General features: G+C 63.3%; 162 protein-coding genes, 3 tRNA genes, 1 rRNA gene and 3 pseudogenes. 97 read left to right on the top strand and 72 right to left on the bottom strand.

What is annotated here, in order from left to right:
- The coding region (locus tag EPN31_RS02355) for a hypothetical protein (RefSeq protein WP_291768948.1) at positions 1-336 on the top strand (336 nt) is incomplete at its 5' end.
- 224 nt (positions 337-560) lie between these two features.
- Here EPN31_RS02355 and EPN31_RS02360 read toward each other — a convergent pair.
- From EPN31_RS02360 to EPN31_RS02380, 5 genes are all read right to left on the bottom strand, one after another.
- A tRNA-Leu gene (locus EPN31_RS02360) sits at positions 561-645 on the bottom strand.
- 91 nt (positions 646-736) lie between these two features.
- Complete coding sequence (locus tag EPN31_RS02365) at positions 737-4,135, bottom strand: DUF748 domain-containing protein (RefSeq protein WP_291768950.1); 3,399 nt, start codon at positions 4,133-4,135, stop codon at positions 737-739.
- Between the two features lie 192 nt (positions 4,136-4,327).
- Positions 4,328-7,480, bottom strand: a complete 3,153-nt coding sequence (locus EPN31_RS02370) for a multidrug efflux RND transporter permease subunit (protein ID WP_291768953.1) — start codon at positions 7,478-7,480, stop codon at positions 4,328-4,330.
- Positions 7,481-7,492: 12 nt separating this feature from the next.
- On the bottom strand, positions 7,493-8,680 hold the full coding sequence (locus EPN31_RS02375) for an efflux RND transporter periplasmic adaptor subunit (protein WP_291768956.1): 1,188 nt from the start codon (positions 8,678-8,680) through the stop codon (positions 7,493-7,495).
- A 5-nt stretch (positions 8,681-8,685) separates the two neighbouring features.
- A complete protein-coding gene (locus tag EPN31_RS02380) occupies positions 8,686-9,201 on the bottom strand; it encodes a MarR family transcriptional regulator (RefSeq protein WP_291768959.1) in 516 nt (171 codons plus the stop codon).
- 91 nt (positions 9,202-9,292) lie between these two features.
- Between EPN31_RS02380 and EPN31_RS02385 the strand changes: the two genes are divergently transcribed.
- Positions 9,293-10,744 (top strand): efflux transporter outer membrane subunit, encoded by a 1,452-nt coding sequence (locus tag EPN31_RS02385; RefSeq protein ID WP_291768962.1) that lies wholly within the window; start codon positions 9,293-9,295, stop codon positions 10,742-10,744.
- A 24-nt stretch (positions 10,745-10,768) separates the two neighbouring features.
- Here EPN31_RS02385 and EPN31_RS02390 read toward each other — a convergent pair whose 3' ends face one another.
- Complete coding sequence (locus EPN31_RS02390) at positions 10,769-11,992, bottom strand: ABC transporter substrate-binding protein (protein WP_291768965.1); 1,224 nt, start codon at positions 11,990-11,992, stop codon at positions 10,769-10,771.
- Positions 11,993-12,173: 181 nt separating this feature from the next.
- On the opposite strand from EPN31_RS02390, the gene ygiD reads away from it, so the two are divergent.
- Both ygiD and EPN31_RS02400 read left to right on the top strand, forming a co-directional pair.
- The gene (gene ygiD, locus EPN31_RS02395) at positions 12,174-12,974 is read left to right on the top strand and encodes a 4,5-DOPA dioxygenase extradiol (RefSeq protein ID WP_291768967.1); all 801 of its coding nucleotides are present in this window, start codon (positions 12,174-12,176) and stop codon (positions 12,972-12,974) included.
- Position 12,975: 1 nt separating this feature from the next.
- Entirely contained in the window at positions 12,976-13,476 is a 501-nt protein-coding gene (locus tag EPN31_RS02400) for an SRPBCC family protein (RefSeq protein ID WP_291768969.1), read from the top strand.
- 50 nt (positions 13,477-13,526) lie between these two features.
- On the opposite strand, the gene EPN31_RS02405 is transcribed toward EPN31_RS02400, so the two are convergent.
- The gene (locus tag EPN31_RS02405) at positions 13,527-14,411 is read right to left on the bottom strand and encodes an MBL fold metallo-hydrolase (RefSeq protein ID WP_291768973.1); all 885 of its coding nucleotides are present in this window, start codon (positions 14,409-14,411) and stop codon (positions 13,527-13,529) included.
- A gap of 89 nt (positions 14,412-14,500) precedes the next feature.
- Here EPN31_RS02405 and EPN31_RS02410 point away from each other — a divergent pair, with 89 nt between their 5' ends.
- The 7 genes from EPN31_RS02410 to EPN31_RS02440 all read left to right on the top strand — a co-directional run bounded on the left by EPN31_RS02410 (position 14,501) and on the right by EPN31_RS02440 (position 21,774).
- Complete coding sequence (locus EPN31_RS02410) at positions 14,501-14,821, top strand: helix-turn-helix transcriptional regulator (protein WP_291768976.1); 321 nt, start codon at positions 14,501-14,503, stop codon at positions 14,819-14,821.
- Positions 14,822-14,923: 102 nt separating this feature from the next.
- Entirely contained in the window at positions 14,924-15,406 is a 483-nt protein-coding gene (locus EPN31_RS02415; RefSeq protein WP_291768979.1) for a DUF2271 domain-containing protein, read from the top strand.
- Between the two features lie 12 nt (positions 15,407-15,418).
- Positions 15,419-17,620, top strand: a complete 2,202-nt coding sequence (locus EPN31_RS02420) for a PepSY domain-containing protein (protein WP_291768981.1) — start codon at positions 15,419-15,421, stop codon at positions 17,618-17,620.
- A 221-nt stretch (positions 17,621-17,841) separates the two neighbouring features.
- Entirely contained in the window at positions 17,842-18,690 is an 849-nt protein-coding gene (locus EPN31_RS02425; RefSeq protein WP_291768984.1) for an oxidoreductase, read from the top strand.
- 19 nt (positions 18,691-18,709) lie between these two features.
- Positions 18,710-19,474 carry a LamB/YcsF family protein gene (locus EPN31_RS02430; protein WP_291768987.1) on the top strand — a complete coding sequence of 255 codons (765 nt, stop codon included), beginning with the start codon at positions 18,710-18,712 and terminating at the stop codon, positions 19,472-19,474.
- 7 nt (positions 19,475-19,481) lie between these two features.
- The gene (locus tag EPN31_RS02435; protein ID WP_291768988.1) at positions 19,482-21,101 is read left to right on the top strand and encodes a 5-oxoprolinase/urea amidolyase family protein; all 1,620 of its coding nucleotides are present in this window, start codon (positions 19,482-19,484) and stop codon (positions 21,099-21,101) included.
- A 58-nt stretch (positions 21,102-21,159) separates the two neighbouring features.
- Complete coding sequence (locus EPN31_RS02440; protein WP_291768990.1) at positions 21,160-21,774, top strand: 2OG-Fe(II) oxygenase; 615 nt, start codon at positions 21,160-21,162, stop codon at positions 21,772-21,774.
- A gap of 61 nt (positions 21,775-21,835) precedes the next feature.
- Here EPN31_RS02440 and EPN31_RS02445 read toward each other — a convergent pair.
- The 3 genes from EPN31_RS02445 to EPN31_RS02455 all read right to left on the bottom strand — a co-directional run bounded on the left by EPN31_RS02445 (position 21,836) and on the right by EPN31_RS02455 (position 23,654).
- A tRNA-Arg gene (locus EPN31_RS02445) sits at positions 21,836-21,912 on the bottom strand.
- A gap of 40 nt (positions 21,913-21,952) precedes the next feature.
- A complete protein-coding gene (locus EPN31_RS02450) occupies positions 21,953-22,600 on the bottom strand; it encodes a DNA-3-methyladenine glycosylase (protein WP_291768992.1) in 648 nt (215 codons plus the stop codon).
- A gap of 10 nt (positions 22,601-22,610) precedes the next feature.
- Positions 22,611-23,654, bottom strand: a complete 1,044-nt coding sequence (locus EPN31_RS02455) for an adenosine deaminase (protein WP_291768994.1) — start codon at positions 23,652-23,654, stop codon at positions 22,611-22,613.
- A gap of 158 nt (positions 23,655-23,812) precedes the next feature.
- Between EPN31_RS02455 and EPN31_RS02460 the strand changes: the two genes are divergently transcribed.
- The 3 genes from EPN31_RS02460 to EPN31_RS02470 all read left to right on the top strand — a co-directional run bounded on the left by EPN31_RS02460 (position 23,813) and on the right by EPN31_RS02470 (position 26,682).
- Positions 23,813-25,462 (top strand): acyl-CoA dehydrogenase family protein, encoded by a 1,650-nt coding sequence (locus tag EPN31_RS02460; RefSeq protein ID WP_291768997.1) that lies wholly within the window; start codon positions 23,813-23,815, stop codon positions 25,460-25,462.
- A gap of 150 nt (positions 25,463-25,612) precedes the next feature.
- Positions 25,613-26,200 carry a thermonuclease family protein gene (locus tag EPN31_RS02465; RefSeq protein ID WP_291769363.1) on the top strand — a complete coding sequence of 196 codons (588 nt, stop codon included), beginning with the start codon at positions 25,613-25,615 and terminating at the stop codon, positions 26,198-26,200.
- 2 nt (positions 26,201-26,202) lie between these two features.
- Positions 26,203-26,682 carry a DUF1178 family protein gene (locus EPN31_RS02470; protein ID WP_291769000.1) on the top strand — a complete coding sequence of 160 codons (480 nt, stop codon included), beginning with the start codon at positions 26,203-26,205 and terminating at the stop codon, positions 26,680-26,682.
- A gap of 42 nt (positions 26,683-26,724) precedes the next feature.
- Here the strand turns inward: EPN31_RS02470 and EPN31_RS02475 are convergent, their stop codons facing one another.
- The 14 genes from EPN31_RS02475 to EPN31_RS02540 form a co-directional block, all read right to left on the bottom strand.
- Positions 26,725-27,042, bottom strand: coding sequence for a cytochrome c (locus tag EPN31_RS02475; protein WP_291769003.1), 318 nt, complete (start codon positions 27,040-27,042; stop codon positions 26,725-26,727).
- A gap of 43 nt (positions 27,043-27,085) precedes the next feature.
- A complete protein-coding gene (locus EPN31_RS02480) occupies positions 27,086-27,412 on the bottom strand; it encodes a hypothetical protein (RefSeq protein WP_291769005.1) in 327 nt (108 codons plus the stop codon).
- Between the two features lie 2 nt (positions 27,413-27,414).
- A complete protein-coding gene (locus EPN31_RS02485) occupies positions 27,415-27,708 on the bottom strand; it encodes a hypothetical protein (protein WP_291769008.1) in 294 nt (97 codons plus the stop codon).
- On the bottom strand, positions 27,705-29,114 hold the full coding sequence (locus EPN31_RS02490) for a cbb3-type cytochrome c oxidase subunit I (RefSeq protein WP_291769010.1): 1,410 nt from the start codon (positions 29,112-29,114) through the stop codon (positions 27,705-27,707). The genes EPN31_RS02485 and EPN31_RS02490 overlap by 4 nt, the downstream gene beginning before the upstream one ends.
- A 13-nt stretch (positions 29,115-29,127) precedes the next feature.
- Entirely contained in the window at positions 29,128-29,760 is a 633-nt protein-coding gene (locus EPN31_RS02495; RefSeq protein ID WP_291769012.1) for a c-type cytochrome, read from the bottom strand.
- Between the two features lie 239 nt (positions 29,761-29,999).
- The gene (gene efp, locus EPN31_RS02500) at positions 30,000-30,557 is read right to left on the bottom strand and encodes an elongation factor P (RefSeq protein WP_291769014.1); all 558 of its coding nucleotides are present in this window, start codon (positions 30,555-30,557) and stop codon (positions 30,000-30,002) included.
- Between the two features lie 96 nt (positions 30,558-30,653).
- A complete protein-coding gene (earP, locus tag EPN31_RS02505; RefSeq protein WP_291769016.1) occupies positions 30,654-31,748 on the bottom strand; it encodes an elongation factor P maturation arginine rhamnosyltransferase EarP in 1,095 nt (364 codons plus the stop codon).
- Between the two features lie 43 nt (positions 31,749-31,791).
- The gene (locus EPN31_RS02510; RefSeq protein WP_291769018.1) at positions 31,792-32,985 is read right to left on the bottom strand and encodes a DUF2863 family protein; all 1,194 of its coding nucleotides are present in this window, start codon (positions 32,983-32,985) and stop codon (positions 31,792-31,794) included.
- Positions 32,986-33,190: 205 nt separating this feature from the next.
- A complete protein-coding gene (gene acnB / locus EPN31_RS02515) occupies positions 33,191-35,776 on the bottom strand; it encodes a bifunctional aconitate hydratase 2/2-methylisocitrate dehydratase (RefSeq protein ID WP_291769020.1) in 2,586 nt (861 codons plus the stop codon).
- Positions 35,777-36,149: 373 nt separating this feature from the next.
- Positions 36,150-36,458, bottom strand: coding sequence for a GNAT family N-acetyltransferase (locus EPN31_RS02520; RefSeq protein WP_291769022.1), 309 nt, complete (start codon positions 36,456-36,458; stop codon positions 36,150-36,152).
- The gene (locus EPN31_RS02525) at positions 36,448-37,899 is read right to left on the bottom strand and encodes a bifunctional 2-methylcitrate dehydratase/aconitate hydratase (protein ID WP_291769025.1); all 1,452 of its coding nucleotides are present in this window, start codon (positions 37,897-37,899) and stop codon (positions 36,448-36,450) included. The genes EPN31_RS02520 and EPN31_RS02525 overlap by 11 nt, the downstream gene beginning before the upstream one ends.
- A gap of 23 nt (positions 37,900-37,922) precedes the next feature.
- Positions 37,923-39,113, bottom strand: a complete 1,191-nt coding sequence (gene prpC / locus EPN31_RS02530; RefSeq protein ID WP_291769029.1) for a 2-methylcitrate synthase — start codon at positions 39,111-39,113, stop codon at positions 37,923-37,925.
- Positions 39,114-39,159: 46 nt separating this feature from the next.
- Positions 39,160-40,053, bottom strand: a complete 894-nt coding sequence (prpB, locus tag EPN31_RS02535; RefSeq protein WP_291769032.1) for a methylisocitrate lyase — start codon at positions 40,051-40,053, stop codon at positions 39,160-39,162.
- 90 nt (positions 40,054-40,143) lie between these two features.
- Entirely contained in the window at positions 40,144-41,133 is a 990-nt protein-coding gene (locus tag EPN31_RS02540; protein ID WP_291769035.1) for a malate dehydrogenase, read from the bottom strand.
- Between the two features lie 204 nt (positions 41,134-41,337).
- Here EPN31_RS02540 and EPN31_RS02545 point away from each other — a divergent pair, with 204 nt between their 5' ends.
- From EPN31_RS02545 to EPN31_RS02575, 7 genes are all read left to right on the top strand, one after another.
- Positions 41,338-42,108, top strand: coding sequence for a GntR family transcriptional regulator (locus tag EPN31_RS02545; protein ID WP_291769038.1), 771 nt, complete (start codon positions 41,338-41,340; stop codon positions 42,106-42,108).
- 69 nt (positions 42,109-42,177) lie between these two features.
- The gene (gene sdhC, locus EPN31_RS02550) at positions 42,178-42,624 is read left to right on the top strand and encodes a succinate dehydrogenase, cytochrome b556 subunit (RefSeq protein ID WP_291769041.1); all 447 of its coding nucleotides are present in this window, start codon (positions 42,178-42,180) and stop codon (positions 42,622-42,624) included.
- Positions 42,624-43,004 (top strand): succinate dehydrogenase, hydrophobic membrane anchor protein, encoded by a 381-nt coding sequence (gene sdhD, locus EPN31_RS02555; protein WP_291769045.1) that lies wholly within the window; start codon positions 42,624-42,626, stop codon positions 43,002-43,004. Before sdhC ends, sdhD begins: the two co-directional genes overlap by 1 nt.
- A 1-nt stretch (position 43,005) precedes the next feature.
- The gene (gene sdhA, locus EPN31_RS02560; RefSeq protein WP_291769050.1) at positions 43,006-44,781 is read left to right on the top strand and encodes a succinate dehydrogenase flavoprotein subunit; all 1,776 of its coding nucleotides are present in this window, start codon (positions 43,006-43,008) and stop codon (positions 44,779-44,781) included.
- Between the two features lie 13 nt (positions 44,782-44,794).
- On the top strand, positions 44,795-45,511 hold the full coding sequence (locus tag EPN31_RS02565; protein ID WP_291769053.1) for a succinate dehydrogenase iron-sulfur subunit: 717 nt from the start codon (positions 44,795-44,797) through the stop codon (positions 45,509-45,511).
- 12 nt (positions 45,512-45,523) lie between these two features.
- On the top strand, positions 45,524-45,787 hold the full coding sequence (locus EPN31_RS02570; RefSeq protein ID WP_291769056.1) for a succinate dehydrogenase assembly factor 2: 264 nt from the start codon (positions 45,524-45,526) through the stop codon (positions 45,785-45,787).
- Between the two features lie 16 nt (positions 45,788-45,803).
- Entirely contained in the window at positions 45,804-47,099 is a 1,296-nt protein-coding gene (locus tag EPN31_RS02575; protein ID WP_291769059.1) for a citrate synthase, read from the top strand.
- A 122-nt stretch (positions 47,100-47,221) separates the two neighbouring features.
- On the opposite strand, the gene EPN31_RS02580 is transcribed toward EPN31_RS02575, so the two are convergent.
- Positions 47,222-49,516 carry an NADP-dependent malic enzyme gene (locus tag EPN31_RS02580; protein WP_291769062.1) on the bottom strand — a complete coding sequence of 765 codons (2,295 nt, stop codon included), beginning with the start codon at positions 49,514-49,516 and terminating at the stop codon, positions 47,222-47,224.
- A 264-nt stretch (positions 49,517-49,780) separates the two neighbouring features.
- Here EPN31_RS02580 and EPN31_RS02585 point away from each other — a divergent pair, with 264 nt between their 5' ends.
- From EPN31_RS02585 to EPN31_RS02610, 6 genes are read left to right on the top strand one after another with little or no spacing between them, the layout of a single operon-like run.
- Entirely contained in the window at positions 49,781-52,660 is a 2,880-nt protein-coding gene (locus EPN31_RS02585) for a 2-oxoglutarate dehydrogenase E1 component (RefSeq protein ID WP_291769065.1), read from the top strand.
- A gap of 48 nt (positions 52,661-52,708) precedes the next feature.
- Positions 52,709-53,935 (top strand): 2-oxoglutarate dehydrogenase complex dihydrolipoyllysine-residue succinyltransferase, encoded by a 1,227-nt coding sequence (gene odhB, locus EPN31_RS02590; RefSeq protein ID WP_291769068.1) that lies wholly within the window; start codon positions 52,709-52,711, stop codon positions 53,933-53,935.
- A 14-nt stretch (positions 53,936-53,949) separates the two neighbouring features.
- The gene (lpdA, locus tag EPN31_RS02595) at positions 53,950-55,377 is read left to right on the top strand and encodes a dihydrolipoyl dehydrogenase (protein WP_291769071.1); all 1,428 of its coding nucleotides are present in this window, start codon (positions 53,950-53,952) and stop codon (positions 55,375-55,377) included.
- Positions 55,378-55,386: 9 nt separating this feature from the next.
- Complete coding sequence (gene zapE / locus EPN31_RS02600) at positions 55,387-56,478, top strand: cell division protein ZapE (protein ID WP_291769074.1); 1,092 nt, start codon at positions 55,387-55,389, stop codon at positions 56,476-56,478.
- Between the two features lie 38 nt (positions 56,479-56,516).
- The gene (locus EPN31_RS02605) at positions 56,517-57,842 is read left to right on the top strand and encodes a tryptophan--tRNA ligase (protein ID WP_291769077.1); all 1,326 of its coding nucleotides are present in this window, start codon (positions 56,517-56,519) and stop codon (positions 57,840-57,842) included.
- A gap of 41 nt (positions 57,843-57,883) precedes the next feature.
- Positions 57,884-58,762 (top strand): EamA family transporter, encoded by an 879-nt coding sequence (locus EPN31_RS02610; RefSeq protein ID WP_291769080.1) that lies wholly within the window; start codon positions 57,884-57,886, stop codon positions 58,760-58,762.
- 62 nt (positions 58,763-58,824) lie between these two features.
- On the opposite strand, the gene EPN31_RS02615 is transcribed toward EPN31_RS02610, so the two are convergent.
- The 6 genes and pseudogenes from EPN31_RS02615 to gabT form a co-directional block, all read right to left on the bottom strand.
- Entirely contained in the window at positions 58,825-60,543 is a 1,719-nt protein-coding gene (locus EPN31_RS02615; RefSeq protein WP_291769083.1) for a thiamine pyrophosphate-binding protein, read from the bottom strand.
- 84 nt (positions 60,544-60,627) lie between these two features.
- The gene (locus EPN31_RS02620; RefSeq protein ID WP_291769086.1) at positions 60,628-61,470 is read right to left on the bottom strand and encodes an ABC transporter permease; all 843 of its coding nucleotides are present in this window, start codon (positions 61,468-61,470) and stop codon (positions 60,628-60,630) included.
- A gap of 11 nt (positions 61,471-61,481) precedes the next feature.
- On the bottom strand, positions 61,482-62,717 hold the full coding sequence (locus EPN31_RS02625; protein ID WP_291769089.1) for an ABC transporter permease: 1,236 nt from the start codon (positions 62,715-62,717) through the stop codon (positions 61,482-61,484).
- Between the two features lie 48 nt (positions 62,718-62,765).
- Positions 62,766-63,812, bottom strand: coding sequence for an ABC transporter substrate-binding protein (locus EPN31_RS02630; protein ID WP_291769092.1), 1,047 nt, complete (start codon positions 63,810-63,812; stop codon positions 62,766-62,768).
- A 32-nt stretch (positions 63,813-63,844) separates the two neighbouring features.
- Entirely contained in the window at positions 63,845-64,939 is a 1,095-nt protein-coding gene (locus tag EPN31_RS02635) for an ABC transporter ATP-binding protein (protein WP_291769095.1), read from the bottom strand.
- Between the two features lie 35 nt (positions 64,940-64,974).
- Positions 64,975-66,244: pseudogene (gene gabT, locus EPN31_RS02640) on the bottom strand (4-aminobutyrate--2-oxoglutarate transaminase).
- 105 nt (positions 66,245-66,349) lie between these two features.
- Between gabT and EPN31_RS02645 the strand changes: the two are divergent.
- The 8 genes from EPN31_RS02645 (at position 66,350) to EPN31_RS02680 (ending at position 75,946) form a co-directional block, all read left to right on the top strand.
- On the top strand, positions 66,350-67,897 hold the full coding sequence (locus EPN31_RS02645) for a PLP-dependent aminotransferase family protein (protein WP_291769097.1): 1,548 nt from the start codon (positions 66,350-66,352) through the stop codon (positions 67,895-67,897).
- A complete protein-coding gene (locus tag EPN31_RS02650) occupies positions 67,866-69,227 on the top strand; it encodes an aspartate aminotransferase family protein (protein WP_291769100.1) in 1,362 nt (453 codons plus the stop codon). Before EPN31_RS02645 ends, EPN31_RS02650 begins: the two co-directional genes overlap by 32 nt.
- A 29-nt stretch (positions 69,228-69,256) precedes the next feature.
- Positions 69,257-70,444 (top strand): acyl-CoA dehydrogenase, encoded by a 1,188-nt coding sequence (locus EPN31_RS02655; protein ID WP_291769105.1) that lies wholly within the window; start codon positions 69,257-69,259, stop codon positions 70,442-70,444.
- Positions 70,445-70,454: 10 nt separating this feature from the next.
- Positions 70,455-71,717: a CaiB/BaiF CoA-transferase family protein gene (locus tag EPN31_RS02660; protein WP_291769108.1), complete on the top strand. Its 1,263-nt coding sequence runs from the start codon at positions 70,455-70,457 to the stop codon at positions 71,715-71,717.
- A 217-nt stretch (positions 71,718-71,934) separates the two neighbouring features.
- Entirely contained in the window at positions 71,935-72,297 is a 363-nt protein-coding gene (locus EPN31_RS02665) for a PepSY domain-containing protein (RefSeq protein ID WP_291769110.1), read from the top strand.
- A 22-nt stretch (positions 72,298-72,319) separates the two neighbouring features.
- A complete protein-coding gene (locus EPN31_RS02670) occupies positions 72,320-72,796 on the top strand; it encodes a DUF2271 domain-containing protein (RefSeq protein ID WP_291769113.1) in 477 nt (158 codons plus the stop codon).
- A 5-nt stretch (positions 72,797-72,801) separates the two neighbouring features.
- Positions 72,802-75,012: a PepSY domain-containing protein gene (locus EPN31_RS02675; RefSeq protein WP_291769116.1), complete on the top strand. Its 2,211-nt coding sequence runs from the start codon at positions 72,802-72,804 to the stop codon at positions 75,010-75,012.
- Positions 74,993-75,946 (top strand): FAD:protein FMN transferase, encoded by a 954-nt coding sequence (locus EPN31_RS02680; RefSeq protein ID WP_291769119.1) that lies wholly within the window; start codon positions 74,993-74,995, stop codon positions 75,944-75,946. The genes EPN31_RS02675 and EPN31_RS02680 overlap by 20 nt, the downstream gene beginning before the upstream one ends.
- A 21-nt stretch (positions 75,947-75,967) precedes the next feature.
- On the opposite strand, the gene EPN31_RS02685 is transcribed toward EPN31_RS02680, so the two are convergent.
- The 10 genes from EPN31_RS02685 to EPN31_RS02730 all read right to left on the bottom strand — a co-directional run bounded on the left by EPN31_RS02685 (position 75,968) and on the right by EPN31_RS02730 (position 90,632).
- Positions 75,968-76,678, bottom strand: a complete 711-nt coding sequence (locus tag EPN31_RS02685; protein ID WP_291769121.1) for an ABC transporter ATP-binding protein — start codon at positions 76,676-76,678, stop codon at positions 75,968-75,970.
- Positions 76,679-76,683: 5 nt separating this feature from the next.
- A complete protein-coding gene (locus tag EPN31_RS02690; RefSeq protein ID WP_291769125.1) occupies positions 76,684-77,886 on the bottom strand; it encodes an ABC transporter permease in 1,203 nt (400 codons plus the stop codon).
- On the bottom strand, positions 77,883-79,037 hold the full coding sequence (locus EPN31_RS02695; protein WP_291769127.1) for an efflux RND transporter periplasmic adaptor subunit: 1,155 nt from the start codon (positions 79,035-79,037) through the stop codon (positions 77,883-77,885). The genes EPN31_RS02690 and EPN31_RS02695 overlap by 4 nt, the downstream gene beginning before the upstream one ends.
- A gap of 20 nt (positions 79,038-79,057) precedes the next feature.
- Positions 79,058-79,822 (bottom strand): acetoacetyl-CoA reductase, encoded by a 765-nt coding sequence (phbB, locus tag EPN31_RS02700; protein ID WP_291769130.1) that lies wholly within the window; start codon positions 79,820-79,822, stop codon positions 79,058-79,060.
- Between the two features lie 25 nt (positions 79,823-79,847).
- Positions 79,848-80,981 carry an ABC transporter permease gene (locus EPN31_RS02705; RefSeq protein WP_291769133.1) on the bottom strand — a complete coding sequence of 378 codons (1,134 nt, stop codon included), beginning with the start codon at positions 80,979-80,981 and terminating at the stop codon, positions 79,848-79,850.
- Position 80,982: 1 nt separating this feature from the next.
- Positions 80,983-83,775: a ribosome-associated ATPase/putative transporter RbbA gene (gene rbbA / locus EPN31_RS02710; protein WP_291769136.1), complete on the bottom strand. Its 2,793-nt coding sequence runs from the start codon at positions 83,773-83,775 to the stop codon at positions 80,983-80,985.
- Between the two features lie 4 nt (positions 83,776-83,779).
- Entirely contained in the window at positions 83,780-84,856 is a 1,077-nt protein-coding gene (locus EPN31_RS02715) for an efflux RND transporter periplasmic adaptor subunit (RefSeq protein ID WP_291769139.1), read from the bottom strand.
- A 5-nt stretch (positions 84,857-84,861) separates the two neighbouring features.
- Positions 84,862-86,364, bottom strand: coding sequence for an efflux transporter outer membrane subunit (locus EPN31_RS02720; protein ID WP_291769141.1), 1,503 nt, complete (start codon positions 86,362-86,364; stop codon positions 84,862-84,864).
- 3 nt (positions 86,365-86,367) lie between these two features.
- A complete protein-coding gene (locus EPN31_RS02725) occupies positions 86,368-88,122 on the bottom strand; it encodes an alpha/beta fold hydrolase (RefSeq protein ID WP_291769144.1) in 1,755 nt (584 codons plus the stop codon).
- A 143-nt stretch (positions 88,123-88,265) separates the two neighbouring features.
- On the bottom strand, positions 88,266-90,632 hold the full coding sequence (locus EPN31_RS02730) for a Tex family protein (RefSeq protein ID WP_291769145.1): 2,367 nt from the start codon (positions 90,630-90,632) through the stop codon (positions 88,266-88,268).
- Positions 90,633-90,742: 110 nt separating this feature from the next.
- Between EPN31_RS02730 and EPN31_RS02735 the strand changes: the two genes are divergently transcribed.
- Positions 90,743-92,752: an ATP-dependent DNA helicase gene (locus EPN31_RS02735; RefSeq protein WP_291769147.1), complete on the top strand. Its 2,010-nt coding sequence runs from the start codon at positions 90,743-90,745 to the stop codon at positions 92,750-92,752.
- Between the two features lie 13 nt (positions 92,753-92,765).
- Here EPN31_RS02735 and EPN31_RS02740 read toward each other — a convergent pair whose 3' ends face one another.
- Positions 92,766-93,560 (bottom strand): outer membrane protein assembly factor BamD, encoded by a 795-nt coding sequence (locus tag EPN31_RS02740; RefSeq protein ID WP_291769366.1) that lies wholly within the window; start codon positions 93,558-93,560, stop codon positions 92,766-92,768.
- A 97-nt stretch (positions 93,561-93,657) separates the two neighbouring features.
- Here EPN31_RS02740 and EPN31_RS02745 point away from each other — a divergent pair, with 97 nt between their 5' ends.
- The 9 genes from EPN31_RS02745 (at position 93,658) to EPN31_RS02785 (ending at position 101,852) form a co-directional block, all read left to right on the top strand.
- Complete coding sequence (locus EPN31_RS02745) at positions 93,658-94,614, top strand: RluA family pseudouridine synthase (RefSeq protein WP_291769150.1); 957 nt, start codon at positions 93,658-93,660, stop codon at positions 94,612-94,614.
- Between the two features lie 6 nt (positions 94,615-94,620).
- Positions 94,621-95,391, top strand: coding sequence for a peptidoglycan editing factor PgeF (gene pgeF, locus EPN31_RS02750; RefSeq protein ID WP_291769152.1), 771 nt, complete (start codon positions 94,621-94,623; stop codon positions 95,389-95,391).
- A gap of 147 nt (positions 95,392-95,538) precedes the next feature.
- Positions 95,539-97,131: a class I poly(R)-hydroxyalkanoic acid synthase gene (locus EPN31_RS02755; RefSeq protein ID WP_291769155.1), complete on the top strand. Its 1,593-nt coding sequence runs from the start codon at positions 95,539-95,541 to the stop codon at positions 97,129-97,131.
- Positions 97,132-97,143: 12 nt separating this feature from the next.
- Positions 97,144-97,881, top strand: coding sequence for an acetoacetyl-CoA reductase (phbB, locus tag EPN31_RS02760; RefSeq protein WP_291769158.1), 738 nt, complete (start codon positions 97,144-97,146; stop codon positions 97,879-97,881).
- Between the two features lie 3 nt (positions 97,882-97,884).
- On the top strand, positions 97,885-98,460 hold the full coding sequence (gene phaR / locus EPN31_RS02765; protein WP_291769369.1) for a polyhydroxyalkanoate synthesis repressor PhaR: 576 nt from the start codon (positions 97,885-97,887) through the stop codon (positions 98,458-98,460).
- A 157-nt stretch (positions 98,461-98,617) separates the two neighbouring features.
- A complete protein-coding gene (locus EPN31_RS02770; protein ID WP_291769160.1) occupies positions 98,618-99,154 on the top strand; it encodes an iron transporter in 537 nt (178 codons plus the stop codon).
- 1 nt (position 99,155) lies between these two features.
- Complete coding sequence (locus EPN31_RS02775) at positions 99,156-99,497, top strand: cupredoxin domain-containing protein (protein WP_291769163.1); 342 nt, start codon at positions 99,156-99,158, stop codon at positions 99,495-99,497.
- A 36-nt stretch (positions 99,498-99,533) separates the two neighbouring features.
- Positions 99,534-100,391, top strand: a complete 858-nt coding sequence (locus EPN31_RS02780) for an FTR1 family protein (RefSeq protein ID WP_291769165.1) — start codon at positions 99,534-99,536, stop codon at positions 100,389-100,391.
- A 45-nt stretch (positions 100,392-100,436) separates the two neighbouring features.
- Entirely contained in the window at positions 100,437-101,852 is a 1,416-nt protein-coding gene (locus tag EPN31_RS02785) for a 4Fe-4S binding protein (RefSeq protein WP_291769372.1), read from the top strand.
- On the opposite strand, the gene EPN31_RS02790 is transcribed toward EPN31_RS02785, so the two are convergent.
- Positions 101,842-103,230, bottom strand: a complete 1,389-nt coding sequence (locus tag EPN31_RS02790) for a sensor histidine kinase (protein WP_291769167.1) — start codon at positions 103,228-103,230, stop codon at positions 101,842-101,844. The two genes, EPN31_RS02785 and EPN31_RS02790, sit on opposite strands and share 11 nt — an antisense overlap.
- The gene (locus EPN31_RS02795) at positions 103,227-103,901 is read right to left on the bottom strand and encodes a response regulator transcription factor (protein WP_291769170.1); all 675 of its coding nucleotides are present in this window, start codon (positions 103,899-103,901) and stop codon (positions 103,227-103,229) included. The genes EPN31_RS02790 and EPN31_RS02795 overlap by 4 nt, the downstream gene beginning before the upstream one ends.
- A 159-nt stretch (positions 103,902-104,060) precedes the next feature.
- Between EPN31_RS02795 and EPN31_RS02800 the strand changes: the two genes are divergently transcribed.
- The 8 genes from EPN31_RS02800 (at position 104,061) to asnB (ending at position 112,006) form a co-directional block, all read left to right on the top strand.
- Positions 104,061-105,065: an ABC transporter substrate-binding protein gene (locus tag EPN31_RS02800; RefSeq protein ID WP_291769375.1), complete on the top strand. Its 1,005-nt coding sequence runs from the start codon at positions 104,061-104,063 to the stop codon at positions 105,063-105,065.
- Between the two features lie 10 nt (positions 105,066-105,075).
- A complete protein-coding gene (locus EPN31_RS02805) occupies positions 105,076-105,867 on the top strand; it encodes an ABC transporter ATP-binding protein (protein ID WP_291769173.1) in 792 nt (263 codons plus the stop codon).
- 20 nt (positions 105,868-105,887) lie between these two features.
- Positions 105,888-106,766, top strand: a complete 879-nt coding sequence (locus tag EPN31_RS02810) for an ABC transporter permease (RefSeq protein WP_291769378.1) — start codon at positions 105,888-105,890, stop codon at positions 106,764-106,766.
- Positions 106,767-107,012: 246 nt separating this feature from the next.
- The gene (locus EPN31_RS02815) at positions 107,013-107,585 is read left to right on the top strand and encodes a sterol desaturase family protein (protein ID WP_291769176.1); all 573 of its coding nucleotides are present in this window, start codon (positions 107,013-107,015) and stop codon (positions 107,583-107,585) included.
- Positions 107,586-107,741: 156 nt separating this feature from the next.
- Positions 107,742-108,560 (top strand): transporter substrate-binding domain-containing protein, encoded by an 819-nt coding sequence (locus EPN31_RS02820; protein WP_291769179.1) that lies wholly within the window; start codon positions 107,742-107,744, stop codon positions 108,558-108,560.
- A gap of 132 nt (positions 108,561-108,692) precedes the next feature.
- Positions 108,693-109,361 carry an amino acid ABC transporter permease gene (locus EPN31_RS02825; protein WP_291769182.1) on the top strand — a complete coding sequence of 223 codons (669 nt, stop codon included), beginning with the start codon at positions 108,693-108,695 and terminating at the stop codon, positions 109,359-109,361.
- Positions 109,348-110,070, top strand: coding sequence for an amino acid ABC transporter ATP-binding protein (locus EPN31_RS02830; protein ID WP_291769185.1), 723 nt, complete (start codon positions 109,348-109,350; stop codon positions 110,068-110,070). The genes EPN31_RS02825 and EPN31_RS02830 overlap by 14 nt, the downstream gene beginning before the upstream one ends.
- 46 nt (positions 110,071-110,116) lie before the next feature.
- Positions 110,117-112,006, top strand: coding sequence for an asparagine synthase (glutamine-hydrolyzing) (gene asnB, locus EPN31_RS02835; RefSeq protein WP_291769188.1), 1,890 nt, complete (start codon positions 110,117-110,119; stop codon positions 112,004-112,006).
- Between the two features lie 37 nt (positions 112,007-112,043).
- On the opposite strand, the gene EPN31_RS02840 is transcribed toward asnB, so the two are convergent.
- Positions 112,044-112,685 (bottom strand): PRC-barrel domain-containing protein, encoded by a 642-nt coding sequence (locus tag EPN31_RS02840; RefSeq protein ID WP_291769190.1) that lies wholly within the window; start codon positions 112,683-112,685, stop codon positions 112,044-112,046.
- 430 nt (positions 112,686-113,115) lie between these two features.
- Between EPN31_RS02840 and EPN31_RS02845 the strand changes: the two genes are divergently transcribed.
- Positions 113,116-113,655, top strand: a complete 540-nt coding sequence (locus EPN31_RS02845; RefSeq protein WP_291769193.1) for a hypothetical protein — start codon at positions 113,116-113,118, stop codon at positions 113,653-113,655.
- A 129-nt stretch (positions 113,656-113,784) separates the two neighbouring features.
- Here the strand turns inward: EPN31_RS02845 and EPN31_RS02850 are convergent.
- Positions 113,785-113,861, bottom strand: a tRNA-Met gene (locus EPN31_RS02850).
- A 67-nt stretch (positions 113,862-113,928) separates the two neighbouring features.
- Between EPN31_RS02850 and scpB the strand changes: the two are divergent.
- The 14 genes and pseudogenes from scpB to EPN31_RS02920 all read left to right on the top strand — a co-directional run.
- Positions 113,929-114,516 (top strand): annotated as a pseudogene (gene scpB / locus EPN31_RS02855) (SMC-Scp complex subunit ScpB); the annotation flags it as partial.
- Between the two features lie 33 nt (positions 114,517-114,549).
- Complete coding sequence (gene rluB, locus EPN31_RS02860; protein WP_291769199.1) at positions 114,550-116,109, top strand: 23S rRNA pseudouridine(2605) synthase RluB; 1,560 nt, start codon at positions 114,550-114,552, stop codon at positions 116,107-116,109.
- A gap of 121 nt (positions 116,110-116,230) precedes the next feature.
- Complete coding sequence (gene rimP / locus EPN31_RS02865) at positions 116,231-116,710, top strand: ribosome maturation factor RimP (RefSeq protein ID WP_291769202.1); 480 nt, start codon at positions 116,231-116,233, stop codon at positions 116,708-116,710.
- Positions 116,707-118,200, top strand: a complete 1,494-nt coding sequence (gene nusA / locus EPN31_RS02870) for a transcription termination factor NusA (protein ID WP_291769205.1) — start codon at positions 116,707-116,709, stop codon at positions 118,198-118,200. The genes rimP and nusA overlap by 4 nt, the downstream gene beginning before the upstream one ends.
- A 44-nt stretch (positions 118,201-118,244) precedes the next feature.
- Positions 118,245-121,199 (top strand): translation initiation factor IF-2, encoded by a 2,955-nt coding sequence (infB, locus tag EPN31_RS02875; protein ID WP_291769208.1) that lies wholly within the window; start codon positions 118,245-118,247, stop codon positions 121,197-121,199.
- A 3-nt stretch (positions 121,200-121,202) separates the two neighbouring features.
- On the top strand, positions 121,203-121,613 hold the full coding sequence (rbfA, locus tag EPN31_RS02880) for a 30S ribosome-binding factor RbfA (RefSeq protein WP_291769211.1): 411 nt from the start codon (positions 121,203-121,205) through the stop codon (positions 121,611-121,613).
- Between the two features lie 35 nt (positions 121,614-121,648).
- Positions 121,649-122,404, top strand: a complete 756-nt coding sequence (truB, locus tag EPN31_RS02885; RefSeq protein ID WP_291769213.1) for a tRNA pseudouridine(55) synthase TruB — start codon at positions 121,649-121,651, stop codon at positions 122,402-122,404.
- Entirely contained in the window at positions 122,401-124,224 is a 1,824-nt protein-coding gene (typA, locus tag EPN31_RS02890) for a translational GTPase TypA (RefSeq protein WP_291769216.1), read from the top strand. The genes truB and typA overlap by 4 nt, the downstream gene beginning before the upstream one ends.
- Before the next feature lie 91 nt (positions 124,225-124,315).
- Positions 124,316-124,903, top strand: a pseudogene (locus tag EPN31_RS02895) (YqiA/YcfP family alpha/beta fold hydrolase); the annotation flags it as partial.
- Between the two features lie 81 nt (positions 124,904-124,984).
- Complete coding sequence (locus EPN31_RS02900) at positions 124,985-125,332, top strand: GNAT family N-acetyltransferase (RefSeq protein WP_291769380.1); 348 nt, start codon at positions 124,985-124,987, stop codon at positions 125,330-125,332.
- Positions 125,333-125,509: 177 nt separating this feature from the next.
- Positions 125,510-126,526, top strand: coding sequence for a TRAP transporter substrate-binding protein (locus tag EPN31_RS02905; RefSeq protein WP_291769218.1), 1,017 nt, complete (start codon positions 125,510-125,512; stop codon positions 126,524-126,526).
- Between the two features lie 82 nt (positions 126,527-126,608).
- Positions 126,609-127,139 carry a TRAP transporter small permease gene (locus tag EPN31_RS02910; RefSeq protein ID WP_291769220.1) on the top strand — a complete coding sequence of 177 codons (531 nt, stop codon included), beginning with the start codon at positions 126,609-126,611 and terminating at the stop codon, positions 127,137-127,139.
- A gap of 1 nt (position 127,140) precedes the next feature.
- Positions 127,141-128,433, top strand: a complete 1,293-nt coding sequence (locus EPN31_RS02915; protein WP_291769223.1) for a TRAP transporter large permease — start codon at positions 127,141-127,143, stop codon at positions 128,431-128,433.
- A 9-nt stretch (positions 128,434-128,442) separates the two neighbouring features.
- Complete coding sequence (locus tag EPN31_RS02920) at positions 128,443-129,846, top strand: CoA transferase (protein ID WP_291769226.1); 1,404 nt, start codon at positions 128,443-128,445, stop codon at positions 129,844-129,846.
- A gap of 29 nt (positions 129,847-129,875) precedes the next feature.
- On the opposite strand, the gene EPN31_RS02925 is transcribed toward EPN31_RS02920, so the two are convergent.
- The 5 genes from EPN31_RS02925 to EPN31_RS02945 all read right to left on the bottom strand — a co-directional run bounded on the left by EPN31_RS02925 (position 129,876) and on the right by EPN31_RS02945 (position 133,678).
- Positions 129,876-130,643, bottom strand: a complete 768-nt coding sequence (locus EPN31_RS02925; RefSeq protein WP_291769229.1) for an ABC transporter ATP-binding protein — start codon at positions 130,641-130,643, stop codon at positions 129,876-129,878.
- Positions 130,644-130,648: 5 nt separating this feature from the next.
- Positions 130,649-131,359 carry a histidine ABC transporter permease HisM gene (gene hisM / locus EPN31_RS02930; RefSeq protein ID WP_291769232.1) on the bottom strand — a complete coding sequence of 237 codons (711 nt, stop codon included), beginning with the start codon at positions 131,357-131,359 and terminating at the stop codon, positions 130,649-130,651.
- Positions 131,356-132,045 (bottom strand): ABC transporter permease, encoded by a 690-nt coding sequence (locus EPN31_RS02935; RefSeq protein ID WP_291769235.1) that lies wholly within the window; start codon positions 132,043-132,045, stop codon positions 131,356-131,358. The genes hisM and EPN31_RS02935 overlap by 4 nt, the downstream gene beginning before the upstream one ends.
- Before the next feature lie 86 nt (positions 132,046-132,131).
- A complete protein-coding gene (locus EPN31_RS02940; protein WP_291769238.1) occupies positions 132,132-132,923 on the bottom strand; it encodes a transporter substrate-binding domain-containing protein in 792 nt (263 codons plus the stop codon).
- Between the two features lie 146 nt (positions 132,924-133,069).
- Positions 133,070-133,678 (bottom strand): TIGR00730 family Rossman fold protein, encoded by a 609-nt coding sequence (locus tag EPN31_RS02945; protein WP_291769383.1) that lies wholly within the window; start codon positions 133,676-133,678, stop codon positions 133,070-133,072.
- A 61-nt stretch (positions 133,679-133,739) separates the two neighbouring features.
- On the opposite strand from EPN31_RS02945, the gene polA reads away from it, so the two are divergent.
- Entirely contained in the window at positions 133,740-136,460 is a 2,721-nt protein-coding gene (gene polA, locus EPN31_RS02950; protein WP_291769241.1) for a DNA polymerase I, read from the top strand.
- Between the two features lie 39 nt (positions 136,461-136,499).
- Here the strand turns inward: polA and EPN31_RS02955 are convergent, their stop codons facing one another.
- Positions 136,500-138,158, bottom strand: a complete 1,659-nt coding sequence (locus tag EPN31_RS02955; RefSeq protein ID WP_291769244.1) for a Na/Pi cotransporter family protein — start codon at positions 138,156-138,158, stop codon at positions 136,500-136,502.
- A 24-nt stretch (positions 138,159-138,182) separates the two neighbouring features.
- Entirely contained in the window at positions 138,183-139,061 is an 879-nt protein-coding gene (htpX, locus tag EPN31_RS02960; protein WP_291769247.1) for a protease HtpX, read from the bottom strand.
- Between the two features lie 118 nt (positions 139,062-139,179).
- On the opposite strand from htpX, the gene EPN31_RS02965 reads away from it, so the two are divergent.
- Together EPN31_RS02965 and EPN31_RS02970 are read left to right on the top strand one after the other, a co-directional pair.
- Entirely contained in the window at positions 139,180-140,097 is a 918-nt protein-coding gene (locus EPN31_RS02965) for a DMT family transporter (RefSeq protein ID WP_291769251.1), read from the top strand.
- Positions 140,094-140,960 carry a sulfurtransferase gene (locus tag EPN31_RS02970; RefSeq protein WP_291769254.1) on the top strand — a complete coding sequence of 289 codons (867 nt, stop codon included), beginning with the start codon at positions 140,094-140,096 and terminating at the stop codon, positions 140,958-140,960. Before EPN31_RS02965 ends, EPN31_RS02970 begins: the two co-directional genes overlap by 4 nt.
- A 7-nt stretch (positions 140,961-140,967) precedes the next feature.
- Here the strand turns inward: EPN31_RS02970 and EPN31_RS02975 are convergent, their stop codons facing one another.
- Positions 140,968-142,101 carry an aromatic ring-hydroxylating dioxygenase subunit alpha gene (locus tag EPN31_RS02975; protein WP_291769257.1) on the bottom strand — a complete coding sequence of 378 codons (1,134 nt, stop codon included), beginning with the start codon at positions 142,099-142,101 and terminating at the stop codon, positions 140,968-140,970.
- A 255-nt stretch (positions 142,102-142,356) separates the two neighbouring features.
- On the opposite strand from EPN31_RS02975, the gene xseB reads away from it, so the two are divergent.
- Genes xseB through folE2 form a run of 4 tightly spaced genes read left to right on the top strand, consistent with a single transcriptional unit; the run spans position 142,357 to position 146,285 of the window.
- Complete coding sequence (xseB, locus tag EPN31_RS02980; RefSeq protein ID WP_291769260.1) at positions 142,357-142,668, top strand: exodeoxyribonuclease VII small subunit; 312 nt, start codon at positions 142,357-142,359, stop codon at positions 142,666-142,668.
- The gene (locus EPN31_RS02985; RefSeq protein WP_291769263.1) at positions 142,665-143,582 is read left to right on the top strand and encodes a polyprenyl synthetase family protein; all 918 of its coding nucleotides are present in this window, start codon (positions 142,665-142,667) and stop codon (positions 143,580-143,582) included. The genes xseB and EPN31_RS02985 overlap by 4 nt, the downstream gene beginning before the upstream one ends.
- A gap of 31 nt (positions 143,583-143,613) precedes the next feature.
- Positions 143,614-145,476: a 1-deoxy-D-xylulose-5-phosphate synthase gene (dxs, locus tag EPN31_RS02990; RefSeq protein WP_291769385.1), complete on the top strand. Its 1,863-nt coding sequence runs from the start codon at positions 143,614-143,616 to the stop codon at positions 145,474-145,476.
- Positions 145,473-146,285, top strand: a complete 813-nt coding sequence (gene folE2 / locus EPN31_RS02995) for a GTP cyclohydrolase FolE2 (protein WP_291769266.1) — start codon at positions 145,473-145,475, stop codon at positions 146,283-146,285. Before dxs ends, folE2 begins: the two co-directional genes overlap by 4 nt.
- Before the next feature lie 8 nt (positions 146,286-146,293).
- Here the strand turns inward: folE2 and EPN31_RS03000 are convergent, their stop codons facing one another.
- The 9 genes from EPN31_RS03000 to EPN31_RS03040 form a co-directional block, all read right to left on the bottom strand.
- Positions 146,294-147,667: a replicative DNA helicase gene (locus EPN31_RS03000; RefSeq protein WP_291769269.1), complete on the bottom strand. Its 1,374-nt coding sequence runs from the start codon at positions 147,665-147,667 to the stop codon at positions 146,294-146,296.
- 116 nt (positions 147,668-147,783) lie between these two features.
- The gene (gene rplI / locus EPN31_RS03005; RefSeq protein WP_291769272.1) at positions 147,784-148,239 is read right to left on the bottom strand and encodes a 50S ribosomal protein L9; all 456 of its coding nucleotides are present in this window, start codon (positions 148,237-148,239) and stop codon (positions 147,784-147,786) included.
- Positions 148,240-148,254: 15 nt separating this feature from the next.
- The gene (gene rpsR / locus EPN31_RS03010) at positions 148,255-148,536 is read right to left on the bottom strand and encodes a 30S ribosomal protein S18 (protein ID WP_291769275.1); all 282 of its coding nucleotides are present in this window, start codon (positions 148,534-148,536) and stop codon (positions 148,255-148,257) included.
- A 45-nt stretch (positions 148,537-148,581) separates the two neighbouring features.
- Entirely contained in the window at positions 148,582-148,875 is a 294-nt protein-coding gene (gene priB / locus EPN31_RS03015; RefSeq protein WP_291769388.1) for a primosomal replication protein N, read from the bottom strand.
- 19 nt (positions 148,876-148,894) lie between these two features.
- A complete protein-coding gene (rpsF, locus tag EPN31_RS03020; protein ID WP_291769278.1) occupies positions 148,895-149,260 on the bottom strand; it encodes a 30S ribosomal protein S6 in 366 nt (121 codons plus the stop codon).
- A gap of 85 nt (positions 149,261-149,345) precedes the next feature.
- Positions 149,346-150,311 (bottom strand): 4-hydroxythreonine-4-phosphate dehydrogenase PdxA, encoded by a 966-nt coding sequence (gene pdxA / locus EPN31_RS03025; protein ID WP_291769390.1) that lies wholly within the window; start codon positions 150,309-150,311, stop codon positions 149,346-149,348.
- A gap of 41 nt (positions 150,312-150,352) precedes the next feature.
- On the bottom strand, positions 150,353-152,143 hold the full coding sequence (locus tag EPN31_RS03030; RefSeq protein ID WP_291769281.1) for a PhoH family protein: 1,791 nt from the start codon (positions 152,141-152,143) through the stop codon (positions 150,353-150,355).
- A gap of 23 nt (positions 152,144-152,166) precedes the next feature.
- Positions 152,167-152,637 carry a peroxiredoxin gene (locus EPN31_RS03035; RefSeq protein ID WP_291769284.1) on the bottom strand — a complete coding sequence of 157 codons (471 nt, stop codon included), beginning with the start codon at positions 152,635-152,637 and terminating at the stop codon, positions 152,167-152,169.
- Positions 152,634-153,080, bottom strand: coding sequence for an MTH938/NDUFAF3 family protein (locus tag EPN31_RS03040; RefSeq protein WP_291769288.1), 447 nt, complete (start codon positions 153,078-153,080; stop codon positions 152,634-152,636). The genes EPN31_RS03035 and EPN31_RS03040 overlap by 4 nt, the downstream gene beginning before the upstream one ends.
- A gap of 171 nt (positions 153,081-153,251) precedes the next feature.
- On the opposite strand from EPN31_RS03040, the gene alaC reads away from it, so the two are divergent.
- The 5 genes from alaC (at position 153,252) to rocF (ending at position 159,342) form a co-directional block, all read left to right on the top strand.
- Positions 153,252-154,439 (top strand): alanine transaminase, encoded by a 1,188-nt coding sequence (gene alaC / locus EPN31_RS03045; RefSeq protein ID WP_291769291.1) that lies wholly within the window; start codon positions 153,252-153,254, stop codon positions 154,437-154,439.
- A complete protein-coding gene (locus EPN31_RS03050) occupies positions 154,436-155,740 on the top strand; it encodes a homoserine dehydrogenase (RefSeq protein ID WP_291769294.1) in 1,305 nt (434 codons plus the stop codon). Before alaC ends, EPN31_RS03050 begins: the two co-directional genes overlap by 4 nt.
- Positions 155,737-157,137, top strand: coding sequence for a threonine synthase (gene thrC / locus EPN31_RS03055; protein WP_291769297.1), 1,401 nt, complete (start codon positions 155,737-155,739; stop codon positions 157,135-157,137). The genes EPN31_RS03050 and thrC overlap by 4 nt, the downstream gene beginning before the upstream one ends.
- Positions 157,138-157,295: 158 nt before the next feature.
- On the top strand, positions 157,296-158,381 hold the full coding sequence (locus EPN31_RS03060) for an ornithine cyclodeaminase (RefSeq protein WP_291769300.1): 1,086 nt from the start codon (positions 157,296-157,298) through the stop codon (positions 158,379-158,381).
- 22 nt (positions 158,382-158,403) lie between these two features.
- Entirely contained in the window at positions 158,404-159,342 is a 939-nt protein-coding gene (gene rocF / locus EPN31_RS03065; RefSeq protein ID WP_291769303.1) for an arginase, read from the top strand.
- Here rocF and hpnD read toward each other — a convergent pair.
- On the bottom strand, positions 159,339-160,208 hold the full coding sequence (gene hpnD / locus EPN31_RS03070; RefSeq protein ID WP_291769306.1) for a presqualene diphosphate synthase HpnD: 870 nt from the start codon (positions 160,206-160,208) through the stop codon (positions 159,339-159,341). The genes rocF and hpnD overlap by 4 nt on opposite strands.
- A gap of 95 nt (positions 160,209-160,303) precedes the next feature.
- On the opposite strand from hpnD, the gene alr reads away from it, so the two are divergent.
- Genes alr through EPN31_RS03095 form a run of 5 tightly spaced genes read left to right on the top strand, consistent with a single transcriptional unit; the run spans position 160,304 to position 165,023 of the window.
- On the top strand, positions 160,304-161,455 hold the full coding sequence (alr, locus tag EPN31_RS03075) for an alanine racemase (RefSeq protein WP_291769309.1): 1,152 nt from the start codon (positions 160,304-160,306) through the stop codon (positions 161,453-161,455).
- Positions 161,452-162,168, top strand: coding sequence for an SDR family oxidoreductase (locus tag EPN31_RS03080; protein WP_291769312.1), 717 nt, complete (start codon positions 161,452-161,454; stop codon positions 162,166-162,168). Before alr ends, EPN31_RS03080 begins: the two co-directional genes overlap by 4 nt.
- Positions 162,168-163,529 carry a DNA repair protein RadA gene (gene radA, locus EPN31_RS03085; protein ID WP_291769315.1) on the top strand — a complete coding sequence of 454 codons (1,362 nt, stop codon included), beginning with the start codon at positions 162,168-162,170 and terminating at the stop codon, positions 163,527-163,529. The genes EPN31_RS03080 and radA overlap by 1 nt, the downstream gene beginning before the upstream one ends.
- Before the next feature lies 1 nt (position 163,530).
- A complete protein-coding gene (locus EPN31_RS03090) occupies positions 163,531-164,316 on the top strand; it encodes a sulfite exporter TauE/SafE family protein (RefSeq protein ID WP_291769317.1) in 786 nt (261 codons plus the stop codon).
- A complete protein-coding gene (locus EPN31_RS03095; RefSeq protein ID WP_291769321.1) occupies positions 164,313-165,023 on the top strand; it encodes a 3-deoxy-D-manno-octulosonic acid kinase in 711 nt (236 codons plus the stop codon). The genes EPN31_RS03090 and EPN31_RS03095 overlap by 4 nt, the downstream gene beginning before the upstream one ends.
- Here EPN31_RS03095 and EPN31_RS03100 read toward each other — a convergent pair.
- Positions 165,020-165,766 carry a carbonic anhydrase gene (locus tag EPN31_RS03100; protein WP_291769322.1) on the bottom strand — a complete coding sequence of 249 codons (747 nt, stop codon included), beginning with the start codon at positions 165,764-165,766 and terminating at the stop codon, positions 165,020-165,022. The genes EPN31_RS03095 and EPN31_RS03100 overlap by 4 nt on opposite strands.
- A gap of 305 nt (positions 165,767-166,071) precedes the next feature.
- Here EPN31_RS03100 and rpiA point away from each other — a divergent pair, with 305 nt between their 5' ends.
- Together rpiA and phoU are read left to right on the top strand one after the other, a co-directional pair.
- Positions 166,072-166,752: a ribose-5-phosphate isomerase RpiA gene (gene rpiA, locus EPN31_RS03105; RefSeq protein ID WP_291769323.1), complete on the top strand. Its 681-nt coding sequence runs from the start codon at positions 166,072-166,074 to the stop codon at positions 166,750-166,752.
- 142 nt (positions 166,753-166,894) lie between these two features.
- Positions 166,895-167,614, top strand: a complete 720-nt coding sequence (phoU, locus tag EPN31_RS03110) for a phosphate signaling complex protein PhoU (protein ID WP_291769326.1) — start codon at positions 166,895-166,897, stop codon at positions 167,612-167,614.
- Positions 167,615-167,641: 27 nt separating this feature from the next.
- Here phoU and rfbD read toward each other — a convergent pair whose 3' ends face one another.
- Genes rfbD through argA form a run of 3 tightly spaced genes read right to left on the bottom strand, consistent with a single transcriptional unit; the run spans position 167,642 to position 171,014 of the window.
- Positions 167,642-168,556, bottom strand: a complete 915-nt coding sequence (rfbD, locus tag EPN31_RS03115; protein WP_291769328.1) for a dTDP-4-dehydrorhamnose reductase — start codon at positions 168,554-168,556, stop codon at positions 167,642-167,644.
- On the bottom strand, positions 168,553-169,659 hold the full coding sequence (gene rfbB, locus EPN31_RS03120; protein ID WP_291769331.1) for a dTDP-glucose 4,6-dehydratase: 1,107 nt from the start codon (positions 169,657-169,659) through the stop codon (positions 168,553-168,555). Before rfbB ends, rfbD begins: the two co-directional genes overlap by 4 nt.
- Entirely contained in the window at positions 169,656-171,014 is a 1,359-nt protein-coding gene (gene argA / locus EPN31_RS03125; RefSeq protein WP_291769334.1) for an amino-acid N-acetyltransferase, read from the bottom strand. Before argA ends, rfbB begins: the two co-directional genes overlap by 4 nt.
- A gap of 91 nt (positions 171,015-171,105) precedes the next feature.
- Here argA and hrpA point away from each other — a divergent pair, with 91 nt between their 5' ends.
- The 7 genes from hrpA to EPN31_RS03160 all read left to right on the top strand — a co-directional run bounded on the left by hrpA (position 171,106) and on the right by EPN31_RS03160 (position 183,132).
- The gene (gene hrpA / locus EPN31_RS03130; RefSeq protein ID WP_291769394.1) at positions 171,106-174,921 is read left to right on the top strand and encodes an ATP-dependent RNA helicase HrpA; all 3,816 of its coding nucleotides are present in this window, start codon (positions 171,106-171,108) and stop codon (positions 174,919-174,921) included.
- Between the two features lie 20 nt (positions 174,922-174,941).
- Complete coding sequence (dnaE, locus tag EPN31_RS03135; RefSeq protein WP_291769336.1) at positions 174,942-178,421, top strand: DNA polymerase III subunit alpha; 3,480 nt, start codon at positions 174,942-174,944, stop codon at positions 178,419-178,421.
- Positions 178,418-179,191, top strand: coding sequence for a glycosyltransferase family 25 protein (locus EPN31_RS03140; RefSeq protein ID WP_291769339.1), 774 nt, complete (start codon positions 178,418-178,420; stop codon positions 179,189-179,191). The genes dnaE and EPN31_RS03140 overlap by 4 nt, the downstream gene beginning before the upstream one ends.
- The gene (locus tag EPN31_RS03145) at positions 179,188-180,315 is read left to right on the top strand and encodes a glycosyltransferase family 4 protein (RefSeq protein ID WP_291769342.1); all 1,128 of its coding nucleotides are present in this window, start codon (positions 179,188-179,190) and stop codon (positions 180,313-180,315) included. Before EPN31_RS03140 ends, EPN31_RS03145 begins: the two co-directional genes overlap by 4 nt.
- Entirely contained in the window at positions 180,312-181,061 is a 750-nt protein-coding gene (locus EPN31_RS03150) for a glycosyltransferase family 2 protein (RefSeq protein ID WP_291769345.1), read from the top strand. Before EPN31_RS03145 ends, EPN31_RS03150 begins: the two co-directional genes overlap by 4 nt.
- A gap of 81 nt (positions 181,062-181,142) precedes the next feature.
- Positions 181,143-181,889, top strand: coding sequence for a polysaccharide deacetylase family protein (locus EPN31_RS03155; protein WP_291769347.1), 747 nt, complete (start codon positions 181,143-181,145; stop codon positions 181,887-181,889).
- Positions 181,882-183,132: a glycosyltransferase family 4 protein gene (locus tag EPN31_RS03160; protein ID WP_291769350.1), complete on the top strand. Its 1,251-nt coding sequence runs from the start codon at positions 181,882-181,884 to the stop codon at positions 183,130-183,132. The genes EPN31_RS03155 and EPN31_RS03160 overlap by 8 nt, the downstream gene beginning before the upstream one ends.
- On the opposite strand, the gene EPN31_RS03165 is transcribed toward EPN31_RS03160, so the two are convergent.
- Both EPN31_RS03165 and EPN31_RS03170 read right to left on the bottom strand, forming a co-directional pair.
- Positions 183,034-183,798, bottom strand: a complete 765-nt coding sequence (locus tag EPN31_RS03165; protein ID WP_291769353.1) for a YdcF family protein — start codon at positions 183,796-183,798, stop codon at positions 183,034-183,036. The two genes, EPN31_RS03160 and EPN31_RS03165, sit on opposite strands and share 99 nt — an antisense overlap.
- Complete coding sequence (locus tag EPN31_RS03170; RefSeq protein WP_291769397.1) at positions 183,795-184,709, bottom strand: glycosyltransferase family 9 protein; 915 nt, start codon at positions 184,707-184,709, stop codon at positions 183,795-183,797. The genes EPN31_RS03165 and EPN31_RS03170 overlap by 4 nt, the downstream gene beginning before the upstream one ends.
- 155 nt (positions 184,710-184,864) lie before the next feature.
- Between EPN31_RS03170 and msbA the strand changes: the two genes are divergently transcribed.
- Together msbA and EPN31_RS03180 are read left to right on the top strand one after the other, a co-directional pair.
- Positions 184,865-186,637 (top strand): lipid A export permease/ATP-binding protein MsbA, encoded by a 1,773-nt coding sequence (gene msbA, locus EPN31_RS03175; RefSeq protein WP_291769400.1) that lies wholly within the window; start codon positions 184,865-184,867, stop codon positions 186,635-186,637.
- 16 nt (positions 186,638-186,653) lie between these two features.
- Positions 186,654-187,085 carry a hypothetical protein gene (locus EPN31_RS03180; protein WP_291769356.1) on the top strand — a complete coding sequence of 144 codons (432 nt, stop codon included), beginning with the start codon at positions 186,654-186,656 and terminating at the stop codon, positions 187,083-187,085.
- A 73-nt stretch (positions 187,086-187,158) separates the two neighbouring features.
- Here the strand turns inward: EPN31_RS03180 and rng are convergent, their stop codons facing one another.
- Positions 187,159-188,628, bottom strand: coding sequence for a ribonuclease G (gene rng, locus EPN31_RS03185; RefSeq protein ID WP_291769403.1), 1,470 nt, complete (start codon positions 188,626-188,628; stop codon positions 187,159-187,161).
- Positions 188,629-188,717: 89 nt separating this feature from the next.
- Positions 188,718-189,239 carry a dTDP-4-dehydrorhamnose 3,5-epimerase gene (rfbC, locus tag EPN31_RS03190; protein WP_291769359.1) on the bottom strand — a complete coding sequence of 174 codons (522 nt, stop codon included), beginning with the start codon at positions 189,237-189,239 and terminating at the stop codon, positions 188,718-188,720.
- Between the two features lie 674 nt (positions 189,240-189,913).
- On the opposite strand from rfbC, the gene EPN31_RS03195 reads away from it, so the two are divergent.
- Positions 189,914-190,311 (top strand): 16S ribosomal RNA (locus EPN31_RS03195); the annotation flags it as partial.

Genomic DNA, 190,311 nt, shown 5'->3' on the forward strand with positions numbered 1-190,311 from the left:
GAATCTGGACACTTCTTCCTGTCCACGATGCGTGACATTGTGGCCCGTGACGACGCCCCTGCCGACATGCGCCGGGACATGGATGCCCTGGGCAAGTGGTACGGTGGCAACGCTGACGACATCGCCCGGGAAGCAGCTGGGTACGGCGCATCGGACACCACGGCGGACCATGTCCGCGCCTACTTGGATGCCAAGACCTCGGGCGATGTCGCCCGTGATCAGGCGATCGACCGGGCGCTGCACGAACAATTTGCCCGTGGGTTTGAGAAGTACCTGTTCGAAGGAAAGGCCCCGTCCACCGAATTGCAGCCCCTTTCCTTGCTGCAAGATCGTTGAGTCGCTGTGCAAGCTTGGGCATGGAGTTGGGGTCTGTCAGTTGGGTTCTCTACTGCCAAGGTACCCAAGTTGGTACCCAAAAGCAATAGATTCAACTGGACGAACATCGGATGTTATCGGACTCTCTGATAACAAAAAACCCGCAAGACTCAGTGTCCATGCGGGTTTTTCTGTATCGTCGTCGGATTACATCGGATGCTATCGGTACCGCTTAAAGTACCCACTGGTGCCCGAAGGGGGACTCGAACCCCCACACCTTTCGGCACAGCCACCTCAAGGCTGCGCGTCTACCAATTCCGCCATCCGGGCAACGGCTGTAAAGAGGTGAGAATATACCATGACTGCGGTCCTGCGTGGCCAGGGCAGCGCTGTCGTGCGCCCGCTACGCCGGGCGGGCCGCCTAGTGCAGGGCGAAGTCCACGCGCGTCGCGGGGCCGCCATCGTCGGCGCTTGCAGCGTCAGTCTTGGGGGCCACAATGAAGATCCGGTCAGCCAGATCCTCCGCACTGGCGGTGATCTGTTCATACACGGCTTGCGCACGTGCCTCGGCGAGCTTGGTCAGGGCCTGGCGGCCCACAGGGGCGGCGGCCAGCAGCAGGGTGTTCATCTGCTCGGGCGGAATCGATTTGGCGAAGCCGATGGCGTTGCGCGGCTTGTCCTTGATTTTGGTGTTGTCGTAGACCTTTCCCAGGTACTTGGCGCGGTCGGCCTTGGTGAGCGGGATGCTTTCCAGGTCGGGCTTCTTGCTTCGGCCGGCATCGCGGGCCTTGGCCGCGCGCATCTGGTTGTCCACCCAGGCCTGGCGCAGGCCTGCCTCGTCGGCTTGCGGGTCGGCACGACCGATGATGTCCATCTTCAGCGCGGGGCGGTCGGCCAGTGCCTTGACCAATGTGGCGACGTTGGACTTGGCCGTATCGTCGAGCGTGGCGCTGCCGGGTGCGAAGTCGATGTGCGACAGGTCGCTTTCGCCACCACCAAAGGCTGAGGCCAGCAGCTTGAAGGGTGCGGTCACCGCCTTGACCAGCGTGTTCATGATCACCTTGACGATGATGCCGCCCACCGAAAACTGTGGGTCATCGAGTGAGCCCGAGATCGGCAGATTCACGTCGATGTTCCCGCTGGAATCCTTCAACAGGGCGACCGCCAGCAGTACCGGTAGTTTGATGGCGTCAGCGCTGCCGGACGGCTTGCCGAAGGTGAGCTGGTTGAGGAGTACCTTGTTGCTGGCCTGCAGGGCACGGTCCTTGATCTGGTATCGCAGGTCGACCGACAGCTTGCCGCGCTCGATGGCGTAGCCTACATATTTGGATGAGTATGTGGTGAATCGGGGTAGGTCCACGCCTTTGGCCGAGGCCTTGAGGTCCAGCGCCAGGTAGCGCGAGAAGGGCTGCACCGTGCCCGAGACGGAGAAGGGCGCTGTGCGGTACACGCGGCCTGCCACGCTGACCTTGGCTGGCGTGGGTTTGGTCGAAGACACCGCCGTGAGGGAGCCGTCGATGGACGACAGCTCCGCGCGGTAGTTGGGCCGTACGAAGTGGTCGTTGAATGTCATGCGGCCGCGCTTGAGCTTGACGCTGTTGATCGAAATGTCGGGCCCGGCACTGACGTGCCGGGCGGTGGGTTTTTCATGCCCGGCCGCATGGTTTCGACGAGTTTGCGTATCCTGCGTGATCGAGCCTGCGGCTTTGCCCTTGTCCACCATGATGTCCATGACATTCAGGCGCGCCTTGTTATTGAGAAGAATGTTTCCGTAGAAATCGTCCAGCAGGATGTCGCCCAGCCCTAGCTGGAGCCTGGTTCCTTCTGCCGAAATGTGCATGTTGGTCAGGCCCAGGTGCTTCCAGTTGAGGAATGCCGCCTTGTTGACGCGGTCCTGGAGGTCGAAATCGTTGATCTGGACGGCGCCGCGCCAATCGGCCTGCATCGGCTTGCCTTTCTGCTCAGGGGTGAATTCGGCATTGCCGCGCGCGCCCAGAGACAGGCTGCGCACCGTGGCGTTCAGGCTGGAAGCGATGTAGGGGGCCAGGGAGGCCGCGTCGAACTTGGCCAGGTCGACCGAAGTCTTCAGCGACAGCGGCTGTACCGTCAGTGAGCCCTTGAGCGCCAGTGTGCCGTGTTTCTGGATACCGTCGGCTCGCAGGGTGAAGTTTGTTGGTTTCGCGTCCAGGGCGAGTCGGTCGGCGTCCAGTGCCATCGAGCCGATGGACAGGTTCACCCCAGGCTTGACGGAGTCGTCGCGCACGGCGAACTGCGCCAGGCCCAGCTTCACGTTGTGGGCTTCAACCCGAGAGTTCGCCAGAGTGACCTTGCCTTCGAGGCTCAGCCGGCCGTTCTGCAGGGTGATGGGTGCGAAATGGCGAACGGCAGCCGCGAAGGGCGCTAGCGCCAGCTTGTCCAGCCGCACCTGTGCCTGGACCGAAAGGGGCCGCAGGATAATGGGTGCCTGAACTTGCAGCGAGCTGCCGTCCGTCGGGTTGTTCATGCTCAGTTGCGCCATCATGGGCTGGTTCGCAGCCTGCGGCACGGCGATGTGCTGGACCTCCACGTCCAGGCCTTTCAGCGAATAGTCCAGCTTGATCGGATCGTCGCGGAGATGCGCTTCACCGTCGTTGAGTCTGAAGGTGCCGATGGCGACCTTCCAGGCTGCGGCCGGGCTATCGGGAGCATCGGCAGCGGAGCCTGCTGTTGCGGGGTTCGCCGGGTTGGAGCCCTCGGGTTTGGTGGAGGCCGGGGCTCCCAGCTTGGCGAAGCCCTCGGCCACGCGCTGCCAGTTCGACTGCCGGGCGTCACGGTGCGCTTCCACGCGCGGTTTTTCCAGGGCCACCGTGTCGATGGAGACCGTTCGTGCGCCCAGGTCGGCCGTCAGACCCTGGATCTTCAGGTCATCCCAGGCCATCAACGGCGCTCCGGATGACTCGGTCGTGTCAAGCGCGCGCAGGCCCAGGTCGCCCTGTACGCGGATTCGCGGCGCAGCGTTTTGGGGTTGCTCGAACAACACCTGCAGCCTGGAATCGAGCAGGGCATTCTTGATCTTGACGGGCAGGGGCGGGGGCCAGAAATCGACCCATTTGTCGAGCGCCAGGCCGTCGACCGTCACGTTCAGTGTGGATGTGGGCGCGGTATCGAACGGACGCGCCGTGCCGGTCAGGTCGAAAGGGCTGCCATTGATGAGCATGTGCACCGCCGGCTGCACATCGGTCTTCGTGGCGTAGCTGAGTGACGAAATGAATGGGATACCTAGCGTGAGATCGGTGATCGTCTGTCTGCGGCCGGTGACGTGATCATCCAGGCTGATGGCGCCTCCGGTCAACGATAGATTGTTCACCGAGAATCGCGGCACCCCCGTCGAAGCTGGTTTGGGCTTGGCCGGCTGTTCGGCCGACGTCTTCTCCAGTCGTTCGATGATGTCGGAAAAATTGAAATGGGTGGGGTCCTGCCGCACCAGCGTGAGCTGGGGCTGGTCGATACGGATCCGGTCGAGTACCGGCGCGAACAACACGATGGAGCGCCAGGCCACCCGAAGGTCGATCTCACCGATCTTCAGCAGCGGCGCCGACTGGCGCTGCTCAATGACGAGATCCTTGGCGCTCAGCGCCAGCGTGAAAGGGTTAAAGCGGATGTCGCCCACGTCTACTGGGCGCCCCAGCAATTCGGCCACGTTTTGCGTGAGCACGCGATGCACGGCCTTGGGCACCAGCCAAGCCGACAGCGCGGCCAGAACGAGCAGCGTAAGTGCGATGCCCGCCAGGATCTTGCCTGTCCGACGGCTGAGTTTCAGTGCTGGCATCTGCAATGGCATCGAGCGCGCTCCCGGCGGGTGTGACGTGTCCTGTATTCGGCCCGTGAACATTGAGGCCACGCCGTTCGTGGCCTTTTCGCTCATTATCCATGCCGAGTCCGGGTGCGTCTATTGGGGGGTGCGGATTTTTCTTCGATCTCTTTTGCCTGCACTCCTGCCTTGTCGACCATAGACGGAAAGGCAGGTGTCGGATCACGTCTGCGCTGGCGGCTTTCCGTTCTTGATTGCAGGCACGCCATCGAGCTTGTCCCCGGCGATGCGTCGCACGATTACGTAGAACACCGGGATCAGCAGCAGCCCGAAAATCGTGGCGAACAACATGCCGCCAATCACACCCGTACCGATTGCGTGGCGCGCGTTGGCGCCGGCGCCGGTGGAAATGAAGAGCGGGAACACACCGAGGATGAACGCGAACGAGGTCATCAGGATGGGGCGGAAACGCAGCCGCGCCGCAGTCAGGACCGCCTCGCGCAGGGTCTTGCCTCCTTTCTGCGCCGCAACCGCATACTCGATGATCAGGATGGCATTCTTGGCAGCCAGCCCGATGACAGTCACCAGCCCGATCTTGAAGAACACGTCGTTGGCCAGACCGCGTCCCATCGTGAACAGTACCGTGCCAAGCAGCGCAAGCGGCACGATCAGCAGCACGGCGACCGGAACCGACCAACTCTCATACAGGGCGGCCAGCGCCAGGAATACCACCAGGATGGACAAGGCCATCAGCATGGGTGCGCCGTTGCTCGACGCGGCCTCCTGGAATGATTCGCCGGCCCAGTCGTAACCGAAGCCGTGCGGCAGGTCATGCGCCACGAGGCTTTGCATGGCGTCCATTGCCTGGCCTGATGCAAAGCCGGGGGCGGCATCGCCCACGACCTCGATCGCCGGATTGCCGTTGAACCGCGTAAGCGACGGCGACACCAGTGCCCAGTGGCTCTTGATTACGCTGGAAATCGGGATCATGGCTGGCGTACCGTCCGGGTTCTTGCGTGTGCTGCTGGGCGTGTAGAAGTCGTTGAAGGCCGCGCGGCTCATCCGGTAGGGCGCGTCGGCCTGCAGCATCACGAACTTGACGCGCCCTTCGGCAAACATCTGGCCGACCTGGGTAGGCGCCAGCATCAGGCTGGCGGCGTTGGCCACGTCGGTTGCCGAGAGGCCCATCGACGCCGCCTGTACACGGTCGATTTTGAAGTCGAGTTGCGGCGCCGGGGGCAACTGGTTGGCCCGCACGTTGACCAGCACCTTGTTGCCCTTGGATTTGGTCTGCAGTGTGTGAAGTGCCTGGTCGAGCGCAGTACGCCCCAGACCGCCGGTGTCCTCCAGGTACATGTCGAAACCGCCGAACTGTCCGAGCCCGTGCACGGTGGGCAGGTTGACCACGACGATGGATGCGTCGCGGATGCTCTTGTGCAGTTGCGCGTTCAGGTGTGGAATCAGCTGCGCCGCAGAGCGCGCGCGCTTGCTCCAGTCCGTCAGCTGAATGAATGCCATGCCGTTGTTTTCCCCCGATCCCACCGGGCTGAAACCGATGATTTGCATGACGTGCTCGATTTCGGGGTCTTTCCGCAGCGTGTTCCATACCTGGCTCATCACCGCCTCGCTGCGCTGTTTGGTAGCGCCCGGCGGCAATTGCACCATGGCCAGCAGGTAGCCCTGGTCTTCTTGCGGCAAGAAGCTGCCTGGCAGCTTGACGTAGAGGAACCCGGCTGCCGCCACGACCACGGCGAACACCATCATCCAGCGCGGCGCATGATGCACGGCGTGGCCGACGTGGCCGATGTAGGTGCCGTGCGTCCAGGCGAACAGATCGTTGAACTTGCGGAACAGAGGGTTCTTCTTGCGCTCATGTTCCGGTTTCAGGTAGCGACCACAAAGTGCCGGCGTGAAGGTCAGCGCAAGGAACGCCGAGAAGAACATCGATACCGCGATCGTCAGGGCGAACTGGCGGTAGATGATGCCCGTCGAACCTGACTGTAAGGCGGACGGTACGAATACGGCCAGCAGCACCGCCGTGATGGCTACCACGGCGCCTGAGATCTCCCGCATGCCCTTGCGAGCGGCTTCTTTGGGCGGCAGGCCTTGTTCGGTCATGATGCGCTCGATGTTCTCGATCACGACGATCGCATCGTCCACGACGATGCCGATGGCCATGACCATGCCGAACAGGCTGAGCTGGTTGATCGTGAACCCGAGAGCATCCATGCCGATGAACGCCCCAAGCAGGGCCACCGGGATCACGATGGCGGGGATGATGGTGGCGCGGAGATTCTGGAGGAAGACCAACATCACGAGGAACACCAGTACCAGGGCTTCGACCAGCGTTGTCAGCACGTCCTGGATCGAGATCGTGATGAATGTCGTGGTGTCATAGGGGACGGACCAGGTCACTCCTTCCGGGAAACCGACCTGCAGCTTCGCCATTTCGGCGCGTACGGCCTTGGCGACCGCGAGCCCGTTGGCCCCGGGCAGTGTCTGGATTGCAAATGCGCCGATCGGCCTGCCGTCGTAGATGGTGTCGAAGCCATAGCCTTGCGGTCCGAAGTCCGCTGTTGCGATGTCACCCAGCCTCACCACGGTGCCGTCCTGGTTGGCCCGAAGGATGATGCCCAGGAATTGTCCAGGCGTGGAGAACAGGCCCTCGCCGGCCACGTTGGCGGTGAAACCCCAGCCCTTGACTGCCGGGTCCGCGCCCAGAGTGCCGGCTGCCACCTGAATGTTCTGCGATTTCAGTGCATCGATCACTTCGGTCGCCGATAGGCCGTAGCCATGCATTTTTTCCGGATTCAGCCAGACCCGCATGGCGTATTCGGCACCGAATTGATTGGTGGCCCCGACGCCGGCAATACGTGAGATTGGGTTCAGCACCTGCGAGGCGATGATGTCGTTCAGGCGGTCCCGGCCGATGGTGGGATTGTCAGAACTCAACGCGATGGCCATCAGCGTGTCGGGGTTGGCTTTGGCGACGATGATGCCTTGTGCGAGCACGGCCGGTGGCAGCCTGGGCTCGGCCCGTGTGACCTGGTTCTGCGTCTGCATCGCGGCGATGTCGGGGTTGGTGCCAGGCTTGAAAGTCAGCTTGATCGCCACGCGGCCGCTGGAGCTGGTGGACGAGTTGAAGTACAGCAGGTTGTCGATGCCAGTGAGTTGCTGCTCGATCACTTCAGTGACCGATCCCTCGGCGGTGCTGGAACTGGCGCCGGGGTAGTGGGCGACAATCGAAACCTCCGGTGGTGCGATGTTCGGATATGACTGCACACCCAGGTTGTCGATCGCAAGCACCCCGCCCAGCGTGATCAGGATCGCGATCACCCACGCAAAGATCGGTCGGTCGATGAAGAAGTTCGACATGTGGGGATCCCGTTACTTGCCGGATGCTGTGGCGGATGCAATGGAGGGACCGTCTGTCTTTGCGGTTGATGCCGGTGGCTGCCAGGGCTCCGTCTTGGCCTGCGCGCCGATCTGCACCACCTGCAGTCCCGAAGCGATCACCTGATCCCCTGCGGCCAGGCCGGACGTAATGACCCAGTCGACCCCCTGTGTGCCGTCCGTTGTCACGTTGCGATGTGCAACCTTGCCGTCTTTGCTGACCACCAGGACGTAAGTGCCAGTGATGTCGCGCTGCACCGCGGCCTGCGGAATCAGGAACGCGTGATGGCGCTCGCCCAGTTTCATCTGCAGGGTGACATAGGTGCCCGGGAGCAACCTGAACTGTGGATTCGGCAGTAGCGCCCGCAAGGTGACTGATCCGGTGGCGGGGTCGACCGTGGGCGCCGAGAAATCCACGGTACCGACTTTGGCGTAGGGTGTGCCGTCGGGCAGCGTGACCTTGACCGTGGTCTTGTTGGGCTCAGCGAGCCGGATGTCGCCGCGCTCGGCGGCCCTTTGCAGCGCGTTGAGATCGTTCACGCCGATGGTGAAGTTGACGTACAGCGGATCCAGCTGGCTAACGGTCGTGAGCAGGGTTGCGGAGCCCTGGCCCACGAGAGCGCCTTCGGTGACCTGCTGCTGGCCGGCGCGGCCGTCGATGGGCGACGTGACGTGGGCGTAGCCCAGATCAATGCGCGCCATCCGCACGCTTGCCTGATCTGCCTTGACTGTCGCTTCCTGTTGCTGCACCAGGAATTTCTGGTCGGTGTAGGTTTTTTCGGCAATCGCTTTTTGTTGGTGCAGTTTTTGGTAGCGGGCGAAGTCCGCGCGCGCCTGCCCCAGGTTTGCCTGATCCTTGGCCAGTTGGGCCGTGGCGCTGTCCAGCGCCGCCTGCAGGGGATCCGGGTCTATTTCGAACAGTAGTTGTCCTTTCCTGACCTCGCTGCCTTCGACATAGGCCCGCTTCAGCAGGACACCCGCGACCCGCGCATTCACGTCTGCGCTGCGGAATGCGGACAGTCGGCCCACCAGGTGCTTGACGAGCGGTGCGTTCTCCTCGTGCGCCGTGACGATGCCGACCAGCGGGGGTGTTGGTGCCGTTGCCTGATTCGGATGGTCGCTGCAAGCCGCCAGCATCAGCGCCAGACACCAGGGTGCGGCGCGCAGAATAAAATTTTTCATAATGGTCAGGTGTCGATCACGGTATCCATCGACGTGACGAGCCGTTGCAGCAGGCGCTGCAGCTCGCGCTTCTCCGTTGAGCTCAGGCAGGAAAACGTTTCGCGTAACGGCGGGAAGAATCTGGGCAACAGGTCGAGGACAAACCGGCGGCCGGCGTCCAGTATCCGCAGCTCGACGCGGCGCCGGTCTTCGGTACTGTGGGCTCGCGCCACCAGCCCGCGCTTGACGAGCAGGTTCGCGATTCGGGTGATGTTGGCTGGGGTCTGCGCCAGGTAAGTGGACAATTCGTTGGGGAAAACCGGATGATTGGCGTTGACGAACAGATACATCAGGGCCCGGAAATCGCTCTGGTGCAGATCGTAGGGGGCCAGCGCCGCATCCGACAGGCTGGTCAGCCCGCCGGCGGCCAGATTCAGCCAGCCGGAAAGCTCCGCGTCCTGCAGCGGGAAATCCGCTACGCTCTGCGCGGCGAGGTTCAGACTTGCCCCCATTCTCTGCATGTGTAGCGTCAGGCTGCTCATTCGTTCAGTGAATAGATATTTAGCCAGCGAAATGTTAGTATAGTAAACAGTCTATATGACGTTCAAGTCAACTTTGAACATCGGCTCCGATTTGAAAACGAAAATCTGCCGCACATCGCTCGCGCTTGCAGTTGTTCTTGTGCTGGGGGGATGCGCGATCGGTCCCGATTACCAGCGCCCGCAGGTCACCGTGCCGGCGCACTACAAGGAACTGCCGGGCTGGGCCCAGGCCGCGCCAGCCGAGACAGCACCCAAAGGCAAATGGTGGTCGGCGTTCAACGACCCGCTGCTGGCCGAACTGGAACCGCAAGTGGCTGTCTCGAACCAGACCGTGGCCCAGAGCTACGCCAACTATCAGGCCGCTTTGGCTGAGGTCCGAGTTGCGCGCAGCGCCCTCTTTCCGGTCGTCGGCCTCTCCGGCACCCTCACCCGGCAGGGCGGCGGTGGTGCGGTTGGCCGGGGCGGCGTCAGCACTCAGTCCGCGTCCAATGTCGGCTCGATCGAGGGCTCCGTGAGCTGGGCGCCGGATCTTTGGGGTGGGGTTCGCCGCAGCGTGGAAAAAAACAAGGCGAACGCCCAGGCCAGCGCCGCGACGCTGGCCAATGCCACACTGTCCGAACAGGTGGCACTCGCTGTTGCAGTGGTCGATTTGCGGGTGACGGATGCCAATATCGACCTGTTGCGCAAGACCGTGGATGCTTACCAGGAATATCTGCGCGTGGTGTCCGCCAAGGACGCTGCGGGCACCGTGCCGCCGTCGGATGTGATCAGTGCACGCGTGCAGCTGAAAAACGCCCAGGCGAGCCTGCTTGCGCTGGGCGTTGCGCGTGCGCAATATGCTCATGCGATTGCCGTGCTGGTCGGCAAGAATCCTGAGTCGCTCGATATTCCTCACAGTACGGCGCTGCCCGTGCTGCCCGATATCCCGGTAGGCGTGCCTTCGACTCTGCTGCAGCGCCGCCCCGATATCGCCATTGCCGAACGCCAGATGGCTGCGCAGAATGCCGCGATTGGCGTGGCTGAAGCCGCGTATTACCCTACTTTGTCCCTGTCAGCCGCCGATGGCTTTTCACAATCGCCGTTGGCGGGACTGCTGAATATCGCCAATCACGTCTGGGCGTTGGGCGCTGATATTGGCGCGGCTCTGTTCGAAGGCGGGGCGCGCCACGGCCGGGTGGCCGTCGCCAAGGCGCAATACGAGGCGGCCGTGGCCAACTATCGCGGTACGGTCCTCACCGCGTTCCGGAATGTCGAGGACGATCTGGTGGGGCTGCGCGTCCTTGGGCAACGTGCCGAGGTGCTGGATGGAGCGGTCGGCGACGCCACCCGTGCCACCGAGATCGCGCGCAACCAGTACGCGGCCGGCATCGTGGATTTCACGACTGTGGCCGTCGCGCAGGCGACCCAGTTGGGCGATGAACAGACCGCCCTCAGCGTCCGGCAGCAGCGGCTGCTCGATACGGTTTCGCTGATCGGCGATCTGGGTGGCGGCTGGTTGGCTGATGGCCTGGCCTTGGCGGGTAACGGCTCGACAAGGCGCTGAGCGTTCGCAATGGACGGGGTCGGTTCAGGACTTCGACTTGAGGTACGGGCACCTGGATTCGCTCAATGGCCCGTAGGCCACTTTGGCCGGGATGGTGGCCACGACCTTGTGGTAGTCCCAGGGACCCTTGCTTTCGGCGGGGTGCTTCACCTGCAGCAGCGTCAGATCGTTCATCAGACGCCCATCGGCACGGATGGCGGCGTTCCGTGCGAAGAAGTCGTTGACCGGGTGAGCCTTCAGCCAGGTCATGACGATCTCAGCCTGGTCCGTGCCCGTTCGATGCACGGCTTTCAGGTAGCTGGCGGTTGCCGAATAGTCGCCTGCCTGGCCGTAAGTGGGCATGCGGCCGATCTTGGCAAAAAAGCGGCGTGACCAGTCTTCGGAAGGTTTGTCCTTGTTCCAGTACCAGGGCACTGTCAGGTACATGCCCTGGGTCGCTTCCATCCCGAGCGAGTGAATGTCGTTCAGGGTTGCCGTCAGGCCGACTGGCGTCATGGTGCGCGTCAGCCCAAAGTCCACGGCCGCCTTTAGGGAATTGACCAGATCGGCGCCGGCATTGGCCAGCGCCAGGACCTTCGCACCAGAGGCCTGGGCCTGTAGCATGAACGACGAGAAGTCCGAGGTGCCCAACGGCGTGTTCACGTTGCCCAGGACCTGTCCTCCTTCCTTCTGGACGACTGCGGCGGTGTCGTGTTCCAGCTCATGGCCGAACGTGTAGTCGGTGGTCACGAAGAACCATTTGCGTCCGCCCTTGGCCACGACCGCCGAGCCGGTACCGCGCGCGAGGCCCTGCGTGGAGTAGGTGTACTGGATCGAATAAGGGGTGCATTTCTCGTTGGTGAAGGCTGACGCCCCCGCGCCGGACGTGATGAACAGCTTCTTCTTTTCGGCTGCAACGGCTGACATGGCCAGGCTGGCTGCCGAATTGGTGCCGCCGATCAGCAGATCCAGTTTTTTGTTGTCGAACCAGTCGCGGGCCAGGGCCGCCGAGACGTCCGGTTTGTTGAGACTGTCTGCCACCAGCAGCTCGATTCTTTTGCCGTCGACGGCTCCGCCGGCGTCAGCGATTGCCATGCGGATGGCTTCCGCACCGCCGGGCCCGTCACCGTCCGCATAGACGCCCGACATGTCGGTGATGAAGCCGATGCGGATGACATCGTCGGAAATGCCAGCTCCGGAGGCCTGTGCGGCAGCCAGTCCGAGCAGGATGCCGAGCGTGATGCCCTGGCGATGGTTGATTCTCGTCATGCTTCCTCCTGAAGCGTCGTCTACGGGTGTCGGCTGCCATGATGCCACGCGTGTTCGCTCGGTAGGGCCATACATTGGCGGGCGTTGTGTGTATCGTCGGGGCCGGCTCGCGGTTGCGCTGCAGCGTCCTGGTGAACGCAGGGGACGGGGTATGATCAGAGTTGACACAGGAGTTGCGACCATGCAAACGATGCCGGCACTGTTTCTCGGGCATGGCAGCCCGACGAATGCGCTTGAAGACAACCACTACACGCAGGCCTGGCGCAGGTTTGGCGCGGCCTTGCCGCGGCCGCGCGTCCTGTTGGTGGTGTCGGCGCATTGGTTCATCGGTGCGACTGCCGTCACCGCCATGGCGCGGCCACGCACCATTCATGATTTCTACGGCTTTCCGCCAGAGCTGTTTGCGTTCGACTATCCGGCCCCCGGTTTGCCGGAGTTGGCCGAAGAGGTGGCCGAGGTTGCCAAACCCCACTGGGTCGGGGCCGACCGAGACCAATGGGGGCTCGACCATGGGACGTGGAGTGTGCTGACGCATCTCTTCCCCGAGGCGGATGTCCCGGTCGTGCAATTGTCGATCAATGCCTCCAAGCCCCTGGACTATCACCTGGATCTGGCGGCGAAGCTGGATCCGCTGCGCCGACGAGGCGTGATGATCGTGGCAAGCGGCAATGTCGTGCACAACCTGCGACGCGTCCAGTGGGATCGCCCGGATACGGGCGCCGACTGGGCAAGGCGTTTCGACGATGCCGTTGCTGGGCAGATGGCCGACTCACCTGCCGACATTCTCAAATCGGTTGAGCACCCTGACTTTGCCATGGCGGTGCCCACTCCAGATCACTTCATTCCGCTACTCTATATCGCCGGACTCGCAGCAGCATCGGGCGCGGATGCTCGGGCACTGCTTCGTGGTTATTCCATGGGGGCGCTCTCGATGACCTGTTATGGCATCTGGCCGGATTTTCAACCCCAGGAGGCGTCTTGACATGGATGACGAAGATTTTCACCCCGGCACGATTCAGCGGCTGGACACAGGATTCGAAGGTCGGCTCGAACGACATTACCCGCATGATCCGGCGACCGTCTGGGCAATGCTGACTGAGCCGCAGCACCTGCCCAAGTGGCTGGCGCCCGGCACAATCGAGCTGCGGCAAGGCGGTGCGGTGCGTATCGACTTCGCCGACAGCGGTGTCGTGATCGATAGTACGGTCAGTGCAATAACGCCGCTGCAGACCCTGGAGTATTCGTGGAGCAGCGGGCAGCAGCCGATGCGGCCATTGCGCTGGGATCTCCACCCGGAACCGGACGGAACCCGTCTGGCGCTGACAGTGCGCCTGCCGGCTGGCGAGGACGCGGCCAAGGCATGCGCCGGGTTCGAGGGCCATCTCGCGATGCTGGCGGCGGCCCTGGAGGATGTCCCGGTCCGCTTTCCGCTGGAGCTGTATCTGCAAGCGCGCAAGCACTATCAGGCGTTGCTGGACGCCTGACGTTCCGGGCAGATCAGTCCCGGATGGGGGGAAATGCGTGGCCGGTTCTGTCAGGTACTGGTCACGGGGCTTCCCGGGAAGTGAAGCGTGTTGAGCGGAATCTTCAGGTACGACACGCCATTGCCTTCGGCCGGCGGCAGCTGGCCTGCGCGGATGTTGACCTGTAGCGCTGGAAGAATCAGCCGGGGTGCTGGCAAGGTTGCATCCCGGGCTTGGCGCATGGCCACGAATTGCGCCTCAGTCACCCCGTCATGGACATGGATGTTGTCCGATCGCTGCATGGCGACGGTGCTCTCCCACTGATGTGCCCGTCCTGGAGGCGGGTAGTCGTGGCAATGCATCAGGCGGACGGACCCGGGAAGGGACAGGATCTGGTGAATCGACCGGTACAGCGCGTGTGCGCTGCCGCCCGGAAAGTCCGTGCGCGCAGTGCCCACGTCCGGCATGAAGAGGGTGTCACCCACGAACACTACGTCTTCGACCCGAAACGCCATGTCAGCCGGCGTGTGGCCTGGAACCAGGAGTGCAGTCACTGTCAGGCTGCCTACCTGGAATCGTTCGCCGTCCTGGAGCAGGTGGTCGAATGGACGGCCATTTGCGAGAAAGTCCGGATCCAGGTTGTAGAGTTTTTTGAAGATCGCCTGGACCTGCCGGATGTTTTCGCCAATGGCGATTTGGCCGCCCAGCCGGTGCTTCAGATAGCTTGCTGCCGACAGGTGGTCTGTGTGAGCGTGCGTTTCCAGGATCCACTGGACCTCGAGCCCCTGGGTCTGGACGAAGTCGATGATCCGGTCGGCCGATCGTGTGGCGATCTGTCCGCTGGCGGCATCGAAGTCCTGTACGGAGTCGATGATGGCTGCATGACGGCCGTCGGATAGGACGTAGCTGATCGTTTCCGAGGCGGGGTCGAGGAAAGACTGGATGGCGGGCGGCATGGATGTCTCCTCAGAAGCGCGACACTGTTGTTATGTTGACAGATATTATATATAGAAATATATTATGTTCAACCGATTTGGAGTGCAAGATGGAAAGCGTGGCTCTCGATCCGATGCTGATGCGCAACGCGGCAACTGACGTGGTCGACAGGCTCAAGGTTCTGGCAAACCGGGAACGCCTGCTGCTGCTGTGTCAGCTGTCACAGGGTGAACGCTGTGTCAGCGACCTGGAAGCTACGCTCGACATTCGCCAACCAACCTTGTCGCAGCAGCTTGGTGTCCTGCGTGCCGAAGGCGTGGTCAGCACGCGGCGCGAGGGCAAGTATGTCTATTACTGCGTGGCGGACGGGAAGCTCCTGCAGCTACTGGCCACACTCTACGATCTTTATTGTCCGAGCGAGGCGTCATGATGATCGACCGGAAGGGCTAAGTTTCCGCTAAGCCTGGGACAGTATCCTGCAGTCGTCGCCTGAAAACGGCCTCGACACGGCCATCTCCTACAGGACACTCCCATGAAGGCTTTCCCGATTGCCCATGCTGCGTTGCTCGCGGCGACCACACTGGCCATTCCAGCACTGAGCCACGCCAGAACGGTCACGATCTCCACGACTCTGAAGCATTACGGCGGCGGGGGCGCCTATGTTGCGGTGTATCTGACGGGGCCGCACGGCGCCTACGACAGGACGCTCTGGATCGCTGGACGCCGGTCGCGATATTACCGGCACCTGACCGAATGGAGGCGGCTGTCGGAGCGGAGCACCGGATCGCTGGATGGTGTCACCGGCGCCAGTGTCGGCGAGGGCCGGACGCTCAAGGTGACGGCCGACCTGGCTGATGCATTGTTTGACGCCGGTTATGAGATCCATGTGGATGCCGCCGTCGAGGACATGCACAGCAGCCCCTTCGAGATTCAAGTGCCACTGACGCGGGCTGGTTCGGGGAAGCCGCACGCAGGCCGGCAGTTTGTCCAGACTTTCACCTATCAGGTGCGGTAGGCGGGGACAAGCATGTTCTGGAAGTCGATCCATCGCTGGCTCGGTTTGAGTCTCGGGACCGCTGCCTTGTTGATCGCGGTGACCGGGACCATCCTCGCATTCTTCCCGCTGCGCAACGCCTGGGTGGCCGTACGGCCCGAAGCGGCATTGCCTGTGTCCGTTCTGGCGCAACGTGTTGCGGATCACGTTCCTGGGCTTGAGGAGATCAAGCGCCTGCCGGCAGGCGGTTTCGTGGCCTATTCCTTTCACGCGGATCAGACCCGGGCAGCAAGAGTCGATCCGACAGACGGCCGGATCCTGGGTCCTTATGCGCCGTCGCCGGTTGAACGCTGGGTGCGCGGCCTGCATCGCTCCTTCTTTCTGGGGGATGCCGGGCGGATAGCAGCCGCCGCCGTGTCGCTGGCAATGGTGTTGTTGTGCTTGTCAGGCGTATTCATGCTTGCGCGGCGCCTGGGCGGGTGGCGGCGTCTGGGGACTCCTATGCGCGGGTCTGCTGCCCAGAAGATCCATGGCTGGACGGGCCGAGCGCTCGTGCTGGGACTGGGTGTGTCCTCCTTGACAGCACTCTACATGGCGGCCACGACTTTCAGTCTGATCCCCGCCGATTCCGGGGTGGACCCACAGGTGGTGTCGGCTACTTCCACCGGACCGGACCGACGGCCGGCAGAGATCAAGGTGCTACAGGAGCTGCGGGCCGGTGACCTTCGCGATCTCACTTTGCCGGCTGCCGACGATCCGGGGGATACCTGGACGGTCGTGACTGACGGCGGGAAGGGCTGGATCGATCGGCACAGTGGTGAGTGGCTGGCCTGGCAGCCTGTGGGTCTGGCTCGGAGCCTCTACGACGTGGTCTACGCCCTTCACACGGGAGAGGGGCTCTGGCTCTGGTCCCTATTGATGGGGCTGATCGGCCTTTGTGTCCCGCTGTTCTGGGTTTCGGGTCTGCTGATCTGGCTCCAAGGGCGGCACGGTGCGCCGAGGCCCTCGGGGAGCAGTTCCCTGCGTAGTGCGGATGTGCTGGTATTCGTGGCCAGCGAAGGCGGGACTACTTGGGGCTTCGCCACAGCCTTGCACGATGCCCTGGTGCGCGCAGGGCATCGGGTCTGCACGACTGGCCTGCAAGCGTTTGCCGTGGCGCCGGCCACCCGTTACGTCTTTGTCCTCGCAGCCAGTTACGGCAATGGCCAGGCCCCTGCCCATGCGGATCAGGCTCTCGAGCGCATTCAGCGGCTGCCTGCGGTTGAAGGCGTGCCTGTCACGGTGCTGGGGTTCGGCGATCGGCAGTTTCCAGCTTTTGGACGTTTCCCTAGAGCTTTGGACTGGGCCTTGCGCGACCGGGGGTGGCCGCATCTCTTGCCGTTTGAATGCATCCACCGGCAGTCGGCCCAGCAGTTCGAGCGCTGGTGCGATGCACTCTCGGCTGTATTGGGGCGGAGGATTATGCCGCACTATGTGCCTCATGTGCCTCGCACGGTGACGTTGCGGCTCGAGGCCCGCCGAAGTTATTCCAGTGTGGCAGGCGCTACGGCTATCCTGCGTTTTTCCGGGCCGTCAGATGGGAGCCGGACAACTGGTCGTCATCGGCTGCCGCACTTCGAGGCCGGGGATCTGCTGGGGGTTCTTGCACCGGGCAGCCCGGTGCCCCGCTATTATTCGCTGGCGTCGGGCCGCCGGAACGGCTTTCTGGAGATCTGTGTGCGCCATACTCCCGGCGGGCTATGTTCCGGGTTCCTGCACACTCTGAAGGGAGGTGACGAGATTCAGGCCTTCATCAAGTCCAACGATGGGTTCACGCTCGACCGTAGTCATCAGCCGCTCATCCTGATTGGCGCTGGTACTGGTGTTGCTCCGCTGGCAGGGTTCATCCGGAACAACTCGCGCAAGGCACCCATGTATCTTTATTTCGGCACCCGTAGCTCCGAGGAAGATTTCTACTTTGGGGATGCATTGAAGGGATGGCTTCAGGATCGCCGCCTGACCCGCCTGCGGACCGCGTTTTCGCGGCCACCAGCCGGCTGCTACGTTCAGGATGCGCTGCGGCAGGATGCGGGCCGGCTGAAATCGTTGCTGGTCAGAGGGGCAGCGCTGCGGGTTTGCGGAAGTCAGGCGATGGCGCAGGGGGTGGCCATCGTCCTTGATGAGATCCTTGCGGGCTTGGGGCTAACGGTGCAGAGGCTGCGGGAGCAGGGGCGATATGCAGAAGACGTTTTCTGATTGGGCGGCCGGCCCTGCGTCAGCGGTAGTCGAGGAGCCCGCCTGCAGCCTTTCGGGGCCGGTGATGGGTACGCACTGGGCCGTTTCGCTTGCGGTGGCTGAAGGGCGCCGCGCCTCAGGGTGGCCTTTAGGGCACGCCAAGGAGTAGGCTGCCCTCGGGCTTTCTGCCCAACGTACAATGCATTCAGGTGTTTTCTCGATTCCTTTTGCTGAGGCCATCCATGTCGAAAAATGATTCTCCAGTCTGGTTCATTACAGGATGTTCCACGGGGTTTGGTCGCGAGATCGCCCGCCTGACGCTGGCGCGCGGCTGGCGCACGGTGGTGACGGCGCGAGATCGCAGCCGGGTGGCCGACCTGGTAGCCGGGCATGAATCTCACGCTCTGGCCCTTGCACTGGACGTTACCCAGCCTGACCAAATCGTCGCTGCGGTGGGCGCTGCACACAAGGCATTTGGCGCAATCGATGTCCTGGTGAACAATGCGGGCTATGGGTATCAGTGCTCGGTCGAAGAGGGCGTGGAATCGGAAATTCGTGCGCTTTTCGACGCCAATGTGTTTGGCCTGTTTGCGCTGACTCGGGCCGTGTTGCCGGGGATGCGCGAGCGCCGCAAAGGCTATGTGGTGAATATCACGTCCCTGGCGGGTTTGAACGGCTTCGCCGCCTCGGGCTATTACGCTGCCTCCAAGCATGCCGTGGAGGGCTGGGCCGATTCCCTCGCTGTCGAGGGTGGGCCGCTGGGCATTCATGTAACCTGCATCGAGCCCGGTCCCTTCCGCACCGACTGGGCGGGGCGTTCACTGCACCAGACGCCGGTTCTCATTGCGGACTACGCCGATACGGTGGGCAAGCGGTTGGAGCTGACCTCCGGCATCAGCGGCCACCAGGCTGGCGATCCGGTCCGGGCCGCTCAGCTGATCCTGGACCTGAGCGAGTTGCCGGAGCCTCCGCGCAACGTCGCGCTGGGCGCGATGGCGATGGAACGTGGCACCGAACGGTTGCGGCAAAAGCTGGCCGACATCGAGGCCTGGCGCGAGCGTGGCCTGGCGACGGATTTTCCGGCGGCATAGGCGCCACAGTGGGGGACCCATGGATTTGAACAGTGATCTGGGTGAAAGCTACGGCGCCTGGCGCATGGGTGATGATGCCCGGATGTTGGACGTGGTGACCAGCGCCAACGTGGCTTGTGGGTTTCACGCCGGTGATCCGGCCGGGATTCTGGACACGCTGCGTGCAGCCGCCGATCGGGGGGTGGCGGTGGGGGCTCACGTGGGGTATCCGGACCGCGTGGGTTTCGGACGACGCAAGCTGGATCCCACCAGTCGCGAACTGGTCGGCGATGTCATTTATCAGATTGGCGCGTTGCAGGGTCTGGCGGCCGCAGCAGGTACCCGTGTCACCTATGTGAAGCCTCATGGCGCCTTGTACAACACCATCGCACAAGACCTGCGTCAGGCGACCGATGTGATCAGCGCCATTCTGGCCATGGACCCATCACTGGTGCTGATGGGGCTGGCCGGGACGCCGATCCTGGATTGGGCGCGCGAGCGTGGACTGCGGGTTGTGTCCGAGGCCTTTGCGGACCGGGCCTATACCCCCCAGGGGGTGCTGGTGTCCCGGGGCGAACCGGGCGCCGTGCTGACTGATCCGGCACAGGTGGCCGACCGCATGCTGGGCCTGGTGCAGACGGGCCGGATCACGGCGATTGATGGCAGTCAGATCCACCTGCGTGCCGATTCCATCTGCGTGCATGGCGACAGCCCTGGAGCCGTGGTCATGGCTCAGGCCGTTCGCGCGCGGCTGGATGCGGCGGGCGTGTCGTTGAAAGCGTTCGCATCGCCCGTCGGGACCTGACAGCGGCATGCGTATCTTGCCGGCAGGCGACCGTGCGCTGTTGGTCGAGCTGGCCTCGCTTGACGAGGTTCTGGCCTTGTTCCAGAAGGCGGACGGACGTCGGCCGGATGGCGTCATGGACCTCGTCCCGGCTGCGCGTACGCTGCTGGTGCAGTTCGACGCGACGGCCGTTTCTGTTTCTGCCGTTGCGGATTGGCTGCGCCTCCTGTTGCACCAGGTTGAAAGGGATGGCGTGGCTGCGGTGCTGTCTCAGACTTCTGCGCATCGCGTCGAAATCCCGGTGCATTACACGGGCGAGGATCTGGAAGAGGTCGGCGCCATGCTGGGCCTGTCGCCTGCACAGGTGATCGAACGCCACACGGGTCATGAGTATCGGGGTGCGTTTGCGGGTTTTGCGCCAGGGTTCGTTTACCTGACAGGAGGTGATCCCTGTTTCGACGGGATGCCACGGCGCGCCGTGCCGCGCACTCGGGTTCCAGCCGGTTCCGTTGCCATCGGCGGCGACTTCAGCGCGGTCTATCCATCGGATAGCCCGGGCGGCTGGCGATTACTGGGTGTGACGCCGTTGCGCATGTGGGACTTGGGGCGTGAATCCCCTGCGCTGCTGCAGCCCGGATTCAAGGTCCAGTTCAGGGATCTGGCCGCGCCCGGGGTGTACTTCAGCATCCCCCGGGAGTCCGTCGGGGACCAGGCAGACGTTGTGCGAGAGGGTGGTGCAGCGTCGGGCCAGACTTCGTTCGAGGTTCTGTCGCCTGGCCCGCAGACGCTGGTGCAGGACTGCGGGCGGCCCGGCATGACGGCGCTCGGGGTGTCGGGTTCCGGGGTGCTGGACCGGGGTTCCATGGCGGCGGCCAATCGGCTGGTGGGCAATCCGTTCGGCGCCGCAGTACTCGAGAATGCGTGGGGTGGCCTGACGATGGTCTGTCACGGCTCTGCAGTGGTTGCCGTCACTGGAGCGCCAGGAGCTGTGGTGCTGACCGCTGCGTCGGGCATGCGGCTTCCGGCAGCCACTGGCTGCAGTCTGGCGGTACAGGACGGCCAGACCCTGCGCCTGGGCCGGCCGCGTGCTGGCATGCGGTACTACCTGGCCGTCCGAGGGGGTTGGGATACGCCGGTGGTGCTTGGCAGCCGCTCCATGGATGTCCTGTCAGGAATCGGCCCGGTGGCCCTGCGCAAGGGCAGCCGCCTGAAGGTCGGTCCGTTCGCTGGAGTGCCCGGCGATTCCCCGGTTGTGGACCCGGGTCCAGGGGCCGGACACCTTTTTCCGAAACCAGGTGATGTGGTTTGTCTGAGTGTCGTCCTGGGCCCGCGTGATGACTGGTTCGATGCAGCGGCGCTGGTTCGGTTGCAGCAACAGGAGTGGGAGGTCACGGCACAGTCCAATCGTGTCGGTTTGCGTCTCGAGGGCAAGCAGCCGCTGGGTCGGATCCGCGCCGGCGAACTCCCAAGCGAAGGCATGGTGGCCGGTGCTCTCGAGGTCCCGCCCAGTGGTCAGCCGGTCCTGTTTCTGGCCGATCACCCGTTGACGGGAGGCTACCCCGTGGTGGCCGTGGTGGTGAGCCGGGACCTGGACGTGCTGGCCCAGGTGCCGCCGGGGGTGCGGCTTCGGTTCAACGTGACGGAGTGAGGCGGATGGGGCTTCATCCGCCGGGGTAAAATTCGCCGTTGCTGCGAGGATACGTTTCATGGACCCTTACGATGAGCTCATCCGCTTGCTGAATCAGCAGGGTTGGGCGGTTTCCGATTCAGCCATTTCCCCCGACTGGCAGGCAGGCCTGCTGGCACGAGGCCAGGAACTGTGGGCGGGCGGGCGTTTTCGGGCCGGGCAGGTTGGCCGTGGCGTGAAGGTCAATTTGCCAGAGGTCCGGGGCGACTGGATCCACTGGATCGAGACCGGGTCTTCCGAAGAAGCGCACCCATTCTTCACATGGATGACCCAGTTTCGCCAGGCGCTCAATGAGCGCTTCGGGATGGGTTTGCGTAGCCAGGAATTCCATTTCGCGCGCTACGCCGAGGGCAAGGGCTACCAGAAGCACATCGACCAGCATCGGGGGACCGACTATCGCAAGGTCTCCATCGTGCTGTATCTGAACCCCGATTGGGACGCTGCCGACGGGGGTGAGCTGTGCCTGTATCAGCCCTATCATCCGGATGAGGAAATGCAGCGCATCCTGCCGCTGGGTGCACGGCTCGCCGTATTCGTGAGCGGCATGATCCCGCATGCGGTGCTCCCGTGCCGCCGGCCGCGCTGGAGCATTGCGGGGTGGCTGCGCACGGATGTTCCAAACCCGCACGCCTAAAAAAACCGCCTGGAGACATAAGTCTCAGGCGGTTTCAACCTGTTGTGTCACAGGAAAATCTTGGTGCGCCTGGCAGGATTCGAACCCACGACCCCTTGGTTCGTAGCCAAGTACTCTATCCAACTGAGCTACAGGCGCAACAGAGGCGAAACTATAGCACGATTTTTTGAACTCGTCATTAACCGGCAGTGATGCTTTTCCTCGACGGCCGGCGGCTCACGGCGGGATGCCCGTCGACGTAGAAGCGTAGCGGCTTGCTTGCCCATTCTTCGCCGGCATAGTCCACGCCAACGCGCGGGCTGGCGGCGATGGCCAATGGTTCGGGGGCTTCGTCGCGGGCAATCCACAGGTCGGTGCCACTGCCGCATAGATCCTGGCCGTAATGGTCCAGCGTGATGTCCATGGCCTTGCACAGCCGACCTGGACCGTTGGTGGCGACCTCGATATCGCGCACGGGTGCCAGGGCCCTCAGGAGTACGGCCGTGCCGCTGCCGCGCGGCCCCGTCACCGCATTGATGCAGTGATACATGCCGTAGATCAGATACACGTAGGCGTGTCCCGGGGGCCCGAACATGGCTGCTGTGCGTGGTGTCCGGCCCCTTGAGGTATGCGCGGCCAGATCCCCGGGGCCCAGATAGGCCTCGACCTCCACGATGCGTCCGACGTGCCGCCGGCCGTCAGGCATCCGGTGGACCAGCAGGCAGCCCAGGATGTCGGGCGCGACTTCGGCCGCCGGGCGGTTGAAGAATGATCGTTTCAGTTTGTGGCAGCGGCCCTGGATGGCATCGGTCGACAGGTTGAGTTTGCTGAGGGGTGAGGAGGGCATTGGAGAAGTGTCAAGACTGGCTCGCCTCGTGGGCCAGGCGGTCCAGCAGGCGGGTCTTGTCGGTTGCGGGAAGGAATGCGGCGTTCAGGCTGTTGGCCACCAGCGTGAGCAGCTCGTCGTGCGACAGGTCCAGCGCCAGCGCGGTGGCGACATAGTTGTCCAGCACATAGCCGCCGAAGTACGCTGGGTCATCGGAATTGATCGTGACTGCAACGCCGGCGCGCAGCATCCGCGCCAGATTGTGTTCGTGCAGGTCTTTGAACACGCCCAGCTTCAGGTTGGACAGCGGACAGACGGTGAGCGGGATCCGGCGGCGGATGATCTCGCCCATCAGTTGGGTGTCCTCGCTGCTTTGGACCCCATGATCGATGCGGTCGGCGCCCAGAATGTCCAGCGTGTCGCGCACATATTGCGCGGGGCCTTCTTCGCCGGCGTGCGCCACGCGCTTGAATCCCAGTTCGGCGCAACGTTGGTAGACCCGTGCGAATTTTTCAGGCGGGTTACCCCGTTCGGCCGAATCCAGCCCGACGCCTATCCACAGATCCCTGTAGGCACTGCGCAGCGGGAGGGCCGCCTCCAGCGTGGCGAAGGCATCATCTTCGCTCAGGTGTCGCAGGAAGCTGAGCAGCAAGGAGGTGCTGACACCCCAGGTATCCCGGACTTCGCGCAGTGCCCGTGCCAGGCCCGCGAACACCGTTTCGAGAGCGATGCCCCGGTGGGTGTGCGTCTGCGGGTCGAACATGATCTCCGCGTGCACCACGCCGTCAGCTCGTGCCCGGCGCCAGTACGCGATGGCCAGTTCGTAGAAGTCCTGTTCGGTCTGCAGAACCCCGGCGCCAGCGTAGTACAGGTCCAGAAAGGATTGCAGGTTGGTGAACTGGTAGGCAGCCCGGACTGATTCCACGTTGGAGTAGGGAAGCGCCACCCTGTTGCGCCGTGCGAACTCGAACATCATTTCGGGCTCCAGCGTGCCTTCGATGTGCAGGTGCAGCTCGGCTTTGGGCAGCTTCTGCAGCCAGGCACGCAGTTCGGTGTCGTCGTTGTGTTGGAGCATGGAGGTTTCGTGAAACCGTCGATGTCGTGATTATAGGCAGTGGCCCGGGGATAGGATGTGCTGCCGCCAGGCTGCCGGTCCGGATCAGTCGGCCTGCCTTGGTCAATTACCCGCATCCCGCGTAGACTGAAGACAACGACACAGGACAGGAGGCTGAGATGGCTTCTGTTGAGGACCGGCAGGCGACGCACCGTGTCGACAACCAGGTGCCGGATCTGCCCGAGCGGAATCTGTTTCTCGCTGATGCCGTGCTGACCGAGGCGGTGCGCCGCGAGGGCGCGCAGGATTACGAACCGGAACTGGAATCATGGGGTGAGCGCCTTGGTCGCCCCGAGCTGTCGGTTCTGGCCGACCAGGTCAATCGCCAGGCCCCTGTGCTGCGGGCGTTTGACCGCGCTGGCCACCGCATCGACACGGTCGATTTCCATCCGGGGTGGGAGCAGTTTCTCTCACTGGCGTTCGCGCAGGGGATGCATGACAGCGCCTGGACGGCTCCCGGGCCGGGCGCCCAGGTCGCACGCGCCGCTCACTATCTGATGCACGGCCAGATCGAGGCCGGGTCGCTGTGTCCCGTCACGATGACCAGTGCCGCGATCCCGCTGCTGGCTCGCGAGCCTTGGTTCGGGGCGATACAGCCCAGGCTGTCCAGTCGGGAATACGACCCGGCCGATCGGCCGGTTACCGAAAAGCGGTCGATGATGGTGGGAATGGGCATGACCGAGAAGCAGGGGGGGTCCGACCTGCGCACGAATGCCAGCCATGCCGAGCCGGTAGCCGGCGAGCGCGAGTGGTTCAGGCTGACGGGCCACAAGTGGTTTTTTTCATCACCCATGTCTGATGCGCACCTGATGCTGGCGCGTGAGGGCGATGGGCACTCCTGCTTCTATGTTCCGCGCTGGCTCGATGATGGTCAGCGCAATCCGGTGCACATCCAGCGCTTGAAGGACAAGCTGGGCAATCGTTCCAACGCCAGTGCGGAGATCGAATTTGCCGGCGCGCTTGGGCGCCGCATTGGAGAGCCTGGGCGTGGGGTCGTAACCCTGATCGAAATGGCCTCGTACACGCGGCTGGATTGCGTGCTGGGCAGCGCCGCGCTTTTGCGGCGGGCGGTCGTGCTGGGCATCCATTGTGCCCGCCATCGCCGCGCCTTTGGCCGCCTGCTGGCGGACCAGCCGCTGATGCGTCAGGTGCTGGCCGACCTGGTGTTGGAAAGCGAGGCGGCCACGGCCCTGGCACTGCGCCTGGCCGCCGCTTTCGACCGTCCCGAAAGCCCGGCCGAGCAGGCTTTGCGACGTATTCTGACGCCTGCCGCCAAGTTCTGGATCTGCAAGCGCGCGATTGCGGCTGTCGCAGAATGCATGGAAGTGTGGGGTGGCAATGGTTATATCGAGGATGCGCCATTGGCGCGCCTGTACCGCGAGACCCCCGTCAATTCGATCTGGGAGGGGTCCGGGAATGTCATGTGCCTGGATGTGCTGCGGGCAGCCCGCCAGAATCCGCAGCGTACGGCCCAGATCATCGATGGGCTGGCGGCCGCACACCCCGACGCGAGCGTGCTGCGGACCGTCTCGCGGCGCCTGTCGGGCGTGCTCCAGTCGGATGACGAAACCCAGCAGCGGCAGGCGCGCATGGTTGCGCGGGATCTGGTGCTGCTGGTACAGGCAGATCTGCTGTTGCGCCACGCGCCGGCCAACGTATCCCATTCCTTCATCCAGAGCCGTTTCGTCGATGGTGGCGATCAGGTCTACGGGGCCCGGCCTGCTGCGCTGGCCTCAGATTCGTTGCTTGAGCGTGCTTGGCCGGCCTGAGCGTCGAATGGGCTCATAGTGTCGCGTGGCCTGTGGCAACTGGCCCGTAAAAGGCGCCGCGTGACCGGGCGTCGTGATGTCTGGGAGGATCCGTTCGTCTACAATCGACGCTTCCCTTGACGGACTCATTTTCGCAAGCAGGGATGGTTGATGCAGAATTTTGGCGCTACGAAGGCTGGTCTCAGGGTCGCGGGCCGACTTTGCGGGGCGCTGCTGGTCGGGCTCCTTGCGGTCTGTGCGGCGCAAGCATCGGCCACCTATGCGCTGACGGGCCGCGTCGTCCATGTTGCAGACGGCGACACCCTGACGCTGTTGGTTTCTGGCAGAGAACACCGTATTCGTCTCGCCAGCATCGACGCGCCAGAGGTCGGCCATGGCCGGAAGCAGCCGGGCCAGCCATACGGCCAGGCATCGCGCAGGGCCTTGTCGGAACTGGTGGCTGGGAAGTCCGTGGTGCTGCGTTGCTACGAGCAGGATCGGTACGGGCGGGATGTCTGTGATGTGCCGCTGGGCGATGGGCGCACGGCCAATCGGGTCCAGGTGGCAACGGGGATGGCTTGGGCCAACCAGCAGGGTGGTGGCAAATATTTGCGGGATGACGGTATGCGTGCACTCGAGACGAAGGCCCGCGACCAGCGGCTGGGCGTGTGGCGGGATAGGGCTCCGGTGCCGCCCTGGGATTGGCGCTGGAAGTGCTGGAAGGCCCTTGAATCCGGGGACTCGACCCCCATTTGTTGATCATGGCACTGAAAGTATTCGATCTCGCATGCGAACATGAGCACCTCTTCGAGGGCTGGTTCGCCTCTGCGGAAACCTATGATGATCAGCTCTCGCGTGGGCTGGTACGCTGCCCCGTGTGCGATAGCACGCGAATCACACGGCGCGTGTCTGCGCCACACCTGAACGTCAGCCATTTGCGCGCCGATCCGGCTGTGCGCGAGCAGGACTTGCCCCAGGGGCGCGCGGCTGTGGCATCGCCCTCGGGCGACCAGATGTCGCGTCTTCAGGCAGAGGTCCTGCGGCAGATCCGCCGTATCGTCCGCCAGACCGACGATGTCGGCGCCCAGTTCGCGGACGAGGCGCGTCGCATGCATAGTGGCGAAATCGAGGAACGGCCGATTCGCGGCACGGCGTCCGCCCAGGAATGCGTGGATCTGGCCGAGGAAGGCATCACCATCATGCCGATTCCCGATATTCTGGATGACGACCGGCTTCAATGACAGTCGCTGGCTTGCTGGCGAGGCCTGGGCCTGAAACTGGCTTCAGCTTGGCTTGAGCGCGGCGAGGAACGTTGCGATGTTGGTGATATCGGTATCGGTCAACCCCTTCGCCATCGGCTCCATGATGACGTTTTTGCGTGAACCGTCGCGAAAGGCCTTGAGTTGGGTGATCAGGTACGCGTCCTTCTGACCCGCCAGGTTGGGATAGATGGGCGCGATAGAGACGCCCGCGGCGCCGTGGCATGCCGCGCACGTGGCGGCGTACTTGGCTTGACCCGCTGTCGGGTCGGCGGCCTGCGCGGATGTCATGGCCAGGGTTGCCACCAGCGCCAGACTCAGGCGCAAGGTCATGTGAATCATGGTTTTGTTCTCCGATAAGGTCCGTGTCCTGGGGTGATCCGCGTCAGGCGGACCCCAAGGGTCGATAGAGCGCCGCCCACAGCGCAAAGGTGGGAACCAGGATGCCGATCCACAGCCCGGCCCAGAACGTCAGTTCCGGCATGGTTGCCAGTGGCAGCAGCGACAGTAGGCCCAGGGCGACGGAAAGGACGAGATTGACGTTGCTGAACCACGGGTGTGCGTCGCTGCGCCGCGCCCATAGTGCCAGCAGGAACATCAGGATCGCGAAGACCGCCATCGGGACATACCGCTGTTCCACCCAAGTCTGATGCAATACCGTCGCATAGACCAGCACCAGGCCGACGATTGTGTTGATGATGTTCGGGATCATGGTCAGTGTTCCTCGTGGGCGTGCATTTGTTCCAGGTAGCGCCAGGTAAGCGGCGGAATCACGGCATAGGCGGCGGCGCTGGCCAGAATCAGCAGCTTCCAGCCGAAGTCCAGTGGCGACAGTGCGCCTATGGCGACGGCGCAGGTCAGCGCGGCCAGATAGCAGAACTTTCCGATCCGTACCCAGTCGGCCCGCGCGCGCAGGCGACCGATGCTGTAGAGGCCCGCATAAGCGCCTCCTGCCAGCACGAACAATCCCAGCAGAAGCGATGTCTGGATGAGGGCGGCAGGTGTCATATGGCCTCCGCCCGAACCTGAAGGCTCGGCAGGCGCCGTGGCGCCGAGAGCAGGTCATAGACCAGCGTGGCGTACCCGAGTGCGAAGATCACGCCGAATGCGAGGCGTGCATACATCCCCGACACGAACCATGGGTTCTCCGAGGCGACCGTAAAGGCCATCAGCGTGGATCCACCCTCGGCGCGTCCGATGAAGGCCTGCGCCATGCCCGCCAGCAACAGCGCCATCACCATGCCAACCATGCCGAAATTAAGCAGGCCGTAGCCCCACTTCCAGGCCCGGCCGTCGAGGAATTCGGTACCTGAAGTCTTCTGCTTGACGACGTAGAGCACGGCGATCACGCCGCAAACGTAGGCGCCGTAAAACGCGAAGTGGCCGTGCGACACTGTCCATTGCGTACCGTGCGAGTACATGTTGATCTGTGGCAGCGTCATCATGAAGCCCCAGATCCCCGCGCCGATGAAGTTCAGGAACGCTTCCGTCGTGATCCAGTAGAAAGCGGGCCGATTCCCGGTCTTCAGACGGTGCATGCCGGCATCGTAGACGGCGTGTACCACCATGCCCAGCAGCGGTAGCGGCTCCAGGGCTGAGAAGAAGCCACCGATGCTGAGCCAGTACTTTGGCGTACCGATCCAGAAGTAGTGGTGGCCCAGCCCCAGGATGCCGGCGCCCAGCACCAGCATGACTTCGATGTAGAGCCAGGTCTCCACGATTTTGCGCGACGTGCCCATGACGTCCATCAGCACCAGCGCCATGACGCAGCCGATCAGAACCTCCCAGGTGCTCTCCACCCACATGTGGACCAGCCACCACCACCAGTACAAGTCCCTGGACATGTTGGGGTCCGATGGAAAGGCATCCAGATACACCACGATGAGCGGGATCAGATCCAGGGCCAACACCCAGGTGATGCCGGTCATGCGCCGTGCACGGGTACAGGTGGCGACGACGTTGTAGGCGAAGACGCCCATCACGATCACCACGCCGATGGACGCCCAGCGCGGAGCTTCCACGTATTTGCGGCCCTGATTGATGAACCAGAGCGTCCATTCGGTGGCCGGGCCGTATTGCACGAAGATGAAGACCAGGGCGACGACCGCCACGACGGCACAGAACACCCAGAACGTGAGCTCGGCGAGCCACATTCCCTCGATTTCGTGCTCCAGCTCCTTGGGGAGGTACCAGTACACGGCCCCCAGAAAGCCCATCAGCAGCCAGATCACGAGCACGTCGATATGCAGGATCTTCGCATTGTTGAAGTTGAAGACGTTGTAGAGCAGGGATGGGTAGACGTAATAGGCCGCCGCAAGCAGGCCGAACACGATCATCACGCCAAAGAGCGTCACGGCAGCCGTCAGGTAGCGCAACGCCAGTTTCTGCGAACGGGACATCTCGGAGCGATCCATGAAACTTCCCCTGTCAGTGTTTGGTGATCAGACCGAAATTGGCCGGGAACCCATTGGTATTTATGGATGCCAGCCATTTCAGATAGGCGACGGTTGCCCGAGCTTCGTCTTCACTGATGCGCAGGTCCGGCATCCTGCGATTCCAGGTAGGGTATTTGTCCGGGTGCATGAGGAACTCGACCATTGCTTCTTCGCGGGTGCTTTTGCCGGTCATGGGCATCCAGATCTCCTGCCAGGCAGGGTCCAGCCACGACTTGGTGAGGTCCGGTCCATAGTATGCGCCGTTGCCGAAAATGGTGTGGCAGTCCATACAGGCACGGCTCTGAATGACCAGTTTCCCCTTGACGATCAGGTCGGACGCTTCGGCTTCAGTGACCTTTTTGCCGAACAGGGGCTCGGACTTTCCAATGACCGGTACCGCCATGTGCTGGGACCAGTCGTACTGGTAACTGATGTGCTGATTGATGACGTCGTAGGGTGGAACGTTTTCCCCGCCTGCGGTGATCACGCGCAGGCTGTCGATCGACAGGAATGCCAGCACCACCAGCATCACGAGGGTAGTGCTGATTGCACCGGCCCGCCAGAATGCGGGATCCTGTATGTCCAGGCCCTGGGTGGGTCCGGCGCTTGGACTTGTGCGCTTCATGTTGGTTGGCACTCCATCGATGCGGCGGCGATTCCGTCTAGTGTGCCAAGCTTAGTACCGGCGGGCGGTCCGGTGATTGATCCTGATCCAGGATTCCGTAGCAGATTTGATCCAGATCAAAAAAAAAGGCCGGGTAAAGTGAACCGCACCCCAAAAGTTGGATCAACAGCCAACTTTTGGGGTGCGGTTCGGAAGCCCGGTTTTCAAGGGGGCGCCGCGCCGAGACCGGCGCGGGGCTGTTACATCACGCGGCTGCGGTATTCGTTGGTGCGAGTATCGATCTCGATCTTGTCGCCGATATTGCAGAACAGCGGTACCGGTACTTCGTACCCTGTGTTGATCTTCGCCGGTTTCAGGACTTTGCCCGAAGTGTCGCCCTTGACGGCGGGTTCGGTGTAGATGATCTCGCGTACGATGATGGTGGGCAGTTCCACCGAAATGGCGCGGCCTTCGTAGAAAACGACTTCGACAGTCATGCCTTCTTCGAGATAGTTCAGCGCGTCGCCCATGCTGTCGGACTCGACTTCGTGCTGGTTGTATTCTTCGTCCATGAAGACGTACATCGGGTCGGCAAAATAGGAATAGGTGCATTCCTTGGTTTCAAGCATGACTTGCTCGAACTTTTCGTCGGCCTTGTAGACCGACTCGCTGGGGCTGTTGGTCAGCAAGTTCTTGAATTTCAGCTTGACCACGGCCGCGTTGCGGCCCGATTTGTTGTATTCGGCCTTCTGGACGACCAGGGGGTCGTGGCCGACCATGACGACGTTGCCGACGCGCAGTTCCTGTGCGATTTTCATAGGGGTAGGACTCCGGGGTTCAAATGCCCCGGGCTAGGGGCGCCGCAGTGCCCCTGCACTACTCCGAGGCAGTGCGAAAAATTTTAACTGTGCATTCTAACTCTTTTGGAGTTTTTTCTGGCAGAACTCGACCAGACGGCTGGCCAGATCCGGCGATCGGTGCAGTTTTTCGGACCAGCGCTCACTGCATTTGGCCCAGTCGGCCCAGGGTTTCGGCTCCAGCGCGGCGGAAAGCGCCTGCGCCATCAGGTCATCGTCGTGACCATTCCATGCGCGGTGCAGTGCACGTATGTTTTCGGGCCAGGCGGCTGCCTGCATCCAGGCTTCGAGCTTGATCCGGTGCGCATCGTCGTCCTGAGCATAGATTTGCCAGACCAGGGGGCTGCCGGTCCACTGAGCCCGGGTCAGCGAGTCTTCGCCCCGTACAAAATTCAGGTCGCAGCACCATAGCAACTCATCGAATCTAGCCTGGGGTACGAATGGAATGGTGGCCACGGTTAGATTCCCCTGACTGCGCAGCGTGGGTGGGGGCGTCCCGGGCACCAGCAGCCAAGTGGGTGTTTGCCGTCGGGCGAACGTATCGCGCAGCCCGTCAAGGGGGGCGTCAGGGTAGGCGAACAGCAGCACGCATCGCGCCTCTGGGGGCATCGCGTCGGCCGCGAGCCCGGTGAGCGCCTGCAATCGCATGCGCCGATCCGTGGCCTGTGCCTGCACCTGGCGCGCCTGCAGACCGGATTCCCGCAATAGTCCTCCCGTAGAGGACGTGAATCCTGGGAAGTAGAAGTACTTTGGAACCCCGTTGGCCTGTGGTGACGGCAGTCCGTGACAGCTGGCCACCCAGTCTTCCGCGCTCAGGTATTCCAGGTTGATCCATAGGCAGTCTTGTTGCGCCATGCCGGCCTCGTAGGCCGGTGGCAGCATGCAGGCAAAGGCCTCGATCACGACTCCTCCGCGCGGTGCGCTGGCCCGCTCGGCCTGGTACCAGGGCAGAATCTCCACGCCCTGTATTCGTTGGCCGTCACCGGCTGGATCCAGTTCTGGCAATAGCTGTGCGAGCACGTCCAGTCGGTCGATCCACAGGCGCACCGCGCAGCCCATGTCGGCAAGCTGATGCGCCAGGCGCCAGCAGACGCCTGCATCACCGTAGTTGTCGATGACTCGGCAGAACAGGTCGAACGGCGGACGCGTCATGGCGACGTTCCTGGGGGGGAGGCATGAAGACGGAACGGGTGGGTCAGTGCAACTGCAGGGGCTCCGGGTCGATTTCTTCCGGGAGTTCCGGGTGCTGCATCTCGCCCAGCATGTTGGGAAAATAGGGTGCGCCGCAATCTTCGCAATAATCCAGTCCCTGCAGGCCGGGCAACCGGCGGATGTCTTGAATACCCGACTCACGCAACAGGGCGGCAATGGCGTCCCAGGTATCGACTTCGCCCTCGGGGGACTGCTCGAGAGCAGACTCCTCGCGGCTGAGCGCCGGCCAGACGCAGCCATAGATCACGTCATTGCTGGTTCGTGTGCAGAACCCGATACGGTATTCCTCGATGGTCTGTTCGCCGCAGGCCACGATGGCGCAGCGCAGGTCGGCCGCAGGCAGCTTGGCGGCTGTCTGCAGCCAGGTGATGGCAGCCTTCAGCGTGAGCGGACGGATGGCTTGATCCGCCTGCCGAGTGCTGGTGTAGTAGGCATCGGGTGCCAGGTATTCCATGCGGCAGCCCGTGAACACCGTATCCAGGATCTGTGAGCAGCCTTCCGCCCATCGGGTGGTGATCGCTTTGCGGGCCTCGGCGTCCGGTTCCGCCGTCTGCCATTGGAACAGTGCATCGCCGCGCGGGACCACGATCACACCCACGAGGAAATAGGCGTCAGCCAGGAGGTCCGCCGGAGACTCCACCTCACGTACCGCCGGTTTGTCGCGCTGTCCCAGCGCCTGTGAGCCCATGGCCTGCACCCAACTGCGAGCTTCATGAAACGATTGCGGCAGCCGGTCGAAGCGGATGAGCTCCGGCAGCATGGCGGCGCGCGCTCGGGGTGCCAGGACGGTGGTCCGTAGCAATTCCGCCAGTTGCTGTGCCTGCGGCTCGTGCAGCCGGCCTTCGGGCAACTGGTAGCGCGTCCAGGCGAGGCAGGGCGCCGAGAAGAGCAGGGCGTCCCAGTCCTGGTCGTCCGATGTCAGGCGCAGGGACTCGGAATGCGTCTCTGCCTGCTCGATGAGCACGTCATAGGCTGGGGAGTGCTGGTCCAGCAGGTGGTCCAGCGCCGCTTCCACCGTGCGCCGGTGGCGGGCCGTGAGTGCCTTGTCCAGCGCCTGACCCAGACGTTCTTCCCAGAACAGGTCTTCAAGCTGACTGCCGGAATGCGACAGGGCCTCGGCCAGGGAGATCAGGACGAGCGATGCCTTGGAATGAGCGGAGGAGGGGTGGGAGGGCATGGCAAACGGAATTAGGCAGTCAGGTTTCCGCCGATCGTGGTGGAGAACCTGCACTATACGGGAGTTGCGCCGTATCGGGGGATGAGATCCGAACGACCCAACGGACTGTTAGTGTACTGCCTGGGCCGCATGGCGAAAAAAGCCCCGGATCCGGGAGGATCGGGGCGGGTCCGCCTGCTCCGTGCGGGGGTGGAACAGACTGTCGTCAGGCGTCGACGGTGCTGGCTACCTGGGTGAAGTCTTCGATCTGGTCGAAGTTCATGTAGCGGTAGATGCGGTTGCCGTCCTGTGCGAGCACGCCCATGTCCTTGAGGTATTCCTCGCGGGTCGGAATCCGGCCCAGGCGCGAAGAGATGGCGGCCATTTCGGCCGATCCCAGAAACACGTTGGTGTTCTTGCCCATCCGGTTCGGAAAGTTCCGCGTACTGGTCGAAAACACCGTTGCGCCTTCTCGGGTCTGAGCCTGGTTGCCCATGCACAGCGAGCAGCCGGGCATTTCCATGCGGGCACCGGCCGTCCCGAAGGTGCCGTAATGGCCTTCCTTGGTGAGTTCGCTGGCGTCCATCTTGGTGGGGGGCGCCACCCAGAGTTTGGATGGCAGGTCTCGTTGGCCTTCGAGCAGCTTGGCTGCCGCCCGGAAGTGCCCGATGTTGGTCATGCAGCTGCCGATGAAGACTTCGTCGATTTTGGTGCCGGCGACATCCGACAGCGTCTTCACGTCGTCCGGGTCGTTCGGGCAGGCTACGATGGGTTCCTGGATGCCGGCCAGATCGATGTCGATGATTGCCGCATATTCGGCGTCCGCGTCGGGGGCCACGAGCTGCGGGTTTGCCAGCCAGGCTTCCATGTTCTTGATCCGACGGGTGAGCGTACGGGCGTCCTGGTAGCCGTTGGCGATCATCCATTTGAGCAGCGTGATGTTGCTGTTCAGGTATTCGATGATGGGCTCTTTGTTCAGCCGCACCGTGCAGCCGGCAGCCGACCGTTCGGCTGATGCGTCACTCAGCTCGAAGGCCTGTTCGATCTTCAGATCCGGGAGTCCTTCGATTTCCAGGATGCGTCCGGAGAAGATGTTCTTTTTCCCCTTCTTCTCGACCGTGAGCAGGCCCTGCTTGATGGCGTAGAGCGGAATGGCGTTGACCAGGTCGCGCAACGTCACGCCCGGCTGCATCTTGCCCTTGAAGCGCACCAGTACGGATTCCGGCATGTCCAGCGGCATGACGCCCGTGGCGGCCGCGAAGGCCACCAGTCCAGAACCGGCCGGGAAGCTGATGCCGATCGGGAAGCGCGTGTGCGAATCGCCGCCAGTGCCGACGGTGTCTGGCAGCAGCATGCGGTTGAGCCACGAGTGGATGATGCCGTCCCCTGGGCGCAGCGACACGCCGCCACGCGTGCTCATGAAGGCCGGCAGTTCGTGGTGCGTCTTGACGTCCACCGGTTTGGGGTACGCGGCCGTGTGACAGAAGGACTGCATCACCAGATCCGCCGAGAACCCCACGCAGGCCAGATCCTTCAGTTCGTCGCGCGTCATGGGACCCGTGGTGTCTTGGCTGCCCACCGAGGTCATGCGCGGTTCGCAATAGGTGCCCGGGCGTACACCCTGGCCTTCCGGTAGTCCGCACGCGCGGCCCACCAGCTTCTGTGCCAGCGAGAAGCCCTTGCCCGAATCGGCAGGCGCTTCCGGCAGGCGGAATAGCGTCGTTGCCGGCAGACCCAGCGCGGCGCGAGCCTTGGCTGTGAGGCCGCGACCGATGATCAGCGGAATACGCCCGCCCGCCCGGACCTCGTCCAGCAGTACATCGGATTTGAGCTTGAATTCCGCGATGACCTTGCCGTCCTTGAGCGCCTTGCCTTCGTAGGGGCGCAATTCGATCACATCCCCCATGTTCATGGCCGAGGTGTCCAGCTCGATCGGCAGTGCACCGGAGTCTTCCATGGTGTTGTAGAAGATCGGCGCGATCTTCCCGCCCAGGCACACCCCGCCAAAGCGTTTGTTGGGTACGTACGGAATGTCTTCACCCGTGAGCCAGATCACGGAGTTGGTCGCCGACTTGCGCGACGAACCCGTTCCCACCACGTCGCCTACATAGGCCACGATGTGGCCCTTGGCCTTCAGTTCGTCCAGCAGCTTGATGGGGCCGATCTTGCCGGGCACGTCGGGTGTGATTCCTTCGCGCGGATTCTTCAGCATTGCAAGCGCGTGCAGCGGGATGTCCGGTCGGCTCCACGCGTCAGGCGCCGGCGACAGATCGTCCGTGTTGGTCTCGCCCGTTACCTTGAAGACCGTGAACGTCAGGCTTTCGGGGACCTCCGGCCGGCTGGTGAACCATTCGCCGGCCGCCCAGCTCTGCAGCACGCTTTGCGCATGCACGTTGCCCGCCTTCGCCTTTTCTTCCACGTCGTGGAAGGCATCGAACACCAGCAGCGTCTTCTTCAATCCTTCGGCCGCAATCGGCGCCAGATTGGCGTGATCCAACAGTTCGATGAGGGCACTGATGTTGAACCCGCCCAGCATCGTCCCGAGCAGTTCCGTCGCATGCTTCGCGTCGATCAGTGAGCAGCTCTCTTTGCCCAGCGCCACGGCGGCGAGATACGAGGCCTTGACCTTCGCAGCGTCATCCACTCCGGCGGGAACCCGGTGGGTGAACAGGTCCAGGAGGAATTGAGCCTCTTTGGCCGGTGGGTTCTTCAGTAGCTCGATCAGATCGGCTGTTTGTTGCGCCGTCAGTGGAAGCGGCGGTATCCCGATCGCTTCACGGGCGGCGGCTTCAGTGCGGTAAGAGTCCAGCATGTCGGATGCCCCGAAAATGTGCGTTTGAAATCGCCGCCATTGTACGGGGGGAAGGCCGTTTCGGCAACAGTCTTATATAAGATATAAGACATCGAAATGCTTTGTGTCGTTGCAAGCGCAGCCAACATGTGCAAGGCCGATCGGAGGGAGGAGGTGGAATCTGCTGGCGCAACCGTGAGGCGCCGGAGGCTTCTGAAGGGAGTCTGGGGAATTCACCGACATCCGCCCGACCGCAGGGAGAAAGGATGGCGGTGCCCAGACGGACGAAGAAGGGCCGGGAAGCCCGACCAGCGGGAGGGCCGCCGACCAGGGCGCGCCAGCAGATTCCACCTCCTCCCGACCATCCGATGAAACGAGAGCTAAAGCCGCTCGCTCAGCGCCTCACGACATCCGCATATTCCGGATGCCGCCGCACATAGGCATCCACATACGAACACGTAGGCACCACCCGCCATCCCCGTGCCCGCGCCGTTTCCAGTGCTACCCGAGTCAGGTCTGCCGCAATGCCGCGTCCGCCCACGGCGGCAGGCACCCCCGTGTGGTAATACTCTGCCACCGACCCGTCCAGCGTGTAATCCAGCACGCACAGGTGGCCGTCCTGTGTCGTCTCGAACCGGTGGGCCGTCTCGTTGTGGGTAATGACGCGGCCCGATTCCGGGACCGTCACCCGATCAGATGACATACAGGTCCACGTACTCGTGCACCGGCATTGCCTCCAGGCGTGTCTGATCCAGCGACGCATCCAGAATCCGCTGCTGCTGGCGCGCCGGGAATTGTCGTGCCAGGTTGGTGCGGAACTTTGCTTCCAGCAGTGGAATGCCGTCCTTGCGCCGGCGCTTGTGGCCGATCGGGTATTCGCAGACGATCTCGTCCATCTTGGTGCCGTCGTTGAATTCCACCGTGAGCGCATTGGCGATGGAGCGCTTGTCCGGGTCGTGATAGTCGTGCGTGAAGGCAGGATCCTCGACGCAGGTCATCTTCTCGCGCAGCGCGTCGATGCGGGGATCGGCAGCCACAGAGTCTTCATAATCACCCGCAGTCAGGCGGCCGAAGAGGATGGGTACCGCCACCATGTATTGCACACAGTGATCGCGGTCCGCCGGGTTGTTCAGCGGCCCCTTTTTGTCGATGATGCGGATGCAGGCCTCGTGCGTGCGGATGGTGATTTTCCGGATATCCGCGTCGGTCTTGCCCAGCGCCTTCAGCTTGTCGTGGATCTGCATTGCGCATTCCACGGCGGTCTGCGAGTGAAACTCGGCTGGAAACGAGATCTTGAAAAGCACATTTTCCATGACATAGCTGCCGTAGGGGCGCTGGAACTTGAAGGGCTGGCCCTTGAAGAGCACGTCGTAAAAACCCCAGACCGGTGCCGTCAGCACCGACGGATAGCCCATCTCGCCCGTGCGCGCCATGAGCGCCAGCCGAACCGCGCGGCTGGTTGCGTCGCCCGCTGCCCAGGACTTGCGGCTGCCCGTGTTCGGCGCGTGGCGATAGGTGCGCAGGCTTTGCCCGTCCACCCACGCCAAGGACACTGCATTGATGGTCTCGTCGCGGGACAGGCCCAGCATCTGCGAGACCACGGCCGTGGAGGCCACCTTCACCAGCACCACGTGGTCCAGGCCAACCTTGTTGAATGAGTTTTCCAGCGCGATGCAGCCCTGAATCTCATGAGCCTTGATCATGCCCTCGAGCACGGTGCGCATGGTGAGCGGCGCCTTGCCGACCGCCACGGCGTTGCGCGAGAGCCAGTCGGCTACCGCCAGAATTCCGCCCAGATTGTCCGAAGGATGGCCCCATTCGGCCGCCAGCCATGTGTCGTTGAAGTCCAGCCAGCGGATCATGCAGCCGATGTTGAAGGCGGCCTGTACCGGGTCGAGCTGGAATTGCGTACCCGGAACCTTGGCCCCATGGGGGACCACGGTGCCTGGCACGATGGGGCCCATGAGCTTGCGGCAGGCCGGATATTCTAGGCCTTCAAGGCCGCAGCCCAACGTGTCGATCAGGCAGTTGCGGGCGGTTTCCAGCGCCAGTGCGCTGTCGATCTTGTAGTCGAATACGTAGTTGACGATGTCCACCAGCACCTGGTCGGGCTGGGGACGCACGTTGGAAATAGTCGCGGACATGAGGATTCCTGAGGGATTTCTGCTTATTGGCGCTTGGCCAGCGGAACGAACTTGACGTCTTCGGGACCCACGTAGTTGGCCGTTGGCCGGATGATCTTGTTGTCCACGCGCTGCTCGATGATGTGGGCCGACCAGCCAGCGGTGCGGGCGATCACGAACAGCGGCGTGAACATGCTGGTGGGGACGTTCATCTCGTGGTAGGACACAGCCGAGAACCAGTCCAGGTTCGGGAACATTTTCTTGGCGTCCCACATCACCGATTCCAGACGTGCAGCGATGTCGAACAGCTTGGTCGAGCCCGCCGATTTTGACAGGCGCCGGGCGACGGACTTGATCACCTGGTTGCGCGGGTCGGACACCGTGTATACAGGGTGGCCGAAACCGATCACGATTTCCTTGGCCTCAATGCGGCGGCGGATGTCGGCCTCGGCTTCGTCGGGCGTGTCGTAGCGGCTCTGGATCTCGTAGGCGACTTCATTGGCGCCGCCGTGTTTGGGGCCGCGCAGCGCGCCGATTGCGCCGGTGATTGCGGAATACATGTCGGAGCCCGTGCCTGCGATCACGCGTCCCGCGAAGGTGGACGCGTTGAATTCGTGTTCGGCATACAGGATGAGTGAGGTGTGCATGGCGCGCACCCATTCGTCCGAAGGCGTCTCGCCGTGCAGCAGGTGCAGGAACTGGCCGCCGATGCTGTCGTCGTCGGTTTCCACGTCGATCAGACGGCCGTTGTGGCTGTAGTGATACCAGTACAGCAGTGCGGAGCCCAGGCTGGCCATCAGCCGGTCGGCAATGTCGCGGGCGCCTGGCAGATTGTGGTCGTCCTTCTCGGGCAGCACGCAGCCCATGACCGATGCGGCGGTGCGCATCACGTCCATGGGGTGGCTCGAGGCCGGCAGCGTGGTGAGCACGTCCTGGACCTGGGCGGGCAGGCCCCGCAACCGGCGTAGTTTTGCCTTGTAGGCAGCGAGTTCCGCCTTGTTGGGCAGTTTGCCGTGGATCAGCAGGTGCGCGACTTCTTCGAATTCGCAGGTATCGGCAATATCCAGAATGTCATAGCCGCGATAGTGCAGGTCGTTGCCGCTGCGGCCGACCGTGCAAAGGGCCGTGTTGCCGGCGGCGATACCGGACAGTGCGACTGATTTCTTGGGTTTGAAGCCCGCGGGGGCGGCCGGGGTGGCCGTCTTGCTGGCCGCGGCTCTGGATTTTGTTGCCATGGAAAGTCTCCTTCGATTAGAGGTAGAGGCGAGATCGCGGTGAGGCTCAGGATGCCTTGTTCTTTTGGAACAGGGCATCAAGCTTCGCTTCGAATTGGTAATACCCGATGCGGTCGTAGAGTTCTTCGCGCGTCTGCATCATGTCGACCACGTTGCGCTGGTGGCCGTCGCGCCGGATGGCGGCGTACACGGTTTCCGCCGCCTTGTTCATGGCGCGGAAGGCCGACAGCGGGTAGAGCACGATGCCCACACCGGCGCCCGCGAGCTCCTGAACCGAGAACAGTGGTGTCTTTCCGAATTCGGTGATGTTGGCGAGAATGGGTACTTTCAGGGAGTGCGTGAACTTCGCGTAGGTTTCCAGATCATAGGACGCCTCCGCGAAGATCGCATCCGCGCCGGCTTCGACGCAGGCGTGCGCGCGCTCCAGCGCTGCGTCCACGCCCGCCACGGCGATCGCGTCAGTGCGGGCAATGATGTAGAAGTCGCTGTCGGTGCGGGCGTCCACCGCCGCCTTGACCCGGTCGGACATCTCCTCGGTGCTGACGATTTCCTTGCCCGGGCGGTGGCCGCAGCGCTTCGCGCCGACCTGGTCCTCGATGTGGCAGCCGGCTGCGCCGAACTTGATCAGGGACTTGACGGTGCGAGCGATGTTGAAGGCGGAAGGCCCGAAGCCGGTGTCGATGTCCACCAGCAGCGGCAGGTCGCACACATCGGTGATGCGGCGGATGTCGGTGAGTACGTCATCCAGCGTGTTGATGCCCAGGTCCGGCAGTCCGAGCGAGCCGGCCGCCACGCCGCCGCCGGACAGGTAGATGGCGCGGTAGCCCGCGCGCTTGGCGAGCAGGGCATGGTTGGCGTTGATCGCACCAATGATCTGCAGCGGGGTTTCTTCGATCAGGGCCTGGCGCAGCAGCGCGCCAGGGGAGGCAGGACGGGTCATGTTGCGCACTCCGGAAAGCTGTCGGCGCCGCCGGACGGATCCACAGGCGCGGCAGAAGGCACCCCCGCTTGGGGGGGTGAGGTCGGTTCGTTACTTCAGCAGATCCTTGACGCCGTCGCGCTCTTCGAGCAGCTCGTTGAGCGTGTGGTCCATGCGTTCGCGCGAGAAGCTGTCGATCTCCAGGCCCGTCACGCGGGTGTATTCGCCATTGGCCGTGGTCACCGGCACGCCGTAGATGATGCCCTCGGGGATGCCGTAGGAACCATCGGACGGGATGCCCATGGTGACCCACTTGCCGTTGCTGCCCAGCACCCAGTCATGCACATGGCAGATGGCAGCGTTGGCCGCCGATGCCGCCGACGACAGGCCGCGCGCCGCGATGATGGCGGCGCCGCGTTTACCGACCGTGGGAATGAAGGTGTCGCGGATCCAGGCCTGATCGTTGATGAGCGACTGCACCGATTTTCCGCCGATGGTGGCGAAGCGCGTATCCGGGTACATGGTGGGTGAGTGGTTGCCCCACACCACGAGCTTTTCGATGTCGCCCACCGCCTTGCCGGTTTTGGCGGCGATCTGAGACAGCGCACGGTTGTGATCCAGACGCAGCATGGCTGTGAAGTTCTTTGCAGGCAGATCAGGCGCCGACTTCATGGTGATGTAGGCATTGGTGTTGGCCGGGTTGCCGACCACCAGCACCTTCACATGGCGGCTGGCCACTTCGTTCAGCGCCTTGCCTTGCTCAGTGAAGATCTGGGCATTGACTTGCAGCAGGTCCTTGCGCTCCATGCCGGGGCCGCGCGGACGGGCACCCACCAGAAGGGCCACGTCGACGTCCTTGAAGGCGGTGCGTGGGTCGCTGTGCGCGCTCATGCCGGCCAGCAGCGGGAAGGCACAGTCTTCCAGTTCCATCATGACGCCCTTCAGGGCGTTCTGAGCCTTCTCGACCGGGACCTCCAGCAATTGCAGGATGACGGGCTGGTCCTTGCCCAGCATTTCTCCGGACGCGATTCGGAACAGTAACGCGTAGCCGATCTGGCCGGCTGCGCCAGTGACGGCGACGCGCATGGCGGGTTTGGACATAGTGGTTCTCCAATCAGTGATGGTACAAAGATGTATCTGGGCGGTCCGCGCAAACGGCGAAAAGGTTAGTGTATTTCATCGCGCAGCGTCAAGACTCTTATATCTTATATAAGACAGAAGAGTATTAGACATCCTGACGTGGAAATGCGAAAATGCCGAAGTCTTATTTTGTAGCATGGCCGTCCTGCCGTATCCCCGTCTGACATGTCTGATTCGCGCCTGATTGATCGCAAGCAGCCCCTGGGTCGCGCTTCTCATAGCGCTGCGTTCAGCCCGCTGTACCAGCAGATCAAGGCGTTGATCCTGCAGGGCCTGGATCGGGGTGAATGGAAGCCGGGCGAATCCATCCCCAGCGAGCTCGAGCTCGCCGCGCGATTCCAGGTCAGCCAGGGCACCGTGCGCAAGGCCATCGACGAACTCGCCGCAGAAAACCTGCTCATTCGCCGCCAGGGGAAGGGCACTTATGTGGCGACGCATAACGAAGCCCGCGTCCGCTATCGGTTTCTTCGCCTGACCCCGGACGACGCCAGGCCGCAGCCGTCTTCCAGCCAGATCCTGGATTGCCACCGCGCCAAGGCCACCGTCGAAATCGCCGCTGCGCTGGGGCTGCGCACCGGCGATGCGGTAGTGAATCTGCACCGCGTCCTGTCCTTCAGTGACATTCCTACGATTCTGGACGACATCTGGCTGCCCGGCAATACGTTCAAGGGGCTGACGCTGGAAGCGCTGTTGCGGTATCGTGGCCCAATGTACGCACTGTTCGAGACCGAGTTCGGGATCAGCATGGTGCGGGCAGACGAGAAGATCCGTGCGGTGGCCGCCAGCGATGCCCAGGCAAGTCTGCTGCGGGTCGCTGTGGGCTCCCCGCTGCTGCAGGTCGAGCGCATTGCCTACACCTATGGGGATCGTCCCGTGGAGTTGCGCCGCGGGCACTATGTGACCGAACGCTATCATTATCGAAACAGTTTGAATTGACTGCGCAATGGGCGAAAATGCCAATTGGGGTCTACCAGAATTATTCCATTGATCAACTACGAGGGCATCATGTCTGAATCAGCAACGAAGCCGCGCCCGCAGTTCCGTAATCTGGGGGTCAGTGACCTCATGAGTTACCGCCTGCCGCCGGCTGCAAAAGCCTCTTTTCTGCACCGGATCAGTGGGGCACTGCTGCTCCTGGCGTTGCCGCTGGTGATCGTGCCGCTGTTTGGCCAGAGCGTCCATTCCCCTGAGACCTTCGCCGCCATGAAGGCATGGGTCGCCACGCCGCTTTGCAAGATCGTTCTGCTGGTGCTGATGTGGGGGTATTTCCACCACTTCTGTGCCGGGATCCGCTTCCTCACGCTGGACCTGCATTGGGGAACCGCGCGTGTGCCCTCGAAGCGCACAGGTACGCCGGTGCGCGTGGCGCCGCAGCGCTCGGGTGCGGTCGTCATTGGGATCGCACTGGGCCTTACAGTGGTCTTTGGTTTGAAACTTTTTGGAGTCTGGTAATGGCAGAAGCACGCATTGGACGTCGGCGCCTCGTCGTTGGCGCGCATTACGGGACCCGCGACTTTATCGTTCAGCGCATGACGGCCGTCATCATGGCCGTCTACACGCTTGTCCTGGTCATTTATGCGGTATTCGTTCCCAGCCTCGATTTTGAATCGTGGCGTGCCTTTTTTATGTTCAAGGTCGGCACGGTGCCGCTGGGGCAGATGTTGGGGTCATTGGCGTTTCTGTCGCTCGCCTGGCACGCCTGGGTAGGGGCTCGCGACATCTTCATGGACTACGCGCACGCAGCCGGCCTGCGGTTGTTCCTGGAAGTCGTGGCCGTCCTCTGGATCGTGGCGTCGGTCGTGTTTTTTGGTCAAATTCTCTGGAGTCTGTAACGTGGCTGCTGTCAAGACATCTATTCCGCACCGCCGATTCGACGTGGTGATCGTCGGCGCCGGCGGGGCTGGCCTGCGCTGTGCTCTCCAATTGTCCCATGCCGGCCTCACGGTCGCCGTCGTCTCCAAGGTCTTCCCGACGCGCTCGCACACGGTGGCCGCTCAGGGCGGCGTCAGCGCATCGCTGGGCAACATGAGTGAAGACCACTGGCAGTGGCACATGTACGATACGGTAAAAGGCTCCGACTGGCTCGGTGACCAGGACGCCATTGAGTTCATGGTCCGCGAGGCGCCCAACGCCGTCTACGAACTCGAACATTACGGCATGCCGTTCGACCGCAATGCTGATGGCACCATCTATCAGCGACCCTTTGGCGGCCACACGGCGAATTTCGGTGAAAAGCCCGTGCAGCGCGCCTGTGCGGCGGCCGACCGCACGGGGCATGCCATGCTGCATACGCTGTACCAGCGCAATGTGGCTGCCCGCACGCACTTTTTTGTCGAGTGGATGGCATTGGACTTGCTTCGCAACGGGGCCGGCGACATCCTGGGCGTGACCGCCATGGAGATGGAAACGGGCCAGATGTATGTGCTCGAAGCCAAGCAGACTGTTCTGGCTACCGGCGGCTCGGGCCGCATCTGGGCGGCCACGACCAATGCCTTCATCAATACGGGCGACGGTCTGGGCATGGCGGCGCGCGCGGATCTTCCGCTCGAAGACATGGAATTCTGGCAGTTCCACCCGACCGGCGTGGCCGGCGCCGGTGTGCTCATCACCGAGGGCGTTCGCGGCGAAGGCGGTTTCTTGCTGAATAAGGACGGCGAGCGCTTCATGGAGCGCTATGCACCCCAGCTGAAGGATCTGGCGCCGCGAGACTTTGTGTCGCGCTCCATGGACCAGGAAATCAAGGAAGGCCGTGGTTGCGGTGATGGCGGCCACGTCCTGTTGAAGCTTGACCACTTGGGCGCTGAAACCATCATGAAGCGTCTGCCCTCGATCCGCGAGATTGCGATCCGGTTCGCCAATGTCGACCCGATTCACGATCCCATCCCGGTCGTGCCGACGATCCATTATCAGATGGGTGGCATCCCCGCTAATATGCATGGCCAGGTGGTGACGCAGGTCAATGGCGAAGAGAAGATCGTCAAGGGCCTGTATGCGATCGGCGAATGTGCGGCGATTTCGATTCACGGGGCCAATCGCCTGGGGACCAACTCGCTGTTGGACCTGATCGTGTTTGGCCGCGCAGCCGGCAATCACATCATCGGCCAGCATCCTGAAAAGCAGCACTCCCACGAGGTATTGCCGGAGACCGACATCGAGGCTTCGCGCGATCGGGTCGATCGCATCGAAAGCCGTACGTCCGGCTCCAAGGCCCAGGACGTGGCGTACAAGATGCAGACCATCATGCAGGCCCACTGTGGGGTCTTCCGCAAGCTGGATACGCTCAAGGAAGGCGAGAAGCTCATCGACGACCTGGTTCCGGAAGTCAATGACATCTATTACGCCGACAAGTCTTCAACGTTCAATACGGCCCGCTTCGAGGCGTTCGAGCTGACCAACATGATCGAGGTCGCGCGCGCGACGACTCGATCGGCCGCCAACCGCCTGGAATCACGGGGTGCCCATGCGTTGGACGAATATCCTAACCGCGACGACGTGAATTGGCTCAAGCATACCTTGTGGTTCTCTGAAAACAGCCGCCTGGAATACAAGCCGGTCCACATGAAGCCGCTCACGGTGGATACCATTCCGCCCAAAGCCCGTACCTTCTAATCTGGATAGTGTCATGAGTGAAAAACGTGTCATGAAGTTCGAGATTTACCGCTACGATCCGGACAAGGACGAGCGGCCCTACATGCAGAAGTTCGAAGTCGAGCTGCAGCCGACGGACCGGATGCTGCTGGACGCCATCCTGCGCATCAAGAACGACATGGATGACAGTCTGGCCATCCGCCGTTCCTGCCGGGAAGGCGTGTGCGGGTCGGATGCCATGAACATCAATGGCAAGAATGGCCTGGCCTGCATCACCAACCTGAAGACGGTGACCGAGCCTGTCGTGCTCAAGCCGCTGCCCGGGCTTCCCGTGGTGCGCGACCTGATCGTGGACATGACGTTCTTCTATGATCAGTACCATTCGATCAAGCCGTATCTGATCAACAATGATCCGCCTCCAGAAAAAGAGCGGCTTCAGTCTCCCGAGGAGCGCGAGCTGCTCAACGGCCTGTACGAGTGCATTCTGTGTGGCTGTTGTTCGACGGCCTGCCCGTCGTTCTGGTGGAATCCTGATAAATTCGTCGGTCCCGCCGGGTTGTTGCAAGCCTATCGCTTCCTGGTGGATTCGCGTGACCAGGCGACCGAAGAGCGGCTCGACGACCTCGAAGACCCGTATCGTCTGTTCCGCTGCCACACCATCATGAACTGTACGGACGTCTGTCCAAAGGGTCTGAATCCATCGGCGGCAATCGGCAGCATCAAGGAGATGCTGGTACGTCGGGCGATCTAGGGACTTCGCGCGATGCCTGGCGATCTAACCAGTCCGGATCGCGCGCGCCTGCGTTGGCGCGCGCGCCGCGGTTTACTTGAAAACGATATCATTCTTCAGCGCTTCTTCGATGCCTGCGAAGCACAGTTGACCGAGGCCGACGTTCGGGCGCTGACGCGCCTGCTGGAGATGGACGACACCGACCTGCTTGACATCTTCTTGGGGCGTGCGGAACTGACCGGGGGGTACGACGACCCGCAGATCCGCACGCTCGTCGAGCGCATGAAATCGCTGTAAATTTAAGGAAAATCACATGCAGTTATCCGATAAGAAAGCCACGCTATCGTTTTCCGATGGCAGCCCATCCGTTGAATTTCCTGTATACAAGGGCACCATCGGTCCGGATGTGGTTGACGTTCGCGCCCTGTATGGCAAGACCGGGATGTTCACGTTCGACCCGGGGTTCAAGTCGACGGCATCCTGCGAGTCCGCCATCACCTTCATCAACGGCGAAGAGGGTCAGCTGCTCTATCGTGGTTACCCGATCGAGCAGCTCGCCCATGCCTGCGACTTCCTGTCGGTTGCCTATCTGATCATGAACGGCGAGCTGCCCAATAAGCAGCAACAGCACGAATTCGACGATCTGGTCACGCATCACACGCTGGTGCACGAGCAGATGCACATCTTCCTGCGCGGGTTCCGTAGCGACGCCCACCCGATGGCGATCCTCACCGGCCTGGTGGGGGCCCTGTCGGCCTTCTACCACGACTCCACGGACATCACCAATCCGCGTCATCGCGAGATTTCGGCAATCCGTCTGATCGCCAAGATGCCGACTCTGGTGGCCATGGCGTACAAGCACTCGGTCGGCCAACCCTTCATCTATCCCCGCAATGACTTGTCCTACACGGGCAATTTCCTGCGCATGATGTTCGGTACGCCCTGCAACGACTACCAGGTCAATGACGTGGTAGAACGCGCGCTGGACCGCATCTTCATCCTGCACGCGGATCATGAGCAGAATGCCTCGACCTCCACCGTGCGTCTGTGCGGCTCGTCGGGCACCAACCCGTTTGCCGCCATTGCGGCCGGGGTTGCCTGCTTGTGGGGTCCTGCGCATGGTGGCGCCAACGAAGCTTGCCTCAATATGCTGGAACACCTGCAGGCCAACGGCGGCATCGCGAAGGTCGGCGAATTCATGGAGAAGGTCAAGGACAAGGATTCGGGCGTGCGCCTGATGGGCTTTGGTCACCGCGTCTACAAGAACTACGACCCTCGCGCCAAGCTCATGCAGGAAACGTGCCGTGAAGTCTTGGATGCACTGGGCCTGCACAACGACCCGCTCTTCAAGCTGGCCATGGAAGTCGAACGCATCGCGCTGGAAGACCGGTACTTCGTGGACCGCAAGCTCTATCCGAACGTGGATTTCTACTCCGGCATTGTGGAACGCGCCATTGGCATTCCGTCGTCACTGTTCACCGCGATCTTTGCGCTGGCCCGCACGGCGGGCTGGATCGCGCAATGGAACGAGATGCTGTCCGATCCGGAATACAAGATCGGCCGGCCCCGCCAGTTGTACACCGGCGCGGCCAAGCGCGACGTGAAGTGAGGCTACGCTGCTTCAAATGAAAAACGGACCTTCGGGTCCGTTTTTCTTGGGGGAGTGCCACAGAAGGAAAGGCGCTGGGCGGGAGCGGGCGGTGTACCGGCCCGCGCCCCGCCAGGTGCGCCTCAGAGCTGTTCGCCGGCTTCTTGCTGCGCGTCCACCACGGCCAAGGCCGTCATGTTGATGATCCGGCGCACGGTGGAGCTGGTGGTCAGGATGTGGACGGGGCGGGCGGCCCCCAGCAGTACCGGCCCCATGGCCACGCCATGGCTGCCGACCATCTTCAGGATGTTGTAGGTGATGTTGCCTGTATCCAGGTTGGGCGTGATCAGCAGATTGGCGGGGCCTTTCAGCGTCGAGTCCGGGTAGGACTTCAGGCGGATCGCTTCGGATAGTGCCGAGTCCGCGTGCATCTCCCCATCGACCTCCAGATCGGGAGCGCGCTGCGCGATCAGGCGGCAGGCCTCGGCCATCTTGCGGGAAGACGCCGTCGGACGGCTGCCGAAGTTGGAATGCGACAGCAGCGCGATCTTGGGTACCACGCCAAAGCGCCGGACCTCTTCAGCCGCAAGGATCGTCATGTCGGCAATCTGTTCGGCGGTCGGGTCCTCGTTGACGTGCGTGTCGCAGATGAACAGCGTCTGCATTGGCAGCATCAGGACGTTCATGGCCGCGAAGGTCCCTGCGCCGGGCTTCAGACCGATGACCTGCTCCACGTATTTGAGCTGGTTGTCGAACCGGCTGGCCACGCCGCACAGCATGGCGTCGGCGTCGCCGCGTTGCAGCAGCATTACGCCGATCAGTGAATTGTGCTTGCGCACCATGGCCTTGGCGATGTCCGGGGTGACGCCTTCCCGGCCCGTCAGCTTGAAGTACGCATTCCAGGTCTCGTTGAACCGGGAGTCGTCTTCCGGGTTCACGATCTCGATGTTTTCGCCCGGCACCAGATGCAGGCCGAACTTGCGCACACGCATCTCGATGACCGATGGCCGGCCGATCAGGATGGGGCGCGCAATCTTTTCTTCTAGTACCGTCTGTGCCGCCCGCAGCACGCGTTCGTCTTCGCCATCGGCGTAGATGACGCGCTTGGGCGAGAGCTTGGCGCGGTTGAAGAGGGGACGCATGAGCTGACCGGAGTGGTACACGATGCTCATGAGCGATTGGCGGTAGGCATCCATGTCCTGGATGGGACGGCGCGCCACGCCAGAGGCGGCAGCCGCTTCGGCCACGGCCGGCGCGACCTTCAGGATCAGCCGGGGGTCGAAGGGCTTGGGAATGATGTATTCAGGTCCGAAACTCAGATCCTGGTCCGCGTAGGCGCTGGCCATTTCGGCGCTGGGCTCGGCTTCGGCGAGCTCGGCGATCGCCTTCACGCAGGCCAGCTTCATGTCCTCGTTGATGACGCTGGCACCGCAGTCCAGCGCCCCGCGGAAAATGAAGGGAAAGCACAGGACGTTGTTGACCTGGTTCGGATAGTCCGAGCGGCCTGTGGCCACCACGCAGTCCGGGCGAGCGGCCTTGGCGTCTTCTGGGCGGATTTCGGGATCGGGGTTGGCAAGCGCCAGGATCATTGGGCGATCTGCCATGGAGCGCACCATGTCCTGCGTCAGCACCCCCGGTGCCGAGCACCCGAGAAACACGTCGGCGCCTTTCACCACGTCGGCCAGCGTGCGTGCGTTGGTTTCCTGGGCGTAGCGAGCCTTGTTGGGCTCCATGTGTTCGTCGCGACCCTTCCAGATGACGCCGCGAGAGTCCACGACGAAGACGTTATGGCGGTTGATGCCCAGCTTCACCAGCAGGTCCAGGCAGGCGATGGCAGCTGCCCCGGCGCCGGAGCACACCAGTTTGACCTCGCCCATTTTCTTGCCGACGACCTTCAGGCCATTCAGGATGGCGGCCGATGAGATGATCGCGGTGCCGTGCTGGTCGTCGTGGAAGACCGGGATCTTCATGCGTTCGCGCAGCTTCTTTTCGATATAGAAGCATTCGGGCGCCTTGATGTCTTCCAGGTTGATCCCGCCCAGTGTCGGCTCCAGCGCGGCGATGATGTCCACGAGCTTGTCCGGATCGTGTTCGTCCAGCTCGATGTCGAAGACGTCGATGCCTGCGAATTTCTTGAACAGGCAGCCTTTGCCTTCCATGACCGGCTTGGCGGCCATGGGACCGATGTTGCCCAGGCCCAGGACGGCCGTACCGTTGGTCACCACCCCCACCAGATTGCCTCGCGAGGTGTACTTGGTGGCGGCGGGTTCGCCGTCCGCATGGATCGCCAGGCTGGCGGCTGCCACCCCGGGGGAGTATGCCAGTGTCAGATCGTCCTGGTTGGCGAGCGGCTTGGTGGGCACCACGGAAATCTTTCCGGGTGTCGGGTAAGCGTGGTAGTCCAGCGCCATCTTGGCGCGGTCGTCATTGAGGTCCATAGTGGCTTCTGCTCCTGCCTTTTTCTGCGGGGTCCTGTGGGTGTTTTGTAAAGCCAACGCAAAACGACGCAAATGCAGCGTTTCGAGGCGTCAAGTGTATACCCCAGTCTCAACCCGGGTATACTTCACCCTTAATACGGCATATGTAAGGCGTCGTACATTAGCCTTCTGCCTCTTGCTATCCGCGTATTGGTCAGGCCAAGTTGCGGAAGGTTTTTGAAATCTGCATCGTTCGGGTGAAGCACCCGTCAGGTGAAGCACATAATGTCCACGGAACAAGAACTCCAGTCTAATTCCTATCTTTTTGGCGCAAACGCCCCCTACGTAGAAGACCTCTACGAATCCTATCTAGGCAATCCGGGCGCGGTTCCGGATCAGTGGCGCAGCTACTTCGATCAGCTTCAGCACCAGCCCGCGGTGGATGGCCGCGAAGCCACGCGTGATCAGGCGCATGCGCCCATCATTGCATCGTTTGCACAGCGTGCCCGCGAAAACTCTTTTCATGTGCGTCCCGCGATCGCCTCCGACCAGTCGCTGGCCATCGCTGGCAAACAGGTCTATGTTCAGTCCATCATTGCTGCTTACCGATCGCTGGGCCTGCGCCTGGCGCAACTCGATCCGCTGAAGCGCCGCGAACGCCCGGAAATCCCCGAGCTCGATCCCGCTTTCTATGGGCTGTCCGAGGCTGATCTGGATCAGATCTACTCCGCGACCAATACCTATTTCACCAAGGCCGACACGATGACCCTGCGGGACATCCTGAAGGCCCTGCAGGACACCTACTGCCGCAATGTCGGTGCGGAGTTCATGCATATCACTGACCCGGCGGTCAAGCGCTGGATCCAGGAACGTCTCGAGTCCACGCTCGGTTTGCCCGAATACACCAACGAGCAGAAACGCAACATCCTGCGCCAGGTGACCGAGGCTGAAGGCCTGGAACGCTTCTTGCACACGAAATACGTCGGTCAGAAGCGCTTTTCGCTCGAGGGCGGCGAAAGCTTCATCGCCTCCATGGACGAGGTCGTGAATCACGCGGGCGAAAACGGTGTTCAGGACATCGTTGTGGGCATGGCCCACCGGGGCCGCTTGAACATGCTGGTCAACATCATGGGCAAGATGCCCGGCGATCTGTTTGCCGAATTCGAAGGCAAGCATGCACAGGGGCTGAGCGACGGCGACGTCAAATACCACAACGGCTTTTCCAGCGATTTGTCCACGCGTGGTGGCCCCGTCCACCTGTCGTTGGCGTTCAATCCATCCCATCTGGAAATCGTCGATCCGGTGGTCGAGGGCAGCGTGCGCGCCCGCCAGGATCGTCGCGGCGACCACGAAGGCAGCCAGGTGCTGCCGGTGCTGGTTCACGGCGATGCCGCCTTCGCCGGCCAGGGCGTGGTGATGGAAACACTGAATCTGGCCCAGACGCGCGGCTTTGGCACGGGCGGTACGCTGCACATTGTCATCAACAATCAGATCGGCTTCACGACTTCCGACCCGCGTGACACGCGCTCTTCCACGTATTGCACGGATGTGGTCAAGCTGATCGAGGCGCCTGTCTTCCACGTCAATGGCGACGATCCCGAAGCCGTGGTGTACGTGACCCAGATCGCGCTGGATTACCGCCTGCAGTTTCATCACGACGTGGTCGTGGACATCGTGTGCTTCCGCAAGCTGGGACACAACGAGCAGGACACGCCGTCGCTCACGCAGCCGCTCATGTACAAGAGTATCGGCACGCACCCCGGCACGCGCAAGCTGTACGGTGAACGCCTCGTGGCCCAGGGTATCCTGGCCGACGGCGAACCCGATCAGATGGTGAAGGACTACCGCCAGCTCATGGAAGACGGTCAGCACACAGTGGAACCCGTGTTGACCGATTACAGGAACAAATACTCCACCGACTGGTCGCCGTTTCTGGCGGCGAAGTGGACCGATCATGCCGACACGGGCGTGCCGCTTGCCGAGCTGACCCGCATCGGCGAAAAGATCACCCAGGTCCCGGACGGCTTCACCGTGCATCCGCTGGTGAAGAAGCTTCTGGCTGACCGTCTGGCGATGGCGCATGGCGAGCATCCGATCGATTGGGGCATGGGTGAACACCTGGCTTTTGCGACGTTGCTGACCAATGGCTACGCCATCCGCCTCACGGGCCAGGATTCCGGTCGTGGCACGTTCAGCCACCGCCATGCGGTGCTGCACGATCAGAATCGCGAGCGTTGGGATGCGGGCGTCTATGTGCCGCTGGAGCACGTTTCCGACAATCAGGCGAATTTCACGATCATCGACTCCGTGCTGTCCGAGCTGTCGGTACTCGGTTTCGAATACGGCTACGCCACGGCCGAACCGAATGTCATGACGATCTGGGAGGCCCAGTTCGGCGATTTTGCCAACGGTGCCCAGGTCGTGATCGACCAGTTCATCACATCCGGCGAAGCCAAGTGGGGCCGCCAGTGCGGTCTGACGCTGATGCTGCCGCATGGCTACGAAGGCCAGGGTCCGGAGCACTCTTCAGCGCGCATCGAGCGTTTCCTGCAGATGTGCGCCGACAACAATATCCAGGTCGTCCAGCCCACCAATGGCGCGCAGATCTTCCACGTGCTGCGTCGCCAGATGATCCGGCCGTTCCGCAAGCCGCTGGTGATCTTCACGCCCAAGTCGCTGCTGCGCAACAAGCACGCCACCTCGCCGCTGGAAGACCTGGTGAGCGGCACCTTCCAGCCAGTGATCGGTGAGGTCGACCCCGCCATCGTGGCCGACGAGGTCAAGCGCGTGATGCTGTGCTCGGGCAAGGTCTACTACGATCTGGTTCAGGCGCGCACCGACCAGAAGCGGACCGATGTCGCCATCTTGCGCGTCGAACAGCTCTATCCTTTTGCACACAAGTCGTTCCAGGCGGAACTGCAGAAATACCCGAATGCCAAGGAACTGGTGTGGGTGCAGGACGAGCCGCAGAATCAGGGTCCTTGGTTCTATGTCCAGCACCATCTGTACGAGAACATGAGCGACGGACAGAAGCTCGGTTACGCGGGGCGCCCGGCTTCGGCTTCGCCTGCCGTGGGCTATTTGGCCAAACACCAGGAACAGCAGCGCGCGCTGGTCGAGCAGGCCTTTGCCGCCAAACTGAAAAGCCTCTCGATGATCAAGTGATCAGATTGAACGCGTCTCCAGAAAATTCAGATAATACGGAAAACCATCATGGCCATTAAAGAAGTTGTCGTCCCTCAGCTTTCGGAATCGGTGTCCGAAGCCACCCTGTTGAACTGGAAGAAGCAGCCTGGCGCTGCCGTCGAGGCCGACGAAATTCTGATCGAAGTCGAAACCGACAAAGTCGTGCTCGAAGTCCCCGCACCGGTGTCGGGTGTACTGACCGAGATCGTCAAGGGCGATGGCAGTACGGTGGTGGCTGGCGAGGTCCTGGCACGCATCGACACGTCCGCGAAGGCTGCGGCGCCGGCTGAAGCGCCAAAAGCAGCGCCCGCACCCGCAGCATCGCCTGCTGCCGCGCCCGCCGAAGCGCCCAAGGCCGCCGCCAAGTCTTCGGTGGCTTCACCCGCTGCGGGCAAGATCCTGTCGGAAAAGGGCATTGATTCTGCTACTGTCCAGGGTTCCGGCCGGGACGGCCGTGTGACTAAGGGCGACGCGCTGCAGGCCGTGAGTGCGCCCGCTGCTGCCGCTCCGGCCCCCTCCACGCCATCGGCGCCTGTGCCGGTAGGACTGGACGGTCGCCCCGAACAGCGCGTTCCGATGAGCCGCCTGCGGGCGCGCGTGGCAGAGCGCCTCATTCAGTCGCAAACCGAAAACGCCATTCTCACGACCTTCAACGAGGTCAACATGCAGGCCATCATGGACCTGCGCAAGAAATACAAGGACGCTTTCCAGAAGGAACACGGCGTCAAGCTGGGTTTCACATCGTTCTTCGTCAAGGCGGCGGTTGCGGCACTCAAGCGCTATCCGATCGTCAATGCCTCGATCGACGGCAAGGACATCATCTACCACGGCTACTTCGATATCGGCGTGGCCGTGGGCAGCCCGCGCGGCCTGGTGGTGCCTATCCTGCGCAATGCGGACCAGCTCACGCTGGCCGAAATCGAGAAGCAGATTGCCGACTTTGGCCAACGTGCCCAGGACGGCAAGCTCACGCTGGATGAACTCACCGGCGGCACCTTCTCGATCTCCAATGGCGGCGTGTTCGGTTCCATGCTGTCCACCCCCATCATCAACCCGCCGCAGGCAGCCATCCTGGGCATTCACGCAACCAAGGACAGGCCGGTGGTGGAAGACGGGCAGATCGTGATCCGCCCGATGAACTATCTGGCGTTGTCCTATGACCACCGCCTGATCGATGGACGCGAGGCAGTTCTGGCGCTGGTCGCCATGAAAGAGGCTCTGGAAGATCCTCAACGTCTGTTGCTGAACGTCTGAGGGGTCGAGAAATCATGGCAAAGCAATTTGATGTGGTCGTCATTGGTGGCGGCCCTGGTGGTTATATTGCGGCGATCCGTGCCGCGCAGCTGGGCCTGATGGTGGCTTGCGTGGACGCTTGGACCAGCCCTGCGGGCAAGCCGGCGCCGGGCGGCACCTGCACCAACGTTGGCTGCATCCCGTCTAAGGCGCTGCTGCAGTCATCCGAGCACTACGAGCAGGTGAACGAGCATTTTGCCGAGCACGGCATCACGGTAAAGGGGGTTTCCCTGGATCTGGCCAAGCTCATCGGCCGGAAGGACACCGTCGTCAAGCAGAACAACGAAGGCATTCTGTATCTTTTCAAGAAGAACAAGGTGTCTTTCTTTCATGGGACTGGGTCGCTGGCGGCCAAGACCGATTTCGGCTGGTCAGTGAAAGTCTCGGGCAAGACCGACGAGGATCTGGAGGCCCGCCACGTGATCGTGGCGACGGGTTCCAACGCGCGTGAACTGCCCGGGACCCCTTTTGACGAAGAGCGCATCCTGTCCAACGACGGCGCGTTGCGCCTGGCCGCTGTGCCCAAGAAGCTCGGCATCATTGGCGCGGGCGTGGTAGGCCTGGAAATGGGCAGCGTCTGGCGCCGTTTGGGTGCCGAGGTCACCATTCTCGAAGCGCTGCCCGATTTCCTGGGTGCCGTGGATCGCGATGTGGCCAAGGAAGCCCAGAAGGCGCTTGTCAAGCAGGGCCTGGACATTCACACCGGTGTACGCATCACCGAGGTCAAGACCACGGCCAAGACGGTCACGGTCCAGTACACGGATGCGGCCGGCGCAGAGCAGAAGCTGGTGGTGGATCATCTGATGGTTTCCATCGGGCGCGTGCCCAATACCCAGGGGCTCGGCGCCGAAACCGTGGGGCTGAAGCTGGATGACCGCGGTTTTGTCGTGGTGGACGAGGATTGCCGCAGCAACCTGCCCAATGTCTGGGCGGTGGGCGACGTGGTTCGCGGCCCGATGCTGGCGCACAAGGCGGAAGAAGAAGGCGTGGCCGTGGCCGAGCGCATCGCTGGCCAGCACGGACACGTCAACTTCGACACCATTCCGTGGGTCATCTACACCTCGCCCGAGGTTGCCTGGGTGGGCAAATCCGAACAGGCGCTGAAGGCCGCCGGGCGCGACTACAAGGCCGGCAGCTTCCCGTTCATGGCCAATGGCCGGGCGCGGGCGTTGGGCGATACCACGGGTTTCGTGAAGATCCTGGCCGATGCCAAGACCGACGAGGTCCTGGGTGTGCACATCGTGGGCCCAATGGCATCCGAACTCATCTCGGAAGCCGTCACCATCATGGAATTCCGGGGTGCTTCCGAGGACATCGCGCGCATCTGCCATGCGCACCCGACTTTGTCTGAGGCCGTCAAGGAAGCAGCGCTGGCGGTGGACAAGCGCACGCTGAACCTGTAGTTCGAGTCAATGAACGTCCGCGAGTATTACGCGCAGGCGCTGCGCGACAGGGGCTTTGTTGCTGACGAAGCCCAGCGTGTGGCAGTGGATCGCCTGCAGCAGTACTTCGACGACTGGATCGAGTTCAAGCGGCAGCGGTCCAGCCGCCTGAAGAAGCTCTTTTTGCACCCGCCCGTTCCCAGGGGGATCTACCTCTGGGGCGGGGTGGGGCGCGGCAAGAGTTTTCTCATGGACGCGTTCTATCTGACGGTGCCCGTCAAGCGCAAGGTCCGCCTGCATTTTCATGAGTTCATGCGTGGGGTGCATCGCGAGATCCGTGCGGTGAGCGGCGAGGCCGACCCGCTGGACCATGTCGCGCGCAACATTGCCAAGCGTTATCGGCTCATCTGCTTCGACGAATTTCACGTCTCGGACGTGGCCGATGCGATGATCCTGTACCGGTTGCTGATGCGCCTGTTCGAATATGGCACCTCGTTTGTGATGACCTCCAACTACGAGCCCTCCACGCTCTACCCGGATGGCCTGCACCGCGATCGTATCCTGCCGGCCATCGCGCTCATCCAGGACAGGATGGACATCCTGAACGTGGATGCGGGTATCGATTATCGCCGCCGCACGTTGGCTGAAATCCGGACCTACATCACGCCCGTCGTGGCATCTACCCACGACGAATTGCGTTCGGCCTTCGACCGGTTGGCCGATACGGCCGCGCAGAAGCCGGTGCTGACGATCGAAAACCGTGAGATCCGGGCTATCGCATTGTCGGGCACGGTCGTATGGTTCGATTTCCAGGCCCTGTGCGGCACACCGCGCTCCCAGAACGATTATCTGGATCTTGCCGACCGGTTTCAGACGGTCATTGTCTCTGACGTTCCGCGTATGGCACCGCGTCAGGCTTCCGAGGCACGCCGGTTCACCTGGCTGGTGGACGTGTTCTACGACCACAAGGTCAAGCTGATCCTTTCGGCGCAGTGTCCGGCTGATGAGCTTTATACTCAGGGCCCCATGTCCAACGAGTTCTCGCGCACGGTGTCGCGGCTGATGGAAATGCAGTCGCGCGAATACCTGGACGAGGCCCGGAGGTTGGCTGTCGTTTTATAGGGCCCTGTCGCGGGCCCGCACTTGCGGAATTCAAGCACATGAGCACAGCAGTCACGCGGGTCCTGACTGGCATCACGACGTCCGGCACGCCTCATCTGGGCAATTACGCCGGTGCGATCCGGCCTGCGGTCGAGGCAAGTGCTCAGCCGGGCGTGGACGCTTTTTTCTTCCTGGCCGATTTTCACGCGCTCATCAAGTGTGCCGACCCGGCTGTGGTGGCGCGCTCGCGGATGGAGATTGCCGCCACCTGGCTGGCGGCAGGCCTGGACACCGACCGGGTGACGTTTTATCGCCAGTCCGACGTTCCGGAGATTCCTGAACTTTGCTGGATGCTGACGTGCGTCACGCCGAAGGGACTGATGAACCGCGCCCATGCCTACAAGGCATCGGTGGATGCCAACGAAGCCAGAGGAACCGAACCGGACGACGGCGTCACTATGGGGCTGTTTTCATATCCGGTGCTGATGGCGGCAGACATCTTGATGTTCAACGCCCACCGGGTGCCCGTGGGGCGGGATCAGATCCAGCACCTGGAAATGGCGCGGGACATTGCCCAGCGTTTCAATCATCTGTATGGTCGTGGGCATGACGTGTTCGTCCTGCCAGAGGTCCAGATCGACGAGGCCGTGGCCACGCTGCCGGGACTCGATGGGCGCAAGATGTCCAAGAGCTATCACAACACCATTCCGCTTTTTGAGGGCGGCCAGAAGGCGCTGAAGGCAGCGGTGGCGCAGATCGTGACAGACTCGCGTCTGCCGGGTGAGCCCAAGGACGCCGAGGGCTCCCATCTGTACACCCTTTACCGGGCGTTTTCCACGCAAGCGCAGGCCCGGACTTTCAAGGCCGAACTGGAAGCGGGTTTGGGGTGGGGCGAAGCCAAGTCCGCGCTGTGTGATTGCATCGAGGCGCAGATCGGTCCCATGAGATCGCACTATGCCGATCTGATGGCGCATCCGGACCGGATCGAGGAGATCCTCCAGGTGGGTGCGCAGAAGGCGCGCCATCTCGCCGTGCCGTTCATGGAGCGGCTGCGTGAGGCGGTGGGGCTGCGCCAGCCGGCGGCCCGGACCGCGTCGAAAAAGGTTGAAAAATCCGCGCGGGCGCGTCTCGCGTCGTTTCGCGACGAAACCGGCGCTTTTCGCCAGCGGTTGTTTTCGGCCGATGGCCATGAGCTCTTGTTATCCGAGCCTTTTGCCGATCCCAAGCAGCTCAATCAGCTGAGCCGCGCTGTGGCGCGGATGGATCTGACAATGCTGAAGCCGGACGAACAGGGCCGAGTCAGTCTGGCTGTCGATGGTCAGCGCTGGGCATATTGCAGTGTAGAGAGTCTGAGCCAGGTGCAGCAGGCGCTGGCGCAGATCTGATCGCCCGCCGACGGGCGAATGGGGTTGCAGGAGATCCGGGGGTGACGGTGGTTGCAGCGCCTGGCGGTGTGGGTCGGCGTGCGGCTCTGGTGGCCGTCGGCATGGCGGTGGCCTCGATGACCAGCGTCCAGTCGGGGGTCTCGCTGTCTGTGCCGGTCATGGCGGACTACGGCGTCATCAGTACCTCTGGGCTGCGGTTATGCTGGGCATCTCTGGTGCTGTTGCTGATTGCCCGTCCGCCGCTGCATCGCCTCACATGGGTGCAATGGCGTGCCGCCCTCTTGCTGGGCTGCGCCATGGTCACGATGACGCTGTCCTTCTTCATGGCGCTGAACCGTTTGCCCCAGCATCTGACAGTTGCTCTGGAATTCTGCGGGCCGTTGTCCGTGGCCGCATTTGGTGTTCGGGGCTGGCGCGCGCTGGCCTGGCCTCTGCTGGCGGCGGCGGGGATCCTGCTGCTGGTCATGGGTGATGCCGGTCCATCCGGAAATATCGATCTGCCGGGGATAGGGTTCGCCCTGTTGGCTGCCGTCGGTTGGGGGGTTTACATCGTCATGATGAAGTCCGTTGGCCAGGCATTTCGCGGATTTCAGGGGATTGCGGTTTCTTCGCTGGTGGCTGCCATTATCTCGTTGCCATTTTCGGCGGCTGAAGTCGGCTCGCTCGCGTTTCCGTGGCAGCAGCTGTTGTGGACGGCCGGACTCGCGGTCCTCTCACCGTTGGCATCATACATTCTGGAGATGTTGTCGCTCAGGCGCTTGCCGTCTCCGACGTTTGGCGTTTTGATGAGCATGGAACCGGCTATCGGGGCCTGTGCCGGGTGGCTCATCCTCGGTCAGTGGATGACGGCAAGCCAGATGCTGGGTACGGCGCTGGTCGTGACCGCCAGCATCGGCGTTGTGCGTGCGGCTGCGCGCTGACCGCGCCAGCGTTGGTGCTTACTACGCCGGGGGCAGAAGCCACAGGTCTCTACGATGAGGCGTCACGGCTGCCGGGTGCCAGATGACCCGGATGCCTGCGACAATGCTGTGATGGCTGCCGCGCGCAGGTGGCTGATCGTCGTCGTGGGGGTGATGGCTTCCGGATCCAGGATGCAGTGCACGATGGCAGGTTGCCCGCTGTCCATGGCCCGTTTCAGAGCTGGAGCGAATTCCTCGGTCGTCTCCACATGCTCACCGTGGCCGCCAAAGGCGCGGGCGTAGGCGGCGAAGTCCGGGTTGTGCAGCATGGTGCCGGACACTCTGCCTGGGTAATGCCGTTCCTGATGCATGCGGATCGTGCCGAACATGCTGTTGTCGATGATGATCACCAGGATGGGAAGTTCGTACTGGACCGCGGTCGCGAATTCCTGCCCGTGCATCATGAAACTGCCGTCGCCCGTAAAGCAGACCACTGTGCGGTTTGGAAAGATCCGCTTGGCCGCGACCGCAGCTGGCAGTCCGTAGCCCATGGAGCCGGAGGTGGGCGCCAGTTGGGTGCCGTAGGCCCGGAACTGATAGAAGCGGTGAATCCAGGTCGCGAAGTTGCCTGCACCGTTCGTGATGACGGCGTCCTTCGGGAGCGTGGCGTTCAGGTGGGCCACGACAGCGCCCATTTGCAAAGCGCCCGGAACCTGGATCTTGCGCGGATCGCTCCACGCGACGCGGGCGGCGTGCAGCTCCGCACATCGTGCCTGCCGCTCGGTAGTGGACGTACTGGCCATGTCCTGGATCAAATGGGTCCAGGTGCGCGGGCTGCAGGCCATGGCGACATCCGCTTGGTAGACGCGGTTCAATTCGTTGATGTCAGGATGGACGTGGACCAGCTTCTGATGTGGGCAAGGGATTTCGAAAAGCGTGTACCCCTGGCTGGGGATTTCCGAGAGGCGTCCACCCACCGTCAGGATGAGGTCCGATTCCCGGATCGCTTCCAGCATCCGCGGGGAGCTCCCCAGCCCCAGGTCGCCGATGAAGTTCGGGTGGTCGGTGGAACAGAGCATCTGCCGCCGGAACTCCACGGCGATGGGGATGCCGTGGCGTGTGGAGAATGCGCCGAAGGCCTGCACGGCGTCCTCGTCCCAACCGCTACCGCCCAGAATCGCCAGCGGCCGCTGTGCCTGAGCAAGCAACGATCTGAAGGCTTGCAGTTGCCCGGTTGTGGGAAACGCGTCGGTGCGCACGCAGGGGTGGGCATCGTTGACCACGAGAGTCTCCGTCAGCATGTCTTCGGGCAGTGCCAGCACGACCGGTCCCGGGCGCCCCGACTGTGCGACGTGGAAGGCGCGTGCCAGATATTCGGGGATACGCTCGGCCTGATCGATTTCGGCCGCCCATTTGACCTGGGAGCCGAAGACGGCCTTGTAGTCCATCTCCTGGAAGGCCTCGCGATCGCGGTGCGAACGGCGGATCTGCCCCACCAGCAGAATCATGGGCGTGGAATCCTGCGACGCGATGTGTATCCCTGCGACCGCGTTGGAGGCCCCAGGTGCCCGCGTGGCGAGACAGATGCCGGGTCGTCCGGTGAGTTTTCCATAGGCTTCCGCCATCATGGCCGCGCCACCTTCCTGGCGGCAGACGGTGACCTGGATGCCGGCGTCGTACAGTCCATCGAGCACGGCCAGGTAGCTCTCGCCAGGGACGCAGAAGACGTGGTCGGTGCCGTGCACGCGGAGTTGGTCGACCAAGACGTGGCCGGCGAGGCGGGGCTTTGGGGTGTCCGTCATTTTGTGGCGTTTTGAATTCGTGGGAGTTCAGCGTACCACTCGATGGTACCCCACCCCTCCATGGACGTGGCAACTGCCCGCCCTTCAGGCCGGTTCCACCCGTGTTGTCTTGGCTGCGGCGCGGCCGCGCAGCCATTCCAGCACCAGCAGCAGCGTGGTCGAGAATAGGATCAGGATGGTGGCGACCGCCGCAATCACCGGACTGATGTTCTCGCGGATACCAGTGAACATCTGGCGAGGCAGCGTGACCTGTTCAGGACCCGCCAGAAACAGCGTGATCACGATTTCGTCGAAGGCCGTCGCGAAGGCGAACAGGGCGCCGGCGATGACGCCGGGCGCGATGATGGGCAAGGTCACGCGGAAGAACGTGCGGACCGGCCCGGCCCCCAGGCTGTAGCTGGCCCGCAGCAGGTTGGGGTCGAACCCCTGCAGGGTAGCCGACACCGTAGTGACCACGAAGGGTGCGCCGATCGCGGCCAGTGCAAGGATCAGCCCCGAATAGCTGTTGACCAGGCCGTATGGGGCGAAGAACAGGTAGATGCCCAGGCCCGTCACCACCAGCGGAACGATCATGGGCGAAATCAGGACGGCCATGAGCAGGCCCTTGCCCCGGAATTGCACCCGGTGCAGGCCGGCTGCCGCCAGTGTTCCCAGGATGGTCGCCAGGGCGGTGGCCGAAGGCGCCACGATGAAGCTGTTGGTGGTGGCGCGGGCCCAGTCATCTGAATGAAACAGCGTGTCGTACCAGTGCAGTGAGAACGACTGGATCGGGTAGAGCAGCATGGAGCTCTGGTTGAATGACAGCGGGATGATGACCAGGATGGGCAGTAGCAGAAAGAGCAGGATCAGCGCGCACAGGACGCGTAGCATGTAGTACCAGAGGCGCTCGCTCAGCGAGGCGTAGGGTGGCAGCGAAGTCTTCAACATGACGTGTCCCCCTAGCCAAGTGCCAGTTCTTTGCCCGAAATTCTGCGGTACAGGGTATAGAGCAGCAAGGTACCGGCCAACAGGATCAGCCCCAGGGCGCTTGCCATGCCCCAGTTGATTGTCTGGTTCGTGAAGTAGGCGACGTAGTAGCTGATCATCTGGTCACCGGCGCCGCCCAGGAGGGCAGGCGTGATGTAGTAGCCCACGGCGATGATGAAGACGAGCAGCGAGCCGGCAGCAACCCCCGGATAGGTTTGTGGGACATATACCCGCCAGAACGCGGCGAAGGGGTGACTGCCCAGGGAGATCGCGGCCCGCTGGTAGCTGGGCGGCACGGACTGCATCACGCTGTACAGCGGTAGCACCATGAAGGGCAGCAGAATGTGCACCATGGCGATGTAGACGCCGAGGCGATTGAAGAGCAGCGGCAGCGGCTGCGAGATGATACCCAGCTGCATCAGGGCGTCGTTGATCAGCCCCTCGCGCTGCAGCAGCACCACCCATGCGGCAATGCGCACCAGGATGGATGTCCAGAACGGAATCAGGATGCAGATCAGCACCAGGTTCGCCTGGCGCTTGGTCAGGCGCGTGATCCAGTAGGCCAGCGGATAGCCCAGGATCAGGGCAACCAGCGTCACGACCAGGCTGATCCCGAAGGTACGCGCGAAGATGGCCCGGAAGGCCGACGTATCCGGCGGCATGGAGACGATGTGGCCGTCGTTGTTGGTCCGCAGGTCCAGCGACGCCAGCAGATAGTAGGGAGACCAGGACTTGTCGTTGCTGGCGATGGCGGTCCAGTAGCGTGTATTCCCCCAGCGCGGGTCGAGTTTCACCAGATCCTGGCGCGCGGCGGCGCCGTCGGTCGCCTGGATGGGCATGTGGCGCATGGTCTTGAAGATCAGCGACCGGTACCCCGGGACTTCGTAGTTGAGGCGCCGGGCGAGTTCACCGGCGGCGCTGGTGCTCTTTGCCTGAGTCAGATCCTGGCTGAGCGCCAGATAAGCCAGGTCAGGAGGAGCCGCGTGCCGATCCCAGTGCTGCAGGGCCTGCAGCGTCCGTGGCAGAGTGTGGATGACCTCCGGGTTGTCGACCGCGCGTGTGAGCAGCGAAGCGATCGGGATGACGAAGATCACCAGCAGGAAGAGGGCCAGGGGGCCCACCAGAATCATGGCGCGTGCCGTCTTGCGACGTTGCGTTGTTTTCATCGCGCGTCGCACGGCATCCGGATTGACGATCGTCGTGTCCATGGTGTCCCCTGAGTGACCGGCCTGCGGTCGCCGCCGGCCGCTGGCTGTTTAGCGGGCAGCCCAGGCCGTGAAGCGTTGCTCCAGTTCTTCGCCGTGGTCGGTCCAGAACTCCAGATTGTTGAACAGTGCGCCCTTTGCGTTTGCCGGCGAGTTCGGGACCTTGGCCAGGACGTCCGGGCTCAGCATGCCGATGGCCTTCTTGCTGATGGGGCCGTAGGCGATGTGCTGGGAGTAGGCAGCCTGTGCCTTGGGCGAGGCGGCGTATTTGACGAAGTCGATCGCCTGTTGCTTGTTGGCCGAACCGGTCGGGATCACCCAATAGTCGAAGTCGTAGACGCTGCCCGGCCAGGAGATCTTCAGGTTCTTGCGGCCTTCGCGCTGGGCGGCGTCGATGCGGCCGTTATAGGCGGAGGACATGACCACGTCGCCGGCTGCCAACATCTGCGGCGGCTGGGCACCGGCTTCCCACCATTGAATGTTGGGCTTGAGTTCGTCGAGCTTCTTGAAAGCGCGGTCCACACCTGCGGGGGTGGCCAGGACCTTGTATACGTCCTGCGGCGCAACGCCGTCGGCCATCAGTGCGAATTCGAGGTTGTAGTGAGCGCCCTTGCGCAACCCGCGCTTGCCCGGGAATTTCTTCACGTTCCAGAAGTCGGCCCAGCTCGTGGGCGCCGTCTTGAGCGCGTCGCCGTTGTACGCCAGCACCGTGGACCAGACGAAGGTACCTACGCCGCAATACTTGAGCGCGCCCGGGACCATGTCGTTCTTGTCCAGTATCTTGGTCCAGTCGATCTTTTCGTAGGTGCCCTCGTCACAACCGCGCCCGAGGTCGCCGGTCTCGACTTCAACTGCGTCCCAGACCACGTTGTGCGCCTGGACCATGGCTTTGACCTTGGCCTGTTCGCCGTTATAGGCCACCGGAATCACTTTCTTGCCGGATTCTGCCTCGAAGGGCTTGATGAACGCGGCCAATTGGGCGTCGCCGTTGGCGCCGCCAAAGTTCACAACCGTCAGATCACGTGCCTGGGTCGGTTGTGCGAGCATGGCCAGTGGTGCCGAAAGCGCCAGGGCTACGAGTAAGGAACGAGGTTTCATGGATGTCTCCAGTGTTGTTGTCAGAGGGGGGATCAGGGCTGGAAGATGCAGACGTGCTCGCGGGCGACCTGCAGCCGGACTTGCCGGCCTTGGGCCCGCACCCCTGGGTCCGCGACCAGGGGCATTTTCACGAAGAAGGTTTCTGATGGGGTGATCTGGCACCGCAGTCGGACATGGTCGCCGAGATAGACTTCGTCGATCGTGCTGGCCTGGAATTGGTTGATCGCGCTGCCGTCTGAGCTAGGCGTGATGCGTTCGGGGCGGATGGCGGCGATGCAGGGGCTGCCAGCGGTCAGGCTCTGGACGTTGATTCCGTGCAGCACCTGGCCACCAGCGATCTCGACCTGGCAGGTCTCGCCGTCCGTCGATTTGACGGTGCCCGGGAACTGGTTGCTGTCGCCCACGAAGCCCGCCACGAACCGGTTGCAGGGCGTCTCGTACAGCGTGTCCGCGCGGGAGACCTGCTGGATGATTCCCTGGTTGAAGACGGCGATGCGGTTGCTCATGGTGAGCGCCTCGCTCTGGTCGTGAGTGACGTAGACGAAGGTCACGCCGAGCTGTCGATGCAGTGCCTTGAGCTCGAGCTGCATGTGCTCGCGCAGTTGCTTGTCCAGCGCGCCCAACGGTTCATCCATGAGCACGATCTTGGGCTGGAAGACCAGAGCGCGGGCCAGAGCGATCCGCTGCTGCTGGCCGCCCGACAGCTGTGCCGGGTAGCGCTTGCCGAAATCCTGCATCTGCACCATCGCCAGCGCGTCCTGGATGCGCTTGGACCGTTCCTGGGCCGGCATCTTGCGGACTTTCAGCGGGTAATCCAGGTTGCGTTCCACCGTCATGTGGGGGAACAGCGCATAGTTCTGGAACACCATGCCCAGGTTGCGATGGTGGGGCGGCACGTCATTCAGGCGGCGGCCTTCCAGGAAGATGTCGCCGCCGGTCGGTGACTCGAACCCGGCCAGCATCATCAGGCAGGTCGTCTTGCCTGAACCCGATGGGCCCAGCAGCGACAGGAATTCGCCCGGGTAGATGTCGAGATTCAGGTCGCGGACGACCAGGTGGGTCCCGTCATAGGACTTCTGGACCCCCTGGAATCGGACCAAGGGTTCAGCAGTGGGAGCAGCGGACATCGGGCGGGCCTCCGTCAATTGAACGCATGAGCCCGTCAGCGGGCCATGGCCGCCTTAAGGATATCCAGTCCCTCGTCCAGCACGCTATCGGGGATTGTCAGGGGGAACAGAAAGCGGATGACGTTTCCGTACGATCCGCAAGTCAGCAGGATCAGCCCCAGTTCCCGCGCGCGGCGCTGGATGCGGGCGGCGGTTTCGGGATCCGGCTTGCCGGTGGTCGGGTCGCGGAATTCGGCGGCGATCATTGCGCCCAGGCCGCGGATTTCCGCGATACCGGGGTGATGGATGTCATCCAGCGCCGTGCGCAGGCGCTGCCCCAGGGCTTCTGCGCGTGCGACCAGTTGCTCGTCGCGGATGATGTCCAGCACTACCAGGCCAGACGCTACGGCGAGCGGATTGCCGGCGTAGGTCCCGCCCAGCGATCCACGGGGGGCCGCATCCATGATTTCCGCGCGGCCGCAGACGCCAGATAGCGGCATGCCGCCTGCCAGGCTTTTGGCCATGGTGATCAGGTCGGGGACTACGCCTGAGTGTTCGATGGCGAACATCCGACCCGTGCGCGCGAAACCGGTCTGGACCTCGTCCACGATCAGCAGGATGCCGTGTTCGTCGCATTCCTGGCGCAAGGCCCGCAGCAGGTCGTTGGGAGCCACATTGAAGCCGCCTTCTCCCTGTACCGGCTCGATCAGGATGGCTGCGACCCGTTTGGGGCTGATATCCGCTTTGAAAAGGGTGTGCAGCGCCCGGATGGAGTCGTCGGTTGTGACGCCGTCCAGCGGGGTCGGGAAGGGCAGGTGGTAGACCTCGCCGGGCAGGGGGCCGAAATCCTGCTTGCTTGTAGGGGGCGACCTTTCCGGTCAGCGCCATGCCCATGAAGGTTCGGCCATGGAAAGCCCCGGAGAATGCAATGACGCCGGTGCGACCGGTGGCTGCTCGGGCGATCTTGACGGCGTTTTCGACGGCTTCGGCACCGGTGGTGAAGAACGCCGTCTTTTTGGCGTGGTTGCCGGGGGTCAGCTGGTTGACCTTTTCAGCCAGCTCCACATACGACGCGTAGGGTGCGACCTGGAAGGCCGTGTGGGTGAAGGCGGCCAACTGAGCCTGGATGGCGGCGACAATCTTGGGGTGGCAGTGCCCGGTATTGGCAACCGCGATGCCGGCTGCGAAGTCGATGAAGCGTCGGTCCTCGACGTCCCAGAGCTCGGCGTTCAGTGCGCGCTTGGCGTAGAAATCGCAGGTGATGCCAATGCCGTTGGGAATGGCTGCGTTCTTGCGCGCCTGCCACTGCTGATTCAGGTCGGTCATGAATGTCTCCGATGTGGCATGCGGTTCCCGCATCGCCTTTTTTTCACTATACTGATGTTTTGGTTCATCAAATAGATCCATTTCTATAAATTTAATGGGGCCAATTTGAAAGCCTTCATTCTCTCAGAGTGGCTGCAGCAGTATTTCTTCTCGTCGGGTGATGGCCCTGCGTATTCCAGGCTCTACGATCTTATCTGTAGGGCCATTCTGGAGGGGCATCTGGCGGCCGGCGCACGCCTGCCGTCGTCGCGCGGTCTGGCGGCGGATCTGGGTATTGCCCGCAACACGGTGCTGCAGGTCTACGAGCAGCTGACGGAAGAGGGCTATGTACATGCCGGGGTGGGCCGCGGCACCTATGTCGAAGACATCAGCCAGGACTTGCTGCAGCCTGCTGCTTCGTTTCGAGAAACCCCTGGGACTGCTGAACACAAGGGTCCCATCGGCCACGATCTGTCCCGGCGGGGCCGCGCGCTGCTGGCGCACCTGGGCTTTTCCAGCCGGCAGGCGGGGGCGTTCATGCCGGGGGTGCCCGACGTGCGCGAGTTTCCGCTCAAGACTTGGTCGCGCATCCAGAATCGCCTTTGGCGCGAGGGTCCGTGGGATCTGATGCGCTACGCGCCGGCAGGCGGCTACGGGCCGCTGCGCCAGACCATCTCGGACTACCTGAACAGCGTGCGTTCAGTGCGCAGTTCCGCACAACAGGTAATCATGACCACTGGAATTCACCAGGGGATCGACGTAGCCGTGCGGCTGCTCTGTGATCCTGGCGATTCCGTCTGGATCGAGGAGCCCGCCTATTGGGGCGTTCGCAATCTGGTGGCTACGGCGGGGTTGCGGCCTGTACCCATCCGGGTGGACGACGAGGGCATCTGGCCCAGAGAACAGGATCGCGAGCACCCGCCGCGCCTCATCGTCGTGGCACCGTCGCACCAGTACCCGCTGGGCATGGTGATGAGCCTGGCGCGCCGCCGCATGTTGCTGGACTATGCGCAGCAGGTGTCCTGCTGGGTGCTGGAAGACGATTACGACAGCGAATTCCGCTATGGCAGCCGGCCCCTGCCTTCGCTTCAGGGTATGGATGATGCGGGGCGGGTCTTGTATGCGGGCAGCTTCAGCAAGACGCTGTGCCCAGGTCTCCGGGTGGGGTTCCTGGTGGTGCCGGAGCCTTTGTCGCTGGCCTTTGCCGACGCGGTGGCCGAGCTCTACCGCGAGGGCAACATGGTGCATCACGCGATTCTCAACGAATTCATCCGAAACGGGCATCTCGCGTCTCATATTCGTCGTGTGCGCCGGCGCTATGCGGAGCGCCGGGACTGTCTGATCAGCGAGATCCACCACCATTTCGGCGATAGGCTGGATGTGGTGGGCGGCGATGCGGGCCTGCATCTGATTCTGGCGTTGCCAGATACCGTGGATGATCAGGTCGTGGTGCGCGATGCGCTGCGCGAGGGTGTCGTTACCCGTCCTCTGAGCACCTATTATCTGGACCGGGCTCATGCCCGGTCCGGCTTGCTGCTGGGTTATGCCGGGGTGACGCCCGATGAGATCCGGCCCGCCTTTGACACACTGGCGCAGGTCATCGGCCGCTATCTTCAATCGATGCAGACCAAGGGAGGTCGTCGTGACGACACAAGACGCACTGGCACGCAGTGACATCAGCTATCAGTTGCATTCCTACACCAATGCGGAGGAACACAGGCGGCAGGGCCCCTGCATCATGGAGCGGGGCGACGGGATCTTCGTTTTCGACACCACCGGGAAGCGCTACATCGAGGGCATGTCCGGTCTGTGGAGCGTGGCTGTGGGGTTCAGCGAGCCACGCCTGGCAGAAGCCGCTCGGCGGCAGATGGAGTGCCTGCCGTTCTATCACACGTTCAGCCACAAGGCGAACGTGCCTTCGATCAAACTGGCCGAAAAGCTGATCAGCCTGACCGAAGGCCGGATGGCTCAGGCCTTTTTCACCAATTCCGGGTCCGAGGCCAACGACACCATCGTGAAGATGGTCTGGTACTACAACAACGCCCTGGGCCGTCCGAAGAAAAAGAAGATCATCGCGCGTGACGGCGGATATCACGGCGTCACCGTGGCGGCGGCGAGTCTCACCGGCTTGCCCTATCTGCACAAGGACTTCGATTTGCCCTTGCCACAGATCCGCCACGTGCGCCGTCCGCACTGGTACCACGAGGCGCAGCCGGGCGAATCCGAATCCGCCTTTGCTGACCGACTGGCCAATGAGCTGGAGTCGCTGATCCAGGCCGAAGGCCCGGATACCGTGGCCGCGTTCATCGGTGAGCCCATCATGGGTGCCGGCGGCGTCATCGTGCCGCCGGAGACTTACTGGCAAAAGATCCAGGCGGTCTGCCGCAAGCATGATGTGCTGGTGATCGCCGATGAGGTCATCACTGGTTTTGGCCGCACAGGCCAGATGTTCGCATCCGGCCTGTTTGGCATCACGCCTGATTTCATGACGCTCTCCAAGCAGATCACGTCCTCCTACCAGCCGCTGGCGGCAGTGCTGATCAACCAGCGTGTGGCCTCGGTCATTGCCCACCATTCGGGCGAGTTGGGCACCTTCGGCCACGGCTATACGGCCAGCGGCCATCCCGTCGCGACGGCGGTGGCACTGGAAAACATTGCGATCATCGAAGAGCGCGACCTGGTGGGCAACGCGGCTCGTTGTGGCGCGGTCCTGCAGCGCAGACTGCGTGCCCTTGCGGATCACCTGCTGGTAGGCGAGGTTCGCGGGGTTGGTCTGATTGGCGCGGTGGAACTCGTCTCCGACAGGGCCACACATGCGCCGTTCGACCCACCGGGGTCGGTGGGTGCCAGGGTGGTCCAGCAGGCCCAGAACAATGGCCTCATCCTGCGCAGCATCAAGGACAGCATCGCTTTCTGCCCCCCGCTCATCATCACTGAGAAACAGATCGACCAGATGGTGGATCTGTTCACGCAGTCGTTGGACGAGGTTGCCCGTACACTCTAGCTTTCAGGATCGTTTTCAGGAGCCGTCCCATGCCTTCTTCCCGACCCCAGTTCCAATGGCTGGATCCGCTGCTGCTGGACCAGCAGCTCACCGACACCGAGCGCATGATCCGAGATGCGGCGCGCGACTATTGCCAGGACAGGCTACAGCCACGCGTGCAGCAGGCTTTTCGCGAAGAGAAAACAGATACGTCCATCTTCCGCGAGATGGGGGAACTGGGTCTGCTGGGGGCGACATTGCCCGAGCAGTACGGTGGGGCGGGGCTGAATAACGTCAGCTATGGACTCATTGCGCGCGAAGTCGAGCGCGTGGATTCCGGCTATCGCTCGATGATGAGCGTGCAAAGCTCCCTGGTCATGGTGCCGATCAACGCCTTCGGGACCGAGTCCCAGAAACAGAAATATCTGCCACAGCTGGCTGCTGGCGAGACAATCGGCTGTTTCGGCCTGACCGAACCTGACCACGGTTCGGACCCGGGCTCCATGTCCACACGCGCCAGGAAGGTTTCGGGCGGATACAGTCTGACGGGCGCCAAGACCTGGATCACCAATAGCCCGATCGCCGACGTGTTCGTCGTCTGGGCCAAGGACGAGGTTGGCGACATTCGTGGCTTCATTCTGGAAAAGGGCTGGAAGGGGCTGTCGGCGCCCGCCATTCACGGCAAGGTCGGTTTACGCGCGTCCATCACGGGCGAAATCGTGATGGACGAAGTCTTTGTCCCGGAGGAAAACGCGTTCCCGGAAGTACGCGGCCTGAAGGGCCCCTTCACCTGCCTGAATTCGGCGCGCTTCGGCATTGCCTGGGGTGCACTGGGGGCCGCCGAGGCCTGCTACGAAACGGCGCGCCAGTATGTGCTGGATCGACAGCAGTTCGGCCGGCCGCTGGCAGCCAATCAGCTCATCCAGAAGAAGCTGGCCGACATGTTGACCGAGATCACTTTGGGCTTGCAGGCCGTGCTGCGCGTGGGACGCCTGAAGGACGAGGGCACAGCGCCCGTGGAGATCACCTCGCTCATCAAGCGCAATTCCTGTGGCAAGGCGCTGGACATCGCCCGCGTGGCGCGCGATATGCTGGGTGGAAACGGTATATCAGACGAATTCTGCATTGCGCGTCATCTGGTCAATCTGGAAGTCGTCAACACCTACGAAGGCACGCACGACGTGCACGCGCTGATCCTGGGTCGTGCCATCACCGGGATCGCGGCGTTTGCCAACTGAGGCATTGGTCATGGCCACCACACGCGGGGTACAGGAATCCGGCGCGGAGCTGATCCCGGGGGCGCTGTCGTCCATTCGGGTCCTGGATCTGTCCCGGGTGCTGGCCGGTCCCTGGGCTACGCAGATTCTGGCGGACCTGGGGGCTGACGTCATCAAGGTCGAACGGCCCGGCACGGGAGACGACACCCGCTCCTGGGGGCCACCCTGGTTCTCGGGAGAACAACCGGGTGATCAGGTAGCGGCCTACTACCTGTGCGCCAACCGCAACAAACGTTCGGTCACGATCGATATTGGCGTCGCCGAGGGGCAGGCGCTGATCCGGGATCTGGCCGGCAGGAGCGACGTGCTGGTCGAGAACTTCAAGGTCGGCGGCTTGGCTCGTTATGGGCTGGATTATGAAAGCCTCCATGCGCTGAATCCTGGCCTGGTGTATTGCTCCATCACGGGATTCGGGCAGACCGGCCCTTATGCGGCGCGTGCCGGGTACGATTTCCTGGTGCAAGGCCTGGGTGGCCTTATGAGCGTGACGGGACGTCCCGACGGTGAGCCGGGCGGCGGTCCGATGAAGGTCGGTGTGGCGTTGACCGACATTCTGACCGGGCTGTACGCCGCCAATGCGATCCAGGCTGCGTTGGCCGCGCGTGATCGAACCGGCGTGGGTCAGCATGTCGATATGGCGTTGCTCGACGTGCAGGTCGCCTGTCTGGCCAACCAGGCGATGAACTACCTGGCCACCGGGCATGATCCGGCACGCCTGGGGAACGCCCATCCCAGCATCGTGCCGTATCAGGACTTTCCGACGGCCGACGGCTACATGATCCTGGCCATCGGCAACGACGGCCAGTTCGCCCGGTTTTGCGCAGAGGCTGGGCAGCCCGACCTGTCGACGGATGCGCGCTTTGCCACGAACGAGGCGCGCGTGCGCAATCGGGACGCGCTCATCCCCATCCTGCGCCACATGACCACGGCACGCACCACGGCTGCCTGGGTGCAGGCGCTTGAGGCTCGCGCCGTGCCTTGCGGGCCCATCAATGGGTTGACGGACGTTTTTGCCGATCCGCAAGTGCGTGCGCGCGATCTGCGGATCACGATGGATTACCCGGGTGTAGGGCCGGTTCCGCTGGTCGCCAGCCCGATGCGGCTGTCTGACACGCCGGTGGATTACCGCCTGCCGCCGCCGTCCCTGGGCGCGCATACCGACGAGGTGCTGCGGGGCCTGCTGGGCATGAGTCCGCAGGCCATCCGCGCGTTGCGCGAACGTGACGTGATCTGACTGTTCGGGGTCTGACGTGGCGCAGCGCGTGAGCGCCGACCGTTCGGCTTGCAGTGTTTCCGTCCGTGGTGTCTCCGCGCCAGCGGATTTGAGCGACGTCAATTTTCGTGCTTATTGGGCGCATACCGCCACCGCGTTCATCCGACGCCACTGTTTCCGTCCTTATGATAGAGGCATGGCTGCCGCCCGGCGGTAGCCGGATGAATGAGGACCCGCCGTGAAGAAATCCTGGAACACGTTCGGCGCCTGTCTGTTGGCCGCGTCGCTGGGCCTGGCTGCTGGGCCGGCGACGGCCAGTGATGACTGCGACGCGCCCGTCGCACGCTGGCAGACTCGAGAAGCCGTCACCCAAGTGGCCCGCCAGAAGGGTTGGGATCTGAAACGCGTCAAGATCGACGAAGGCTGCTATGAAGTCCGCGGTGAGGATGCTCAGGGCCGCGCCTTCAAGGCCAAGCTCGATCCCGAGACGCTGGAGATCGTGAAGATCAAGTATCGCGACCACGGTGATCGTGATCGCGACCGCCGTCGCGACCAGGACCATCGGGATTCCCCCGGTGCCGCGCCGGGCGCGGCCGACTGAAACTTCCACAGGAGCATTGTCCATGAAGACCTTTTCAATTGCGGCCCTGCTGGCCGCCACCACCTTGGCCGTTCCCGCCTTGGCGCAGGGCCGCACGGTGACATTGTCCATGACTCTGAAGAACTATGGTGGCGATGGCGCCTACTTGGCGGTCTACCTGACCGATGCCCGGGGCGCTCTCGCGGGCACATTGTGGGTGGCGGGCCGCAAGGCCAAGTATTACAAGCACCTGGGCGATTGGAAACGGCTGTCGGCCGGGCACACGGCTGGGCTGGATGGCGTGACGGGCGCCAGCGTGGGTGAGGGCCGGACGCTGAAGGTGACGGCCGATCTGGCCGACGCCTTGTTCGATGCTGGCTACGAGATTCACGTCGACGCTGCCGTGGAGGACATGCGCGACAGCCCGTCCGAAATCCGCGTTCCATTGACCACGGCTGGCGCTGGCCAGTCCACCGCCGGCCGCCAGTTCATTCAGTCATTTTCTTATCAGGTGAAGTGATCGTCGTGCAATGGCGGCAGGTTCATCGCTGGCTGGGTCTGTGGGCCGGGACTCTCGCCCTGGTGGCCGGGGTCACCGGATTGGTCCTGGCCTTCTTCCCGGTGCGCGACACCTGGCAGGCCGTCCAGGCTGAACCGGGTCTGACGGTGGCGGTCGTCGCGCAGCGGGCGGCAGACCGAATTCCCGGGATCGAGGAGATCCGCCGCCTGCCGTCCGGGGATATCGTCGTCTATTTCTTCGACGGCGGCCAAGCCCGCGCCAGCCGGATCGATCCGGCCAGTGGCCAGGCGCTGGGCGACTACCAGGCGTCCGCCGTCGAGCGCTGGGTGCGCAATCTGCACCGGTCCTTCATGCTGAACGATCCGGGCCGTCTGGGGGCGGCTGCGGTTGCGCTGGCCATGCTGCTGCTGACGCTGTCCGGGACGCTGATGCTGGTCCGGCGTCTGGGTGGCTGGCGTCGTCTCGTTTCCGAACGTATTCGCGGAACCACGGCCCAGCGCATCCACGGGGTCAGCGGCCGCACCTTGGTGCTGGTCCTGGCCTTGTCCTCGCTGACCGCGCTCTACATGAGCGCGACGACCTTCAGCCTGATTCCAGCTGACTCGGGCACGGAGCCTGACGTCGTATCCGCGCCCGCCGAGCAGCCGGACCGAGCAGCGGAATCCCTGCCGTTGCTGCAGGCTCTGTCGGCCAACAGCCTGCGCAAGCTGAATTTTCCAGCGGCGGATGACCCGGAGGACGTCTGGACTGTTTCCACCGATGCCGGCGATGGCTGGATCGACCGGCGCAGCGGCAATATGCTGGCCTGGCAGCCGGCGGCCACGACCCGTATCCTTTATGACTGGGTCTACGCTTTGCACACCGGCCAAGGCTTGTGGGCCTGGGCCCTGGTCCTGTCCCTGGTCGGCCTGTGCATCCCGGTCTTCTGGGTGTCCGGGCTCCTGACCTGGCGCGAGGGCCGAGGTCGGGTACCGCGCCTGGCGGACAATAGCCCGGCGCGCCGGGCCGATGTGCTGATCTTCGTGGCCAGCGAGGGCGGCACGACCTGGGGCTTTGCCAAGGCCCTGCATGACGCCCTGGTGCGCAATGGTCATGTGGTCCACACTGCGCCGCTGGAACGGTTCCAGGCGCCAGGCTCCGCCCGCCAAGTGTTCATCCTGGCGGCTTCCTATGGCGATGGTCAGGCCCCGGCCCATGCGGCACGAGCGCTGGACCGGATCGCTGGTCTGGCGACCGGGGCCATACCTGTGTCTGTACTGGGCTTCGGCGACCGTCAGTTCCCGGCCTTCTGCGGCTATGCCGAGGCGCTGGATCGGGTCCTGCGAGCCTCCGGCTGGCCACAAACCCTGCCGCTGGAGTGCATCCATCAGCAGTCGGCGCAGCAGTTCGGCCGCTGGGGGACGGTCCTGTCCGAGGCATTGGGTGAAAGACTGACGTTGAACTATGTGCCGCGTATCCCGCCGACCTTTTCCCTGGAATTGGCGGAACGGCAGGATTATGAGGGCGGCGGCGTCGGCCCAACCGCAATCCTGCGCCTGCGCTGGCAGGATCGCGGCTTATTCGCCCGGCTGCTGGGCAGGAGCATGCCGAATTTCAAGGCAGGCGATCTGGTGGGCGTCGTTCCACCCGGCAACCCGGTGCCTCGCTACTATTCCTTGGCCTCGAGTTTCCGCGATGGCTTTCTGGAAATTTGCGTTCGGCGGATGCCTGACGGCGTCTGCTCCGGCTTCCTGTACGGGCTCAAGCCCGGCGACTGCATCCAGGCCTTCATCAAGTCCAACCCCGGTTTCACCCTGGATGCGTCGCGCCATCCCGTCGTGCTGATCGGGGCAGGCACCGGGGTTGCTCCCCTGGCTGGTTTCATCCGCGCCAATGCCCGCAAGACGCCCATGTTCCTGTACTTTGGGGCGCGCAATCCGGATCAGGACTTCTATTTTGGTACGGTCATCCGCCGCTGGCTGAGTGAAGGGCGGCTGTCCGCATTGTGCACGGCCTTTTCCAGGGTCAAGGGTGGTGGAGGCTATGTGCAGGACGCGCTGCGCCGCGACGCGGATCGCTTGCGGACGCTGGTCTCCAAGGGCGCCGTGCTGCGGGTCTGCGGGAGCCGGCCCATGGCGAGCGGGGTCGTCGAGGCGCTGAACGAAATCCTGGCTCCTCTGACCCTGAGCGTGCATCAGTTGCGGGAGAGAGGCCGCTATGCTGAAGACGTTTTCTGATTTGACCGTCGAGTCGACCCTGAGCGGTCCCACCATGGGTACGCGCTGGGCGGCCCGTTATCAGGCACTGCCGGGCCTTGACCACGAGGCGCTGTCGCGCGATCTGGCTCAGGCCGTGGAATTGGTCGACGCGCAGATGTCGCCCTGGAAACCGGACAGCGATTTGATGCGTTTGAACCGGGCGGCGCCGGAGGAATGGGTGGCGCTGCCGGCAGCTATCCTCGAAGTACTGTCGCGGGCGATGGATGTCGGCACCTTGAGTGGCGGCGCTTATGATGCAGCTGTCGGCAGCCTGGTCAACGCCTGGGGCTTTGGAGCAACTGCGGACGTGCCTGATCCGGCCGCCATCCGGCAGGCTGCCGCCGACCATCGTCCGGCCCATCTTTGGCTGGACGTCGACCCGGTGCAGGGACGGGCGCGCAAGCGTGCACCCCTGTGCCTGGATCTGTGTGGGATCGCCAAGGGCTATGCCGTGGATCGGATGGCTCGGGTCATGGATCTGCACGGTATTGGCCACGCCCTGGTGAGCCTGGACGGAGAACTGCGGGCCTGTGGCGCCCGGGCCGACGGCCAATCTTGGGCGGTGGCCCTGGAAAGTCCGCAGGAAGGACGCCGCGCGGCACACGGGGTCATCGAACTGGCCGACCTTTCCGTAGCGACCTCGGGCGACTACCGCCACTGGGTCCAGGTAGGTGGTCAACGCCTGGCGCACACGATGGATGGCCGCCGGGCGGCGCCAGTGCACAATTCAGTGGCGTCCGTCACTGTGCTGGCGGCCACCTGCATGGACGCTGATGCCTGGGCGACGGCGCTGCTGGTGGCGGGACCGGACGAAGGGCCGGGCCTGGCGCGACGCGTGGGGCTGGACGCCCTTTTCCTGCTGCGAAGAGAAGATCGGCTGGTGGAATTCGGACTGGGCCGCTTCGTGCCCTGATCCCGTTCGTCGCGGCCGGGATTATTCGAATGGCCGGCCTTCGCCCACTTCCTCGTGGGTAGCTCCATCTCGTATGCGGTAGATTCGTTTGAAGGTCGGGATGATTTTTTCATCGTGTGTCACCACGATGATGGCCGTCCGGTACTGTCGCGCCATGTGGTGCAGGATGCGCACGACCGACAGGGCGCGTTCGCTGTCCAGAGGAGCCGTCGGTTCATCGGCCAGGATGACCGGCGGTCGGTTGATCAATCCGCGCGCGATGGCAACCCGCTGCTGTTCGCCGCCCGACAGTTGCTGGGGCATGGCATGCGCGCGGTGTTCGACCTCCAGCGCGGCCAGCACTTCCAGTGCACGGGCACGCGCTTGGCGCTTACCTGTGCCCGCCAGCATCGGCAGCAGCGCCACGTTGTCAGTGGCGTCCAGGAATGGGATCAGATAGGGCGCCTGGAAGATGAAGCCGATTCGGTCGCGGCGCAGTGCCCGCAGATCCTTCACGCGCCAGCCGTCGTCGTAGATGATCTCGCCGCCCAATGTCATGCGCCCGCTGGTCGGATCGATCACGGCCCCAAGGCACTTCAGCAGTGTGCTCTTGCCCGAGCCCGACGGGCCGATCAGACCCACGACCTCCCCGGCCGCGACCGACAGGTTGACGTCGCGCAGGGCCAGCACGGACGTATCGCCCTGGCCATAGCGTTTGCTCAGGCCTTCAATGAGGATGCCGGAATCATTCATGACATTCAGCCGATCGCGTTGGCAGGATCGACCCGTAGGGCGACGCGGATGGCTACCAGACTGGCCAGAGCGCAGATCAGCAGGATGGCCGCCAGACCTGCGATAGAATCCGCCGGCATCAGCAGCACGTACTTGGGAAAGAGGGGGGCGGAGAACGTCGCTGCGATCTTGCCCACCATGAAGCCGATCAATCCCAGGGCCAGGGCCTGCTGCAGGATCAGCCCGGCAATGGTGCGGTTGCGCGCGCCGATCAGCTTGAGCACGGCGATTTCGCGGATCTTGTCCATGGTCAGGGTGTAGATGATGAAGGCCACGATGGCCGGGCTGACCAAAGCGAGAATCACCAGGAACATGCCGATCTGCCGCGCCGAAGAAGCAACCAGCTTGTCCACCAGAATGGTTTCCATCTGTGCCCGCGTGTAGACGGACAGGTGCGCCCAGCGCCGGATCCGGGCGGCAAGCTCGTCGGCATCCGCGCCTGGTGCCAGTGTCACCAGGACGGCATTGACGTACGGGTTGGCCGCCTGACTTTCGAGCACGGCTCGGAGGGCCGAATCGTTCCCAGGCTGGTTCAGGCCAGGGTTGGCCGATGCGCGCCGGCGACTCTGCCAGATGGCGTCGTTGTCTTTCTGGAACTGGGCCTGCTGCGCGTCTTTCAGCGGAATGAAGACCATCGGATCACCGCTGGAGGATACCGTGCGTCGGGTTTGGCCGACGACGGTGTATTCATGGCGGCGGATGGTGATCCGGTCGCTCAGGACGAAGCCGGTCGCCACGTCCGCCACCGCTTCGTAGTGGCCCAGGACGATCTGGCGGCCGGCCACCAGATGCGGCGGCCAGCCTGGGGTCGCGCCCGGGATGCCCGGGGCTACGCCTACCACCATGATACGGACGTCACGGTCGCGATGGCGCGCCTGCATGGTCAGGTAGGTGACGTTGGCCGCCTGAGCCACGCCCTGCAGTCCCAGGATTTGGCGGTAGGCGTCGTCCGGGAGGCTGGAGTTTTCGGCATACGGTCCCTGGGTGCTGCGCTGCACGACCCACAGGTCGGCACTGCTGTTGTCCAGCAAGGCCTGCGCGTCGGCGACCAGGCCCCGGTAGACACCCGCCATGATCAGCGTGACACCGATCAGCGGGCCCAGGCCGATGCCGGTAAACAGGAATTTTCCCCAGGCATGCAGGATGTCGCGTCCGGCCAGGCTGATCATGTCGCAGGCTCCGACTGGGCCTGGCCGGTGTCGCGGACCCGGCTGCGGGCCGTCAGCGGACTGGCGCTATGGACGATGACGAGATCGCCGACCCGTAGTCCGTCCAGCACCTGGACCATGCCTCGAGCATCGGTGGCTCCGACGCGGATGGGCGTGAACGTCGGATGCCCATCCTGAAGTCGCCAGACCCCCGGTTGTCCCTTCTGATGGCGGATGGCCGAGTTGGACACCACGGGGCCAGGTGAAGTGGCTGGCAATTCCACCGTGGTTTCCGCCAATTCACCCAGGGCTGGCGGTGGAGTGGGCAGGGTATCGAAGGCGACTTTGACCAGCAGCTCTTCGGTGATTGCGTCGGCAACCGGTTCGATGCGGGCGATCTTGCCACCGACCGGATCCGGCCCGCGGGATCGCAGCACGATCCGGGCCGTCAGCCCTTCGGACAGACCGGCGGGGCCCGCCTGATCAAAGCGCGCGTTGATCCAGAGCGTATCCGGCGCGATCACCTGGACGACCGTCTGTCCGGCCATCAAGGTCGTGCCTGGATCCGCCTCGCGGGTGAGGACGAAGCCATCGATGGGCGAGACCAGTGTCAGATTGCGCCGCAGGGTGTGCAGTGCGGCCAGCTCAGCTTGCAGACGTTCGATGTCCTGCGTGGTGGCTTGCAGGGCGGCCTGTGCCAGATTTAGTTCGTGCCGCTTGTCGCTGGCGGTTTCCTCGCTGATGGCCGATGCCTTCAACAGCGTTTCATAGCGGTGTAGCTGGACCTGGGCCCGGTCCTGGCGGATGCGGGATTCCCGCGCCATGACATGCGCGCGAGACAGCGCCGCCACCTGGGCCCGGATGCGATCGTCCAGGTCCACCGGGTCAAGTTCGCCCAGCGTCTGGCCCGCTCGTACGGCGTCGCCCACGTCCACGTCCAGCCGTAACACCCGCCCCGTCAGGGTCGGGCCTATCCGGTGGACCTGGCGGGCCTCAACCGTGCCGATGCCAAAGCGTACCGGGTGGATGGAGGCCTCCTGGATCCGGGCCGTGGTCACCGGAATGCGGGCCAGCGGCCCGGATTGCAGGACGACATACAGAAACAGCCCCAGCAGGACCAGTCCCAATGCAGCCAGCGACGCGTGTTTCCGGTTGAAGGGCAGAGTCTTCATGGGCGCGCTCCGATCCCTGATCAGTACATGTGCTGGCCGCCATTCATGGCCAGGTTGCTGCCTGTCATGAACGCGGCCAGGTCGCCGCAGACGAAGGCTACCAGCGCGCCAATCTCTTCCGGACGGCCCAAGCGGCCGACCGGAATCTGGGAGATGATCTGGCTCTCGAGCACGTCGCGGGGGACGGAGGCGACCATGGGCGTGTCCATGTAGCCGGGAGAGATCGTGTTGACGGTGATGCCCTTGCGCGCCAGCTCCAGGGCCAGCGACTTGGTGAATCCGTGGATGCCGGCCTTGGCTGCGGCGTAGTTGGTCTGGCCGAACTGGCCCTTGCTTCCATTGATCGAAGCGATGTTCACGATGCGGCCCCAACCGGCTTCAATCATGTCATCGACGAAGGGGTGGGTGACATTGAACATGGAGTCCAGATTGGTGCGCAGCACACTGTCCCAGCCCGACTTTCGCATCTTTCGGAAGGTGCTGTCGCGGGTGATGCCGGCGTTGTTCACCAGAATGTCCACCCGGTGGCTGTCGGCCCGAATGCGTTCGGCCATGGCCAGGCAAGCGGCTTCGTCGGCAACATCGGTGCCGTAGGCCTGGAAGTGATAGCCCTCGGCGGCCTGTTGGCTGAGCCACGCCTGGACGTGGTCGTTGCCCGGCGAGTGCGTCACCAATACGGTGTGGCCTTGCGCGTGCAGGGCACGGGCAATGGCTTGTCCCAGGCCGCCGGTGCCACCGGTGACGAGTGCAGTGTGGGATGTGGAAGTGGAGACGAGAGTAGACATGAGGAACTCCTGCGGTGTGGACCCTTCAGGCCATGCTGCCGATCGTGGACCGAAAGCGGCGCAGCGACAAGTGGAACATGAGGGAACCGATGATCAGCAGAGCCAGGAACGAGGGCCAGACCACGTCCAGGCCCGCGCCCCGGTACAGAATGGCCTGCCCCAGTTCGACGAAATGGGTGGTGGGCGCGGCCAGCATCAGATCCCGGGCCAGCAGGGGCATGCTTTCGCGCGGCGTCGTTCCGCCCGAGAGCATCTCCATGGGCAGCAGGATCAGGATCATCAGCATGCCGAATTGCGGCATGTTGCGCGCCAGCGTGGCCAGCCAGATGCCCATGGCGGTCATGGCAAACAGGTGCAGGGCCGCGCCGGCGAAGAACAGCGGCAGGGATCCTTCGATCGGCACGCCCAGCAGTCCGCGGACGACGCCGTTGAGCGACAGGGCGGCTGCGGCCAGCACCACGAGGCTCATGGACCAGACCTTGGAGAGCATGATCTGGGTTGGTGTGACGGGCATGACCAGCAGGTGTTCGATGGTGCCATGTTCCCGTTCGCGGATCAGGGCGGCTCCCGTCAGGATCAGGGACAGCATGGTGATCTGGTTGATGATCTCCATCAGGCCGCCGAACCAGGATTTTTCCAGGGCCGGGTTGAACCGCGCGCGCAGGGCCAGGCCCGCGGACGGGCTGGCGGTCTGGCTGCGCCCGCGCATGAAGTCCGCGATCTCGCCCTGAATGATCTGTTGGATATTGCCGTTGCCGGTGAAGGCCTGGCTCATGCGGGTGGCGTCGACGTTGATCTGGATTTCAGTCGGGCGTCCGGCCAGCATGTCGCGCTGGAAATCGGGCGGAATGTTCAGCACGAAGGCGTAGCGGCCGATGTCCATCCCCGGATCCACCTGTTCGTGGCTGATCATGGCCGGCGTAATGAACTGGGGTGGATAGAACGCCGCCGTGATCCGCTGGGATAGGGGAGAATGGTCCTCGTCCACGATGGCGATGGAGACATGATGCAGGGTTTCGGGCACGGCCGTGGCGGCGGTGTAGACCGACACCGTGAAGGAAAAGAGGATCAGCACCAGCATGACGGGATCGCGCCACAGGCTCCAGAGCTCCTTGATGCCCAGGCGCCAGATCGTTCCGTAGGCGGGATGCTTTTTCATATCAGCGGTCCTGCTTGCGAAGAAGCGCGATGGCCGTCCCCAGGATCAGCGGGATCGACAACATCAGGGGCTGGATCGAAGGCCAGAGGTCGTGGAGTTCCAGCGCCTTGTTGAAGATGCCGCGGCTGATGGTGAACATGTGGGCGGCCGGGTAGGTCTGGCCGATGAGCAGGCCCACGCCTTCCATGGAGCTGACCGGATCCAGCAGGCCCGAGAACTGAATGGCGGGAATCAGGGTGGCCATCATCGTGAAGAACATGGCAGCGATCTGGCTGCGTGTCATGGCCGACGTCAGCAGGCCCAGGCCGGTGGAGGCGATGCAGTAGACGAAGCCGGCCAGGGCCAGGGTGGCGAGGCTGCCTTTGATCGGAACGCCGAAGACCGTGACCGACAGCAGGCACATGGCTGCGAAGTTCAGCAAGGCCAGCCCGATATAGGGGATCTGCTTGCCCAGCAGGAATTCCGTCCGTGTCACCGGGGTGACATACAGATTGATGATCGAGCCGATTTCCTTTTCGCGCACCACGGCCAGCGCGGTGAGCATGGCCGGCAGCATCATCAGCAGGAGCGGGATGACGACCGGCACCATGGCGGGCAGGCTGCGCACGTCCGGGTTGTAGCGGAAACGGGTCTGCAGATCGACCGGCGAGGCGGCTGCCACGCCCAGGCGTTCCCGGACCTGCTGCGCCAGCCATTGCTGGTGCATGCCCTGAACGTAACCCCTGACGGTTTCCGCCCGCTGAGGCATGGCCCCGTCGATCCAGGCGCCGATCTCGGGCGTGCGGCCGTGCAGCAGGTCGCGTCCGAAGCCGGGAGGAATCTCGATGGCCAGGGACAGTTCGCCGCTGCGCATGCGCCGGTCCATGTCGGAATCGTCGACGATGGGGGGATGCTCGACAAAGTAGCGTGAGCCTGACAGATTCAGTGCGTAGGCGCGGCTGATGGTGCTCTGGTCCCGATCCAGCACCGCAAAACTCAGGCTCTCCACGTCCAGGCTGATGCCGAAACCGATGACGAACATCAGCACCAGGGATCCCATCAGGGCCAGCGTGCCGCGCACCGGATCGCGCCGCAGTTCCATGGATTCGCGCCGCATGGTGCTGAACAGCCGGGCGGGGCTGAAGGACGGAATGCGTGGCGCCCCCGCTGCCGGGCCGCCGGTGGCCGGGGCAGCGGGGACGATGGGTTCCGCGCTCGGACCGGGCGGCGCCACAGGAGCTTCGCCGCTAGCTTCCAGCAGGTAGCCGATGAAGGCTTCTTCCAGTGACCCGGCGCCGCGCTTGCGCACCAGTTCGGCGGGCCGGTCGCTGTCGAGCACGCGTCCCGCGTGCATCATGGACATGCGATCGCAGCGTTCGGCCTCGTTCATGAAATGGGTGGAAATGAAGATCGTGACCCGGTCGCGGCGCGACAGCGTGATCAGCAGCCGCCAGAAATCGTCGCGGGCGATGGGGTCCACGCCCGAAGTCGGTTCATCCAGGATCAGCAGCTCGGGCTCGTGCACCATGGCCACGGCCAGCGACAGTCGCTGGCGGATCCCCAGCGGCAGACTGCCGGGCAAGGTGTCCAGCGCCTCGCTCAGGCCGAAGCGCTCCACCATGGTCCGGACGCGCTCGTCGATGCGCTCCGGAGCGACGTGGAACAGGCGGGCGTGCAGAAACAGGTTCTGGCGCACCGTCAGCTCGCCGTAGAGGGAGAAGGACTGCGACATGTATCCGACCCGGCTGCGCACGTCCAGGTCGTCGGGGTCGATCTCACGGCCAAACAGCCAGGCGCGGCCCTCGCTGGCGGGCAGCAGCCCGGTCAGCATCTTCATGGTGGTTGATTTGCCGCAGCCGTTGGATCCCAGAAAACCGAAGATCTCGCCGCGACGGATGCGCAGGCTGACGTGGTCGACGGCCACGAAGTCGCCAAACCGCATGGTCAGGTCGCGGGCCTCGATGGCGATATCTTCCTCGCCGTCCGCGGGCAGCGGCGGGATCTCCACAGGGGTATAGCCTTCGCGCCGCGCGGCTGGCAGCAAGTGGATGAAGGAAGCCTCCAGCGAGGCCTGGCCAGTGACCTGGAGCATTTCGGCCGGCGTTCCGGTGGCCAGGATGCGGCCTTCGTCCATGGCAGCCAGCCAGTCGAAGCGCAGGGCCTCGTCCATGTAGGCGGTGGCGACGATGACGCTCATGGCGCCCGATTGACGCGGCGCGCCGCCGGTTGCGCGTCCGGGATGACCGGCGCGGATGCGAGCGATCAGGTCCCAGAACTGGGCGCGGGCCAGCGGGTCCACGCCGGTCGTCGGCTCGTCCAGAATCAGGAAATCCGGGTCATGGATCAGGGCGCAGCACAGGCTCAGCTTCTGCCTCATGCCGCCCGACAACTTGCCTGCGGGACGGGACAGGAACGGGTGCAGGCCGGTGCTGCGGGTCAGGTCATCGATGCGCCGGCGCCGCTCGGCGGCGTCGTGACCGAACAGGCGGGCGAAGAACTGCAGGTTTTCCTCGACCGAGAGCGTCGGGTAGAGGTTCTTCCCTAGCCCCTGGGGCATGTAGGCGATGCGCGGGCAGGTCCGCTTGCGGTGGCCCCCTGTCGCCATGTCGCCGCCCAGAACCTCGACCTGGCCTTCCTGGATGGCGCGGGCTCCGGCCAGGATCGACAGCAGGGTGGATTTGCCCACGCCGTCCGGGCCGATCAGGCCGATCATCTGGCCGGACGGAACGTCGAAGTCGATGTGTTCCAGCGCGCAAGTCTTGCCGTAGCGGTGACTCAGTCCCCGGATCCGGGCCGCGAGAACGTCCTGCGTCATGGGCTTATCCAGGCAGGTGGATGGTCAGGGACGCCGGCCAGGGCTGCGTGGCGTCGGTGCGGACCCAGGCGACGCCGGGCAGGCCGGTCTTGACCTGCTCCAGATGCTTCTGCAGCAGATCCCGGGGAATGCGCGCCTTGATGCGGAACATGAGCTTCTGGCGCTCGCTGGCCGTTTCCACGGTCTTGGGGGTGAACTGGGCCTGACTGGCGACGAAGGCGACTTCGGCGGGGATCACGTATTCCGGGGCCGCGTCCAGCACGATGCGGACTTCGCTGCCCAGGGCGAGCCGGCCGGCGATGGCCTCGGGCATGAAGAAGGTCATGGTGACATCGGACAGATCCAGCATGTTGAGCACGCGGCCGCCGGCGCTGAGCACTTCGCCGGGCTGGGCGATGCGTAGCTGAATGCGTCCGTCGCGCGGAGCCTTGAGGCGGCTGTCCTCCAGATCGGCCTGAATACGCGCCGTCGTGGCCGCCGCCGCCGTTACGGCCGATTCCGCGCCGATCTGATCGGCCCTGGCCGCCGCCACGCCCGCCTGAGCCGACAGCACTTGCGCCCTCGCGGCGGTGAGGCCGGCCTCGGCGCTTCGCAGCCGGGCCTGATCGTCGTCCAGTTCCTGCTGCGAAGCGGCACCCTGCCGGGCTAGCGTGCTGGATCGATTCAAGCGCTGCCGGGCGGCGAACAGATCGCTTTCGCGCTGCTTGACGACAGCCTGCGCCGTGGTGACGTCGCTTTCGCGCAGGGCGACCTGAGCCTGAGCGGCGGCGACCGCATGGCTGGCCTGGTGCTGGCGGGCCGCCGCTTCTTCGATCTGGGCCTGCAGTGAATCCGGGTTCATCAGGGCCAGGATCTGGCCGGCCCGGACGAAATCGCCCTCGTCGACCAGGATGCGGTCGATCCGGCCGGGCAGCCTGGTGGCAATGTCGATTTCGGTGGCCTCGATGCGGCCGTTGCCTCGCATGAAGCCGGGGCCGGGACCGCTGTCCTGGGACCAGCGCCAGGCGCCGTAGGCACCGATCGCCAGCGCGGCAGCCAGCACCAGCGGGAGGGATCTCTTGAGCTTTTCGGACAGGATCATGTCGATCAGAGGGCGGGAGAGGTTGGAGGGGCGGGCCCGGCGCCGCCGCCCAGGGTGGCGTACAGGGCCACCTGGCTCGATAGCCAGGCGCGCCGGACTTGAACCAGCTGCTGCTGAGCCGTCAGCAGATCGCGCCGGGCGTCCAGGACTTCCAGGTAGGGCGCGGCGCCGCTGTCGTAGCGCAGTTGGGCCAGATCGGCCCGCGCGGCCTGGGTCTGGGCCATGCGGGCCTGGATGTCCAGTTGTCTGGCCAGGCCCTGGCGCGCGGAGAGGGCATCGGCCACCTCGTGGAAGGCGGTCTGGATGCTTTTTTCGTAGGTCGCCACCGCCATGTCGCGCCGGACCTCGGCCACGTCCAGGGTGGCCCGCAGGCGGCCTGCCGTGAAGATCGGGAGTTCGATGACCGGCGCGAACGTCCAGGCCTGGCTTCCGCCGCCGAACAGGCCGTCGAGCTCGGCGCTTGCCGAGCCGGCGCTCGACGTCAGGGCGATGCGCGGCAGGAAAGCGGCACGCGCGGCGCCGATCCGGGCGTGGGCCGACCGCAGCTGGTATTCGGCGGCCCGGATATCCGGCCGGGACAGCAGGACCTCAGATGGTAGGCCCGGCTCGAGCCGGGTCAGCCGCATGGATTCCAGACCGATGCCCGCCACCCGCGCGATGTCTGCGTCCGCGACGCCCGTCAGTAGCGTCAGCGCGTGCGCGGCGGCGGCCCGTTCCTGTTGCAGCTGAGCCTGCAGGGATTCGGCCTGGATCAGCAGGGTGCGCACCTGTGTCAGTTCCAGTTCCGAGGCGGACCCTGCGCCCTTGCGCTGCCGGAAGATTTCCAGGGACTGCCGGCGGTTGCGCACGGCTTCGTCTGCCAGAAAGGCGCGCTGGTCCAGCTCCCGCAGAACCAGCACCGAGTCGGCCACTTGGCGCACCAGCGCCACCCGGACGGCCTGGCGGGCTGCGTCCGTCGCCAGCCAGTCGTCCAGCGCGGCGTCATTCAGATTGCGGATCCGGCCCCAGAGGTCGATCTCCCAATGAGTCAGGCCGATGCCGGCCTGGCTACGGGACTGGATCTGTGGCTGGCCCGTAAGGTTGAGGTCGCCGGGCACGCGGCTGCGTTCGATGCCACCCTGGGCGCTGATTGATGGCGATAGGTCGGCCCGCTGAATCCGATGGGCGGCTTCGGCCTCGCGTACGCGCAGTTCGGCCAGCCTCAGGTCCCGATTGTGCTCCAGGGCCAGGCCGATCAGCCGGCGCATGTCGCCGTCCTGGAAATAATTCGCCCAATCCAAATCCCGTAAAGCGCGCGCGGCGGCGGGCGCGGTTTCGGCGTCGTCGGGCCAGGCGCCGGCGATCGGAGGAGGCGGGAGCCGGGTCGCGGGCGCCAGGTTGACGCAGGCCGACAGGGTCAGCACGAGGGCAGCGCTCAGGATGCGGGCGAGCAGCCGACCATGCCGGCGGTCGGCTGCTCGCCCGCGCGTGCCGCGCCGGATTTCGCGAGACAGGGTTTGCCTGGGCATGGATCAGGTCTCGAGTACATAGCGCCCGGGGGCATCCTCCAGGGCCTTGCGGCCGGGGCGCCCCAGGGGCGGCGGGGCCTCGGACGGGCCCGAGCGGTCGGCCAGCCACTGTGACCAGGCGGTCCACCAGGATCCATCGTGGACGGGGGTCGACGCCATCCATTCGTCGGGCGACAGGGAAGGGTCGCCGGGTTGGCGGACGCGGATACGGTACTGGCGTCGAGGATGGCCGGGCTCGTTGACGATGCCGGCGTTGTGGCCGCCACTGGTCAGCACGAAGCTCAGTTCGCCCGGGAAGAACTGGTGCAGCTTGTAGACTGAACGCCACGGGGCGACGTGGTCGGTGACCGTGCCCACGGCGAAGACCGGCAGGCGGATGTCGCTGATCGACACGGGTCGCCCGTCCACCGGGTAGCGTCCGGCGCTCAGGTCGTTGTCCAGGTAAAGGCGCCGCAGATACTGCGAGTGCATGCGAGCGGGCATTCGGGTGGTGTCGGCGTTCCAGGCCATCAGGTCGTTGATGGGGCGCCGTTCTCCCAGCAAATATTCGTGGATGGCGCGCGACCAGAGCAGGTCGTAGGACCGCAGCATCTGGAAGGCACCCGCCATCTGGTCGGCACTGAAGTAGCCCCGGCGCCGCATCTGGGCTTCGAGCATGTGGACCTGGGCGTCGTCGATGAACAGCCCGATCTCGCCCGGCTCGCTGAAATCGATCTGGGTCGTGAACAGGCTGATGCTGGCAAGCCGCTGGTCGCCGTTGCGCGCCATGGCGGCGGCCGCGATTGACAGTAGCGTGCCGCCCAGGCAGTAGCCGGTGGCATGAACGCGGCGTTCGGGTTGGATGCGTCCGATAGTGTCCAGGGCGGCAAAGAATCCGTTGCGTAGGTAGTCGTCCATACCCAACTCGGCATCTTGGTCAGTGGGGTTCTTCCAGGAGATGCAGTAGACGGTGTAGCCCTGATCGATCAGGAACCGGACCAGGGAATTGTGGGGCGACAGGTCCAAAATGTAGTATTTCATGATCCAGGCTGGCACGAGTAGGATTGGCTCCCGCCTCACGGTCGGCGTGGTCGGGGCGTACTGGATCAGTTCCATCAGCCTGTTGCGCAGGACGACCTTGCCTGGTGTAGTGGCTACGTCGTGTCCCACGCGGAATCTGTCCGCCCCCGCGACTGGCATCTTGGCCTGGCGCCGGACGACGTCTTCCAGCAGGTAGCCGCCGCCGCGCAGCAGGTTCATTCCGCTTTCCGTTATCGTCCGGTCGATGGCGACCGGATTCGTCCAGAGTTGGTTGCCCGGGGACATCATGTCCAACCACTGGCGCGCCCAGAACGAGATCTGCCGCATGTGGCGCGGATCGGTGCCGGGCAGGTCGGACGTAGCTTCCTCCCACCAGGCCTGGCTTAGCAGGAACCCTTGGCTCAGCAGGTTGTAGGGCCAGCGGCACCAGGCCGGGTCAGTGAAGCGGCGATCAGTCTCGGGTGGCGTGATGCAGGCTTGGGCCGGATCGCCGGCAGCCTTCAGACAGTCGTACAGGTAGCGTGCGAGTTCGCGCTGATGGCTGGTGGCCAGACGCAGCAGTTCGGTTCGTTTTCCCGGCGAGGCCGCCAAGTGCATGGCCCAGTCCAGCCAGGCCAGGCTGAGCGAGGTGGGCGAGATCGACCCGAAGGCGCGTGCCTGGTTGGCGTGGAAATATTCGTCGGTGGCCCGGGCTGCGGCCTGGTGATCTACGGCACGGCGGTTCGAGGATGGTGGCATGACGATTCTCCTTATCAACTTTTTAGTTGATAACCGACAAGCGGGTTTTGATCCCGATCAATCGCCCCGCCAAGCCCTCCATTCGGAATCAATCACCACGTCGAAAACGCCATCCTCCCCCTGATGCTGTTTCGAGCTCAGCCTCAATCCTTGCGTAGACGCGCGAAGGCCTCGGCCATTGCCCCGTGCGGTTTTTCCGGGCGTCTGGATCCGGTGTTGTGCGGTGCAGCTGGGTGCTCGCGGGCTCGCCGGTCGCCGCCTGGTGCTCCCGAAGATCTGCGCGGCGTACCGTCGTCCTTTCGCATGCTGAGCGCGACGCGCTTGCGGGCGATATCGACTTCCACCACGCGCACCTTCACGGTCTGGCCGACACGCACGACTTCGCGGGGGTCCTTGACGAATTTGTCGGCCAGCGCCGAGACGTGCACCAGGCCATCCTGATGAACGCCGATGTCCACAAAGGCCCCAAAGTTGGCCACGTTGCTGACCACGCCTTCCAGCGTCATGCCGGGGATCAGGTCCTTGATGTCGTGGATGCCTTCCATGAACTTTGCGGTCTTGAATTCGGGGCGTGGGTCTCGGCCGGGTTTCTCCAGCTCGGCGAAGATGTCGCGTACCGTCGGCAGACCAAAGCGGTCATTGACGAATTCGGCCGGTGACAGCCCTTTGAGTGCCTCTGGCTGACCCATGACTGAGGCGGCTGGCTGGCCCAGTTTGAGCAGGATCTGTTCCACCACCGGGTAGGCTTCGGGGTGCACTGCCGACGCATCTAGTGGATTGTCCGAGCCCGGGATACGCAGGAACCCGGCTGCCTGTTCGAAGGCTTTGTCGCCGAATCGAGGAACGTCCCGCAGCCCCTGGCGGTTGCGGAAGGCGCCGTGCTCCTCGCGCCATTGCACCAAGTTGCGGGCCAGCGTGGCGTTCAGCCCCGATACGCGGGTCAGCAGCGGCGCTGATGCGGTGTTCACGTCCACTCCCACCGCATTCACGCAGTCTTCCACGACAGCGTCCAGGGAGCGTGCGAGTTCGCGCTGGTTGACGTCATGCTGATACTGGCCCACGCCGATGGCCTTGGGTTCGATCTTGACCAGTTCCGCCAGCGGGTCCTGAAGGCGCCGTGCGATGGAGACGGCACCCCTGAGGCTCACGTCCATGTCCGGGAATTCGTGCGCAGCCAGTTCCGAGGCTGAGTAGACCGAGGCGCCCGCCTCCGAGACCACGACTCGGTCGAAGCTGATCTCCGGGTGGCGTTCGCGGACCAGAGCCGCGAGGCGCTCAGTCTCGCGCGAGGCCGTGCCGTTGCCGATGGCGACGAGTGCGATCTGGTGGCGCTTGGCCAGCGCCGCCAGCGTGCGCAAGCTGCCTTCGATATCCTTGCGGGGCTCGAACGGATAGATGGTTGCCGTTTCCAGCACTTTACCGGTGGCGTCGATGGCGGCGACCTTGACGCCAGTGCGGATCCCGGGGTCCAGTCCCAGCACCGTTTTTGGTCCGGCTGGCGCCGCCAGCAGCAGGTCTTTCAGATTGGCGGCGAAGACCCGGATGGCTTCCGCCTCGGCCTCTTCGCGCAGCCGGCCGACCAGCTCCGTCTCGAACGTGGTCAGCAGCTTCACGCGCCAAGTCCAGCGGCAGACCTCGGCCAGCCAGTGCTGGCGCGGAGTGGCCTGAGTATCGAAACGCGCATCCACCGCCAGCAGCTCCGCCACCTTCTCGATGCAGGGATGAGGGGTCTGGGCCTCGCGGTCGGCGGTGAGTCCGAGTCTCAGATCCAGAATGCCCTGCTGGCGGCCGCGCAGCAGCGCCAGGACCCGATGGGAAGGTAGCGTGCTCAGTGTCTCGCTGAAATCGAACCAGTCGCGGAAGTTGGCGCCTTCGGTTTCCTTGCCCTCCACGACCTTCGCGTAGAGCAGCCCCGTATTCCAGAGTTCGGTGCGCAAGGCCTGCAGCACGGTGGCCTGTTCGGCGAACCGCTCGGCCAGAATGTCGCGTGCACCGTTCAGAACTGCTTTCGCGTCGGCAAAACCGGCTTCTGTGTTCAGGTAGCCGGCAGCGGCCTGTTGTGGGTCGGCTGTTGAATCGTTCAGCAGCGTTTCCGCCAGCGGTTCCAGGCCCGCTTCGCGGGCGATCTGGGCGCGTGTACGGCGCTTGGGTTTGTAGGGGGTGTACAGGTCTTCGAGCTGTTGTTTGCTGTCGGTGGCCAGGATCTGACGCTGCAGGGCGTCATCCAGTTTGCCCTGCTGGGCGATCGAATCCAGGATCGCGATCCGGCGGCTTTCCAGTTCGCGGATATAGAGCAGCCGGACTTCGAGCTGGCGCAGGATGGTGTCGTCCAGGCCGCCAGTGGCTTCCTTGCGGTAGCGTGCGATGAACGGTACGGTAGCGCCCGAATCCAGGAGCTCGACGGCGGCGGCGACCTGCGCCGGCCGAGCCCCCAGTTCTGCCGTCAGGAGCCGCAACACGCGGGTGGGATCAACCTCATGGGTTGGTGGGATAGGGCTTGTGGTGTTCATAGGGGTCTTAAAATACCAGATTCAAGCGGCGCATTTTGCCACAGGCTCGATGGCCGCCCCTGTTTCCTGTCGTATCATCCCCGGACTGCCGACGCGGTCTGATCCCCACCATGATTCCTGATGATTTGAGCGAGATGTTCAGCGCCGCAGGGCCGCTGGCCAAGGCCTTGCCGGCCTATGTGCCGCGCGAGGCGCAGCTTGCCCTGTCCCTGGCGATCGAACGGGCCATCGACACCCAGGACGTGCTGGTGGCCGAGGCCGGGACAGGCACGGGCAAGACATGGGCCTACTTGGTGCCGGCCTTCCTGTCTGGCGGAAAGACGCTGATTTCCACGGGCACCCGCACGCTCCAGGATCAGCTGTTTCGGCGTGACATTCCGCGCCTGCGCGAGGCGCTGGCGCTGCCTGTCGACGTGGCGCTGCTCAAGGGGCGCAGCAACTACGTCTGCCACTACCATCTGGATCGCCTGGCGCAGGATGATCGCGCCTTGAAGTCGCGCGACGAAATCCCGCAGTTGCGGGCAATCCAGCGGTTCGTACGGGAAACCGAGAGCGGTGATCGGGCGGATCTTCCCGCCGTGCCGGAAAATGCCGATATCTGGAACCGGGTCACCTCCACGCGCGAGAACTGCCTGGGCCAGGAGTGTCCGTTCATCAAGGACTGCTTCCTGATGAAGGCGCGTCGCCACGCCCAGGAAGCGGACGTGGTAGTGGTCAATCACGCATTGTTCATGGCCGATCTGGCGCTGCGCGAAGAGGGCATTGCCGACCTGTTGCCCGAAACGCAGCTGGTGGTCTTCGACGAGGCGCACCAGTTGCCGGAAACTGCCACGCGTTTTCTGGGCCAGAGCGTTTCCTTGCACCAGATCCTGGATTGCGCAAAGCTGGCCGAGGCGGCCGGGCTCGCCCACGCCCGCGAGGCAGCGCGATGGAGTGACCTGTGCGGCGCACTGGATCTGGCCGCGCGGGAACTGCGGCTGGCCGGTGCGCCCATCGCGAAGCTGCCGGGCGGGCGTGTCACCTTCGATCACATCCCGGACGCCGAAGGCTTTGACCGGGCGTTGGCGGTTCTGGTGAAGGCGCTGGATGTGTTGACCGATGTGCTGGGAACTCAGGAGGAACGCGATCCGGAACTGGCAACCGCGGCCCGCACGGCCAGGACATTACGCGCGCGCCTGGTGCAATGGTCCCAACCCGCTCGCGGCGAGCCAGAACCGGCAGATCAGGCGGCTGTGCGCTGGATCGAACATGGGACCCAGTCGGTCCGGCTGCATCGCGCACCGTTGTCCGTCGCCCGAATATTTTCCGGATTCCGGCGCCCGGGCCAAAGCTGGGTGCTGACGTCGGCGACGCTGTCGGTGAAGGGTGACTTCACTCATTTTCAGCATCAGCTTGGGTTGTCTGAAGCCGAGACTCGCAGTTGGGCTTCGCCATTCGACTACCCGGCGCAGGGGCTGCTGTATGTGCCGGATACGCTGCCGTGGCCCAATGACCCTGGATTCACCGATGCCTTCGTGCGAGCATTGTTGCCGCTGGTGGATGCCTGCCCGGGCGGTGTGTTGGTGTTGTGCACGACCCTGCGGGCGGTGGACCGCGTGGCCGATCAGCTGCTGCGCGGCATGCTGCAGTCCGACCGGACCGTGATGCGTCAGGGTGAAGCTACGCGCGGGGTATTGCTGGAGCGCTTCCGTGCCGCCGGGAATGCGGTGCTGGTGGGCAGCACCAGTTTCTGGGAAGGGATCGATGTCCCGGGTGATGCCCTGACGCTGGTGGCCATTGATAAATTGCCATTTGCGCCACCTGACGATCCGGTTCTGGAGGCGCGGCTCAATGCCTGCAAGGCCGACGGCGGTAATCCGTTCATGGAGTATCAGTTGCCGCAGGCGGCGCTGCTGCTCAAGCAGGGCGCCGGGCGCCTGATCCGGTCCGAGCAGGACTGGGGCGTGTTGATGGTGGGAGATGGCCGCCTGGTCGACAAACCCTACGGCAAGCTGCTGTGGCAGGGCCTGCCGCCATTCGCGCGCACGCGTGACGCGCGGCTGGCCGTGGAGTTCATGGCCAATCCGCCGGCGTCACAGGCGGCGGAAATGCAGGGCAATGACGGCTCACTGGCTGGCTAGCAGTCGGGGCCAATCACAGCCAGTTGACTGGATTCCAGGGGTTGCCTGGGTCCTTCAGACCCTGCTTGTAGTACTTGCTGTTGGGGAAGTTCTTGTCCAGGACGCGCTTGGCGTCGTCGCGCAGCTTGTCCAGGTGCAGCTTGTCGTAGCTGATCACCATGATGTAGAGCGCCTTTTCCACGATGGGCGCGCCTTCGAAATCAGTCACGACTTTCTGGGCGCGGTTTGCGGCTGCCACATAGGCCCCGCGTTCGTAGTAGTACTGAGCAACGTGGACTTCGTTTTCGGCGATGGTATTGACCAGCCAGGCGGCCCGCTTGCGGGCGTCAGGCGTGTAGCGGCTGTCCGGGTAGCGCTTGATGAGCTGTGTGAAGGCCTCGTAGGATTCACGCAGACCCTTGGGGTCGCGCTCGCTGGGGTCCTGTTGCGTGATGTTCGACAGGATCGCGCTGGGCGGGGTAAAGGTGATCATGCCCTTCAGGTAGAGCATGTAGTCCGTGCCCGGGTGGTTCGGGTATTGCTGCATGAAGCGGTCGATGGCCGCCTTCGCCTGCTCCGGTTCCTCGTCCTTCCAGTTGACGTATGCCTGATCGATCAGGGATTGCTGGGCGTAAATGCCGAACGGGTAGCGCGCTTCCAGGGCTTCGAGGTTCTTGCGGGCCTCTTCCCAGTGGCCCGAACTCATGTCCTCTTTGGCCTGGCTGTAGAGGTGTTCGGCGGTCCAGCCGGCCGTGGGGTCCACCTTGCCCGTCGAAGAGCAGCCCGCCACCAGCGCCACGAACAGGCAGGCCGTGACGATTCGAGCCAGGCTCGACAGGGATTTCAGGCAAACGGGTGCATGCACGGCCACGGAACGTCCTTGATCAAGGTGTTAGCATTGTCGGCAGATTATATGATTAGTCGCCATGCCTGACACGGATATCGCCAGCCCGGATGCAGAGTCCGACGAGCCTGATTGCTTCGATCTGCCGCTGACGGCCTTGCCGGATCGATTGGACAAGGTGCTGGCCCAGCTCATGCCGCAGCATTCCCGCAGCCGCCTGCAGACGTGGATTGAAGGCGGCCACGTACTGGTCGACGGTCACGCGGGCCGGATCCGGACGCGCGTCGGTCCGGGTGCCCACATCCAGGTGTGGCTGCAGCCGGCGCCGGAAGACTTGGCGTTCACGCCGGAGGCGGTGGCGTTCGATGTCGTGGCTGATTCACCCCATTGGATCGTGGTGAACAAGCCCGCCGGCCTCGTCACCCATCCGGGTGCGGGCAACTGGCATGGCACCCTGCTCAATGGGTTGCTGTACCGCTATCCCGAGCTCGGCCGTGTGGCGCGCGCGGGCATCGTGCACCGTCTGGACAAGGACACTTCGGGTCTGCTCGTGGTTGCCCGCACCGAAACGGCGCAGACCCATCTGGTGCGCCAGTTGCAGGCGCGCACGGTCCGGCGCGAGTACCGGGCGCTGGTACAGGGGGTATTGACGGGTGACGGCACGGTGGATGCTCCCATCGGGCGGGACGCCCGTGTACCGGTGCGCATGAGCGCCGATCGCCCGATTGCGCCCAAGCAGGCCATCACGCACTACCGCGTGCTGGCTTCGGGCCGCGCAGAAGGCCTGACTGTGACGGAAGTTGCCTGCCACCTGGAGACCGGCCGCACACACCAGATCCGCGTACACATGGCCTTGTTGCATCATCCGTTGCTGGGAGATGGGCTGTACGGCGGGCGTTTGGCGCTGGGTGCGGAGCGCCAGATGCTGCATGCCCGCGCGCTCAGTTTTCAGGACCCCGGCGATGGCCAGTGGCAGGGCTTTGAGGCGGCGTTGCCGGCCGATTTTGAACAGGTCCGCGCACGGATCGCCTGGGAGTAGTGTCCGATGACCATCATTTCGCTGGAATCCGGGGTCCGGGGCGTCACCGGTGAGGCCTGGCGGGGGGTGCGGTATTTCTGCACCTGGCGGGTGGGTGGGGAAAGCCCGCCGCCTTGGGACAGCCTGAATCTGGGGACACACGTTCAGGACGCGCCCGGCGCGGTGAGTTCCAACCGGGCGCGCCTGCGGCGGTCTCTGCCCGCCGAGCCCCTGTGGCTGGAGCAGGTGCATGGCACGCAGGTCTGCGACGCCGATGGCAGCGGTGTCTGGCGCATGAATGGCACGCCCTGCGCGGATGCGGCCGTCACGACAGAATCCGGGCGGCCATTGGCCATCATGACAGCGGATTGCCTGCCGGTCGTGCTGGCTGACGAAGCGGGACGTGTGCTGGGAGTGGCCCATGCGGGCTGGCGCGGGCTGGCGGCGGGGGTTCTCGAAAATACTTTGTCCGCGATGAGAGCACATTGTTCCGATGCGGGCTCATGGCGGGCCTGGCTGGGGCCGGCGATTGGGCAACCCGCCTTCGAGGTCGGCGAAGAGGTGCGAGAGGCTTTCGTCGGAGCCGATTCCGCTGCTGCCGCCTGTTTCGTGCGTTGGCCAGGCAGTGGCCGCTGGCATGCTGATCTCGCGGGACTGGCGCGCCTGCGTCTGGCTCGTGCGGGGGTTGCTCGGATCGAGCTGAGCGGCGAATGCACGCACGCGCGCGCCGACCGGTATTTTTCCTATCGCCGTGAAGCGCGTACGGGCCGCCAGGCGACGCTCGCCTGGCTGGTGTAGAGTATATGCGGAGCGATATGGGTACTAGCGATTTTCCCGGATTGACGCCGCTTGCCAGGATGACAGAATGAACGATAACAAAAGAGGGGTCGGCGCCGGCTGATCCGAAGGGGGGGTATGAGTGGTCAGAATCCTTCACGGAGGCTGATGTCGCCGGGCATTGCCCCTGATGTGCTGGCTTCCATTCAATCTGATTTCGTCCGTGGCTGGCAGTCGCTCACGGACCAGGCGCGGCGCGGTGATCTGCCGGTGCCTGAAGACCGCCGGTTTGCCTCCGATGCTTGGCTCGCACACCCGCAGTCGCTGTTCGCCGCCAATGCCTACCTGCTGTTGGCACGCACCATGCATCGGCTGGCGGATGCCGCTGATGTCGGTCGTGCCGCCAACGCGCGGCTGCAATTTTCGGTGATGCAGTGGGTGGAAGCCTGCGCACCATCGAATTTCCTGGGTTCCAATCCGCAGGCCATGCAGGCGTTGCTGCAGACGGGCGGCGATTCGCTGCAGCAGGGGCTCGCCAATCTGCTTCGCGACCTGCAACGGGGGCGCATCACGCAGACCGATGAATCGGCGTTCGAGCCGGGCCGCAATCTGGCGGTCACGCCGGGTGCGGTGGTCTACGAGAATACGCTCATGCAGGTCATCCAGTACCAGCCGCAGACACCCAAGGTCCATGCAAAGCCCCTGCTGATGGTGCCGCCGTGCATCAACAAGTACTACATCCTGGATCTGCAACCGGCCAATTCGCTGGTGCTGCACGCGGTACGGGCGGGTTTCCAGGTATTCATGATTTCCTGGCGCAACCCCCGTGTCGGGGATACGGACGGCATTGACCGCAAAACCTGGGATGATTACATCGAGGATGGCGTGTTGCAGGCCATTCGTGTGGTGCAAGATCTCACGCGCGAACCGCAGATCAACACCTTGGGATTCTGCGTCGGCGGGACGCTGTTGGCCAGCGCGCTGGCGGTGGCACGCGCCCGCGGCCAGGATCCGGTTGCGGCCCTGACGCTGCTCACCACGTTCCTGGATTTCCAGGAAACCGGTGTGCTTGGCGTTTTCGTGGACGAGGCGCATGCGCGCGCCCGAGAACAGCAACTGGGTAATGGCGGCCTCATGACTGCCCGCGAACTATCCACGACGTTCTCTTTCCTGCGGCCCTCCGAGCTGGTCTGGAATTATGTGGATGCCAACTATCTGATGGGTCAGTCCCCGCGGGCCTTCGATCTGCTGGCCTGGAACGCCGACGGCACGAATCTGCCGGGGCCGTTCTTCGCCTGGTACTTCCGCAACACCTACCTGGAAAATCGCCTGAAGTCGGGCCAGCTGCCGGTTTGTGGCGGGGTCGTGGACCTGCGCACGCTGGACATGCCGACTTATCTGTATGCTTCCCGCGATGACCACATCGTGCCCTGGGTCTCGGCGTATGCTTCGACCTTGCTGCTGCGCGGGCCCCTGCGCTTCGTGCTGGGCGAATCGGGCCACATCGCCGGGGTCATCAATCCACCCGAGCGCGGCCGTCGCGGCTACTGGGTGGGGGCGGATTCGGATGATCTCCCCAGCGATCCCCAGGCATGGCTGGCGAGCAGCTCGCATCAGCGTGGGAGCTGGTGGCCCGACTGGCTCGCCTGGTTGGCTGATCGTTCGGGACCGTTGCAGCGTGCACCGCGTACGTTGGGCAGCCGAAAGTATCCTGTCCTGGAGCCTGCTCCGGGACGCTATGTCACGATCAAAGCGGACTGAAAGGAGAATGTGATGAGCGGAAAACTGGCATATGTTACGGGCGGCATGGGCGGTATCGGCACCTCGATCTGCCAGCGTCTGGCCAAGGAAGGTTTCAAGGTGGTTGCCGGTTGCGGCCCCAGCCGCGATCACACCAAATGGCTTGGGCAGCAAGCGGCGTTGGGCTATACGTTCAGTGCATCGGTGGGGAACGTGGCCGACTGGGACTCCACGGTCAAGGCCTTCCTGCAGATCAAGGAACAGTTCGGTCCCATCGATGTGCTGGTCAACAATGCCGGCATCACGCGCGACGGCACTTTCCGCAAGATGTCCCACGAAGACTGGCGTGCGGTGATAGACACCAACCTGAACAGCTTGTTCAACGTCACCAAGCAGGTGATCGACGATATGATCGAGCAGCAATGGGGGCGCATCATCAACATCAGTTCCGTGAACGGGCAGAAGGGCCAGTTCGGACAGACCAACTATTCCACGGCAAAGGCGGGGATTCACGGCTTTACCATGGCGCTGGCACAGGAAGTTGCCGGCAGGGGCGTGACCGTTAATACGGTGTCGCCCGGCTACATCGGGACAGACATGGTTCGTTCGATCCGCCCCGATGTCCTGGAAAAAATCGTTGCCACCATCCCGGTGAAACGTCTGGGTACCCCTGAAGAAATCGGCTCGATCGTCGCCTGGCTGGCCTCGGATGATGCAGGTTTCGCAACAGGCGCGGACTTTTCGCTGAACGGCGGCTTGCACATGGGTTGAATGATGACGCGGCAGACTGCAACTTCGAAACAGACTCAACGATTGATCAAGAAGTACCCAAACCGGCGGCTTTATGATACCCAGTCCAGCGCCTACATCACGCTGGCGGATATCAAGAGACTGGTGTTGGACAATGCGAACTTTCAGGTCGTCGACGCCAAAAGCGGCGACGATCTGACCCGCAGCATTCTGCTGCAGATCATTCTCGAGGAAGAAACCGGCGGAGTGCCGATGTTCTCGGCCAATGCGCTGGCGCAGATCATCCGCTTCTACGGCCATGCCATGCAGGGGGTGATGGGCACGTTCCTGGAAAAGAACATCCAGGTCCTCATGGACATCCAGGATCGGATGTCCGAGCAATCCCATGGGCTGTATAAGCAGCATTTCGGCCCTGAGGCCTGGGCGCAACTCATGAACGTGCAGACCCCGGCGCTGCAGAACATGATGAACAGCTACATTGAACAGAGCCGTAATCTGTTCGTGCAGATGCAGGATCAGATGCAGGATCAGACCCGCAACATGTTTGCCGGTTTCCCGTTTCCCGGCCAAGCGCCGGAAGACACGAAAAAGAAAAAATGAGGTTGTCTGGTGCGCTGCCGTCGAGGCAGTTCACCAGACCTTCCACGCAGCGAAAAATGTAGTGGCAAGGCAACTTGCTGCCTGCTGGGCACCCGGACCGAATCGAGACGGTGTATATTAACGCGAATCATTCTTCTTACTGATCGGGAGATCGTTCATGATTCGCACGCTGCTCGTTGCGCTGGCTGGTGCCGGCTTGGCTTCTTCCGCCTTCGCGGCGGAATATCCCATTGGCCAGCCAAAAGAGCTTCATGGTCTGGAAGTCGGAGCTGTGTATCTCCAGCCCGTCGAGATGGAGCCAGCCGGCATGATGCGTGTCGCCAAGGACAGCGATATCCATCTTGAAGCCGACATCCATGCGACCGCTGATAACAAGAACGGTCTGCCCGAGGGCGCTTGGGCGCCCTACCTGAATGTCCAGTACGTCTTGCAGAAGAAGGGCAGCAGCAAAGTCCTGAAGGGCGATCTCATGCCCATGGTGGCCGACGATGGGCCGCATTATGGTGATAACGTCAAGCTCGATGGCCCGGGCAAGTACGAAGTCACGTTCACGATTGGTTCACCCGAAACGGTGCCGAACAATCATTTCGGCCGTCATGTGGATAAAGAAACGGGAGTGGCTCCCTGGTTCAAGCCGTTCGAGGTGAAGTACGAATTCGTCTACGCCGGCACCGGCAAAAAAGGCGGGTACTAAGATGCGTACCTGGCTGAGTGTGTTATGCCTGCTTCTGGCGGGTTGGCTGGCGCCGTGGTCCGTAGCTCGTGCGGATACGCCGACCTATACGCTGACCTTCAAGGCTGATGGGACGTTCGAGCCCACGCGTCTGGAGGTGCCCGCTGGCCGCGTCAAGATCGTGCTGGTCAACAAGAGCGCGGAGGCCGTGGAGTTCGAGAGCCTGCCGCTACGCAAGGAAAAAGTCCTGGGCCCGGGGGTGACCTCGTTCCTGGTGCTGTCGTTGTCAAGACCGGGTGAATACCCGTTCTTCAATGATTTTCATCCCGAGGCAAAGGGCACGCTGGTCGTGCTCCCCAAGTAATTCTGCAGGCCCTCCCGCCTGTTTATCGAGCGTTCCATGGATCAAGTCGCCTTCATCGTCTGGCGTGAAAGTATTGAGGCCCTGCTGGTGGTCGGCATTCTGTATGCGTGGCTGCGGGCGTCTCCTGACGGTCGGCGCGGCTTGCCGTGGCTGTGGGGTGGTGTGGGGGCAGGCCTGTTGCTCGCCGGCGCGTTGGCGCTGGTCCTGCTGGGGGTGGCTTCCTGGCTGAGCGACACGGGCCAGGAATGGTTCCAGTCCCTGATGGCGCTGGCGGCCTGCGCGCTGGTGGTCCAGATGGTCGTCTGGATGCGCCAGCACGGCCGAGGGCTGAAACGGGAGCTGGAGTCTGGCGCGTCCCAGCAGATCCATCAGGAGCACTGGTGGGGATTGCTCGTGCTGGTCATGATTGCCGTTGCGCGCGAGGGCAGCGAAACCGTCGTATTTTTGTATGGCACCGTGCTTTCCTCGAAGGATGCGGGAGACGTCGCGGCCATGGTGCTGGCGGGATTGGGAGGGTTCGCCGTGGCCCTGCTGACTTTCTGGCTGCTGCAGTTGGGCGGGCGCATCATCACCTGGCGTCGGTTCTTCCGCGTTACAGAGGTGCTGCTGCTGTTGCTGGCGAGCTCTCTGCTGGTGTCGGCCACCGACCGCCTGATCTCCCTGGGTGTGCTGCCGGCCCTGATGGACCCCGTCTGGGATAGCTCATGGCTGCTGGATACCGAGCGGGGCCTGGGCAGGATCCTGGCGGATTTCGCAGGCTATCGGGCGGCTCCTGCACTGTCCCAATTACTGATCTGGCTGGCGTACTGGGTGGTTGTCGTCTGGTTGCTGCGTCGCTCCTCGGGCGTCATGACCTCGGTGCCTGCAGGCTGCAATCGCCCGTCGGCGGCGTGATGTGCGGGATTGCATGATCGCGGGTCGCGAACGATTGGAAGCATGATGGCCACCACTTCGTTTCGGACGCGGGTCGCACTGGCCGGAGATTTTTTACGCGACCATCAGCGGGCGATCCGGCACATGCAGTGGGTTATCGTCGCGGTGTATGGCGCGCTCCTTGTGATTCCGGTGACCATGCCGTTGCCCGACCGTACGGCGTCGGTATTCAACAACCTGACCATCGCGGCGCAGTTCGCCTTCTGGGGAATCTGGTGGCCGTTCGTGCTGATATCGATTCCGCTGTTCGGCCGCGCGTGGTGCGGGCTGTTCTGCCCCGAGGGCGCGTTGACCGAGTGGGCCAGCCGCCACGGACGAGGCGGTGCCATTCCACGCTGGATGCGTTGGGGCGGCTGGCCGTTCGTAGCCTTCAGCCTGACCACGGTTTACGGGCAGTTGGTCAGCGTCTATCAGTATCCATGGGCCGTGGCTGCGGTGCTGGGCGGCTCGACGGTGGCGGCCATGATCATCGGATGGCTGTATGGCAAGAACAAACGCGTCTGGTGCAAGTATCTGTGTCCAGTCAACGGGGTTTTCAATCTGCTCGCCAAATTGTCTCCCTGGTATTACCGCGTCGATGCCCAGGCTTGGCGCGCGCCCGTACGGCGCACGGAATCCATCAACTGTGCGCCGCTGCTGCCGCTTCGCAACATGCAGGGAGCTGCCGAATGCCACATGTGCGGGCGGTGCAGTGACTATCGCGGTGCGATTGCGCTCACGCCCCGTTCGCCCGAAGTCGAGATCGTTCATATTTCAGGCGGTAATGGCTGGCAGACGGCGCTCGTTGTCTTTGGCCTGATGGGGCTTGCCGTGGGTGCGTTCCTGTGGAGCGCCAGCCCTTGGTATGTGACCGTCAAGCAGGCCATCGCCACCTGGCTCGTCAACCGTGACGTCTACTGGCCACTGGCCGATAACGCCCCCTGGTTCATCCTGACGCATTATCCTCAGGTCAACGACAGCTTCAGCTGGCTGGACGGAGCGGTGATCCTGATGTTCATCGCGGCGGCTGCGGCCATTGTCGGTGGTGCGATCTTCGCCGGACTGTGGCTGGCGGACAGGGTATTGCCGGCTTTGGTGAGGCCGGGGGTGCGCGATGCGGACGGCAGCCTGCTGCGCAGCTCGCTGGAGGGGGTCCACAAGCTTGCCCAGGGACTGATTCCGGCCGCTGGTACTGGAGTGTTTCTGGGGCTGTCGGCCACCACCCTGACCCTGCTGCAGCACGAAGGCGTTCCGACGGGCTGGGCCAACCCGGTACGGTTCACGTTGCTGACGCTTGCGCTGGCCTGGAGCCTGCGGTTCCAGTGGCGGCTGGCGGGACTGCGCACCCCCAGCGCGTGGCGCCGTTCGATGGCGGTGGCATTCGTCGCTGTCGGGATGGTGCCCTTCGTCTGGTCCTGGGTGCTGTTTTTCGTCAGGTGGTAGTGTCGAAATCCACCTGGACGCGGAGCCCGGTTCCGTTGCGGGCGCCATGCAGGCTGACCCGTCCGCCACAGGCCAGCGCAGCCTCGCGCACGATGGCCAGCCCCAGTCCGGTGCCTCCCGGGACTTGAGTATTGCCGCGGTTGAAGCGCTCGAATACGCGGCTGCGCAGCTCGGGTGGAATTCCGGGGCCCGTATCTTCGACTTCCAGCGTGACGCCTTGCGCATCCTGCCGTGTCAGTGAAACGGTCGCGGTGCCGCCCGGCGGCGTGTAGCGGATCGCATTGTCCAGCAGATTGAACAGCACGGCCCGTAGGGCCGGCCGGTGCGCGAGCAGCGTCAATCCTGTATCCGATGCGCCCATGCCCAGTTCGATATTGTGTCCGGCCGCCAGGGGCGCCAGCGATTCCATGACCTCGTGCACCAAGGGGTCCAGGGCGACTGGCGTGCGTGCGTTGGGGTTGGCCTTCATGTTCTCGGCCTGCGACAGGCTGAGCAGCTGGTTCACCAGTTGCGTGATGTGTTGTCGGCTCTGCCCCAGTGCAGCCATGGCGCGTTGCAATTCAGGGGTATCGGCCAGGCCAGAGGCGTAATGCAGCTGGGTGCTCAGCAGCGCCATGGGGGTGCGCAACTGGTGCGCGGCGTCCTCGATGAAGCGGCGCCGGGAGTCGATCTGGCGCTGCAGTCGCGCCGCATACTGATTGATGGTATCCACTACCGGACGCAGTTCCTGGGGCAGGTCGTTTAGTTGAATGGGCTGCAAATCGGAGTGCTCTCTGCTCCAGATGGCGTTGCGCAACGCGGCCAGCGGCCGCAGTTCGTGGCGCAGCCCCAGCAGCATCAGGATCATGACCAGGATCAGAATGCCGCCCTCGCGCAGCGCGTTCGGCCACCAGTGAGACCGGGCGTCGGCCGCGAGCTCCAACCCCGTCTGGCCGACCAGGATTTCCACCTGGGAGGACTGTCCCGAGTCGAACAGGCTGCGGGTCGTGCTGAAGAGGCGGATCTTCTGGCCATGGTATGTGGCGTTCTGGCCGGTCTGGCGCACTGTGGGGGCCGGTGAGGTGACCCGGCTCGTGGCCAGGTCGGGCCAGCCAGCGAGCAGGCGGCCATCCTCTGTCTGGATCGAGAAATAGGCCTGGTCGTGGTAGGGCGACGCCAGCAGTTCCAGCGCCACCGGCGGCATGGAGACTTCGAGCTGGTGGTTGTCGTCCCACTGGATGTGGGTCGCGATGACCTCGGCCGACATCCAGAGCCGGTGGTCCTGGCGCACCTGGGCATTTTGCAGGCTGTTCAGGTAGGTGAACCACATACTGGAGGACAGTGCGATCGCCAGGGGCAGCAGCACCCACAGCGACAGCCGGGCGCGCAGGCTGTTCATGTCTGCTCGCGCCGGGTCAGCAGATAGCCCAGGCCGCGCAATGTGACGATGGCCGTCTGTGACGCGCTCAGCTTGCGGCGCAGCCGATGTACGTAGATTTCGAGCGCATCGTCGCTGGCCTCGGCGTCGTGGCCGAAGACGCTTTGCATCAGGCTGGCCTTGCTCAGGGTATGTCCCTGGTTCATCAGCAGGGCCTCGAGCAGGCTGTGCTCGCGCGGCGGCAGTGGCAGCGGCTCCCCCACCAGGACGAACTGCCGCGTATTGGTGTCGTAGGTCAGATCCGCACAGGTGATGGCCGGAGTCGCGCTGCCGCTGCGACGCCGGATCAGCGCCTTGATGCGGGCGACGAGTTCGCGGATCTCGAAAGGCTTGACCATGTAGTCGTCGGCGCCGGTTTCCAGGCACTCAACCTTCATGTCCAGCGAGTCGCTGGCGGTGGTCACCATTACCGGTGTCTGGTCCTGGCGCCGGCGCAGACGGCGCAGGACGCTCTGTCCGCTGGCGTGCGGCAGCTTCAGATCCAGCAGCACGGCGTCGTACTGTCCGCTGGACAACAGCGTGTTGGCGGCTTCGGCGTCGTGAACGCGGTCCAGGGCGAAGCCTTCCTTTTGCAGGATGGTGCCCAGCCACGCGGACAGCTCCACGTTGTCTTCCACAAGCAGCAGTCTCATGCCCCGCACGTTAGCAAGCGGATGCCGCACTTCGCAATTGCCGTGCCGGGGGGCTAGGGTTATTCCGTAGGTTTTTGCGCATGCAGCGAAAGCCGGATGAAAGTCTGGTGGCCCTAGCATGGAGCCGTTGTGGTGAACCTGGAGACTTTGATGAGCATGATTTCCCACGTTTTGAAAATGAGCGCCGTTGCTGCTGCATTGGTCACATGTTCCTTGGGTACCGCCCAGGCCAAGGACGATTCGATCACCCTGATGGTGGGTGGGATCAGCAAGATTGTCTATCTGCCTGCCAAGCTGACGGAGAATCTGGGCTACTTCAAGGAGGAAGGTCTGGACGTGAAGCTGCTGTCCGAGCCCGCCGGTGTGAACGCTGAAAACGAAATGCTGGCTGGCGCGGTGCAGGGCGTGGTCGGTTTCTATGATCACTCCATCGACTTGCAGTCCAAAGGCAAGAACGTGGAATCGGTGGTGCAGTTCGCCCAGGTGCCGGGCGAGGTGGAAATCGTCTCGACCAAGGCGTCCGAAACGATCAAGGGCGCCGCCGACTTCAAGGGCAAGACGCTGGGCGTTACGGGGCTGGGTTCCTCGACAGACTTTCTGACGCAGTACATGGCTTTCAAGGCCGGGTTGAAGCACGGTGACTACACCATTCTGCCCGTGGGCGGCGGCAATACCTTCATTGCTTCGATCCAGAACAACCGGATAGACGCCGGCATGACGACCGACCCGGCGGCCACCCAACTGGTGGCCGGTGGCAAGGGTAAGGTTCTGGTCGACATGCGTCATCCCGAGCCCACCGCCAAGGTACTGGGCGGCCTGTACCCCGCGGCCAGCCTGTACATGCCGAATGCCTGGGTGGAAAGCCATCATGAAGAAGTGCAGAAACTGGTCAATGCATTCGTGAAGACCATGAAGTACATGCACACGCACAGCGCGGAGCAGATCGCGGACCAGATGCCCAAGGACTACTACGGCGGTGACAAGGCTCTGTACGTGAAGGCACTGGAAGCGTCTCTGCCGTCCTTTACGACCGATGGCCGCATGCCCAAGGGTGGGCCGGAAACGGTGCTGCAGGTTTTGTCCACCTTCAAGCCGCAGGTCAAGGCTGCACACATCGATCTGTCCAAGACCTACACCACGGCGTTCGTGGATGCAGCCAAGTAGTGGGTGGGTCATGGCAGACGATTCCGCAATACCAGCCATCGAGTTGGATCATGTCAGTTGCCGCTTCATTTCGGCGGACGGCAAGGCCACGCTCGCGCTGCAGGATTTCAGCATGACGGTCGAGCGCGGCCAGTTCTGTGCCGTGGTCGGGCCCACGGGCTGCGGGAAATCCACGACCTTGAGCCTGATCACGGGGTTGCTCAAGCCTACGACCGGCCGCGTACGGGTCATGGGGCAGCCGATCGATGGGATTGACCCGCGCATCGGCTTCGTGTTCCAGAGCGATGCCATCTTCCCGTGGCGCAACGTGATCGACAACGTGTCGGCCGGGCCGCTGTTCCGGGGCCAGAAACCGGCCCACGCCCGTGAAATGGCCCAGGCCTGGCTGCAGCGGGTGGGGCTCGCCGGCTTTGAGCAGCATTACTCGCATCAGCTCTCCGGCGGCATGCGCAAACGCGTGTCGCTGGCCCAGACCTTCGTCAACAGCCCGGAAATTCTGCTCATGGACGAGCCGTTCAGCGCTCTGGACATGCAGACCCGGACGGTGATGCAGGACGAGCTGTTGCAGCTCTGGGCCGAAAGCGGCAGTTCGGTCGTGTTTGTCACGCATGACCTGGAAGAGGCGATTGCACTGGCGGACAAGGTGATTGTCCTGACGTCTCGCCCGGCCACGATCAAGAAGGTCTATGACATCGAGCTGCCGCGTCCTCGGGTGATGCCGGCTGTGCGCTACGAGGACAAGTTCATCGCCTACGCGCGTTCGATCTGGGATGATCTGCGCGCTGAAGTGAAGATGGGTTGAAGGGAAGGGACGTCATGGACATGTCGGTTGATATTCACGAAGCAGACCGCCGCCTGCCCGACGATGTGCGGGAATCCCTGCAGAAGGCCGAGGCCGTTGCACAGCGCCAGATGCGCAATCGCCGACGGCTGGTGATCTTCTGGCGCTTTGCCATTCTGATCCTGATCCTCGCTGGTTGGGAACTGGCAGCGACCCTGCACTGGATCGATCCGTTCTTCTATTCCAGGCCCTCGCTGATTGCCCGGCAGATTTATGACTGGTGGGTGGATGGCACTTCACAAGGCCCGCTGTGGCTGCAGCTTGCCGTCACGCTCGAAGAGACGCTTATCGGGTTTTTCATTGGAGGGATTGGCGGCATCATCTGTGGGATTTTGCTGGGCCGCAACCAGTTTCTGGCCGACATCTTCAGTATCTACATCAAGGTCGCCAATTCCATTCCGCGGGTCGTGCTGGGATCGGTATTTGTGATTGCGCTGGGCCTGGGGATCGCGTCCAAGGTCGCGTTGGCTGTGGTCATGGTGTTTTTCGTCGTGTTTGGCAATGCCTTCCAGGGGGTGCGTGAGGCTGATCGCTACATGATCGCCAATGCTCAGATCCTGGGTGCCTCCAAGCGCCAGGTGACGACTCAAGTGGTCATCCCATCCGCCCTGAGCTGGATACTGGCCAGCCTGCACGTCAGCTTCGGCTTTGCTCTGGTCGGCGCGGTGGTGGGCGAATTCTTGGGCGCGCGGGTGGGTATCGGCCTGTTGATCGCCACGGCGCAGGGGGCGTTCAACGCCAGTGGCGTCTTCGCCGCCATGATCGTGCTGGGCGTCATGGCCTTTATCGCCGATTACATCCTGACCATGATTGAGGGTTGGTTGCTGAAATGGCGTCCAGCTCAGTTCGAGAACGCGTGACGGTGGGGCGGCTCGCGTACGGCCACAGTGCGGATGAGCTTGTGCACGCTCCCCGCGTCAACCTGCCGGTGGCTGCGGCAGCGATTGCTGCATTGCGGTAGTGGTTTTTATCATGTGATACAGCCTCTGGGTTCAATATGGCTTTACCCGCAGTGGGCAATTGAATAAGCTGCCATTGTGGGTTCTGCCAAGCGATGCACCGGCATGGTTCCGGCATTGGTAGTGGCGCCTGACGTTGGAGTTCATATGAAAAAAGCTGCGCTCGAACAAAGCCCCGTGTCGTACTACGCCGACTTCGTCCTCTATCCGGCTGCGTTGCTGGGCGGTCTGGCGGTGCTGCTGGTACGCGCACCCGCACTGACCTGGGAGATGCCGCTGGCCGCGGTGATCGGGTTCTTTGCCTGGAGCCTGGTCGAATACGTCCTGCACCGTTTCGTGCTGCATGGCCCACAGCCATTCAAGCGCTGGCACCTGGAACACCACGATCGCCCGACGGCGCTGATCGGCGCTCCCACGCTGGGCAGCATGGCCTTGTTCGTGGTGATCGCCTATCTGCCGCTGTACTGGGTACTGGGGCCTTGGCTCGCGCTGGCCGCCACGCTGGGACTGGCTGTAGGCTATTTTTCCTATCTGGTCGTGCACCATGGCGTGCACCATTGGAAGGCCCGCCCGGGCTCCTGGTTTGCCGCGCGCAAGCGCGAGCATGCCATCCACCACATGCCGGGCATCGAAGGCTGGTACGGGGTTACGACGCCCTTCTGGGACAAGGTGTTTTCCACGCAGCGGCGCGGGCGGTCGGGGCGGCCAGAGAATGGGTAAGGGACCTGGCTGCTGCGCCGCACAAACCCCCCGTATTCACCTCCTTGTCAGCTTCTTTACATTACGCTAACGATTGGTGGCGCGATGCATACCAGTGTTACGCCCATGAATTGTTCCGCACCTACAGGTCATTCGATTCACCCAAGGAGGTTCACCATGAAAGGGAAATCTTTCGTTGCGTTTGCGTTGCCGCTAGCCATGAGCTTGGCGTTTGCCGCTTACGCGCCCGTATCGGCAGCGGCGGGTACCCCGAAGACAGCTATTGTCGTCGGCGCTGACACCACGTTCCCGCCATTCGAGACGGAAAAGGACGGCAAGGTCACCGGCTTTGACATCGACCTGATTCGCGAAATCGCGAAGGCCGAAGGCCTGACCACCAGTATCAAGACCTTGCCCTTCAACGGGCTGATTCCCAGCCTGCAGGCCGGGTCGATCGATGCGGCTGTGGCGGGTATCACCATCAAGACCAGCCGCATGCAGAATGTCGATTTCAGCGATGCCTATTACAAGTCCGGTCTGTCGGTGCTGGTGAAGGCGGACTCGAAGATCAAGAGCTTTGCTGACCTGAAGGGTCATGTGGTCGCTACCAAGAAGGCCACTTCGTCGGTGGACTACATGACCGGCCACGGGGTCGACTTGGGACACATCAAGCAGTTCCAGAACATCGATAGCGCCTATCAGGCGCTGATGACAGGCGGGGCTGACGCAGTGGTGTTCGACAATCCCGTGAACGTGAATTTCAAGACCAGCCACTCGAAGGATGTGAAGGTGGTCGGTGATCTGCTGACCGGTGAATACTACGGGATAGCCATCACCAAGAAAGAACCCTGGCTGGTCGGGAAGGTCAATGCGGGCCTGGCCAAGATCAAGAAAAACGGCGAATACAAGAAGCTGTTCGTAAAATACTTTGGTGGCGACGTAAGCGGCGCTGTCGAAGGTGTTGTCAGTCCGGCTTCGGTGGCGGTCAAGGACTGAATGACCGAAATACCTCCATAGGTATAGCCCGATGCACAGGGCCGCGCGCTGCGTCTTGCGTAGCGTGCGGCCTGTCTTTTGCGGCTCATGCACTGGCGGGCTCGCGGGCGCGCCATACACCAGGATCTTTACATGAATGTCATTTGGGAAAACCTGCCCTACATACTGGACGGCCTGAGGCTGACCGTCCAGTATTCGATCGTGGCGATCCTGCTCATGCTGGTGATCGGGCTGATCGCTGCGCTCATGCGGCTGTCGAAGGTCCGCATCATGAGGGGTATCGCTACTGCCTATGTGGAGATCTTCCGGTCCACGCCGCTGCTGGTCCAGTTGTTCTTCATCGTGTTGGGGCTGCCAGCCCTCCTGCCCGTCAACGAATGGTTCGGGCAGCTTTTCTATCCCATCATGGCGGCGGCGCTGACGCTCAGCCTGAACGAGGGCGCCTATGTCACGGAGATCATCCGGGCCGGCATCCTGGGCGTGGATCGTGGCCAGAAGGAAGCGGCGGCCAGCATTGCCATGACCGGCTTCCAGACGATGCGCTACATCGTGTTGCCGCAGGCGTTCAAGCGCATGATTCCACCGCTGGTGAACCAGGCGGCCCAGACGATCAAGGACACGTCGCTGCTCGCGCCAGTGGGGATCATCGAACTTGTCTATCAGGGCGAAGTCGTGATTGCGCAGACCTTCGCCTCGTTCAAGATCTGGGGCCTCATCGCGGTCCTGTACTTCATCATCATCTTTGCCGTGTCGAAATTTGCGTCCTATCTCGAACGGAGGTTCCAAGTTGATAAGCGTTAAGAACCTGCATAAATCCTACGGCCAGAACGAGATCCTCAAGGGTATCGACAACCACATCGAGGAGCGTGAAGTCGTCGTGGTGATCGGTCCGTCCGGCAGCGGCAAGAGCACTTTCCTGCGCTGCCTGAATGGCTTGGAGACCGTCACCAGCGGTGAGATTGTCATCGATGGCACTTGCCTGACCGATCCGGCTACGGATATCTACAAATTGCGTGAGCACATCGGCATGGTGTTCCAGCAGTTCAATCTCTTCAAGCACCTGACGATCCTGGAGAACATCACCATCGGGCCGCGCAAGGTCAAGAAGGAATCCCTGGAACAGGCCAACCGAACCGCGCGTGAGCTGCTGGCCAAGGTCGGCCTGCCGGACAAGGAAGCCAGTTACCCCGACGAGCTCTCGGGGGGCCAGCAGCAGCGGGTAGCGATTGCCCGTGCCCTGGCCATGAAGCCCAACATCATGCTGTTTGATGAGCCGACTTCGGCGCTGGACCCCGAGATGGTGGGTGAAGTCTTGCAGGTGATGAAGACCCTGGCGAACGAGGGCATGACCATGGTGGTGGTGACTCATGAAATGGGGTTTGCGCGGGAAGTCGGGCACCGGGTGCTGTTCATGGACGGCGGCTATATCGTCGAAGAGGGCAAACCCCAGGATCTGTTCAGCAGTCCGCAGATGGACCGCACCAAGGACTTTCTGAGCAAAGTGCTGTGACGAACCGCCGATAGTAAGATACGCCTTATTATCGAAGGGCGATTTCATGTGCGGTTTTTCCGGCTATCTCCGGGTTACCGGTCAGGCGGCACCTGACCGCTCAGCGATTCTGCAGGCCATGGGGGGGGCCCTTCGGCATCGCGGGCCCGACGATCAGGGACATTGGCTGGACACCAGCGTGGATTTCGGTGTGACGCACCAGCGTCTGTCGATTGCGGATCTGTCGCAGGCTGGGCATCAGCCGATGCTCTCCCATGACGATCGCTATGTTCTGGCATTCAACGGCGAAATCTACAATTTTCCGGTGCTGCGTGCAGCCCTTGAAAAAGATACGCCAGACATGGCATGGCGCGGGCACTCCGATACGGAGATTCTCCTTGAGGCGCTCGCTCGGTGGGGTGTGGAGCAGGCGCTGACGGCGGCTGTGGGGATGTTTGCCCTTGCGCTGTGGGACCGGCAGGATCGCACGCTGACGCTGGCGCGTGACCGCATGGGCGAAAAGCCTCTATATTGGGGCTGGCAGAGCGGTACGCTGCTCTTTGGCTCGGAGCTGACGGCGCTGGAGGCGCACCCTGCGTTCTTGCGCCAGATTGACCGTGGTGCGCTGTCGCTGCTGCTGCGCTACAACTATATCCCTGAGCCGCACAGCATCTACCGGGGCATTCACAAGTTGCCCGCCGGGCACCTCGTGGTCCTGCGCCCCGATGGACGGGAGCCGGCGCCCGAGCCGTATTGGGACTACCGTAGCGTGGTCAGGACGGGGGTGGCGACGCCGTTTGCAGGCACGGAATCAGAGGCCGTATCCACGCTGGAATCCTTGCTGATGGAGAGTGTGGCCGGCCAGATGGTGTCCGATGTACCGCTGGGCGCATTCTTGAGCGGCGGGCTGGACAGCAGCACCGTCGTGGCGCTCATGCAGAAGCAGTCTTCGCAGCGGGTGCATACCTATGCGATTGGCTTCGAGGACAAGGCCTATGACGAGGCAACTCATGCGCGCGCCGTTGCTGCGCACCTGGGCACGGATCATACCGAGCTTTACGTCAGCAACCAGGATACCTTGGCCGTGGTCCCCGAACTGGCGCGTATCTACAGCGAGCCATTTGCGGATAGTTCGCAGATTCCCACTTACCTCGTCAGCCGGATGGCGCGGCGCAGCGTGACGGTTGCCTTGAGCGGCGATGGCGCCGATGAACTGTTCGGCGGCTACACCCATCATCAATATCTGCCCAGGCTCTGGAATTTGCTGGCGCCGGTGCCGCAGGGGTTGCGCCGCTGCGCCAGTGGGCTGCTGTCGCCTTTGCCGTTTCCGCGGCGCATGCGGAAGCTGCTTGACGTGCTGGATGCCCGCAGCCGCGAGGAACTGTACTGGCGCACCCGCAGCTTCTGGTCGGAGCCGGCTGCGGTCGTGAGGGGGGCCACGGAGCCTGATTCCCTGTTGCGCAGCCTGTACCGCGATCCGTCCGACTGGCGCTTCGTGCAGCCTTTCGCGACATGGATCATGGCCATGGAGGCCATGGACTACATGCCGGGCGATGTGCTGGCCAAGGTCGATCGGGCCGCGATGGCCAACAGCCTGGAGACGAGGGCACCGTTTCTCGACCATCGCGTGGTGGAATTCGCCGCGCGTTTGCCGTTGTCGCTGAAGCTCAGGAATGGGCAGGGCAAGTGGCTGTTGCGTCAGCTTTTGTACCGGTACGTGCCGCAGGCGATGGTGGATCGTCCAAAGAAAGGTTTCTCCGTGCCGCTGGGGGCTTGGCTTCGCGGGCCGTTGCGCGAGTGGGCGGAAGGCTTGCTGGCGGAACCCCTGCTGCAGGCGGGCGGCTACTTCGATGCTGCTGCAGTGCGCCGCGTCTGGGCCGAGCACATCCAGGGAAAAAGCGATCAGGCATCCAAGCTCTGGAGCGTGCTCATGTTTCAGGCCTGGCAGGCGCGGTGACGCCCGCGCCAGGCCTGCCATCGGGGCAATACAGGAATCATGAGCCTGAGGGCGCAGGCGCAGGGGCGGGCATGGGCACTATTCCTCCGCTAGGCTGGCTCTGACGAGTCTTCATCTTTTCCTGCTCTTTCTCTTGCTGTTTCTCAACCTTCTTCTCTTCCGTTGATGTGAAGGGCGGCGCCTTTTCCAGTGCCTCCTTGCTCATGTTGACGATGGCAACGTGCGTTTCGGGGTTGATTTGTGCGACCTTGTCCCATGGGATACCCACGTCCTTCTGCCCGATGCCCAGAAAGCCACCCACGCCCACGACTACGCCAGCCAGCTTGTGGTCCCCGTCCAGAATCAGATCGGTGACCTTGCCGATGTCTTTTGCTTCTTTGCCCGTTCCGTTGTGAATGGACATGCCCATGACCGACGAGGCCAGCGTTTGCGAAGATTTTTGTTCTGTGATGAACGGGGCGCCAGCCGATTGGCTGCCGCCGATTGCGGATGGGGCGTTGGCGTCTGGCTTCTGTCCGGACGTTGATTGCGGTGCGCCTTCCGGGGCCTCGCCGCCTTTAGGTGCGCTTTGGTCTTGACTGAACGCGGCAGTTGAGAGGCCCAGCCCACTGATTCCTAGGGTGAAAGCTGCAAGCGCTGTCGTAAGGGTGTGCCTGGAAAAGCTTTTCTGATGATTCATACTCTGACTCCTTGGGAGGTATCAAACAAATATGACGCCTTCACCGTATCAAAATCGGGAGGGGATTTTGTAAGCCAATTAAAATCGTGAGTATGTTGGTTGCTTTCGTGTGCAGTTCGAATTGGTACTCGATTGGCCTCGATATGCGTAATCCCACACTGTGGCAGGCCTCCCACCGTTTAATGGCAGCTGCAATCATCCTGGGATCGTTGCGACGGATTTGTCTTTGTTAAAGGTTTATCGCTTGGTGTAGCATTTGTGCATGGTGTATTGGCGCCGGTTAATGGCTGATTCGTGGTTATTGTGCCGGAAACCTGTCGTAGATACCCATCGGTCGTCTGTCGTCATCCAATGAAATTGAACTGGTCGGTATCTTTGTAGTATCGTGGCCGCCATGCGGGCACTGCCCGCTTTTGAGACGGTTTGATGCATGGACAGATGGTGGTTTCGAGTAGGTGGCATGGTGTCGCTGGGGGCCCTGGTGGTTCTGCAGGCCTGCACAGCGGTGACGGCAGGTCAGCTCGTCCAGGCCGGTTTTGACACCGCCAAGACATCACTGACTGGTTCGTCGTCCAGTGCGGATGCGGCGCGCATACGCGCCGTGATCAACGCCATCAGCGTGGGCCAGGACGCCGCGCCCATTCTGGCGTCCATTGGTGTGCCGCCCAAGGAAAAGTCCGGCAATCTAGGGGGCTATGTCTGCTATCAGTACGCAGGCGTTTATTCGGCGACCGAAGACGCAGTCATCGTGGCAAAAGACGGCAAAGTGGTGTTTTTTGGTAATTCCACCTGCCGATCGGAAATGCAGGCTGCGAATTTTGCCAGCGGCGGCAGATATGCGTCTGGTGCTGCTGTATCCGCGAGCGGCGCTGCTGCAACGCCTGCGGCTCCTGCCGATGGCGCGGCCGCGGGCGGTTCCGCGACCAATGCAGCCGCGAAGCCTGCGGTTCCCACGTCGGGCTCGAATTGAGATTCCGGGCCCCAATCGTTGGGTAGAAAGGCTGCCCGAGCGCCTCTTCGCGTGCGCCCTTCTGTGTGTCTGTGGCCGCTGAAATGGAAATGGGCCGGCGCCTATTGGTAGCCGACCCATCCTTGAATCTGGTTGCGGGGACAGGATTTGAACCTGTGACCTTCGGGTTATGAGCCCGACGAGCTGCCAGACTGCTCCACCCCGCGTCTGAAGAACGAAACTATAGCAAGTCTGCGAAAATAATGCAAGCAAAGTCCCGGAGTTCACGATAAAATGACGGAAACGGAAGTCTTGCGGGTTCTGGAAGCCGCCCTGTTGTGCGCGGACGCGCCTTTACCGGTTGCCAGCCTGCGTAGCCTGTTCGAAGATGCGATTTCCGCAGACGATGTCCGCCGCTACCTGGCCACGTTGCAGCTTGACTGGCAGGATCGGGGGCTGGAACTGGTTTCGCTGGCAGGTGGCTGGAGATTCCAGAGCCGCCCGGACATGCAGCGTTACCTGGGGCGCCTGAACCCAGAGAAACCACCTCGTTATTCTCGTGCCGTGCTGGAGACCCTCGCGATCGTTGCGTGGCGCCAGCCTGTGACGCGAGGCGATATCGAGGACATTCGGGGCGTCACGGTATCCACTCAGATCATCCGTACTCTGGAAGACCGGGGATGGATCGAGGTTCTTGGGTATCGAGATGCACCGGGTCGGCCTGCATTGCTGGGTACCACGCGCCGTTTTCTGGAAGACCTGGGCCTGCGGGCGCTTGACGAGTTGCCGGCGCTGGATGCCGAGGGCGCCGAACAGGCGATGGATGCCTTGTTGCTGGATACACCCGAAGAAATATCTCGGTCCGATGAGACCGCTGATTCATAGAACACTCATGTGTAGGAGTCACTGAACCCCATGACTGCAGACCTGGAAACGTTGCCACGAACCGAGGAGCCCTCCGGGGCGGATGCCCCTGCGGCGGAAGGTCGGGGCAACCGGTCCCGTGGCCGCAAGCTGCGTACGCCGTTCCGCCGCCGACGCGGGGACGCTGGGGCATCAGAGCCACAGGCTGGTGACGCCAGCATCGATGCGGGTTCGGCGGAGGAAGCCGACCAGGCGCTGTCCTATCTCCAGGATGCGCACCCCACGACGCAGCGGCTGGATCGCTACATGAACAGCGATGCGCTGACGCCCAAATTGCACAAGGTTCTGGCCGACGCTGGCGTGGGCTCGCGGCGCGACATGGAAGAGCTGATCATCGCCGGGCGGGTCTCGGTGAATGGCGAGCCTGCCCATGTGGGCCAGCGTGTCGGCCCCAACGACAAGGTCCGTGTCAACGGTCGCCTGATCATGCGGCCAAAGATGGACCGGTTGCCGCGCGTCATTCTTTATCACAAGCCGGCTGGCGAGATCGTCAGCCACGATGACCCCGAGGGCCGTGCAACCGTTTTCGCTCGCCTGCCGCGCATCCGCAGCGGTAAATGGCTGTCGGTGGGACGTCTCGACCTGAATACCGAGGGCCTGTTGATTCTGACGACTTCGGGCGAACTCGCCAATCGGCTGTCGCATCCGCGGTATGGGTCGGAGCGGGAGTACGCCGTCCGGGTACTCGGAGAACTGGGTGACCAGAAGATGTCCGAACTCACCACCGGGGTGACGCTTGAAGACGGCCCTGCACAATTCAATTCGCTGGATTATATCGGTGGCGAGGGAAGCAACCGCTGGTACCGTGTCACCCTCAGCGAAGGACGCAATCGCGAGGTGCGCCGCATGTTCCAGACCGCTGGTGTGACGGTCAGCCGTCTGATCCGCACGCGTTTTGGTGATGTGGTGCTGCCGACCAATCTCCGTCGCGGCCGCTGGGATGAGCTGTCTCCCGAATTGGTGGGGGCGCTGATGGTTCAGCTTGGCCTGATCCGCGAGGCGGACGAAGATGCTGACGAGCAGGTCGAGCGCCAGCCGCTGTCCTATGCAAGCGCCATGCCGCCGGGTTTTGGGACGCCGGGGCGCAACGGTCAGAATGGTGCCCGGCTCAATCGCCGGGGGCGTGTCTCGGCCGACCGGTCGGGATCGGGCCGCATCGATCCGTTTACCACCGGGCTGCTGATCAGTGGCGGGCTGGCCAACGGGCATCCCGATGCGGGCCGGCAACGTAAGGCTGAGACGCATGGCAAGGCCGGGCGCCCAGGTCGGCGCGGCAAGCCGAACCGTGAGGATCCTGCACGCCAGGATGCTGCCGGCACCGGCGGTGCCCACAAGCCCAATCGCACCGGCGGGAAGCGTCCGGGCGGTGCGCCTCGGTCTGGTTCGACCGTCTCGGCCGATGGCAAGCCGGCGCGGACACGCGCACCCAAGAACGCCCGACCTGGGCGTCGTCCGGCGCGGTCTGGGGAAACGGGTTCGGCTGAACATCAGCCGCGTGGCGCTCACGCGCATGAGTCTCAGTTGGGCAGGGCCAAGCGCACGCGCCAATAGCTGGAATAGCGCCGGTATGCTGTTATAATGCAAGGCTTTACAGCACAAAGGTGCTGTACTTTGCCGGGGTGTCCACCGGGAAATCAGGGGCTGGCAGGACAGCCCCTTTTTAATGGAATTTATGGCTGATATCCATGCGGTGACCCAGCAGGCCTTGCTGGGTTTTGATGTCGAACTGGTCGACGTGGAACGCGCGCCCCTGGGGCTTTTGCGCGTCATCATCGATCGCCCCGATGGGGTGCGCATCGAAGACTGCGAACAGGTGTCCCGCCAGCTGTCGCATGTGTTCGAAGTCGAAAACATCGATTACAAGCGTCTGGAAGTCAGTTCCCCCGGAGTAGACAGGCCCTTGCGTCGTTTGGCCGATTACGTCCGGTTTGCAGGGCAGCGCATCGAGTTGAGGCTGTCCGAGCCGGTCGAATCGCGCAAGGTCTTCACGGGCATTCTGAGGGCTGCACAGGCGGCCGATGGCGATGAGCCGGTGCTCAGCCTGGAATACGAAGACCAGGCGGGCGAGCTGCACATGCTGCCGTTTTCTTTTGGTGATGTGGATCGGGCCCGGCTGGATCCTGTTCTTGATTTCAAGGGTAAGAAGCGATGAGTCGCGAAATTCTTCTGTTGGTGGACGCTCTGGCGCGTGAAAAGAACGTCGAGCGCGACGTCGTGTTCGGCGCCCTTGAAGGCGCGTTGGCCTCTGCCATGAAAAAGCGCTTCAAGGAAGACGTGGATATTCGCGTGTCCGTCGACCGCCAGACGGGCGAGCACGAGGGCTTCCGTCGCTGGCTGGTGGTGCCCGATGAGGCTGGCCTGCAGGAACCCGACGCACAGGAACTCTACTCGGATGCCCAGGACATCGTCCCCGGGATCCAGGTGGGCGAATACATCGAGGAGCCGCTTGAACCCGTCGAGTTCGGCCGCATCGGCGCCCAGGCCGCCAAGCAGGCCATTCTTCAAAAGATCCGCGACGCGGAGCGCGAGCAGGTCCTGAATGATTTCCTGGATCGGGGCGAGACCATCGTCTCCGGCACCGTGAAGCGTCTGGACAAGGGCGATGCCATCATCGAGATCGGCAAGGTCGAGGCCCGTTTGCCGCGCAGTGAAATGATCCCCAAGGAAAATATCCGGGCAGGCGACCGTGTGCGCGCCTGGGTTCTGAAGATCGATTACGCCGCGCGTGGCCAACAAGTGATCCTGTCGCGTACCGCCCCCGATTTCATCCGCGAGCTGTTCGACAACGAAGTCCCGGAAATCGAGCAGGGCCTCCTGGAAATCAAGGCGGCGGCGCGCGACCCGGGCGTGCGTGCCAAAATTGCGGTGGTAGCGTACGATAAGCGGATCGATCCCATCGGGACCTGTGTCGGCATGCGGGGCTCTCGCGTGACGGCCGTGCGCAACGAGCTGGGCGGCGAGCAGGTCGATATCGTGCTGTGGTCCGACGACCCTGCAGAGTTCGTGATTGGCGCACTCGCGCCGGCTCACGTCGACTCCATTCTGATCGACGAAGACAAGCACGGCATGGATGTGGTGGTGGACGAGGAAAATCTGCCCAAGGCCATTGGTGCGCGCGGGCAAAACGTACGCCTGGCATCCGAGCTGACCGGCTGGCAGATCAACATCATGACTCCCGAGGAAAGCCAGCATCGCCAGGATGCCGAGCGGACCACCCTGCGCCAGAACTTCATCACGAAGCTGGACGTGGACGAGGAAGTCGCCGATATCCTGATCGACGAGGGTTTCACCGGGCTCGAGGAGATCGCTTATGTGCCGATGCAGGAATTGCTCGACATCGAAGCCTTCGACGAGGAAACCGTCAACGAGCTGCGCACGCGGGCCCGCAACGCGCTGCTGACGGAAGCCATCGCACAGGAAGAACGTGTACAGACGGCGCGCGACCTGCTCGAAATCAGGGGCATGGAGCCGTCTCTGGTGGCCAAGCTGGCCGCAAACAACATCACGACGCTGGATGATCTGGCCGAGCTTGCCGCTGACGAGCTGTCCGAACTGACCGGATTGCCCGAAGAGGCCGCGAGCGACATGATCATGCAGGCGCGGGCGCACTGGTTCGAGGATGACAAGGCATCCAATGCCTGACCTTCGCAACCATCCCGCCCATTGAACGTAGAAGAGAGAGTCGAATGCCGAGTAACACCGTTGCCCAATTCGCCGAAGAACTGAACATGCCCGCCAAGGTCCTGCTGGACCATTTCCGCTCCGCAGGCGTGGAACTGGCTTCGGTGAATGCGGACTTGACCGAGGCTGACAAGAGCGCCTTGCTGGAGTCGCTGCGGCGTTCGCATGGATCGGATGCTGGCAAAAAGGTCGTGCTGACCCGACGCAAGACGTCCGAAATCCACCAGGCCGACAGTTCCGGCCGGTCGCGGACAATTCAGGTCGAGGTCCGCAAGAAACGCGTGCTGGTCAAGCGGGATCGCAGCGAGCTGCCGGACGCCGCTCGTGCTGAGCAGGCCCAGCAGGCCGATGCTGCAGAAGTGCCGCCGGTTGAATCCCCTGTCCTGGCCGACACCGCCGATCAGGCCGCCTCCCAGGCGCCCGCCGCCGCGCTGATTGCCCAGGCGCCTGAACCCGCTGACCAACCGCAAGCTGAATCCCCTGTCGCGACGTCTGCGGCGCAAGTACCGGAGGTTCCGGATGCTGCGCCTTCGCCCGCCGCCCCTGAGGCGCCTGCCGAGGCCGAGACTTCCGATGTGAAGTCCGCTGCTCCGGACACCACGCAATCCGTCGAAATCAAGCAGGAAATCGTGAGCGAAACCCCTGTTGCCGAGAAACCGGCTGTCTCCGAATCGCCGGTGGAAGCTGCCCCGCAGCCGTCCGTCGAAAAACCGGCTGCCGGACATGGTGTAGCGCCGCATGCGCCCGCCGTACCCGAGGCCCGCAAGCCGTCGCCGGGTGCTCCGGTGTCGGCCCCGCCGCGTGCGACGCCCGGCAAGGCACGCCGGGCACCGGCCGATTCGGATCGGGAACGCGCCCGCCATGCGGCCGAAGCTGAGGCGGCCGCGCTGCGCGAAATGATGCGTCAGCCGCGCAAGGTCCTGCGGGCACCGGAACCAGAGGCGGCAGCTACCGGCACGTTGCACAAGCCCGGTGTCAAGGGCGCTGGGAAGAAGGAAACCGAGGGGAAGAAAGTCATCAAGACTTCGGACGTTTCCTCGAGCTGGGCCAACGATGGCGGCCACAAGAAGTCCAAAGCCGAGACGCTTTCTCCAGGAGCGGGTCGCGATGCCTGGCGCAGCAGCGGCAAGCCGTCGCGCGGGGGCAAGGGTGGTCGTGGCAAGAATCGCCGTCAGGCGGACCATCACGAGCCGCAGCAGGTCGAATTCATTGCTCGCGAGATTCACGTTCCCGAAACCATTTCCGTGGCGGACCTTGCGCACAAGATGTCGGTCAAAGCTGCCGAGGTCATCAAGCAGCTCATGAAGCTTGGCCAGATGGTCACCATCAACCAGGTGTTGGACCAGGAAACGGCCATGATCGTGGTCGAAGAACTTGGCCATACGGCTATTGCCGCGAAGCTGGACGACCCGGAGGCGTTCCTGGCCGACACCGAGATCGTCGAGGCGGAATCGCTCCCACGCGCTCCGGTGGTGACGGTGATGGGCCACGTGGATCACGGCAAGACTTCTCTGTTGGACTACATCCGCCGCACCAAGGTCGCGACCGGTGAGGCGGGCGGCATCACCCAGCACATCGGCGCCTATCGCGTGAAAACGGATCGCGGCGTGGTGGCGTTCCTGGATACCCCGGGCCACGAGGCATTCACGGCCATGCGGGCGCGCGGTGCCCAGGCAACTGATATCGTCATTCTGGTGGTGGCGGCCGACGACGGCGTCATGCCGCAGACCAAGGAAGCCATCCACCATGCGCGCGCCGCCGGTGTGCCGCTGGTGGTGGCCATCAACAAGATCGATAAGCCCGAGGCCAATCCCGAACGCGTCAAGCAGGAATTGGTGGCCGAAGAAGTCGTGCCCGAAGAGTACGGCGGAGAGGTCCCCTTCATCTCGGTGTCGGCCAAGACCGGCCAGGGTATCGACGAGCTGCTCGAAAATGTGCTGCTGCAGGCTGAAATCCTGGAGCTGAAAGCACCGGTTGATGCTCCTGCCAAGGGCGTGGTGATCGATGCCCGTCTGGACAAGGGCCGCGGCCCGGTGGCCACTATTCTGGTGCAAAGCGGTACGCTGCATCGCGGCGACGCGGTGCTGGCCGGGGTAGCCTTTGGGCGCGTGCGCGCCATGCTGAACGACACCGGCAAGCCCACGCAGTCGGCAGGCCCCTCCACGCCGGTCGAGATCCAGGGCCTGGCCGAAGTTCCGGCGGCGGGCGACGAGGTCATGGTGCTGGCCGACGAACGCAAGGCGCGCGAAATCGCCTTGTTCCGCCAAGGCAAGTTCCGCGACGTCAAGCTCGCGCGTCAACAGGCGGCCAAGCTGGAATCCATGTTCGACAACATGGGCGAGGGCACCCGCACGCTGGCACTCATCGTCAAGACCGACGTCCAGGGTTCGCAGGAAGCGCTGGTGCAGTCGCTGCTCAAGCTGTCCACCGAAGAGGTGCGTGTACAAGTGGTACACGCAGCCGTCGGGGGTATTTCTGAAAGCGACATCAACCTGGCCATCGCCTCCAGTGCCGTGATCATCGGCTTCAACGTGCGTGCCGATGCGTCGGCCAAGAAGCTGGCCGAGGCCAACGACATCGACCTGCGCTACTACAACATCATCTATGATGCGATCGATGACGTGAAGAACGCGCTCTCCGGCATGCTGGCGCCGGAAAAACGGGAAGAAGTCATCGGCCTGGTCGAGATCCGCGAGATCTTCACGGTCTCGAAAGTCGGCAATATTGCAGGCTGCATGGTGCTCGAAGGCCTGGTGCGACGCGACTCCCAGGTTCGGCTGCTGCGTAATCACGTCGTTCAATGGACGGGGTCGCTGGATTCGTTGCGGCGCTTCAAGGACGACGTCAAGGAAGTCAAATCCGGCTTCGACTGCGGCCTGACCCTGAAGGGCAACAACGATATCGAAGTCGGCGACCAGCTCGAAGTCTTCGAGATCAAGGAAATCGCTCGTACTTTGTAAATCATGGGTCGTCACAAGTCTAAACCGAATCCTGACCGCAACACGCGCCTGGCCGACCAGATCCAGCAGGATCTGGCCGCTCTGGTGCAGCGCGAGCTGGATGTTGCACGCGCCGGCCTGATCACGCTCACGGGTGTCGATCTGTCGGCGGACTATGCCCATGCCAAGGTCTATTTCACGGTGCTGGGCGCTGAGCCTGAGGCCGCCGCTCACGCGCTCAACGAAAAGGCCGGCTGGATGCATTCGCAGCTCTTCAGGTTGCTGCACATTCATACGGTTCCCACGTTGCGGTTCGTGCACGACGTGCACCTGGCGCGCGGCATTGAACTGACGCATTTGATCGATCGGGCCAATCGTCCGCAGGCGGGCGCATCGGACATTCCCGAACTCGAAGACCCGGACGGTCGGCCCTGAACGGGCGGTCGTCACTCATCTCTACGGATTGAACGATGGCTTCCCGACGCGGGCGCATGCTCGATGGTGTCCTGTTGCTGGACAAGCCCGAAGGCCTGTCCAGCAACCACGCGCTGCAACGCGCGAAGCGCACGGTGGACGCCCGCAAGGCGGGGCACACCGGAACGCTGGACCCTTTCGCCACGGGGTTGCTGATCTGCTGCTTCGGTCGCGCCACCAAGATTTCGGCCCATATGCTCGAGGCGGACAAGGTCTACGAGGCGACGCTTGCGTTTGGCGAGGAAACCGACAGCGGTGATCTGACCGGCAATATTGTGGCACGCACCGGTGGAGATTTTGTGGGTGTGGCGGCGATGGAGCTGGAGGCGGTATTGGGTGAATTTCGGGGCGAGATCCAGCAGATCCCGCCCATGGTGTCGGCGCTCAAGCGCGATGGCAGGCCGCTGTATGAGTACGCCCGCCAGGGCATCGAACTGGAGCGTCCCGCGCGCACGGTCACCATCCACGCACTGGATCTGCTGGCCTGCGAGGGCATCCATGCCCGCGTGCGCGTCCATTGCAGCAAGGGTACCTATGTGCGCACGCTGGCCCAGGACATTGGCCGGCGCCTGGGGTGCCGTGCCCACCTGTCGGCCCTGCGCCGAACGGCGGTGGGACCTTTTTCAATCGAGCAGGCGGTGGGGCTGGAAGCCCTGCAGGCCATGGCGGCGCCGGAGCAGGCGCTGCTTCCCCTACATGCCTTGCCGGACGGTTTGCGCCCGACAGACATTTCTACCAAGGAAATTTTATGAAGCGAGCTTTGCGCAATGTGGCCATCATCGCTCACGTGGACCACGGCAAGACCACGCTGGTGGATCAGTTGCTGCGCCAGTCCGGGACCTTCCGCGACAACCAGCAGGTCTCCGAGCGCGTCATGGACTCGGGCGACATCGAGCGGGAGCGCGGCATCACGATCCTGGCCAAGAACTGTGCCGTGGAATACGAGGGCAATCACATCAATATCATCGATACCCCGGGTCACGCCGACTTCGGTGGCGAGGTGGAGCGCGTGTTGTCTATGGTGGACGGTGTGCTGCTGCTGGTCGATGCGGTTGAGGGCCCCATGCCGCAGACACGGTTCGTGACGCGCAAGGCGCTGGCCCAGGGCCTCAAGCCGATTGTGGTGGTCAACAAGGTCGACCGCCCGGGCGCGCGTCCGGATTATGTCGTCAACGCCACGTTTGACCTATTCGACAAACTGGGCGCAACCGAAGAACAACTCGATTTCCCAGTGATTTACGCTTCGGGCTTGAACGGTTATGCCGGTCTCACCCCCGATGTCCGCTCGGGTGACATGCGGCCGCTTTTCAACGCGGTCCTGGAATACGTGCCGCAGCGAGAGGATGATGTGAACGGTCCGCTGCAGATGCAGATCATTTCGCTGGATTACAGCAGCTATGTGGGCAAGATCGGGGTGGGCCGCATCAATCGCGGCCGCTTGCATGCTGGCCAGGATGTGGTGGTGCAGTTTGGTCCGGAGGGCGAACCCATCAAGGGGCGTGTGAATCAGGTGCTGCAGTTCGAGGGGCTGGAGCGTGTGCTGGTGGATGAGGCTGAGGCCGGGGACATCGTCCTCATCAACGGCATCGACGAAATCGGGATCGGCTGCACGCTCATGGATCCGCTCTCGCCCGAACCGCTGCCGCTGCTGAAGATCGACGAACCCACGCTGACCATGAATTTCATGGTGAATACTTCGCCCCTGGCGGGCCGGGAAGGCAAATTCGTCACCAGCCGCCAGATTCGCGACCGGCTGCAGCGCGAGCTCAAGTCCAATGTGGCGCTGCGCGTGAACGATACGTCCGATGATACGGTGTTCGAGGTCTGTGGGCGCGGCGAGCTGCACCTGACGATCCTGCTGGAGAACATGCGCCGCGAAGGCTACGAGCTGGCTGTGTCACGTCCGCGTGTCATGTACAAGGACGTCGCTGGCGTCCGCCAGGAGCCCTATGAACTGCTGACCGTGGACGTCGAAGACGGTCATCAAGGCGGTGTCATGGAGGAACTCGGGCGTCGCAAGGCCGATCTGCAGGACATGCAGCCTGACGGCCGGGGACGCACGCGGCTGGAATACCGGGTCCCCGCACGGGGGCTGATCGGCTTCCAGAGCGAGTTCCTGACCCTCACACGCGGCACCGGCATCATGAGCCACGTGTTTGACGAGTATGGCCCGGTGCGCGAGGGTGGGGTGGGCGAACGTCGCAATGGGGTGCTCATCAGCCAGGATGACGGCACGGCCGTGGCCTACGCGATCTGGAAGCTCCAGGAGCGCGGCCGCATGTTTGTGTCGCCTCAGGACCCCGTCTACGAGGGCATGATCATCGGCATCCATTCCCGGGACAATGACTTGGTCGTCAACCCCATCAAGGAAAAGAAGCTGACCAACGTGCGGGCATCGGGCAAGGACGAACATATCGATCTGGTTCCGCCCATCGAGCTGAATCTGGAATATGCCGTCGAGTTCATTGCGGACGACGAACTGGTCGAGGTCACCCCCAAGTCCATCCGCCTGCGCAAGCGCTACCTGAAGGAGTTCGAGCGCCGCCGCAGCCTGCGCGGCGATTCGGCCTGAGTCGCCTGTCGCGCGGCAGTCCGGCGGCTCCTACAATGGGGCTCTGGGCTCCGCAGTGCGCCGGGGGGCGCCCGGATGCCGGGAATGCACGATGATTCTGTATCTGCACGGTTTTCGGTCTTCTCCACAGTCCCTGAAAGCACACCTGCTGGGCCAGGCAATGGCGCAGCGCGGCCTGTCGGCGCACTGGGCCTGTCCGCAGTTGCCGGCCAGCCCTGCGGCCGCCATGTGGCTGGCGCTGGAATGCGCGCAGCAGGCCCTGGCTCGCGGGTTGGACCGGGCCGACCTGACCATCATCGGATCTTCGCTAGGCGGTTTTTACGCGACCTGGCTTGCCGAGCGCCTGGGTTGCCGGGCAGTCCTGCTCAATCCGGTCGTCCATGCGGCCCGAGACCTTGCCACCCAGGTGGGATCCCACCGCACTTTTCACGACGACGAGCCGTTCGAGTTTCTGCCCGGATATGTGACTGAGCTTGCGCAGGCCGAATCGGCGATCGGCACCCTGACCGACCTTGAACGCTACTTCCTCGTGGCGGCGACGGGAGACGAGGTCCTGGATTGGCGTGAAATGCGGACGCGGTTCGCCGGCTGCCGACAGCGCATCATCGAGGGCAGCGACCACGGGATTTCAGACTTTGCGGTCTGGCTGCCGGAAGTTCTCGCCTTTGCATTGGGCGCCCGCGTGGCCGCACCCGGAGTTGAAGTCGGTTCCTGGGCGGCTCTGGGGCCCGAGGCGACCACGATCCGCACTGAGGTGTTCGTGCACGAGCAGCATGTGTCACCCGAAGAAGAGCTGGATGCCCTGGATGATCAATGCCTCCATGCACTGGCTCGTGATGAGGCGGGTCGGCCGATCGGCACTGGACGCCTGCTGCCCGACGGACACATCGGCCGCATGGCGGTGGACGGGGCTTGGCGCGGGCGGGGTGTGGGCTCATTGGTGCTGCAGGCGCTGGTGGGCGAAGCGCGTCGCCGAGGGGCTGGCGAGGTCCTCCTGGCGGCGCAACTCCATGCCCGGCCTTTCTATGCCCGTCATGGTTTCGTGGAGGAGGGCGATACCTTCATGGATGCCGGAATCCCCCATCGGCTGATGCGGCGTCCCCTCTGAATCCGTTTGGCGCAGTGGTCCGGTCCATGCCGGCTGCATCGCTCACCCGCAGGCGGCCAGAAAGCGGAGGAGTAGACTTATCCCCTGTCGCCAATGAGAAGAGCGACTCTACACGGGCATTACGGCGGATGCAGGACGAACCGGGATGTCTGTGTCTTCTACCATAAGAGGAGCAACATGACGCATTCCATTCGCAAGCTACTCGCAATCTCGTTTGCTGGTTCCCTGGGGTTGACAGGGATGTCGCTGGCTCAGGCTGCGAGCGATCTGACTGTGCGACTGGCCTGGTACATGCCGCCTCATACGGCGACGGCGGATCAAGGCACCAATTTCGCCCAGGCGATTACCGACCTCAGCAGCGGCAAGATCAAGGTCGAGACGTATCCCTCAGGCTCTCTGCTGAAGGAATCCAATATCGCGCAAGGCCTGAGCAACAACACTGCCAACATGGCGATCTTCGGCATGCACTGGTGGTCCAAATACGAACCCTCGCTGGAGTGGGACACCATTCCGTTCCTTGCCGACGATGCGGGCGCCTTGCTCAACGCATTGCATGGCAAGCTTGGCCAGGATGTCAATGCACGGCTGAACAAGCACGGCGTGGAGATCATCGGCTGGGGCTTCTACGGCTACGCGGAAAGCTATGTGAACGGCAAGCACACGATCAAGACCCCAGGCGACTTGAAGGGGCTGAAGATGCGCTCCGAGGGGAAGCTGTCGGCGAAGTTCCTGTCGGCCCAGGGGGCCACGCCGGTGGCGGTGGATTCCAGCGAGGTGTATACGTCCTTGCAAAGCGGCAGTCTGGATGGCGCGGTTTCCGGGCTGTCCAGCATCGTGTCGCGCAAGTGGTATGAAGTCGGGCACTACATCACCGCCATTCACTATGTGCCGCTGGTCTATCCGATCCAGGTCAATCTGAAGTGGTGGAAGGGTCTGACGCAGGAGCAGCGAGACCTGATCACCAAAGCGGCCGTCGGCACTGAGAAGCAGGCTGTCGCCGATATCGAGAAAGAGTTCAACGGCGATATTGCGCTGACCAAAAAGCATGGCAACGAGGTCTATCGTCCCACGGACGTCGAGCTGAAGCAGTGGAAGGACGTGGCCGGCAGTCAGGCTCGCAAAGACTACATCGCGGAAGTCGGCGACAGTGGCCAGCAGATCCTGAACGACGTGGACGCCGCATTCAAGAAATAATCCGCAGGTAGGGTGGGCGGCTGCCTGGAATGCGCGGCCGTCCCTGAGCTTCCCGGGCCCCCGGGAAGCGTGGAGAATTCTTATGACTGAACATTCAGTTCAAGCGCCAAACTCGGGGTCTTCCCGATTTGGCGCGGTGCTTCGGGTGACACATGGTCTGGGCCAGGGGGTCGGCTATGTGTCGGCGGCCCTCATGGTCATCATGACTCTGTCAATCCTGCTGGGGATCGTGATGCGCGCTACGCACGTCGACAATTCCTGGACCTATGATGTCGACCTTTTCGCCCTGATCTGGGTGGCGTTCGTGGGCGCATCGTTCACGGCGCTGCGTGAAGAGCATGTCACGTCCGGCATTGCGCTGGAAAACGCCTGGCCGCGCTGCGCCGGTGTCATGCTGGTGCTGCGCTTCGTGATCATGGCGGCCTTTCTGGTGACTTTCACGATCTCTGGCCTGTTGCAGTTCATGAACAGTGTCCAGACGAGCGAGACCACGCTGGACGTGATGAGCTGGCCCGTCTGGATTCCGCATCTTGCGCTTCCGGTGGGGACGTCGCTCTGGCTCGTCTTCGAGATACATCATTTCCTGCGCCGCGTGGCGGCGAAACGGACCTGACATGGACTTCATCCTCACGTTGGTGACCCTGGGTGTTCTACTCATCCTGGGGGTTCCCATTGCGGTGTCGCTGCTGATCAGCGGCTTGCTGGGCTACATGATGACGATTGGCGTGGAGCCAGGGATGACGGCACTGGCGCAGATCGCCTATACCGATCTGAACTCGTTCGTCATCATCGCGATTCCGCTCTACATCCTGATGGGGCAAATCATGCTCAAGGGGGAATCGGGGCGGGATCTGTTCGACTTCGCACAGCGTATCGTGGGTCGCCTGCCGGGTGGGCTTGCGGTGGCGGCCACGGTGGCCAGCGCCATCTTTGCCGCCATCTCCGGCTCGTCGACGGCGACGGCGGCCACCATCGGATCCATCAGCATCCCGGAGATGTGTGACCGGGGCTACGACAAGCGGATGGCGGCCGGGGTCGTCGCCGTGGCGGGTACGCTGGGGATCCTCATCCCGCCCAGCATCTCGTTCATTCTGTATTCGCTGGTCACGGACGCGTCGGTGGGCAAGCTCTTCATGGCCGGGGTACTCCCGGGCATCATGCTGGCTTTCATGTTCTGTCTGTATTCGATTTATTGGGCCTGGAACAAGGCCCGGAAGGGCGGTACGCAGCCTGCCATCGCGCGTTTGCATGTGCCGCTGACCTGGGGCATGTTCGGCAGCCTGCTGATGATCCCGCTGATCCTCGGCGGCATCTACACCGGTTGGTTCACGCCGACCGAGGCAGCAGGGGTCGGCGTGATCTATGCGTTTGTCCTGACTGCCTTCTTCAAGCGGACGCTGACCTGGAGCCGCTTCGTGAACGCGGTGCGCGACAGCGTCGTCACCAGTTGCATGATTCTGATACTGATTGCGGGGGCGGGTGTCTTTGGCAATACGCTTTCGTTGTTGCGCATCCCGCAAGATTTTGCCTCCTGGCTGGAGGGACTGCATCTCGTGCCATGGGAGTTCATGATTGCTGTCAATATTCTGTATCTGATTCTGGGTATGTTCATGGATGCTGCGGCGGCCATTCTGGTCACCGTCCCCATCCTGTTGCCGGGTCTGGAAGCGCTACACATCGATCTGATCTGGTTTGGCGTGATATTGGTGATCAACATGGAGATCGGCGCCGTCACGCCGCCGGTCGGGATGAATCTGTTTGTCGTCAAGGCATTGCGGACGGACTACACGATCCGCGATGTGCTGGTGGGATCGCTGCCCTATGCAGCATTGGGGCTGGTGGGTCTGGCGCTGGTGGTGATCTTCCCGCAGATCGCGCTGCTGCTTCCCAGTCTGGGAGTCCAGTAGGAGTCGGACGTGGAAGAGGGCTTGGGCGCTGGCCGGGGCATGCTGCGGCAGATGCTGGATGCCCTGGGCGAGCCTGCGCTTGGCACCCGTTTGCGGGTTGATGGCTTGCGGTCCTGGGATGCCCGCTACCCCGTGACGGACCTGGCCTGCGCCAGCATCGGCGCGGCGGCGTTGATACTATCCGCGTGGCGCAATCCGTCGGGCGGCGGCCTGGTTCGTCTGGACCGGGCGCTGGCCTCGCGCTGGTTCGGGTACTCGTTGAGACCTGTCGGCTGGACATTGCCGAAGGTCCGCTCGGCTTTGACGGGAGACTACCGCACACGGGATGGATGGATCCGGATCCATGCCAACGCCCCTCATCATCGACAGAGAGCGCTGCGCGGGTTGGGGCTGGCCGACGATGCGGATAGGGCAGCGGTGGCCGACCGTGTGCGCAGTTGGGACGCAGTGTCGCTGGAAGATGCCCTCGTGGAGGCGTCTGCATGTGCGGCGGCGCTGCGGTCACCGGTTGCCTGGCGGGCCCATTCGCAGGGCATCGCCGTTGCGTCGGAGCCGCTGATCGACTGGGAGATGGGGGCATCAACTGCATCTGGGCTGACCCACGTCATGGATGGTCGACAGCCGCTTTCAGGCGTGCGCGTGCTGGATCTGACGCGTGTGTTGGCGGGGCCGGTGGCGACCCGCTTCCTGGCTGCTTATGGGGCCACTGTCCTGCGGCTGGACCCGCCAGCCTGGTCCGAACCCGGCATGGTCCCGGAAGTGACGGTGGGCAAATATTGTGCCGGACTCGATTTGAAGCACCCTGAAGGCCGAGTACGGTTTGCGAAACTGCTGTCCGGGGCGGATGTGCTGGTCCATGGTTATCGGCCTGGCGCGCTCGACGCGTTGGGCTTTGGCCCGCAGGAACGTGCGAGGCTGCGGCCGGGTTTGGTGGATGTCAGTCTCAATGCCTGGGGTTGGTCCGGCCCTTGGCGTGGGCGCAGAGGATTCGACAGCCTCGTTCAGATGAGCACCGGAATCGCGTTTGCCGGCGATATGAAGACCGCACCCGATCCGCTTCCCGTGCAGGCGCTGGATCAGGCAGCCGGCTACCTGCTGGCGGCGTGTGCACTACGCGGGCTTATTCTGCGGCGCGAACAGGCCTGCGGCAGCCGATGGTGGCTCTCGCTGGCACGTACGGCGTGGATGCTGTCGGAAGCGGGCTCTGGGGTGCCAGGACCTGCGCTGGTGCCTCTTACGGCGCGGGACTTTTCCCGCGGAGTCGAAGCGACGAGTTGGGGGCCGGCCCGGCGCCTTCGCGGACCGGTACGGGTAGGGAATCTGGGCTGGAACTGGGTCAGGCCGGCTGGCGATCTGCGCGTGGATCCACCATTCTGGCCCGAGGTGGTCGGCGGATCCCTGCTTCCCAGATGAGACTCTGGGTTACTCGGGCCGAGCGCGAACTATTTCAGGTTTCCCGACAGGAATTGCTGCAGGCGGGCGCTCTTGGGGTGATCCAGCACATCAGCCGGCTTGCCGACCTCTTCGGCGACTCCCTGGTGCAGGAACATGACTTGCGAGGCAAGGTTGCGCGCGAACCCCATTTCGTGGGTGACGACCAGCATGGTGCGGCCTTCTTCAGCGAGCTTTTGCATGACCCTCAGCACTTCTCCCACCAGTTCTGGATCCAGCGCGGACGTGGGTTCGTCGAACAGCATGACTTCCGGTTCCATGGCCAGTGCGCGCGCGATAGCCACGCGCTGCTGCTGGCCGCCCGACAGGGATGACGGATATTGCGTCTCCACGCTTGCCGGCAACCCGACTTTTTCCAGATAGTGGCGGGCCCGTTCGGTGGCCTCGGCCCGACCGAGCTTCAGGACCTGGATGGGGGCTTCGATCACGTTGCCCAGGACATTCATGTGTGCCCACAGGTTGAAGTGCTGAAACACCATGGCCAACTTGGCGCGCAGGCGCCGGAGCTGGTCCAGGTCGGCGGCGTGGGGCCGGCCGTTCCGGTCGCGAACGATCTTCAGCTCGTCGCCATTCAGAGACACCGAGCCCTGGTCCGGCTTTTCCAGGAAATTGATGCACCGCAGGAAGGTTGATTTGCCGGATCCGCTAGAGCCTACGATGCAGATCACGTCGCCGGCCTCGGCGGCCAGAGAGACGCCCTTCAGGACCTCGTGATCGCCGTAGCGTTTGTGGATGTTGGTGACTTCGAGTTTCGACATGATTCTCAGCGGTGGGCGCCCAGGTAGGCCAGCGCGCGGCGTTCATAGCCGCGGAACAGCCAGATCAGTGTAAATGACAGGCACAGATACAACAGTGCGGCGAGGCCGTAGGACGCGAACGTTTGATAGGTGGCGGAGTTGGCATCGCGTGCGACCTTCAGGATGTCCGGAACCGTTGCGGTGAAGGCCAGCGAGGTGGCATGCAGCATCAGGATGACCTCGTTGCTGTAGGCGGGCAACGCGCGGCGCAGTGCGGAGGGCAGGATGATCCGGCGGTACAGCGCGAAGCGCGACATACTGAAGGCGCGTGCCGACTCGATCTCGCCGGCGCTGGTTGCCCGAATCGCACCGGCGAATATTTCAGTGGTGTAAGCCGCCGTGTTGAGCGTCAGCGCCAGCACCAGGCAGTCGAATCCGCTTTGGAAGAATGCTGCGAGCGGGGGTGTGTGCTTGACGAAATCCAGGCTGTAGACGCCGGCGTAGATGAACAGGATCTGCACATAGAGTGGGGTGCCTCGGAAGAGGTAGGTGAACAGCCAGACCGGAAACGAGATCCAGCGTCGCGGGGACACCCGGGCAACTGCGAGAAAGATCGAGGCCACGAACCCCATGCTGATCGACAGCACGAGCAGCCACAGGGTGACGGCCATGCCCGAGAAGGCACCGTTGCTTTGATACAGGTAGGCCTGCCAGAACTGGCTCAGAACATCGGTCATAGCGCGACCTCGCGCACGCCCACGCTGTAGTGCCGGTAGAGTCCGTACAGGACGAAATTCGAGGCTGTCGTCAGGATGAGATAGATCAGACCCGTCAGGCTGATGAAGAGAAACACTCGGAAGGTTACGTTCCCGGCATCCTGGGAGACCTTGACCAGGTCCGTCAGGCCGATGAGCGACACCAGAGCAGTGGACTTCAGCAGCACCTGCCAGTTGTTGCCGATCCCCGGCAGGGCGTGGCGCATCATCTGCGGGAACAGAATGCGGCGGAAGACCTGGAATTCCCGCATGCCGTAGGCTGTGGCTGATTCGAGCTGACCGGACGGAACCGCCATGAATGCGCCGCGGAACGTCTCTGCAAAGTATGCACCGTAGATGAACCCCAGTGTCAGCACGCCGGCGGCGAAGGGATCGATATTGATGGCGTCCAGCCCCAGCAGGTCCGTCAGGTCATTGAGGTAGATCTGCATGCTGAAGAAGATCAGCAGCATCAGCACCAGGTCCGGCACCCCACGGATCAGCGTAGTGTAGGCGGTGGCCACCATGCGGGGCAGCCAGGCGTTTGACAGCTTGGCCCACGCCCCCATCAAGCCCAGCACGACGGCCACCACCAGCGATAGCAGCGCAAGCTGTATCGTCACCCAGGTTCCTGCGAGGATCAGGGGACCGTAGCCGTTGAGAAACATTGAGGGGTTGGAGTCGGTGGGTGGCCTGGCGGGTCGGGAGGCCGCCGGGAGCTGTCGTGCCGCGCGGCCTGTGGTGCCGCGCGATGCTATTGGGCCGGGAACTGGATGTTACCCTCGGCGAAGTATTTCTGGGAGAATTTCCGAATCGTGCCGTCGGCCAGCATGGACTTGAGTGTCTGGTTGACCTCGGTTTCCAGCTTGGTGTTGCCCTTGCGCATCCCCATGGCGATGGGTTCATTCAGAATGGGGTCGGTCAGAGTCATCGAGGCAAGTTCATAATTCTTGCCTTCTGGTTTGTTCAGGAAGCCCTCGACCGCACTCTGCGCTTCCTGGAAGGTGGCATCCAGTCGGCCGGAAGTCACATCCACGAAGGCATTGGTGTAGCTGGGGTAGGCGATCACGTTGACGCCCTTGGGTGCCCAGTTCTTGCGCGCATAGGTTTCCATCGTCGTTCCCTGCTGCACACCGACGCGCTTGCCCTTGAGGGATTCGGCCGTGGGTTCCAGCCCGCTGCCTTTCTTCACCATGAGCTTGACCGGCACGATGTACACGGGCGTCGAGAAGTCGATGACTTTCTGGCGCGCCTCGGTGGCGGTCATGGTGGAATTGGCCAGATCGAACTTGCGCGCCTGCAGCCCCGGAATCAGGCTGTCGAAGGATTGGTCGATCCACACACAGGTGCGGCTCATGCGTTTGCACAGCTCGTTGCCGATGTCGATGTCGAAGCCTTCGAGCTGGCCTTTGGGGTCGCGGTATTCGAACGGCGGGTAGCCAGCCTCGGTGGCGATCTTGAGTTCCGGAGCGTTGGCGGCCAGACTTGTCGCCGGGATCAGTCCGGCAGCCAGCACCAATGCCGCACCGAACAGGGCGGTCTTCATTGCGGGTATTCTCCTGTGGAGCCTGGCAGCGGACCGTTGTGCGGTCCGACGCTGTCCGGCAGTGACAAGGCGTGATGTTAACTCATGTGTCGCCGTAGCCGCATCGAGCTTTACCCTGGTGGCCTGACGGGGACGCCCCGACCGGCTCAGCCGGGCAGTGCGGGTTCGCGGCTGGGTTCGATCTGGATGGCCTCCTGGATGTGGCGGATGATTTCGTCCAGATCGTCGGTCACCAGGATGCCGTCCAGATCGAAGGGGCCGATCATGCCATGGGCCAGCGGCTGATCGCGTACCCAGGCGATCAGCCCGCTCCAGAAGGCTGTCCCGACCAGGATGATGGGCGCCGGCGGGTGCTTGAGCGTCTGGACCAGGGTGATGGCTTCGAAGAGCTCGTCCAGCGTACCGAAGCCGCCCGGCAGCACCACATAGGCCAGGCTATGCATGAAGAACGAGGCCTTGCGGGAATTGAAGTATTCGAAATGCAGGCTGTTCGTCTGGAAGCGATTGTCAGTGGTTTCGCGCGGCAGGAGGATGTTCAGTCCCACGCTGCGCCCGCCCGCTTCGAAGGCGCCCCGGTTGGCGGCTTCCATCAGGCCTGGGCCGCCGCCGGCGATCACCGGGATTCCGAGCTGTGCAATGCGCCCGCCGAGTTCCAGACCCAGCCTGTAGAATGGGTGATCACGCGGGGTGCGCGCGCTGCCGAAAATGCTGACGCCGGGGCCGATCTTCTGGAAGGCTGCCGTGGCCTTGCGCATCTCTGATTCAATGGTGGCAATCTGTTGTTCCGCCGAGACTCGTGCTGTTTTATTGTTTGTCATGAAAAAAACCTTGTTGCTTGTGGATGGGTCCAGCTACCTGTATCGCGCCTATCATGCGCTGCCAGATTTGCGCAATGCGCGTGGCGAACCCACTGGAGCCTTGTACGGTGTCATCTCCATGTTAAGGAGGCTATTGCACGATTACAAGGACGTGGCCGAATACGGCGCCTGTGTGTTTGATGCCCATGGGGGCTCATTTCGCAACCGCATCTATCCGCAGTACAAAGCGAATCGCCCTCCCATGCCGGACGATATGCGGGTTCAGATCGAGCCTATCCATGACGCGGCGGCCGCGCTGGGCTGGACGGTGATCGTGCAGCCCGAGGTGGAGGCCGACGACGTGATTGGCACGCTGGCGCACCAGGCGGCCAAAAGTGGCTTTTATACCATCATTTCGACGGGAGACAAGGATCTCGCGCAGTTGGTGGACGAACATGTCGAGCTCATCAACACGATGACCAACGACCGGCTGGACCGCGATGGCGTGATGGCCAAGTTCGGCGTACCACCCGAGCGCATCGTCGATTATCTGATGCTGACCGGTGATGCCGTCGATAACGTGCCGGGTGTGGACAAGGTCGGCCCCAAGACCGCCGCCAAGTGGCTGGCGGAGTATGGCAGCGTGGAATCCCTGATCGGACAGGTTGATGCGATCAAGGGGGCGGCGGGCGCCAATCTGCGTACGGCAATCGGGCACTTCGGGCTAACCCGTGAACTGCTCACCATCAAGCTGGATTGCGAGCTGCCGCGAGCCTATTCTTTGCCGCAGCTCCAACTGCGGGCGCCAGACCGCGATCATTTGATCCGGATCTACGAGGATTATGGCTTCCGGACTTGGCTGCGCGAGGAAACGGGTGACGGCCAGCGACTGCCGGCGCAGGACGCGCGCGTCGCCCACGATGCACCGCCCGCGCCGGTGGCGCTGCACTACGACGTGATCCTGGATCAGGAGACCTTCTTCGTGTGGATGGAAAAGGTCCGGTATGCACCATTGGTGGCTCTGGATACAGAGACCACCAGCCTGGATCCCATGGCGGCGCGACTGGTTGGGCTGTCGCTCGCGATAGAGCCCGGCCACGCGGCCTACATTCCGGTGGGACATCGCGCCCCGGGGACGCCTGAACAGCTGGATCGTGCCTGGGTGCTCGATCAGTTGCGCAGCTGGATCGAGGATCCGGCGGCCCCGAAGCTGTTGCATCATGCCAAGTACGACGCCCACGTCTTTGCCAACGAAGGCCTGTCGTTACGCGGCATTCGGCACGACACCATGCTGCAGGCGTATGTGCTGCAGTCGCATCGCCGAGTCAACTTGCAGGACCTGTGCATCCAGTGGCTGGGGCTCACGGGCACCACTTATGAAGACCTGTGCGGCAAGGGCGCTCGGCAGATCGGTTTCGATGAGGTCGACCTGCAGCTGGCGGGCCACTATGCCGCCGAGGACGCGGATTTCACCTTGCGGCTGCATCAGGTCCTGTATCCCAAGCTTCAGGCCGAGCCCAAGCTGATGGGCATCTATGAACTGGAGGTTCGCACATCGGACGTCCTGACCCGCGTGGAGCGCAATGGCGTGGCAATCGATACCCGAGCGCTGGCCGTGCAGAGCCAGGAGCTCGGCCGCGAGATGATCGCGCTGGAGTCCCAGGCCCACGCGTTGGCGGGGCAGCCATTCAACCTGAATTCCCCCAAGCAGCTTGGGGAGATCCTGTTTGACCGCATGCAGTTGCCGGTGGTCCGAAAGACTGCCAGCGGTGCTCCTTCCACGGATGAAGAGGTCCTCACCCGGCTCGCTGCGGATTATCCGCTGCCCCGGCTGCTGCTGGATTACCGGGGGATCGCCAAGCTGAAGTCCACCTATACGGACAAGCTGCCGCGCATGGTCGATCCCCGGACGGGGCGAGTGCATACGCGCTACGCCCAGGCGGCGGTTGTGACGGGGCGCCTGGCTTCATCCGATCCCAACCTGCAGAACATCCCGGTTCGCACGCCCGAAGGCCGGCGCGTGCGCTCAGCCTTCGTGTCCAGCCTGGGACAGGTCGTCTCGGCTGACTATTCGCAGATCGAACTGCGGGTCATGGCGCATGTGTCGGGCGACGAGAACCTGCGCCGTGCCTTTGCCGAGGGCCAGGACATCCACCAGGCCACGGCGGCCGAGGTCTTTGGCCTGGCCCCGGACCAAGTCGACGCCGAGCATCGGAGAGCAGCCAAGGCGATCAATTTCGGGCTCATCTACGGGATGGGAGAATTCGGCCTGGCGACGAATCTGGGTATCACGCGCGCGGCGGCCAGGTCCTATATCGACCGGTATTTCATGCGCTATCCGGGGGTCGCCGATTACATGGTCCGCATCCGCAAGCAGGCGCACGATCAGGGTTTCGTGGAGACCGTTTTTGGGCGGCGGCTGTATTTTCCCGAGTTGGCCGGTGCGAAGGGGCCGCGCGCGGCGGCGGCCGAGCGGGCCGCCATCAATGCGCCCATGCAGGGCACGGCGGCCGACCTCATCAAGATGGCCATGGTGGCGGTCCAGGATTGGCTGGATGCCGAGGGCCTGCGCAGCCTCATGGTCATGCAGGTGCACGACGAGCTGGTCTTCGATGCCGTGCAGGAAGAGGTCCCGCTGTTGCGTGAGCACGTGCCGCGGCTGATGGCCGGGGTGGCCGACCTTGCTGTGCCGCTGGTGGCCGAGGTCGGTGTCGGCCGCGACTGGGGAGAGGCCCACTGAACGGGCGCAGGGCAAGCGCGGGCCCGGCTGAGTGATTGCTCATTCCGTTTCCCGCAACCGGTTGGGCCGCAATTCGCCGTAGCGGGTCAGGATCGGGTAGGCGGCCGCGTTGACCAGATAGGAATTTACGCCGCCCGCATCGCGCAGGACCTCCAGGTAGAAGGCCCCCTCGTCGACCGCGTCGACGCGGCCGGCCTTGATGCGCTCCAGATGCCGCTGGGCGGCCTTGTCTTCCAGATCACGGAAGTAGTCTTTTTCAAATGCAAGGCTGCGGGCAACCTGCCGGTCGCCCGACATGAACAAGGCTGCCGACTGGCGCAGAGTCTGCTGCAGCCGCTCCAGTACCCCGGAGAGTTCAGCCCGTTGCTCGACGTCGAACTGCCAGTGTTTTTTGTGCAGCCGGTTCGCGTGGCCCAGCAGGCCCATGCCCGACACGCTGGCGGCGTGTGCAATGTTCATGGAAAACGCGAGGATGTTCTTCAGCGTCTTCTCGTCATCTGAGCTCAGGGTTTCCCGATCCTGGGTGGCAAGGTAAGCCGTGATCGACTGATCGAGCTGGTTGATGGCACTGTTCAGACGGCGGGCCTGGCCGACGGCGTCGCTGTCTTCGTGCAGCAAGGCGCGCTGAGTCAGCAGCAGGGACTCGCGCAGCAGGTCGGTGAGCCGCAGCGATTCTCGCGTGGCCTGGCCCAGCGCCACAGCCGGGACTTCGCGAGCCGAGGCATCCAGATACCGGGGGCGCGCCGGATCGTCGGGATCCAGGCGCTGCGGCAGCAGACGTTGCAGCCCGCGTGCATACAAGGAGAGGGCGGGCATGAAGCATGCCGCCACCACCAGATTGAAAACCAGGTGGAAGTTCGCTACCGCATGCGAATGATCAGGTCCCAGCGCGCCCATGATGGTGCCGGCCCATGGCAGGAGGACAATGGCGACGAGGCAGCCGGCGACGCGGGTTCCGAGGTTCCCCATGGGCAGCTGGCGTGACGCCGGGTTGCCGTCGTGGCCGCCCTCCAGCACTGGGTTGACGGCTGTGCCCAGGTTGGCGCCCAGCACCAGGATATAGGCCAGTTCGGGGCTTGCCAGGCCGTGGTGCGCCAGTGACATGATCAGTACGACGACCGCGACACTGGAGTGGGAGGCCCAGGTCAGCGCCGTGCTGGCCGCCAGTGCCAACAGTGGCATCCCGCCCAGGGTCTGCAGTGCGCTCCCCAGCATGGGGGCGGTATTCAGCGGTTCGAACATGGTGACCAGCTCGTCCAGCGCCAGAAGCAGCAGACCCAGTCCGATGAACACGCGCCCCAGGTCGCGGGTCCGGCCCGGCGCGTGATGCCGGAACATCCAGACTCCGGCCAGAATCAGGGCGGGCGCCAGATACGTCGGGTTGAACGACAGGGCCTGGACGATCAGTGTCGTGCCCACGTTGGCACCCAGCATGGCGGCCAGCCCCGGGGTCAGCGAGACCAGTCCGTCCATGGCAAAGCCCGTGATCATCAGGCCCGTGGCTGTGCTGCTCTGGATGGCTGCTGTGACGCCCAGTCCGGTCAGGAATGCCCGGGGCAGTGACCCCAAGGCGCGACCAATCCAGAGCCCGAAGGTCTTGCCAAAGGCCCGCTGCACCCCCGTCTGCACCATGTGTACGCCCCACAGCAGCAGGGCGACGAAGCCGCCAAAGCCGACGAGGACCTGGAGTTCCTGCATGTGCGGCGGCCCTTTGTGCTGGCCTCAGGGTTGCATCTGGCGCAGCGCCTCGATGCGTCGCTCGATGGGCGGGTGTGAGGCGAACAGAGCCCCCACGGCACCTCCGGCGATGCCCGCGGCCTGGAAAGACTTTGGAAGCGTTCCGGCTTCCAGCCCCCCTAGTCGTGCCAGGGCATGGATCATCGGATCGCGCGCACCCAGCAAGCGGGCCGAACCAGCATCCGCCCGAAACTCCCGTTGGCGGGAGAACCAGGCCACGATGATGGAAGCAATCACGCCGAACAGGATTTCGCACACAATCACGCTCAAGTAGTAACCCATGCCGACGCTGTCACGGTCGTTCTTCAGGAGAGCGCGATCGACGAAATATCCGACCAGCCGGGACAGGAAGATCACGAATGTATTGACGATCCCCTGGATCAGCGTCAGGGTCACCATGTCTCCGTTGGAGATGTGGGTGATCTCGTGCCCCAGCACGGCCGTGATTTCTTCTTCGTTCATGGACGACAGCAGCCCGGTGGAGACGGCGACCAGGGACTCATTGCGAAAGGCCCCGGTGGCAAAGGCGTTGGGGTCGCCTTCGTAGATGGCGACCTCGGGGTGGCCGATGCCGGCGCGGTCCGCGAGCTGGTGTATGGTGTCGACCAGCCAGGCTTCGCGGGCGTTACCCGGCGCTTGTGGGTCGATGATGCGTGCGCCGGTGCTCATCTTGGCCATCCACTTGCTCATGAAAAGCGAGATGAACGAGCCGGCGAATCCGAGCAGCGAGGCAAAGATGAGCAGTTGGACCGGGTCGATGCCGTTGGCCGTCAGGTAGCGGCCCACGCCGAGCACACTCATGCTGATGCTCAGCACCAGCATGACGGCCAGGTTGGTGACGAGAAAGAGGGCGATTCTTTTCATGGCTCAGGGTCTTCCGCGAGTGGAGGAGTTGTTGCGCTCAAAGTGTATAGTATCGGCTTGCCGATATGCATTCATGGCCCAGAACCTGAATCAATGAACTGACCTGTAGAGACATTCAATGCAGTCGCTGTGGATGCTGTTGGCTTGCGTGATGTTTGCCATGATGGGCGCCTTCGTGAAGGTCGCCGCCGATTTGGGGGCGTCGCTGCCTGAAATCGTGCTTTTTCGTGGCGTGCCATCGGTCCTTCTGCTGTTTTTCTGGGCGCGTTCCACGCACCGTGCCATTCGGCCCACCAGCTGGCGCCTGCATATCTGGCGCAACCTGAGCGGCATCACCTCCATGTGGCTGGGGTTCTATGCGCTGTTCGGCCTTCCTCTACCGACGGCGACCAGCCTGAACTACACTGCGCCGCTCTTCATCGCCGGCTGGCTGCTGCTGGCTGGCGGTGCCCAGCGTGACCCGGTCCGGATCCTGGCTGTGGCCGCGGGCTTTCTCGGGGTGCTGGGCATCCTGCGTCCCAGCATTGCGCATGATGAATGGTTTTTTGCCGTGATGGGCCTGGGAGCTGGTGCGTTTGCCGCCGTTGCGATGATGCAGATCCGTCAGTTGGGGCAGATCGGGGAACCGGAGTGGCTCACGGTGCTGCTGTTTTCCTGCGGGGTGGTGATCAGCAGCCTGGTCGGCCTGTCGATTGTAGGCTGGCACACGCGCAATCCGCTGGCGTTGTTGGCCCTTACGGGACTGGGCTCGGCCGGCCTGGTCGGGCAGCTTGCCATGACGCGAGCCTTCGGCCTGGGGTCAACCCTGTTGACGGCGGCGCTGCAGTACACCACCATCATCTTTGCAGCGTTGATAGGCATCGTCTTCTGGGGTGATCGGCTGGCCGCGCTTGCCTGGGCGGGTATTGTGCTCATCATCGGTTCCGGCCTGCTTTCGATTTGGCGCACCTATTCAGAAAATCGTTTGTTGCGGGGCGCACCGGCGGATACGCCGCCGGTGTTGTCGCGCGCTGCTCAGGAGGACCCACCATCATGACCGATTTGTTGATTCAGGCCGCGGCCTTGCGCGAGCGTCTGACCCGGCCAGGCTGCCTGGTGTTCGACGTGCGCCACAATCTTGCCGACCATCAGGCGGGGCGCCGCGCTTATGAAGCCGGTCATATTCCGGGTGCGCTGTACCTGGATCACGAAATCCAGCTCAGCGCGCCGCGCAGCGGCCGCAATGGCCGCCACCCACTGCCGGACCGCAGCGACTTTGCGGCGCTGATGCGCGCTCAGGGCCTGACCGCCCGTATGGAGGTCGTCGTCTATGACGCAGACAGCAGCATGTTTGCAGCCCATCTGTGGTGGATGTTGCGCTGGCTGGGACACGAGGCGGTATCAGTGCTCGACGGCGGCTGGGCAGCCTGGCGGGCGATCGGCGCCGAGGTTGAAACGGGGACACGCACACCCAGGCTGAGCGAGGCACAGGCGATCCAGGGTCAAGTCCTGTCGGGCAAGCCCTCGATGCCGCTGGTGGACACCCGTGGGGTGCTGGCCAATCTGGACGACCATCGCCTGACCATTCTGGACGCCCGGGCGCCCGAACGCTTCAGCGGTGAGACGGAGCCCATGGATCCGGTTGGCGGGCACATCCCGGGTGCAATCAATCGGCCGTTCAAGCTGAATCTGGAGCCAGACGGCCGCTTCAAGCCGTCCGCGCGGCTTCGCCAGGAATTCGAGACGCTGCTGGGCGACCGCCTGGATCACGGGATCGTGCATCAGTGTGGTTCGGGAATTACCGCCTGCCATAACCTGTTTGCGATGGAACTGGCCGGCTTGCGCGGGTCTGCGCTGTATCCGGGATCCTGGAGCGAGTGGTGCAGCGATCCGGCGCGCCCGGTGGCCAAGGGCGCCTGAACCAGGATCAATCCATCATGCGCCGGTACCAGGCGTGGAAGTGGGCCATGCCGTCTTCCAGCGGTGTCTGGTAAGGCCCGCACTGGCTGGTGCCGCGTTCCATGAGCGCCCGACGGCCCGCGTCCATGCGCTCGCCGATTTCGTCGTCTTCGATGGCGGTTTCCAGATAGGCTGCTTGCTGGGCTTCGATGAATTCGCGCTCGAAGGCGATGATTTCCTCGGGGTAGTAAAACTCGATCACGTTCATCGTTTCCTGCGGGGACACCGGGTACAGTGTAGACAGTACCAGTACATGCGGATAGAGCTCGATCATGTGCGTGGGGAAGTACGTCACCCAGATCGCGCCGAAGTCTGGTGCAGCGCCTTCTCGGTAGCTCAGCAGCCGGTCGTGCCAGGCACGGTAGATATCCGTCCCGGGTTGTCCCAGCGCCTGATGGATGCCGACCCGTTGCATGCTGTGGAATGCCCCGAATTCCCATTTCAGATCGTCGCAAGTGACGAACTGGCCCAGTCCCGGGTGGAAGGGGCCCACATGGTAGTCCTCCAGATAGACTTCGATGAAGGTCTTCCAGTTGTAGTGGCACGGATGGACTTCCACATGATCCAGTGCATAGTCCGAGAAATCGAACTCCGGCCGCGTGAAGAGTTCGCCAATGTCGGTCGACGGGTTGCGTTCGCCTTCGAACAGCAGTCCGTGGCAGTTGTGCAGCGGGAATGTATCGAGCTGCAGGTTGGGCTTTTCGGGGAACAGGGGGGCGTTTAGCAGCTTGCCTTGCGTGTCGTAGCTCCACTGATGGATGGGGCAGAGCATGCGCCCACCCGTCTGGCAAAGGTTGCCCCAGGCGCACGCGGGGTCGTGGCCGCCCTGTCCGCCGAGGATCAGCGCCTGGCGGTGCCGGCAGACGTTCGACAGCAGCCGTACCGCCCCCTGCTGATCGCGCAGCAGGACCCGCCCACCACCTTCCTGGGTCAGCGTGCGCCAGTCGCCCGGGTTGGGCACCATCTTTTCGTGGCCGATGTAACGGGCGCTGTGTGCAAAGATGCGATCCCGCTCCTGTTGCAGGATTTCCGGATCAAAATAATGCTGCACGGATAACTGGCTTGCCAGATCCGTGCCCGATGGGAGATAGGGATTGGTCATGGTTGGTTCCCCCCGCAAGAATTCATACTGATGAGCGGCCCATGGCGCCATCAGTGCGAAGAAAAACACCCGTCCTGGTCCGGTTTTGTGAACCGTGTACGCTCTTGCACGGGACGTGCCAGGAGCTGGGGCCAAAGATTGTACCCCAGCTTGGCAGAGGCTGCCTGATGCGACCGTGTGGTCACCACCGTCTGCGTGATTTCATGGGGGGCGGGGTTCTCGTACAATTCAGTCTGGACAGCAGAGAAGACACGCATGGTGAACGATCAAACGGGGCCGAAAGCGAGGCGCCCGCAACGCGGAGTTGCAGCCGATGCCGTCGCGCCAGAGGACGGCAGCCAGGATCTCCCAGCCGACTTCGAGGCAGCGCTGGCAGAGCTTGAATCCGTGGCGGCGCGCATGAGCGACGGCAACCTTGGCCTGGACGAATCGATCGCCCTGTATCAGCGTGGGGTGGCGCTGGCGCGTGTCTGCCAGCAACGGTTGGAAATTGCCGAGCAACAGGTGCAAGTCCTTCAGGGTCAGTTGCTCGAGCCTTTGGGCTCCGGGGCCCGAGACGACTCATGAGCGCGGTTTCTCCGGAATTCGATGTCTGGATGCAGGAAACCGTGACCCATGTCGCGGCTGTCCTCGACGAATTGTTGCCACCCGAAGAATCCGGCCTGGCGCGTTTGCGCGAGGCCATGCGCTACGCCGTGCTGGGGCCTGGCAAGCGGGTGCGAGCGGCGCTGGTGCGCGCGGCGGGCGAGGCCAGCCGGTCGGCGGGGTCAGCAACGGCTGCGCAGGACCTGGCGCTGGACTGCGCGTCGGCCGCCGTGGAACTCATCCACGCCTATTCGCTGGTGCATGACGACTTGCCCTGCATGGATGACGATGATCTGCGGCGCGGTCGGCCCACAGTGCATCGCCAGTTCGACGACGAGGCGCTGGCGATGCTGGCGGGGGACGCCTTGCAGCCGCTGGCGTTTGGCTGCCTGGCACAGATGCCGATTGCACCGGCCCTGGTCGTCCAGGCCGTGCAGGTCCTGTCCCAGGCCGCTGGGAGCGAAGGCATGGTCGGCGGGCAGGCCATCGATTGCGCGAGTGTCGGACAGGTGCTGCCGATCGAGGCCCTGCAGCAGATGCATCGCATGAAGACGGGGGCGATGCTCGAGGCCAGCGTGCTGCTGGGGGGCATCGTTGCCGGGGCCAGCTCGACCACGCGCACGGGTCTGGAAGGTTACGCTTCCGCCATGGGCCTGGCGTTTCAGGTGGTGGATGACATACTGGATGTGACGGCCGATTCCGCGACATTGGGCAAGACGGCTGGCAAGGATGCTGCGCATGGCAAGCCCACCTATGTGTCACTCATAGGGCTGGATGGTTCGCAGCGCCTGCTGGCCAGCCTGCACGATCAGGCACTTGAATCGCTTCTGCCGCTGGGGTCGGGCGCCGGCCGGCTGCGCGAGCTGGCCGATTTCATCATTGGCCGCTCTCATTAGGCGCGCCCCGAAGGTCGCGATGGCACAGGAAATCATGACGAGTTTGTTGGAAAGCATCGATTCACCGGCAGATCTGCGCCGGCTGGACCGTTCTGCGCTGAGGGGGCTGGCGACGGAGCTGCGGGCATTCGTCCTGGATTCCGTCTCCCATACCGGCGGGCACCTGTCGTCGAATCTGGGCGTGGTGGAGCTGACGCTGGCGCTGCATTATGTCTTTCACACCCCTGAGGACCGGCTGGTCTGGGATGTGGGCCATCAGTCCTATGCACACAAGATCCTGACCGGGCGCCGCGAGGCAATGGCGGGTTTGCGTCAATTGGGCGGGATTTCCGGCTTTCCCAGGCGGTGTGAGTCCCCGTACGATGCCTTCGGGACGGCCCATTCTTCCACGTCGATCTCGGCGGCTCTGGGGATGGCGGTCGCGGCGCGCAATGCCGGCATTGATCGCCAGAACATTGCCGTCATTGGCGACGGTGCGATGACGGCGGGCATGGCCTTCGAGGCCTTGAATAATGCTGGTGTGATCCCCGACATCAATCTCCTGGTGGTGCTCAACGACAACGACATGTCGATTTCACCCCCCGTGGGGGCACTGAACTACTACTTTGCCCGCCTGATGTCTGGGCAGTTCTATGCGCACGCCAAGAACGTGGGCAAGGCCGTGCTACAGCATGTGCCGCCGGTGCTGGAGCTCGCGCGCAAGCTCGAGGGCCACGCCAAGGGCATGCTTTCCCCTGCAACGCTGTTCGAGGAACTGGGCTTCAATTATGTCGGGCCCATCGACGGCCACGATCTGGATGTGCTGATTCCCACGCTGGAAAACCTTCGGGAATTAGGCGGGCTGCAGTTCCTGCATGTCGTGACGCGCAAGGGTCAGGGGTACAAGCTGGCCGAGGCCGATCCGGTGCTCTACCATGGGCCGGGGAAATTCGATCCTCGGGTGGGGATCCAGAAGCCCGCAACCCCGGGGCGCAAGACGTTTTCACAGGTTTTCGGCGACTGGCTGTGCGCCATGGCCCAGGCGGATACCCGCCTGGTGGGCATCACGCCTGCGATGCGCGAAGGCAGCGGACTGGTGGAATTCGAGCGGCGTTTCCCGGATCGTTATTTCGATGTGGGGATTGCCGAGCAGCATGCTGTCACGTTCGCTGCGGGTCTGGCGTGCGAGGGCTGCAAACCCGTGGTTGCCATCTATTCCACGTTCCTGCAGCGCGGCTACGACCAGTTCATTCATGACGTAGCGCTGCAGAATCTGGACGTGACCTTTGCGCTGGACCGGGCCGGCATCGTCGGAGCGGACGGAGCGACCCATGGCGGCAATTTCGATGTCGCCTTCTTGCGATGTGTCCCCAACATGGTAGTGGCGACGCCGTCGGACGAACACGAGGCGCGCTTGTTGCTCAACACCTGCTATCGTCACCCGGGGCCGGCTTCGGTGCGCTATCCGCGCGGAGCCGGGACTGGTGTTGCGGCCGGAGATTCGCTGGAACCCGTGGAGATCGGACGGGCCGTGGTCAGGCGACGTGGGTCGGGTGTTGCCCTGCTGGTCTTTGGCACCCTGCTGGCCTCAGCCGCCCAGGCGGCCGAGGCGCTGGATGCGACGCTGGTGGACATGCGATTCGTCAAACCGATCGATGAGGCGCTGCTGGTGGAGCTGGCGCAGTCTCACGAACTGTTCGTGACGGTTGAAGAGGCTGCCATCATGGCAGGAGCGGGCAGCGCGGTGGTGGAATATCTCAATCGGGAGGCGATCGCTCTCCCGGTCCTGCAGCTTGGCCTGCCGGATGAGTTCATCGATCATGGGGACCAGAAGACCATTCTTGCCGGGCTCGGCCTGGATGCGGCTGGGATCGAGGCGTCCATACGCCAGCGTTTGAATAGGACTATTTCATGAACACCCTGCTGGATTCGGTAGCTGCTGTGATGCCGGATGTACAAAGCTCGCCCGATACCCGTCGGATTGCCATCCAGCGGGTGGGGGTGCGAGGGGTGCGTCATCCGCTGCTCGTCGCCGCCGGCATGGGCCAGCCCCAGGCCACGATTGCCGAATGGGAAATGACCGTGGCCTTGCCGGCAGAGTCCAAGGGCACGCATATGTCGCGGTTCATTGCGCTGCTGGAATCCTACCGTTCGGTTCCCATGACACCCCAGCGCCTGTGCGAGATGGCACAGGCCATGCTGGATCGCCTGCAGGCGGACTCGGGCGACCTGACGGTGGATTTTCCTTATTTCATCGAGAAACCTGCTCCGGTGTCGGAGGTTCGCAGCCTGATGGACTATCAGGTGGGCTGGCGGGTCCGTGCCCAGCGCGGACAGGCGGCACGGTTTACGCTGCAGGTGCAGGTGCCGGTCACCAGCCTGTGCCCGTGCTCCAAGGCGATTTCGGAATACGGTGCCCACAATCAGCGGTCTCACGTCACCGTCCGCCTGGACTTTGAAGCCGTGCCGTCACTGGACCTGGAGTTACTCGTTCACCGCATCGAAGCGCAGGCCTCGTCAGAACTCTGGGGGCTGCTCAAGCGGGCGGATGAGAAGTATGTGACTGAGCATGCCTACGAAAACCCGAAGTTCGTCGAAGACCTGGTCCGGGATGTCGCAGTGATGCTGCAGCGCCAGCCTGGCGTGGCGGCTTACGAAGTTGCGGCCGAGAACTTCGAATCCATCCACAACCATTCAGCCTATGCGATGGTGCGCAGCGCCTAGCTGCCGCTCTAAAATCCAGGTGTGGTGGAGAAGTTCAGGAAGCGTGTACTGGCTCCCTGGAACGTCAGGCGCAGCATGCCGATGGGCCCGTTGCGCTGCTTGCCGATGATGATTTCAGCCGTACCCTTGTCGGGGGAGTCGGGGTTATAGACTTCGTCACGGTAGATGAAGATGATCACGTCGGCGTCCTGCTCGATGGCGCCTGATTCGCGCAGGTCGCTCATGACGGGGCGCTTGTTGGGGCGCTGCTCCAGGCTGCGGTTCAACTGGGACAGAGCCATCACCGGGCAGTTGAGTTCCTTGGCCAGGCTCTTCAGCGAACGACTGATCTCGGAGATCTCCGTTGCGCGGTTTTCGTTGGAGCCGCTGGACGACATGAGCTGCAGGTAGTCGATGATGACGAGGCCCAGCTGCCCGCATTGCCGGGCCAGGCGCCGGGTACGCGCGCGCACCTCCATCGAGGTCAGCGCGGGTGTTTCGTCGATGTAGATCTGGGCTTCTTCGACCTTCTGGACGGCGTGTGTCAGCCGCGGCCAGTCTTCCTGGTTGAGCTTGCCGGTTCGCATGCGGTGTTGATCCAGCATGCCCACGGACCCGATCATGCGCATGGCGAGCTGCACCGCACCCATTTCCATGGAAAATACCGCGACTGGCAGCCCTTGTTCGATCGCAACGTGCTCGCCGACGTTCATGGCGAACGAGGTTTTCCCCATCGAGGGGCGTCCCGCCACGATCACCAGGTCGCCCGGCTGCAGGCCAGAGGTCATCCGGTCCAGGTCGTTGAACCCGGTGGGGACGCCGGTGACGTCCGAGTCACCTTCACGGTGATACAGCTCGTCGATGCGCTCCACTACCTTCGCGAGCAGCGGGCGGATTTCCTGGAATCCCGCCATGCCCCGGGCGCCTTCCTGGGCGATCTGGAATACCCGTGACTCGGCTTCATCCAGGATCTGACGGGCTTCCTTGCCCTGCGGGTTGAACGCAGCCGACGAGATCTCATCGGCGATGGACACCAGCTTGCGCAGCATCGAACGCTCGCGCACGATCTCCGCGTAGCGCCGGATGTTGGCGGCCGATGGTGTATTGTGCGCAAGCGCATTCAGGTACGGCAGCCCGCCGCATTCCTCGGCCTTGCCGGAAGTCGCCAGCGACTCGTGCACGGTCACGACGTCGGCGGGCCTCGACAGGCCGACCAGCCGGACGATGTGCTGCCAGATCAGGCGGTGATCGAAGCGGTAAAAGTCCTCGTCGGCCAACACGTCGGCCACACGGTCAAATGCCGCATTGTCCAGCAGCAGCCCGCCAAGCACTGATTGCTCGGCCTCGATGGAGTGCGGCGGTACGCGCAGGTAGTCCAATTGCGCATCGGTCTCGGTTTCCACGACTGTCCTCGATTCGTCTGACTCGGCCCATGAAAAAGGCCGGCATCGCGCCGGCCTTTTTCAGTCGCACGCTGCCATTCCCACCCTGGGGAATGTAGCATGGCGGGTTTCCACCATCAGGCCATTTCGCCCTGGACGGTGAGCGTGATGTCGGCCACCACGTCCGCGTGCAGCGCGACCTGTAGCGGAAACTCGCCGACGGCCTTGATGGCGCCGTTGGGCATGCGGATCTGGGCCTTGTGCACATCGGTGAAGCCGGCGGCTTTCAGGGCCTCGGCGACGTCGATGGTCGTGACCGAGCCGAACAGGCGGCCGTCCACGCCGGACTTCTGGCTGACGACCAGCGCAAACCCGTGCAGCTTCTCGGACAGGGACTGGGCGGCAGCGAGCTTCTCGGCCTGATGTTTTTCGAGTTCGGCGCGACGGGCCTCGAATTCCTTCAGGGCTTCGGGCGTTGCACGGCGTGCGATCTTTTTCGGGATCAGGAAATTGCGGGCATAACCGTCGCGGACGCGGACCACGTCGCCCAGGCTGCCAAGATTGACGACTTTTTCAAGCAGGATGATTTGCATGACGGGCTCCTGGTCTTAGTGATGGTTGTCGGTGTACGGCAACAGGGCCAGGAAACGCGCACGCTTGATGGCCGTATCGAGCTGGCGCTGGTAGTGCGCCTTGGTGCCGGTCAGGCGGGCGGGGATGATCTTGCCGTTTTCCTGGATGAAGTCGCGCAGCGTATCCAGATCCTTGTAGTCGATTTCTTCGACCTTGGCGACCGTGAAGCGGCAGAACTTGCGACGCTTGAACAGTGGGTTCTGTTGCCCGAACTTGCGTTTGTCCTTGTTGTTGGACGACTTTTTGAAGAAAGCCATGATGTTTACCTTTGTCTGTGTCCGGGCGCTGCCCGATGTATTCGTTTACTGTATCTGTGCAATCTGCTGAAGGTGCAGCACCAGCCGGTCGGAACCCTGGCGTTGCGGCGCGAGAAACCCGGTGGCCTGGATCGGAGTGCCGTTGTCGGTTTCCGCCAGTGACTGTGCCAGATCGCCCAGGGCGACGGCTTGCAGTTCCAGCGTGACCCTGCGCAGCGCGCCGGCCTCTTGAACCTGGGATTCGTGTTCGAGCATGAAATGCAGGACCGGAATGCCCGCCGGCGTATGCCGCAGTGGTTCAGTCCTGTTCATCCGTGCCGTCAGCTCGACCCGATTCACCGATTGCATCAGCGCCTGGTCAGGATTTCACGGGTTCGGCAGCCGCCTTGCGGGCCTCTTCGCGTTCGACCGACTTCATCATGAAGGAAGGTTCAGTGTGAGCCTTCTTTTGCTTGATGAACAGGGAACGCAGGATGGCGTCGTTGTAGCGGAAGGAATGTTCCAGTTCTTCCAGGGCGGGTTCGCCGCACTCGATGTTGAAGCACACATAGTGGGCCTTGACGAGCTTCTGGATCGGGTAGGCAAGCTGACGGCGACCCCAGTCTTCGACACGGTGGATGGTCCCGCCGTTCGAGGTGACCATGGTCTGGTAGCGCTCGATCATGGCGGGCACCTGCTCGCTTTGATCGGGATGCACGATAAACACTACTTCGTAGTGGCGCATGAATGACTCCTTGTGGATATCTGCAGTGTTGACAGACAGCCCGTGGGATCCATGATCCCAATCGGGCAAGTAACCCGGCATTCTATCACGACGATTTGTCGGATGTCATCCTGAGTGCCAGACGCATGGCGGCGTTCAGCGACGCCGGGTCGGCCACGCCACGGCCGGCAATGTCATAGGCGGTGCCGTGGTCCACGCTGGTGCGGACGAAGGGCAGGCCCACCGTGACGTTCACGCCCTCATCCAGTCCCAGGTACTTGATGGGAATCAGGCCCTGGTCGTGGTATTGGGCCACGACGATATCGAATTCTCCGTGGCGGGCGCGCATGAAGACCGTGTCGCCCGGCCACGGCCCGGATACCAGCAGGCCTTCGGCCTGAGCCTGTTCGATGGCGGGGAGGATGAAGCGCGCCTCCTCGGTGCCGAAGGCGCCATTTTCGCTGGCGTGGGGGTTCAGACCCGCGACGGCGATGCGCGGCTGTGGGATGCCGGCCTGGCGACAGGCGTGTTGTGCCAGGCGGATGGCCGTCCGTTCGGCGGCGATGCTGATGGCGCCGGGTACGTCGGCCAGCGCGATGTGGATGGTGACCAGCAATACCCGAAGCTCGTCGTTCGCCAGCATCATGGCGTAGTCGCGCGTCCCGGTGCGCGAGGCCAGGATCTCGGTGTGGCCCGGGAAGTTCACGCCTGCCGCCCGCATCGCTTCCTTGTTCAGTGGTGCCGTCACGATGGCGCGCAAGTGATTCGCCTGAGCGTCGTCGATCGCGTGGCACAGATACTCATAAGCGCCGCGCCCGGCTGCCGGGTTGACTTTGCCCACCTGCAGGTCAGCGGGCAGTGGTTCCCAGCGGTTGAGCACGCCAATGACATTGCCGACGGTGCCTCGCCCCGGGCTGTCCAGCGCCTGGATACGCAATTGCTGCGACAGCCCCAGCGATTGACAGGTGCGCCTCAGGATCCCTGCGTCGCCGTACACGACGGCTGGGTGGGGCAGGCCGGCGGCGAACAGACGCACGATCAGCTCGGGGCCGATGCCGGCCGCATCGCCCATGGTGAAGGCGAGCGGGTGGCCAGAACGGGCCGGAAGGCCCACTAGAGCACCTCGCTGGCGTAGTCCGCCAGCCGGGAGCGTTCGCCGCGCTGCAGCGTGATATGCCCCGCATGGGGCCAGCCCTTGAAGCGGTCCACGACGTAGGTAAGCCCCGAGCTGCCTTCCGTGAGGTAGGGGGTGTCGATCTGGGCGATGTTTCCCAGGCAGATGATCTTGGTTCCAGGGCCTGCCCGAGTTGTCAGCGTCTTCATCTGCTTGGGCGTCAGATTTTGGGCTTCGTCGATGATCAGGTATTTGTTCAGGAACGTGCGCCCGCGCATGAAATTCATGGATTTGACCTTGATGCGAGAGCGGATCAGGTCCATGGCCGGGGTCCTGTCCCAGTCCTGGCTGGTGCTGCTGGTTCCCAGGCTGCCGGACGCCCCCTGGTGCAGTACCTCGAGGTTGTCCTCGAGGGCGCCCATCCAGGGGAGCATCTTTTCTTCTTCGGTACCCGGCAGAAAGCCGATGTCGTCGCCCACCGGCACCGTGGCCCGGGTGATGATGATCTCGGTATAGCGCTTGGTCTCGAAGGTCTGCGCCAGGCCGCTGGCGAGCGCGAGCAGGGTCTTGCCGGTGCCGGCCTGTCCCAGGAGCGACACGAAGTCGATCTCCGGGTTCATCAGCAGGTTCAGGGCGAAATTCTGTTCGCGGTTGCGCGCCGTGACGCCCCAGACACTGTTTTTGGCGTGGCTGAAGTCGCGCAGCGTGGACAGCACGGCGTTCTTGCCCGTGACTTCGCGCACCTGCGCTGAAAGCGGCATTTCGCCGTCGTAGTAGACGAACTCGTTGACGATGAACTGGCTGCACAGTGGCCCGCGAACCCGATACCAGGTCAGACCATTCTGCTGCCAGGACTCGATGTCCTTGCCGTGCTTATTCCAGAAGTTCTCCGGCAGCGGCATGACCCCGTCGTAGAGCAGATCCGAATCGTCCAGCACATGGTCATTCAGATAGTCTTCCGCAGGCAGGTTCAATGCCCGCGCCTTCAGGCGCATGTTGATGTCCTTGGACACCAGCACGATTTCGCGTTTCGGATCCTGCTCGCGCAACCCGTGGACGATCCCCAGGATCACGTTGTCTGCCTTGCCCATGGGCAGTTCCAGGGGCAGATGGGCGTTGGTCGGTTTTGTCTGGAAATAGAGTGATCCCAGCGCGTCGGTGTGTCCCAGCGCATCCAGCGGCACGCCCTTGCTGAGGTCGGAGGTGTCGACCAGTTCGTCCAGGTACCGGCTGACCTGCCGCGCATTGCGGGCGACCTCGGACATGCCTTTTTTCTGGTGATCCAGTTCTTCCAGCACGATCATGGGCAGGAAGACGTCATGTTCGGCGAAGCGGAACAGGGACGAAGGGTCGTGCAGCAGCACGTTGGTGTCCAGCACGAAGAGCTTGCGCTGTGCCGTGGGCAGGCGCTTGAGCTTGCCGGACGCTGTTGCTGGCTTGGACGGGCCGGCTGGTGCCCGGGCCTTCTGGGCAGTGGGGGATGGGCTGGGGACTGTTTGCCGCGCCTGGACTGGCCGTGGTTTTACCTGGGCTGGCTTTGGTTTTGCCTGATCTGGCTGTGGTTTCGGTTGGACTGGCTGTGGTTTCGCCTGGACCGCTGGCGGGGTTGCTTCGGTCACCGGTCTGGTGGTGAGGATTGCCGCCAGCTGGCGTTTGGCCGGCGCAGCCGGTGTGGCGGCCTGTGCCGGCCGGCGTTCGGTGTTTGGAGCATCAGTCTGGTGGACCCGAGGGGAGGAAGTGACGGGTTCTACAGTGGCACCCATGCTGGATGGGGCTTTCGGAAGGGGCATAGGAGCTCCGGTGGATGGGCGGCTTACGCGGTCAGTTCGTGGACGGCCTTCAGGACTTCGTTCACATGGTCGGGGACGCGCACACCGCGCCATTCGCGCACGAGCACGCCTTTTGCGTCGATCAGAAAGGTGCTGCGTTCCACCCCTCGGACCTGCTTGCCGTACATGTTCTTCAGCTTCATCACGCCAAACAGCGTGCACAGGGTTTCGTCTGGATCCGAGATGAGGGCGAACGGCAGGTTCTGTTTTTCCGTGAAGCCGTCGTGCGATTTCAGCGAGTCGCGCGAGACCCCGTAGATGGGGCAGCCCAGTGCTTCGAATTGCGCGTGCTGGTCGCGGAAATCCTGGGCTTCCAGCGTGCAGCCCGGGGTGTTGTCCTTGGGGTAGAAGTACAGCACCCAGGGCTTGCCCAGCAATGCTTGCGAATCAAAAGGGCCCTGGGTCGTATCAGCCTTCAGGGCGGGCAGCGGGTGGCCGATCTGGGGAGTTGTCATGAATGGGGGGCTCCAGGAAGGAGAAGCACCAGTACGTGGCGATCCTCGGACATGAGAATGTTGTAGGTACGGGCTGCGGCCTGAGTGGTCATGGTCTCTACGCCGATGCCGAGCTTGAGCAGCGGCCGGATGACCTCGGGGGACAGGAAGACCTGGTGGGCCCCCGTCCCGATCAGGACGACCTCGGGGGCGTCGGGCGGCAGGGCGGCTGGCGCATCGTCCAGGAAGGCCAGCGGGTCGCGGGCGACGTCCTGTACGCCGATCAGGGCCTGGAGGAGCGCCGCGTCGATCTCGCCTGGCCACTGTAGGTCCAGATTGCGGACGGGGCCCTGGGGCGAGAAGCAGATGGCGGACTCGAAGCGCTCCCGGTTGATTTCCAGGTAGTCGTCGCCGTAGGCCGTCACGGTGTTCAGTTCAGGGTTGGAATCTTTTTGCAGTAGCACAGTTGCTCCGGTGTTCCTGTGATGATAGCGCAATCGGTTGACTGCAAAGCAGGTCGTGGCGGATCCATTTGCGAGTCTGTAATTCATGCGCTAGATTAATGAATTTGCTGCGCTGCATTCACGGGCGGCGCCGCATTTCGCCAGCCGTTTTCACCGCCACCGAGGTCCACCATGACGAGCTTTCCGCGCATCGAGCGCCTGCCCCCCTATGTGTTCAACATCACCGGGGAGCTGAAGATGGCTGCTCGCAGGCGCGGCGAGGACATCATCGACATGTCCATGGGCAATCCGGATGGCCCCACACCGCAGCACATCGTGGACAAGCTGGTGGAAGTCGTGCATCGCGACCATACGCACGGCTATTCGGTCTCCAAGGGAATTCCCCGGCTGCGCCGGGCCATTGCGAACTGGTACGGGCGGCGCTATGGGGTGGACATCGATCCCGAGACAGAGGCCATCGTCACCATCGGGTCAAAAGAGGGTCTGGCCCATCTGATGCTGGCAACCCTGGATCGCGGGGATACGGTGCTGGTGCCCAATCCTAGTTATCCCATCCACATCTATGGCGCAGTGATTGCCGGCGCCAATATCCGTTCGGTGCCCATGACGCCGGGGCTGGATTTCTTCGAGGAAATCGAGCGTGCGGTGCGCGAGACCATCCCCAAGCCCAAGATGATGATCCTGGGGTTCCCCAGCAACCCGACGGCGCAGTGCGTGGATCTGTCGTTTTTCGAGCGTATCGTGGCGCTGGCGCGCGAGCACGGCATCCTGGTGGTGCACGACCTGGCCTATGCGGACATCACCTTTGACGGCTATGTAGCGCCTTCCATCATGCAGGTGCCCGGGGCTCGCGACGTAGCGGTGGAATTCTTCACCATGAGCAAAAGCTACAACATGGCCGGATGGCGGGTGGGTTTCATGGTGGGCAACCGCGAACTGGTGCATGCGCTGGCGCGCATCAAGAGCTACCACGATTACGGCACCTTCACACCGATCCAGGTGGCGGCCATCGCCGCGCTGGAGGGGCCGCAGGATTGCGTGGCCCAGGTGGTGGAACAGTACCGCAGCCGCCGCGATGTGCTGGCCCGCAGCCTGCACGAGGCCGGCTGGATGGTGGATATCCCCAAGGCTTCCATGTATATCTGGGCGCACATCCCCGAGCCCTATCGTGCGCAGGGCTCGCTGGAATTCTCCAAGCGCCTGCTGGCCGATGCAAAGGTCGCCGTGTCCCCCGGGATCGGCTTTGGCGACTACGGCGACGAGTATGTGCGTTTTGCACTCATCGAAAACGAACAGCGCATCCGCCAGGCCGTGCGTGGCATCAAGGACATGTTCCGCAAGGACGGGTTGCTCAAATGAGGCCCATCCGTGTGGGATTGCTGGGTTTGGGCGTAGTCGGCGGCGGGGTCTGGACGGTCCTGAGGCAGAATGGCGGCGAGATCGCCCGGCGGGCCGGGCGGCACATCGAGGTTGCCGCCGTTGCGGTGCGGGACGTGGCAAAGGCTCGCGCGCTGGTGGGCCCCGATGTGAAGGTGATCACTGACGGCATGGCCCTGATCCGTGACCCGGATATTGACATCATTGTCGAGCTGATCGGCGGCCAGACTGTTGCGCGCCAGTGCATCCTGGAGGCGATCGCCCAGGGCAAGCATGTTGTGACGGCGAACAAGGCCTTGCTCGCCGTCCACGGCAATGAGATCTTTGCGGCCGCACAGGCGCGCGGCGTGATGGTCGCCTTCGAGGCGGCAGTGGGTGGCGGCATCCCCATCATCAAGGCGATTCGCGAGGGTCTGACGGCGAACCGGATCCAATGGGTGGCCGGCATCATCAACGGCACGACCAATTTCATCCTGTCCGAAATGCGCCTGCGCGGGCTGCCGTTCGAGACCGTCCTGGCCGAGGCCCAGCGGCTGGGTTATGCCGAGGCGGACCCCACATTCGACATCGAGGGCGTCGATGCGGCCCATAAGCTGACGCTGCTGGCGTCGCTGGCGTTTGGCGTGCCGGTGCAGTTTGACCGCGCATATATCGAAGGCATCTCCCACCTGGCTTCGGAAGACATCGTCCATGCGGAGCGTCTGGGATACCGGATCAAGCTGCTGGGGATCACGCGACACCGGCCCGATGGCATCGAGCTGCGGGTCCACCCGGCGCTGGTGCCGGCCGGCTGCCTGCTGGCCAGCGTGGAAGGCGCGATGAACGCCGTCCTGGTGCGCGGTGATGTCGTGGGCCCCTCGATGTATTACGGGCAAGGCGCAGGCGCCTTGCCCACCGCGTCGGCCGTTGTGGCCGATCTGGTCGACGTGGCCCGGCTGCAGATGGCGGATCCGGAGCACCGTGTCCCCCATCTGGCGTTTCAGCCCGATGCGATGGCGGACATCCCCATCCTGCCCATGGCAGAGGTCCGCACCAGCTTCTATCTGCGCCTGCGTGTGGATGACCGGCCGGGCGTGCTCGCGGATCTGGCGCGCATACTGTCCCAAGCCAAAATCTCTGTGGGGTCCATGTTCCAGCAGCCGCACGGGGAGCATCAAGCCGATATCATTTTCCTGACGCATGAGGCACGGGAAGGCGACGTGCAGCAGGCGCTGCAGGTCATCCACGATCTGCCCTTCGTGCATTCCGGCGTCACCCTCCTGCGCGTGGAGAACCTCAATTGAAGTATCAGTCCACCCGGGGCGGAATGGCCCCTCTGCCATTTTGTGACATCCTGCTCGAAGGTCTGGCGCCCGACGGCGGCCTGACCTTGCCAGTGGCCCTTCCGGCCCTGACGCCGGAGATGCTGGAATCCTGGCGCACACTGGACTATGCGGAGCTTGCCGCGCGGGTTCTGGCGCTCTTCATTGATGACATTGCCCCCGACACGCTGCAGCGCCTGACGCGGGCTGCGTACGCGCCAGACGTATTTCCGCGCATTGCGCCGGTCAAGCCTCTGGCGCCGGGCCTGTCGCTGCTGGGTCTGTCCGAGGGGCCGACCCTGGCATTCAAGGACATGGCCATGCAGTTCCTGGGGCAGGTGTTCGAGACGGTGCTGGCGCAGCGCGGGCAGACGCTGAACATTCTGGGCGCGACGTCCGGCGATACGGGATCGGCCGCCGAATACGCCCTGCGCGGCAAGCAGGGGATCGCTGTCTTCATGCTGTCCCCGCAGGGGCGCATGAGCGCTTTTCAGCGGGCTCAAATGTATTCGCTGCAGGACGCCAACATTCACAACATTGCCATTCGCGGGGTGTTCGACGAGTGCCAGGACATCGTCAAGGCGCTGTCCGGCGATCTGACCTTCAAGAGCACCTATCGCCTGGGCGCGGTGAATTCCATCAACTGGGCGCGGATTGCGGCGCAGGTCGTGTATTACGTCTGGGGCTGGTTGCGGGCCACGAAAAACGCGGGTGACCTGGTCTCCTTTGCCGTGCCTTCGGGGAACTTCGGCAACATCCTGGCAGGCCACATCGCGCGCCAGATGGGATTGCCGGTCCGCCGGCTGGTGCTGGCCACCAACGAGAACAATGTGCTTGAGGAATTCTTCCGCACGGGCGTCTACCGCCCGCGGCCGGCCAGTCAGACCTTTGCCACGTCCAGCCCGTCGATGGACATTTCGCGGGCGTCCAACTTCGAGCGCTTCCTCTTCGATCTGGTGGGGCGTGACCCCGTGCGGGTCAAGGCGCTGATGCAGGAGCTGCAGCAGAAAGGGTCCTTCGATCTGTCGGCGCTCAAACCGCAGTTTGAGGATCGCTACGGGTTCGTGGCGGGCTCCAGCACCCACGCGGACCGGCTGCACACCATCCGGTCCGTCCACCAGGAAACCGGCGTGCTGATCGACCCACATACGGCCGATGCCGTCAAGGTCGCGCGCGAGCATCTGGAGTCTGGTGTGCCCATGCTGGTGCTGGAAACCGCATTGCCGGCCAAGTTTGCCGACACCATCGTGCAGGCTGTCGGGGTCGATCCCGAGGTGCCGGCACCCCTGCGTGATCTGGCACAGCGCCCTCAGCGCGTCACGCTCATGGATTGCGATGCGCGGCTGGTGGCGGATTATCTGCGGCAGCACGCGCTGTAGTTCGCAGCGCCGCCCGCTGGGCGGCAGCATGTGTCGCCTACCGGCCACTCGCCTTCCGTGACATTGTGTTCATTCTGTGACAAAGAAACCGGGTTGCAGACGGAATGTTCCATGGTGAACGGCGGTCCAACCAGTAGATGATCTGCTGGAGACGCGCCATGAATACTTCCGTGAATGGGCCGCGTACCCTGTTTCTGGACACGCCCGAAGTGGCTCGCTTGATCCACACTGTGGGATTGCCGGCGAGCCTGAAGGAATTGGTGGAACTGCTGCGTCAGGATTACCTGCGATGGCCTGACTTCCAGAAAGCGGCGCGGGTGGCAGCTTATACCCCGGATGGTGTGATTGAGCTCATGCCGATCACGGACGGTGTGCGCTACAGCTTCAAGTGTGTCAACGGCCACCCAGGGAACGGCCGCTACGGTCTGCCGACGGTGATGGCCATGGGTGCCCTGCTGGACTGCGACACTGGCATGATCCGCCTGCTCAGCGAATTGACGCTGACCACGGCGTTACGCACGGCTGCCAATTCCGTTCTGGCAGCGCGCGCCTTGGCCCGCGCGGATAGCCGTTCCATGGCGCTGATCGGCAATGGCGCCCAAAGCGACTTTCAGGCCATTGCCTTCCGCGCGTTGATGGGAATCAAGGAGCTTCGCCTGTATGACGTGGACCGCCACGCATCGGAGCGGCTGCGGCGCAACCTGCTGGCGTCGCGGGATTTCATGGATCCCTTTCAGATCCGGATCTGTGATTCTGCCGAGCGGGCGATCGAAGGCGCCGACATCGTCACGACGGTGACGGCGCATCAGGGAAGGGCGGAAGTGCTGTCCGCCGATATGCTGGCGCCCGGCATGCACCTGAATGCCGTGGGTGGTGACAGCCCTGGAAAGACGGAGCTGGATCCGGGTATCCTGACCAAAGCGGCGGTGTTCGTGGAATACCCGCCGCAAACGCGGCGCGAGGGCGAAATCCAGCAGATGGCGCCCGACTTCCCGGTCACCGAACTCTGGCAGGTGCTGGCGGGACTCGTGCCTGGCCGTACCGACCGGCACCAGATCACGCTGTTCGATTCAGTGGGATTCGCGCTGGAAGACTACTCGGCGCTACGATTCATTCAGTCTGCGGCGATACGCTATGGCGCCGGCATTCGCGTGGATGTGACGCCCGCGCAGAGCGATCCCCGCGATCTGTATGGCTGGTGGCTTGCGCAGGGTCGGCATGAGCCTGCCTTGCAGCAGGCCTGACACCCTGGCGGCAGGGGGCACGATGAGCAAAACGATCGCTTTGGTGGGCGCTCCCACCGATATTGGTGCCGGTATCCGGGGGGCGTCCATGGGGCCGGAGGCGCTGCGCGTGGCCGGTCTGGTCCGTGCACTTGAGGCGCGTGGCCGTGAGGTGCTGGATACCGGCAATCTGTCGGGCCCGGCCAATCCATGGCTGCCGCCTGAGCAAGGGTACCGCCACCTGCAGCAGGTCGTCGCCTGGAATCAGGCTGTTCATGCTGCCATCAGCGCGCAATTGCAGGCCGGGCGCCTGCCGATGATCCTGGGCGGTGATCATTGCCTGGGCGTGGGGTCAGTGAGCGCGGTGGCGCGCCATTGCCGCAGTCTGGGCCGACCGTTACGGGTATTCTGGCTGGATGCCCACGCGGACTTCAATACGAACGTGCTCTCGCCCAGCGGCAATATGCATGGCATGCCTGTGGCCTGCCTGTGCGGGTTTGGCCCGCGCGCGCTGGTCGAGCTGGGTGGGCGCGGCGCGGCGCTCCGGCCAGCGGAGCTGCGCATGGTGGGCATCCGTAGCGTGGATGAAGGGGAACGGGCGTTCGTCGATGCACAGGGGCTCGACGTGTATGACATGCGTGCGATCGACGAGTGGGGGATGCGTGCCGTCATGGAGGCCGCATTGGCCGGACTGCCCGCCGATGCCCATGTGCACGTGAGCTTTGACGTGGACTTTCTCGATCCAGGTTTTGCGCCCGGCGTGGGGACGACTGTGCGCGGTGGACCGACTTGGCGCGAGGCGCAGCTGTGCATGGAGATGCTGGCCGATACTGGGCGAGTGGGCTCCGTGGACGTCGTGGAGCTCAATCCAGCCCTGGATGTGCGCAATCAGACGGCGGAGGTAGCGGTGGAATTGATCGAGAGTCTGTTCGGCAAGTGCACACTGATGCGCCGGCGTTCCCTGATGCCCGGTATCGATTAGCCCCACGCGGACAGCGTCCGGACCAGGCTCCGCCCGCCGCCCACCCAGGTCTTCCACGCCAGCCAGAACTTGCGGATGGGGGTGAGCGCGATGCGCTGGTCCAGGACATGCCAGCCGTCGTGCTGCAGCTCGCGCAGCAGCGCCCAGTGAATTGACGCCAACATCAGATTGGGGCGTTGTGCGCGGCGGTCCGCCTCGGGCAGCGCCAGCATGGCTTGTCCGAACAGTGCACGCGTGCGCACTGCTTGCTCGTCCATCAACGCCTGGAATTTTGCCGAATGGTGGCCGTCCAGAATATCGTCCACGCTGACGCCATGGCGTTCCATTTCATCGGCTGGCAGGTAGATCCGGCCCCGGCGTGCGTCTTCGCCAACGTCGCCCAGAAGGGTGGTCATTTGCAGTGCCAGTCCCAGCGTCTCTGCAAACGTCTGCGTCCGGGGGTCGGTCTGGCCCAGGATCACGGTTGAGAGGCCATTGAGCCGGGCTGCCGCCAGCCAGCAATACTGCTGCAAGGCGGGCCAGTCCGGGTAGCGAAACTGGTCCAGGTTTTTCTCCGACGCTTCGATGACTGCGTGCAGCGGATCGGCCCGCAGCCCGCAGGGCAGTGCATGTTGCGCGAGCGCGATGGCAATTGGGTGGTCCGGTTCGCCGCCGAAGATCGCCTCCACCTGGCTGCGCCACCAAGCCAGCTTCATGCGGGCGACCGAGGCTTCGGAAGTTTGTTCCACGATGTCCTCGACTTCCACACGAAAGGCATGCAGCGCGGTGAGCGCCTGGCGCTTTTCTGGCGGCAGGAACAGCAGGGCGTAGTAGAGGCTAGTGCCGCTTTGTGCGGCCTTGCGCTGACAATATTCGTCGGGACTCATGGTGCGGATGTGGCGTGATCGCTGCAAATGGCAGGCAGTATACTGATCGCGGCTTGCAGCAGAGGCTTGTGCCACTCTAGCTTTTGGGGGATTCCATGCCGCGCCCGATTCTGGCGACCATTGACACTGAAGCCTTGTCTCACAACCTGCGCATCGTGGCTGGCCGTCTGGCTCGGGATACTGTTGATTCTCCCAGAATCTGGGCAGTGATCAAGGCCCGGGGTTACGGTCATGGCCTGTCCGCCGCGCTGCAGGGGTTCTCCCAGGCTGACGGTCTGGCGATGTTGGACCTGGATGAAGCCGTCCATTGCCGTGAATCGGGCTGGTCGGGGCCGATCCTGCTGCTGGAAGGTTTTTTCGAGACATCCGATCTGGAAGTGCTGAACCGCTACCGCATCGCGACGACGCTGCATTGCAACGAACAGATGGCCATGCTGGAGGCCTGCAGGATTCCGCATGCGCTGGATGCCTATGTGAAACTGGACAGTGGGATGCACCGGCTGGGTTTCCTGCCAGACGAGTTTCGCGTCACGTTCCGTCGCGCACAGGCCCTGCGGTCCGCCGGCATCCTGAATAGCGTTGGCAAGATGACGCACTTTGCCCGGGCCGATGACGATCCGGCCTTCACGCGGGAGCAGTTGGCGCGGTTCCAGGCCGCCACCCAGGAGCTGCCGGGACCGGTCAGCGTTTGCAACTCGGCGGCGACGCTGACACCCGGCTTCGCAGCCAGCGTTTCGGATTGCCATGCGGGTCAGACCCAATGGGTGCGACCAGGCATCTGCCTATATGGCGCCTCGCCCTTTGCCGGCCAGTCTGCCGATTCGTTCGGTCTGCATCCCGCCATGACGCTTTCTTCACAGCTGATCAGTGCCCACGTCTTGCCGACGGGCGAGGCTATCGGCTATGGTCAGACTTTCCGTGCAGATCATGCAATGCGGGTGGGCATCGTCGCTTGCGGCTATGCCGATGGCTACCCCAGGCACGCCGTGACCGGCACACCGGTCACGGTCGCAGGTGTGCGCACGCAACTGCTGGGGCGCGTCTCGATGGACATGCTGGCCGTGGATCTGGGTCCGGTGCCCCAGGCGCATGTGGGCTCTCCGGTTGTGCTCTGGGGAGTGGGCGGACCGTCGGTGGACGAGGTGGCGCTGTCCTGCGGCACCATCGGGTATGAATTGCTGACCGCCATCACGCCGCGGGTGCCGCGCAGCGTCCTTCAGGCTTCACCTTCCGGGAATCCGCTATGAAAAACAGTTGTGTGCTCGTGACAGGAGCGACCAAAGGCATCGGGTGGGCCATCAGCCAGCGGTTGGCGGATCAGGGCTGCCATGTGGTCGGGATGGCGCGTAATACCGCCGACATCGATTTTCCGGGCTACCTGTATGGTTGCGATCTGGCCAATGCCGGTGAAACCGAGGAACTGCTGCGGGTCATCCGTGAAAAGTACCCCGTGGATGCCGTCGTGAACTGCGTGGGACCGGTCATGGCCGAAGCCCTGGGAGAAGTCGATCTGGCCTCGCTCTATCAGGCTTTTGATCTCAATGTGCGGGTGGCGGTGCAGGCCGTCCAGGCCTTCGTGCCGGGCATGAAGGCGCGCAAGGCCGGCCGCATTGTGAACATTTGCGGGCGCGCAGTCTATGGCTCGGCCGGACACACCAGCTATTCGGCCGCCAAAAGCGCCTTGCTGGGCTGCACCCGCACATGGGCGCTGGAGCTCGCGCCCTTTGGCGTCACGGTCAATGCCGTGTCCCCCGGCCCCGTGGAAACGGGGCTGTTCCGCTCGGAGTATCCGGTGGGCAGTGACGCGGAAAAGTCCATCCTGTCCACCATTCCCATGGGACGTCTGGGCCAGGCGGCCGAAGTTGCCGCCGCCGTGGTATTTCTGCTGGGCGACGAGGCATCCTACATCACGGGCCAGGAGCTGGGCGTGGATGGCGGTGGCAGCCTGGCGGGCCGCTGATGGCCAAGGCAAAAACGTTATTTCTTTGCACTGAGTGCGGTGCAGCGACGGCCAAGTGGGAAGGCCGTTGCCCGCATTGCGGTGCCTGGAACACGCTGCAGGAGACTCGCGAATCTGTTGCGCCTGCCCACCGGTTTGCTCCTCTTGCGGGCAGCACCCCCGTGCGACGGCTGTCGGAGATTGAGGCGCATGAGCAGATCCGCAACCCCAGCGGTATTGAGGAATTCGACCGGGTGCTGGGCGGCGGCCTGGTGGCCGGGGCGGTGGTGCTCATCGGCGGCGATCCGGGGATCGGCAAATCCACCTTGCTGCTTCAGGCGCTCGCAAGCCTGTCGGAACGCGGGCCCGTGCTCTATGTGACGGGCGAGGAGTCTGCTGAGCAGGTGGCGTTGCGTGCGCAGCGCCTGGGCGTATCGGGAGACGGCGTGGATCTGCTGTCGGAGATCCGGCTGGAGCAGATCGTACAGGCGCTGACGGAGCGCCAGCCCGGCGTGGCCGTGATCGATTCGATCCAGACGCTGTATTCGAGCGAGCTTACGGCAGCGCCTGGCTCGGTGTCCCAGGTGCGCGAGTGCGCCGCGCAGCTCACCCGCATCGCCAAGCAGACCGGGATTTCGCTCATCATCATCGGCCACGTGACCAAGGATGGATCGCTGGCCGGCCCGCGCGTGCTGGAGCACATCGTGGATACCGTCCTGTACTTCGAAGGCGACACGCATACGTCCTTCCGGCTGGTGCGCGCGGTGAAGAACCGCTTTGGCGCGGTCAACGAGCTCGGTGTATTTGCCATGACTGATCGTGGCTTGCGCGGTGTGAACAACCCTTCCGCGCTGTTTTTGGCCGGGCATTCGCGAGAGGTCGCCGGGTCCTGCGTGATGGCCACACAGGAAGGTACGCGGCCCTTGATGGTCGAGGTTCAGGCGCTGGTGGATACTGCGCACGTCCCCAATCCGCGCCGGTTGTCGGTCGGTCTGGAGAGCAGCCGTCTGGCCATGCTGCTGGCCGTGCTGCATCGCCATGCGGGGATCGTCACCTTCGACCAGGATGTGTTCGTGAATGCCGTCGGCGGGGTGCGCATCATGGAGCCGGCCGCCGACCTCGCCGTAGCGCTCGCGATGGTTTCCTCCATGCGGGATAGACCTTTGCCGCCCCGGCTGTTTGCCTTTGGCGAGATCGGCCTGGCCGGCGAGATCCGCCCTGCGCCTCGCGGCCAGGAACGATTGCGGGAAGCTGCCAAGCTGGGGTTCGAGCGCGCCGTCATTCCGCGCGCCAATGCGCCGCGCCAAGCCATCGAAGGGCTGCAGGTCCAGGCGGTCGACCGGGTGGAGGATATCCTCGGCGTGCTGAACGGTGACCGCTGAGATGGCGGGCACCCTGTGGCTGATTCCCGCGTGTCTGGTCACGGGTGGCGCGATCGGCTTCTCTGGCGGGGTCGTGGGTATTGGCGGCGGACTGATCGCGATTCCATTGCTGGGGCTGGTGCTGGGCTATCCGCAGCAGGCGGCCCAGGGTACGGCCCTGGTGATGGTGCTGCCCGCAGTGGTACTCACGGTGCGCAAATATCATCAGCGCTCGCCCATCGATTGGCGGTCGGCGGCCGCCGGGGCGGCGGGTTCAGTTTTCTTCACCTGGGTAGGGGCAAAGATCGCGCTGGGTCTGGATCCGTGGCTGCTGCGCCGCATTTATGCCGGTTTCGTGTTCATCATCGCGCTCTTTTACTTTCGCGAGAGTTTGGGGCGGCGTGCGCGTTCCGCGCCGCCCGGAGGCTACCGTGAAGTCTCGCAGACGCACCGTGGCTGGTACTTCCTGATTGGTATTCTGGCGGGGCTGACCGGTGGAATTTTCGGCGTGGGTGGATCGGTGCTTTCGGTGCCGTTCATGACCACATGCTTCCGCCTGCGCCAGACGTCGGCACAGGCCCTGGCGCTGACCATGATCGTACCGGGCACCGTGGTGGCGCTTGCGACCTACGCCTGGCATGGTCAGGCGCATGGTTTGGTCGGCATTCCGCTGGCCATCGGCAGCCTGCTGTGCGTGCCGTACGGGGTGCGCCTGGCTTATGCCTTGCCGGAAGCACGGCTGAAACTGATTTTTGCCTGCATGCTGCTGATCATCATGGGCTTGCTGCTTCTGCGGGGTGGCGCATGAGTCCGGTATTATCCACGCTGCCCGGTACGCAGGGCATTCCTCGTGGTTGGGTGAGGCAGGACTTCCCAGGGGGTGCCCTGTGTGTGCCGCAGCGCCTGGCGGCCACCGCCGGAGACGCCTGGTTCGACCCGGGGAGACCGGGCGCAATTCCGGTGGGCGAGGGCGGCCGGCAGGCGGCCTGGTTCGTCGATGGTATCCATGGGCCTGCCGTGCTGCGCCACTATCGGCGTGGGGGCCTGCGGGCCCGGTTCGGCCGTGAATCCTATCTATGGCTGGGACAGGCCCGGGTGCGCGCCATTGCAGAATCGCGGGTTCTGGGGCTCTTGCGTGATGCCGGTGTCCGGGTTCCAGAACCGCTGGGCGCGGCCTGGTGGCGGGCTGGCCTGATGTACCGCAACGCCATTCTGGTGGCGCGGATCGCAGGGGCGCAGGCCTTGGCGAGCCGTCTTGATCGCGCCGATCCCGCTGAGGTCGCTCGAGTCATCGCCGCCCTCCATGATGCTGAGGTCTGGCATGCCGACCTGAACGCCTTCAATATATTGTTCGACGACCAGGACCGCATCTGGCTCATCGACTTCGACCGCGCACGGCTGGGGCCGGTTTCAGCGCGTGCCCGGCACGAAAACCTGCTGCGCCTGCGGCGGTCCCTGGTGAAGGTGGCCGGGGCGCGGGGAGAGGCGTGGTGGAATGAATTGGCGCGGTCTTAAGCCAGAAAATCCACCTTTCCGGTGGCCAGGCGGTAGATGCCGCCCACGATCCGCAGGGAGCCAGCCTGGTGCGCCTTTCGGATGATGTCCGACTGCGCGCTCAGTGCCGTTACATTGTTACGGATGTTCTGTTCGATGGCGGCTTCCAGCAGGTCGGTTTTCTGTTGGCTGACTTGCTTCACCGATGGGGTCAGCGCGGCCACCAATGTTTCGATGTGGCCGGGGTATTGAGCATGGTTGGTGATCGCCTTCACGGCTGCGGCAATTGCCCCGCATTTTTCGTGCCCCAGCACGAGGATGGCCGGAACGGACAGGACGGCGACGGCGTATTCCAGGCTACCGAGCATGTCGGCGTTGATGAAGTTGCCGGCTACCCGGGTCACGAACAGGTCGCCGCGGCCGCTGTCGAATGTATATTCGGGGGCGACGCGCGAATCCGCACAGCCCAGGATGGCCGCGTAGGGATTTTGCCCGCCCGCCAGCGCTTTTCTTTCGTGTGAGAAATCGTGGCGCTTCATGACCCCCGATACATAGCGCTGGTTGCCTTCTTTCAGGCGCTGGATGGCTTCATCGGGGCTGACAGCATTTTCGGGCTTGGGTAGGCCTGCCGCATGGACCGGTACGCTGGCCATGGCGCCCAGCCCGGCCGAGGCCGTTGCAGCCAGCGCGAAGGCGGCAGATGACTGCAGAAAGCGCCGGCGGGTGACTGGCTGTGCGTGAGTGCAGAGCTTGGAATCACACATGGTGGGTACCTTTGTGGTTGGTTGAAAGAGGGACTGCCTTTTAACCCGGGCGCATCGGATCCTTCGAGCCGTTCGTGCCGTTCTGTTTCGGGTGAAATTCGGGGGGTCGCCTACCGCGTGATTCCATCGATTCTCGATCAGTTGGTGACTCTACACGAACGCTGCTGGGCTTGCACCCCCGGTCACGATCCCGCCGCGCGATCGAACTGGTCGCGGAATCCCTAGTGCTGGTATCCACCCGAGTGTCCGGCCACGCCCCGCAGCCCTTAAAATATCCGTCTTTACAAATCCCGACGGACGTTCGCATGTTTTCTCAGGACCAACTCAAACAGCAGGCTGCGCAGGCCGCCCTTGATTATGTGCTGCCGCAACTTCAGCCCGACAGCGTCCTGGGGGTGGGGACAGGCTCCACGGTCGACCGGTTCATCGATCTGCTGGCCGCCCATTCCGGGGATTTTGCGGCGGCGGTCTCCAGTTCGGAGCGCAGCACGCAACGGCTGCAGGCCGCGGGCATCCGGGTCCTGGATCTGAATGAGGTCGCCAGCCTGGCGCTGTATGTGGATGGCGCCGACGAGGTGGACCACGAGCTGAACATGGTGAAGGGCGGCGGCGGCGCACTTACTCGCGAAAAGATCGTGGCTTCCGTCGCCGACCGGTTCGTCTGCATCGTCGACGACTCCAAGCTCGTGAGGCAGCTTGGACGCTTCCCCTTGCCGGTGGAGGTCATCCCACTGGCTCGCGAGGCGGTTGCCCGGCAGATTCGTTCACTGGGCGGCCAACCGCGGCTGCGGGAGGGCTTCACCACCGACAACGGCAACCAGATTCTGGACGTGTCGGGCCTGACCTATGACGATCCAGCGGAGTTTGAGGCGGTTCTGAACAACATTCCGGGGATAGTGTGTTGTGGCCTGTTCGCCATCTCGGGTGCGCACGTCGCGCTGGTGGCGGGCCAGGATGGGGTCTCGCGGCTGGAGCTGCAGGATTGATCACGCCGCTGCGGTACCCGCGCCCAGCTGGCTGTCATGAGCCAGTCACACGGGCCTGCTATGCTGCCTTCACAAGCGGCGGGCGCGGTGCTACGCTTTGCGATCGTTTGGATGCGTCCGCAGGTACATAGGGGGGTCGGTCATGCTCGAACACACCAACAAACAATTTCACGCTGAGCTGGAAACGACGCGATCGATGTTCCTGCAAATGGGCGGCCTGGTGGAATCCATGGTGCTGGACGGCAGCCGCGCATTGTCCGAAGGCGAGCTGCAACTCGTGGATCGTGTGCGCGAGCACGAGCGCCAGGTAAATCAGTTCGAGGTGGACATCGATGGGCGCATCGGTCAGCTGATTGCACGCAATCAGCCTACAGCGGTCGATCTGCGCCTGCTGTTGTCGATTTCCAAGATGCTCACCGACATGGAGCGGTGTGGTGACGAGGCTGAAAAGATCGCCAAGGTCGCCCGTCGGCTGCACGAAGAGGATTCCTCCTACGAACCGGTCGTCGAGTTGCGCCATATGGCGGACGCCGTAGCCAGCATGATTCGCGCGGCCCTGGATGCCTTCGCGCGCGAGGACCCTGTCGCCGCCGCCGAGGTCGTGCGCAGCGACAGGGACGTGGACAAGGAATGGAAGGCCTCGCTGCGCCACATGATCACCTACATGATCGAGGACCCGCGCACGATTTCGCATTCCATCGACCTGATCTTCATTGCCCGGGCGCTGGAACGCATCGGCGACCATGCCAAGAACATGGCCGAGCGTGTGATCTATATGGTTCGCGGCGACGACGTGCGCCACATGGGCGTCACCAACACCGAGCGCATGGCGCGCGGCGAGCCGCCCGAACCACGTCCCTGATGCGTTGCCTGCGCTGGGCGTAGCGGCTTAGGTCTTTATCCGTCGCTGAAACTCCGGGTCGGCCAATACCAGGCCCAGGCCCAGCCGCCAATCGCGCTCCAGCGGCCCCAGCAGGGTCTCCAGCTTGCCGCAGTCCAGCCGACTATTGGCGGGGCGCGGCTCGGATGCGGGCCATTCAGTCGAGGAAATGGGCAGCAGAGTGGGGATCCGCGCCATCAGCCCGGCCGCATGGGCTTGGACGAAGATTTCCTGCGCGAATTCCTGCCAGCTCACCCAGGGTTGTCCGCTGAAGTGATAGATGCCGCCGGGCGTCTCACCGCCAGGCCGTCGCGCCAGATTCTGCAGGACGGCTGCCAGGTGCCCGGCCCAGGTCGGGCCGCCGATCTGGTCGGCTACCAATCGAAGGGTGGCCTGCTGTTGCCCCAGCCGCAGCATGGTGTGCACGAAGTTTGGGCCCCAGGCGCTGAAGAGCCAACTGGTGCGCACGATGATGGCTGTGGAGTCGGCGCTCAGGACGGCCTGTTCGCCCGCCTGCTTGCTGCGGCCATAGGTGTTGAGTGGTGCGGTGGCATCGTCTTCATGGTAGGGGCGATCCGTCCGGCCGTCGAACACATAGTCGGTGGACACATGAAAGAAGCGCATGTTTCTGGCCGCGCAGGCGCGTGCCAGGGTCTCGGGGGCCTGTGCGTTCGCCATCATGGCGGTGGCGGGCTCGGAAGCCGCCCGGTCCACGGCGGTGTAGGCAGCGGCGTTGATCAGGCAGTCGGCCGGATGCGCGTCCAGCCACCGCTCGATGGCATCAGCCTGGCTCACATCCAGTTCGGCGTGCGAGGCAAATCGATAATCTGTGCTGCTGTTCGCCTGCGCCAGCGCCTGCAGCGCGCGCCCGAGCTGCCCCTGCGAACCCGTCACCAGAAGGCGGAGCGGGTGCCCTGGTGTCATGGCTGCGGGCGTTCGGCGGGTGTCGGGTCGCCCGTTATGGTCTCGTCCAGGCCCAGCCGCTCACGGCGGTAGCGGCCGTCTTGTACGCGCTCGCACCAGTCCCGGTGGTCCAGATACCACTGCACGGTCTTGCGCAGGCCGGTGGCGAAGGTCTCGCGCGGGGTCCAGCCCAGCTCACGGGCGATCTTGGTGGCGTCGATCGCGTAGCGCCTGTCGTGTCCGGGGCGATCCGTCACATAGGTGATCAGATCGGCGTAGTGGGCCACACCGTGTGGGTGGTCGGGCGCCAGTTCTTCCAGCAGTTCACAGATGGCACGCACCACATCGATGTTGCGTTGCTCGTTGTGTCCGCCGATGTTGTAGGTCTCGCCAGGTGTGCCGGCTTCCAGGACGCGCACCAGTGCCCGAGCGTGATCCTCGACGTAGAGCCAGTCGCGGATCTGCAGCCCGCGGCCGTAGACGGGCAGTGGACGGCCTTCCCGCGCGTTCAGGATGACCAACGGGATAAGCTTTTCGGGGAAATGGCAGGGTCCGTAGTTGTTCGAGCAATTGGTCACCAGCGTCGGCAGGCCATAGGTGCGATGCCATGCCCGCACCAGGTGGTCGGCGCCCGCCTTGCTGGCGGAGTACGGGGAACTGGGCGCATAAGGTGTGCTTTCGGTGAAGAAGCCGGCGGTGTCGGACAGGTCGCCATAGACCTCGTCGGTCGAGATATGGTGAAAGCGGAAGTCGCTTCTGGCTTGGTGATCCAGCCCCAGCCAGTAGTGGCGCGCCGCTTCGAGCAGTGTGCAGGTGCCTACCACGTTCGTCCGCACGAATTCCACGGGCCCGTCGATGGATCGGTCTACGTGCGATTCGGCGGCCAGGTGCATTACGGCCTGCGGGCGGTGTTGCGCGAAGATGCGTGCCAGGGCCAGGCTGTCGCAGATATCGACCTGTTCGAACACATAGCGTGGGTTGCCGGCCACCGGTGCCAGCGATTCCAGGTTGCCGGCGTAGGTCAGCTTGTCCACGTTCAGCACACTGTGGTTGGTGTGGGCAATCAGGTGCCGGACCAGGGCCGAGCCGATGAAGCCTGCGCCGCCGGTGACCAGGATTTTCATAGACGCTTGATGAAGACCAGGCTGTTGCGTGAGCGGTTGTAGTGCGCTGCCTTCTCGTGCGGCAGGTCGGAGACCCCGCCTTGCACGAAGCCGCGTTTCAGGAACCAGTGGGATGTCCGGGTGGTCAGCACGAACAGCCGCCGCGCGCCCATTGCGCGGGCACTGGCTTCGGCATGGCGCAGCAGTTTTTCGCCATCGCCCACGCCTTGCCATTCGGGATGCACGATAAGGCAGGCCATCTCCGCCATGCCATCCTTTGGGTAGGGGATCACCGACACGCAACCGTAGATCACCCCGTCGTGTTCCAGAACGGTGAACTTTTCCACGTCGCGCTCGATCACCGCCCGCCCGCGCGGCACCAGTGTGCCATCGGTTTCCAGGGGTTCGATGAGCTGCACGATCGCGCCCACGTCGTCGGCGACGGCGGGGCGCAGGTCTTCCAGTGTGTCTTCCACCACCATGGTTCCCACGCCGTCGTGGGTAAAGATCTCGAGCAGGATGCTGCCATCCAGCGTGTAGGGCACGAGGTGCGCCCGGGCCACCCCGCGTTTGACCGCGAGCGAGGCGTGGCCCAGAAATGCCGCCGTGTCCTCGTCCAGCACGTTTTGTGCCAGCAGCTCGTCGGCGTCATTGCGGGCGAGTTCCGTGTCCACGGACCCGTCGGTCTCGGTGACGGTCCGGTTCTGCGTCAGGAAGATCAGTTTTTCGGCACGTAGAGCGACGGCGGCGTTGGTCGCCAGGTCTTCCATGGCCAGGTTGAAGGCTTCGCCCGTGGGCGAGAAGCCCAGCGGCGAGAGCAGGACGATCGCACCCTGGCTGATGATGCTGTGCATGGCATCGACGTCGAGCTTGCGAACCGTTCCGGCGCGACGGTAGTCCACCCCGTCGATCACGCCTACGGGCCGCGCCGTGACGAAATTGCCCGATATCACGCGGATCTTCGCGTGTGACATGGGTGTGTTCGGCAGCCCCTGGCTGAAGGCGGCCTCGATGTCCAGGCGGATTTCGCCGGCGGCTTCCTTGGCGCACTCGAGCGCTTCCGGGCTGGTCGGTTCAGTACCGCGCCCGAACTGCTGGTTGACGTAGCCCTTCAGGCGCAATTGCTCGTTTACCTGGGGGCGGGAACCATGCACCAGCACCAGCTTGATGCCCAGTGCCGAGAGCAGCGACAGGTCGGCGACCAGATCTTCGAGGCCGCCGTCCTGAATCAGTTCGCCGCCGAACGCCACGACGAAGGTCTTGCCGCGAAAATCGTGCACATAGGGCGCCACTTCGCGGAACCAGCGCACGAACTGTGCCGGTGCGAATTCGGGGGCGTCCTGGGCGGAGTAGGTATCGGTCTCTTCGGAACTCATGGCGGGCAGGGCAATGGGATTTGCGCAACTCCGAAATTATAATGATCGATTCCCCTCCATTTACCATTTCAAGCAGGAATCCACCGCTTTGTTGCAGACGCCACACCCCGAGTCCCACCGCACTGCCGTACCCGCGGGGGCTGGGGATAGACCGTTGCCGCCCATTGTCTATCCCGAGGAGCTGCCCGTCAGCGCCTGCCGCCAGGAGATTGCCCGCGCCATTGCTGCGAATCCGGTGGTGATCGTCTGTGGTGAGACGGGATCCGGCAAGACGACTCAGTTGCCCAAGATCTGCCTGGAGCTCGGGCGGGGTCGCAGCGGAATGATCGGGCATACGCAACCCCGCCGGCTGGCGGCCACCTCGGTGGCCCAGCGGGTGGCCGAGGAATTGCATACCGAGCTGGGCGACTGGGTGGGCTATCAGATCCGTTTCAGCGAGCGGAGTGGGCCGGCGACGGCGATCAAGCTGATGACCGACGGGATTCTGCTGGCGGAGACGCAGCGTGACCCGCTGCTGCGCAGGTATGACACGCTGATCATCGACGAGGCTCACGAGCGCAGCTTGAACATTGATTTCCTGCTGGGGTTTCTGAAGCAGCTGCTGGTTCGCCGCCGGGATCTGAAGCTCATCATCACGTCGGCCACGATCGATGCGGACCGCTTCGCGCGCCACTTTGGCTCCGAGACCCGGCCGGCGCCCGTGATCCAGGTGTCCGGGCGTCTGTATCCCGTTGAATTGCGCTACCGGCCGGTGCTGCAGGAGCCCGCTGCGGAGAATGCGGGTTCGGGGGGCGGGCGCGGTGATGAAGAGCGTGACCTGGTGGATGCAGTGGTGGACGGGGTGGACGAGTGCGCCCGCCATGGTGCTGGCGACATCCTGGTCTTCCTCCCTGGCGAGCGCGAGATCCGCGAATCCGCGGAGGCGTTGCGCAAGCGGCACCCCGTGGGGGCGCTGATCCTGCCCCTGTACGCAAGGCTGTCGCGCGCCGAACAGGAACAGATCTTTCATCCGCACGGCAATGCCCGGCGCATCGTCCTGGCCACCAACGTTGCGGAGACCTCGCTCACGGTGCCCGGGATCCGGTATGTGGTGGACAGCGGCCTGGCGCGTGTCAAACGCTATTCCTGGCGCAGCAAGGTCGAACAGCTTCATATTGAACCCATCAGCCAGGCCTCGGCCAATCAGCGGGCGGGCCGCTGTGGTCGGCTGGGCCCGGGGGTCTGCGTGCGACTGTACGGCGAGGACGATTTCAAGCAGCGACCGGCTTTCACCGACCCGGAGATCCTGCGTTCCTCGCTGGCCTCTGTCATCCTGCGCATGAAGGCTTTGCGGCTCGATGATATCGAAGCATTCCCTTTCGTGGAGGCTCCCACGGGGCGAGCCATCGCCGACGGCTACCAGCTGCTGCAGGAGTTGGGTGCGCTCGATGAACATAATCGTTTGACGCCAGTGGGGCACTCCCTGTCCCGCCTGCCGGTGGACCCACGGATTGCCCGCATGGTATTCGCTGCACACGAGCAGCAGTGCCTGGCTGAGATCCTGGTGATCGCCTCGGCGTTGTCGATCCAGGATCCGCGCGAGCGGCCCATGCAGGCGCGCGAAACAGCTGACAATGCACACGCGCAGTTCAACGACAAGCAGTCGGAATTTCTGGCTTGGCTGAAGCTCTGGAGCTGGTACCAGGAGCAGGTTGCGCACAAAGCGTCGCAGCGCAAGCTGGTGGACCAGTTGCGTGCCAAGTTCCTGTCGCCGGTGCGGCTGCGCGAATGGCATGATACGCATGTGCAGTTGCTGACGCTGGCGCGTGAACAGGGCTGGCGCCTGAATCAGACCCCGGCCACGCGCGAGCAGATCCATCTGGCGTTGCTGGCGGGCCTGCTGGGCAACATCGGGATGAAGACGGAGAACGGCAATCTGTACCAGGGAGCCCGGGACATCCGTTTTGCCATCCACCCCGGGTCACCGCTACAGAAAAAGGCGGGACGCTGGGTTCTGGCCGCCGAGCTGGTGGAAACCACACGTCTGTACGCCCGCTGCGTCGCGCAGATCGAGCCCACCTGGGTGGAGCGTGCGGGTGCCCACCTGTTGCGCCGTGCCTGGTCTGATCCGCGATGGGAAAAGAAAGCCGGCCAGGTCGTGGCCAACGAGCGCGGCACGGTTCACGGGCTGCCGGTCTACACGGGGCGGCGCGTGCATTACGGTCGGGTCGACCCGGCCGCCGCGCGCGAAATCTTCATTCGGGACGCACTGGTGCCTGGGGAAATCGAGACCAAGTTGCCATTCGTGGCGCACAACCGTCGCCTGATTACCTCAATCGAGCGGCTGGAACACCAGAGCCGCCGGCCCGATATCCTGGTCGATGATGCGCTCATCTACGCCTTCTACGACCAGCAGATACCGGCAGAGGTGTGCCAGACGGCAACGCTGGAGGCCTGGTATGGCACGCTGGATGCAGCGGCTGGCGCACGCCTGAAGCTTGCCCGTGATGATCTGATGCGGCACGACGCCGCCGGGGTGACCACGGACGTCTTTCCTCGCCAACTGGTCTGGGGCGGCACGGAACTGGCGGTGGATTACCACTTTGAACCCGGTTCGCTGCGCGATGGAATGACGCTCACCGTCCCCTTGTTTGCACTCAATCAGATTGATGCGGCGCGTTGTGAGTGGCTGGTGCCGGGCATGCTGAAGGAAAAAGTCCATCTGCTGCTCAAGTCCCTGCCGCAGAAGCTTCGCCGCGCCTGTGTTCCATTGCCGGACTACGCGGCAGGGTTCCATGATCGTTGGTTCGAGCGCGAAACGGACCCCGGCACGGGGCTGCTCGATGCGCTGGCGCAGGATATCTGGGATCGTTGCCGCGTGCGCGTGCAGCCTGCGGATTTCAAGCTCGAGACGCTGCCGGCCCACTTGTCCATGAATTTCAAGATTGTGGATGAGCATGGGCGCATGTTGTCGGGCGGCCGCAACCTGGACCAATTGCGGGCCGAGCACGGGCGCCAGGCTCAGGCATCCTTTCAGAAGCTCGCCTCGCATGACCGCGAGGCAGCCCGCGTGCTGGAACACGAGGGCCTGACCGCCTGGACCTTCGGGCGCCTTCCGGATCTGCTTGAGATTCATCGCGGCGGCCAGTCTCTGGTGGGTTATCCGGCCTTGCGCGATCGGGGTGAATCCTGTGATCTTGACGTGTTCGACGATCCACAGGAAGCTCGCCGGGTCCATGCCATCGGTTTGCGCCGCCTGTTCAGCCTGGCGCTGCGGGAACAGGTAAGGTATCTGGACAAGCATCTGCCGGAGCTGACCCGCATGTCCATGCTGTATATGGACCTTGGCACACAGACCGAGTTGCGCGATCAGATCGTCGACGCGGCCCTGGATCAGGCCTGTCTCGCGGAGCCCTGGCCCGAAGATGCCGCCGGCTTCGAGCATCGCTGTCAGGAAGGCCGTTCGCGGCTCGGGCTGCTGGCTCAGGAGCTGGCACGGCTGGTGGGCAGCATCCTTGCAGAGCGTGCTGCCCTGCAGAAGAAGCTGCCCCAAGCCAGGCCTTGGCCGGAGGCGTCCCAGGATATCCAGCAGCAGCTCGCAGCGCTGGTCGGGAAATGGTTCGTGCGCGATACTCCCGCTGAACAGCTCAAGCATCTGTCGCGCTATCTCAAGGCGGCACAGATGCGGATCGAGAAGTTGCGCCAGGACCCGGCGCGCGACGCCCAATTGATGGCGGATATCGTGGCGTTGGCGGCGCCCTGGCAGCGGGCGGTAGCGCAGCGCAAGGGCGCGCCGGATGCCCAGTTGCAGGCCTTCCGCTGGCAGATGGAGGAGTTGCGCGTCGCGTTGTTTGCGCAGACGCTGCGCACGCCGTTCCCGGTTTCCGTGAAACGCTTGCAGAAAGCCTGGGCGGCCCTGCCGCGTTAGCGCATCGGTACAATCCTGGCATGACCATGACCCCAGAATCCCCCCTGTTCGTGCACCTGCGCAGCCACTCGGAATTTTCCGTGGTGGACAGCATCGCGCGCATCCCCGACCTGATCCAGCGTGCAAGCACGTTTGGCCAGCCGGCCATGGCCATCACCGATCTGGCCAACCTGTTTGGCTGGATCAAGTTCTACAAGGCGGCCCGCAAGGCCGGCATCAAGCCCATTGTCGGTTGCGACGCTTGGCTGCAGAACCCGGCGGATGCCGACAAGCCGTTTCGCATCCTGCTGCTGGCCACTGGCCATGACTCCTACCTGGAATTGTGCGAACTGCTGACGCGGGCCTGGATCGAGAATGTCCATCTGGACAAGGCCGAGTTTCGGCGTGAGTGGCTGAATGGCAAGCGTGGCCTGATCGTGCTGTCCGGCGGCCGCATGGGCGACATAGGCTACGCACTGGAGGCGGGGCGCGCGGATGACGCCCGCCAGCTGGCGCGTCAATGGGCAGCCGATTTTCCAGGCAGTTTCTTCATCGAGCTGCAGCGTGCCGGCTTCGAGCAGGACGAGCCCTATGTGCAGGCGGCGCTACGCCTGGCCGCCGACTGTCGGTTGCCGGTGGTGGCCACGCACCCGATCCAGTTCATCTCGCCCAGCGATTTTCGGGCGCACGAGGCCCGGGTCTGCATCGCAGAAGGCGAACTGCTGGGCAACCCCAGGCGCGTGCGGCGCTTTACCGCCGAACAGTACATGCCCGACAGCGCCGAGATGGCGCGCCGCTTTGCCGATGTGCCGTCGGCGATCGCCAATTCCGTGCAGATCGCGCGCCGCTGCAATCTGACGCTGTCGCTGGGTCACCCCCAACTGCCGCTGTTTCCAACGCCGGACGGCGTCTCGCTGGACGACTACATGGTGAAGCTCGCCAACGAGGGGCTGGTGCGGCGCATGGCGCAGCTATATCCGGATCCGCAGGAGCGGGCACGCCAGATGCCTACCTACCAGGAGCGACTGGATCGCGAATGCCAGGTGATCGTGGGGATGGGTTTTCCGGGTTACTTCCTGATCGTGCAGGACTTCATCAATTGGGGCAAGAGCCATGGCGTGCCTGTGGGCCCGGGCCGGGGTTCGGGTGCCGGGTCGCTGGTGGCGTTCAGCCTGGGCATCACGGACCTGGACCCGCTGCGCTACGACCTGCTGTTCGAGCGGTTCCTCAACCCCGAACGCGTGTCCATGCCGGACTTCGATGTGGATTTTTGCCAGGACAATCGCGAACGCGTCATCGAATACGTGAAGGAGAAGTATGGCCGTGATGCCGTGAGCCAGATCGCGACCTTCGGTACGCTGGGGGCGAAGGCCGTCGTGCGCGACGTGGGGCGGGTGCTGGAGATGCCCTACAGCGTCTGCGACAACCTGTCCAAGATGATTCCCTTCAATCCGGTGGACCCCTGGTCGCTGGACCGCACGCTCGAGAACGAACCGGCCTTCAAGGAGCGCTATGACAGCGACGAGGAAATTCACGCCCTGATCGACCTTGCTCGTCCGCTGGAAGGCCTGACGCGCAACATCGGCATGCACGCGGGCGGTGTGATCATCGCACGGGGGAAGCTGACCGATTACACGCCGTTATATTGTCAGCCGGGCAGCGAGTCCAGCGTCGTGTCGCAGTACGACAAAGGCGACGTGGAAGACGCCGGCCTGGTGAAGTTCGACTTTCTGGGGCTACGCAACCTGACTATCCTGGACTGGGCGGAGCGCTATGTGCGCGAGTTCAATCCGGACAAGCGCGACTTCAACCTGATGAGCCTGCCGCTGGACGATACCGCGACTTATGACCTGCTGTGCTCGGCCAACACGACGGCGGTCTTCCAGCTCGAAGGGCGGGGCATGAAGGAGCTGCTCAAGAGCATGCAGCCCAACGTGTTCGAGGACCTGATCGCCTTGCTCGCCCTGTTCCGCCCCGGGCCGCTGGAATCCGGCATGGTGGTGGACTTCGTCAATCGCAAGCACGGCCGTGCCAAGGTCGATTATTTCCATCCGGACCTGGAACCAGTGCTCAAGAGTACTTACGGCGTCATCGTCTACCAGGAACAGGTGATGCTGATTTCCCAGATCATCGGCGGCTATTCGCTGGGTGGCGCTGATCTGCTTCGGCGCGCCATGGGCAAGAAAAAGCCCGAGGAAATGGCCAAGCACCGGGTGATCTTCCAGGAGGGCGCAGTCAAGAAGGGCTACGACGCGGATCTGGCTGCCCATCTGTTCGACCTGATGGAAAAATTTGCTGGCTACGGGTTCAACAAAAGTCACTCGGCCGCGTATGCGCTGATTTCCTACCAGACCGCGTGGTTGAAGGTCTATCATCCGGCCGAGTTTCTAGCGGCGACCATGCTCTCGGATATGGATGACACCGACAAGATCCAGGTGTTCTGGCGTGATGCGCTGGACAATGGGGTAGCGGTGTTGCCGCCGGACGTGAACGCCTCCGGCTACCGCTTTGCCCCGGTGTTCGACGACCATACAGCGCGCGGTGAGCCGCCCCGCACCATCCGCTATGGACTGGGCGGCGTGAAGGGCACCGGCCATGCCGCGGTGGATGCCATCGTCGCGGCCCGCGAAGCGGGTGGGCCCTACGCCAGCCTGTTCGATTTTTGCGCGCGCGTGGATCGGCATACCGTCAATCGGCGCACCATCGAGGCGCTCATCCGCGCTGGCGCCTTCGACAGCCTGGAGCCCAATCGAGCCGCTTTGCTGGAAACCCTGGGCAGTGCGATCGAGGCAGCCGAGCAGGCGGCCCGCGATGCCAATCAGGCCTCGCTCTTCGATGACAATTCGGATGAATTGGTGGCCGGCGAGCTGGCCCGGGTCGAACCCTGGGACCTGGAGACCCGGCTGAGGGAAGAGAAGGCCGCGCTGGGGTTTTATTTCAGCGGCCATCTGTTCGACGCCTGGCGTGACGAAGTCCGCCGTGTCGCGCCCACGCCGCTGTCGCGCCTTGCTCCTTCCAAGGGCACCCAATGGCTCGCCGGCGTGCTGGCCGCCGTCCGCCCCCGCATGACCAAGCGCGGCAAGATGATCTACGCATTGCTGGATGATGGCTCGGCACAGGTCGAAGTCGCCATTTTCAACGAGCTCTACGAACAGTATCGCCATGCCCTGAAGGAAGACCGGCTGCTGGTCATCCAGGGGCGAGTGAGCCACGACGATTATTCAGGTGGGCTGCGGGTCTCTGCCGAGGATCTGTACGACTTGCAGCGGATCCGCGAGGCGCGGGCGCGCAGCCTGCGCCTGAAGATGCCCGTACGCCCGGACCTGCGGCGGCTGCAATCGTTGCTCACCCCCTGGCTCTCGCGGGAGTCGGGTGTCCCGGTGGAACTGCGGGTGGCGCAAAGCCGTTATTCCTGTCTGCTGCGGTTGGGCGATGACTGGAGGGTACGGATGGACGACGCGTTGATTGCGGGTGCGCGCGACTGGCTGGCCCGGGAAAATGTGGAGATCTTCTACGGATGAAGCCCGTCCCCATTCGTGTCATCAATCTGGTGGAGCGTGCGGACAGGCGTGAGCAGATCGCCGCGCAGTTTCAACGCCTGGGAATCAGCGCCTATGGCTTTTTCGAGGCGGTGGATGGCCGGGTACAGCCGGGCCATCCGCTGTTTCGCCGCTACGATCCGGCGGCACGGGAGCGGTTGAGGGGACCGGGGCGTGGCCTGAAGGGGTCTCAATTGGGGTGTTACGCCAGCCATTACCTGCTATGGGAAGAGTGTGCAGCACTGGGAGAACCGTTGGTGGTGGTCGAAGACGATGCCATCCTGCTGGACAATTTTCCGGTCTTCCTGCAGCATGCCCGAGAACTTGCGGGTCTCTGGCCGTTAGTGTGGCTGCACGACAACGACAAGCGAGGGCGTGATCCTACGTTGGTCGTGGGACGCATCGGGCCGTTCGAGTTGCACAAGAAGCTCAAGACCCACTACCGGACGGTTGCGTATCTGATCAACCCGCAGGGCGCGCGGGATCTACTGCGCTATAGCCGGACGTGGATCTATCCGGTCGACGATGCGATGTGCCGCTTCTACGACCATGGCGTGGAAAGTATCCAGATCTGCCCGCATTGCGTGACTCACGACAACGATTCGGTGTCGGACATCACGGGTCCCGAGGCGTCTGCACCCCTGTCGCTGCGCGACATCCTTCGCCGTGAGTCGATCAAGGCGGTGGATCAGATGCGGCGCCTGGTGCATAACCTTCGTTTCCGCCTGCGGTACCGGCGTTCGCGGCCATGAAACCGCTACGCATCTTGCAAACCGAGGCTGCCACGGGATTTGGCGGTCAGGAACAGTACATTTTCCGCATGATGTGCGCGATGCGCGACCTGGGGCATCACCTGGAGGCCGCCTGTCAGCCGCACGCGCAGCTCACCAACCGCCTGACGGATGCCGGGTTCACCGTGCACACGCTATACACGGATGGCCCGGTCAATTATGTCCGTGGCGTCGTGCGCCTGCGGGCCATCCTGCGGCGCGGCCGCTTCGACGTGCTCAACACCAACAGCCGCCGCGACACCTTGTTGGCCGGTGTGGCGGGGCGTCTTGCCGGTACACCGCTCATCGTGCGCACCCGCCATCTGGCCAAACGCGTGGGTTCGTTGCTGTCGTATACCGGCGTGCCACACCGCGTGTGCACCAGCAGTGAATTCGTGCGAGGCCTGCTGCTGGCCAAGGGCGTGGATCCAGCGCATGTGTGTGTTGTCCACCCATGTATCCAGGAAGGCTACTGCACGGCGGACCGGACGGGGGCATTACGCAGTGAGCTGGGGCTGTCCGCCGACGATATCCTGGTTGGATGCGTGGCCGTGATGCGTGAGGAGAAGGGACACCGCGACCTGATCGAAGCGATGGAGCCGCTGCTGAATGATCTGCCGGCTGTCCACCTGATTCTGGTGGGTGGGGGCTCGCCCGGGTTCGAGCAGATCTCGGCGCTGGTGGCAGACCGAGGGTTGACGGGCCAGGTGCATTTGCTGGGGGCGCGTTCGGATGTGATCCGGATCATGCCGGATCTGGACGTGTTTGCGTTGGCGACCCACATGGAGGCTGCCGGCATGGTGTTCGCCGAGGCGGGTGCTTGCGGGGTTCCAGTCGTCGGTACTCGCGTGGGGGGGGTGCCCGAGATGGTGGATGCGGGAAATAGCGGGCTGCTGGTCCCGGTGGGAGACGTATCCGGACTGCGGGAAGCGATTCGGGTGCTGATTCTGGATCCCGACCGGCGCGAGCGCATGGGAGCGGCTGGCCGGGCTTTTTGCTGCGATGGTGAGCGCTTCAGCCCTCGGGCCATGGCGCGGCGCATGGAGTCCACCTATCGGGAATGGTTGCGCCAGCGGGGCTTTGAAGACTCTGGAGACCAGCCATGAAATTGTCGGTCATCGTGATCACCAGGAATGAGGCGGCCCATATTGTGGACTGTCTGGACTCGGTGGCGTTCGCCGATGAGATCATCGTGCTGGATTCGGGCAGCACGGATGCCACATGTGAGTTGGCGCGCGCACATGGCGCTCGCGTCGAGGTGAATGCCGAATGGCCGGGATTCGGTCCGCAGAAGAACCGCGCGCTGGATCTGGCGACAGGAGACTGGGTGCTGTCCCTGGATGCCGACGAGCGCGTGCCACCCGAACTGGGTGAGGAGATCCGACGGGTTCTGACGCGCCCGACGGCCGAAGGCTACCGGATGGCACGGTTGTCCAATTTCTGCGGTCGCTGGATGCGACATAGCGGCTGGTGGCCGGATCGCGTTCTGAGGCTGTTCCGGCGGCAGGCGGGCCGTTTCACGGACGATGTGGTACATGAACACGTGGAGGTCGACGGGCGGGTGGCAACCTTGTCCGGGCATCTGCTGCACTACCCCTATGCCAGCCTGGAAGCCTTCATCGACAAGATCAACCGGTATTCGTCGGAAGCTGCCTTGAAGGCGCATGCTCATGGTCGGCGAACGACTCTGGTGGGGCCGTTTGGTCACGCGGCCTGGACGTTCTTGCGCCATTATGGGCTGCGGCGAGGCTTCCTGGACGGCTGGCAGGGTCTGGTGCTGGCCGGCATGGCTGCCACTGGCAGCTTTTATCGCTATGCCAAGCTATATTGGCTGGGCCGGCGCTCGCGCTGACTGGCGCTCCGTCGACCGGGATCCCTGCCTGGCGGGATGGCGTCGATAGGCGCGCGCCGTGTGGTCCCCTATAATTCGCGCATGATTCCCATTCTGATGTATCACCAGATCGGCGAGCCAGCACCCAAGGGTACGCCTTACCGTGGCCTGACGGTTCACCCGGCGCGATTCCGTAGCCAGATGACTTGGCTGCGGCGGCTGGGCTACCGTGGCCTGTCGATGCGGGACCTCATGCCTTATGTGCGGGGTGAAAGGCATGGAAAGGTAGTGGGCATCACGTTCGACGACGGCTACCGGAACGTGCTTGAAAATGCATTGCCGGTCCTTCGGGATGTGGGTTTCACGGCCACCAACTACTTCGTGGTTCGCCAGTTGGGCGGTGGCAACGTCTGGGATTACCCGGAAGGCGTGCCACATGCCGATCTGATGTCAGCCGAGGAGCTTCGGGCCTGGGCGCAGGCCGGGCAAGAGGTTGGTTCCCATACGTTGAACCACCCCTTCTTGCCGGATTTGTCGCATGAATTGGCCGTCAACGAGATCCGCAATTCCCGTGATGCGCTGGAACAGATATTGGGCGCTCCGGTGGAGTCGTTCTGCTACCCCTACGGCGGGCAGTCGCCTGGCCTGCGCCAGGTGGTCCGCGAAGCGGGCTACGGCAACGCCACCACTACCGAGCGGGGCCTGGTGCGGCCGGACGACGACATCATGGGATTGCCGCGCATCTTTGTGGCCCGGTCGGCGTATTTGTTGCGATTCCTGCAAAAGACTCTGACGACGCTCGAAGACCGCCGCCGTCGCCGCGCCGAGGCTGCGGCTGACCGTGTCTGACCGTCCGCTTTCCGTCGCCTTCGTCGTGGACCGATTCGGGTCGCGGTTCGGCGGTGCGGAAGCCTACGGGGTGTCGCTCATGCGCGAGCTGGTGGCAGTCGGCCACCACGTCACGGTTTTTGCCCGTGAGTACGACCCGGCCTGCGATCTGCAGTTGCCGTATCAGCAGATCACGGTTGGCCACCGCTGGCCGAGCTGGATCCGGGTGTGGCTTTTTGCGCGGCGGGCGGCTCGGGCCACGCACGATCGGTTCGACATTGTCCACTCCCACATGAACGGCTGGTGCGGCGATGTGGAAGTCGTGCACGTCACGCCCGTGCGCTATCGCTGGCGGGTGCAGGCCATGCCGGCGTTGCGGCGGTGGCTCTCATGGATCAGCCCTCGCGTGAGGACCTATCTGGCGCTGGAGGCCCGTCGCGTTGCTGCCCGACCGGGGCATCGCGTGGTGGCTGTCTCGCAACTCATCGCATACCAGTTGGGTCAGGCCTATTCCACTGATCCGTCGTCTTGGCCAGTTATTCCGCCCGGGGTGGCGCCGGCGGCACCTCCCGATGTCGATGCCCGCCGTCGGTTCAGGGCGGAGCTCGGGCTGCCGGACTCGGTGACACTCTGCCTGATGGTGGCGCGCAATCCCATGCGCAAGGGCTTGCCTACCGTGCTGCGTGCCCTAGAGTATTTGCCGGATGCCGTGCATCTGCTGGTGGTGGGCACGAACTCTGCGGCGCGTGAGTGCGTGGCACATGCCCCAGACACCGTTTCGGCCCGGGTGCATCTGGTGGCCGAGACGTCGCGAGTCGAGCCCTATTACCGGGCTGCTGACATTTTTGTGCATCCAACCCTGAACGACAGTTTCGGCATGGCGCCGCTGGAAGCCATGTCCTTCGGACTGCCCGTGGTCCTGAGTCCCGCGCCCTGGTGCGGATTTGCGCAGTATGTGGAGCCGGGCATCAGCGCCCTGGTCCTCAGTCATCCCGAGCAGGCCGAGGAATTGGCGAGGTCCGTCGAGGCACTTCGCACGGACGACGCGCTGAGAGCACACTTGCTTGGGGGTGCGCAAAGGGTGCTGGAGCGGCATTCCTGGCCGGAAGTGGCCCGCCAGTTCATGGCGCTTTATCGCGTCATCCTGTCCGAACGGGCCGGCCGCTCAGGCCCAGCCGCGGAGCCAGTAGACGAGCATGCCCAAGTATTCCTTGACGATGGAACGACTGGCATGCAAGGTGAGCAGATCCGGCAGCCAGAATGAAAAATCAGGCTCGTCGGGCACGACGATCTGCGGCGGCGAGGGCGCTGCAACGGGGCTCAGTCCCTGCTTCTGGAAGGTAGCCATGGCGCGTGGCATGTGCAGCGCCGATGTCACCAGCAGGAAGTCCTGAATTCCGCGTGCACGCAGGATCTGGGCTGTGTAGAGGGCATTCTGATGCGTAGTCAGGCTGTGGTTTTCCCGCACGATCGCGTCGGCTGGCACGCCGTCGCGTTCCAGTGCCGCAGCCATGACGGTCGCCTCGCTGCGGCCGCCGTCCAATGCGGCTCCAGAAACGATGATGAGCGGTGCACGCCCTGCCTCGTAAAGATGTGCGGCCGTGTCTGTGCGCAGGACGGCGGTCTTGCCGTTGTAGGGCTCGAACCAATTGCGCCGGCCGCCCAGCGTGTTGCCGCCCAGCACCACGATCGCCGGCTCGACCGGCAGTGATTTTGCGGGCTCGTGCGGGTATCGCTGCTCCAGCATGCCGCCAGCCCATAGCGAGGTGGTCGGCAGCGACCAGAAGGTGATCCAGGCGATGGCTGTAGCGGCCAGGAATCCGGCAGTTTTGCGCCAACGCAGGATGAACAGCAGGGTAGCCACCACCAGTAGCGTGATGGATAGGTTCAGTGGAATGATGAGATTGGCGAGAAACTCAGTAATGCTCATGCAGCGGACGGGTTCTGGAGTGTATCGAGGACGGCCGACAGGACTTCGGGTTCGCGCGGCCAGGTGTTCATTTGCCCCAGACGCAGCGCGCGGTTGGACCAGGGGCCTGTACGGCTGGGGCTTGTGACCCCAAAGAGCGTGATCTGGCGGGCGCAGGCGGCGGCAGCCAGGTGAGAGACACCCGAATCATTGCAGACGACGACGGCCGCATGGCGGGTGAACGCTGCGAAGGCGCCCAGGCCCAGCGGCTCCAGCAGCTGTGCACTGGGGGCTGTGGCCTTTGCCGCCGCCTGTTCGGCTGGTGGAGGCACCATGACGACGGTCACTCCCTGTGCTTGCAGAGATCGTGTCAGTCCGTCGAAACCGCTCCAGACCTTGGCGCGGCCATGATGCAGGCCTGTCGCCGTTGGTGCGATCAGCACAAAATGTCCGTGGCTCAGCCCGGCCTGTGCCATGGCCTGTTCGGCCTGGGTTTCGTGGGCGATGGCGGAGTGCCAGTCCAGGTCGGGACCGAGATCGGCCTCTGGCTCGGCCATACGCCATTGCGCCAGGGCGAAGCGGGTCAGGTGGAACCAGGACTGTACGGCGTGCAGCGGCTCGCGCGGTTTGCTGCAAGGCCAGCGCAACAGAGGGCTGCGCCCATCGTCCCGGTAGCCTGCACAGCGCAGCCCCGCGAAACGGAAGACCAGCGCGCTGGAGAGCGAGTCAGGCATCAGCAGGCCGTAGGCGTGCCGGTGGCGGGCCTCGCGGCGGGCGTTGTGAACGGCTGCGCGGTCAGCCCGCAAGCGGCCTCGCATGGGCACGAATCCAGCCAGCGGGTAGGCCGCCAGCAGGTCCCGAGCCCACTCGCGCGCGCAGGCGACGACGGGGTGGCCGGTGGCGATCAGGGCGTCCAGGCTGGGCAGGCTCATGCAGACGTCGCCCACCCAGTTGGGCAGGCGGACATAGATGGCTTGGCTGGGTGTCTGGATCAACGCGAGGGCTCCAACGGGATCCCGCCGGGCGTGCGCGCGAGCCGGCAGGCTAAAATGCGTGATTCCCAAGTATATAAGAGAGTGTGCCGTTGATGACTCCTACCGACCCGCCAGTGGATAGTCGCCCGGTGCGACTGGAACTGTGGCGGCAGATCTATCGGCGACTGGGAAAGGACTGGAAGGTCGGCGTGCTTGCACTGGTGCTGCTGAGCGTTGCCTCGGCCACGCAACCGTTGCTGGCAGTCATCATGAAGCCGCTGCTCGACGAGGGCTTCACGGGTTCGGAGCCCTCTTATGTGTGGTCCATCCCGCTCGCCGTCGTGGCGCTCATGCTGTTGCGCGGTCTGTGCACCTTTGGCGGCACCTACCTGATGTCCTGGGTGGCGAACAACATGCTGCTCGGGTTGCGCCGGGAAATGTTCGAGCGCCTGTTGGGCATGTCGGATGAGACTTTCCGGACACGGGACCGCGGTCGGCTCCTGAATCGCTTCACGATCGATGCCGGGAATGTCAGCGGGCTGTCCACCGAGGTGATCCGCGTCCTGGTGCGCGAGTCCCTGACTGTCGTCGCGTTGCTGGCGGTGCTGCTGTACATGTCCTGGCAGCTGACGCTCATCGTGCTCATCATGTTGCCGCTTTCGGTGCTGACGGGGCGCTATTTCGTGCGCCGGCTGCGTCGCATCAATCGCGACACCATCAACATGAACGCCGAGCTCACCCGCGTGGTGTCCGAAGGGATTTCGGGACAAAGGGTGATCAAGCTCTTTGACGGTTACGCACGCGAGCGCGAGCGCTTCGGCTACGTGAACGCGCGCCTGCGCCGCTTTGCCATGCGCGCTGCCAGCGCGGATTCCGCGATGTCGCCCATCTCGCAGTTCTTCGTCGCGCTGTCGGTGGCCATCGTGGTGGCCGTCGCGCTTTATCAGGCCAACCACCAGGGGCTGACCGTGGGCAGCTTTGCCGCCTTCATGGCCGCCCTGGGGCAAATCTTCGACCCCCTGAAGCGCTTGACGAATATCGCCGGCTCCACGCAGCGTATGTTGATTTCCGCCGAGAGCGTGTTCGCCCTGATCGAGGAACCGATCGAGCGTGATGACGGGGTGCGCGAGGTCCCGAAACGCTTACGGGGCAGGGTGGAGTTCCGGAACGTCACGCATACTTTTGCCGGTGCGGGGCGAAATACGCTGGAGTCGGTCAATCTGACTGCTGAGGCGGGTCAGACGGTGGCGCTGGTGGGCCGTTCGGGCAGTGGCAAGACCACGCTGGTCAGCATGCTGCCCCGTTTCATCGACCCCGTGTCGGGGCAGGTCCTGATCGACGGTATCGATGTCCGCGAGCTGCGCTTGCGCAGCCTGCGCTCACAGTTGTCGCTGGTCAGCCAGGACGTGGTCATGTTCGAGGGCACCATTGCCGAGAACGTAGCCTACGGTGTGCAGGGTGAGGTCCCCCAGGATCGGATCCGTGCTGCGCTGGAAGCGGCCAGCCTGCTGGATTTCGTGGACAGCCTGCCCGATGGCCTGGCGACACAGGTCGGTAGCAATGCCAGCTCGTTGTCGGGCGGTCAGCGCCAGCGCCTGGCGATTGCGCGCGCGCTCATCAAGAATGCCCCCATCCTGATCCTGGACGAGGCGACTTCGGCATTGGACAATGAGTCCGAACGGCAGGTGCAGGCTTCGCTGGAGAAGCTGATGCAGGGCCGCACCACGCTGGTCATTGCACATCGCCTGAGCACGGTCCAGAAGGCCGATCTCATTGTGGTGCTCGACGCCGGCAGGATCGTGGAGACCGGTCGGCACGCCGATCTGCTGACTCGGGGCGGCCTCTATGCCACCCTGTATCGCCTGCAATTCCAGGACGAAGAGTGATTTTTTGGAGTACGCAATGAAGATGATCCTTGCGCTGGCATCCTTGGCCGTGCTGTGTTCCTGTGCCAGCCAGCCAACCGGGCTGACGCTCAATGAACTGGAAACCCCGCGCCACCAGGTGACGGAGCGCCGGCGCTTGCCGATTGACTTTCCGGCGGTCCAGCAGAACCTGTTCCGGCATGCGGCGGTGTGCCACCAAACCTATACCTTCGAGATGGATCCCCGCCAGTCGGCCTACGCCCGGGTGGTGTATCGCCCGACGCCATCGGCTGGCTGGGACCAGAGCGTGGTGGTGACGCTCACTCTTCTGCAGAACCGCTCCATTAATCTCAAGGCCTACAGCTACCGGCCCGGCCAGTTGGATCGGGTGCGCAGGATGTTGACTGCCATGATGAAGCCCGACTCCTGCGGCATCGACAATAGCTGGGAAAACAAGGGCGACTTCTGATCGCGGGCTCCCGTATGGATCGGATGGCCAGAGCGCGGCCGCCGGGTTCCGGAGCCTCGGTCGGGGAGTGGCATCAGAGCAGCACCAGGTCGTACTGCTCCTGGCTGTAGCTGGCCTCGACCGCCAGCGAAATGGGCTTGCCCACAAAGTCTCCCAGCATGGCCAGGTGCTGGCTTTCTTCTTCCAGGAACAGGTCGATCACATCCTGGGACGCCACGATGCGGAATTCCCGGGGATCGAATTGCCGCGCTTCGCGCAGGATCTCCCGAAGGATTTCGTAGCAGAGCGTGCGCGGCGTGCGCACGGTACCGCGTGACTGGCACGTTGGGCAGGGCTCGCAGAGCTGGTGCGCCAGTGAGTCGCGGGTCCGCTTGCGCGTCATTTCGACCAGGCCGAGCTGGCTGAAGCCGCTGACGGTCACGCGGGTACGGTCATGGGACAGTGCCTTGTTGAGTTCTGCGAGGACTGAGGCCTGGTGGTTCTCGTCGTCCATGTCGATGAAATCCAGGACGATGATGCCGCCCAGATTGCGCAGCCTGAGCTGGCGGGCGATGGCCACAGCTGCTTCCAGGTTGGTCTTGAAAATGGTGTCGTCAAAGTTTCGTCCGCCGACGTAGCCCCCCGTGTTGACGTCCACGGTCGTCAGGGCCTCGGTCTGGTCGATGATCAGGTACCCGCCCGATTTCAGCCCTACCCGCCGTGACAGCGCCTGCGCAATTTCCTCGTCCACGTTGGCGGTGTCGAACAGCGGCCGGTTGCCGCTGTAGTGGTGGATGCGGTCCATGACTGATGGCGTGTAGTGCCCGGCCCATTCCAGCAGTTCCTGGGTCATCGCCCGGGAGTCGACCTGGATGGCCTGGATGTCTGGCGTCACCATGTCGCGCAGCACGCGCTGCGCCAGCGTCAGGTCGGTGTAGACGGTAGCGGGAACGGAGGCCTCCCTGGTGCGCGCCTGGATGTTGCTCCACAGCGTGCGCAGGTAGCTGATGTCGGCGGCGAGTTCTTCGTCGGTGGCGTCTTCAGCCTGGGTGCGCACGATGAAGCCGCCGGGCTCGCCCTCGGGCCTGAGTGCCTGTACACGGTCGCGCAGCGCCTCCCGTTCTGCCTCGTTGCCGATGCGCTGGGAGACGCCAATGTGCGGTTCGTGCGGCAGATACACCAGCATGCGCCCCGCGATGCTGATGTGGGTGGAGACGCGGGCGCCCTTGGTGTTGATGGGATCCTTGATCACCTGCACCAGCAGTGGCTGTCCCTCGAACAGCAATTTCTCGATCGGGATGGCGGGCGTGTGCTCGCTGTTATTGCGTGCGTGACGGTTCTCCCGCAGGTCTGCGACGTGGATGAATGCGGCCCGTTCCAGGCCGATGTCGACGAACGCGCTTTGCATGCCCGGCAGCACGCGCGCCACGCGGCCCAGATACAGGTTACCGACGAATCCGCGCTGGATGCTGCGCTCGATGTGCAACTCCTGTGCGACGCCCTGGGACGTCAGCGCGACACGGGTCTCGAATGGCGTGGTGTTGATCAGGATCTCTTCGCTCAACGACATCGATGTCCTCGGGAAATGAATGACGACCAGTTTAGACCACCCGCCCAAGGCCCGGAGGACCCGGCCGGATGCCATCCGTCCTGTCACAGGCCGGTGTGTTGCTGATCTTTCCAGGAAAGTACCGGTGCTTTGACTGGCCATGGGATGGCCAGCTTGGGGCAGTTCCAGGCAACCCCGTGCTCGTCATCGGGGTCGTAGTAGTCAGTGCATTTGTACTGAAAAATCGCGAAGTCGCTGGTGACGCAGAATCCGTGGGCGTAGCCCGGCGGAATCCAGATCTGCCGATGGTTGTCTTCCGACAGCTCTACGCCCAGATGTTGGCCATAGGTGGGCGACGCAGGGTTGACGTCGGCCGTCACGTCGAAGACAGAGCCAGCGAGAATCTGGATCAGGCGCCCCTGGGGATGGTGCTGTTGAAAATGCAGTCCGCGCAGCACATTGTGCTGTGAGCGGGAGACGTTGTCCTGCACGAATGGAAGGGCGATGCCGGCCTCGTCCTGGTAGCGTCTGGCGCTGAAGGCCTCCAGAAAGTATCCGCGCGGGTCGCTGAATACGCGCGGCTCGATCAGGCATACGCCGGGCAGATGAGTCTCGATGACCTTCATTTAGGGCTCTCCTGGGTAAGGCCGCGTGATGTCGACTGTGTGTGGCATAGGATAGCGCGGCATGGCTGCCGGACTTGGCTTGCGCGGCGTAAAACAAGCGTGCTATAGTTCGGTCTCTTCGCGGCACGGCGCCCGGGTTAACCCTGGTGTTACAGTTTCAAGTCATTGATTTGTCGGCATTTTTGCCCGATCGATGGTGGGGCTGGCAGCGGGGGGCGCGGCGTAAGTCGCGGGTTTTGGCGGCTTGACTTTGGAACACCTCGCGTGCTTTAATTTCGGGCTCGATGGCAGGACATGAAGATCTGGTTTGAGCGGATCCTCGGGTGCGCCGGGTGGTTTTTGGGTGGATCGTGAAGGGCGGTTTTTTCACGGTTTGCGCCACCGGCTGCGCTTGACAGGGTTTGCGAAGTTCTTCATAATCTCGCTTCTCTGCTTGACCGCAGTTCTTCGCCTCACGGCGAACTCGTTCTTTAACAACTTAACAGCCGATAAGTGTGGGCGCTTGAGGTAGCTTGGGTCTGGTCACAGGCACAACGCAACAAGTGCTCACAGCAAACAGAAATGAAGAAGTAAGGTTGATTAGTTTCAGCCTGTCTTTTTCTTTTTGAGTGATGCATAGCGAACGTATGACCTGTCTGTCTTTGGACGGACTGGAAGTACAAACAACAGAGATTGAACTGAAGAGTTTGATCCTGGCTCAGATTGAACGCTAGCGGGATGCTTTACACATGCAAGTCGAACGGCAGCGCAGGGAGCTTGCTCCCGGGCGGCGAGTGGCGAACGGGTGAGTAATGTATCGGAACGTGCCCAGTAGCGGGGGATAACTACGCGAAAGCGTGGCTAATACCGCATACGCCCTACGGGGGAAAGAGGGGGATCGCAAGACCTCTCACTATTGGAGCGGCTGATATCGGATTAGCTGGTTGGTGGGGTAAAGGCCCACCAAGGCGACGATCCGTAGCTGGTTTGAGAGGACGACCAGCCACACTGGGACTGAGACACGGCCCAGACTCCTACGGGAGGCAGCAGTGGGGAATTTTGGACAATGGGGGCAACCCTGATCCAGCCATCC

Origin of the sequence: Castellaniella sp. (genome assembly GCF_004321985.1) — a bacterium.
In the GTDB taxonomy this organism is placed as follows: domain Bacteria; phylum Pseudomonadota; class Gammaproteobacteria; order Burkholderiales; family Burkholderiaceae_B; genus Castellaniella.

Excerpts from the sequence above, each read along its gene's own strand:
- nusA (WP_291769205.1), top strand. The coding sequence starts at position 116,707 with ATGAGTCGCGAAATTCTTCTGTTGGTGGACGCTCTGGCGCGTGAAAAG.
- EPN31_RS02470 (WP_291769000.1), top strand. The coding sequence starts at position 26,203 with ATGGCACTGAAAGTATTCGATCTCGCATGCGAACATGAGCACCTCTTC.
- EPN31_RS02925 (WP_291769229.1), bottom strand. The coding sequence starts at position 130,643 with ATGTCGAAACTCGAAGTCACCAACATCCACAAACGCTACGGCGATCAC.
- lpdA (WP_291769071.1), top strand. The coding sequence starts at position 53,950 with ATGGCAAAGCAATTTGATGTGGTCGTCATTGGTGGCGGCCCTGGTGGT.
- EPN31_RS03095 (WP_291769321.1), top strand. The coding sequence starts at position 164,313 with ATGAGTCCGGTATTATCCACGCTGCCCGGTACGCAGGGCATTCCTCGT.
- EPN31_RS02970 (WP_291769254.1), top strand. The coding sequence starts at position 140,094 with ATGACCGATTTGTTGATTCAGGCCGCGGCCTTGCGCGAGCGTCTGACC.
- EPN31_RS02575 (WP_291769059.1), top strand. The coding sequence starts at position 45,804 with ATGCAGTTATCCGATAAGAAAGCCACGCTATCGTTTTCCGATGGCAGC.
- EPN31_RS02770 (WP_291769160.1), top strand. The coding sequence starts at position 98,618 with ATGATTCGCACGCTGCTCGTTGCGCTGGCTGGTGCCGGCTTGGCTTCT.
- EPN31_RS02820 (WP_291769179.1), top strand. The coding sequence starts at position 107,742 with ATGAAAGGGAAATCTTTCGTTGCGTTTGCGTTGCCGCTAGCCATGAGC.
- odhB (WP_291769068.1), top strand. The coding sequence starts at position 52,709 with ATGGCCATTAAAGAAGTTGTCGTCCCTCAGCTTTCGGAATCGGTGTCC.
- EPN31_RS02390 (WP_291768965.1), bottom strand. The coding sequence starts at position 11,992 with ATGACGAGAATCAACCATCGCCAGGGCATCACGCTCGGCATCCTGCTC.
- xseB (WP_291769260.1), top strand. The coding sequence starts at position 142,357 with ATGGTGAACGATCAAACGGGGCCGAAAGCGAGGCGCCCGCAACGCGGA.
- EPN31_RS02430 (WP_291768987.1), top strand. The coding sequence starts at position 18,710 with ATGGATTTGAACAGTGATCTGGGTGAAAGCTACGGCGCCTGGCGCATG.
- EPN31_RS02780 (WP_291769165.1), top strand. The coding sequence starts at position 99,534 with ATGGATCAAGTCGCCTTCATCGTCTGGCGTGAAAGTATTGAGGCCCTG.
- EPN31_RS02745 (WP_291769150.1), top strand. The coding sequence starts at position 93,658 with ATGCCTGACACGGATATCGCCAGCCCGGATGCAGAGTCCGACGAGCCT.
- EPN31_RS02400 (WP_291768969.1), top strand. The coding sequence starts at position 12,976 with ATGGATGACGAAGATTTTCACCCCGGCACGATTCAGCGGCTGGACACA.
- EPN31_RS02370 (WP_291768953.1), bottom strand. The coding sequence starts at position 7,480 with ATGTCGAACTTCTTCATCGACCGACCGATCTTTGCGTGGGTGATCGCG.
- rocF (WP_291769303.1), top strand. The coding sequence starts at position 158,404 with ATGAGCAAAACGATCGCTTTGGTGGGCGCTCCCACCGATATTGGTGCC.
- EPN31_RS02450 (WP_291768992.1), bottom strand. The coding sequence starts at position 22,600 with ATGCCCTCCTCACCCCTCAGCAAACTCAACCTGTCGACCGATGCCATC.
- prpC (WP_291769029.1), bottom strand. The coding sequence starts at position 39,113 with ATGGCAACAAAATCCAGAGCCGCGGCCAGCAAGACGGCCACCCCGGCC.
- EPN31_RS02660 (WP_291769108.1), top strand. The coding sequence starts at position 70,455 with ATGGCCACCACACGCGGGGTACAGGAATCCGGCGCGGAGCTGATCCCG.
- EPN31_RS02810 (WP_291769378.1), top strand. The coding sequence starts at position 105,888 with ATGTCGGTTGATATTCACGAAGCAGACCGCCGCCTGCCCGACGATGTG.
- EPN31_RS02670 (WP_291769113.1), top strand. The coding sequence starts at position 72,320 with ATGAAGACCTTTTCAATTGCGGCCCTGCTGGCCGCCACCACCTTGGCC.
- EPN31_RS02715 (WP_291769139.1), bottom strand. The coding sequence starts at position 84,856 with ATGATCCTGTCCGAAAAGCTCAAGAGATCCCTCCCGCTGGTGCTGGCT.
- EPN31_RS02795 (WP_291769170.1), bottom strand. The coding sequence starts at position 103,901 with ATGAGACTGCTGCTTGTGGAAGACAACGTGGAGCTGTCCGCGTGGCTG.
- EPN31_RS02405 (WP_291768973.1), bottom strand. The coding sequence starts at position 14,411 with ATGCCGCCCGCCATCCAGTCTTTCCTCGACCCCGCCTCGGAAACGATC.
- alr (WP_291769309.1), top strand. The coding sequence starts at position 160,304 with ATGCCGCGCCCGATTCTGGCGACCATTGACACTGAAGCCTTGTCTCAC.
- rfbC (WP_291769359.1), bottom strand. The coding sequence starts at position 189,239 with ATGAAGGTCATCGAGACTCATCTGCCCGGCGTATGCCTGATCGAGCCG.
- EPN31_RS03145 (WP_291769342.1), top strand. The coding sequence starts at position 179,188 with ATGAAACCGCTACGCATCTTGCAAACCGAGGCTGCCACGGGATTTGGC.
- EPN31_RS03035 (WP_291769284.1), bottom strand. The coding sequence starts at position 152,637 with ATGACAACTCCCCAGATCGGCCACCCGCTGCCCGCCCTGAAGGCTGAT.
- EPN31_RS02965 (WP_291769251.1), top strand. The coding sequence starts at position 139,180 with ATGCAGTCGCTGTGGATGCTGTTGGCTTGCGTGATGTTTGCCATGATG.
- EPN31_RS02620 (WP_291769086.1), bottom strand. The coding sequence starts at position 61,470 with ATGTTGAAGACTTCGCTGCCACCCTACGCCTCGCTGAGCGAGCGCCTC.
- sdhD (WP_291769045.1), top strand. The coding sequence starts at position 42,624 with ATGGCAGAAGCACGCATTGGACGTCGGCGCCTCGTCGTTGGCGCGCAT.
- hisM (WP_291769232.1), bottom strand. The coding sequence starts at position 131,359 with ATGACCGATGTTCTGAGCCAGTTCTGGCAGGCCTACCTGTATCAAAGC.
- EPN31_RS03180 (WP_291769356.1), top strand. The coding sequence starts at position 186,654 with ATGAAGATGATCCTTGCGCTGGCATCCTTGGCCGTGCTGTGTTCCTGT.
- phbB (WP_291769130.1), bottom strand. The coding sequence starts at position 79,822 with ATGTCTACTCTCGTCTCCACTTCCACATCCCACACTGCACTCGTCACC.
- EPN31_RS02475 (WP_291769003.1), bottom strand. The coding sequence starts at position 27,042 with ATGATTCACATGACCTTGCGCCTGAGTCTGGCGCTGGTGGCAACCCTG.
- EPN31_RS02365 (WP_291768950.1), bottom strand. The coding sequence starts at position 4,135 with ATGCCATTGCAGATGCCAGCACTGAAACTCAGCCGTCGGACAGGCAAG.
- EPN31_RS02730 (WP_291769145.1), bottom strand. The coding sequence starts at position 90,632 with ATGAACACCACAAGCCCTATCCCACCAACCCATGAGGTTGATCCCACC.
- acnB (WP_291769020.1), bottom strand. The coding sequence starts at position 35,776 with ATGCTGGACTCTTACCGCACTGAAGCCGCCGCCCGTGAAGCGATCGGG.
- EPN31_RS03155 (WP_291769347.1), top strand. The coding sequence starts at position 181,143 with ATGATTCCCATTCTGATGTATCACCAGATCGGCGAGCCAGCACCCAAG.
- EPN31_RS02840 (WP_291769190.1), bottom strand. The coding sequence starts at position 112,685 with ATGAATCATCAGAAAAGCTTTTCCAGGCACACCCTTACGACAGCGCTT.
- earP (WP_291769016.1), bottom strand. The coding sequence starts at position 31,748 with ATGACGCGTCCGCCGTTCGACCTGTTCTGCCGAGTCATCGACAACTAC.
- EPN31_RS02570 (WP_291769056.1), top strand. The coding sequence starts at position 45,524 with ATGCCTGGCGATCTAACCAGTCCGGATCGCGCGCGCCTGCGTTGGCGC.
- EPN31_RS02720 (WP_291769141.1), bottom strand. The coding sequence starts at position 86,364 with ATGCCCAGGCAAACCCTGTCTCGCGAAATCCGGCGCGGCACGCGCGGG.
- folE2 (WP_291769266.1), top strand. The coding sequence starts at position 145,473 with ATGAACACCCTGCTGGATTCGGTAGCTGCTGTGATGCCGGATGTACAA.
- EPN31_RS02725 (WP_291769144.1), bottom strand. The coding sequence starts at position 88,122 with ATGCCACCATCCTCGAACCGCCGTGCCGTAGATCACCAGGCCGCAGCC.
- EPN31_RS02540 (WP_291769035.1), bottom strand. The coding sequence starts at position 41,133 with ATGTCCAAACCCGCCATGCGCGTCGCCGTCACTGGCGCAGCCGGCCAG.
- rplI (WP_291769272.1), bottom strand. The coding sequence starts at position 148,239 with ATGCAAATCATCCTGCTTGAAAAAGTCGTCAATCTTGGCAGCCTGGGC.
- EPN31_RS02495 (WP_291769012.1), bottom strand. The coding sequence starts at position 29,760 with ATGAAGCGCACAAGTCCAAGCGCCGGACCCACCCAGGGCCTGGACATA.
- EPN31_RS03030 (WP_291769281.1), bottom strand. The coding sequence starts at position 152,143 with ATGCCCCTTCCGAAAGCCCCATCCAGCATGGGTGCCACTGTAGAACCC.
- rpsR (WP_291769275.1), bottom strand. The coding sequence starts at position 148,536 with ATGGCTTTCTTCAAAAAGTCGTCCAACAACAAGGACAAACGCAAGTTC.
- EPN31_RS03150 (WP_291769345.1), top strand. The coding sequence starts at position 180,312 with ATGAAATTGTCGGTCATCGTGATCACCAGGAATGAGGCGGCCCATATT.
- phbB (WP_291769158.1), top strand. The coding sequence starts at position 97,144 with ATGAGCGGAAAACTGGCATATGTTACGGGCGGCATGGGCGGTATCGGC.
- EPN31_RS03170 (WP_291769397.1), bottom strand. The coding sequence starts at position 184,709 with ATGAGCCTGCCCAGCCTGGACGCCCTGATCGCCACCGGCCACCCCGTC.
- sdhC (WP_291769041.1), top strand. The coding sequence starts at position 42,178 with ATGTCTGAATCAGCAACGAAGCCGCGCCCGCAGTTCCGTAATCTGGGG.
- rimP (WP_291769202.1), top strand. The coding sequence starts at position 116,231 with ATGGCTGATATCCATGCGGTGACCCAGCAGGCCTTGCTGGGTTTTGAT.
- EPN31_RS02585 (WP_291769065.1), top strand. The coding sequence starts at position 49,781 with ATGTCCACGGAACAAGAACTCCAGTCTAATTCCTATCTTTTTGGCGCA.
- rfbB (WP_291769331.1), bottom strand. The coding sequence starts at position 169,659 with ATGAAAATCCTGGTCACCGGCGGCGCAGGCTTCATCGGCTCGGCCCTG.
- EPN31_RS02465 (WP_291769363.1), top strand. The coding sequence starts at position 25,613 with ATGCAGAATTTTGGCGCTACGAAGGCTGGTCTCAGGGTCGCGGGCCGA.
- EPN31_RS02815 (WP_291769176.1), top strand. The coding sequence starts at position 107,013 with ATGAAAAAAGCTGCGCTCGAACAAAGCCCCGTGTCGTACTACGCCGAC.
- EPN31_RS02630 (WP_291769092.1), bottom strand. The coding sequence starts at position 63,812 with ATGAAACCTCGTTCCTTACTCGTAGCCCTGGCGCTTTCGGCACCACTG.
- EPN31_RS03090 (WP_291769317.1), top strand. The coding sequence starts at position 163,531 with ATGGCGGGCACCCTGTGGCTGATTCCCGCGTGTCTGGTCACGGGTGGC.
- EPN31_RS02935 (WP_291769235.1), bottom strand. The coding sequence starts at position 132,045 with ATGTTTCTCAACGGCTACGGTCCCCTGATCCTCGCAGGAACCTGGGTG.
- EPN31_RS02510 (WP_291769018.1), bottom strand. The coding sequence starts at position 32,985 with ATGCCCTCCCACCCCTCCTCCGCTCATTCCAAGGCATCGCTCGTCCTG.
- asnB (WP_291769188.1), top strand. The coding sequence starts at position 110,117 with ATGTGCGGTTTTTCCGGCTATCTCCGGGTTACCGGTCAGGCGGCACCT.
- truB (WP_291769213.1), top strand. The coding sequence starts at position 121,649 with ATGGCTTCCCGACGCGGGCGCATGCTCGATGGTGTCCTGTTGCTGGAC.
- pgeF (WP_291769152.1), top strand. The coding sequence starts at position 94,621 with ATGACCATCATTTCGCTGGAATCCGGGGTCCGGGGCGTCACCGGTGAG.
- argA (WP_291769334.1), bottom strand. The coding sequence starts at position 171,014 with ATGAGTTCCGAAGAGACCGATACCTACTCCGCCCAGGACGCCCCCGAA.
- EPN31_RS03140 (WP_291769339.1), top strand. The coding sequence starts at position 178,418 with ATGAAGCCCGTCCCCATTCGTGTCATCAATCTGGTGGAGCGTGCGGAC.
- EPN31_RS03080 (WP_291769312.1), top strand. The coding sequence starts at position 161,452 with ATGAAAAACAGTTGTGTGCTCGTGACAGGAGCGACCAAAGGCATCGGG.
- EPN31_RS02375 (WP_291768956.1), bottom strand. The coding sequence starts at position 8,680 with ATGAAAAATTTTATTCTGCGCGCCGCACCCTGGTGTCTGGCGCTGATG.
- rluB (WP_291769199.1), top strand. The coding sequence starts at position 114,550 with ATGACTGCAGACCTGGAAACGTTGCCACGAACCGAGGAGCCCTCCGGG.
- EPN31_RS02775 (WP_291769163.1), top strand. The coding sequence starts at position 99,156 with ATGCGTACCTGGCTGAGTGTGTTATGCCTGCTTCTGGCGGGTTGGCTG.
- EPN31_RS02905 (WP_291769218.1), top strand. The coding sequence starts at position 125,510 with ATGACGCATTCCATTCGCAAGCTACTCGCAATCTCGTTTGCTGGTTCC.
- typA (WP_291769216.1), top strand. The coding sequence starts at position 122,401 with ATGAAGCGAGCTTTGCGCAATGTGGCCATCATCGCTCACGTGGACCAC.
- zapE (WP_291769074.1), top strand. The coding sequence starts at position 55,387 with ATGAACGTCCGCGAGTATTACGCGCAGGCGCTGCGCGACAGGGGCTTT.
- EPN31_RS02580 (WP_291769062.1), bottom strand. The coding sequence starts at position 49,516 with ATGGACCTCAATGACGACCGCGCCAAGATGGCGCTGGACTACCACGCT.
- EPN31_RS02410 (WP_291768976.1), top strand. The coding sequence starts at position 14,501 with ATGGAAAGCGTGGCTCTCGATCCGATGCTGATGCGCAACGCGGCAACT.
- EPN31_RS02565 (WP_291769053.1), top strand. The coding sequence starts at position 44,795 with ATGAGTGAAAAACGTGTCATGAAGTTCGAGATTTACCGCTACGATCCG.
- rpiA (WP_291769323.1), top strand. The coding sequence starts at position 166,072 with ATGTTTTCTCAGGACCAACTCAAACAGCAGGCTGCGCAGGCCGCCCTT.
- EPN31_RS02380 (WP_291768959.1), bottom strand. The coding sequence starts at position 9,201 with ATGAGCAGCCTGACGCTACACATGCAGAGAATGGGGGCAAGTCTGAAC.
- EPN31_RS02825 (WP_291769182.1), top strand. The coding sequence starts at position 108,693 with ATGAATGTCATTTGGGAAAACCTGCCCTACATACTGGACGGCCTGAGG.
- EPN31_RS02615 (WP_291769083.1), bottom strand. The coding sequence starts at position 60,543 with ATGACGGACACCCCAAAGCCCCGCCTCGCCGGCCACGTCTTGGTCGAC.
- EPN31_RS02635 (WP_291769095.1), bottom strand. The coding sequence starts at position 64,939 with ATGTCCGCTGCTCCCACTGCTGAACCCTTGGTCCGATTCCAGGGGGTC.
- EPN31_RS02460 (WP_291768997.1), top strand. The coding sequence starts at position 23,813 with ATGGCTTCTGTTGAGGACCGGCAGGCGACGCACCGTGTCGACAACCAG.
- EPN31_RS03165 (WP_291769353.1), bottom strand. The coding sequence starts at position 183,798 with ATGAGCATTACTGAGTTTCTCGCCAATCTCATCATTCCACTGAACCTA.
- EPN31_RS02735 (WP_291769147.1), top strand. The coding sequence starts at position 90,743 with ATGATTCCTGATGATTTGAGCGAGATGTTCAGCGCCGCAGGGCCGCTG.
- EPN31_RS02785 (WP_291769372.1), top strand. The coding sequence starts at position 100,437 with ATGGCCACCACTTCGTTTCGGACGCGGGTCGCACTGGCCGGAGATTTT.
- rbfA (WP_291769211.1), top strand. The coding sequence starts at position 121,203 with ATGGGTCGTCACAAGTCTAAACCGAATCCTGACCGCAACACGCGCCTG.
- EPN31_RS02845 (WP_291769193.1), top strand. The coding sequence starts at position 113,116 with ATGGACAGATGGTGGTTTCGAGTAGGTGGCATGGTGTCGCTGGGGGCC.
- EPN31_RS02940 (WP_291769238.1), bottom strand. The coding sequence starts at position 132,923 with ATGAAGACCGCCCTGTTCGGTGCGGCATTGGTGCTGGCTGCCGGACTG.
- rbbA (WP_291769136.1), bottom strand. The coding sequence starts at position 83,775 with ATGACGCAGGACGTTCTCGCGGCCCGGATCCGGGGACTGAGTCACCGC.
- EPN31_RS02420 (WP_291768981.1), top strand. The coding sequence starts at position 15,419 with ATGTTCTGGAAGTCGATCCATCGCTGGCTCGGTTTGAGTCTCGGGACC.
- EPN31_RS02705 (WP_291769133.1), bottom strand. The coding sequence starts at position 80,981 with ATGAAAAAGCATCCCGCCTACGGAACGATCTGGCGCCTGGGCATCAAG.
- EPN31_RS02415 (WP_291768979.1), top strand. The coding sequence starts at position 14,924 with ATGAAGGCTTTCCCGATTGCCCATGCTGCGTTGCTCGCGGCGACCACA.
- EPN31_RS02755 (WP_291769155.1), top strand. The coding sequence starts at position 95,539 with ATGTCGCCGGGCATTGCCCCTGATGTGCTGGCTTCCATTCAATCTGAT.
- EPN31_RS02955 (WP_291769244.1), bottom strand. The coding sequence starts at position 138,158 with ATGCAGGAACTCCAGGTCCTCGTCGGCTTTGGCGGCTTCGTCGCCCTG.
- ygiD (WP_291768967.1), top strand. The coding sequence starts at position 12,174 with ATGCAAACGATGCCGGCACTGTTTCTCGGGCATGGCAGCCCGACGAAT.
- EPN31_RS02975 (WP_291769257.1), bottom strand. The coding sequence starts at position 142,101 with ATGACCAATCCCTATCTCCCATCGGGCACGGATCTGGCAAGCCAGTTA.
- EPN31_RS02910 (WP_291769220.1), top strand. The coding sequence starts at position 126,609 with ATGACTGAACATTCAGTTCAAGCGCCAAACTCGGGGTCTTCCCGATTT.
- infB (WP_291769208.1), top strand. The coding sequence starts at position 118,245 with ATGCCGAGTAACACCGTTGCCCAATTCGCCGAAGAACTGAACATGCCC.
- EPN31_RS03060 (WP_291769300.1), top strand. The coding sequence starts at position 157,296 with ATGAATACTTCCGTGAATGGGCCGCGTACCCTGTTTCTGGACACGCCC.
- EPN31_RS02985 (WP_291769263.1), top strand. The coding sequence starts at position 142,665 with ATGAGCGCGGTTTCTCCGGAATTCGATGTCTGGATGCAGGAAACCGTG.
- EPN31_RS03050 (WP_291769294.1), top strand. The coding sequence starts at position 154,436 with ATGAGGCCCATCCGTGTGGGATTGCTGGGTTTGGGCGTAGTCGGCGGC.
- polA (WP_291769241.1), top strand. The coding sequence starts at position 133,740 with ATGAAAAAAACCTTGTTGCTTGTGGATGGGTCCAGCTACCTGTATCGC.
- EPN31_RS02480 (WP_291769005.1), bottom strand. The coding sequence starts at position 27,412 with ATGATCCCGAACATCATCAACACAATCGTCGGCCTGGTGCTGGTCTAT.
- EPN31_RS03100 (WP_291769322.1), bottom strand. The coding sequence starts at position 165,766 with ATGTGTGATTCCAAGCTCTGCACTCACGCACAGCCAGTCACCCGCCGG.
- EPN31_RS02625 (WP_291769089.1), bottom strand. The coding sequence starts at position 62,717 with ATGGACACGACGATCGTCAATCCGGATGCCGTGCGACGCGCGATGAAA.
- hpnD (WP_291769306.1), bottom strand. The coding sequence starts at position 160,208 with ATGAGTCCCGACGAATATTGTCAGCGCAAGGCCGCACAAAGCGGCACT.
- EPN31_RS02945 (WP_291769383.1), bottom strand. The coding sequence starts at position 133,678 with ATGCGCAAGGCCACGGCAGCCTTCCAGAAGATCGGCCCCGGCGTCAGC.
- radA (WP_291769315.1), top strand. The coding sequence starts at position 162,168 with ATGGCCAAGGCAAAAACGTTATTTCTTTGCACTGAGTGCGGTGCAGCG.
- dnaE (WP_291769336.1), top strand. The coding sequence starts at position 174,942 with ATGACCATGACCCCAGAATCCCCCCTGTTCGTGCACCTGCGCAGCCAC.
- rfbD (WP_291769328.1), bottom strand. The coding sequence starts at position 168,556 with ATGACACCAGGGCACCCGCTCCGCCTTCTGGTGACGGGTTCGCAGGGG.
- rpsF (WP_291769278.1), bottom strand. The coding sequence starts at position 149,260 with ATGCGCCACTACGAAGTAGTGTTTATCGTGCATCCCGATCAAAGCGAG.
- EPN31_RS02695 (WP_291769127.1), bottom strand. The coding sequence starts at position 79,037 with ATGAAGACTCTGCCCTTCAACCGGAAACACGCGTCGCTGGCTGCATTG.
- EPN31_RS02685 (WP_291769121.1), bottom strand. The coding sequence starts at position 76,678 with ATGAATGATTCCGGCATCCTCATTGAAGGCCTGAGCAAACGCTATGGC.
- prpB (WP_291769032.1), bottom strand. The coding sequence starts at position 40,053 with ATGACCCGTCCTGCCTCCCCTGGCGCGCTGCTGCGCCAGGCCCTGATC.
- EPN31_RS02605 (WP_291769077.1), top strand. The coding sequence starts at position 56,517 with ATGAGCACAGCAGTCACGCGGGTCCTGACTGGCATCACGACGTCCGGC.
- EPN31_RS02440 (WP_291768990.1), top strand. The coding sequence starts at position 21,160 with ATGGACCCTTACGATGAGCTCATCCGCTTGCTGAATCAGCAGGGTTGG.
- EPN31_RS02425 (WP_291768984.1), top strand. The coding sequence starts at position 17,842 with ATGTCGAAAAATGATTCTCCAGTCTGGTTCATTACAGGATGTTCCACG.
- EPN31_RS02520 (WP_291769022.1), bottom strand. The coding sequence starts at position 36,458 with ATGTCATCTGATCGGGTGACGGTCCCGGAATCGGGCCGCGTCATTACC.
- EPN31_RS02690 (WP_291769125.1), bottom strand. The coding sequence starts at position 77,886 with ATGATCAGCCTGGCCGGACGCGACATCCTGCATGCCTGGGGAAAATTC.
- pdxA (WP_291769390.1), bottom strand. The coding sequence starts at position 150,311 with ATGGGCGATGCGGCCGGCATCGGCCCCGAGCTGATCGTGCGTCTGTTC.
- EPN31_RS02680 (WP_291769119.1), top strand. The coding sequence starts at position 74,993 with ATGCTGAAGACGTTTTCTGATTTGACCGTCGAGTCGACCCTGAGCGGT.
- EPN31_RS02525 (WP_291769025.1), bottom strand. The coding sequence starts at position 37,899 with ATGTCCGCGACTATTTCCAACGTGCGTCCCCAGCCCGACCAGGTGCTG.
- efp (WP_291769014.1), bottom strand. The coding sequence starts at position 30,557 with ATGAAAATCGCACAGGAACTGCGCGTCGGCAACGTCGTCATGGTCGGC.
- alaC (WP_291769291.1), top strand. The coding sequence starts at position 153,252 with ATGACGAGCTTTCCGCGCATCGAGCGCCTGCCCCCCTATGTGTTCAAC.
- phaR (WP_291769369.1), top strand. The coding sequence starts at position 97,885 with ATGACGCGGCAGACTGCAACTTCGAAACAGACTCAACGATTGATCAAG.
- EPN31_RS02915 (WP_291769223.1), top strand. The coding sequence starts at position 127,141 with ATGGACTTCATCCTCACGTTGGTGACCCTGGGTGTTCTACTCATCCTG.
- phoU (WP_291769326.1), top strand. The coding sequence starts at position 166,895 with ATGCTCGAACACACCAACAAACAATTTCACGCTGAGCTGGAAACGACG.
- EPN31_RS02455 (WP_291768994.1), bottom strand. The coding sequence starts at position 23,654 with ATGCTCCAACACAACGACGACACCGAACTGCGTGCCTGGCTGCAGAAG.
- EPN31_RS02655 (WP_291769105.1), top strand. The coding sequence starts at position 69,257 with ATGCCTTCTTCCCGACCCCAGTTCCAATGGCTGGATCCGCTGCTGCTG.
- msbA (WP_291769400.1), top strand. The coding sequence starts at position 184,865 with ATGACTCCTACCGACCCGCCAGTGGATAGTCGCCCGGTGCGACTGGAA.
- EPN31_RS02485 (WP_291769008.1), bottom strand. The coding sequence starts at position 27,708 with ATGACACCTGCCGCCCTCATCCAGACATCGCTTCTGCTGGGATTGTTC.
- htpX (WP_291769247.1), bottom strand. The coding sequence starts at position 139,061 with ATGAAAAGAATCGCCCTCTTTCTCGTCACCAACCTGGCCGTCATGCTG.
- EPN31_RS02805 (WP_291769173.1), top strand. The coding sequence starts at position 105,076 with ATGGCAGACGATTCCGCAATACCAGCCATCGAGTTGGATCATGTCAGT.
- EPN31_RS02435 (WP_291768988.1), top strand. The coding sequence starts at position 19,482 with ATGCGTATCTTGCCGGCAGGCGACCGTGCGCTGTTGGTCGAGCTGGCC.
- EPN31_RS02790 (WP_291769167.1), bottom strand. The coding sequence starts at position 103,230 with ATGAACAGCCTGCGCGCCCGGCTGTCGCTGTGGGTGCTGCTGCCCCTG.
- EPN31_RS02545 (WP_291769038.1), top strand. The coding sequence starts at position 41,338 with ATGTCTGATTCGCGCCTGATTGATCGCAAGCAGCCCCTGGGTCGCGCT.
- EPN31_RS02490 (WP_291769010.1), bottom strand. The coding sequence starts at position 29,114 with ATGGATCGCTCCGAGATGTCCCGTTCGCAGAAACTGGCGTTGCGCTAC.